The following is a 182,997-nucleotide window of genomic DNA, read 5'->3' as shown; positions in this document are numbered from 1 at the left end:
CCATGGTATCCGCCGGCAGAACCAACTTCCCCAGGCGGGCTCGCCGCCGCCAATCCGACAGCTGATGTGCGACCAAGCCGTGACGCCGGGCAATATCCACGACCCGCACGCCAGGCTGAAAACTCTCAGCCACGATCCGGGCCTTCGCTTCATCCGGCCAACGCCGATATCCACGCGTCCGCTGCACAACCTCAATGCAGCCATCAAATCCGTCCCCGCCGTCAGACACTGCAATCTCCTTCTGAAACATCAAAAGGAAACTCGCTCCTCCACCAGCGCAGCGGAACCCTGGAAATCAATGGGACGGGGACGGCGCTTACGGAAGGACTGCTGATGCGCATGCTGAAGCCCTAGTAAGGCGGCTGAAAGACAGGGGTCGGTATCGGCGTGGTGTGCCCGGCGACCGTTCAGGTCAGTTCCAGAACACAGCTGCGAATGTGCCGACCCGGGCCGCGAGTGCAACCGCCACCAGACCAGGCACGACCCTAAGGGCGAAAGCCCAGCCACCGCTGGTCGCGGCCATGACGATCTTTGACAGGGTGTTCGATGTCAGGGCCGCAAGGATCGGAAGCACAGCGTCTTGCGGCGTGACCTTTCCCGATGCCACCAGCGTCGCCACCGAAATCGCAGCCGCATGGGTATCGACCAGTCCCGCAACCACCGCCGCAAGCAGGACGCCTGCGCCGCCGAACCGCTCTTGCAGGCCCGCCGAGACGACAAGGATCACCGCAAGGATCGAGCCTAAGGCCAGCGCAGTCTTCAGGCTGAAGACGCCGCCACTCTGCGCCGCATCACTTCCCGAATTGCGCCCGGCCAACAGCGTGAAGGCCGCTCCATATGCCACAGCAGTTCCCCCGGCCAGAAGCAAAGGCCCTGACAGGCTGAACAGGGTGGGCATGCTGGTGGCTGCAACGACCAGTGCCATCTGAGCAATGGTGGCGACGGTCGACAATACGGCCCCTGCGACACAGGCCGCCAACAGGTCTTTGGATTTCATCGCCCGCGATCCCATCGCGCCGATGGTCGCCGTGCTGGAGATGATTCCCGAAATGGCCCCGGTGAGCGGCAATCCGAAACGGGCGCCGAACAGGCGCACCGCGACATAGCCCGCCGCGCTGATGGCCATCACGATCACGATCCAGATCGAGTGCGGACTGAGCGCCAGGTAAGGACCCATCTGGCGGTTCGGTACCAAAGGCAGAACGACAAGTGTCGCCGCAGCAAAGAGCAGTGCGTCGTCCAGTTCGTCCTTGGAAATAACACTGATGACAAGGTTGTGCAGCCAAGCTTTTGCATACAAAAGCACGGTCACCGCCACGGCAATTGCGGCGGCCACCTGAGGCGAGTGCATGCACATGCCACCCAGTAGGGCCGTCAGGACAAGAACGATTTCCGTGGTCAGGCCCGGATCATGATCCTGTGAGCGCCAGTACGACACTGCGACCATAACCGCGACGCTGCCGGTCACGACGGCAAGCAGCCCTGCGCCCCCGAGGGCGAATGCGACAGCCCCTGAAATCGAGGTGATGGGGAACGTCCGGATGCCTGCCGGGGACCGCGCCGGACCTATCCCCTTGCGTCGCTCTCTTTCCGCACCAATGAGAGCACCGACTCCGACGGCACTGACGAGATTCAGAATGGGCGGGTCAAGGAACAGCGCAGTCTCCCTGTAAATCGAACGGGTCTTTGTCCAGGATCAATGCATAGACCGCCTGTCGTGTGAGCGTATTGACGTGGATCACCCGATCGTCGCCGTTGACTTCAGCTAACCTTTCTCGATGCGCGCAGTCTGCGTGTGAGAGACCGTAACCTGCATCAACTCGACGGTTTCGGTGTGGGGCTATCATCGACCAACCGTTCACAGGAAGTCATGTTGCCAGAATATGCCCCACCCCAAAAGCTGAAGCGTTCGTTGACGCTTTTGCTCGCCGTGCTCTATGGCCTTAGCGTGACGATCGGCGCTGGTATCTATGTGCCGGTGGGGATCGCTGCGGGCCGAAGCGGCATGCACGCGCCGCTGGCCTTCGTTTTTGCAGCCTTGGTCATGTCGTTCAGCGCCGCGTCCTTCGCGGAACTTGGGACGCGCATACCCGTCAGCGCCAGTGAAGCCGCCTATGTCGAACAAGCCTTCAACCGGCCATGGCTCAGTCTGACCATGGGGTTGCTGGTCGTGCTGACTGCGACAATCTCGGCGGCCACGATCAGCGTTGGCAGCGCGGGATATCTGGGCGTATTTGTCGATCTGTCACCCCAGTGGATCATCACGCTTGTCGTGCTGTCGATGGGGCTGGTGGCTTGCCTTTCCACGCGCCAGTCTGTCATCATAGCGGGCATCATGACGCTGGTCGAACTTGGCGGGCTTGTGCTGATCATCGCCGCCGGGTTCGCGGCGGGCCGCGGGGTCGTGAGCCGCTTGCCAGAGATCCTGCCAGAACCCGGCGACATTGCGGTCTGGGTCGGGCTTTCGGGAACGACGCTCATCGTGGTGTTCGCCTTCATCGGGTTCGAGCATCTGATCAATGTCGCTGAGGAGACGAAGAACCCCTCGCGCACCCTGCCATGGGCGCTGTTCCTGACGCTTGGTCTGACGACGCTCGTCTATGCACTGCTGGTCTGGGTGGCGGTCGTTGCCGTGCCACCGGAAGAACTTGCCACCTCCAGTGCCCATTGGCGCTGGTATTTGAACGGCTGACGGGGATGCCGCTGAAAACCATGAGCCAGATCGCCATCATCGCAACGCTGAACGGCATCATCGTGCATGTCATCATGATCTCACGCGTGCTTTACGGGCTGGCCAACCAAGGCAACCTTCCCAAGGTACTGACGCATCTGAATGCCAGAACCGGTACGCCGCTGCTGGCCACCGCGATTGGCGTGGCAACAATCCTGGCTTTGGCGCTCGCGGTCCCGCTGGCCGGCTTGGCTGATCTGACGGCCCGGTTCACCCTCGTGACATTTGCGATCATCAACATCACCCTGATCCGCATCAAATCCCCGGAAACCGCCCCGCCCGCGCAGGCATTTGTCTGTCCGGGGTGGGTGCCCGTTGCGGGCCTCGTCTCGAGCATTGGGTTGCTTTTGCTGGATCTGGTGGTCCGGTGAGCAGATGAAACCAGCGCCCCGACCCCCCCGCAGCCGTCGTTTCGAACGCCTGGCGCTTGCCGTCGCCAGTGTTGCAGGCTTTCTGCTGTGCGCACTTATCGCCTGGCCTTTCCTCGGTGCCATCACTTGGGCGCTCACGCTGGCAATCCTGTTCGCGCCGCTACATGAAAAGGTCGAAAAGTTCGTCAGGCACCCGAATATCGCCGCCTTGCTGTCGACGGCCATGGTGATTGTCGTCGTGGTCGTTCCTGCGGCTTTCGTGGTTGAACGCCTCATCACGGAAGCCACGTCTGGTATCCAATCCCTTCAGGCGCGCGTGGAGGGCGGCGAGCTTCAGGCCCTACTCGACAGCTATCCTGCCCTTGCACCCTTTGGCACCTGGATTGATCGGCAATTCGATTTGACGTCGTTGATGTTCGCGATTGCGACCTGGCTCAGCAACCTCGGGGCGACTTTCGTCAAGGGGTCGTTGCTGCAAGTGGTCGAGGTGTTCATCACCTTCTACCTCCTGTTCTATTTCCTGCGGGACAGGCTGGCTGCCAGGACCACGATCATCGCCTGGCTCCCGCTCACAAAACCAGAGACTGAACAACTGCTGCGACGTGTGGCCGAAACAGTCCACGCTACAGTCTACGGAACGCTTGCCGTCGCCGCTGTTCAAGGCACCTTGGGCGGCTTGATGTTCTGGGCGCTCGGTCTGCCCACGCCCCTTCTTTGGGGTCTGGTGATGGGGCTGTTGTCGATCGTGCCAGTCCTGGGGGCCTTCATCGTCTGGATACCGGCAGCGATCCTCCTCCTTCTGGAGGGAAGTTGGGTACGCGGGTTAATCCTCGCAGCTTGGGGCGGGCTTGTGGTCGGCAGCATCGACAACGTGCTGCGTCCGATGCTCGTCGGCAACCGCTTGCGGCTGCATACCATCCCCGCGTTCATTTCGATCGTCGGCGGCCTTTTGCTGTTTGGCGCGCCGGGATTCATTCTCGGCCCCTTGGCTGCGACGATGACGATGCTGGTACTGGAGTACTGGACGCGCCAGGAGGCATTGACCCAGACTCGCGATTGAGATGTTTGCATGGAGCAGAATTGGGAAACCCAAAGGGTTTAGACAACGCATTGACGAAGATAGGTTTTTCACCGCGCATGAACGCCAGTTGGTCAGAGAAGGTTCGACGGCAGTCGCGTTCTCTCCGCTAATTCACGCAATCAGAGATGGCGGAATTGCAGCGGAAGTCTATCGTTCGATAGCGCGCCATGTCTGCATCGTGCGGCTTTGCCGACGAATTGGCTGACATCCTCGCTGACCCGCGACCTGTTGCCCGGCCATTGGATACAGCGCATGACACTCGTGCAGCGCAACGGTGTGTGTGACCGCGTCCGCAAGGTTCCGGTCCCGGCATGTGAAAAGCCGCGTGCAGGTCTGGCTGATCGTTGCTTCCCGGCGGAATACGCGCGCCGTGACGCTTTCACCGTGCCTGTTCAGGTCGGCTGCAAGGTGAAGCCGCCCTGACAGCAGGTTGCTGCGAATGGTACGTCACATGGGAACGCCATAGGTGCACAACCCCCAGTGGACTCATCCTATATGGTGGTTGTCGGAAATCCGCCGCAAATCCCGACCTTGCCGGGTGTGATTGCGGTTGTTACGTCTGTGATATGATTACCAACAAGACGAAGTATGCGCTGAAGGCGCTGATGGTGCTGGCGGACGAGAAGTCGGCGGGCGGGTCGGCGTTCACGATCGAGGAGATCGCCGAGAAGTCGTCGGCGCCGAAGCGGTTTCTGGAGCACATCCTGCTCGACCTGAAGCGGGCGGGACTGATCGGCAGCAAGCGGGGTCGGCACGGCGGCTACGTGCTGATCAAGGCGTCGCGCGCGATCTCTCTGGCCGAGGTGCTGCGACTCATCGACGGGCCGCTGGCGCCGCTGCCCTGCCTGTCCCGGCATGCCTATCAGCCCTGCGAGGACTGCGCCGACGAGGCGACATGCCGGGTCAGGGCGGTCTTCGGCGGGTTGTTCGCGACTTATATCCTGATGATGGAATCACTGACGATCGCCGATTTGCAGCGTGATTCCAGCCCGTTGGAGCGTTTTGCACAGTCGGAGGCGGTTGCCGGAGAATAGGATTCTCCAATCACGATCAAAAGCGCCGTTATTTTGCTGTTGTAAAAGACGATTAACCCTGTCGTTATTAGCGTGTAAGGGCCGGCCGGAGACGGTCCGCCACGCAACACGCCGCCGGTTACCGGCGGCAGGACAGGGAACGATCATGGACCGCATCACGACGACCGATCCGACAAAGGCGAAAGCTGCACGGCCTCTGCGCCGGACCCTGACCGGCCTGATGGCCGCCACGGCGGCGCTGGCCCTCACCACTGGCACGCCCGGCGGACTGCAAGCGCAGGAAGCGGTGGAGATCCTGAACGTCTCTTACGATCCGACGCGGGAGTTCTACCGGGAATACAATGATCTCTTCAACGCATGGTGGACCGCGCAGGGCAATCCGGCGGTGACGGTCAGCCAGTCGCACGGCGGGTCCGGCAGTCAGGCGCGGGCTGTCATCGACGGGCTGGAGGCGACCGTCGTCACGCTGGCGCTGTCCGGCGACATCGACACGATTGCCGGGATGACGGACAAGCTACCCGCCGACTGGCAGTCGCGGCTGGACCACAACTCCTCGCCCTACACCTCGACCATCGTGTTCCTGGTGCGCGACGGCAACCCCAAGGGATTGTCCGACTGGAGCGACCTGACCGCCGAGGGCGTGCAGGTCATCACGCCGAACCCCAAGACCTCCGGCGGGGCGCGCTGGAACTTCCTCGCGGCATGGGGCTGGGCGCTGCAGGAATACGGCGGCGACGAAGAACAGGCCAAGGCCTATGTCACCGACCTCTTCGCCAACGTGCCGGTGCTGGACAGTGGCGCACGCGGATCTACCACGACATTCGCAGAGCGCGGCATCGGCGACGTGCTGCTGGCATGGGAGAATGAGGCGCATCTGGCGCTGCAGGAACAGGGCGAGGACGCCTTCGACATCGTGGTTCCCAGCGTGTCGATCCTGGCGGAACCGCCGGTGGCGCTGATCGACGGCAACATCACGTCGGATGCGCAGCGCGCGGCGGCAGAGGCGTATCTGGAGCATCTCTACTCGCCGGAGGCGCAGGCGCTGGCACTGAAGAACTTCTACCGCGCGTGGGACACGTCTGCCGCGGCACCCGAGGACATCGCACGCCTGCCGGATCTCGAGTTGCTGACCATCGCCGACTTCGGCGGCTGGGCCACCGCACAGCCCGCGTTCTTCGGCGACGGCGGCATCTTCGACCAGATCTACGAGGAGTGAGCGCGATGCGGTCGCTGTCACTGCGCGCCCCCTCCGCCATGCCCGGCTTCGGGATCAGCTTCGGCATCCTGATGGCGGTGCTGTCGGTGGTGGTTCTGCTGCCCATCGCGGCCCTGCTGGGGCGCGGGCTGCTGATCGGCCCCGCCGATCTGTGGGACATGGTCAATTCCCGCCGGATCGGCAACGCGCTGGTGCTGTCGTTCCGGGCGGCCCTTGTGGCGGCGCTGTTCAACCTCGTGTTCGGGCTGGCGCTGGCCTGGGTGCTGGTGCGCTACGAGTTCTGGGGCAAGCGGGTGATCGACGCCGCCGTCGATCTGCCCTTCGCGCTGCCGACTGCCGTGGCGGGCATCGCGCTGACCACGCTCTATGCGCCCAGCGGCGTGTTCGGTCAGGCCTTGGCGCCGTTCGGTATCCAGGTCGCCTATACGGAACTCGGCATCTGGACCGCGCTGATCTTCGTGGGCCTGCCCTTCGTGGTGCGCACGGTGCAGCCGGTGATCGCCGAACTCGACGCGGAGGTCGAGGAGGTCAGCGCCACGCTGGGGGCAGGGCGGGCGCATACCCTGCGCCGGGTCGTCCTGCCGACGCTGACGCCCGCGCTGCTGACGGGCTTCGCGCTCGCCCTTGCGCGGTCGGTGGGGGAATATGGGTCGGTCATCTTCATCGCGGGCAACATCCCCAACCTGACCGAGATCGCGCCCCTGCTGATCGTGATCCGACTCGAGGAATACGACTACGACGCCGCAGCGGCCATCGGCATCGCCATGCTGTTCATCTCGTTCGCGATGCTGCTGGCCATCAACCTTATCCAGATCTGGAGCAGACGGAGGATCGGTCTTGTCTGATTATCTTGCACATGACGCCACATCGCGCGGGTCCGCATGGTCCCGGCGCCCATCCAGCCCGGCATCGGGCTCTTACGCGCCGACAGGCGATCTGCTTGGCTGCGTCACCGGATCGTCGGTGGCAGCGGGCGCGGTGATCGCCGGGGCGGGGTGGCCTGCCGTCGTCGCGGCGGGTCTGGTGGCGGCCGTGGTGGCCTGGCTGGTCGCTGGGGCGCTGACGGCCCTGCACCGCGCACAGGCCGTGATCAGCCGCGATGCGGTGCAACCACCCCGCAGCTATGTCCACCGTCAGGCCGGCCACGGCTATGCGGTCCATGCCTATGCGGTGCACGGTCTGGGCCACGGGCGGTTGCGCCATGACTGACGCGACCCTGACCCACGCCACGCCCCAAGGCACATCGGTCACGACCGAACCGCGCCTCTTTCGCTGGCTGCTGACCGGCACCGTGCTGGCGCTGATGGCGGTGCTGCTCTTCGCGCCGCTGCTTGTGGTCTTCGTCGAAGCGCTCGGCGACGGGATCGCGGTGGCGCTGCAATCGCTGGCGATGCCCGACGCCCGGTCGGCTATTCTGCTGACGCTGACCGTCGCCGTCATCGCGGTCCCGCTCAATGCCATCGCGGGCATCGCCGCCGCCTGGGCGATCACCAAGTTCGAGTTTCGCGGCAAGGCGTTCCTGATCACGCTGATCGACCTGCCGTTCTCGGTCTCTCCCGTCGTGGCTGGGCTGGCGCTGGTGCTGCTGTTCGGGGCGAACTCCACCTTCGGCGCGTGGCTGGTGGCGAACGACATGAGAATCGTCTTCGCCTTTCCGGGCATCGTGCTGGCCACGATGTTCGTGACCTTCCCCTTCGTCGCGCGCGAGCTGATCCCCGTGATGATCGAACAGGGCCGGGCCGAGGAGGAGGCCGCCCTGACGCTGGGGGCGGGGGGCTGGCGCGTGTTCCTGACCGTGACGCTGCCCAACATCCGCTGGGCGCTGCTCTATGGCGTGCTGCTGTGCAACGCCCGCGCGATGGGAGAGTTCGGGGCCGTCGCCGTCATTTCTGGCAAGATCCGGGGCGAGACGACGACCATGCCCATCATGATCGAAATGCTCTACAACGAATACCTCTCGGTCGCGGCCTTCGCCCTCGCTGCCGTGCTGGCGCTCCTGGCGCTGCTTACGCTGGTGCTCAAATCCCTGCTCGAATGGCGCCACGCAGGCCTGCTGGCCGCGACGCGCCGTCACTGATCAAACGCGGCATCCGCCGTCCCTGACCCCTGATCCCGGAGATCATCATGCATATCGAGATCGACGCCATCGCCAAATCCTTTGGCGGCACCGACGCCCTGCACCCGGTGTCGCTGGCGATCCCGTCGGGCGCGCTGATCGCGCTACTGGGCCCGTCGGGGTCCGGCAAGACCACGCTGCTGCGCATCCTCGGCGGGCTGGAGTTTCCGACTGCGGGCCGCGTGCTGTTCGACGGCGCGGACGCCATGGGGCTGAGCGTGCAGGCGCGCCGCGCGGGCTTCGTGTTCCAGCACTACGCCCTGTTCCGGCACATGACCGTGTTCGAGAACATCGCCTACGGCCTGCGCGCCCGCCCCCGCAGGACCCGCCCGCCAGAGGCCGAGATCGCGCGCCGCGTGACCAAGCTTCTGGATCTGATCCAGCTGCCCGACATCGGCGACCGCTATACCAGCCAGCTGTCCGGCGGGCAGCGGCAGCGCGTGGCACTGGCCCGCGCGCTGGCGATCGAGCCGCGCATGCTGCTGCTGGACGAGCCATTTGGCGCGCTGGACGCCAAGGTGCGCAAGGAACTGCGGCAAGGCCTGCGCGACATTCACGACACAACGGGGCTGACCACCGTCTTCGTCACCCACGATCAGGAGGAGGCGCTGGCGCTGGCCGATCTGGTCGTCGTCATGTCCATGGGCCGCATCGAACAGGTCGGCCGCCCCGCCGACATCCGCGCCAAACCCGCCAGCACCTTCGTGCGCGACTTCATGGCAACGTGATGCGCGGGGCGGACCAGCACACGGCCGCAGCCCACCTCGCTGCCCCGCCGGTTGCGCCGCCGGGTCCGCCCTCGATCCGGCTGCGCGTCGCCCTCCGGCTGACGACCGCCCCACCGCGCCGCAGGCTGGCGCAGGCGGTTCCGGCGCGCACGAGATCTGCCGTCGATCTGGCGGTGGAGGATGCCGTGCCGCAAGGCTGGCGGATCAGCGGCGCCGGACCGACGTGGGACGGCATCTGGCAGAGCTATCCCGACACACAGACGTCATGTGCCGATCAGCTCGGCGATGACCCTCATGGATGCAGCCATGTGGTCGCGCATCTGCAGATGTGCCTGATCGCCGTCGCGCGCCAGCACCGCCTTCAGGATCGCGCGGTGTTCGGTCTGCGATGACGTGACCCGGTCGGCGCGCGCCCGGAACTGCGCGCCGCGCCACGGCATCGTGCGGTTCTTCAGATCGGCCAGCAGGTTCGACAGCATCCCGTTGTGCGCGCCCAGCTGCAGGGCCTCGTGAAACCGTGCATTGGCCTGTTCATAGTCGATGCCGGGCCGTTCGCTGTCCGAGACGATCTCGCGCAGGGCATGACGTTCGATCTCCGTCATCCGCAACGCGGCAAGGCGGGCCATCAGCGCCTCCAGCTCGCCTAGCGCCTCGAAGAGGTCGTGCAACTCAGCCTGACCCATGCGCCGCACGACAAACGTCCGGCGCGGTCCGCGTTCGGTCAACCCTTCGTTCGCAAGCCGTTGCAAGGCTTCGCGCACAGGCGTGCGGGAGAGACCGAATGCGGCGGCCAGCGATTGTTCCCCAAGCGAATCGCCCGGCCGGAGATCGCCGTCGACGATCCGGTTCAGCACGCTGTCGTATATCTGATCCGCCGTTCTTTTAGTCATTCACGTCCCTACGCGTATAATTGTGCATCGGATCTAATGTCTTGTATACAAGTCGCCGCTAGATGCTTGTGATTGTATACAAGTCAGACTGTCCTGAGGCCAGCACAGAGCCTGCACCGGGTGCGGAATGTGCGACATACCGGCGGGTCGCCTGATCCGCTTTCGAGATTGCAGCACAGGGAAACAGGGGTACACGATGCACGATGCACGATCACAAGGCTATTCTGGCTCAGCATGTGGCGGTCCGGCTGGGACGCCGGTCGGTTCTGAAGGGCATGGGGGCCGGTCTGTTTGCCGCCACCGCCGGCGCGGCGTTGCCGGCCACGGCGCAGGTCGCGCAAAGCGGCCATCTGCGGGTCGGTGCGATCACGCCGATCGACACGCTGGACCCGCATTTCACGTTCCGTCTGGGATCGGTGCAGATCATCAGCAACATCTGCAACGGTCTGCTGAAGGTCGTCTACGACGGCACCACCGTCAGCTTCGAACCCGACCTTGCGGCGACGTGGGAGCTGGAGGACGACCGCACCCACGCCTTTACCCTGCATCCGAACGTCATGTTCCACGACGGCACGCCCTGCGACGCCGAGGCGGTCCGGTTCAACCTGATGCGGGTGAAGTCCGGCACCCCCGCCTCGCCGCATGGCTGGAAGCTCGAAAAGCTGGAAGAGGTCGAGATCATCGATGCGGTCACCTTCAAGCTGCATTTCTCTGAACCCTACGCCTTCCTGCCCGTCGCCCTGACCGGGTCCATCGGCCGGGCCGGCACCATCGTCAGCCCGACTGCCGTGGAAACCTTCGGCGAGGAATTCGGCCGCAACCCGGTCGGCACGGGCCCGTTCAAGTTCGTGTCCTGGGAACAGAACAACAGCATCGAGCTGGTCGCCAACGAGGATTACTTCATGGAGGGCCTGCCCAAGCTGGAGCGTGTGTCCTTCATGCTGATCGACGAGCCGTCGACGGCGCTGGCCGCGTTGATCTCCGGTCAGATCGACGCCATGAACGACTGCCCGATGCAGCTGACGCAGCAGGTCATGGCGATGCCCAACCTGACCATGTATGGCAGGGTCGAGGGCAACTACACCTATGTGGGCATGAACACCCAGCGTGCGCCGTTCGACGACGTGAACCTGCGCCGGGCGGTCGCGTATGCGATCGACCGCAACGCGGTGCTGCAACAGGCCTATTTCGGGCTGGCCAAGCAGGCGTTCAGCCCGATCTCTCCCCCCATGTCGGGGTTCTACGACGAGAACATCGCGGACTCGGGGCGCGGTCAGTTCTATGATCTGGAAAAGGCCAAGGAATTCCGTGCGCTGGCCGCCAATCAGGAGGTGATCGAGGTCACCTATCTGATGACCGAGAACCCGCCCGCAGGCACCCGCGTGGCGCAGATCGTGGCACCGCTGCTGGCCGAGATCGGGATCAAGGTCAATCTCGAGCTGCTGGAAAACGCCGCGTGGACCCAGCGTCTGCAGGATCGCGACTTCGAGATGGTCGACTTCTTCTGGACCGCCGATCTGGACCCGGACGAGACCCTGTTCCCCGAATTTCGCACGGACGGCGCGTGGAACTACTGGGGGTGGAGCAATGCCGAGTTCGACAGCCTGTGCACGCAGGCGCAGGTTGTCCTCGACGTGGCGGAACGGTCGCGACTCTACAATCAGGCCGAGGACATCATGCTGGCCGAGGCACCCATCGCCATGCTGGCGCACTTCCCGCTCTACAAGGTCTTCAGCAACCGCGTGCAGGGGTTCAACTATGTGCCCTGCGATCTGATGAACCTCGATACGGTCAGCTTCACGTAATGCTGCGACAGGCCTCCGCAAAAATCTTTCAGACACTTGTGGTTCTTGTCATCGTGTCGATCGCCAGCTTCAGTCTGCTGAAGCTGGCGCCCGGCGACCCGGTGGTGCTGATGCTGGGCAGCGAGTATTCGCAGGACAGCTATGACGAGCTGCAGGCGCAGCTCGGTCTCGATCAGCCCGTGGCGCTCCAGTATGTGCGCTGGCTCCGCGACTTCGTCACCGGCGACTGGGGCAATTCCTATGTCGCCAAGACCGACATCTTTGCCTTTGTCGTGACGCAGGCCCTGCCTGTGACGCTGACGCTGACCGCCTGCGCCATCGTGTTGGCGATCCTGATCGGTGTTCCGCTGGGCGTCGTGTCCGCCGTGCGCAAGGACAGCGCCTGGGACGTGGGGATCGCTGCCTTCGCCCTGACCGGCACTGCGTTCCCATCATTCTTTCTGGGGATCGTGCTGATCTGGTTCTTTGCGGTGAAGGTCGGGTTCTTTCCGGTCATGGGGTTCGTTGCCCCGTGGGAGGATTTCTGGTCCGGCATGCTGCACCTCGTCCTGCCCGCGCTGACGCTGTCGACGTTCTTCATCGGGATGATCGTGCGGGTGACCCGTGCCGCGATGGTCGAGGTGCTGGAACAACCCTACATCACCGCCGCCATCGCGCGCGGAGAGCCGCACCGCCGGGTCATCTGGGTGCACGGGTTCCGCAACATCCTGATGCCGCTGGTGACCGTGATCGGTCTGCAGCTGGGCGCGATCCTGCAAGGCGCGGTGCTGACCGAGACGGTCTTTTCGCTGCCCGGTCTGGGGCAGATGCTGACCGGCGCGGTGCTGGGGCGCGAATACGTGCTGGTGCAGGCGGGCGTGATGCTGACGGCCACGTTGTTCATCCTGGTCAATCTGGCCGTCGACTTGTCCTATCCCTTCCTCGACCCAAGGCTGAGAGCGCGCTGATGACCATGACCGATGATCCCATCGCACCGCAACGGCGTGCACGAAAGCAGGCCCGGCGCAGCATGTTCATCCGCAGGCCGTTCTTTACGGTGTCGCTGATCGTGGCCGTGGGTTTCGTCGCCTGTGCCGTCTTTGCGCCACTGATCGCGCCCTACGATCCGGTGCAGCAATCCATCACGGCGATGATGGCACCGCCGGGCGGCGCACATCTGCTCGGCACCGACAGCTACGGGCAGGACATCCTGTCGCGGATCATCTACGGCGCGCGCTACGCGCTTCTGATTGCGTTCTTTGCGATCCTGATCGGCGCCACGGGCGGGTTGATCCTCGGGACGGCGGCCGGTCTCACGACCGGCTGGGTCGAGTGGGTCCTGCTGCGGGTCATCGATTCCATTCTGGCGCTGCCGTCGCTGATCCTCGCGATCGCGGTCATCGCGATCCTGGGGCAGGGCGTCGACAAGGTCGCCATCGCGGTCGGCATCTCGATGATCGGCCCGTTCGCGCGCACCGTGCGGTCCGATGTCCTGCAGGTCTCGTCACAACTGTTCGTCGAAGCGGCGGGGCTGATGAGCATCACCCGTCTGACGGTCATCTGGCGGCACATCCTGCCCAACATCGTCTTTCCGCTGGGCGTGCAGATCACCGTCCGCGTGTCCGAGGCCATACTGGTGTCGTCATCGCTGTCGTTCCTCGGAATCGGGGTGACGCCGCCGACCCCGGACTGGGGCCTGATGATCGCCGAAGGACGTGGCTTCGTCAGTTTTGCGCCTTGGATGTCAGGAATGCCAGGCATCGCGCTCGCCCTCTTGCTGATCGCGCTGGCGATCGTCGGCGACGGTATCCGCGAGGAGTTCGACCCCAAGATGCGAGGCCACCAATGACCCACACCATCCTGCCCGAGATGATCGTGCCCCGTCCGCTGTCGCGCGGTCCGGCGTCGCCCGATCCGTATCTGCCCGGCACGCCGGGGTCCGATCCCTTGCTGACCGTGACAGGCCTGACCGTGTATCGCGGATCGCGCCGGATCCTCGACGACGTCAGCTTTACCCTTGCCCGTGGTGAAACGCTGGCTCTGGTCGGCGAGAGTGGGGCCGGAAAATCGACCATCGCAAGCGCCCTAATGGGGCTGCTGGCCGGTCGTGCGCGGGTGACGGGGCAGGCGGCCTTCGATGACGTGCCCGATCTGCTGGCGATCACGTCGAAAGGCTGGAGCGGACTGCGCGGACAGCGCATCGCGATGATCTTTCAGGACGCCGGGGCGGCGCTGAACCCCTGCTTTACGGTGGGCAGCCAGTTGACGTCGGTGCTGCGCCGCCAATTGGGCCTCGACCGCGCGACGGCCCGCCAGCGCGCCGTGACGCTTCTCGACAGCGTGGGCCTGAACGACGCCGCTGCGCGCATGTCGGCCTATCCGCACCAATTGTCCGGCGGAATGCAGCAGCGTGTGATGGTGGCCATCGCGCTGGCCTGCGACCCGGATCTGTTGTTTGCAGACGAGCCGACCTCGGCCCTCGATGTGACCATTCAGGCGCAGATCGTCCGCCTGATCCTGGACCAGACCCGCGCCAAGGGTGCCAGCTGCGTGTTCGTGCTGCACGATCTGGCACTGGCCAGTCAGACCTGTGACAGGATCGTGGTGCTGTATGCAGGGCAAGTCATGGAATCCGGACCATCGGATGTGGTGCTGAACGATCCGCGCCACCCCTATACCCGTCTGCTGAAGTCCTGCGTGATCGAAATCGGCACCCATGACCTCGATCCGCCCGATGGCAGCGTGCCGGGCTACGACGACCTGCCCGGCGGATGCCGGTTTGCCACCCGCTGTCCGCGCAGGCTGCCGCGCTGTGCGGCCGAACGCCCGCCACTGACCACGCTGGCGGGGCGCAGTCTGGCGTGCTGGAATCCGGAGACGGGGGAATGATCGCCGCGCACGACGTAGCGCCTGCTCACCTGCCTGACACGACTCCGCCGGAACCGCAGGTGCTGTTCGAACTCGTCGAGGTCGAGAAGGTCTTCATGGTGCGCAAGCCCGGCAGCCTGTTCGGGGGCGCAAAGGTCGGCCTGCCCGCGCTGGACGGGGTCAGGCTGAAGATCAGGAAGGGCGCGTCGGTCGCCCTTGTGGGCGAAAGCGGGTCCGGCAAATCGACGCTGCTGCGCGTCCTGTTGGGCCTGACCCGCCCGACACAGGGCCACGCCCTGTATCAGGGCCGCCCGATCGATCAGGTCCGCGCCGAAGGCCCCGCGTTTGCCCGCCAGGTCGCGATGATCTATCAGGATGCGCGCGGATCGCTGAACCCGCGCATGACGATCGCGGCCCTGATCGCCGAACCGCTGCGGCATTTCCGGATCTGCCCGGAGGCCGATATTCCCGACCGCGTGCACAGCCTGCTGGCGCGTGTCGGTTTGCCGGCCGAGGTCGCCGACCGCTATCCAGCCGCCATGTCGGGTGGGCAGGTGCGCCGGGTCGCCATCGCTCGCGCGCTGGCGTCCGAGCCCACGGTCCTCGTCGCGGACGAGGCGGTTTCGGGGCTGGACGTGTCGACGCAGGCGCAACTGCTGAACCTGCTGCGCAGGTTGCAGCGCGACATGGCGCTGACGCTGGTGTTCATCACCCATGATTTGGGGGTGGCCAGCTACCTCTGCGAGGAGATCGCGATCATGTATCTGGGGCGTATCGTCGAAACCGGACCGACCAATGCCGTGCTGACCGCACCAGCCCACCCCTATGCGCGGGCGCTGCGACGGGCGGCACCGGAGTTCTTTGCGCCGATCAGCGATCCGCTGCCCGGCGAGATTCCCAGCCCGCTGGACCTGCCGACGGGCTGTCGCTTTTCGGGGCGCTGCGACGTTGCGCAAGCGGACTGCCACCTGAGCGATCCGGCACTGGTGCGACTGGGCGGTGGCGCGTCCGACCGCGCCGCCGCCTGTTTCCATCCGCTCCTTCCCGACGCGAACACCGACCTCGGTCACACGACCGCAACGCATCTGAAAAGAGATATCCATGCATGACTTCTTCTCGGCCCGCCGTCCGTCCACCTTTGCCGGTCAGGCGATGGTCGCCACATCGCACCCGTTGTCGACCGCCACGGGGCTCGAGATCCTGTCTGCGGGTGGCAATGCGGTCGATGCCGCGCTGGCCGCGGTGGCCGTGCAATGTGTGGTCGATCCGCTGATGACAGGGATCGGTGGCGATTGCTTTGCCTTGTATGCCACCGCTGACGGCACCGTTTCGGCCCTGAACGCATCCGGCCGGGCCCCTGCGGGTGCCACGCTGGACGCCGTCATCGCGACCGGTCTGACGACCGAGATTCCGGCGACGAGTCCGCATGCGGTCACGGTCCCCGGCGCAATTTCGGGCTGGTGCCTGCTGCACCGGGATCACGGATCGCTGCCGCTGGACCAGATCTTTGCCCGGGCGATCCAGTACGCGGCGGAAGGATATGTGATCACGCCCCGCGTCGCGATGGACTGGGCCGCCCATGCGGACGTGATCGGCGCAGACCCCCATGCGGCGGCGCTCTTCGTACCGGACGGCAAGGCACCGCTGCCCGGCACGCGCCATGCCCAACCGCTGCTGGCCGACCGCCTGCGCGAGATTGCGACACAGGGGGCCGCCGGTTTCTACACCGGTCCGACCGCCGCCAGCATGGCCGCCCATCTGCAAAGCCTTGGCGGATTTCATACGGTCGAGGATTTCGCCGATGGTCAGGATGCCGCCCACTGGGTCTCTCCCATCAACGCCTCGTACCGCGGCCACGACATTCACCAATGCCCGCCGAACGGACAGGGGCTGGCGGCGCTGCTGATCCTGCGGATCATGGAAGGGTTCGACATCGCGGCCTTGTCAGAGGTCGACCGCATCCACCTGCACGCCGAGGCGACCAAGCTGGCCTATCATCACCGCGATGCGCTGATCGCCGACCCGGCGCACAGCGCGGGCGTGGCCGATACGCTGCTGTCCGATGAGGTGATCGGCACCCTGCGGGCGCGGATCGACATGTCACGGGCCATGCCGCCCGCCCTGTGGGATGAACCGGAACACAAGGATACGGTCTACCTCTGTGTTGTGGATGCCCACGGCAATGCGATCTCGCTGATCAACTCTCTCTTTACCGGGTTCGGGTCCACGCGACTGGATCCCGCAACGGGCGTGCTGTTCCACAGTCGTGGCGCGTCATTCCGCCTGATCCCGGGCCATCCCAATGCCATCGCCCCCGGCAAGCGGCCGATGCACACGATCATTCCCGGCATGGTGACCGTCGCGGGTCGGGTGCATCTGCCGTACGGCGTGATGGGCGGACAGTATCAGGCAGCCGGTCATGCGACGTTTCTGTCCAACCTGATCGACCTCGGCATGGGGGTGCAGGACGCGATGGATGCGCCGCGCAGCTTCGCCTTCGGTGGCGTGCTGGAGGTCGAGCCCGCCATGCCGGAGGCGACACGCGCGGCCCTTGCGGCGCGCGGCCATGTGATCAAGGTCGCCGTGTCCCCGATTGGGGGCAGTCAGGCGATCCGCATGTCCCCCGGCGTGCTGGAAGGCGGGTCCGACAGCCGCAAGGACGGTATGGCGTTGGGATTTTGACCTATCCTGCCAAGCCTGAACCCGTTACCCCGCTGACCGGCGGATCTGTCATCACGGCGGACGAATGAATGGCCTACCTCAAAAGACTCGGCATCGACACCTACATGCTGCTGCTGATCGCCACGGTCGCGACCGGCCTGATCCTGCCCGTGCAGGGGATCGCGGCGACCGGCCTGTCGCAGGTCACGTTCTGGGCCGTGGTCCTGCTGTTCTTTCTGTATGGCGCCAAGCTGGATTCCGCGGCGGTGCGGGCAGGGCTTCTGAACCTGCGGTTGCAGGGCCTGACCTTCGGCGCGACATTCGGTCTGTTTCCGCTGTTGGGGCTGGCGCTGGCCTTTGTGTTCGGCGGGTTGCTGGGACCGGAACTGACCTTTGGGTTGATCTTTCTGGCAGTGCTGCCGTCGACGGTGCAGTCGTCGATCGCGTTCACCGGAATGGCGGGTGGCAACGTACCCGCTGCGATCTGTGCCGCGTCGCTGTCGAACCTGATCGGGGTGGTCCTGACGCCCGCGCTGGTGGCGCTGCTGCTGCATCAGGGCGGCGGTGCGATCAGCGGGGCCGCCATCGTCAAGATCGCGGTGCAGATCCTGCTCCCCTTCCTCGCAGGCCAGCTTTTGCGTCCGCTGCTGGGCGGGTTCGTGCAGCGGCACAAGGCGGCGACGCTGTTCGTGGATCGCGGCGCGATCCTGCTGATCGTCTATTCGGCGTTCAGCGCGGGCACGGTGTCGGGGCTTTGGTCCGCGATCCCGGTGCCCAGTCTGATCCTGCTCTATGTGATCGTCGCCCTGTTGCTGGGGGTCGCCATGGTGATCGTGACGCGCGTGGGCCGGGTCTGCGGTCTGCCGGAGGCCGACCGCGCCGTGCTGCTGTTCTGCGGATCGACCAAGAGCCTGGCCAGTGGTCTGCCGATCGCAACCGCACTGGTGCCCGCCGCAACGCTTGGCGCAACGGTTCTGCCCCTGATACTGTATCACCTGACGCAGTTGCTGGTCTGTGCCCTGATCGCGCAGCGCAAATCGCAACTGCTGATCATCGCGGCCAGTCAGGCGGCGGGTCAGGTGCCCCCGCACCCCGCGAGGCCGACCCCCTGACCCGCGGTGCGCGATCACGCCGGATCTTACGCGGGCCGGCTGGGACGGTCTGGTCAGGGGGATCGCCTCTTCGACGTGCACGTCCGAGGGGGCACCCGGTGCGGTTCTGCCGCATCCCTCCCGTGATCGATCCAGCGTGGTCGCTGCACGGCGCAAGCGGACCCACCGCTCCGCCGACAAGACGCGGAACAGGACAAATCACGACGTAGCCCTGAAGCGCCGTCGTCCGCCAACGATCCGGGTGCGATCCGGAGTTCAGCCGGGATGCGGTGCCGACGGACGGCCGCTTTCTGCTTGGGGCACCATCATCGCAGGTGTGGCCGAGTTGGCGCAGCGGCCTGTCGTGAACGGTGCCGCGCGTCGCGCAGGGTCGGCGATACCCCGTGACCAACGCCACATGAGGCTGGCTGATTTGCCCTCAGACCCCCAACGTCGCGCCTGCACCGCGCGCCAGTTGCAGCGCCACGCCTGCCGCGGCGCACAGGCCCAGCACCGTGATGGCACCCAGTCTGAGCCGGAAAACCCCGATCAGCGCCACGCAGACCAGCAGCAGGGCCGCCACGTCCAGCGTGGTCCAGACCGGCCAGTCCAGATCGAGGCCCATACCGGTCACTGAACGCACCTCGGTGAACAGCACGTGCAGGCCGAACCACAGCGCCAAGTTCAGAATGACGCCCACTACCGCCGCCGTCACCGCCGTCAGCGCCGCCGTCAGGGCGTGGTTGTCGCGCAGCCGTTCGATGAACGGCGCACCGAGGAAGATCCACAGAAAGCATGGCACGAAGGTCACCCAGGTTGTCAGCAGCCCCCCCAGGGTCGCTGCCAGCAGCGGCGGCAGCGGGCCGGCATCGCGCAATGCACCCATGAAGCCCACGAACTGCGTCACCATGATCAGCGGCCCGGGCGTGGTTTCCGCCATGCCGAGGCCGTCCAGCATCTCGCCGGGGGCCAGCCAGCCATAGGTCTCGACCGCCTGCTGCGCGACATAGGCCAGCACCGCATAGGCGCCGCCAAAGGTGACGACCGCCATCACGCTGAAAAACCCGGCAATCTGCGCAAACACGTTCTGCGGGCCAAGCCACAGGAATAGTGCCGCCACGGGCAGCAGCCACAGCGACAGGAACACCGCCGAGATGCGGATCGCCCAACCCGTGCTGACCCGCGTATGCGCAGGTGTTTCGTCGCCCAGCAGGGTGTCGGCGTCGTCCACCTGTGCGCCGCCCGGTCCACCGTGACCGCCGCCGCCGTCGAAGGCCGCAAGACCGGCCCGCGCCCCGGCAAAGCCCAGCAGCGCCGCTGTCAATATGATGACCGGAAACGGCACGCCGAAGGCAAAGATCGCAAGGAAGGACGCCGCCGCGATGGCGACCGTCGTAGGGTTCCGCAGCGTGCGCGACCCGATGCGGACCACCGCCTGCAGCACGATCGCCAGCACCGCGGCCTTGAGGCCGAAGAACAGCCCCTCCAGCACGCCGGTGTCGCCCCAGATCGCATAGATCCACGACAGCCCCATGATCGCGACCAGACCCGGCAGCACGAAGAGCACACCGGCGATGATCCCGCCGACGGTGCGGTGCATCAGCCAGCCGATATAGACCGCCAGCTGCATGGCCTCCGGGCCGGGCAGCAGCATGCAGTAGTTCAGCGCATGGAGGAACCGCCGCTCGCCCAGCCACTTCTGCTCTTCGACCAGCACGCGGTGCATCAGGGCGATCTGCCCGGCAGGCCCGCCGAAGCTGAGCAGACCGATCCGCGCCCAGATGCGGGTGGCATCGCGCAGGGTGGGATAGGGGCGGTCGGTTGGCGGGGTGGCTGGCATGGGGCGGTCCTCGGTGTGTTGGCGGTCGGGCAGGGGATCCGGGCGCAGGATCGCCCTGGCGTCTACCCTGCAGCCTGCACTGCGTCGTGTCATACTTGCATGACAGGGCCTTCGCAAAGGCATCTGGTGGCGCAAGTCGGTCCTGCCGCACCCACCCGATGACGTCTCTGCGGCAACTGGCAGTGTCGCGTGTCGTTACCATTTACCAGCACGCCAGTCGACACCGCTCTGCGGTGACCGGGGATCGGCTGGCCCGACCGTGTCGTCCGGCGCAAACCGACCACCGTCAGCCCGCATGGGCTGCATCTTCGGCGGCCTGTGGATCGGGGGCTGGGGCACATGGTCCACAATCGGCCTGCCGGGGCGTGGATCTGCTGCGCCATGCTGGCACCAACACCGGACGGGCGATCCCTTTTCGCAGGGCATCCGAATGTGCCAAAGCCTGACCCGCTGTGCTGCGGTCAAGCCCCCCCGCCTGACGCCGGTCGGCGATCCGGACGCGCCGCATCGGTGCAGCGGGCGTCGCGTCAGGCAGGCCCGTCCGGCGGAAACGTCAGGCGCACGATCAGGCCGCGGTCCTGCGGTCCGGCGTCCAACAGCAGTGCCGCACCAAACAGGTCCGCGATCTCGACCGCCACGGCCAGTCCCAGACCCATGCCGCCGGCCTCTTCCAGCGGCAGCAGGGCGACCGGGCCCGCCACGCCGCGCTGGGCCTGCGCCAGTGCGGCGCGGCGGGCCGGTGGTAGGCCGGGGCCGTCGTCCTCGACCTCGACAACCGTCCGGTCTGCGGTCCGGTGGACGCGCACGGTGACCACGGCACCGCGCCCGGCATAGCTGACGGCGTTGGCGATCAGGTTGCGCAGCAGTTCGGCCAGAAGCACGGCGTCCGCGCGGACCGGCGGGCCGACGGCACCCTCGAACCCCAGGTCGATGTCCTGCGCCAGCGCCGCCGGGACCATGTCCACGGTTACGTCCTTGGCCACGGCTGTTGCGTCGACGGGGCGCAAGGCGGCCTCCGACGTGCCCGCATCGACGCGGGCCAGCACCAGAAGCTGCGCCAGCACCCGTTCGGCGCGTTCCAGCGCCGCCTGCGCCTGTGCGGTGGCGCGGGCGGTGGCGGCAGGGCTGTCGCTGCGGTCGATCAGCGCCAGTTGCGTGCGCACCACAGCTAGCGGCGTCCGCAACTGGTGGCTGGCGTTGCCGGTGAAATTGCGCAGTCCCCCCAGCGCCGACCCCAGCCGCGCCATGAAGGAATTGATCGCGGCGACCAGCGGCTCCACCTCTTGCGGGGTGGGGGCGGCGACGGGGCGCAGGTCGCCGGGCGAGCGTAGGGCGATCACGTCGCCCAGCCGCACCAACGGACGCAGGGCCACGGTGACGGCGACCCAGACGAGGGCCACGACACCGATCACCAGCACGCCCAGCCGCAGGGCGGACCGGATCAGGATGGCGCGCGCGAGGGCGGCGCGGGCGCGGGTCGATTCGGCGACGGTGACGGTAAAGGTAAAGGGGATCGCCGCCTCTCCTGTCGCCACCTCGCGCCGCAGGGTGGCGCTGCGGATGCCGACGCCGCGATAGCTGCCGTCGGCAAAGGCTACGCCCGGCCCGGTGACGGTGCCGACCGGCAGATCGTCATAGCCGGTCAGGAACCGCCCATCCGCGCCCCAGTCGACACGGTAGAACACGTTGTCCTGCGCGGTGGAGGTCAGCATCTCGATCGCCGCATAGGGCACGTCCACCTCCAGCCCGCCTGCGGTGTCCAGCGACACGCCCTCGGCGATGGCCAGCGCCGATCCGACCAGGACCCGGTCCGACACGATCTGCGCAGTCTGCCGCGCCTCGCGCCACGTGTCGGCCAGCGCCAGCGTGCCCAGCAGCAGAGTGGCCAGCAGCAGGCGCAGCATCAGGCGGCGGCGCAGGGACCACGCGCGCGCTGGTGCGAGGACGGGGGCGGCCTTCACGGTGCCTCTGCCGGCTTTTCCAGCAGATAGCCGATGCCGCGCACGGTGCGCAGCACCAGCCCCAGCGGCGCCAGCCTGCGCCGGAGCCGCGAGACATATTGCTCGATCGCATTGTCCGACAGCATGTCGTCGAGGCTGGTCAGCGACTGCATGATGGTGTCCTTGGCCACCACCTTGCCCGCGCGCATGTGCAGCAGTTCCAGCAAGGCACGTTCGCGGGGCGGCAGGTCGATGGCCTGACCGTCCGCCATGAACTGCCGCGTCGTCAGGTCCAGTGTCAGCCGCCCCAGCGTCACGACCGACGACCGCAGCCCCGCCTGACGGCGCAGCAGCGACCGCACCCGGGCCTCGAACTCGCGCACGTCAAAGGGTTTCGCCATGTAGTCGTCTGCCCCAAGGTCGAGGCCGCGCACCCGGTCCTCGGGTGCGCCGCGGGCAGTCAGGATCATCACGGCGGCAGTGTTGCCCTGCGCGCGCATCGCGCGCAGCACCGACAGCCCGTCCAGTTCCGGCAGGTTCAGATCGAGGATCATCAGATCGAAACGTTCGGCCGCCACCAGCGTGCGCGCCGCCTCGCCGTCGTGGACGAGGTCCACGGCATAGCCGGCACTGGTCAGCAGCGACAGCAGCGCCTCGGCCAGGGCCGGATCATCCTCGACGAGCAAAATGCGCAAACCGGTCTCCCCCTGCAAGCTCCTACGCTAGGGGGTTGCCGCGCCCTTGTGAACAGGGTGCGGGTGGGGCAGGCTGCGCGGATGGGACCGGTCCGTCTGTTCAGCTTGATCGTGATGGGGCTGTCTGGCCTGTCTGGGCAGGCCGTGGCAGAGGCCGTCACCTATCCGGCCCCGGATGGCAGCACGCGCGTGCAGGTCGTCGTCTATTCCACGCTGGACCAGCCGCTGGCCGCGCCGCTGATCGCGGGCTTTCAGGCCCAGCACCCCGATGTCACCGTCCGCTACGAGGATCTGCTGGCGGACCAGATCGCCACACGCGTGCGCGCCGAGACGGATGCGGGCGGGCCATCCGCCGATTTCGTCTTCTCCTCCGCGATGGACGTGCAGATGAAGCTGGCGAACGACGGCTATGCACAGCCCGTCGCCTTGCGCCGAGACTGGCCGGTCTGGGCGCGCTGGCAGGACATGGCCTATGCCCTGACGCTGGAACCGGCGGTCGTCGTCTATCACAAGCCATCGTTCCCGGACGGCCCGCCGCAGTCGCGGCTTGCGATCCTCGACTGGCTGGCGGCGCTGCCCAAGACCGGCGCGCCCCGGGTCGGTACCTATGACATCGCGGCCTCGGCGGTGGGCTACCTCTTCATGGCGCGCGATGCGGACCGCTTTCCCGACGTCTGGGGCATGCTGGCGGCGATGGCACGGGCGGGGCTGCAGACCTATCCGACCAGTCAGGACATCATCGACCGGGTGGCCGACGGGCGCCTGCTGCTGGGTTACAACATCCTCGGCTCCTACGCCGCGGATCAGGCGCGGGTGCGGCCCGATCTGGGGCTGGTCCTGCTGCGCGACTATACCGTGGTCATCAGCCGCGTGGGGCTGGTGCCGCGGGCGGCGGCGCGGCCCGATCTGGGGCGCGACCTGCTGGCATGGCTCGCCTCCGACGCGGGCCAGACGGTGCTGTCGGACCGCCTGCGCCTGCCGTCGGTCAGCCTTGGCGTCACCGACGCGGGTGGTGAGGGCAGCCTGTCGGGGCTGGGGGCCGGGCTGCAGCCGGTCCCGGTCAGCCCGGGCGTGATGGCCTATCTGGATCAGGCGAACCGCGCGCGGCTGCTGCGGACATGGGCTGCGGCGCTGTCGGGGGATGCGGCAGCGCTTGCCAGATAGGGCGGGCGCTGTCAGCTTGTTGTCAGGTTCGTGTGCTGAACATGCACGGCGAGTGTCACGGGGAGGTGACGCCCGACGTTCGCACCGAACACAAACACCGGCGCATCCCCTGCGCCACGGGAGGAGATCCGAAATGAAACACACGCTTCTGAGCGTCGCACTGGCCGCCGTCTGCGCCATGCCGGCCTTTGCCGCCGATTACACGATCATTGCACCTGCAGCACCCGGCGGCGGCTGGGATGGCACGGCGCGCGCCATGCAGACCGTCCTGCAGCAAGAGGGCATTTCCGGCAACGTGCAGGTCCAGAACGTGCCCGGCGCCGGTGGCACCGTGGGGCTGGCGCAGTTCGCCTCCAGCGCCAGCGGCGACGCCAACCAGCTGATCGTCGGCGGCTACGTCATGGTCGGCGCGATCCTGACCAACGCGTCCCCCGTGTCGCTGGCCGACGTGACCCCGATCGCCCGCTTGACCGGCGAAGCGGTGGGCATCGCCGTGTCCGCCAACAGCCCGGTCCAGACCATCGAAGAACTGGTCGAGATGTTGAAGGCCGATCCGGGTTCCGTGTCGTGGGCCGGCGGCTCTGCCGGTGGTGTCGACCACATCACCGTGGGCCTGCTGGCCAAGGCGGCTGGTGTCGATCCGACCCTGATCAACTACGTCGCCTTCTCCGGCGGCGGCGAGGCGCTGGCCGCGATCCTCGGCAATCAGGTGACGGTCGGCATTTCCGGCGTGGGCGAGTTCCTGCCGCAGGTCGAAGCCGGCACCATGCGGATGCTGGCCGTGTCCACCGCCGAACGCTGGGTGGGCACCGATGCGCCGACCCTGATGGAGTCGGGCTATGACGTGGACGTGCAGAACTGGCGCATGGTCGCGGCAGCCCCCGGCCTGACCGAGGAACAGAAGGCCGCCGTCACCGCCGACATCGACGCGATGGTGAACTCTGCCTCCTGGGCCGAGACGCTGGAAACCCAGAACTGGGCTAACACCTATCTGTCGGGTGCTGATTTCGACACGCAACTGGCCGCCGACATCGAAGCGACCACCGTGGTCCTGAAGGACATCGGTCTGGTCCAATGACCGGGCAGGCCACCCGGCCGCAGCGCCGCCCCGACGGGGCGGCGCTTGTCATCGCGGTCATGCTTGCCGCCGTCGGCGGCACCTTCATCGTGCAGGGCCGTGCCAGTCCCGACAACGGCGGCTATTCCGGCGTGGGGTCTGGCGATGCGCCCATCTTCGTGGGCGTCGTGCTGGTCCTTCTGGCGATCGCCCATGTCGTCAAGGGCTTGCGCAGCGGTCCTGTCGGTTTGCCGGTGCAGCATCTGGGGCCCGTCGGTCTGATCGTCGGTGGCCTGCTGCTGCAACTCGTGCTGTTGCGCATCACCGGCTTCTCCATCGCGTCGGGCCTGCTCTTCGCCTGCACCGCCAGCGCCTTCGGTCATCGCAATCCGGCGATCAGCGTGCCCGTCGGCATCGTGCTGGCCATCGCCGTCTATGGCGTCTTCGACCAGCTGCTCAGGCTGAACCTGCCGGCCGGATGGCTGGAACTGACGATCTTCGGGAGCTGACATGGATACCTTTGGCTTTCTGGCGCAGGGTCTGGCCACGGCGATGCAGCCGATGATTCTGCTCTATGCGCTGATCGGCGTGACCCTGGGGACCGCCGTTGGCGTGCTGCCGGGCATCGGGCCCGCGCTGACCGTGGCACTCCTGCTGCCCGTCACCTACGGCCTCGACCCTGCCGGATCGCTGATCATGTTCGCTGGCATTTATTACGGCGGGATGTACGGCGGATCGACCACGTCGATCCTGCTGAACACGCCGGGTGAAAGCGCATCCATCGTCACGGCGCTCGAGGGCAACAAGATGGCCCGCGCCGGGCGCGGGGGGCCCGCGCTGGCGACGGCGGCCATCGGGTCGTTCGTGGCCGGCCTGCTGGCCACGCTGGCGCTGGCGTTCCTCGCACCCTTCGTGGTGAAGCTGGCGCTGGTGCTGGGCCCGCGCGATTATTTCGCACTGATGATGCTGGCTTTCATCACCGTGTCCGCCGCCTTCGGCGACAGCACGATGAAGGGGCTGACCTCGCTCTTCGTGGGTTTGGCCCTTGGTGTCGTCGGGATCGACGGGCTGACGGGGCAGGCGCGGCTGTCGTTCGGCGTGCCGCAACTGCTGGACGGGGTCGAGGTCACGACGCTGGCGGTCGCCATGTTCGCGGTGGGCGAGGCGCTGTTCGTCGCAGCCCAGGGGTCTGCGATGCACGACAAGATCCACGCGATCAAGGGGTCCGTCCGCATGACGCGCGAGGACTGGAGCAGGTCGTGGCGACCCTGGCTGCGCGGCACGGCCATCGGCTTTCCCATCGGGGCGATGCCCGCTGGCGGCGCCGACATCGCGAGCTTCCTGTCCTATGGCAGCGAGAAACGCTTTGCCCGCAAGCCCGAGGAGTTCGGCCACGGCGCCATCGAGGGCGTGGCAGGTCCGGAGGCTGCGAACAACGCCGCCGCCGCCGGGACGCTGGTGCCGCTGCTGACGCTGGGTCTGCCCACGACGGCGACGGCGGCGATCATGCTGGCGGGGTTCCAGCAGTTCGGCCTGCAACCGGGACCGCTCCTCTTCGTGACGGCACCGACGCTGGTCTGGGGGCTGATCGCCAGCCTTCTGGTGGCGAACGTGATGCTGCTGGTCCTGAACCTGCCGCTGATCCGCCTGTGGGTGCGCCTGCTGACGATCCCGCGGCACTGGCTCTATGCGGGTATCCTGCTGTTCGCCACACTGGGCACCATCGGCGTGAACCCGTCGCCGGTGGAATTGTCGATGCTGATGATCTTCGGGATCATGGGCTACCTGATGCGGTTGCACGCCTATCCCATCGCGCCCGTGGTGGTGGGCCTGATCCTCGGCCCGATGGCGGAACAGCAGTTGCGCCGGGCACTTGCGATCAGCCAAGGCGACTGGACAACGCTTGTCGCCTCGCCGGTGTCGGCGGTGCTGCTGACACTCGCATTCCTCGGCCTCGTGGTGCCGCCGCTGCTGCGGTGGCGCGGCAAGGGCGACGTGCTGAGCAAGGTCGCCGCCGCCGAGGATTGATCGCGGTGTCGGCCGGGCGTCCCCTGACGCCCGGCCGACGGGATCAGCCCTTGCGGACCTTCAGCGTCTTGCCGTAGTTGGCGATCCAGTCCATCGCCGCCAGCAGCACGCCCGAGATCTCGAAGACCAGATGGATCGTCACCATCCAGCCGATCTGCGCGCTGGTGTATTTGGCGATGTCCATGAAGACCTTCAGCAGGTGGATGCCCGAAATGGCGACGATGGATGCGACGAGTTTCAGCTTCAGCTCCGTGAAATCCACGTCGCCCTGCCATGATGGACGGTCACGGTGGTCGTCGATGTCCATGCGGCTGACGAAATTCTCGTAGCCGGAAAAGATCACGATCATCAGAAGGTTCGCCGCCAGCGACAGATCGATCAGCGACAGCACGCCAAGGATTGCGTCGTCCAGTGTCAGGCCGGGGATGCTGAGCATGAAGGCGTAGAGTTGCAGCGCAAAGGTTCACACCAGCACCGCGACCGTGACGACGAGGCCCGGATCCATCGGTGCCAACAACCAGCGGCTGGCAAAGAGGCTGCGTTCGATCCGACGTTCCATAAGGGCTCCTGCAGGCCATGCGTGGCGGATCGGTGCAGGATGAGCGCAGGGTCGGACCGGTTGCCATGATCCTGTGACGGTCGCGGCAGCAGGTGCGGCGCGGCCCCGTGTGGGGGCCGCGCCAGGGTCCGCTTACATCGCGGGGAGGATCGCGATGTCGCGGATGTCGCCGTCTACGCCTTCGATCGAACCGGCCTCGGTGGCCATGCCCGTTTCCAGATCGACGGTGTAGAGGGTCGTGCCGTTCACGAGGAACGCGGTGTTCTCGCCCGCCTCGGTGCCCTGAACGTCGAAGGCGTAGGTCGCTGCGGGCTCGGTCAGGCCCAGCGTGCCGATGGCGGCCAGCGTGCCGTCGTTCGGTGCGGTCTGCTGGATCAGGCCACCGATAGTGGCGTCGATGTTGTACATCGCGGTGGCTTCCGGCGTGCCGAAGCTGTTGATGTAGGCGGCGGCGACGGTGTTCGGCACCTCGCCCGCATGCATGTCGCCTTCGACGAACGCGAGCTCACCATCGACGGTGACGGCGCCGGTGGTCACGTCGACGCGGTGGTTGGTGGTGCCGGTCATGAACCGCAGACGGTCGGCCATCGGGTTGAAGTCGACGACGACGGGCGCATCGCCGACGGTTAGCGGCGTGTCCATGGTGGACAGCTCGGTCGTGGCACCGGTGGCGGGGTCGATGGTGACGATCACCATGTCAGGGGTCACGCCGACCAGCGTGTTGTCGGCGGGGCGCAGGTCGAAGCCCAGCAGGCTGTCCACGCCCGTCACCTCGATGGTGCCGCTGACGGTGCGCGTGTCGGTGTCGAACATCACCAGTGTCTTGTCACCGACCAGCGCCACGGCGGGGGCGGCGTGGGCGGCACCCATCGACAGGGTCAGGGCGGTGGTCGAGTAAACTGCGATACGAAGCATGATACATCCTCTTGGGTTACAGTCGTGGCGGCCTGTCTGGCCGTCCATGTCAGTAAGGACACGGGCCGCGCCGATTCGGATGCAGACCGCGCTCACTTTTTTTCGCATCCGACACTTTTTTCCGCCCCATGCGTGGTTTCCTGCATCCAGTGGACGACGCGCCGTGTCCTTACACATAGGAAAGGTCGCCAACATGATGTCGCTCGCCCCCGCACAGTCCCGTCGTCACCGGTTGCCCCCGCGCACCGTCCGCGTCACCATGCGCGCACGGCAAACACGACAGTTGACTTTGCGGGGGCGCACCTTGGACGATCACGACAGCACGGCACACCGCGCCGACCGCCTGCGCCGCGCCCTGATCGCCGTGGCGGCAGGGCAGGCGTACGGCATCGACGCCATTCTCGCCACCGAGGGACCGCTTCTTCTGGGCGTCGCGCGCCGCATCCTCGGGCGCAGTGATCTGGCTGAGGAGGCGCTGCAGGATGCCATGCTACAGGTCTGGCGCAAGGCGCACCAGTGGGATGCGGCCCATGGATCGGCCCGTGGCTGGATCTGTGCGGTGCTGCGCAACCGCTGCCTGAACATGCTGCGCGACGGCAAGCGGCTGGCGCTGATGGACCCCGCCGATCTGGCGGTCCTGCAGGACAACCGTCAGCAGGTGGTGCCCGAAGAGGGCTGGGAAATCCTGTGCGCGCCCACGCGCCTGCGCGACTGTTTGCACACCCTCGACGATGCCAGCCGCCATGCGATCCTGCTGGCCCACGTGGCGGGCTTCACCCATGACGAGATTGCCGCACGCACCACCGCACCGCTGGGGTCGGTCAAGTCGATGATCCGCCGTGGCCTGCAGCGCCTGAAGGAGTGTCTGGGATGACGCAGCTGTCGCAAGAGATCGTCGATCTGGTACCCGACCACGTGCTTGGCCTGCTGTCGCCGTCCGAGGATGCGCTGATGGCCGAACTGAGCGCCCGCGACGCGGACCTCGCCACGCTTGTGGGCGATCTGCGCGACCGTCTGCTGCCGCTGGACCTCAGCGCCACACCGCAGCCCTTGCCCGCCGGGTTCACGGCCACCGTGCTGTCGCGGATCGCCACCTTGCCGCAGGGCGCACTGGTGGCGCCCGCCAACATCCCCGCAGCACCGCGCCGCCTGTGGCCGGGGCTTGCAGCGGCGGTGGTCGGGCTTGCGGTCGGCCTGGGTGCAGCGACCCTGCGACCGCGGCCCGCGCCGCAGGTCGTCGCGGTGCTGGTCGACGACGCGGGCGTGCCGCAGGCGGTGGTGGACGATTACGGCAACGACACCGCGACGGTGCGGTTCGTCGCCGACATCACCGTGCCGGACGACCGCGCCCTGCAGGTCTGGACGTTGCCCAGCGCCGACATGGGTCCGGTTTCGCTTGGGGTGCTGGACGGTCGTATGGCCGCTGACCTGCGCTTCGACGATCTGCCCGATCCTGCGGCGCAACAGCTGTACGAGGTGACGCTGGAACCCTTGGGCGGATCGCCCACCGGGCGCCCCACCGGGCCGATCATCGGCAAGGGACTGGCGGCGGCGCAGACTGGGGCCTGAGCCCCGGGTCAGGCCCCGAAAAGCCGCCCGCGTTCCGCCACCAGCACGCAGCCGAGCGACATGACTGCCAGCACGAGAAAGCCGCTTAGCAGCGGGATCAGCGTGCCGTCATAAAGGTATCCGACCAGAGCCCCCAGCAACCCGCCGCCCAGCGTCTGCGCACAGCCGAGGACGGATGACGCGACACCCGCCACGCGGCCCAGCGGTTCCATCGCCATGGCGTTGAAATTGGTGGGCACGAAGCCGAAGAAGCACATCATGCCGATGAACAGGATCAGGAACAGCGGGAACGGCGTGGCCCCGCCATAGAACACCGCTAGCGCCAGATGCAGCGCGGCCATGACGATGAAGCCGATCAGCGCGCCATGCGACAGCCGCCTGATGCCGAACCGTGCGACCAGCCGCGAATTGGCGAAGGACGACCCCGCCATGAACACCGCGACGAGCGAGAAGTAGAGGGTGAACTGTGGCCCAAGGACATAGATGCCCGTATAGATCTGCTCGGCCTGCCCGATGAACGCAAACAGCGCGCCAAAGAACGACGCCATTGCCAGCGTGTAGCAGAACGCGATGCGGTTGGTCAGCACGATGCCGAAGGCCTCGGCCACGGGTTTCACCCGCAGCGGGCGGCGGTTCGTGGGGTCCAGCGTTTCCGGCAGGCGCGCCCAGGCCCAGATCATGGCGACCAGTCCGAACACCACCATGAAACCCGACAATTCGCGCCACGTCCCGAACGCCATGACGACGGACCCGATGTTCGGCGCGAACACGGGCATGACCATGAACACCATCATGACCAGCGACATGACGCTGGCCATCTGCGCCCCGCCGAAGCGGTCGCGCACCACGGATGTGGCGATCACCCGCGTCGCTGCGGCGCCGATGCCCTGCACCAGCCGCGTGACCAGCAGCGCCTCGAACGTCGGCACGAACACGGCGGCGATGGCCCCCGCCAGATAGATCGCAAGGCCGCCGAACAGCACCGGACGCCGCCCATAGCGGTCCGACAGCGGGCCATAGATGATCTGCGCCCCGCCGAACCCGAGGACGTAGGCGGTGATGACGAACTGGCGCTTGTTCTCGTCCGTGACACCCAGCGCCGACCCGATATCCTGCAGGGCGGGGATGTAGATGTCGATCGCCGCCGCGTTCAGTGCCATGAGCAGCGCGATCATCGCGACGAATTCGACATAGCCGAGGGCGGCAGGATTGCGGCGCTGTTCGGCGCTGAGGACGAAGCTCATCGTGACGGGTCCGGGTCTGGGATATGTGTCATCTTTACCTGCGACGAAAGGGCAGGCTGGCAAGCCTCATCGTCGCATGACTGTCATGCTGCATGTGCATGGGTCGTCGGGCCAGCCATGCAAAAGACGCGGGGCATCATTTGAAATCCCGGCTCTTCGGGATCACCCGCACGTCGCGCGGATGCTGGCGGCCCCCGTTGGGGGGCTGCGGATGCGTCACCTCGTCGCCGCGCCCCATCTGTTGCGGCATCGCACCGGGGGCCAGCCGCAGCAGTGCATCGGACCGGTCGGTCAGCGACTGGGCCACGACGTGGATGATCTGCCCGTCGCGCTGGACATACCCTTCGACGACCAGCAGGCGCGACTGCATCACCGCCTTGCGGAACCGCTCCATCACCGTGGGCCAGACCACCAGATTGGCGACACCCGCCTCATCCTCGACGGTGATGAAGCACACGCCCTTGGCGCTGCCGGGCCGCTGCCGGATCAGCACGAGACCTGCCAGCTTGACCTTGCGCCCCTTGGTCATGCCCTGCAGATCGGCTGTGCTGGCATAGCCCTGCCGCGTCAGGCTGCGCCGCAAAAAGGACATGGGATGCGCCTTCAGCGACAGGCGCAGGGTCTGGTAATCGGCCACCACCTGTTCGCACACGGGCATGACGGGCAGGGGCACGGGCACCTCCGCGCCTTCGTCGCTGGCGTCGCGGAACAGCGGCAGGTCGGGTGCGTCGCGCAGGGCCCGCGCCTCCCACAGGGCCTGGCGGCGGTCGATCCACAGGGACCGCACCGCGTCCGCCTCGGCCAGACGGCGCACCACGGGGGCGGTCAGCCGGGCGCGGGTCTTGAGCGTCGCCAGATCCTCGAACGGGGCATCGCGGGCATCCACGATGCGGGCGGCCATATCGGCGCGCATCCCCCCGATCTGCCGCATCCCCAACCGCAGGGCATAGCCGCTGCGGTGCGGCTCCAGCGTGCAGTCCCAGTCGGAATAGTTCACATCGACCGGCAACACTGCGACACCGTGGTTCTGTGCATCCCGCACCAGTTGCGCCGGCGCATAGAACCCCATGGGCTGCGAATTGAGCAGGGCCGCGCAGAACACGTTCGGATAATGGCACTTCAGCCAGGCCGAGACATAGACCAGCTGCGCGAAACTCGCCGCGTGGCTTTCGGGAAAGCCGTAGTCGCCGAACCCCTTGATCTGATTGAAGCAGCGGGTGGCGAAATCCTCGTCATAGCCGCGCTTGACCATGCGGCCGACCATCTTCTGCTCCAGCAGCGCGATCGTGCCGCGCGACCGGAACGTGGCCATCGCCTTGCGCAGCTCGTTCGCCTCGGCAGGCGAAAACTGCGCCGCGTCGATGGCGATCTTCATCGCCTGTTCCTGAAAGATCGGCACGCCGAGGGTGCGGCCGAGGATCTTCTTCAACTCTTCCGGGTCGTGCGGTGCGCCGGGGCTGGGGTAGCTGACGGGTTCCGCCCCCGACCTGCGCCGCAGATAGGGGTGCACCATGTCGCCCTGGATGGGGCCGGGGCGGACGATGGCGACCTCGATCACCAGATCGTAGAAGGTCATCGGCCGCAGCCGTGGCAGCATGTTGATCTGCGCGCGGGATTCCACCTGAAACGTACCGATGCTGTCGCCCTTGCACAGCATGGCATAGACGCGCGGATCCTCCTGCGGGACCGTCGCCAGCGTCCAGTCGTGGCCGTAATGTGCCCGGATCAGGTCGAACGACTTGCGGATGCAGGTCAGCATGCCAAGGGCGAGGATGTCGACCTTCAGGATGCCCAGCGCGTCGATGTCGTCCTTGTCCCATTCGATGAAGGTCCGCTCGGGCATGGCCCCGTTGCCGATCGGCACGGTTTCGGTCAGCGCCCGTTCGGTCAGGATGAAGCCGCCGACGTGCTGGCCCAGATGGCGCGGCATCCCGATCATCTGCCGCGCCACGATCAGCGTGCGCCGCAACAGCGGGTCAGACAGATCGACGCCAGCCTCGGCCGCGTGGCTGTCGCCGATGTCGGTGCCCCAGCTGCCCCAGACGGTCTTGGCCAAGGCACTGGTGATGTCCTCGGACAGGCCCATGACCTTGCCGACCTCGCGGATCGCGGAGCGGGGGCGATAGTGGATGACGGTGGCGCACAGACCGGCCCGGTGGCGGCCATACTTTTTATAGATGTGCTGGATCACCTCCTCGCGCCGCTCATGCTCGAAATCCACGTCGATGTCCGGCGGCTCCTTGCGTTCCTCGCTGATGAACCGCTCGAACAGCAGGGCGTGCTGGGCGGGGTCGACGGCGGTGATGCCAAGGACGTAGCAGACGGCGGAATTGGCCGCAGACCCGCGCCCCTGACACAGGATGCCGCGCGACCGCGCGAACAGGACGATGTCGTGGATGGTCAGGAAATACTGCGCGATGTTCAGCTTTTCGATCATCGCCAGTTCCTTGCGCAGCGTCGCCTGCGTCTCGGGTGCTATCCCGTCCGGATAGCGCGCGGCGGCCCCCGCCCAGGTCAGCGCCTCCAGATGCGCCTGCGGCGTGATGCCCTGCGGGATGACCTCGGATGGGTATTCGTAGGCCAGCTCCTCCAGATCGAAGAGACAGGCATCGGCCACCGCGCGGGTGGCGGCGATGGCATGGGGCCATTCGGCGAACAGCGCCTGCATCTGGGCGGGGGATTTCAGGTGCCGCTCTGCATTCGCCTCCAGCAGGTGACCGGCGCGGGCCAGGGTGGTCTTTTCGCGGATGCAGGTCATCACGTCCTGCAACGGGCGGCGGTGGGGCGCGTGATAGAGGACGTCGTTCGTGGCCAGCAGGCGCAACCCGTGCTGCCCCGCCATCCGGTCGAGCCGGGTGATCCGCGCCCGGTCGTCGCCGCGATAGAGGTGGCTGGCCGCGATCCACTTCAGCGTGGGCAGGGCGCGCACCAGCCGCGGCAAGCTGTCGGCAAAGCCGCGCAGGTCGCGCGGCGGCACGGCGATCAGCTGCACCCCGTCCGCGTGATCCGCAAGGTCGCGCAGCGTCAGGTCGCACACGCCCTTGGCCTGCCACGCCCCGTCCGGGTCGTGCCGCCGCCCCTTGGAGATCAGCGCGCTGAGCCGCCCGTAAGCCGCGCGGTTGCGCGGATAGGCGAGGAACGTCTCGCCGCCCACCAGCGCGATGCGCGCACCGATCACCGGGCGCAGGTGCGCCTTCTTTGCTTCGGTGTGGATGCGGACCACACCGGCAAGGCTGTTCAGATCCGCACAGCCGATCGCGTCGTGACCCAGGGACCAGGCCTCGAGCACCAGATCGGCTGCGTCGGAGGCCCCGCGCAGGAACGAAAAACAGGTGAAGAGGCCGAGTTCGACATAAGCCGCGCGCGGGTTCTTCGCATAGACCCCGTCTTCGGGCAGCGTGCGGCGGGGATGGATGTGATCGTTCTCAGGCATGAGAGGGATCGGCGCGGTTGGTGACGGGATCGACCACGGGGCAGCGGATGCGGTGAAAGCCTCCATGCGTCGCGGTCCGCCCGTCCCGTGGCCGCAGCGATGCCGTAAGATGGGTCGCTGGCCGCGGTGACGCCATAAGATGGATTGCTGTCCGCAATCCCGCAGCGACAGAAATTATTGACCGCAACCGCGCCGCGACAGGACTTGTTGCCCTCAACTCTGCCGCGACAGCACGTGCCGTCCGCAACCGTATTGCGACAGGGATTGCTGTCCGCCGCGATGCCGCGGCAGGGCGTACCTGTCGATCCGTCGCGCCCGGCAGGACTGCCGTAATGAAGGAACTGATCAGGGTCGTGACACCCTGCGGGCGTGCGTCGATGCTGCCGGTGGCAGGGTCCGTGTCGTTTTCGTCGTCCCACACCCCGGGGGCATCCCCCGCATTGGGGTCGCATGGGGGCGCTGCCCCCGCCGCCAGAGGCGGCCCCCCCGGGATATTTGGGACCAGAAGAAGCCCGGACTGCTCCAGCGGGGTCCAGCGTCCCGTGACCGTCTGAGGCGACGGGACGCCTTCTCCTGGTGCGGTCATCGGCGTCCCCGCCTGTACCGCTTCATCACCATAGATGACGGTGGTTAAGGAGGTCCTAATTCTTCTGGTTGAAAATATCCCGGGGGGGCGGGCCCATGGCCCGGGGGGGCTGGCCCCCCCAGCGACGGGGGCCACGGGGATCACCCGTAGATGCCGTGCACGAACCAGCGCGGCGGGTCGCGGTGGTCGTCGCCATAGACGCCGTCGCGGTAGATCCACAGGCGGCGGCAGACGTCGTCCTCGATCCGGTAGTAATCGCGCAGGCGGGTGCCCGGGCGATCGGACCACCATTCCGGCGCGATCCGTTCGGGACCCGCGAAACGGGCGATCCGGCAGGTCACCCGTCGCCAGCGGAACTGGGCGGGCGGTCCTTCCGGCAGGGCGTAGAGGACGAAGATCTCCTCCGGCATGTCGTAAAGGCGCAGGGGCCGGTCCATCCACGTCCATGGGATCGTGCCGCGCGGGGCCTGGCTGAGGGCCAGGGCCCAGCCGAGGCTGCGTTCGGGGATGTGGCTGGGGCGGCGGGCCGGGGTGCGGATCGCCTGGGGGCCCAGGCGCGCCGACAGCCGGTCCACCATCTGGGCCAGGACAGCTCCACCCTCGGTCCCGCCATCCAGTCGGGTCTGTCCGATGGTCATCGGTTCGCTCGTCGCCGCGGCCAGCGTGACCAGTTCGAACCCGAAGCCCGGATCGATGCGGGTCAGGCGGTCGTCGAACAGGCGGCGCAGGTGGTCGGGATCGCGACTGGCCCGGGCGGTGGCGGCCGTCACCGTGCTGACCTCTGCATCGGTGCGATAGACCGTGAGGGTCAGGCGCCGCGCCCCGTGCCCCGCATCGGCCAGCGCCTGGCACAGGGCGGCGCACAGGTCCGGCAGCAGCGGGGTCGGGTCCTGCACGGGTTCGGCCAGCCGGGCCTGCACCGCGAACCGCGGCGGGTCGTAGGTGGCATTCACGGGTTCGGGCAGGCGGCCCTGCAACTGGTCGAGCCGCGCCAGCGGATGCTGCATCGGGGGCGCGTCCGCAAAGCGCCGCGCCAGGCTGCCGCGCGGCACGGCGACGATGTCGCCGATGGTCCCGAGGCCAAGGCGCTGCAACAGCAGCACCGTCGCAGGATCCAGCCGCAGCGCCTGCACCGGCAGGGGCGCCGTCAGCGTGGCCAGCGTGTCGGGCATCGCCACGGCACGGACGGCGCCGTGACGGGCCAGCGCCCAGGCAGCCCCGCGGGTCGGTGCCATGGCAGGGCGTGACGCGAACCCCAACGCGCCGAGGCTGCCTTCGATCGCGCGCAACATCTCGGCTGGTCCGCCCCAGAGGTGATCCGATCCGGTCGCGTCCATGACGATGCCGTCAGGGCCGTCCGGCGCCGTCCAGGGGCACCACCGCCTGGCCCAGAGCACGAGCCGGTCCAGCACGGCCCGGTCGCCGTCAGGGTCTGCAGGCACCACGTGCAGGCCGGGGCACAGCGCGCGCATGTCCACGACGCGTAGGCCGCATCGCACGCCGGCCATGCGTCCGGCCCGGTTCGTGGCGCTGACCACGGGACCGTGGGGGCCGTCCGTGGCCAGCACCACGGGCAGGTCGTCTGGCGGTGCGTCCTGTCGTGCTGCGGCACTGCGCAGCCAGCGGTCCATGGCGAAATCGGTCAAATGGATGCTGACGATCCGCCGCGACCGCGCCTGCGTGGACGGGGGGGCGTCCGGTGCGGTGCCACCGACGGGCACCGACGCCCGGTCGCTCCCCGCCGCAGACGGATCGCCGCCGCGCCGTGCGATGACGGGGCTGCCGGGATGCGGCTCGTCCTTCATGCGGTGGTGGGGCATGGCGCCTGCGACGGATGACGCATGATCCGTCAGGCAGGACCACCGTGATCCGAGGCCCGATCCGGCCCTCGAGACGGCTCGCGATCCAACCTGCGCGGCCTTGCCTTCCGGCGCGTCCAGTTCCAGTGCACCGGCCCATGCGCGGATCGCCTGCACCTGCGCCAGCCGTATGACCGAAAGTGGCCGCAGGAGCGGGCCTTGCAGCGCCGCCGGTATCGTCTGCGACACATGGGGCATGTGCAAGGGCAGGGCTGCCGCCGCGCCCGCGGTTGCGTGCGGGCGGGCGGGAAAGGGCAGGATCCGGGCGTGCATTTCTTCGGTCATGGGGGTCACGCTGTGAAAGGGGTCATTGGGTCTGGAACGTCATGTGGCTGGTCGGCGCGGCGTCGGCGCGGGATGTCGTCGGTGGGGCACGTCGGCAGGAGCATGGCATCAGGAGCATGTCGTCGCGGGACGGGTCGTAGAACGGCATAACGAGCGGCACTCATCCATGCCTTCGGCTCCGATCCGGCTGACAAGCCAGCCAGACGGGCCACCCCGACGGGCCACCCCGGCATCGCCATCCCCGCAGGGTCAGCCCGTGGCGCGCAGGGCCGGGCTGTGCCCGGTTTCCATGTGCAAGTGGTGGGACAGCACGACGCCCGCAGGTCCGGGGCCGGCCACCCATTGCCCCGGGGCGCGGCCACGGGCCCGGAACAGGTCCGCCTGCCACAAGGCCGCGCCGGGCGCGCGGTTGTCATCCGGGTCCAGCCGTGCCGGCAGGGATGCGATGCGCCACCGTTGCCGTGCGGCGCTGAGGTTCGGCTGTGCTGCGCGGCGGATCAGCAGGGCGGGGATGCCATGCGCCTCGGCCCGCATCGCAAGCCGCTTGGTCGCGGTAAAGTCCAGCGCAGCCGGGTCGCCCCAGACCTCTCCCAGAACGGCGCCGACGGCGCTGCAATTCAGACCTTCCTCCATGCTCCACACCACGTCGACGGCGCGGTTCACGGTCACGAGGATGAGTTTCAACCCCTGTGGCAGACCGGGGGGAAAGGGCTTGCCCGTCTCGCGCTGGGTCAGGCGGTCCTGCACCCACAACACCGGCTTGCCGCTGGCCACCACCGCCGCAAGCTGGCTGCACACGAAACCGGTGACCGCGCCGTCGGTGACGGTCGCCGCAAAGAATTCCGCAAGCGTCGGTTCCGCCACGCCGGACGGCAGGGCATTCCCGTCATCCGCGTCCCCGTCAGGGCTGCGGCAGAGTGTCGATGCAGGGCGAAGGGGGCTGTCCACGGCGACGATCCGATTCCATTTGTTCCTGTTTTGTTCTAGATCATTTTCCGGCTTCGGTCAAACGCCGATCCAATCCACCCGCGGGTCCGTGCACCCTCAGGGTCCCAGCACCGCCTGCGTGGCACAGGTCAGCGCCAGCGCCGTGGCACCGCGCGCCCAGACCAGATCGCCCCAGACCTGCGTGGCGACTGCACAGGTGGTGCGCCCCTCGGACAGGGTCAGGGCCTGCATCTCGCGCAGCATGGCGTCGGAATAAAGGTAGTCGTAGCGCATCCGTTCGCCGGCGAGGATGATGAGCGCCGGATCGAAGAGTTGCACCACGTTCGCCAGCCCCAGCGCCAGATAGCGCCCCGCCCGGCGAAAGATCGTGGCGGCGGCGGCATTCCCCGCCCGCGCCTCGGCGTAGAGCGCCTCGATCATCGTGTCGTGGTCGGAGGCGGCGGGTACCCGATCGAGTGCCGTCGCGGCCTCCCGGGCCAGCGCATAGTCGGCCAGATACGCCTCCAGGCAGCCGCGCTGGCCGCAGCGGCACAGCGCCCCGTCCAGGGCGACCTTGGTGTGGCCCAGCTCCATCCCCATGCCGCGGCTGCCGCGGAACAGGCGGTTGTCCAGCACGAGGCCCATGCCGACGCCGTGTTCCACCGTCACCACGGCGAAATCGGTCCGGTCGCGGCCCGCCCCGAACCACAGCTCGGCCAGCGTCAGAACGTTGGCGTCGTTGTCGATCTGCACGGCCACATCCAGCCGGGCCGCCAGCAACTGCCCCAGCGCCACGTCGCGCCCTGCGATCAGCGGCGACCACGCGACAAGGCCCGTCTCGTGTTCCACGATCCCCGAGATGCCCAGACCCACGCCGATCAGATCGCCCCGGTCGCGGCCAGCCTGCGCCAGCAGACGGTCCACCAGCACGCCCAGTTCGGTCACGAGGGCAGCGGCCGGCTTGCGCGGCTGGCGGACGGGCAGGGTCAGGTCGGACAGGATGTTGCCTGCGAAATCCGCCAGTACGGCGGAATGGCGGGTGTCGGCCACCTTGATGCCCACCACGATGCGGCCCTGCGGGGCGACGGCCAGCGCCACGGGAGGCCTGCCGCGCCCGGCTTCGCGCGGCCCTTCGCGGGGTTGATCCGCGATTTCAAGCAGCACGCCGGCCTGAATCAGATCGGCGGTGATCGCGGTGACGCTGCCTGCGCTGATCCCCAGACCACGTGCGATGTCGGCGCGGCTGACCTGTCCCATGGCCCTCACATGCACGAAGACCTGCTGGCGCAGGCTATTGCCGCGGTCGGCCTGGCTGGGCATCAGCGGGCCACACCCGGTGACGGCGGACCCTGATGCAGGACCCTTGCCCGCATCGCTGCCAGCATCGTACATAACTTCATCCCCCAAAGATAATGCTGCACTCGCAAACCCGCTCCCTCCCCGGAACGGCCCCGCCGCAGCATCATCACGCTGCATTACGCCTTTCGACCGCAGATTCTGCAAGAATATTTCACGCGGCCTGTTAAATTATTTTGACAACTGAATTTAACTCGGCATGTTGTGCGTCACCGGGCGGAGACGCTCGAATCCCCGCACCGCGGATCAGATGTCTGGGAGGACACCATGAACAAATCCATCATCGCCGCCGTCATCGCGACGGTCGGCTTTAGCTCGGCCGCGATGGCGCAGGACGGCATGACCGTCGGCGTCAGCTGGTCGAACTTTCAGGAAGAGCGCTGGAAGACCGACGAAGCGGCCATCAAGGAGGCCCTCGAAGCCGCAGGTGCGACCTACATTTCCGCGGACGCGCAGGCTTCTGCTGCCAAGCAGTTGACCGACATCGAGGCGCTGATCGCGCAGGGTGCCGACGCACTGATCGTGCTGGCCATGGACAAGGACGCGATCGCACCTGCCATCGATCAGGCCGCCAACGAAGGCATCCCCGTCGTCGGCTATGACCGTCTGATCGAGGACGAGCGCGCCTTCTACCTGACCTTCGACAACCGCGGCGTGGGCACGATCATCGCGCAGACCGTGATGGATGCGACCCCCGAGGGCGGCAACATCGCGATCATCAAGGGCGATCCCGGTGATCCCAACGCAGGTTTCCTGCTGGAAGGCATGATGGAAGTCGTGCAGCCGCTGGTCGATGCGGGCACCGTGACCATCGCCGGTGAAGCGTTCACCGACGGCTGGAAGCCCGAAGGCGCACAGGACAACATGGAGCAGATCCTGACGTCCGCCAACAACGAGATCGCCGCCGTTCTGGCCCAGAACGACGGCATGGCCGGTGGTGCGATCGCCGCTCTGGCCAGCCAGGGTCTGGATATCCCCGTCGGTGGTCAGGACGGCGACCTTGCCGCGCTGAACCGCGTCGCCCGTGGCGACCAGACCGTGTCGGTCTGGAAGAACAGCCGCGATCTGGGCAAGCGCGCGGCGGAAATCGCCGTGGCGATGGCCGGTGGCACCGCCATCGACGCCATCCCCGAGGCGCAGAAGTGGTCCGGCGGCGAGAACGGCGTCGAGATGAACGCCATCTTCCTCGCCCCCACGCCGATCACCGCCGACAACCTGAACCTCGCGATCGACGCAGGCCACATCACCAAGGAGCAGGCCTGCGAAGGCGCGCTCGATACGGTTGCTGCCTGCCAGTAAGGTCGTGCGACACTGCCGGCGCGGGGGCGCTTGTCCCCGCGCCGGTTTTCAATTGCGATCCCACCCCTTGACGATTTCCGCGCGACAGGTCGCCGGGGCTTTGCCCCGCTGTGTGTCATCGACACCCCACCGTCGCGCCCTGCATCCGTTCCAGCCGCACAGGACCAGCCATGACCGACACCCCGAACGCCCCGGCGGCGCCGTCGAATCCGCCACCCACACAGGCGACGGCCACCTTACCGGGCCTGCCCAAGGGCCAGCAGCCCGGCGCCTGGTCCCGGTTCCTCGCCGCGACAGAGCTTGACACCCGCCTGATCGGCATGGTCGTGGCCCTCGTGCTGATCTGGGGCGGCTTTCACATGTACGGCGTGCTGGTGAACGGTCAGGGCTTCTTTCTGACGCCGCGCAACCTGTGGAACCTGAGCGTGCAGACCGCGTCCATCGGGATCATGGCGACGGGCATGGTGCTGGTCATCGTGACCCGCCACATCGACCTCAGCGTGGGGTCCATCCTCGGCTTCACCGCGATCCTGATGGGCATGATGCAGGTGAACATCCTGCCGCAGTACCTCGGCCTCGGTCATCCGGCGATCTGGGTCATCACCGTCGTGTTCGGCATCCTGTGCGGCATGCTGATCGGCGCGTTCCAGGGCAGCCTCGTGGCCTACGGCGGCATCCCCGCTTTCATCGTGACGCTGGGCGGCCTGCTGGTCTGGCGCGGCGCCGCGTTCCTGATCGCGCGGGGCGAGACGATCTCGCCGGTGGACAGCACATTCGCGCTGCTGGGCGGCGGGCCTTACGGGTCGGTCGGTTTCATCGGCAGCTGGATCGTGGGTGCCATCATCTGCGCGGGCATCGTCTATGCCATCGTCAACGGCCGCCGCCAGCGGGAGAAGTTCAAGTTCGCCAAGCGTCCGCGCTGGGCCGATGCATTCCTCGCCATCGTCGGCTGCGCCGCCGTCGTGGGGGCCGTCCTGCTGGTCAACAGCTATCCCTGGCCCACCGGCATCGTCCGCCAGTACGTCGCGGCGAACGGCCTGACCACCGACCCAGAGACCCTGTTCATCAGCCACGGCTTCGCCATTCCCGTGCTGATCCTGATGGTCGTCGCCGTCACCATGACCTTCGTGATGAAGCGCACCAAATTCGGCCGCTACGTCTTTGCCATCGGCGGCAACCCGGAGGCGGCGGCACTGGCGGGCATCGACACCAAGTGGATGACGGTCAAGATCTTCGCGATCATGGGCGGCCTCGCGGGTCTGTCGGCGGTCGTGGCCTCCGCCCGCCTGAACAGCGCCACCAACGCGCTGGGCACGCTGGACGAGCTCTATGTCATCGCCGCCGCCGTGATCGGCGGCACGTCGCTGGCCGGTGGCGTCGGCACGATCTTCGGCGCGATCCTCGGTGCGCTGGTGATGCAGTCGCTGCAATCGGGGATGGTGCTGATCGGCTTCGACGCCGGGATGCAGCAGGTCGTGGTGGGCTCGGTCCTCGTGCTGGCCGTGTTCCTCGACATCCTCTACCGCCGCAAATCGAAATAAGGGGTCATGACGATGACTAAGACACCATCCCACATCGACCGCAGCGGCACGCCGCTGGTCGAGATGCGCAACATCTCGATTTCCTTCGGCGGCATTCAGGCCGTCGATGACGTGACCATCGACCTGTACCCCGGCGAAGTCGTGGGCCTGCTGGGCCACAACGGCGCGGGCAAGTCGACGCTGATCAAGATCCTGTCGGGCGCCTATCAGGCCGACAGCGGCGAGATCTACGTCAACGGCGAGTTGGCCACGATCACCAACCCCCGCGACGCGCGCACCTACAACATCGAGACGATCTACCAGACGCTCGCACTCGCCGACAACCTCGACGCCGCCAGCAACCTGTTTCTGGGGCGCGAGCTGACGGGGCGCTTCGGCGTGGTCGACGATGCGCAGATGGAGGCGGAGTGCCGCACCATCATGCATCGCCTGAACCCCAACTTCAAAAAGTTCAGCGTGCCGGTATCTGCCCTGTCCGGCGGTCAGCGCCAGTCGGTCGCCATCGCGCGCGCCGTCTATTTCGACGCCCGCATCCTGATCATGGATGAGCCGACCGCGGCCCTTGGTCCGCAGGAAACCCAGATGGTCGCCGAGCTTGTGCAGGAGCTGAAGCGGCAGGGTCTGGGCATCTTCCTCATCTCCCACGACATCGCCGACGTCATGGAACTGTGCGACCGTGTTTCGGTGATGAAGAACGGCCAGCTCGTGGGGACAGAGAAGGTCGAGGACGTGACCGACGACGACATCCTCGGCATGATCATCCTCGGCAAGAAGCCGCAAAAGGCCGCCTGATGTATATCGGCCTCGATCTTGGCACGTCGGGCCTGAAGGGCATCGTCATCGACGACGCACAGGCCGTGGTGGCCGAAGCGGTGGCACCGCTGACCGTGCAGCGCCCCCATGACGGCTGGTCCGAACAAGACCCCGCCGCGTGGGTCGCTGCGGCAGAAGCCGTCATGGACAGCCTTGCCGGTCAGGTGGACATGGCGGCAGTGCGCGGCATCGGCCTGTCGGGCCACATGCACGGCGCCACGCTGCTCGATGCCGCCGATGCGGTGCTGCGGCCCTGCATCCTGTGGAACGACACCCGCTCCGCCCGCGAGGCGGCGGTGCTGGACGACAACCCTGACTTCCGCCGCCTGACCGGCAACATCGTGTTCCCCGGCTTCACCGCGCCCAAGGTCGCTTGGGTCCGCAACCACGAACCAGACCTGTTCGCGAAAATCGCCAAGGTGTTGCTGCCCAAGGATTACCTGCGCCTGTGGCTGACCGGTGAACACGTGGCCGAGATGTCGGACGCGGCCGGCACGAGCTGGCTCGACGTCGGCGCGCGCGACTGGTCCGACGACCTGCTGGCGGCCACGGGGCTGGACCGGGACGCGATGCCGCGACTGGTCGAAGGGTCCGACGTCTCCGGCAAGGTGCGCCCCGCATTGGCCAGCCGCTGGGGCATGGGCGACGTGGTGGTGGCGGGCGGCGGTGGCGACAATGCCGCCAGCGCCGTGGGCACGGGGATCGTGACACCGGGGCAGGCCTTCGTGTCGCTCGGCACGTCCGGCGTGCTCTTTGCCGCGACCGACAGCTATCAGCCGGACGCAGCCAGTGCCGTGCACACGTTCTGCCATGCGCTGCCCGGCACGTGGCACCAGATGGGCGTGATCCTGTCGGCGGCGGATGCGCTGAACTGGTGGGCCGGTATGGCGGGACAGGATGCAGGCGCGCTGACGGCGGACCTCGGGTCCTTGCGCGCGCCGTCGCGGACGCTGTTCCTGCCCTATCTGGGCGGCGAACGGACGCCGCACAACGATGCCGCCGTGCGTGCGCAGTTCCTGCATCTGGACCACGCCACCGACCGCAGCGCGATGACCCGCGCGGTGCTGGAAGGGGTGACCCACGCGATCCGCGACAGCTTTGACGCGCTGACCGGCACCGGCACCCGGATCGAGCGTCTGATCGGCGTCGGTGGTGGGACGAAGTCCGACTATTGGGTGCAGGCCATCGCCACGGCATTGGACCTACCCGTCGACCTGCCCGTGGCAGGCGACTTCGGCGGCGCCTTTGGCGCGGCACGTCTGGGCCTGATGGCCGCGACGGGCGCGGGGGCAGAGGTCTGCGGCACGCCGCAGATCGCCCGGACGGTAGAGCCCGTCGCGGCGCTGGTCGACGATTTCGCCGCCGCGCACGGGCGGTATCGCGCGGCGTATCAGGCGATCAGGACTCTTGCCTAGGCCGCAGCCGTAGAGGGGGGCGCTGCCCCCGTCCGCAAGCGCACCCCCCCGGGATATTTCTGACCAGAAGAAGCCCGCGGCGGGGGCAGGCATGACCGTTCCGAACGGGGTCGTGATCGTGCCTGTCGTGAGCAGTCACGGGTGCCGGTGTCAGGTGAAGACGCAGGAGGCGGCGCCGCACCTGTCCGCAGGGCGCACGCCACCGGGATACGTCCGACCAGACGACGTGCCGAGGGTGCCGCCGCCGTCAGGCGGCGCCGCTGAAGCTGCCGTAGCGGCCTGCGTGGAACACCAGCGGGTCGCCGCCCGTGTGGTGGGCGCGGGTCACGCGGCCCACGACGATGACGTGATCGCCGGCGTCGTGGGTCGCCTCGAGGTTGCACTCGAATGTGGCGAGCGCGCCTTCGATGATCGGCATGCCGCAATGTGAGAGGTGCATCGGCACCTTCGAGATGGCGGTCTTGGACGCGATGATCGCGGCGCAGACATCGCGCTGGCTCGCCGACAGCACATGCACGGCGAACCGGCGGGCCTGTGCGAAATGCTCGAAGCGGCGGCTGGATTTGGCGGGCGACCACAGCACCAGCGGCGGGTCCAGCGACACGCTGGCAAAGCTGTTGGCGACGATGGCGACGGGCCCTTCGGGGCTGTCTGTCGTCACGACCGTGACACCCGTGACGAAGGTGCCCAACGCGCCGCGAAAGCTGTCGGAATCTGCGGCGGGGTCGAAGGATTGGATGGTGCCGGCGTCCATTCAGGGAACCTCTTGTCCAAGGGCGGTGGTGTAGAGCGTGTACCAGTCCGTCCGGGTCATGTTGACCTTGAACGCGTCCGACAGGGTCGCGATGCGCGCAAGTGTGTTGGTGCCCATCACGGGCAGGATGCGTGCAGGATGCGCCAGCAACCACGCAACCGCAATGGCCGCCGTGTCGACGCCCTGTGCGTCCGCCATGTTCTGCATCGCGGCGTGCAGGTCCGCCGCCCCCGCGCCGTCCATCAGACGACCGCCGCCCAGCGGCGACCACGCCATGACAGGGATGCGATGCTGCTGCAGATGCGCCAGATCGCCGTTCGTCAGCGGGTCGAGGTGCGCCAGCGACACCTCGATCTGGTTGGTGGCGAGCGGGGTCCGCATCGCGGATTGCAGCAGCGCCCAGTCCCACGGGCGGAAGTTCGACACGCCGACGCTGCGCACCTTTCCGTCCGCCACCAGATCGTCCAGCGCGCGGCCCGTCTCGTCCGCGTCCATCAGCGGATCGGGGCGGTGGATCAGCAGCATGTCGATCGTCTCGACGCCCATCAGCCGCAGCGACGCATCGACCGATGCCATAATATGCGCGCGGCTGGTGTCGTAATGCTTTACCGCGGCCCCCGCATGGCGGCCTGCGTCCACCACGATGTCGCATTTCGTCACGACCTCGATCGCGTCGCGCAGGTGCGGGGCCTGCCGCAGGGCGTCGCCCATGATCTCCTCGGCCATATACCCGCCATAGATGTCGGCCTGATCCATGGTGGTGATGCCCTGCGCCAGACACGCCTCGATCTTGGCCTGCACGTGGGCGGGGCTGGTGTCGGGATCGTCGGCCAACCGCCACAACCCGTAGACAATGCGGCTGAAGCTGACGTCGGAGGTCATCGCAATGCGGGGGATCATCGGCGGGGTCCTGCGGCAAGGGGGGTCTGCGGGGGGGCGGGGGGCACGCGGCCATAGGCCACGGGCAGCGAACAGGTGGTCAGGTGCGGCATGACGCGGGTGCCGAAATGAACGACCTCCTCCAGATGCGGATAGCCCGAGAAGATGAAGGACCGGATACCCATCTTTTGGTAGTCCTTGATCTTGGTCAGGATCTGGTCGGTGGATCCGACGAGGGCCGCGCCGCAGCCCGACCGTGCGCGCCCGATGCCGGTCCACAACCCGGGTTCGGTATAGCCGAACTGATCGGCCAGTGCGCGTGCCCGCGCCTGATGCGCCACGCCGAGGCTGATGCTGTCATGCGCGCGGTCGCGGATCATGCGCCCATATTCGTCGTCCAGTTTGCTGGCGATGTAATCCGCATACTCCCGCGCCTCGGCTTCCGTGTCGCGCACGATCATGTGCACGCGCAACCCGTAGTCGAGCGTACGGCCATGTGCCGCCGCACGGGCATGCACGTCGCGCATCCGCTGCGCCAGCACGTCGCGGGTTTCGGGCCACATGAGGTAGACGTCGCACTGTGCTCCGCATAGTTCCAGCGCGTCGGGGCTGTAGCCGCCGAAGTAGAGCAGCGGCCCGCCGGTCTGGTACGGCTTCGCCGGGTCGGTGGGGACGCCCTTGAAGTCATAGACCTCGCCCGCGAAGTCGATGGTGTCGCGGGTCCACGCCTGCCGCAGGATCTGCACCACCTCGTGACTGCGGCGGTAGCGATAGGCGCTGTCGGCAACCTCGCCCGGAAAGTCGGAGGAGATGACGTTCAGCGTCAGCCGCCCCTGCAACATGTGGTCCAGCGTGGCGATGGTGCGGGCCAGCATGATGGGCTGCATCTCTCCGCACCTGATGGCGGCGAGGAAGTTGATGCGGCTGGTCAGCGGCGCCATGGCGGCGACGTAGGACAGCGTGTCCTGCCCCACCTGATAGGACGAGGGGGCGAGCAGGTTGCGGAATCCCTGACGCTCCGCCTCCAGCCCGATGTCGCGGCAGTGCGCCCAACTGGACCGCAGGTCGCCGTCAGGCACGCCGAGGAACTGGTAGTCGTCCGAACACAGGGCGGCGAACCACGACACCTCTGCCGCGTCCAGATCGGGGCTGGTGATGGGAACGATGGTGTCGGTCATGGCGGCTCTCCGCTGTGGTTGTCCCTTGCGTAGCACGCGGTTTGCCATGTAACAATCCTGTATCAATCTGGATGCTTCCCCCGTGCACGCCTCAGCCCCGCTTCCCAAGTATCTGGCCGTCAGCGAACGCCTGATCCGCGACATCGCGGCGGGCCATCTGGCCGACGGCGCCCGCCTGCCGGGTGAGCGGGACATGGCCCGCGATCTGGGTCTGTCGGTCGGCACCCTGCGCAAGGCACTGGCCGTGCTGGAGGAGGCCGGCCTGCTGGACCGGGTGCAGGGGTCCGGTAATTACGTACGGCACCGGGCCGGTGTCGCGTCGGTCTATGGTCTGTTCCGGTTGGAGAAACCGGGCGGCGGCGGCTTGCCCACGGCGACGGTGCTGGACGTGGGGCGACACGCCAAGCCTGCCGACGCGCCCCGCTTCGGCGCTGCCCCCGACGGCTGGCGCATCCGCCGCCTGCGGCATCTTGACGACGTGCCCGTCGCGGTCGAGGAGATCTGGCTCGACGGCGACCGGGCGGAGAGCCTGACCATGCGGGATTTGTCGGATTCGCTCTATCGCGTCTATCGCGAGCGGTTCGATCTGGTGATCGCGGCGGTCGAGGATCGTCTGGGCCTGCGCGCCGTGCCCGCATGGGCACCGGCGGAGTTCGTGCCGCCTGCGGGGCAGAAGGCTGCACATATCACGCGCCTGTCGCGCGACACGGACGGGCAGGCGGCAGAGTTTTCGCGCACATGGTTCGATCACGACCGGGCGCGCTATGTCAGCCGGATGGGCAAGGGGTAAGCGCGTGACAGAGTTGCGATATGGCCTGATCGGCTGCGGGATGATGGCGCAGGAGCATGTCCGCAACATCGCCCTTCTGCCCGATGTGCGGGTCGCTGTGGTGTTCGACCTGGTGGCCGATCTGGCGCAGGCGGCGGCGGATCTGGCGGGGGGGGCGCGGATCGCGGCCAGCCTCGCGGATCTGCTGACACAGCCCGGTCTGGACGCGCTCATCATCGCCAGCCCGAACGACTGCCACCTGCCGCAACTGCGCCAGATCGTCGAAACGCGGCCCCTGCCGATCCTGTGCGAAAAGCCGCTGTTCACCGATTCCGCCGACATGAACGCGGTGCAGACGCTGTTCGCGGACTACCCGCATCCTGTCTGGGTGGCGATGGAATACCGCTACATGCCGCCCGTCGCGGCCCTGATCGCGCAGGCGGCGGCGGTGACGGGCGGCATCCGCATGCTCACGATCCGCGAACACCGCTTTCCGTTTCTGGACAAGGTCGGCAGCTGGAACCGCACCAACGCCCGCACCGGCGGCACGCTGGTGGAAAAGTGCTGTCATTTCTTCGACCTGATGCGGTTGATTCTGCAATCCGAACCCGTCCGCGTCATGGCGAGTGCGGCGCAGGACGTGAACCACAAGGACGAGGCGCAGGCGTCTGACGTGTGGGACAACGCCTATGTCATTGTCGATTTCGCCAGCGGCGCGCGGGCGATGCTGGAGTTGTGCATGTTCGCCGAAGGATCGCGCTTTCAGGAGGAGATCAGCGCGGTGGGCCCGCTTGCGCGGATCGAGGCGCAGGTGCCCGGTCCGGGGCGGTTCTGGCCAGCCGCCCTCGGCCCCGCGCCGGTGCCGCTGGTGACGGTCAGCCCGCGCGATCCCAAGGGGCCCTATACGATGGAACTGCCGGTCGATCCGGCGCTGCTGGACGCGGGCGATCACAACGGATCGACGTTCTACCAGCACCAGCGCTTTGCCGCCGCCGTCCGGGGCGCAGCACCGGTCGAGGTGACGGTGGCGGACGGCGCCAAGGCGGTAGCCATGGGGCTGGCCGCGCAGGAGTCCGCCCGCACGGGGCAGGCAGTCACGCTGCGGTTCTAGCTCTCGGGTTGCGCCTTCTTCCAGTCGCGGGCGATCTTGTTCGCCAGCGACCATTTGTGCACCTCGGTCGGGCCGTCGTAGATGCGGAAGGCGCGGATTTCGCGGAACACCTTTTCCACGATGGTGTCTGCCGTCACCCCCTGGCCGCCCATCACCTGCACGCAATTGTCGGCGATGCGCATCAGCGCCTCCGACACCGCGACCTTGGTCATCGAGGATTCGGTGGTGCCGTAGGCGCCGGTATCCAGCACGTCGGCGCACCAGTAGGTCATCAATTCGGCCTGTTTCAGATCGATGCGGTTCTGCGCCAGCATGAAACCGACGCCCTCGTGTTCGATCAGCGGCTTGCCGAAGGCGTGGCGGCGGTTGGTGTAGTCCACGGCGATTTCTTGTGCCCGCACGCAGGCCCCCAGCCAGCGCATGCAATGCGACAGCCGGGCCGGGGCGAGGCGCACCTGGGCGTAGCGGAACCCTTCGCCGGCGGCCCCCAACATCTGGTCGGCGGGCAGGCGCAGGTCCTCGATCGCGATCTCCGCGTGACCACCGGGCATGGAGCCGTCGATGGTGTCGAGGATGCGGACCACGCGGATCGCCGGATGAGGCAGATCGACAAGGAACATGCAGGCCCCCTCGGCAGCCTTCGCCATGACGATGCCGACCTTCGCCCCCACGACGCCGGTGATGTAGGTCTTGCGCCCGTTGATGACCCAGTGGTTGCCGTCGGGCACGCAGGTGGTCTGCATCATCGATGGATCAGACCCCGCGCCGCCGTCGGGTTCCGTCATGAAGAAGGCAGACCGCGCCTCTCCCGTCATCAGGGGTGCCAGAAACCGCGCCTTCAGGTCGTCAGAGGCGACCTTGCCCAGCAGGAACATGTTGCCCTCGTCGGGTGCCGCGGTGTTCAGCGCGACGGGACCCAGCGGCGACAGGCCCGAGCGGATCAGCACCGCCGCCGTTTCGCGCTGGGTCAGGTGCGCGCCACCCTCCGGGATGTGCGGCGTCATCAGACCGGCGGCGCGGGCCAAGGCGCGCAACTCCTTCACCAGCGCGTCGTCCACGCCGTGCGGGCCCTGACGGGCGTCCTTCTCATACGGGATCACCGTGTCGCGCACGAAGACCTCGACCCGGTCGGCCAGTGCCAATGCGCGGTCGCTGATTCCGCGGCGTTCCAGACCCGCGCTCATTTCGGCGCCATGCGGATGGCCCCGTCGAGGCGGATGACCTCGCCGTTCAGCATCGGGTTGTCGATGATCGCAAGCACCATTTTCGCATACTCCGAAGGGTGGCCGAGGCGCGGGGGAAAGGGCACCTGTCTGCCCAGACTGTCCTGTGCCTCCTGTGGCAGGCTTTCCAGCAGCGGCGTCAGGAACAGGCCCGGCGCGATGGTCATGACGCGGATGCGCGCACGCGCGAGTTCGCGGGCGGCGGGCAGGGTGAGGGCGACGATGGCGCCCTTGCTGGCCGCATAGGCCGCCTGACCGATCTGCCCGTCATAGGCCGCGACCGAGGCCGTGTTGATGATGACGCCACACTCCTCGCCCACCGGGTCGAGGGCCTGCATGGCGCTTGCGGCCTGTGACAGCACGTTGAACGTGCCCGCGAGGTTCACGTTCACGACGGCCATGAAATCCGCCAGCGGCAGGGGTGCGCCGTCGCGGTTCACGATGCGTGCGGGCGGGCCGATGCCGGCGCAGTTCACCACGATGCGGGCCGCGCCGTGCAAGGCGGCGGCGTCATGCAACGCCCGTTTCACCTGATCGGGGTCGGTCACGTCCGTGGCGTGAAAGCTGCCCTGCACCGCGCTGGCCATGGCCTCTCCCTTCGCCGCATCCCGGTCAAGGATCGCGACCCGTGCCCCGGCCTGCGCCAAGGCACGCACCGTCGCGGCCCCCAGTCCCGATGCGCCGCCCGTGACGACGGCGGATTGTCCGGCGATGTCCATGATCTGTCCCCCCTGGGCCAGAGTGTGGCACCGGCGGGCGGCCGAGGTCCAGAGTGCTGAGCGCATGACGCGGGGTGAGGGGACGGCGGATGCAGGCGGGCGGTGGATGCTGGGCCGGTGGTGTCCCGGGGGGCTAGCCCCCCGACCCCCGGGATATTTTCGACCAGAAGAACGGGGGACCATGACGGTCGCGTCGCGATGGGCGGGCGGGGGCGTGACGACAGGGTTGCGTAGGCCTAGCGGGTCGGATCGTCGTTCCCGGCGTCGTCCGCAGCAGCGGTGACATAGCCCTGTGCCAAATCGTGGGCCACGGCGGCGGGATCGCGCAGGGCGGGGTCGCCGTAGCCGCCGCCGCCGGGAAAGGCGAGCATGACGCGGGCGCCGGGGGGGATCGCCTGACGGCCCTTGCCGCGCAGGGGTGTGCCATCGTCGAGCGCCACGGTGGTGGCCGCACCGGGTGCGCCGCCGTGGCGGCCACGGGCGGGGTGGTCGACCCGGTCGAACATGGCGGAGAAGTGAGCCTCATAGCCGGGACGCGTCCCCACCTCCATCACCTGTCCCAGACCGCCACGGAACTGGCCGGCGCCGCCCGAATCGGGCCGCAATTCCTTGCGCCAGATGATGACGGGGCCTGCATGTTCCGTCGCCTCCACCGGCATGGTCATCACGCCGGACGGGAACGCGGTGGCTGACAATCCGTCCAGCGTCGGCCGTGCACCGGCCCCGCCGGAGTTGAAGGTCAGTACCTCGGCCCGTCGGGCCCCCGGCGGGGCGTCGGGGCCGGGGCGCAGCGAGAGCTGGAAGTTGCACAGCGCCCCCGCCCCTTCGGCGGGGACGGTGCCGGGCAAGAGTTGGTCGAGGGCCGCGAAGACGGTGTCGGGGACAAGGTGACCGATCACGTGCCGCAGGGCGACCGGGGCGGGATGGACGGCGTTCACGATGCTGCCTTCGGGCGCGGTGATGCGGAAGGGCGCAAGGCTTGCCGCATTGTTGGGAATGTCGGGGGCGATGGCGCATTTCAACGCGTAGCAGGCATAGGCGCGGGTATAGACTAGCGGCACGTTGATCCCCTTGGGATCGCAGCCGCTGGTGCCGGTCCAGTCGCAGGTGACGTGATCGCCGTGCAGGCCCACCGTGCAGCACAGATCGACAGGCGCGCTGTAGCCGTCGATGCGCATGGACCCCGTGGCGGTGCCCTGCGGCAGCGCGGCGATCCGGGCGCGGGTGGCGGTGTCGGACTGGGTCAGGATGTAGTCGGCGATGTCCGCAAGGTCGGCCAGCGCGAATTCGTCCAGCATCGCGTCCAGCCGGCGCTGCCCGATGGCGTTGCAGTTGGCCAGCGCGAACAGGTCGCCGATCAGCTGGTCCGGCTGGCGCACGTTGGCGCGGATCAGGCGGATCAGGGTCTGGTCCACACCCTCTGCCGCCGCAAACCGCATGATCGGCAGTTGCAAGCCTTCCTCGAAGATCGAGTTGCCGTCGGCCCCGAAGCCGCGCCCGCCGATGTCCACCACATGCGCCGTGCAGCCGAAGAACCCGGTGAGAACGCCCGCGCGGAAGGTGGGTGTGACCACCGTGATGTCGTGCAGGTGGCCCGTTCCCTTCCACGGATCGTTCGTCAGATAGACGTCGCCGTCCCGCATCGTATCCACGCCGATGTCGGCGATGAAATGCGGCACCGCATCGGCCATGGCGTTCACGTGCCCCGGCGTGCCGGTGACCGCCTGCGCCAGCATCCTGCCTTTCGCGTCATAGACGCCAGCCGAGAGATCGCCCGCCTCGCGCACGGAGGGCGAGAAGGCGGTGCGGATCAGGGCCTGCGCCTGCTCCTCGACAACGGAGATGAGGCGGGTCCACATGACCTGCAACTGAACGGGGCGCAGGGTCATGACGGCTCCTTGAGGCTCAGAGCGATGCAGCCATCGGCCAGCATCGTGGCGGTGCGGCTGGCAGGGACGACGACGGTGGTCTCGTCCTCGGTGATCAGTGCGGGGCCCGGCAGGGGTGCGCCGGGTGGCAGGGCGGCGCGGGGCTGCACACGGGCGGTGTCCCACGCGCCACTGGCGGCATCGAACAGGGCGCGCGTGGCCCCGTCACCGGCGGGCAAGACGCCCGCGGGCGTGGCCGGTACCGGGGTCACGGGCGGCACGGGGGTGCGAGCATCGACGGACCAGACGGTGATTTCGGGTGCCAACCCCTGCACCGTGCGCCCGAACAGCGCGGTGTAGGCGTCCGCAAACAGCGTCTGCAACGTGTCCGCGTCTGGGGCGTCGGCGAACCCGTCGGGCAGCGTCACGGGGATGTCCCAGCCCTGACCGGGATAGCGCATGAAGACCCGGGCCACGGCGGAAATCGGCGCTGTCGCATCGCAGGACCGGACGAAGGTTTCCGCCTCCTCCCGCAAGGCGGCGAAGATCGCCGTCACGCCGGCAGGGTCGAAATCGCCCAGCGGCATGAAGTGGCTGCGCACGGCCTCGAAGCTGAAAGGCGCGCGCAGAAAGCCGATGGCGGACCCCACGCCCGCACCGGGCGGGATGAGGCAAGCCGCAATGCCGAGCTTCTCGCACAGCCGTGCCGCATGCAGGGGGGCCGCACCGCCGAAGGCGATCATCGTGTAGGTGGACAGATCCTCGCCATTCTCGACCGCATGGACGCGGGCGGCATTGGCCATGGTTTCGTCCACCACCTCCGACACGCCCCAGGCGGCGGTGGTGGCGTCCATGGTCAGCACGTCGCCGACATGCGCCATCAGCGCGGTCTGTGCCGCGCCGGGGTCGAGCGGGATCGTCCCACCGGCGAAGGCCACGGGGTCGAGACGGCCCAGCGTCAGGTCGGCGTCGGTCACGGCGGGGCGGGTGCCGCCACGCCCGTAGGCGGCGGGGCCTGGTTCTGACCCGGCACTTTCCGGCCCGACGCGGATCTGGTTGAGCGCGTCCACGTGCGCCAGCGATCCGCCACCCGCGCCGATTTCCACCATGTCGATGACGGGGATGGAAATGGGCATGCCGGAGCCCTTCTTGAAACGGTAGGAGCGGGCGACCTCGAACACACGCGCGGTTTTCGGTGTGGCATCGCGGATCAGGCAGATCTTGGCGGTGGTGCCGCCCATGTCGAACGACAGCACGCGGTTCAACCCATGGCGCGCGGCGATGTCGGCGGCAAAGACCGCACCGCCCGCTGGCCCCGATTCCACCAGCCGCACCGGATAGGCGGCGGCGGTGGCGATATCCATGATCCCGCCGCCCGAATGCATCAGAAAGACCGGGCAGGCCGCCCCTTCCGCCGCCAGCCGGTCGCCAAGGCGACCGAGGTAGCTGGCGATCAGCGGCTGGATGTAGGCATTGGCGATGGTGGTGTTGAAGCGCTCGTATTCGCGCATCTGGGGGCTGACGTCCGACGACAGGGACACCATCACGCCGGGCAGCGCGCGGGCCAGCACGTCGCGGATCAGGCGTTCATGCGCGGGGTTGGCATAGGCATGCAGCAGGCCCACCGCGATGGACTGATAGCCGTGGGGGCGGATCTCGTCGCACAGGGCGGTGATGGCGGCGGGGTCGAGGGGGATCAGCACGCCGCCGTCCGCATCCATCCGTTCCGCGATCACATGGCGCTGGGCGCGGGGCAGCAGCGGCAGGGGCAGCGTCAGGTTCAGGTCGTATTGCTCGAACCGGGATTCCTGACGCATCTCGACCACGTCGCGGAACCCCTGCGTGGTGATGAGGCCCGTATGCGCACCGCGCCGTTCGATCAGCGCGTTGGTCGCCAGCGTGGTGCCGTGGATGATCTGACCGATCCGGCCGGGTGCGATCCCCGCCAGCGCGCAGACCCGGTGCAGGCCGGTGACGATGGCCTCCTCGGGCGCGGCATAGGTGGTCAGCACCTTGGTCGAATGGCGGACACCGTGCACCTCGAGCACCACGTCGGTGAAGGTGCCGCCGATGTCGGCGCCCAGCCGGATCATTGGGTCGGTCATGCGGTGTCCCCTTGAAGGTTGGCGGGACGCTAGCAAGGCGGGGGAGGAAGGTGAACCTCGATTGTGGGGTGGCGTGAGAACGGGGGGCCAGCCCCCCGTGCCCCCCGGGATATTTTCGACCAGAAGAAGGAGGGGCGTGGTGGGACAGGTTGCGTCTGGACCGGTTGAGGCAGGCCCGTGGCGCCGTCAGGGTGCAATGTCTTGGGGAACGCTGTGGAAAGGTAGGCGGTGCGGCGGTGACGGCAGAGGATCGGTTCGGGCATTGCGGCTGGGACGGGGTCCGCGCGGTGCGGATGGGGCTGGCGCATCGGCGTGCGGGACAGATGACACGTGTACGCTGGGCATGCAGGGCAACGGCCCTGCGGACGTGCAATGACGGACGGCAGGCCCCTGACCAGGGGGCTGCCGTCGTCTGGTTCAGCGCGAGAGTTGGCGGGCGATCTCTTCCGCCAGTTGCACGACGGCGGTGCCTTGCGCCGCGACGGCACCGGGCACGTCGGCGGTGGGCATCGGGATCGTGTAGGCGAAGGTCCGCGAGCGGTCGGCGAAGTCGATGCCGTCGCCGCCGATGTAGTATTGTCCCGCCAGACGGAAGGTGCCGGTCACGGCACTGCCCAGCATCTCTGACACGCGCACGTCGACGGACACGTCCGGGATGCCCGCAAAGGGCCATGGGTCCGGTCCCACGGTCGCGTCGAGGATGCCGTCCAGCGATTGCGTCAGCGACAGGGTCACGGCGCGGCTGGGATCGTCGGCTGAGAGTAGCTTGCCGTCCGACGTGATGACGCCGGGTTCGGTCTCCAGCGCGATCTCCTCGGCCGAGGCGTAGGTCGGCAGCGACACGCTGCGCACCATGACCGAACTGACGGACGCGTTCACCTGCAGCGTCGAGGCGACGACCGGCACGTCGAGCCGCGTCAGCGTGTTGCCGCAGGCGGCGGCAATGGCCAGTGCGGCGAGGGCGAGGGTGGGTTTCAGCATCTGATTAACGTCCCGTGATCAGAGAGTTGGGATTGCGCTGGATCGCCTGCGCCAGATTGCTGACCGCATCGGCCGCCGCCTGGATGTCGCGCAGGGTCGAGAGGGTTTCGGAATTGAAGCGCGAGCGTTCGCCATAGCTTTCCAGCACGGTGCCCGTCGAGGCCACCAATGCGCCGGTCTGCGCCGACAGGGCGGGCAGGGTACGGGCTGCCTCCTCGATCGCCTGGGCGGCGGTATTGGCGGATTGCAGGGCCGCATTCACGTTGTTCACGGCGCCACCTTCGCGGATTTCGTTCAGGAACAACTGCACCTCGTCCAGGGCGGACGACAGCGACGCGGGCAGGGCCTGCGCGCTGGGCGTGCCGATCAGCGCGTCGATGTTGCCGAGCGTGGTTTCCGCCGCCGCCGACAGCCCCTGCAGATCCATGCCCGCCGCATTGGCCGACAGGGTGTCGAGCTGCGCGGTGATGGCGGGCAGCTGTTGGGACGCCTCGTCGATGGTGCGCGCGGCGTTGGCTGCTGCGGTGATCGCCTGCGTCAGCTGTTCGCTGACACCCTGCGAGGTCAGATCCGACAGGATCGTGTTGGCGCTGTTGGCCACGTTGCGCAATTCGCCGGGCAGGGCCTGCACGTCGCCGCTGGCGATCAGACCGCGCGCTTCGTCCAGCAGCTGGTTCAAGAACACCGGCACCTCGGCGATGTCGGGATTGGCCGCGACCGCCGCGATGGCGTCGAGGGCGGCCGTCGCCTCGGTCAGCAGCGCGTCCAGTTGCAGGGCGTTGACCTTGTTCAGCAGCTCCTGTGCCGAGGCCGAGATTTCGGACAGGTTCTGCGTGCCCTCCTCTACGTTGGCAACGGTGCGGGTAACGCTGCCGACCACGTCGGCACTGCCGATCTGGTCCATGACGCCGTTCACCTGACCGAGGATCGTCGCGGCCTGCGCCACGACGGCGGCGATGTCGTCCGGGACGGACTGGATCCCTTCAGACCCGATCAGGCCGCGCGCATCGGCCAGAAGGCCCGCGACCTGTTCCGGCGTCTGCATCACGCCGTCGGACCGGACCAGCGCGTTGGCGCTGTCCATCAGGTCGATGGCGGATGTCATGATCTCTTCGATGGGCAGGTTGTTGATGCGGTTGATCACGCCCTGCGCCTGATCGGCCACGTCGGTGATGTTGGACACCGTGGTCGGGATCACCGGATAGGGCTGTGCCGCCAGATCGAGCACAGCTTCCGGCGCGTCGGCGACTTCGACCAGTTCGACGACGAGCGAGCCCGACAGGATGTTGCCCGACACCAACCGCGCCCGCAGGCCCTGGCCCACGAACTCGGCCAGCAGCTCCAGCGCCTCGTCCGGCGTCGCCTCCGCCCCCAGGCCCAGACGGTCCGGCTCGATCGCGAGCACGGTGCGCAGTTCGACGCGCGTCCCTTCCGGGTCATCGACGACGACGGCGCCCAGATCGGCGACCTGACCGACGCGCAGGCCCTGAAAGCGGACTTCGGCGCCGATCGACAGGCCGGTGATGGACCCGTCGAACAGGACGGCCACGTTCAGTTTGGGCCGTCCGGCATTGTTGAACAGGCTGGAGCGGGCGGATTCCTCGTCGGTGAACAGGTCGAACACCTGACCGTTGGTGATCGGATCGCCACCCGACACCACCGTGTCGAAGGCGATGCCGCCTTCCAGCAGGGACGCCAGCGAGCCCACGTTCAGCGACACGCCAGCGGCCCCCAGCGACACGCTGAAGCCTGCGGTATCCCAGAACCGGGTGGAGGAGGTGATGATCGCGTCATAGGGGGCTGCCACGAACGCATCGACCAGCACGGTCAGTCCGTCGTCCTGCAACACCGGCGCGCCCAGCGTGCCGACTTCGATCCCCTGATGCAGCACCGGCGCACCGGCCGACAGTGCGCTGCCGTCATCGGTGCGCAGCGTGATCATGGTGCCGGTCTGCCCGGCCGAGGCGAGCGGCGCAGTGGTGCGGGCGGTGAACTGCACCTGCGCCTCGCCCGCGTCGCGGTCCCAGTCGCCGGCGATATAGACGCCCGACAGCACCGTATCGAGGCCGCTGACGCCGCGCAGGCCGACCTCCGGGCGCACCACCCAGAAGGTCGCGTCCTGATCGAGGAACGGGGCCACGTTGCGGTCGACGCGGGCATAGACCAGCACCTCCTGCAGGTCCGGTCCGAACTCCACCCGCTCCACGGCGCCGATGGTCACGTCGCGGTAGCGGATCTCGGTCTGACCTGCGGTGACGCCGGAGGCGTTCTCGAACCGGATCTCGACCTCGACCCCGCGGTCCGAGAACGACTGCCACGCGACGCCCACGGACACGAACAACGCCAGGATCGGCACCAGCCAGACAAAGGAGATGCGGCGCCAGATGCTGGGCTTGGACTGCCGCACGTCGAGGCGCGAGACACCGCCGGGAGCATCGTCGGTCGGGGTAACATCGTCACTCATGAAACAGTCCTGTCAGCGTCCCAGATCAAACGGGGGTCGAACGCCAGTGCCGAAAGCATCGTGAAGACGACCGACAGGGCGAAACTCAGCGCGGCGACACCCGGATTGATCGCCGCAATCCCGTTCAGTTGAACCAGCGCCGACAGAATTGCAACGACGAACACGTCGATCATCGACCACCGGCCGATGAATTCCACTATATCATAAAGCCGGTGCCGCTGGTGCTGCCGCAGCCTGTGACCGCGCTGAACACCCCACGCCAGATAGGCGATGGCGATGAACTTGCCCACGGGAATGACGACGGATGCGACGAACACGATGGCGGCGATGCCGTAGTTTCCGTAATGCAAAAGTTCGATCACGCCACCGACGATCGTGCTCTCCGACCGCTCCAGCAGCGTGCGGGTGAGGAGCATGGGATAGAGGTTGGCCGGAATGAAGGCGATCATGCCAGCGATCAGCCAGGCCCACACCTTTTGCAGGCTGCGGGTGTCGCGGCTTTGCAGCGGGCCGTGGCACCGTTTGCACTTCACCGCGTCGCCCGCATGCACCTGTCCGCAGCGCGTGCAGGCGATCAGACCGGCTTCGCGGGCGGTGGTGAGGGTCGTCAGGCCGTGGTGCCCGTGTCCAGTGCTTTCCAAATCGCAAACCTGTTCATGATCTGATCGTTAAAGATGGTGATGAGGACGAGGGCCACGAACGCCCAGAAGGCGGGGCCCACGGTGACGTCCGCCATCCCGGCGACCTTGACCAGCGCCACAGTGACGCCGACCATGAAGATCTCGGCCATGGCCCAGGGACGCAACTGGTCCGTCAGGGCAAAGGCCACGCGGGCAGAGGGTGTCGGCGGGACGCCGCGCACCAGGGGTGCCAGCGCATGCAGCAGCGCCAGCAGGCGCACGAGGGGCAGCACTACGATGAACAGTGCCACCGCGATGGCCAGCGGGATCGCCTTGCCGGAACCGAACACCAGGATCGCGTGGATCACGGATGTGCCGTTGTGCTGACCCTGCAGGCTGAGGTCGAGGAACGGAAAGCTGACCGCAGCCACCATCAGCACGACCGCCGCACTGGCAAGGCTGACCAGCCAGACCACGGCGCGCGACTCTGCCGTCAACAGCAACGCGCCGCACCTGCGGCAGTAGGCCCGCGCCCCGTCCGGCAGATCGTCTTCCATGTGCAGGGTGTCGCAATGGGGGCAGGCGATCATGTCGTCGAGAGGGGGCAGGGTCGCCGGGTCGATGTGCATGGGATGGACCGGTCTTGACTTTGCGTGGGGCAGCATACGTGCTGCGGTATCGGGTTCTGGCATCCTAGACGCAACACGCACCGATGGCCACGCCCGCTTTCAGAGGATCCGATGACGACATATCCCTTCGACGCGCCCGATCAACCCGATCTGCCCATTGCCGGATCGCAACACCGTTACCCGGTGCTGCGGATCTTCTGCATCGGGCGCAACTATGCCGCGCATGCCGCCGAGATGGGCAACGCCGTCGACACGGTCGCGCCGTTCTTCTTTACCAAATCCGCGCATGCCCTGCTGCAGTCGGGCGATGTCATGGCCTATCCGCAGGGCACGCAGGACCTGCATCACGAAATCGAACTGGTCGTGGCGATCGGCGCATCGGTCGGGCTGGAAAACCCGCCCGCGGACGAGGTCGAGATCTTTGGCTATGCGGTCGGCCTCGACATGACGCGGCGCGATCTGCAGGCCGCGGCCAAGGACGGGCGCAAACCGTGGGATGCGGCCAAGGATTTCGAGCAGTCGGCGATCATCGGCCCGATCACGCCCGCCATCGACTGTCTGCTGGACGCGGCACGCATCCGGCTGGACGTGAATGGCGCTGTGCGGCAGGACGCGCCGCTGGCCGACATGATCCACGACGTGACCCGCATCGTGGCGCATCTGTCGGGATTGTATCACCTGCGCGCCGGTGACCTGATCATGACCGGCACTCCGGCCGGGGTCGCTGCCGTTGTGCGCGGCGACGTGCTGACGGGCAGCATCGACGGGCTGGAGACGGTGACGACGACAATCGGTTGAGCTGCCGTGTCAGCGCCACACGACCGTGCCCGCAGAGCGCGGGCACGGTCGTGTGGTGAGGCGGCGTGTCAGCGGTCAGGCATCTGGCGCGCGATCAGGTCTGCGACATGCGCCTTCAAGCGCACGGGGTGGTTGACCAGCGGCACGTCCTTGCAGGTCGTGGTGGCGATCGCACTGGCGTCGGCAAAGTCGTAGCTGTAATCCACGAGATCCGGCACGAAGGTGCCGGCCGGATGGTCCCAGATCGTCGCTTGCGTCGGGCATGCTAGCAGCTGACCCGGATCGTGCGTGCGATGACGCGGGTGTCTGGCTGCGATCCTGCCGCAACGGCGGGCAGGGCGGTCGTGCCAAGCCCCGCGGCGCAGAGCGCCTCGCACATCTTCATCGGGTTCATTCCGAAAACCCTTCAATGCTGGCAAGCTGAAAATCGCATGGCACGGCTGCTGGCCTTTGCCGTCACATGGTGTGCCAGACGTTAACAGGCCCGCCATGCGTCTGTCATGCAATTCCCGTGGCCTGCGATCCGGCCTGCGGCGTCGGATATCCGGTCCCTCGGACCGCCCGTCCGGGCGGCGTTCATGGCAGCGTGATGTCGCAGGGCAGCGCCCGTGCGATCACGCGTTCCGCATTGGGAATGTCGTTGCCTTCGGCCCTGCGGGTGGCGGCGGTGCGCGAATGGTTCAGCGTCAGCCAGCGCTGGATCAGCCGCGCGCGCAGTTCCGGCAGGCCGACCTCGACCCGGACCGACAGGTGCCAGAGGCTTGCCAGATCGCGCCACGGCGATTCGTCGAACATCAGGTAGTTGCCTTCGACGATCACGACGGGGCAGGTGGCTGGCACGACGATGGCGCCCGCCACGGACATGTCGCGGGTCCGGTCGAACGTGGGAGCGATCACCTCGGCAGGTTCGGTCAGGCGCCGGATCAGATGCACGAAACCGCAGGCGTCGAACGTCTCTGGCGCACCCTTGCGCGGGCGCAGACCGCGGGCGTCCAGCACGGCGTTGTCCAGATGGAAACCGTCCATCGGCACGATCATGGCCGGCACCCGCTGACCGGTCAGGCGGCGGGCGACCTCGGCGGCCAACGTCGACTTGCCGCTCGCGGGTGCCCCCGCGATCCCCACGATGACGCGGTCCCGCGTCTCGCACAGGGTGTGGATGCGGTCGGCGACCAGATTGACCTGTGCGGTGATGTTCTGCATCGCGGTGTCGTCCTGTGGTTGCCTGTCCGCGTTGCCCGCGGTTGGTTGCCAGACTATCGGCAGGCCGGTCGCGTGACGAGGGGTGCGTCCGCACCTGCGCCATTTACGCGACACATCGGGCTGCGATGACACACCCGCTGGGCAGCGGGGGTCTGGTGCCATACTACGGACCAATGACCGACAGCATCCAGCCCGGCGTGGGCAGCCCGCCAGCCGCACCGCCTTCAACCGGCGACGACCTTCAGGCCGCGCCGCAGGCCAGCCCTCTGCGCCGGTTCGGTGCGCTGCTGATGGCCGTCTGGACCATCGCGATGGAACGGCACGTCAGCCTGATCGCCGCAGGCGTGGCCTTCTTTGGCATGTTCGCGCTGTTTCCGGCCATGGCCGCGATCATCGCCGTCTTCGGCCTGCTGGCTGATCCCGTGGTGGTCGTCCAGCAGCTGGAGCTGATGGAGGAGATCATCCCGACCGAGACCTATCTGCTGATCGTCGAGCAGACGGGCCGCCTGCTGGCCGCGCAGACCGGCACGCTGGGATTCGCATCCGGCGTGTCGCTGATCCTGGCGCTGTGGGCGGCGCGGGCCGGTGTGGCGGGCCTGATGGAGGGGTTGAACGCCATCGCGAACCGCCCCGCGCGCAACGGGTTCAAGGACATCCTCGTGGCCTTCGTGCTGACGCTGACGCTGGTCGGTCTTGCGATCATGGCCATGGCGGCGGTCGTGATCGCGCCGATCGTCATGCGCTTTGCCCACATCAGCCCCGATACCGCGTGGCTGCTCGAGGTGATCCGCTGGCTGGTCGCGCTGTTCGTCCTTTATGCGGCGCTGTCGCTGCTGTACCGCTTCGGTCCCAATCAGAAGGACGCGCGCCTGCAATGGATCACCGTGGGGGCCGCCACCGCTGTGGTCCTGTGGATTGTCGCATCGGCCACACTGTCATTTTATCTGGGCAATTTCGGGAACTACAACGAGGTCTACGGATCCATCGGTGCGGTGATCGGCATGTTGCTGTGGCTGTATCTGACGGCTTATCTTGTTCTGCTGGGCGCTGCGCTGAACCTGCTGGTGCACGGCAATATCGACGGTCAACACTGACCCTGCCTGATGAGGCAAATGTGTCACCATTACGTCGCGGATCTGACCGGTCGCGCCCTAAATGGTCTGGCGCAACGCCGGACGCCACGCTATCCTGACCGCAATCAAAATGGACGTGTCCCTTGATGGGCACGCGGAATGAGGCGGAGTAGTGTTATGTCGGCGATTCAATTCGTCGTCCGCAATGATGCGGGCGGACTGCAGCGTGGTGAAGTTCTGGGATCGGGATCGGCGGCGAACATCGTCCTCGGTCAGGGTCAGGACGTCTCGCTGAACCTCGAGCGGAACATGATCCTGTCCTATGCCCGTCAGGGTCAGGCCCTGCGGGTCATGCTTGTCGACGGCAGCACCGTCACCATCGAGGGGTTCTTCAGCCCCGAGGGCGTAGCGCAGAACCAGTTGTTCCTGTCCTCCGGCGGTCAGCTGGCGGAAGTCAAGCTCAGCGCCGGCGACGGCAACCTGATGCTGGCGCAATACGTCAACAGCGACAGCTTCGGCAAATGGTCGCCCGATGATGCCCTGTATTTCACCGAAGTCGCGGCGCTGCCGGTGGACGACGGCGGCCCGCAGGCCACGATGATGGCGGCCCCGCTGCTTGGCGGTCTGGGCGGCCTCGGCGGTCTGGGTGCGGCGGGTGCGGCGGCCCTTGGCGGTGCCATGCTGATCGGTGGATCCGGCGACGGCGGTGACGACGGCGAGGACGATGGCGACGGCGCCACCGACCCGACAGATCCCACGGACCCGACCGGTCCCACGGACCCGACAGATCCGACTGACCCCACGGATCCGACCGACCCGACTGACCCAACCGATCCTACGGATCCGACGGATCCCACCGACCCGGTCGATCCGGTCACACCGCCACCCGTCGTGCAGATCACGACCGGCACGCGGACCGACGGCACGGTCGTGAACCAGCAGGACTATGACAGCGGCACCGTCATCATCGGCGGCACCGGCACGCCCGGTGCCACTGGCACGGTCACCGTCGGCACCGTCGTGACCAACGTCGCCATCGGCCAGAACGGCAACTGGACCATCTCGATCCCGTCGACGCAGTTGACCACCGGCGACTACAACCTGCCGGTCCGCGTCGAGGTCAGCAACGGCGGCGGCACCGCGACGGATACCGACATCCTCGACGTGGATACGGTCGTGCGCGTCACGTTCAGCGCGGACGAGGTCGAAACCGACGGCACCGTGAATTTCGTCGAAGAACGTGACGGCGTGGTGCTGGAAGGCACCGTCGACGCCGGCGCGACCGTCGTGGTCAGCCTCTACGGACAAAGCTACAACGCCACCGTCACGGGCACGAACTGGACGCTGAATGTGCCTGCCGGCGTGATCCGTCAGGGCGACTTCGGGTCGTTCGTGCAAATCGGCGTCACGGCGACCGACGAGCATGGCAACACCAAGACGGTGTCCGACAGGCTGGAGATCGACACGATCACCGATGTGCGGATCGTCAACGTGGTGACGACGGCCGTCGTCAGCGACGACACGCTGAACGCCACAGAGCGCGAGCAGGGCACCACCGTCGTCGGCACCGCCGAGGCAGGCGCCAGCGTCGTCGTGACCATCGGCACGCAAGCCACCGGCTTCTCGACCAAGACGGTGACGGCCAACGCACAGGGCCAATGGACGGTGACCTATACGTCCGCCGAAGTGGCGGCAGGCACCTACACCTCGACCGTGACGGCCGTGGCCACCGACAAGGCCGGCAACACCGACACCGACACCAAGACGGTCAAGATCGACACCGAAACAACTGTGACCATCGACAGCGTCGACACCCGTGCGGATGTCGCCGACGACATCCTGAACGGCGACGAGCGGCTGATGGGGACCACGGTCGTCGGCACCGCCGAGGCGTTCGCCCGCGTCGTCGTGACCATCGGCACCGAAGCCACGGGGTTCTCCTCGCGTACGGTGCAGGCCAACGCTCAGGGCCAGTGGACGGTCACGTATTCCTCGACCGAAGTCGCCGGTGGGACCTACACCTCGACGGTGACCGCCGTGGCCACCGACCGTGCGGGCAACAGCAAGGTCGCCGTGCCCCTGAACTTCAAGATCGACACCGAGATCGACGTGACGCTCGACACGCGCAACGTCGATGGCCCCGATGGCGTCGTGAACTTCGAAGAGCGCAAGGACGGCATCGTGCTGGTCGGCGTGACCGAGCCGGGTGCGACCGTCACCGTGACCTTCGACAACTTCACCCACACGGAAGTGGCCGGCACCGACGGCAAGTGGTCGTCGTTCTATGCCGCCAGCAAGATCCCTGCGGGCAATGTCGAGGGCTTCGTGGGCGTGCTGGTCAGCGCCACGGACGCGGCAGGCAACACCGATACGACCACCGGCAGGGTCAACCTCGACACCTGGGTCAACAGGCTCAGCATCAACGCGATCGAAGGCGACAACCTGATCACCAAGGCAGAGGCCGCCGATGGCGTCACGCTGACCGGTGAAGTGGAAGCCGGGTCCAAGGTGTTCGTGACCTTCGAAGGCGTGCGCCGCGAGGCGACGGTCGTGAACGGTCGCTGGTCGGTCGCCTACACCGCCGCCGAAATCCGCCTGATCGAGATGTCGAACGCCGTGGTGACCGTCGATGCCACCGACGCGGCAGGCAACGTCCGCACGGAAACGGGGACCTACCGGATCGACACGATCGCACCGACGGACCCCGATGTCATCGCCATCACGACCCAGAACGCGGGTGGCACCGGTGGTGCCGGTGTGGTGACGGTGCAGGTGGCGAACGCCGGCAACGAGTTCGACATCCACACCATCAGGGGTGCTTCAAAGACGCTGGTGGCCGACGAGAACGACGACAACACGGTGTCGAACAAGCCGGGGCAGGTGTACATCGACGTGGACGCCAACGGTCCGGTGTCCGATGGCAGCCATCTGGTCATCACCGCCAAGGACGCGGCGGGGAACACCAACTCCGTGTTGCTGGTGCTGGACGAGACAGGGACCGATGTCGTCAACGTCAACGCATCGGCGCTGAACGGCTTCAATATCGGGTCGATCGACCTGTCCCTGTCGGACAAGTCGCAACTGACGCTGGACAAGGCGACCATCGACAGGCTGTCGGCCAACGACAACGTGCTGGTCGTGCACGGTGCGATCGATGACATCGTGCGGGTCAATGGCTCCATGACCTTCGTGGAAAAGGATACGTTCGGCGGACAGACCTACGACGTCTACTCCCTCGGCGGCGACACGGTTCTCAAGATCGACGAGGACATCAAGCTGAACCCGATGGTCTGACGACGCGATCCAGGGGGGTGGGCAACGACCTGCCCCCCTTGCCCCATCAGGCGGGGGGCATGCCACCACAAAAAAAATCCGGGGCGGAGCGCACGTGAGACAGGTCAAGCATACACATACCCTCATTGCGCTTGGCGCAGTGACGGCACTGGCGGCCTGCGGGGGATCCCCCGACGGTGTCAGCCGGTCGCCGTTTTCCGCGTTTGGCGGCGGGAGCGGCATCGCCGCACCGGCCGGACAGGCGCTGGCGTCCGAGACGCCGGACGGCACCCAATCCGAAATCATCGCGGGACTTCTGACGCGCCGCTCGATCCTGCCGCAGGGCCCCTATACGCAGGTGTCCGACGCGGTGCTGGCGGCCAACGCCCGTGCGGCAGAGGCCGACCTGCGCGCCGCCACCCTGCGTGCCGAGGCGCGGTCGCGCAACTGGCTGCCCACGTTGGGACCACAGGTCTCGCTGACTTCGCTGGGCGCCGTCGTCACGTCGCTGGTGGTGGAACAGGTGATCTTCGACAACGGCCGCAAGCGGGCCGAACGCGACTATGCCAAGGCCGATGTGGAAGTCGCCGCCGTGGCCCTGTCGCAGGACACCAACGACCGCGTGCTCGATGCGCTGACGCTTTATCTGAACGCCGGCATGGCGGAAGCGCGTGCGCAGGTGAACGCCGATGCCATGGCCGACATGGAACATTTCGCCTGGATCATGGACGAGCGGGTGAAGGGCGGCGTGTCCAGCACCGTGGACCGCATGGTCGTACAGCAAAAGCTGAACCAGATGCAGGCCGACATGGCCTCCGACCTCGAAGCCGCCGCCGCGGCGCGCGCCGAACTGGCCGCGATGTCCGCCGCCCCGCTCGACGGCGTCGCCGGCATCGCCATGCTCCCGGACGAGCTGGCGGCCGAACCCCTCGCCGTCGTCAAGGCCGAGGCCGAAGCCGCCCGCACGGTGGCCGAGGCGAAGGCGGCGCGCGCAGGCTTCCTGCCCGGCATCACTGCCGTCGGCAACGTGACCGAGGACGGGTCGGGTGCCGGACTGACCGCGCAGGCGGATCAGGGGATCGGCTTCGGCACCGGGGCGGCGCTGGCCGCCGCCGCACAGCAGGCAGAGGCGGCGGATGCCCGCGTGGCACAGACCCGCGAAGACGTGGCGCGCTCGCTGCGCGCGCTGGAAGGCGAGTTGGCCAGCCTGCGCCGCCAAGAGGCGCAGACCGGTACGCTGGCCGCCGGGGCAGACGAGAACTACGCCAACTTCGCCGCCCAGCAAAAGGCCGGACAGCGCGGCGTGACCGACGTGGTCGGCGTGTTCGAGACGGCCGTGGGCCTGCGCCGCGAGGCGGCGGCGCTGCCCTACCGCGTGGCACAGGTCGAGTTGAAGATCGCGGCCTTGCGCGGCGTGCTCGTGGATGGAGACAAGATATGACCGGGCCCATTCTGACGTTCGACGTGAAGGCCACACGCGGCGGCAAGCTGACCAAGATGGTGCGGACGATGAACCCCGCCCCAGCCGACGGCACCGTGACGCTGGATGCGGCGCATGCCCAGACCGCAGCGACCGTGCCGCCGGTGCCCGTCGATGCAGCACCCGCAATGCAGTCACTGCCCGCTACGCCCGCCGAGACCGGCTTTGCGACCGCCGCGCAACCCGCCCCGGCGCCTGCCGCGCCGCAGGCCGCTGGCCCCGCCGATGGCGCCATCACCCTGCTGCGCGCCGAAGTCGTGGCGACCTACGCGGGCATCCTCGGCGTCGACCTGAAGGCGGGCGACATCCTCGACCGGCAGATCGACGCCACCAACGCGGGCCTGCCCGCCGAGACGCTGGTCGCCGCGCTGAACGACGCGGGGCTGAAGGCCGCGGCCCGCACCGCCCTGCCGCCGACGCCTGACTGTTGGCCCGCCGTGGCGCGGCTGACCAACGACACGCTGGTGCTGGTGCTGTCGCAGACCGACGACGCCGTGGTCCTCTATGATCCCAATGCCGCCGACCGGCGCGAGGAAGTGCCGCTGGCAGCGTTCCTCGAACACTTCACCGGGCGCATCATCCATGCGGTCGTGCCTGCGGCAGAGCTGAACCGCCGTCATGCGGTGCCGGTGAAGGCCGGACACTGGTTCTGGGCCGAATTCGGCAACTTCCGCCGCATCATCGGCGAAGTGGCGCTCGGCTCTCTGGTCGCCAACATGCTGGCGGTCGCGGTTGCGCTGTTTTCGCTGCACGTCTATGACCGCGTGATCCCGAACCAGTCCATCGCCACCCTGTGGGTGCTGACCATCGGGGCGGGCATCGCACTGGTGCTGGAGGCGTGCCTGCGCATCGCCCGCGCGCGACTGATGGACAGCGCCGGTCGCAGGATCGAGTTGCGCCTGCAGGACATGCTGATGGGCAAGCTTCTGGGCATGCGCGCCGGTGGCACCTCTGCCATGTCGCCGACCTCGACATTCTCGGCGTTCCGCGAGTTTTCGGCGGTGCGCGAGTTCTTCACCGCGTCCACCGTGGGATCGCTGACCGACCTGCCATTCATCTTTCTGTTCCTCGCCCTCGTGTGGTCCATTGGCGGACCGGTGGTCTGGGTGCTGATCGCGGGCGGCGTGCTGATGGTGCTGCCGTCGCTGCTGGCGCAGAAGCGCATGATGAAACTGACGCTGGCCGCACAGGGGGCCTCCACCCGGTCCACGCGCCTGCTGCAAGAGGCGGTGTTCGAGGCCGACACGATCAAGTCACAGCGTGGCGAGGATCGCTTCGCCCGCCTGTGGTCCGAACTGACGGGGCTGTCGGCCATCTCGACTTCCGAACAGCGGCGGCTGTCGACGTCGCTGACCTATTGGGCGCAGGGTGTGCAGCAGGCGACCTATGTCTCGGCGGTGGTGCTGGGGACTTACCTCGTGTTCGCGGGCGAATTCACCGTGGGCACGATCATCGCCGTCGGCATCCTGACCTCGCGCACCCTTGGGCCGCTGAACGGGCTGTCTGGCCTGATCGCCCGCTGGGCCAACACCCGCGTGGCGCTGGACGAGCTGGACAAGATCGTGAACGCGCCGCAGGACCATGACGCGGACCGCACCTATCTGCGCCGCGACCGCATCACGGGCCGGTTCGATCTGCGCGAGATGGCCTACACCTATGACGCCGAAGGCGCGCGCGCGCTGGACATACCGGCGCTGACGATCCTGCCGGGGCAGCACGTCGCGGTGCTGGGCGCCAACGGGTCCGGCAAATCGACGCTGCTCAAGGTGCTGTCGGGTCTGCATCAGCCGACCTCTGGTCGGGTGCTGATCGACGGCGTGGACATGGGGCAGGTGCTGGCCCGCGACCTGCGGCGCGGCATCGGGTATCTGGGGCAGGAGGTGAAGCTCTTTGCCGGCACCCTGCGCGACAACCTGAACATGACGCAGCTGGAACGCGACGATCACCGCCTGCTGGCCGCCCTCGATTTCGGCGGGCTGGGCGAGTTCGTGCGCAGCCATCCCAAGGGCCTCGACCTTGCGATCCGCGACGGTGGGGCCGGTCTGTCGGTGGGGCAGCGCCAGTCGATCGGCTGGGCGCGGCTGTGGCTGCAGAACCCGCAGGTCTGCCTGCTGGACGAGCCGACCTCGGCACTCGACACGACGCTGGAGAAGGCGCTGGTGGCACGGCTGCACGACTGGCTGGCGGGGCGCACGGCGATCATCGCCACGCACCGCATGGCGCTGCTGCAGCTGACCGACCGCACCATGGTGTTGCACAACGGCCGTCTGGCCGTGGATGGCCCGCGTGACGACGTGCTGGCCCACATGCAGAAGGAAGCCTCCTGATGGCGCTGGCAGATCACGAATTCGAAGGCCAGATGCGGCGTCCGTCGCTGGTGATCTGGCTGGTCGCGGCGACCGTGCTGCTGTTCATCCTGTGGGCCCGCTTTGCCTGGGTGGACGAGCTGGTCCGCGCCCCGGGTGAGGTGGCGAGTGCATCCCGCCCGCAGATCATCCAGAACTTCGAGGGTGGCATCCTTGGCGAACTGCTGGTCAGCGAAGGCGACACGGTGGACCGCGGTCAGGTGCTGGCGCGCCTGCAGGGCACGCAGTTCGCAGCCCAGGTCGCGGATCTGAGCGACCAGATCGCTGCCCACGACATCCGTCGCCTGCGGCTGGAAGCGGAAATGGCCGGTCTGTTCGATTTCGACGTGCCGCAGGATCTGGCCGACGCCAGCCCCGACATGATCGCCTCTGAGCGGCAGCTGCTGGCCGCGCGTCAGGCCGACTACGCGTCCAAGGTCGACGGCGCGCAGCGCATCATGGTGGAAACCAAGCGCGAGCTGGACGAGATGGAGGACATGCTGGCCCGCGAGATCGTGTCCCTGTCCGAGACGGGCCGCGCCCGCAACGCCTATGCCGAGGCCGAGATCACCTACAACGAGATCGTCACGGGGGCGGAACTGGCGCGTGCCAACGAATACTCCGACGTGCTGGCCGAGATGGGGCAATTGCAGCAGCAGCTAGCGTCATCCACCGACCAGTTGAACCGCACGGTCATCACCGCGCCGATGCGCGGCATCGTCAACAACCTTGGCGTCACCACCATCGGCGGCACGATCCGTCCGGGCGAGGAGATCTTTCAGATCATTCCGCTGGATGATGCGCTCTATGTCGAGGCGCGGGTGAAGCCGCAGGACATCGCGGGCGTCAACATCGGCCAGACCGCGACGGTGAAGCTGTCGGCCTACGACTATACCATCTATGGCAGCCTGACGGGCGTGGTGCAGAACGTATCCGCCGATACGTTCAAGGACGAACGCCGTCCCGACGGCGATCCGCACTACCGCGTCAGCGTCCGGGTCGAGACCGAGAACCTTGGCCCGCGCCAGCAACGGATCGAGATGCGCCCGGGTCTGCAGGCCAATGTGGAACTGCACACCGGCGAAAAGACGATCCTGCACTATCTGACGAAACCGCTCTATCGCGGGTCGGAAGCACTGACCGAGCGGTGAGGCGGGCCGAGGCTGGCTGTTACAGCCAGCCTTTGTACTTGAAGAACAGGTAGGGCAGGATCGCCGCCGCCACCATGGCCCCCAGCGCCATGGGATAGCCGTAGGTCCATTCCAGTTCCGGCATGTGGACGAAGTTCATGCCGTAGATCGACGCGATCAGCGTCGGCGGCAGGAAGATCACCGCGACAACCGAAAAGATCTTGATCGTCGCGTTCTGCGCGATGTTGATCATGCCAAGGCTGGCATCCAGCATGAACGTCAGCTTCTGCGACACGAAGTCGAGGTGATCGGTCAGCGATCGGGCATCGCCGGACAGGGTCTTGATCCGCTTGCGCACATCGGCATTGCAGCCGCGTTCACCGGCCACGTTGCCCAGAAACGCGGCCAGCCGTTCCAGCGTCACGAGGCTGTCGCGGATGTTGGACATGGTGTTGCCTTCAGCGCCGATGCGTTGCAGCACGTCCTGAAAATCCTCGGGGTCCTTCGTGCTGTGGGCGCTGCGGAATATCCGGCGCGAGAGCGTATCGACATCGCGGGCCGCCGCCTCCAGCAGGTCGGCAAGTCGGTCGATGATGCTTTCCAGCAGGCCGATCAGCACGTCTTCCGCCTCTTTTATGGGTGTTTCGAGCCGGTAGGCCTGATCCGGGAAGGTGCTGAACGGGCGCGGGTCGTGAAAGCGCACGGTCACGAGTTGCCGCCCGCACAGCACGAAACTGACGGGCGCAAGGTTGGTGATGGCCTTGTCGCTGCGCGCGGTGATCACGGCGGTCATGACCGCCGCCCCCTTTTCACGATACAGGCGCGACGACAGCTCGATTTCGTCCATGTCGGCGCGGTCGGGGATGGTGATGCCCAGCCGGTCGCTGACCTGCGCGATCTCGTCCGGTGTGGGATCAACGAGGTCGATCCAGATGGCGTCCAGATCGGGGGCGTCCGTGGCCTGCGGGGTCAGGCGGCCTTTCGGCGTGGTATAGGTGCGGATCATGGCGGGCCTTCGCGGTCGGTGCTGCGGTCACCTGCGCCTGTGCCCCGGCGTTTTGCAACCCCCGCCTCGCGGCACGTGGCGGTGCGGACTGTTGCCGCCAACAGCACCGGAACGCACGCCATCGATCAAAAACGAGGCACCCGTCGGCACCGCACCACGCCGCAGCGTGCGATGCCTGTCGAAACGCTTGTCGGACGCCTGATTTGCACCTAATCAGAGCGTGTCACACAGGCCGTGCAGGAGAGACCGGTTCACTCCGGCGCCGAAGGAGCAACCCCCCGGAAACTCTCAGGCAAATGAACTGCACGATCAGCCGACAATCTGGAAAGCGGCCCTTTGCGGGGTCCACCGAAGGGGAAAGCAGCGCCAAGGCCCGCTGCGTAAGCTCTCAGGTCAATGACAGAGGGGGTCGCTGGCGCGGGGAAACCCGCGTCTGGATGTGATCTGTTGCAGAAGGCCCAGAGCTTGTGAAGAAAATTGCCGTGATCGGCGCCGGTGTCACCGGCGTCACGACCGCCTATGCCCTGTTGAACCGAGGCTACGACGTGACCGTGTTCGACCAGAACCGCTATGCGGCGATGGATACGTCCTTTGCCAACGGCGGGCAGCTGTCCGCGTCGAACGCAGAGGTGTGGAACCAGTGGTCCACCGTCATCAAGGGTCTGAAATACATGACCCAGCGCAGCGCGCCGCTGCTGGTGAACCCGAAACCGAGTTGGCACAAGTATTCGTGGATGGCAGAGTTCGTGGCCAACATCCCGCATTACCGCAAGAACACCGTCCAGACCGTGAAGCTGGCGATCGCCGCGCGTGAACACCTGCACGCCACCGCCGCCCGCGAAGGTTTCGCCTTCGACGTGGAGGAGCGGGGCATCCTGCATGTCTACAAGTCCAAGGCAGAATATGACCATGCCGCCCGCGTGAATGTGCTGCTGGCCGAAGGCGGGCTGGAGCGTCGCGCCGTCACGCCGTCCGAGATCACCCAGATCGAACCTGCGGTGCACGGTGACTTCTATGGCGGCTTCTTCACCCCGTCGGATGCAACCGGCGACATCCACCTTTATAGCCGGGGTCTGTCGGATGCCTGCATCCGCAAGGGCGTGGTGTTCCACTTCAGCGCCGACGTGAAGAAGATCAGCCAGCCCGGCAGCGGCGGTCATGTCGTCACGTGGCGCGACAACAAGGGCACGGCGCATGACGCGGCCTTTGACGCGCTGGTGGTCTGTGCGGGCGTCAGCAGCCGCAAGTTCGGCCGGATGCTGGGCGACCGGGTGAACATCTATCCGGTGAAGGGCTATTCGATCACGGTCAAACTGGACGACGACACCAGCCGCAAGGCGGCCCCGTGGGTCAGCCTGCTGGACGACAAGGCCAAGGTGGTGACCAGCCGTCTGGGGCAGGACCGGCTGCGCATCGCGGGCACGGCAGAGTTCAACGGCTATAACTGGGACATCCGCGACGACCGGGTGCAGCCGCTGGTGAAATGGGTCGAGGACTATTTCCCCGATGTGGTGACCGAACATGCGATCCCGTGGGCGGGCCTGCGTCCGATGATGCCCAACATGCTGCCCAAGGTCGATGCGGGCAAACGGCCCGGCGTCTATTACAACACCGGCCACGGCCATCTGGGCTGGACCCTGTCGGCGGCCACCGCCGAGATCATTGGCGACCGGATCAGGGACGACATGCCCGTCTGAGGGGGCTGGACTTGCGGTCCGCCCCGTCAAACCGACCTGACGGGCCGACCAAAACGGGTCATCCGGCGGGTGGTCAGCCCGAGCGACAGCCCGTCAGGTCACGGCGGCGCGTTCCATGAACCGGGGCGCATCCCACAGCCGCTCGCCCATGACCCGGGCGATCACCGCCACGGCGGCGTCCACGTCGCCCGCGTCGATGAACAGCGGGGTAAAGCCGAAGCGCATGATGTCCGGCGCACGGAAGTCGCCCACGACGCCGTGGGCGATGCAGGCCTGCATCGCGGCATAGCCCTGCGGGTGGCGGAACGACACCTGACTGCCCCGCGCGTGGGGGTCGCGCGGGCTGGCCAGCGTCAGGTCCGGGCAAGCGGCCTCGACCCCCGCGATGAACCGCTGCGACAGACGGATCGAGGTTGTGCGCAGGGCGTCCATGTCCACCTTGTCCCAGATTGCCAATGACGCATCCAGCGCCGCCATCTGGATCACCGGCGGCGTGCCGACCCGCATCCGCGCCACGCCCGCACCGGGGCGGTAGCCCTGTTCGAACGCGAAAGGTGCATCGTGTCCGAGCCATCCTTGCAGCGCGGGGTCCGCCGTCGCCGCGTGGCGCGGGGCGACATAGATGAACGCAGGCGCGCCGGGTCCGCCGTTGAGGTATTTGTACGTGCAGCCCACCGCGAAATCCGCGCCGCAGCCCGCGAGATCGACGGGCAGCGCCCCGGCGGAATGCGCCAGATCCCAGACCGTCAGCACCCCCGCCGCTTGCGCCTGCGCCGTCAACGCGGCCATGTCGTGCAGCCGCCCCGTGCGGTAATCCACCTGCGTCAGCATCAGCACCGCCACCGATCCGTCGATGTGGGCGGCTACATCCTCGGGGTCCACCACGCGCAGTTCCAGCCCGCGGCCAAAGGCGCGGATCAACCCTTCCGCGATGTAGAGGTCGGAGGGGAAGTTGCCGCTGTCCGACAGGATCACTGTGCGGTCCGTCATGGCCAGTGCCGCCGCCAGTGCCTGATAGACCTTGACCGACAGGGTGTCGCCCAGCGTGACATGGCCCGCCTCCGCCCCGATCAGCCGCCCGATGCGGTCGCCCAGCGCCATCGGCTGCGCCATCCAGCCCGCCTTGTTCCAGCCGGTGATCAGCATGTCGCCCCATTCGTCCTGCACCGCCTGTGCCACGCGGGCGGGAGTCGCCAACGGGAGCGGCCCGAGGCTGTTGCCGTCGAGGTAGATCATCCCGTCGGGCAGGTGGAACAGGGCCTTGGTCGCTGCGAAATCGGTCATCGTGTTGCTTTCAAAAGAGGGGGTCAGACCTGCCCGCCGGCGATCTGGATGGTCTGGCCGTTCACGCTGCGCGCGGCGTCGGAGCACAGCCACAGGGCGGCGGCGGTCGTCTCGTCCACCTCCAGCAGCTGCTTGTGCCGGTTGCCCTTGGCCACGATCGCCTCGGCCCCGGCGCGGTCCACGTCGAAGCGGCGCATCAGGCCGGGCAGCTGGCTGTGCACGATGTCGGTGTCCACGTAACCGGGGCACAGGGCGTTGAACGTGACGGGCCGCTTGCGCAAAAATTCCTCGCTCAGCCCGCGGATCAGACCGATGACGCCGTGTTTCGTGACGGTGTAGGGGATCGCGTTCTTCAGCCCGCGCACACCGGCGATGGAACTGACGACGATATAGCGGCCAGCCGCATCCTGGGGCAGGGTCTGCAGCGCCGCCTGAAACGTCAGGAACACGCCGTCGAGGTTCGTGGCCATGGTCCGTCGCCAGCCGTCCAGCGATTCGGACAGGAACGGCCCGCCTGTCGCGATACCCGCATTGGCGATGCAGAGGGCGACGGGGCCGTGGCGGTCTGCCGCAGTAGCGATCCCGTCGCGCACCGCCGCCTCGTCGGTCACGTCCATCACCGCTGGATGGATGCGGTCGCTGAGGCCTGCCACCTCCTCCAGCATCTCGGCGCGGCGTCCGGTGATCGTGATGGTGGCGCCCTGTGCCGCAAGGGCAAGGGCGATGGCACGGCCGATGCCGCTGCCGCCCCCGGTGACGAGGGCGTGTTTGCCGGTGTGTTCCATGGTGATCCTCCGCTTTGCGCCGATGCTAGCGGGGCAGGGCGGCGGCGCAAGGGGCGGCGGGTGCGGGCGGTCGCACCCTAAATGCCACGGGCCACGTGCCTCAGACAGGAATGGCCTTGCAACCCCCGTGACAGGAAATAATGTTGCGCCGAAACCGCCCCGGCGGTGTGGGACATCAATCAGGGGGAAGCCAGTTGAAGATCGGCGCACCGAAGGAGACGTACGAGGGCGAGGCACGGGTCGCGATGACACCCGCCTCGGCCAAGGATCTGCAAAAGCTGGGGCATGAGTGCCTGATCGAGGCGGGCGCGGGCCAGAAGGCCGGATTCACCGACGACGCGTATCGCGCCGCCGGTGTCACCGTGGTGGGTGATGCGGCGGCGCTTTACGCGCAGGCCGACATCGTGGCCAAGGTCCGCCAGCCGTCGGATGCCGAGGTGCCGCTGCTGCGGCAGGGCCAGACGCTGATCTCGTTCTTCTATCCCGGTCAGAACGCCGACCTGCTGGCGGCCGCCAATGCGCAGGGTACCACGGTCATCGCCATGGACATGGTGCCGCGCATTTCGCGCGCGCAAAAGATGGACGCCCTGTCATCGATGGCCAACATCGCGGGCTACCGCGCGGTGATCGAGGCGGGCAACAACTTTGGCCGCTTCTTTACCGGGCAGGTGACGGCGGCGGGCAAGGTGCCGCCCGCAAAGGTGCTGGTGATCGGCGCGGGCGTGGCTGGTCTGGCCGCCATCGGCACGGCGACGAGCCTCGGCGCGATCACCTATGCTTTCGACGTGCGGGCCGAGGTGGCCGAGCAGGTCGAGTCGATGGGTGCGCAGTTCGTCTTCCTCGACTTCGAGGAGAAGCAGGACGGATCGTCCACCGGCGGCTATGCCGCCGTGTCGAGCCCCGAGTTCGCGGCGGCGCAGCTGGCCAAGTTCCGTGAAATCGCGCCCGACATGGACATCGTCATCACCACGGCGCTGATCCCCGGACGCGACGCGCCGGAGCTGTGGACCGCCGACATGGTCGCCGCGATGAAGCCCGGTTCGGTCATCATCGACTTGGCCGCCGAGCGTGGCGGCAACTGCAAGCTGACGGTGAAGGACGAGAAGATCGTCACCGACAACGGCGTGACCATCGTGGGTTACACCGACTTCCCCAGCCTGATGGCGACGCAGGCCTCGCTTCTCTACTCCACCAACGTGCGGCATATGGTGGCCGATCTGACGCCCGCCAAGGACGGTGTCGTCGCCCACAACATGGACGACGACGTGATCCGGGGGGCCACGGCCAGCCATGCCGGAGAGGTCACGTTCCCGCCGCCCAAGCCCAAGATCGCGGCCATCGCCGCCGCCCCCAAGCGCGAACAGCCCAAGGCGCTGACCGCCGAGGAGAAGCGGGCCGCCGAAATCACCAGCTTCAAGGCGCAGACCAAGTCTCAGGTCACGCTGCTGGTCGCCGGTGGCGTGCTGCTGGCGCTGGTCGGCGCCTATGCGCCCGCCAGCTTCATGTCGCACTTCATCGTCTTCGTGCTGGCCTGCTTCATCGGCTTCCAGGTGATCTGGGGCGTCGCGCACAGCCTGCACACGCCGCTGATGGCGATCACAAACGCCATTTCCGGCATCGTGATCCTGGGCGCGCTGCTGCAGATCGGCGCGGACAGCTGGCTGGTCGTGTTGCTCAGCTTCATCGGGGTGCTGATCGCCTCCATCAACATCGTCGGCGGGTTCCTCGTCACGCGGCGCATGCTCGCCATGTTCCAGAAGTCCTGAGGAGGACCAGATGTTTTCAATCGGTATCACGTCGGCAGCCTACATCTGTTCGGCGGTCCTGTTCATCCTCGCCCTCGGCGGTCTGAACAATCAGGAAAGCGCGAAACGCGCGGTCTGGTACGGCATGGTCGGCATGGGGCTGGCGGTGGCGGCGACGGTCTTTGGCCCCGGCGTCTACAACATCTTCCTGATCCTGATCGCCATCGCGGCGGGCGGGTTCGCTGGCTACTACGTCGCGGGCAAGGTCCAGATGACGGAAATGCCGCAACTGGTCGCGGCGCTGCACAGCTTCGTCGGTCTGGCGGCGGTGTTCATCGGGCTGAACGCCGACATCATGCTCAGCTCCATCCAGACGATGCAGGCGGCGGCGGCGGGCGTGCCCGCCATCGCGGACGGCCACACCATCGCCATTCCGCTGACTGCGCGGCTGACCGGGTTCGGCGAACAGCTGTGGCACAAGGATGCGGTGGAAATCGCCATCCTGAAGGTCGAGGTGTTCCTCGGCATCTTCATCGGTGCGGTGACGTTTACCGGATCCATCGTGGCGTTCGGCAAGCTGGCGGGTCGCGTCGACGGCAAGCCGAAGAAGCTGATGCTGCCCAACGACGAGAACGCGATCCCCTACATCTCGGGTCACTACCTGAATGCGGCGGCGCTGGTCGTGTCGCTGATCCTCGGCATCATGTTCGCCCAAGGGGCGGGCATCTGGACGATGGTGCTGGTCACGCTGATCGCGGGTTTCATCGGCTGGCACCTGATCATGGGGATCGGCGGCGCGGACATGCCCGTGGTCGTGTCGATGCTGAACAGCTACTCCGGCTGGGCGGCGGCGGCGATCGGCTTCACCCTTGGCAACGATCTGCTGATCGTGACGGGGGCGCTGGTCGGATCATCGGGCGCGATCCTGTCCTATATCATGTGCAAGGCGATGAACCGCAGCTTTGTGTCGGTGATCCTTGGCGGCTTCGGTGGCACCACCGGCCCCGCGATGGAGGTCGAGGGCGAACAGATCGCCATCGACGCGGACGGTGTGGCAACCGCGCTGAACGAGGCTGATACAGTGATCATCATCCCCGGCTATGGCATGGCCGTGGCGCAGGCGCAGCAGGCGGTCAGCCAGCTTGTGGCCAAGCTGCGGGCACAGGGCAAGACCGTGCGGTTCGCCATCCACCCGGTCGCGGGGCGTCTGCCGGGGCACATGAACGTGCTGCTGGCCGAGGCCAAGGTCCCCTACGACATCGTGCTGGAGATGGACGAGATCAACGAGGACTTCCCCAGCACCGACGTGGCCATCGTGATCGGGTCGAACGACATCGTGAATCCCGCAGCCCAGGACGATCCCAACAGCCCCATAGCCGGGATGCCGGTGCTGGAGGTGTGGAAGGCCAAGCAGGTGTTCGTCAGCAAGCGCGGGCAGGGCACGGGCTATTCCGGTATCGAGAACCCGCTGTTCTACAAGGACAACACGCGGATGTTCTACGGCGACGCGAAATCCTCGCTCGAGGCGCTGCTGCCGAAGATCGACTGAGGGTCATTGTCTTGAAGTGGTGGAGCGCCGGTCCTGAGAGGGGCCGGCGTTTTGCGTGGCGCAAGGTCCTGGGGCGCTGCCGTCGCCGGCTGGTCCTTGGACTAGTGGCGGATCAGCAAGCGACCCCCGGGATATTTTCGACCAGAAGAAGGGGACGGGACAGGTCGGGTTCGGGGGCAGGCGGTGTCCTGTGCGATCAGGCGTAGCGCCATTGTCCCGGTGCGAGATCGTCCAGCGTCCAGTCGCCGATGCGCCAGCGGATCAGGCGCAGGGTAGGGTGGCCGACATGCGCGGTCATGCGGCGGACCTGACGGTTGCGCCCCTCGGTGATCGTCAGCTCGACCCAGGTGTCCGGAACCGATTTGCGGAACCGGACGGGCGGCGTGCGGGGCCAGACGGCGGGGGCGTCGATGCGGGCCACCTGAGCGGGGCGGGTGGGGCCGTCGTTCAGGGTCACGCCGCGCCGCAGGGCCATCAGGGCGTCGTCGTCGGGGGTGCCTTCCACCTGCACGAGATAGGTCTTGCGCGCCTTGAACGCGGGGTTGCTGATGCGCGCCTGCAGGGCGCCGTCGTCGGTCAGCAACAGAAGCCCCTCGCTGTCGCGGTCGAGGCGTCCTGCGGGGTAAACCCTTGGCACAGATAAGAAATTCGACAGCGTGGCACGGGGTGTCGGGCTGCGCGCATCGGTGAATTGCGACAGCACGTCGAATGGTTTGTTGAACAGGATGAGGCGGGTCATGCCCATGTCCTACCCCCACGGGCGAGGATGCGCAAAATATATGGGCGGCGTGGGAAAAATCGCTTGATCGGGGGGGCGTTTGGCCTCACATGCGGCTGCATAGACGCCAACGCACGCGCCTCTGGCCTGCACCATGCATATGTCATGCAGCGACGGTAACGTCTCCCTTGGAACTGAGCGGTCTCGGAGCGGGTTGATCCCCTTCAATGGCCGAGTCTTTTGGAGATGACCATGAATGCAATGAATGCTGGCGCGCAGGCGCATGTCCGTGTCGCCACACCGAAACTGGATGCGTATGTCGCCGGGCGCGAGTTCGACAAGCCGACGCTTGTCATCGACTGCGACCGGGTCGAGGTGCAGTACAACGCGCTGAAGGCGGGGCTGGGCCACGCCGACATCCACTATGCCGTGAAGGCGAACCCGGCCAAGCCGGTGCTGGAGCGTCTGGTGCAGCTGGGCGGCCATTTCGATGCCGCCAGCCGCGGCGAGATCGAGATGTGCATGGCCGCCGGTGCGCTTCCCGACACCATCTCTTACGGCAACACGATCAAGCGGGCGTCCGATATCGCCTGGGCGCATGCCCACGGCATCACCCTGTTCGCCGCCGACGCGGAAGAAGAGCTGGACAAGATCGCCGAGCATGCGCCCGGTGCGGACGTGTATATCCGCCTGATCGTCGAGACGTCCGAGGCCGACTGGCCGCTGACGCGCAAGTTCGGTTGCGACGCGGGCGTGGCGCTGCACCTGCTCGATTACGCGAAGTCCGTCGGCCTGACCCCGGTCGGTTTTTCGTTCCACGTCGGATCGCAGACCCGCCGGGCCGAGATGTGGGCGCCGACGCTGGATCAGATGTCCGAGATCTGGAAAGCGGCCAAGGCCGCGGGACACGAGCTGACCCTGCTGAACATCGGCGGCGGTTTCCCGGCCTTTTATGGCGAGGCGATCGACACGCCGACCGACTACGCCGCCCGCGTGATCGCGCTGGTGACGGAAAAGTTCGGCCACATCCCCCGCATCATGGCGGAACCCGGTCGCGGCATGGTCGCCGAAGCTGGCGTGATCGCCTGCGAGGTGATGCTGGTCAGCCGCAAGTCCGACCGCGACGTGCACCGCTGGGTCTATCTGTCGATCGGCCGCTTCTCTGGCCTCGCGGAAACCGAAGGCGAGGCGATTCGCTATCAGTTCGAGACGGAGCGTGACGGTGACGCCACCGGCCCGTGCATCATGGCCGGACCGTCGTGCGATTCAGCGGACGTGCTGTATGAAAAGCGCCCGATGAACCTGCCGCTGACGCTGAAGTCCGGCGACCGGGTGCTGATCCGCAACACCGGGGCCTATACCTCGACCTATTCGTCGGTCTGCTTCAACGGCTTTCCCCCGCTGGATGTCGTTGTGATCTAACGCTTTTCCGCATTGCGGCAGAACAGTCTGGCGGCGCACGGTATGCAATCGTGCGCCGCTAAGCGTTTCCAAACATTGATGTTTTCGCTGTATCGCGCGGGATTGCCCGCTAGGGTGGGCGTGACAACCGCGAAAGATCACAGCACCCATGTCCGTCATTCCAGACCACCCCTTGCGCTATGCCATGGCGAACGAACTGCATGCGCGGCCCTTTCCGGCGGTGCAGGCCCCGGCGCGGGCTGCCTATCTGGCGATCAAGCCCGCGCAGAACGCCGCAGGCCGCGACCGCGATGCGGACCGGGCACATCTGATTGCCCTGCTGGACCGGTTCGGCGTGCAGCATCCGCAGCCGGGGGCCACGCATTATTCGGGCCAGATCGGGCGGCACCTGCTGAAATGGGAAAGCCATACGGAGTTCGTCACCTATACGATCTTCGGCCCCGGCAATGCGGAGCGTCCCTTTGAAGCCGCGACCTTCGGCATCTTTCCCGACGACTGGCTGCGGGCGGCCCCCGGGGTCTGCATCACGTCAGCCCTGATCCGTATGGAGCTGCTGACCACGGACGAGGCCGCGATCGCCGACAAGGTGGACGAATGGTTCGTGCCGGAAAGCCTTGCGATCAGCCGCGTGCTGGACGACCAGCTGATCATCGCCTCCGATTTCCGCATCGATCCGCGGGGTCACATGCGCTTTGCCGTCTTTGCCCGCCCGGAGGCGGGCGAGCGTCGCACGGGCCGCGTCGTGCAGCGCCTGTGCGAGATCGAGACCTACAAGGCGATGTCGATGCTGGGCCTCAGCCGCGCGCGCGATCTCGGCCCCGAGATGGGGTCGATCGACAAGCGCCTGACGGCACTGCTGTCGGAGATGTGCGGTGTCGTGGCTGAACCCGCCGAAATGCTGCATTCCCTGCTGACCGTGTCGGCGGAACTGGAAAACATCATCGCGCAATCCTCGTTCCGGTTCGGCGCGACCGGGGCCTACGAGACGATCGTGAACCAGCGCGTGGATGTGCTGCGCGAGGAACGCTTCGAAGGGCGTCAGACCTTCGGCGAGTTCATGATGCGCCGCTACGATCCCGCGATGCGCACCGTGAAATCGACAGAGGCGCGTTTGAAGGCGATGAGCGACCGCGCTTTGCGGGCCGGCGATCTGCTGCGGACGCGGGTCGACGTGGAACGCAGCGCGCAGAACCGCGACCTGCTGGCCAGCATGGACAAGCGGTCGGACACGCAACTGCGCCTGCAGCGCACGGTCGAGGGGCTGTCGACGGTCGCCATCACCTATTATGCCGTCAGTCTGGCGATGTATGTGCTGGGGCCGCTGGAATTCCAGCTGGGCATCAGCAAGACGACGCTGGCGGCCATCGTGACGCCGCTGGTGCTGCTGGCCGTCTGGGCCATGGTGCAGCGGCTGCGCAAACATATCGACTGATGGGGTGGGGGGCCTGCGCGGCCCCCCGCGTCACAGCCCCCGGATGCGCGGGTCGAGGGCGTCGCGCAGACCGTCGCCGATGTAGTTCACCGCAAGCACGGTCAGCGAGATGGCAAGGCCCGGCCAGATCACCCGTTCCGGAAAGGCCGTCATGCGCGGCACGGAGTCCGCAAGGATCTTGCCCCATGTCGGGAAATCCGGCGGAAACCCGAGGCCGAGGAAGCTCAGCGCGCTTTCCGTGATGATCGCCGTCGCCAGCCCCAGCGTGGCGCTGACGAGGATCGGCGACAGCACGTTGGGCAGCAGGTGCCGCGTGATGATCCGGCGGCTGGGCGTGCCGATGCTGCGGGCGGCGAGGACGTATTCACGCTCCTTCAGCGCCAGCACATCGCCGCGCACGATGCGGGCAGTGTGCATCCAGCTCGTGATGCCGATGCCCGCCACGATCAGGATGAAGATGCCCTGTTCGGGCCCGAAGGCCGCGCGCAATGGGTCGCGGAACAGCAGCATCATCACCAGCAGCAGGGGCAGCAGCGGCAGGGCGAGGAAGAGATCCGTCAGCCGCATCAGAAGCCCGTCGAGGCGGTTGAAGTAGCCCGCGATCACGCCGACGAACGTGCCGATCACGATGGACAGGATCATCGCCGCAGCCCCCACGGCCAAGGAGATGCGTCCGCCCTGCATGATCTGTGCCATCAGGTCGCGGCCAAGGTTGTCGGTCCCCATCGGGTGCGCCCACGACACCTTCTCTGCCCCCCACAGGGCGTTGACGATGGGGCGCAGGTCCTTGTTGCGGATGTCGAGGGCCGTAGGGTCCAGACGCCAGACCAGCGGGCCCGCCAGCACGAACAGGATCATCGCGATCAGGAACACCAGCGATGCCATGGCGCCCCGGTGGCTGCGGAACTGGTCCCAGACGTCGCGCCACTGGCTGCGCGCCTTGACAGCCAGCACGGGCGGCGTCGGGTCGCCGGCGGGCAGGATCGTGTCGGCAGAGGCCTGCGGGGCGCGGTCAGTCATAGCGGATCCTCGGGTCGAACACGCCATAGAGCACGTCGGCGATCAGGTTGAAGAGTACGATCAGGATCGCGAAGAGGAAGGTGAGGGTCATCACCATCGGAATGTCGTTGCCCTGCAGCGCGATGATGAGGAGCTGGCCCAGACCGTTCACCTTGAAGATCTGCTCGGTGATGATGGCCCCGCCGAATATCGACGGGATGCCAAGTGCTATCACGGTGATGACGGGGATCATCGAGTTGCGCAGCACGTGGCGCAGCACTACGACGCTTTCGCGCATCCCCTTGGCCCGCGCGGTGCGGACGTAATCCTGCCCGAGGTTGTCGAGCATGGAGGCGCGCATGTAGCGGCTGACCTGCGCCGTGGTCTGCAGCGCCAGCACCATGACGGGCATCACCATCTGCGCCAACTGCTGCTTGAAGCTGGCCCAGTCGTTCACGACCAGCGTGGTGTCATAGATCGACGGCAGCCAGCCCAGCGTCACGGAAAAGATCACGATCAGCAGGACGCCGGAAAAGAACGGCGGCACGGAAAAGCCGATCATCGACACGAATGTGCCCGCCTGATCGAAGACCGAATACTGGCGGTAGGCGCTGATGATGCCGATCGGCAGGGCGATCAGCACGCCCACCACATAGGACATGCCCACGACCCACAGGGTCTGCGGCAACCTTTGCGCAATCGTGTCGAACACGGGGCTGCGCGACTGGAAGCTGATGATGCGCTGCGCGCCATCGGCGAAGTTGGTGCCGAAGAGGCCGTCGATCCAGTATTGCGGCTCCACAATGAAGAACTGGTTCAGCCACAGGGGAAAGCGCACATACCACGGCTGCCCGAGACCGAGGGCTTCGCGCATCTTTTCCTTCACCTCTGGCGGAATGGTAAGCGGCATGTTCGCCATCGGATCGCCGGGTGCGAGTTCCAGCAGCATGAAGATCACGAATGCGATGAACAGAAGCGTCGGGATCGCGATCAGCAACCTGCGCAGTGTGTAGGTCAGCATGGGGCGCCTCGGTTCATGTCATGTCGGAAGGGGGGGGAGGAGGCACTTGCGGGCGGGGCACATGTCCCCGCCCGCAAGCGTTTCACCGCGTTATTCGGCGATGCGGTACCAGTCGGCTGCGTTCCACAGTTCCGAGTCCCAGGTGTTCAGGATCACGCCACCGAGGGTGTTGGCATGGGCCGACACGCGGCCACGGTCGACCAGCGGCACGATGACGTTGCTGTCCTTGGTGACGGCGTCGTTCATCAGCTTGGCAATGCGGCCACGCTCGGCCAGATCGGCGGTCGCGCCCAGTTCGGCGACCAGCGCCTCGTAGGCCGGATCGCAGAAGCGGTTGATGTTCTCGCCCTGCCAGCCGTTGTCGGGGCCGGGGATCTTGTCGCAGGTATAGGCGGCCAGATAGGCCTGCGGATCGGTGCCGTCGAAGTTGTTGGCATACATCTCCACGTCGGCATAGAACTTCTGGAAGGTGTCGGGCGAGCCCGGATCACCGCCGAAGAACACCGAGCCGTCGACGTTGCGCAACTCGACCGCCATGCCGATCTGCTCCCACCAATCCTTGATCAGCGCCTGAAAGTCCTGACGCACGGCATTGGTGGACGACAGGAACATGACGTTCATCTCGATCCCGTCCTTGTCGCGCACTCCGTTGCCGTTGGTGTCGGTCCAGCCCGCCTCGTCCAGCAGGGCATTCGCACGCTCCAGATCCTGTGTCAGGCAGCCGGTGTTGTCGGACGCGAACATCTCGGGTGCGGGGACCAGATTGCAGGTCGCGCGACCCGCCTCGCCGTAGCCCACTTCGACCAGCAGGTTGCGGTCGATGGCGATGGACATCGCCTCGCGCACGCGCGCGTCGGTCAGGTAGGGGTGCGGATGTGCGGGCGTGGACCGCTCGCCTTCCGGCAGATCGGGCGACGGGTTGGTGAGGTTCATCTCGATCCGCTCGACCAGCGTGCCGAATGCGGTGATCGGCGTGCCGACGCCGCCTTCTGCCATCGCGGCGATGACGTCGGGGGCCAGTTGCAGGTTCCAGGCGTAGTCGTATTCGCCGGTCTGCATGACCGCACGACCGGCGGCCTCTGCATCGCCGCCACCCTTGAAGGTGACGGTGGCGAAGGCGGGCTTGGACGGGTCGCGGTAGTTCGGGTTCGCTTCCAGCTGGATCACGTCGTTGGTGCGGAAGTCCGTCACCACGAACGGCCCGGTGCCGATCGGCATGAAGTTCGCGTCGGTGCATTCGGGCGCGCGGGCGCCGGTGCATTCGGCGAATTGCGCCGCCTGGATGATCGGCGACTGGTTGCCCATGAACGGGCCATAGGGGTTCGGCGTGGGTCCTGCAAAGTTCACGCGCACGGTCAGGTCGTCGATGACCTCGACGCTTTCGACGTTCTCGAACTTGGCCAGCTGCGCACAGCCGCCTTCGGGGTCCATGCAGTAGTCTGCGGTAAACTTCACGTCGTTGGCGGTGAAGGGGGTGCCGTCGGACCACAGCAGACCCTCGGTCAGCTTCCATGTGATCGAGGTCAGATCCTCGGCCACGCCGCCGTTCTCGACCGTCGGGATTTCGTCCACCAGCCATGGCACGGGCGCGCCGGTTTCGTCATAGCGGCCCAGCGGTTCCGAGACGAGCGAGGCGGCCTCGATGTCCTTGGTGCCGCCCGACAGGTAGGCGTTCAGGATCGAGGGCGCCTGCCAGTAGATGATGCCAAGCGCACCGTCGCGGCCGCGTTCGCCGCCGGGGTTCTCGGTCTGGGCCTGCGCCATCTGGCCGAAGGCCAGCGTAGCGGCAGCACCCATCAGGATGGTCTTGAGTTTCATCAGGTCGTTTCTCCCTAGCTGATGTGTGGCGGGTGGCCTGCGGTTGGGTCCGCAGTGCCGGTCGTCTCATAGAGGTGGCAGGCGACGAAGCGGCCCGGCTGCACCTGTTGGTATGTGGGTTCCACCTGTTTGCACACGTCCATCACGGCGGGGCAGCGGGTGCAGAAATTGCAGCCCTTGGGCGGGTTCGCGGGGGACGGCACGTCGCCCTGCAGGACGATGCGGTCGCGGGCGCGCGCGCGGGTCGGGTCCGGTTCCGGCACCGCGGACAGCAACGCGCGGGTATAGGGGTGCAACGGGTCGCCGAACAGCGCATCGCGGGGTGCGAGTTCCACGATCCGGCCCAGATACATCACCGCGATGCGTGTCGCGATGTGACGCACCATCGACAGGTCGTGGCTGATGAAGAGATAGGTCAGACCATACTTTTCCTGAAGATCCTCCAGCAGGTTGACGACCTGCGCCTGGATCGACACGTCGAGGGCGGCGATGGGTTCGTCGCAGACGATGAACTTGGGGTTCAGCGCCAGTGCCCGCGCGATGCCGATGCGCTGCCGCTGCCCGCCGGAGAAGGCATGCGGGTAACGCTTGGCAAAGCGGCGGTTCAGGCCGACCGCATCCATCAGCTCGGCCACCTTGTCGGCCTTTTCCGCGCCGGTCATGCGGGTGTGCTCATCCAGCGGCTCACGGATGATCGCCTCGACCGTCATGCGCGGGTTCAGGGACGCCTGCGGGTCCTGGAAAACCATCTGCATCGTGGGGCGCAGCGGGCGCAGGGCGCCCTGACCCATCTGGCCGATGGCGGTGCCGTCGATCGTCACCTCGCCACCGGTGATGTCGTAAAGGCGCAGGATCGCCCGCCCGCAGGTGGACTTGCCGCAACCGCTCTCACCCACCAGCCCCAGCGTTTCGCCGCGCATCACGTCGAAGGTGACGCCGTCCACCGCCTTGACCGCGCCGGTACGGCGACGCAGCAGGCCGGAATGGATGGGAAAGTGCATCTTCAGGTCACGGACCTGCACCAAAGCGGTGTTGTCTTGATCCAGCATCACACGGCTCCCTTGGCGACGAAGCAGGCCGCATCGTGCCCGCCGCCCAGATCGAAGCGGGGCGGGTTTTCCACCGCACAACGCGGGATCGCCACGTCGCAGCGGTCGCGGAACGGGCAGGCGGTGGGGGCGGCCCCCATGATCGGCGGCTGGCCCTGAATGACCGTCAGGCGGTGGGCACGCGCGCCGCTGATGCGCGGGATCGTGGTCAGCAGGGCGCGGGTGTAGGGGTGCTGCGGATTGGCGAACAGCTCCTTCACGGGCGCATGTTCGACGACCTGACCGCCATACATCACCATCACCCGGTCCGCGATGCCCGCGATCACGCCAAGGTCGTGGGTGATCCAGATGACGGCCATGCCAAGCCGCTGGCGCAGCTCCAGCATCAACTCGATGATCTGCGCCTGAATGGTCACGTCGAGCGCCGTGGTGGGTTCGTCCGCGATCAGCACCTGCGGGTCGCAGGCGAGTGCGATGGCGATCATCACCCGCTGGCGCATCCCGCCCGAAAACTGGTGCGGATAGTCATCGAGACGCTGTTTCGCGCCGGGAATCCCCACAAGTTCCAGCAACTCCTGAGCGCGGGCGCGTGCGGCGGTTTTCGACAGCCCCATGTGGGTGCGCAGCGGTTCCATGATCTGCATGCCCACGGTGAACACCGGGTTGAGCGAGGTCATCGGGTCCTGAAACACGAAACCGATGCGCCCGCCGCGGACCCGGCGCAGATCCTCTGCCCCGATCTGCAGCAGGTCCTGCCCTTCGAACCGGACGGTGCCGCCGCGCACCTCGGCGGGGGGCATCGGCAGCAGGCCCAGAAGGGACATCATCGTGACGGATTTGCCGGACCCGCTTTCGCCCACGACACCCAGCAGTTCGCCCGCCTTCAGGCTGAAGCTGACGTCGTTCACAGCGTGAACTTCGCCGCCGCGGATGCGGAAAACGGTCTTGAGGTTCCGCACGTCCAGCACGGAAGCAGCCCCGGCGAGGGGCATGGCCCCATCGGGCATAAGCGAACCTCCCCGGTTCATTTTTAGGCAGGCGCCTGTCTTGGATGCAGGTCGTCCGTCGTGAAACGGTAACACCGTTTTCACCACCTGCAAGCGCAAAGCTGTGGGTAACGTGGGGGCGCAGCGGGCCACTGCCATCTGCCCAAGGATCGGGCAGCGGGTCCGGCAACCGGCACACGACGCTTGACCTTTGCCGCGACGGGGGCAGGGTAGGCATACCCGAGCCAAAGGACATGCCATGCCGCCGCCCCTGACCGCACGCGCCCTGCTGGACCGCCTCGTGGCGCATCCCACGGTCAGCCGCGACAGCAACCTCGCGCTCATCGACGAGGTGCAGGATTACCTGACCGGCATCGGGGCAAAGGTGATCCGCGTGCCGAGCCCGGATGGGACGAAAGCCGCCCTCTATGCCCACATCGGCCCGCAGGTGGCGGGTGGCGTGGTGCTGTCGGGGCATACGGACGTGGTGCCCGTGGATGGTCAGGCATGGACGACCGACCCGTTCACGGTGGTCGAAAAGGATGGCAAGCTCTACGGTCGCGGCTGCTGCGACATGAAGGGCTTCGACGCGCTGGCCCTGTGGGCCATGGCGCTGGCCGCCGAGGCTGGGGTGAAGCGCCCTTTGCAGATCGCACTGAGCTATGACGAGGAAGTGGGCTGCATCGGCGCGCCCGTCATGATCGACCACATGGTCAGCCACGGTCTGCCGCGCGCCGACACGGTGCTGGTGGGCGAGCCGTCGATGATGCAGGTGGTTACCGGCCACAAGGGCGGCGTCGGTTATGCAGTGCATGTGCGCGGGCACGAGGTGCATTCGTCGCGCATCACCGAAGGTGTCAGCGCCGTCATGCAGGCGGCGCGCCTGATCGACTGGGCGAACGGCGTGAACGCCGAGCGGATGGCGATGGTGCCGTCGGACCTTGCCGCCGCGTTCGATCCGCCGTTCACCTCGGCCCATGTGGGCACGATCCACGGCGGCACGGCGCACAACATCACCGCCAAGGATTGCCGGTTCGACCTCAGCTTTCGGATCGTGCCGGGCGAGGATGTGGACGATTGGCGCGCCCGGTTCCAGCAAAAGGTGCGCCGCATCGAGGCCGAGATGCAGGCGGTGCACCCGGACACGTTCATCACCGCGACCGAATACTTCAGCCTGCCGGGCCTGACGCCAGAACCGATGGGCCGGGCCGAGGAGCTGGCCCGCCGTCTGACGGGGGACAACGGTCACCACGTCGTCAGCTACGGCACCGAGGCGGGGCAGTTTCAAGAGCGCGGCTATTCCGCCTGCGTCGTGGGCCCCGGCGACATCGCGCAGGCGCACCAGCCCGACGAATACATCACCCTCGCGCAGTTCGCCGCCGGAGAGGCGTTCATGCGCGACCTTGTGGCGGAGCTTGCCCGATGAACACCCCCCTGCGATTCCCGATCCGCGCCGACAGTCCGGTCAGCTTCGACGACCACTTGCCTGCATCCGCCGATGTCGTGGTGATCGGCGCGGGCGTGGTCGGCGTCACCACCGCGTGGGAACTAGCGCGGATGGGCCACAGCGTCGTGCTGCTGGAAAAGGGCCGCGTCGCAGGCGAGCAGTCCGGGCGCAACTGGGGCTGGATCCGTGCGCAGGGCCGCGACATCGCGGAACTGCCCATCGTGCTTGACGCGCAGACGATCTGGCCCCGTCTGGCCGCCGAGGCGGGCGAGGTCGGGTTGCGCACCACGGGCACCCTCTATCTGGCCGAGGATCAGGCGGCGATGGACCGTTATGCGGACTGGATCCGCAAGGCGGAACACTATCAGGTCAGCACCCGCCTGCTGACCCCCGATCAGGTGGCGGCGGCGCTGCCGGGCGCGTCTAAACGCTATGTCGGCGCATTGTGGACCCCCACGGACATGAAGGCGGAGCCATGGCTCGCCGTGCCTGCCTTCGCCCGCGCCGCGCGGGCGGCGGGTGTGGCGATCATCGAGAACTGCGCGGTGCGCACGCTGGACATCGCGGGTGGACGGGTGGCGGGCGTCGTGACCGAACGGGGCCGGATCGCCGCAACGGCGGTGGTGCTGGCAGGCGGCGCGTGGTCGTCGCTGCTGCTGCGGCGTCACGGCGTGGACCTGCCGCAACTCAGCGTGCGGTGTACTGTGGCCGCGACGGCGCCGATGGGCGACGTGAACCTGGGCGGCGCGGTGGATAAACGGATCGCGTGGCGCAAGCGGGCGGATGGCGGCTACTCCCTCGCCCCCGTGGGGTTTCAGGAGATGCTGGTCGGCCCGGATGCCTGCCGGACGCTGCGGCAATACCTGCCGATGATCCGGTCCGACCCGCTGGCCACCCGGATCCGCCCCGCAGCCCCGCGCGGCTATCCCGATGCCTGGACGACGCCGCGCCGCTGGGACGCGGACGGCATCAGCCCGTTCGAGCGGATGCGCGTGCTGGACCCCGCGCCGAACGCGGCGCGCGTCGAAAAGCTCGCGCATGATTTCGCCGACACGTTCCCCGGTCTGGGGCCGGTGACGATCTCGCACAGCTGGGCGGGCATGATCGACACGCTGCCGGATGTGGTGCCGGTGGTCGATCACGTGGCGGCCTTGCCGGGGCTGTCGGTCTGCACCGGGCTGTCGGGGCACGGGTTCGGGATCGGGCCCGGCATGGGGCGGATCATGGCGCGGCTGGTGACAGGCGGCGATCCGGGCCACGACCTGACCCGGTTCCGCATGGCACGCTTCACCGACGGCACGCCGCTGGTGCTGGGACCCGCGCTCTAGCCTGCCACCTTGCACCCCGCCGCCCCCGGTGACAGGTTGGCGTGCAAAAGGAGACTGCCATGCCCGTCAAGAACCGCTTCGCCGAACTGCTGCCGGAGATCACGGCGATCCGCCGCGACCTGCACCAGCACCCCGAGATCCTGTTCGAGACGCACCGCACGGCGCAGGTCGTGGCCGATCGTCTGCGCGCCATCGGCTGCGACGAGGTGGTGACGGGCATCGGCCGCACCGGCGTCGTGGGCGTCATCAAGGGGCGGACCGACACGCAGGGCCGCACCATCGGCCTGCGCGCCGACATGGATGCGCTGCCGATCCATGAGCAGACGGGCCTGCCCTATGCCAGCACGATCCCCGGCGCGATGCACGCCTGCGGCCATGACGGGCACACCGCGATGCTGCTGGGGGCCGCGCAGTATCTGGCCGAGACGCGCAATTTCGACGGCACCGCGGTCGTGATCTTTCAACCCGCCGAAGAAGGCGGCGGCGGCGGGCGAGAGATGTGCGCCGACGGCATGATGGACCGCTGGGAGATCGATGAGGTCTACGGCATGCACAACTGGCCGGGCATGCCGCTGGGCATGTTCGGCATCCGCGCGGGCGCCTTCTTTGCCGCCACCGACCAGTTCGAGATCACGATCCACGGCAAGGGCGGCCACGCCGCCAAACCGCAGGAGACGGTGGACAGCACACTTATCGCGGCACAGGTCGTGGTCGCGCTGCAATCCATCGCGTCGCGCAACGCCGATCCGACCGACCAGATCGTGGTGTCTGTGACCAGCATCGAGAGCAGCAGCAAGGCGTTCAACGTCATCGCCCAGCGGGTGCACCTAAAGGGCACCGTGCGCACCATGTCCAAGGCGATGCGCGACATGGCGCAGGTCCGGCTGACGGCGCTGGCCGACGGCACCGCCAGCGCCTACGGCGCACGGGCCGAGGTGAACTACATCAAGGGCTACCCCGTGATGGTCAACAGCGAGGAGCAGACCGCCTTCGCCGCCGACGTGGCGCGCACCGTGTCCGGCGAATGCGCTGCGGCACCGCTGGTCATGGGCGGCGAGGATTTCGCCTTCATGCTGGAGGAGCGACCCGGCGCCTACATCCTGATCGGCAACGGCGAGGGGGCAAGCGTGCACCACCCCGAATACAACTTCAACGACGACGCCATCCCCGCCGGGTGCAGCTGGTGGGCGGGAATCGTCGAACAGCGGATGCCCGTCGCCTGACCGACTGGCCTTGTGCTGCCCCCGCCGGTGCGGGGCCGCCTGTCGCCGCGCGGTGCGCGACAAGGCCTGGTGACCGGCAGCCGCATCGGACGTCGACTGGCACATCCTGCATGGCACCCGGCACCGCTCCGCGTGCGATGCACAACCGCCACGGCAAACCCCTCTTGTCCTTCTTCTGGTTGAAAATATCCGCGGGGGTCCGGGGGCGGCAGCCCCCGGCGTCTCAGCGCAGCTCCTCGGCCAGAAGCCTGCGATAGATCGCGATCAGCGCCTCCGCCTCGTCCGCCAGCCGGAACCCCGCCTGCGCGCGCGGGTGGCAGGCGGCGGACCAGCGCGCCAGCGTCGCGGGGTCCGCCAGTACCGACCTGATCGCGGCCTGCAGGGCGGCGGGATCGTCGGTGGGGATCAGCGTGCCCGTCTCGTCCATCGCCACGATATCCTCGAACGCGCCGGTGCGCGTGGCGATGGTCGGAACGCCGCAGGCCATCGCCTCCAGCGGCGTCAGGCCGAATCCTTCGTTGCGCTGGGGTGCGATATAAAGGTCGAGGACCTGAAACCACGGCGCGATAGTCCAGCCCGGATCCTCCGGCAGGATATGGATGCGGTCGGCGACGGAGGAGGCTGCGACCCGCGCCTTCAGGTCGGAGGCAAAGCCCGCGAACTTGTCCGTCACGCCGCCCATCATCACTGCATGCGCGTCGGGAAACTCGGGCAACAGGGCGATCATCGCGTCGATGAACAGGTCGTTCCCCTTGGACGGGCGGATGCGGCCGAAACAGCCCAGCAGCACCTTGTCCAGCGGCAGGCCGAGTTGCTGCCGCAGGGCGCGCCGCGCGGGCGCAGGGGCGAAATGGTCGGTGTCGATGCCGTGGTGGATGATCTGCGCGGGTCGTTCGAGAAATCCTGCGGACCGCGCAGAGGTCGCCACGACCGCATCCATCCGCCGGATCAGCCAGCGGGTATAGGCCGAATGCTCGCGCTGGGCGGCGGAGGTGAACATCAGTCGCAGGGGTTGGCGCAGCACATGCTTCAGCCCAAGCCCCGCCAGCATCTCGATGTTGCGGCGCGCGTGCCAGACGCGGGGGCGGCACGGCATGGTCAGCAGCTCGCGCAGGCGGATCTGCGGCAGATCTGCTGGCAGCTTCGGCCCGACGCTGGCGATGGCGATCCGGCGGGCCTGCAGCGGGACAAGGCGCAGGATGGTCGAGGTGACGCCGGAATAGCGCCGCTTCAGGTTCGGGGCGATCACGGTGATCGTCGCGGGATCGATGGTCATGGCTGGGGTCCTGTCTGCATCAGCCGCCGCAGGTCGGCCAGCGTGCGGTCGATGTCGGCGGACTGCTGTGCCGTCAGGGCGCGGGCGCGGGCGCCCATCGCCTGCGCTGCGACAGGGTCGTGCAGCAGCCGCTGGATTGCGGGCGCCAGCGTCGCGTCGGTCAGGTCGGTGATCGCGGCGTCGCCGTCCCGCAAACCGGCCCAGTCCGCCCCGCAGTTGTCCAGATGCGGCCCGGTCAGCAGGGCGCAGCCCAGTGCCGCCCCCTCCCATGGGTTGTGGCCGCCGACCGGCACCAGCGACCCGCCCATGAACACGATGGGCGACAAACGGTACCACAACCCCATCTCGTCCAGCGTATCGGCGAGATGGACCTGTGCGGTGGGCGCCTCGCCCCGGCTGCGCCGCGTCAGGGTCAGATCCGTCTGTGCGGCAAGCGCCGCGATGTCGTCGGCGCGGTCCGGGTGGCGCGGGGCGAAGATCAGGCACGCGGCGGGGTCCTGTGCCAGCACGGCGCGATGCGCGCGCAGGATCGCCGCCTCCTCGCCCGCGTGGGTCGAGGCGGCCAGCCAGCGGGGGCGGCCCGCGAGCGTGCTCTGCAGCCCGGCCAGCACGGCTGCATCCGCCGCTGGCGGGGTCGCCGCCGCCTTGAGGTTGCCGCCCACGCGCACCCGGTCGGCGGCAAGGCCGAGGCAGCGCACGTCATCGGCCCCTTGCGCGGTCTGCGTCACGATCAGCGCGAAGCGGTCCAGCAGCCAACGGGCGGGTGCGCCCAGCCTGCGCCAGCGATCCAGCGTCCGGGCCGAGAGGCGGGCGTTCATTAGCACCACGGGGCAGGGTGCCGTGACGATCATCCGGGGCCAGATCTCCGACTCCATCAGCACCAGCAGGTCGGGTCGCCAGTGGGCATGGAACCGCCGCAGGGCCGGTCCCGTGTCCAACGGCGCGAACTGGTGGATGGCCCCCGTCGGCAGGCGGCGCGCCAGCACGGCAGCGCTGGTCGCAGTGCCAGAGGTGACGAGGATCGCGGGCGGTGCGTCCTGCGCCAACAGCCCCGCGATCAGGGGCAGGGCGGACAACGTCTCTCCCACACTCGCGCCGTGGATCCAGACCAGCGGTCCAACGGGGCGCGGCTGGGTGGCATGGCCCAGACGTTCGCGCGTGCGGGCGGGGGCCACGCCCTGCGCCAGCAACCGTCGCTGCACACGGGCATGGACCAGCGGGGCGGCCAGCGTGGTCAGCCAGCCGTAGAGGCGCAGCGGCAGCGGGGGGCGTGTCACACGTGCGGCCTGCATCAGCCGCCGGTATGGCTCATGTGGCGGCTGACCTGCCCGGCGACGGTCTGGCGGGCATAGTCGAAATCGTGGCCCTTGGGTTTGGACGCGATGGCGGCCCTGATCGCCGCCTCCAGCGGGGCATCGCCGTCGGAGGCGCGCAGGGGTGCGCGCAGGTCCGCGTGCCCCTCTTGACCCAGACAGGTATAGATCTCTCCGGTGCAGGTGATGCGGACCCGGTTGCAGCTTTCGCAGAAGTTGTGCGACAGCGGGGTGATGAACCCGATCCGCTGGCCGGTGTCCGCCAGCCGGACATAGCGGGCGGGGCCGCCGGTGTCGTCGGGCAGGTCGGTCAATGGATGACGCGTGGCCAACCGCGCGCGCAGGTCGCGCAGCGACCAGTACTGGTCGATGCGGTCCTCGTTGCCCAGATCGCCCATCGGCATCACCTCGATGAAGGTCATGTCGATGTCGCGGGACGCGGCCCAGTCGGTCAGGGTAAAGAGCTCGTCCTCGTTGAAGTCCTTGAGCGCCACGGTGTTGATTTTGACCCGCAGGCCCGCCGCCTGCGCCGCGTCGATGCCGCGCAGCACCTGATCCAGACGGCCCCAGCGCGTGATGCGGGCGAACTTGTCGGCGTCCAGCGTATCGAGGCTGACGTTCACGCGCCGCACGCCGCAGGCGGCCAGACCTTCGGCAAAGCGTTCGAGCTGGCTGCCGTTGGTGGTCAGCGTCAGTTCCTGCAGCGCGCCGCTGTCCAGATGCCGCGACATGGCGCGGAAGAAGGTCATGATGTCCCGCCGCACCAGCGGCTCTCCGCCGGTGATGCGCAGCTTGCGCACGCCAAGGCGGATGAAGGTGCCGCACAGCCGCTCCAGCTCTTCCAGCGTCAGCAGGTCGCGCTTGGGCAGGAAGGTCATGTTTTCGGACATGCAGTAGACGCAGCGGAAATCGCATCGGTCCGTGACCGACACCCGCAGATAGCGGATCGCGCGGGCGAAAGGGTCGATCAGTGGCGGCGGGGGCATGATTGTCATGCACCGAACCTATGACCCGGCGGGACCCGGCGCAAGGCGGGCACGGCGCACTTGCCTGTGCGTCGTGCGCGGCCTAGCTGTGTGGCATGAAACTCCTCCTGATCCTCCCCGCCTTCGCCCTGACCGCCTGTGGCGCGATCATGCCTTCCGCCACGGCACCCGGACCGGGTGCCACCGGCACCGCCGCGGCCGCCGCGACGCTGAACCCCACGCCGCCGCCGCGCCCCCCCGCCGCCGCCCGCACGGTGACGGAGTTCGACACCACGACCGACGCCGACCGCGCGGCGGCCCTCGATGTCGAGGTCGATACGCCGAGCGCCGCGCTGGGCACGACGCTGGCGACGCTGGGATCACCGACGGAACCGGGGATCTGGCTGAAGACGCCACTGGTGGACGAGTTGACGCCGGGGCGCGTCAGCTACAACGGCACCGATGCCAATGTGGAACTGCGCCCGTCGGGCGGCAGTGCGGGGTCGGGCAGCCAGATTTCGTTGGCCGCTATGCGGCTCTTGAATATTCCGCTGACCGAGATCGCGGAAGTGACCGTCAGCGCGCGGTGACGGGTGTGGCGGGCCCCGCCCGCCCACCCCTTTTCGGGGCTTTGCCCCGGACCCCAGGATACTTTTGACCAGAAGAATGAGGACCGCGTCGCATATCTAGACACAATCTGCTCTAGCTTAAGCAGGTGAGTCGCATGTGACGCAGATCGTGGTCTGCGTCCCCCCGTTCTTCTGGTCAGAAATATCCCGGTGGTCGCTGGCTGATCCTCCACTGGTCCGAGGACCAGACGGCGACGGGCTGGCCCCCGGCCCGATCCTGCGGGACTTGCCCGCAGGACGACTATTCCACCGTGACCGATTTCGCGAGGTTGCGTGGCTGGTCGACGTCGGTGCCCTTGGCGATCGCCGTGTGGTAGGCCAGCAGTTGCGCCGGCACCGCATAGAGGATCGGTGCCAGGAACGGCGAGACGTCGGGCAGCACCAGCGTCTTCCACACACCGTCGGAGGCTGCGGCGGCGCCGGTGGCGTCGGTGATCAGCAACACTTTGCCGCCACGGGCCATCACCTCCTGCATGTTTGACACCGTCTTGTCGAAAAGCGTGTCGGTGGGAGCCATGACGATCACCGGCACCATTGGGTCGACCAGCGCGATGGGGCCGTGCTTCAATTCGCCTGACGCATAGGCCTCGGCGTGGATGTAGCTGATCTCCTTGAGCTTCAGCGCGCCTTCCAGCGCCAGCGGATACATCGCACCCCGGCCGAGGAACAGGATGTCGCGGGCCTCGGACAGCTCTTGCGTCAGGGCGCGGACGGGGCCTTCTACGGCAAGGGCGGCGTTCATCAGGCCGGGCAGGCGCTGCAGGTCGGCCAGACGATCGGCCAGTTGCGCCGCCGTCATGTGGCCCCGGTCGCGGGCCGCCTTCAGCACCAGCAGCGCCAGCGTGGTCAGCTGGCAGGTGAAGGCCTTGGTCGAGGCGACGCCCACCTCTACGCCTGCAAGGATTGGCAGCGTCAGATCGCTTTCGCGCGCGATGGAGGATTCGGCCACGTTCACCACCGACAGGATGCGATCCGCCTTGCCCGTCATGTAGCGCAGGGCGGCCAGCGTATCCGCCGTCTCGCCCGACTGGCTGACGAAGATCGCGACCGTGCCCGGCGTGACGGGCGGTTCGCGGTAGCGGAATTCCGACGCCACGTCGATTTCCACCGGCAGGTGGGCTGTCTGTTCGAACCAGTATTTCGCCACCATGCAGGCGTAGAACGCGGTGCCGCAGGCGACCAGCGTCAGGCGCTCGACCTGTGCAAAATCCAGACCGGCATCCGGCAGCACCACGCGTGCGCCGTCTGCGTCGATGTAGTGCGCAAGGGCCCCTTGCAGGACGGTGGGCTGTTCGGCGATCTCCTTGGCCATGAAGTGCTTGTAGCCGGCCTTGTCCACCGCCGCGGCCCCGGTGGCGATGGTCTTGCGCGCGCGGCTGACCTGTTCGCCTGCGGCATTTCGGATCTCGACCGAAGCTCGGGTCACCACGGCCCAGTCGCCTTCGTCCAGATAGGTGATCTGGTCGGTCATGGGGGCCAGTGCGATGGCGTCGGAGCCCACGAAGTTCTCACCATCCCCATGCCCGATGGCCAGCGGGCTGCCCTTGCGGGCGGCGATCAGCAGGTCGGGTTCGCCGTCGAACAGGAAGCACAGGGCGTAGGCGCCCTCCAGCCGGGCAATGGTGGCCTGTGCGGCCTCGCGCGGGGGCAGCCCCTGATCCAGATGATATTGCGTCAGAAGGGCGACCGTTTCGGTGTCGGTGTCGGTCTCGTATCCGATGCCGTTGTCGGCCAGGAATTGCCGCAAGGCGCGGAAGTTCTCGATGATCCCGTTGTGCACCACGGCGACGCGGGCGGTGCTGTGCGGATGGGCGTTGCGCACGGATGGTGCGCCGTGGGTGGCCCAACGGGTGTGGCCGATGCCTGCCTTGCCCGCCAGCGGGTCGTGCACCAGCAGGTCCTGCAGGTGCACCAGCTTGCCCACCGCGCGGCGGCGGTCGAGCCGGCCGTCCTGAACGGTCGCGATGCCCGCACTGTCGTAGCCGCGGTATTCGAGCCGCTTCAGCGCCTCGACCAGAATGGGGGCCGCCTCGTGCGAGGACAGGATGCCGACGATGCCGCACATGGGATCAGACCTTTGCCTTTGCGGCCTTCAGGGCGCGCAGTTTCTCCATCAGGCGCGTGGCCAGACCCGCCTTGTTCACCTGTGTCGCCCGTCCCAGCGCCAGATCGCCGGGGGGCACGTCGCGGGTGATGACAGAGCCTGAGCCGGTCATCGCCCCGGCACCGACCGTCACCGGGGCCACCAGCATGGTGGACGACCCGATGAACGCGCCGGCACCGATCACCGTGCGGTGCTTGTTCACGCCGTCGTAGTTGCAGGTGACTGTTCCGGCGCCCACGTTGGCACCGGCCCCCACATGGGCGTCGCCGATATAGGTCAGGTGGTTCACCTTGGCGCCCGCGTCGATCACCGCGTTCTTCACCTCGACGAAGTTGCCGACGCGCGCCCCCTCGGCCAGTTCCGCGCCGGGGCGCAGGCGGGCATAGGGGCCGACGACCGCGCCCTGGCTGACGTGGCAGCCTTCGAGGTGGGAAAACGCGCGGATCGTGGCCCCGCTCTCGACCGTCACGCCGGGGGCGAAGACGACGTAGGGCTCGATCACCGCATCGGCACCGATCCATGTGTCGTGGGCGAAGATCACCGTGTCCGGGGCGGGCAGGATCACGCCGTCGGCGATGGCGGCATCGCGGGCGCGGCACTGGAACTGCGCCTCGGCCTGCGCAAGCTCGGCGCGGGAGTTGATGCCCAGCGTCTCGCTCTCGTCACACGTCACGACACCGGCGGACAGGTCGCGCGCCCGGGCGAGGCCCACGATGTCGGTCAGGTAATATTCGCCCGCCGCGTTGTCGCAGCCCACCGCGGCGATCAGCGAGAACAGCATGCCTGCATCCGCGCAGACCACGCCGGAGTTGCACAGGTCGATGGCGCGGGTGGCGTCGTCGGCGTCCTTGTATTCCACGATGGCCGCCAGCGCGTCGCCATCCATCACGAGGCGTCCATAGCGGCCCGGAACGGCGGCGTGAAAGCCCAGCACGACTACGTCGTGGCGCGCGCGGGCGGCCAGCATCGCCTCCAGCGTCTCGGCGGTGATGAAGGGCGTGTCACCATAGAGCACGACCGCATCACCGTGAAAGCCTTCGAGCGCCGGGGCGGCCTGCGCCACCGCATGGGCGGTGCCGCGCTGTTCCGTCTGCCGTACGCAGGTGATGCGGTCGTCGAAGGCGCGGGCCGCAGCCTCGACCAGTTCGGCGCGGTGGCCGGTCACGACCACGGTGCGGTCCGGGTCCAGCGCGCCGCCCGCCTGCAGGGCGTGGATCAGCAGCGGCGCACCCGCCAGCGGGTGCAGCACCTTGGGCAGGTCGGCGTTCATGCGCGTGCCTTTGCCGGCAGCGAGGACGATCAGTGCGGTGGTCATGGGCCAGCCCCTTTGGTGCGGTCGCAATTGTGCCGGGTTGTATCCGTTCCCCATCCGCATACAAGGCAGGGCCGGTCATGCTGCGGCCACGCAAGGTTGCCGGTTGTAACAAGGCCCGTTTTCGAAAAGGGGAATGACGCGATGCGCACGGTGGTTTTCGATCTGGACGGCACGCTGGTCGACACGAGCGGCGATCTGATCGCCGCAGGCAACGCCTGTTTCCGCGACATGGGGCTGGGCGATCTGCTGGACCCCGCGCGCGACCAGAAGACGGCGGTGCGCGGTGCGCGGGCCATGCTGCGGCTTGGGCTGGAACGGGCGGGGCAACTGGACGACGCGGTCGTGGATGCGCAGTTCCAGCCGCTGCTGGATCACTATGCCCGCGCGATCAGCACGCACACCACGCTCTATCCCGGTGCGATGGCGGCAGTGGATGCGCTGACCGCTGACGGCTACCGCGTGGCGATCTGCACGAACAAGCCGCTGGGCCTGACGCAGCAATTGCTGACGGCGCTGGGCATCGACGGCCGCTTTCACGCGGTGCTGGGGGCCGACAGCACGCCGACGCCGAAACCCCATGCGGGGCACCTGATCGCCACGGTGCAGGCGGCGGGTGGCGACATGGCGCGCTGCCTGCTGGTTGGCGATACCGAAACCGACGCCAAGACCGCTGCCGCGGCGGGCGTGCCTGCGGTGCTGGTGACCTTCGGCCCTGCGGGGGCGGACATGGCGGCGTTGCGGCCTGCCGCGCTGCTGGATCATTTCGACGATCTGCCAGCGGTCGTGCGCAACCTGATCGGCTGACTGGGCGTTGCCCGTGTGCGGTGCATGTGGCCCTGTTCGCACACGCACCGCGCGGGCGGGCTGGACATGGGCCACTGGCTGACGTTCAGATTGGACACAGGCGGCATTCGGCGGGCGAGGTCCGGTGCAGCCGAGGATGGGCGGGAGGGCGCGTCATGAGACTGGAAGAAGTGGAGCGCGAAATCCGCGCCGCCCTTGCGCGGATCAACCGGCCCGATCCGGGCTATGTCCTTGACCTGCAGCCGCGCGGCGATGGTACGCCGCACGTGGAGGGGCAGGGGCCGTTCTTCGATCTGGTCGTGGACGACGGGGGTGCCGAGCGCACGCGCGAGACGCTGGACGGTCACGAACTGCTCTACCGCGTGCTGCGCCGCGAAACGCGCCTGATCGCCATGCGGATCGAGCGCGAGACGCGCCGCGTGCAGGTGCCGGGCTGGCTGGTGATGGTGCGGCGGTGGTGGCCGGGCGCGCTGGACGGGATCGTCGGGACCGACGACTACGCCCGGTCCACATGGATCGACGCCCATGTGCGGCTGATGAGCCATCTGCGGCAGGACTACGGCGCGCGGGTCCATAACGAGAACGACGCCCTGCTGCGCCGCTTTCCGCTGACGGCGGCGGAACGGCGCAATCATCGCAAGCTGGACCTGTCGCGGTTCGGCGTGAGGTGATCCTGTCCCGCCCGCGATGCGCGGCTGCGGGGGGCGTCAGTCGGCGGCGGGCTGATACAGCGGCACGGTCGAGATCGACATCTTGGCAGAGCCTTGCGTCAGCTCGTTGGCATGCGCCAGATAGATCAGCGTGTTGTTCGCCTCGTCGAAGATGCGTTTGATGCGGATCGATTTCAGGATGATCGACTGGCGTTCGGAGAACACATCCTCGCCCCCCTCGGACCGGTCGATGTCGCCGATCACGATGGGGCCGGTCTGACGGCACGCGATGGAGGAGTTCGAGGGATCCTCGAACCAGTTGCCGTTCGACACCCGGTCGATCAGCGACCGGTCGAAGTAGGCGAGATGGCAGGTCACGCCCTGCACCTCCGGGTCGGCGATTGCCTCGATCACGATGTCGTTGCCGACCCAGTCCACCCCGACGGACCCGACCTCTTCTGCGGCGGTGGTCAGGGGGAACAGGGCGAGGGCGGCAGAGATGATGTATTTCATGCCGTGCGGTATAACCGTGGGGTGCGATCGCGCAAGATGCTTGACCGGGGCGGCGGCGGATTGCTAGGAATTGAACGAGTGTTCAATAAAGGATGCGATGCCATGTTCCACGCCGCCATGACCTTCGATCTGGGCGAGGACGTGAATGCGTTGCGGGCCATGGTCCACGACTGGGCGCAGGCCCGGGTGAAGCCGATGGCGGCAGGCATCGACCGCGACAATGCCTTTCCGAAAGCCCTGTGGCGCGAGATGGGTGATCTGGGCCTGCTGGGGATCACCGTGCCGGAGGATTTCGGCGGGGCGGGCATGACCTACCTCGCGCATACGGTCGCCATCGAGGAGATCGCCCGCGCCAGTGCCAGCGTGTCGCTGTCCTACGGGGCGCACAGCAACCTGTGCGTCAACCAGATCAAGCTGAACGGCACGCAGGCGCAGAAGGCCCACTACTTGCCGCGGCTGGTCAGTGGCGAACACGTGGGTGCGCTGGCGATGAGCGAGGCGGGGTCCGGGTCGGACGTGATGTCGATGTCGCTGGCCGCAGAGCGTCGCAACGACCACTACCATCTGAACGGTACGAAATACTGGATCACCAATGGCCCCGACGCCGACACGCTGGTGGTCTATGCCAAGACCGACAAGGCTGCCGGATCGCGCGGCATCACCGCCTTTATGATCGAGAAGGAGATGGCGGGGTTCAGCACGAGCGCACATTTCGACAAGCTGGGGATGCGCGGGTCGAACACGGCGGAGCTGATTTTCGACGACGTGGAGGTCCCGTTCGAGAACGTGCTGGGCGAGGAAGGGCGCGGCGTCGCCGTGCTGATGTCGGGCCTCGATTACGAGCGCGTCGTGCTGGCGGGTATCGGTCTGGGGATCATGGCCGCCTGTCTGGACGAGATCATGCCGTATCTCGCGCAGCGTCGCCAGTTCGGTCAGCCCATCGGGTCGTTCCAGCTGATGCAGGGCAAGATCGCCGACATGTACACGGCGATGAACAGCGCCCGCGCCTATGTCTACGAGGTCGCGCGCGCCTGCGACCGGGGCACAGTCACGCGGGCGGATGCGGCGGCGTGCTGCCTCTATGCCTCGGAGGAGGCGATGAAGCAGGCGCATCAGGCGGTGCAGGCGATGGGGGGTGCGGGTTTCATGGCCGACGCCCCCGTTGCCCGCCTGTTCCGCGACGCCAAGCTGATGGAAATCGGCGCAGGCACCAGCGAGATTCGCCGGATGCTGGTGGGCCGAGAGATGATGGCGGCGATGGCATGAGGCGCTGGGCGCTGTTCGCGCCGTTGGGCGCGCTGGTCGTGTTCACCGGATACCTCGGGCTGCGGACAGGGCAGCCGGTGTCCGAGACCGAGATCATCACCCGCGCCGCCGAAATGTACTTGGCCGAGGCCGGGGCGGGTGCCACGCAGACCGATTGTGCGGGTGCGCCGCATCCGCAGGCGCGCATCGTGGTGGTGTGCCATCACCCGGACGGGCGCAGTTTCACCTATGTCATGGGACCGCGCGGGCAGGTCGTCGTCGGCGACGGCCCGCAGGCTTGAGGAAGGCATCGACATGAAGATCGTCTGGCAAGTCATTGCCTTTGCAGTCATCGGCGCCGCGCCCGCACTGGCGCAAGACCTGTTGTTCGACGACGCGGCGACCCGCGCCTGCGTGGCGCAGGCCGAAGGCAGCGCGCGCATGGACTGCGTCGGACGATCGGCCGAGGCCTGCATGACGGACAACGTCGGCGGTGACAGCACCATCGGTATGGGCGGCTGCCTGTCGCTGGAGTGGGAGATGTGGGATGCGGGGCTGAACGCCGCCTATGCCGATTTGCTGACGCTGTACACCGCCAACGATGCGCAGGCGGCGGTGGACAGTCCGAACGCACCCAAGCAGGTGCCCGCGTTGCGCGACATGCAGCGGGCATGGATCGGCTACCGCGATGCGCGATGCGCCTTCGAGGTGGCCAAGTGGGGCGGCGGCACGGGTCAGGGTCCGGCGTCCGCCCAGTGCCGGATGCTGGTCACCGCCGAGCAGACCTTTGTGCTGCGCGACGGGCTGGCGGGCCTGCAATGACCCGTGCCGCACATCTGGCGGCACTGGCGCGGGTCGCCGATGCGGCTGCTATCGCGATGGCGGGGGGCGACGCCGTGGCCCGCGACCGCCACGTGGCGCGGGGCAAGATGCTGCCGCGCGACCGGGTGGCGCACCTGCTGGACGCAGGCGCGCCCTGGCTGGAAATCGGCGTGACGGCGGCGCACGGGATGTATGACGGGGCGGCACCGGGGGCCGGCGTGATCGCCGGCGTGGGCCGGGTGCAGGGCGTGCAGGTCATGGTCGTGTGCAACGACGCGACGGTGAAGGGCGGGACCTATTACCCCCTGTCGGTCAAGAAACATCTGCGCGCACAGGAGATTGCGGCGCGTTGCGGTCTGCCTTGCGTCTATCTGGTGGACAGCGGCGGGGCCAACCTGCCCAATCAGGACGAGGTGTTTCCCGACCGCGACCATTTCGGACGCATCTTCTACAATCAGGCGAACATGTCGGCGGACGGCATCGCCCAGATCGCCGTCGTCATGGGATCCTGCACGGCGGGCGGTGCCTATGTGCCCGCCATGGCCGACGTCAGCATCATCGTGCGGGATCAGGGGACGATCTTCCTCGCCGGGCCGCCACTGGTCAAGGCCGCGACCGGAGAGGTCGTCAGCGCCGAGGATCTGGGCGGCGGCGACGTGCACACCCGCCTGTCCGGCGTGGCCGACTATTTGGCCGAGGATGACGCGCATGCGCTGGCCCTCGCACGGCAGGCGGTGGCGAGCGTATCGCGCCGGGATGTCAGCGATATCAAGCGGATCGCAGGCGTTCCTCCTGTACTGGACGCAGAGAGCCTGTTCGACGTGGTGCCCGCGGACCTGCGCACGCCCTACGACATCCGCGAGGTGATCAGTCGCATCGTGGACGGATCGCGCTTCGACGAGTTCAAGGCCCGGTTCGGCGACACATTGGTGACCGGGTTCGCGCATATCGACGGCTATCCCTGCGGGATCATCGCCAACAACGGGGTGCTGTTCAGTCAGGCCGCCCAGAAGGGCGCGCATTTCATCGAGCTGTGCAGCCAGCGGCGCATCCCCTTGATCTTCCTGCAGAACATCACAGGCTTCATGGTGGGGCGGGAGTACGAGAACGAAGGCATCGCCCGCCACGGGGCCAAGATGGTGACGGCGGTGGCCACGACGAAGGTGCCCAAGATCACGATGGTCGTGGGCGGCAGCTATGGCGCCGGAAATTACGGCATGGGTGGGCGGGCTTACAGCCCCGACTTCATGTGGACATGGCCCACGTCGCGGACCGCCGTGATGGGCGGCGAACAGGCGGCAGGCGTGCTGGCGACGGTGCGGCGCGACGCGATGGAGCGCAAGGGTCAGGCGTGGAGTGTCGCGGAGGAAGCGGCCTTCAAGCAGCCGGTGCTGGATCAGTTCGCCACGCAGAGCGATCCCCTCTATGCCAGCGCGCGGCTGTGGGACGACGGCGTGATCGACCCGCGCCAGTCGCGGGCGGTGCTCAGCCTAAGCCTTGCGGCCTGCTGCAACGTGCCGATCCCCCAGACACGCTTTGGCGTGTTCCGCATGTGAGCGAGGCCCCGCAGATGTTCGACCGCATCCTGATCGCCAACCGGGGCGAAATCGCCTGCCGGATCATCCGCACCTGCCGCCGGCTGGGCGTGCAGACGGTGGCGGTCTATTCCGACGCCGATGCGGACGCGCTGCACGTGGCGATGGCCGACCAGACGGTGCGCCTTGGCCCCGCGCCCGTCGCCGACAGCTATCTGCGGGGTGACCTGATCATCCGCGCAGCGCTGGACACGGGCGCGCAGGCGATCCATCCGGGCTATGGCTTTTTGTCGGAGAACCCGGATTTCGTCGATGCGGTGACGGCGGCGGGGCTGGTGTTCATCGGGCCGTCCGCCGACGCCATCCGCAAGATGGGGCTGAAGGACGCGGCCAAGGCGCTGATGGCGCAGGCGGGCGTGCCCGTGGTGCCGGGTTACCTCGGCGCGGATCAGGACGCGGACGTGCTGGCGCAGGAGGCAGGGGGGATCGGCTATCCCGTGCTGATCAAGGCAGTCGCGGGCGGCGGCGGCAAGGGGATGCGGCTGGTCGAGCGGGCTGCGGATTTCGCCGAGGCGCTGGAGAGTGCGCGGGCCGAGGCGCGGACTGCCTTCGGCAACGCGGGCGTGCTGATCGAGAAATACATCGAACGCCCCCGGCATATCGAGGTGCAGGTGTTCGGCGACGGCCATGACGCGGTCCATCTGTTCGAGCGGGACTGTTCCCTGCAACGCCGCCACCAGAAGGTGATCGAGGAAGCCCCGGCCCCCGGCATGACCGACGCCATGCGCGCCGCGATGGGCGACGCCGCGGTGCGGGCGGCCCGCGCGATCGGCTATGCGGGGGCGGGCACGATCGAGTTCATCGTGGACGCGAGCCGCGGTCTGCGCACCGACGGTTTCTGGTTCATGGAGATGAACACACGCCTGCAGGTCGAGCATCCGGTGACGGAAGCGATCACCGGCGTGGATCTGGTGGAATGGCAGTTGATCGTGGCGGCTGGCGGGCGGTTGCCCCTGACGCAGGACCAGCTGACCATCACCGGCCATGCGTTCGAGGCGCGGCTTTACGCCGAAGATGTGCCAGCAGGCTTTTTGCCCGCCACCGGTACCCTTGCGCATCTGGCGTTCCCGGACACCGCCCGGATCGACAGCGGTGTGACGACGGGGGCGGAGATTTCGCCGTGGTACGACCCGATGATCGCCAAGGTGACGGTGCATGGCCCCGACCGCGCCACGGCGCTGGCGCGGTTGCGGCAGGCGCTGGACGCGACGCAAGTCGCCGGGACGGTCACGAATCTCGGCTTCCTGCAGAGGCTGGCGGCGGATGCGGATTTCGCCGCCGGGCAGATGGATACCGGGCTGATCGGGCGTACACCTGCGCTGACGCAGGCGGCGGTGCCGACGCCAGCGCAGTGCGCCCATGCGGCGCTGATCGCGGCGGGGCTGGACTGGCCGACGCCGTGGCAGGGATTCGCCCTGTGGCAGCCGATATCCCGCAATGTGACGCTGTTGCAGGGCGAGGAGCCGCACATCGTCACGCTGACGCCGATGGCGGGTGGCTGGGACGCCCGCGTCGGGGACTGCACGGTGCGCTTGCAGCACGACGCGCAGGGCTGGCGGGCGGATGGTGTGCGGCTGCCCCCGGCGATGCGGCACGGCGATGCAGTCACGCTGTTCGGGGCAGGGCCCCTGACGTTCGGCATCCCCGATCCGCTCGATCGCAAGGCCGCAGGCGCCGGCGGCGACGCGGTGCTGGCACCGATGCCGGGCCTTGTGGCGCAGGTGGCCGTCGCCGTGGGACAGGTGGTGGTGGCGGGCGAGCGAATGGTCGTGCTGGAGGCGATGAAGATGGAACATGTGTTGCGCGCGCCCCGCGACGGCACCGTGGCGACCGTCGCCGTGACGCCCGGAGATCAGGTGAAGGCCGGGGCTGCACTGGTCACGCTGGAGGCCGACGAGGCGGGCACCGCCCGTTGACCCCGGCGGGGGGCGTGGCCTGATTGATGACCGACATACGTATCGCCCTGCGCCTTTGAATTTGCGTATTTTGCGAAGCCTGCCTAACGTCTGGTCATGGGACATGGACAGGACATCTGCGAAGCCAAGCTGAATGGCGCATGGGTCAAGGTCGACATATCCGAGGCGCTGCGGTTGGATCCAAGACCCGATCTGAGATGCGTAGAATGCGGTGGTCGTCTGCGCGCGCACAAGACCGCGAATAACGGCATGAGAGCACATTTCGAGCATCGGGTCGCCCATCGCGGATGTTCGAGGGGGGCTCATTTCGGCGGTGCACCTGCGCGGCACCCCGACGCATTGGATTGACCACGTTGCATCGACCCGTGACCCGGCACCGCCCGTTGACCCCGGCGGGGGACGGGGGTAAACCTTGCGCGCAAGACTGCACCTTCTGCCAGAGTGGATGATCCCGTGGACGCGATGCTGACCGAATACCTGCCGATCATGATCTTCCTCGGGCTGGCGATCGCACTCGGGGCGATCCTGATCCTCGCGGCTGCCGTGATCGCCGTGCGGGCGCCGGACCCGGAAAAGGTCAGCGCCTATGAATGCGGCTTCAACGCCTTCGACGACGCGCGGATGAAGTTCGACGTGCGCTTCTACCTGGTGTCGATCCTGTTCATCATCTTCGATCTGGAAGTGGCGTTCCTGTTTCCGTGGGCCGTGGCCTTCCAGGACATCAGCATGACCGCCTTCTGGTCGATGATGGTGTTCCTTGCGGTGCTGACCGCCGGCTTCGCCTATGAGTGGAAGAAGGGCGCGCTGGACTGGCAATAACCCGGTCCTGTGACTGCTGACCGCAGGTCCGCGCCTTGACCTCTCCCGCAGACAGGCATACGCCACATAGATGAAAATGGCGGGTCCCGGCCACCCGGACTGCCGCATCGTCAGGAGAAATCGCAATGGGCATAGCTACCGGACTAAACACCGCTGGCCCCGACCGCGAGGTCGCCACGCAAGCTCTGAACCGCGAGTTGACGGACAAGGGGTTTCTCGTCACCTCGACCGCCGACATCGTGAACTGGGCGCGCACCGGCAGCCTGCACTGGATGACCTTCGGTCTGGCGTGCTGCGCGGTCGAGATGATGCACACGTCGATGCCGCGCTATGATCTGGAACGCTTCGGCACCGCACCGCGCGCCTCTCCGCGGCAGTCTGACCTGATGATCGTGGCAGGTACCCTGACCAACAAGATGGCGCCCGCCCTGCGCAAGGTCTACGACCAGATGCCGGAGCCGCGCTACGTGATCTCGATGGGGTCCTGCGCCAACGGTGGCGGCTACTATCACTACAGCTATTCTGTGGTGCGCGGGTGCGACCGCATCGTGCCCGTGGACATCTACGTGCCCGGCTGCCCGCCGACGGCAGAGGCGCTGCTCTATGGCATTCTGCAGTTGCAGCGCAAGATGCGCCGCACCGGCACGATCACACGCTAGGGGACGGACATGTCAGAGGCACTTACCGAGCTCGGCCAGTATCTGGAATCCCGCCGCAACGACTGCGTGCTGGGGTGGGAGGTCGCACAGGGCGAGCTGACCGTGCACCTGTCCCCCAGCAGCCTCGTGGCGTTCGTTGATTTCCTGCGCCACGATCCGACATGCCGGTTTTCGTCCCTCGTGGACATCACCGCCGTCGATTACCCGCAGCGGCCCACCCGGTTCGAGGTCGTCTATCACTTTTTGTCGATGTATCAGAACCACCGCATCCGGCTAAAGATCGACGTGCGCGAACAGGACATGGTGCCGTCGATCATCAGCGTGCATCCATCGGCCAACTGGTTCGAGCGGGAAGTGTTCGACATGTTCGGCATCCTGTTTTCGGGCCACCCGGATCTGCGTCGCATCCTGACCGACTACGGCTTTCGCGGGCACCCGTTGCGCAAGGATTTCCCGACGACGGGTTACACCGAGGTGCGCTATGACGAGGTGCAGAAGCGGGTGGTCTATGAACCCGTCAGCCTCGTGCAGGAATACCGCCAGTTCGATTTCATGAGCCCGTGGGAGGGTGCCACCTACATCCTGCCCGGCGACGACAAGGCCGCCCCTCCGGGTGCGCCTGTCACCAAGGAGGCTGCGAAATGATGGACGGCGACATCCGCATTAACACCTATGACGACGGGTCCGTCGACGCCCGCACCGGCGAGCAGAAGATCCGCAACTTCAACATCAACTTCGGCCCGCAGCACCCCGCCGCGCACGGCGTGCTGCGGCTGGTGCTGGAGCTGGACGGCGAGATCGTGGAGCGGTGCGATCCGCACATCGGCCTGCTGCACCGTGGCACCGAAAAGCTGATGGAAAGCCGCACCTATCTGCAGAACCTGCCGTATTTCGACCGGCTGGACTACGTCAGCCCGATGAATCAGGAACACGCATGGTGTCTGGCGATCGAGCGGCTGACCGGCACCGTCGTGCCGCGCCGCGCGTCGCTGATCCGCGTGCTCTATTCCGAGATCGGCCGCATCCTGAGCCATCTGCTGAACGTGACCACGCAGGCGATGGACGTGGGCGCCCTGACCCCGCCGCTGTGGGGCTTCGAGGAACGCGAAAAGCTGATGGTGTTCTATGAACGTGCCTCTGGCGCGCGTCTGCATGCCGCCTATTTCCGCCCCGGCGGCGTGCATCAGGACCTGCCCGACCAGTTGGTCGAGGATATCGACGCGTGGTGCGATCCGTTCCTGAAGGTGCTGGCCGACATCGACGGTCTGCTGACGGAAAACCGCATCTTCAAGCAGCGCAACGCCGACATCGGCATCGTGACCGAGCAGGACATTCAGGACTGGGGATTCTCTGGCGTGATGGTCCGTGGGTCCGGCCTTGCGTGGGATCTGCGCCGCGCACAGCCCTATGAATGCTATGACGAGTTCGAGTTCCAGATCCCGGTGGGCAAGAACGGCGACTGCTACGACCGCTACCTCGTGCGGATGGAGGAGATGCGCCAGTCCGTCCACATCATGCGGCAGGCCTGCGCCAAGCTGCGGGTGGAGAAGGGCGACGTGATGGCCCGTGGCAAGATGACCCCGCCGACCCGCCACGCGATGAAGACCGACATGGAAAGCCTGATCCACCACTTCAAGCTTTATACCGAAGGGTTCCACGTGCCGGCGGGCGAGGTTTATGCCGCCGTCGAGGCGCCCAAGGGCGAGTTCGGCGTGTATCTGGTGGCCGACGGCACCAACAAACCCTACCGCGCAAAGCTGCGCGCGCCGGGATACCTGCACCTGCAGGCCATGGATTACATTGCCTCTGGGCACCAACTGGCCGACGTGGCTGCCATCATCGGCACCATGGACGTCGTTTTCGGAGAGATCGACCGATGATCACGCGTATTCTTGTCGTAGGGCTGGCCCTGACCGTGGCCGCCTGCGCCCCCGTGGGCGATGCGAACGGCATCAGCCGTCTGGGCAACAACCTGCCCGCCGATCCGATGCCGCGCGCCACGCCGCAGCCCGCGCTGCTGACCGCCAAGGAACGCCTTGTCGGCGCGATCGAGGCGAACGACTGCGCCCTGACCGCCGGGAACGTGGGCAACGTCCTGACGCAGGCCACCATCAGCCGCGAGGAACTGGCCGGGATCGTGCCGGAACTGCAGGCCGAAGGCCGTGTCGAAGCGTCCGACAACGGCACCATCCGCGTGATCAGCGACCGCTGCATCTGAACCGGGGCCGGGGCCTGACCTGGCCCCGCGCCGCTTCCCCAAGACCGAAGTTCCAGAAAGACCCCTGCCCATGCTGCGACGCCTTTATCACGACCAGCCCGAGAGCTTTGCCTTCACGCCGGACAACTTGGCGTGGGCGGAAGGTCAGATGACCAAGTTCCCGGAAGGGCGTCAGGCCAGCGCCGTGATCCCGCTGCTGTGGCGCGCGCAGGAACAGCACGGCTGGCTGACGCGGCCTGCCATCGAATACGTGGCACAGATGCTGGGCATGCAGTATATCCGCGTGCTCGAGGTGGCGACGTTCTACTTCATGTTCCAGTTGCAGCCCGTGGGCAGCATCGCACACGTGCAGGTCTGCGGCACCCTGTCGTGCATGATCTGCGGGGCCGAGGATCTGATCGGTCTGTGCAAGTCCAAGATTGCGCCGAAAGCGCATCAACTGTCGGCGGACGGCAAGTTTTCATGGGAAGAGGTGGAATGCCTTGGGTCCTGCGCGAACGCGCCGATGGCGCAGATCGGCAAGGATTACTACGAGGATCTGACGGTTGAAAAGCTGTCGGCATTGCTCGACGACATGGCGGCGGGGCAAGTGCCGGTGCCGGGTCCGCAGAATGGTCGCTATTCGTCCGAACCGCTGTCCGGATTGACCAGTCTGGCGGATCATGCGGGGCAGGGCGCGCGCCATAACGGCAGCGTGCAGCTGGCGGTGGACATCGGCGATACGCTCAAGCGGATCGACGGGACCGAGGTGCCGCTGCGCACGCCGTGGACCGAGGCGCGTCAAGCCGACCCCGATCCCGAGGCCGCCGCGCGTGACGACATGCTGGGGCCGGATGGCCCCGACGGCGATCAGGGTGGGCGTGTCGCAGGCGATGCACCCGCACCGCGCAATCGTGGCGATGCCAGCGACGGCGTGTCCGAGGCGGACGGCGAGGCGGCGGACGTGGAGCGTCCAGGCAGGCCTGAGGAAGGCAGCGTAGCCCCCACGCCCTCCAACCCGGCGCGCGCCGAAAGCGGCACCGCGACACCGGGTTACCGCACCGGCGAGGAGCCGCCGTCGGAGCATGGCGTGTCGGATGCGGATGATGACAAGGCCGGTCCCAAGGGCTGATCCACCCGGCCTTGCCGCAGGAATCCTTGCGCGAAATCCATTGTGACCTGCGACAATTGCGCTACCATCCGGGCGGGGTGGGGTGCCGTGGCATCGACTGCCCACAGGTCAGTGGGTGTGGCCTTTGGTTGCACCGCAAGGGAGGATCGAGGGACATGATCGGATTGAGGGAACAGGGTATTGTCGTGCTCGCCGCCGTCTTCGGCTGGATCGGTGGCGGCGTCGCTTACGTGTTGTATGATTTCACGGTCGTTCCGGCCTTGGCGGTGGTGGTCGGCGTGGCACTGGTCGTCGCCGTGGCCCTGCTGATCGGCTGGCGCGATCCCAAGGTGCGCCCGATGGGCTATGGCGTCGGCCCGGTGCAGCCCGTGCCGCCGTCATCCGGCGGTCGCAACACACCGCATACAGGCCTGCCCCAAGGTAGCATTCGCTCGGGTGGATCGGTCACGGATCACGCGCCCGCGTCGTCTGCCCCCCGCGCCGCCGCGACAGGGGCGGACCTGTCCGGTGTCCGGCTGACCGATGGCGACACGTTCGATGCGGCGGCGACGCGGGCCGGTGTGGACGACCCGACCTTGCCGCTGGTGCGCGACGCCGTGTCGGCGCTGGACGCAGCCGTCATGCCGACGCCCGTGCAACCCTACGACGTGCCTCACGCCGATGCGACGCCTGCGCCGCATCGTGATGCGGGAGAGGTTGCCGCGATGCGAACCTCAGAAGCGTATGGCTCGGCAACCGGTGACGAAATCGCTGACGACGCATCCGTTCTGTCCGCCGCGCCCGCAGCGGCAGGCGATCACCATTCCGCCGCTGCACCTGCCGCGGCGCGGCGAGGCCTCGTCAAGCCGTCCGCGACGCTGGCGGGTCAGACCGAACTCGCGTCCCGCAAAGGCAGCTGGACCTATTCCGCCGCAGCGCCGCAGCAGCTGCGCGACCCCGACGCTGTCCATCCGGATGATGACGACGCGACCCACCAGCCCACGACGACCGATGCGGAACGCCCCGCCGCGATGACGGCGGCGCGCAATGGCGCGCCGGACGATCTGAAGCTGATCCGTGGCGTGGGGCCCAAGCTGGAGGGGCTGTTGCACAGCCTCGGCATCTTTCACTTCGACCAGATCGCGGGCTGGCAGGCGCGCGAGGTCGCGTGGATGGACGAGAACCTCAAGGGCTTCAAGGGCCGCGTCAGCCGCGAGGACTGGATCGGACAGTCGCGCATCCTGGCGGCTGGCGGCAGCACACCCCATTCCATCGACATCGAGAGAGGCCGCGTGAACTAGACCATGACCCACGGACATGACGAAACAACTGCCCGTCAGGGCCGCATCGCAGCCCTCGTGATCGCTGGGGCGGGGATGCTGGCGCTGCTGGCCCCCTGGATCGTGACCCAGACCGGGATCGCGCCCAAGTACGAGATCCTGCTGTATCTGGTGTCGATGGCTGCGTTCATTTGGTCACTGGTCGTGACCCTGCGGATCTGGCAGAAGACGCGGCAATGACGCGGCCCCGCCGCACCCCCCACTTTGCAGGGATGACACCATGCTGAAAGACCAGGATCGCATCTTTACCAACCTCTACGGGATGCACGACCGCTCGCTGAAAGGCGCGCAGGCGCGGGGACACTGGGACGGCACCAAGGACATCCTCGGCAAGGGTGCCAGCTGGATCGTGGACGAGATGAAGGCATCCGGCCTGCGCGGGCGCGGCGGGGCAGGGTTCCCGACCGGCCTGAAGTGGTCGTTCATGCCCAAGGAAAGCGACGGGCGTCCGAGCTACCTCGTGGTCAACGCCGACGAATCCGAGCCGGGCACCTGCAAGGACCGCGAGATCATGCGCCATGATCCGCACACGCTGATCGAAGGCTGCCTGATCGCCAGTTTCGCCATGCAGGCGCATGCTTGCTACATCTATATCCGTGGTGAATACATCCGCGAGAAAGAGGCGCTGCAGAACGCCATCGACGAATGCTACGACGCAGGTCTTGTGGGCAAGAATGCCTGCGGTTCCGGCTGGGGTTTCGACATCTACGTGGCCCACGGTGCGGGTGCCTACATCTGCGGCGAAGAAACCGCGCTGCTCGAAAGCCTCGAAGGCAAGAAGGGGATGCCGCGCATGAAGCCGCCGTTTCCGGCCGGTGCGGGCCTTTATGGCTGCCCGACCACGGTGAACAACGTGGAATCCATCGCCGTGGTGCCGACGATCCTGCGGCGTGGCGGTGCATGGTTCGCGGGCATGGGGCGGCCCAACAACGCGGGCACCAAGCTGTTCGCGATCTCGGGTCATGTGAACAACCCCTGCGTCGTCGAAGAGGAAATGTCGATCCCGTTCAAGGAGCTGATCGACAAGCATTGTGGCGGCATCCGTGGCGGGTGGTCCAACCTCAAGGCGGTTATTCCCGGTGGATCTTCCGTGCCCTGTCTGACGGCGGACCAGATGCAGGACGGGATCATGGATTTCGACTGGTTGCGTGAACAGCGCAGCGGTCTGGGCACGGCAGCGGTTATCGTGATGGATCAGTCCACCGACATGATCAAGGCGATCTGGCGGCTGTCGAAGTTCTACAAGCACGAAAGCTGCGGCCAGTGCACGCCCTGCCGCGAAGGGACCGGCTGGATGATGCGCGTGATGGAACGCCTCGTGACCGGGAACGCGAGCGTCGAGGAAATCGATATGCTGCTGGACGTGACCAAGCAAGTCGAAGGTCACACGATCTGCGCGCTTGGCGACGCCGCCGCATGGCCGATCCAGGGCCTGATCCGCAACTTCCGTGGCGAGATCGAGGACCGCATCCGTCACAAGCGCGTGCCCGTCGCGGCGGAGTGACCCGCACGGCGCGCCTGACAGCCAGCATGGCGGTTCTACTGTCGGCCGAACCGGTGCTGGCCGATCAGAACACGAATGTCAGCGTGCTGTTTCATGACTTTCCCGCCGGGACCGCCTGCGGCGTCGCTGGCGAGTAGGGCCGGGTGTCGGTCAGACTCAAGCAGGGCATCCGACAGTCGATCAAAACGGTGACGGCGAAACCGGTACAGTCGCCTGCCACATTCCGGATGGCGGACAGGTGGTGACGGACGGGAACACGCGCCTGCAGGCTGGCAGCCGGGTCGTGGGGATCACGATGTATCCCAGCGGCAAAACCTATCTGACCGCCAGCACGTCGAGCGGTCTGGTCAGCACCTCCTTTCCCAATACCCTGACGCGGATGCGCTGACTGTCCCCCTTTGGACAGCGTGCCTTTCGCATGACAGGGGCGGGTGGTCGCTGCGGACCGCACTCGACTCTTGCTGGGTGCGACCTATCATCACCCTTGACAGGGCAATCGGTCCGTCGGCGTGCACCGGGCGTCCCCCTGCCGGCTGCAGCATGTGGTTGTCGGGACGAAAAGGACGAATGACGATGAAATTTGCACTGATGACGATGGCCCTGTTGACCGCAGCCGCCTGTGCCCGCCAGCCCGAGCCCGCGCCGATGGTGGTGACCCCGCCCGCCGCACCAGCCTATGACGCATCGATGAAGTGAACGGCACCGGGCGGGGGACCGGCGGTCTGCACCATGCAGGCCGATGGCACCCTATCCGACGCCTGGTCGTCCGGCCCGGCGGGTTTTCCGCCTGCGGTCGTCACGAACCCGAGGCCGTTATTGCATAGCGGTCCGCCCATGCCGATGTAGGGCCCCAATGGAGCCACAAGGTTCCACCCCAGCAGGAGCAGTCCCATGCCCAGACCCCTCATCCTCGGCGCGATACTGGCTGCCGTCGCGGCCCCCGTGGCACAGGCGCAGTCGCTGGCCGACGAATCCGAGATCCGCAACGGTCTGCTGGTCGTCGGCATGGCCTATGAGCTGAGCGAGAAGTGTGGCCCCGTCGATGCGCGCACGGTGCGGGGCATCAGCACCCTTCTGAACCTGAAATCCCGCGCCCGCGCGTTGGGATACTCCAACGCCGAAATCGACGCCTATATCGACGACGAGGCCGAAAAGGACCGGCTGGAGGTGATCGCGCGGTCGCAGCTGGAACAGCTTGGCGCGGTGCCGGGGCAGGAGGACACCTATTGCGCCGTCGCCCGCGACCAGATCGCGCGCGGCACGGGTGTGGGGCGGCTGCTGCGCTAGGCCGCAGCGCCCTGCGCAAAAACAGCCCGTTGCGGCTGGCAATGCGCGGGGCTTGGGGGTAGAACGCAGATCAAACGCCCGGGCCATGCCCGGGTGCGGTCCAATCGCCGGAGGCGTCCATGTCCGATCTGCGCAAACTCAACATCGATGGCACCGTGATCGAGGTCGAAGGGGCGATGACGCTCATTCAGGCCTGCGAGGTTGCAGGCATCGAGATCCCCCGGTTCTGCTATCATGAACGGCTGAGCATTGCGGGCAACTGCCGCATGTGTCTGGTCGAGGTCGTGGGCGGCCCGCCCAAGCCGACCGCCTCGTGTGCGATGCAGGTCAGGGATTTGCGCCCCGGCAAGGACGGCGAGCCGCCCGTGGTGAAGACCAACAGCCCGATGGTCAAGAAGGCGCGCGAGGGGGTGATGGAGTTCCTGCTCATCAACCATCCGCTGGATTGTCCGATCTGCGATCAGGCGGGCGAATGCGACCTGCAGGATCAGGCGATGGCCTACGGCGTCGACTTTTCCCGCTTCCGAGAGCCGAAGCGGGCGACCGAGGATCTGAACCTTGGGCCGCTCGTGGAAACCCACATGACGCGCTGCATTTCCTGCACCCGCTGCGTGCGGTTCACGACCGAAGTCGCTGGCATCCACCAGATGGGCCAGACCGGTCGCGGCGAAGACAGCGAGATCACGTCCTATCTGGGCGAGACGCTGTCCAGCAACATGCAGGGCAACATCATCGACCTGTGCCCGGTGGGCGCGCTGGTCAGCAAGCCCTACTCCTTCACCGCCCGTCCGTGGGAACTGACCAAGACCGAATCCATCGACGTGATGGACGCGCTGGGGTCGAACATCCGCGTCGACACCAAGGGCCGCGACGTCATGCGCATCCTGCCGCGCAACCATGATGACGTGAACGAGGAGTGGATCAACGACAAGTCCCGCTTCGTATTCGACGGGTTGCGCCGCCAGCGGCTGGACACGCCTTACATCCGCGAAAATGGCAAGCTGCGTCGCGCCGAGTGGCCGGAGGCGCTGGCCGCCGTCGTTGCGGCGATGAAGGGCCGCAAGGTCGCCGGTCTGGTGGGCGATCTGGCCCCGGTCGAGGCCGCCTATGCGCTGAAACAGCTGATCGAAGGGCTGGGCGGCCACGTCGAATGCCGCACCGATGGCGCAAAGCTGCCCGCCGGTGATCGTGCGGGCTATGTCGGCACGGCGACCATCGCCGACATCGATATGGCGGACAAGATCCTGCTGATCGGCACCAATCCCCGCGCCGAAGCGCCCGTGCTGAACAGCCGTATCCGCCGCGCCTGGTCGCGCGGTGCCGATGTGACGCTGGTGGGCCAGGCCGTTGATCTGACCTATGACTACGAGCATATGGGGACCGACCGCGGCGCACTCGATCATGTCGCCGGCCTCGATATGGCGCCTTTGGCGGACAAGCGGTGTCTGGTGGTCGTGGGGCAGGCGGCATTGGCCGGCGACGACGGGGTCGCCGTGCTGGCCGCCGTGCAGGGCATCGTGACAAAGTCGAACGCCAAGCTGCTGATCCTGCACACCGCCGCCGCCCGCGTTGGCGCGATGGACGTGGGTGCCGTGACCGACGGTGGCATGGCCGCTGCACTGGACGGGGCCGAGGTGGTCTACAACCTCGGCACGGACGAGGTCGATGTGCCTGCCGGACCCTTCGTCATCTATCAGGGCAGCCACGGCGACCGCGGTGCACACCGCGCCGACGTGATCCTGCCGTCTGCAGCCTATACCGAGGAAGGCGGCCTGTTTGTGAACACCGAAGGCCGCCCGCAACTGGCCCTGCGCGCCAGCTTCCCCCCGGGTCAGGCGAAAGAGAACTGGGCGATCCTGCGGGCGCTGTCGGCTGAACTGGACGCCACGCTGCCGTTCGATTCCCTGGCGGCGCTGCGGCGCGCGCTGGTCGCAGACCATCCGCATCTGGGCCAGATCGACGTCGTGCCGGTGAACGAAGCCGCTGCCATTGCCGCCGATGCCGGCCCGCTGGGGTCCGGCGATTTCGGGCAGGCGGTCGCGTCCTATTACCTGACCAACCCGATCGCACGCGCGTCCACCCTGATGGCGGAATTGTCCGCCAACGCCGCGGTGCGCGTCACGGACAAGATCGCGGCAGAGTGAGCGTTTTGCGTGCCAGTCTGTGCAGCCTGCTGGTTCTGGCGGGCTGCACCGCCGCACAGGACGACGGGCCTGTGACGCCCGAATACCTTGGCGTGAAGACCGCATTGCTCGACGGCGATCTGGTGAATTTCATGGTGCGTCTGCGCGGGTCCGACACGCCGGAGGCGGTCGAAAAATACGCCGAATGCGCGGCAGCCCAGTATGCCTTGATCAGGGGCTATTCTTTTGCGCGTCTGGTGCGCACGAACGTCAGCAATCAGGCTGGCACTTGGGCGGCGGATGCTGTTTACACCATCTCGCCGGACCTGCCGCGCGGGTTGGCCACCATCGACGCGGTCGTGACGGTGGCCGATTGCGGCACATCGGGCATACCGACGGTCTGAAGGCACGGGAAGCATACCATGATCGACTTCTTCACCACCACGAACACGGGGATCGTCCTGCTGATCCTGGGGCAATGTCTGCTGGTGCTGATCCCGCTGCTGCTGGGACTGGCCATGCTGATGTATGCGGACCGCAAGGTCTGGGCCGCCGTGCAGATGCGCCGTGGCCCCAACGTGGTGGGCCCCTGGGGCGTGCTGCAGTCCTTTGCGGACTTCCTGAAATACATCGTCAAGGAAATCATCGTGCCCGCCGGGGCCGACAAGGCGGTGTTCTTCATCGCACCGCTGCTGGCCTTCGTGCTGCCGGTGATCGCGTGGTCGGTGATTCCGTTCAACGAAGGCTGGGTGCTGTCGGACATCAACGTGGCGATCCTGTTCGTCTTCGCGGTCTCGTCGCTGGAGGTGTACGGCATCATCATGGGTGGCTGGGCATCGAACTCCAAATACCCGTTCCTCGGGTCCTTGCGGTCGGCGGCACAGATGATCTCCTACGAGGTGTCATTGGGCCTCATCATCATCGGCATCATCATCTCTACGGGCTCGATGAACTTCGGCGACATTGTCGAGGCGCAGCGCGGTGCCGGGGCGCTGTCGTGGTACTGGGTCGCGCATTTCCCGATGCTGTTCCTGTTCTTCATCTCGGCACTGGCCGAAACCAACCGCCCGCCGTTCGATCTGCCAGAGGCGGAGTCGGAACTGGTCGCGGGGTATCAGGTGGAATACTCCTCCACCCCGTTCCTGTTGTTCATGATCGGCGAGCTGATGGCCGTCGTGCTGATGTGCGCGCTGGTATCGCTCCTGTTCCTCGGCGGCTGGCTGTCGCCGATCCCCGGACTGCCCGACGGCATCCTGTGGATGGTGCTGAAGATGCTGCTCTGCTTCTTCATGTTCGCGATGGTGAAGGCGATCACGCCCCGCTACCGCTATGACCAGCTGATGCGGATCGGCTGGAAAGTGTTCCTGCCGCTGTCGCTGGGCTGGGTCGTGCTGATCGCATTCCTTGCGAAATTCGAAGTGATGGGCGGCTTCTGGGCCCGCTATACTTGGGGAGTCTGAAAATGGACTACACACGCACCGCAAAGTATTTCCTGCTGTCCGACTTCTGGAAAGGGTTCGGGCTGGGCATGAAGTATTTCTTCGCGCCCAAGGCGACCGTGAACTATCCGCATGAAAAGGGCCCGCTGTCCCCGCGGTTCCGGGGTGAGCACGCCCTGCGCCGCTATCCCAACGGCGAGGAACGCTGCATCGCCTGCAAACTGTGCGAGGCCGTGTGCCCCGCGCAGGCGATCACAATCGATGCGGCACCCCGCACCGACGACGGGTCGCGCCGCACGACGCGTTACGACATCGATATGACGAAATGCATCTACTGCGGCTTTTGTCAGGAGGCGTGCCCCGTCGACGCCATCGTCGAGGGTCCGAATTTCGAGTTCAGCACGGAAACGCGCGAGGAACTCTATTACGACAAGGACAAGCTGCTTGCGAACGGTGACCGATGGGAAGCCGAGATCGCGCGCAATCTCGCCATGGATGCGCCCTACCGATGACCGGCCCGAAGACTCCCTTCGATGCGATCATGTCCATGGGGCAGGACTGGGTGAAACAGCTCAATCCGGCGATGGAGACCTTCACGCCAAAGGGGATCGAGGCGTTCTGGCCGACGATGCCGGCGGCGATGATGGAAACCTTCTTCGGCAGGGGGTTGAATCCCGAGGGACTTGACGCGAAGACGCGCCTGTTGCTGACGCTGATGGGACTGACGATCATGGGGGCGCAAGCCGAAGTGCAGTTGCGCCTGACCGTGCGGCATCTGGTCGAGGCGGGTGCGACCGAAAAGGAAGTGGCCGCGACGATCGCGATGGCCGCCATGTTCGGCGGCGTGCCGTCGATGACGCAGGCCATGACCATCGCCAACGACGTGATGAAGCCGAAGACCGACAAGACGTGAAGAACAAGGACCGATCCGCATGACGCCATTCGTTTTCACATTCTACGTCTTTGCCATCGCCACGATTCTGGGCGGGCTGATGACGGTCCTCGCGCGCAACCCGGTCCATTCGGTGCTGTGGCTCATCCTGGCATTCCTGTCGTCGGCGGGCCTGTTCGTGACGCTGGGCGCGGAATTCGTCGCCATGCTGCTGATCATCGTCTATGTGGGCGCGGTCGCGGTGCTGTTCCTGTTCGTCGTCATGATGCTGGACATCGACTTTGCCGAACTGAAGGCCGAAATGTCGAAATACCTGCCGCTGGGGCTGCTGATCGGCGTCGTCGTGCTGATGCAACTGGCCATCGCCGTCGGCGCATGGACGTTTTCCGACGGCATCGACACGCGGCTTGCGGCCCCGGTGCCCGACACGTTCAACACCACGGGCCTTGGGCTGCTGATCTATGACCGCTACATCATCCTGTTCCAGCTGTCGGGTTTGATCCTGCTGGTCGCGATGATCGGGGCTATCGTGCTGACCCTGCGCCACCGGGTCGACATCAAGCGTCAGAACGTGCTGGCGCAGATGCACCGCGACCCGAAACTCGCGATGGAACTGAAAGACGTGAAACCGGGGCAGGGCCTGTAAGGGCTGCCCCTCTGCAAAGGACCACCCCCATGTCGAACACCATGATTGCCGCCATCATCGTCATCCTGATCCTCGTGTTCGGCGGCGGCTACACGCTCTTCGGCTGAACGCCGACACGCGACGATCCTACACGACGGCATTAGACGGCGGGCGACACGCCCAGAGGAACAAGACCCATGATCGGACTGGAACATTATCTCGTGGTCGCGGCGGCGCTGTTCGTCATCGGCATCTTCGGGCTCTTCCTCAACCGCAAGAATGTCATCATCCTGCTGATGAGCATCGAGTTGATGCTGCTGGCGGTGAACATCAACTTCGTCGCCTTCTCCAGCTTCCTCGGCGATCTGGTAGGGCAGGTGTTCACCCTGTTCGTGCTGACCGTCGCCGCCGCCGAGGCCGCCATCGGCCTTGCCATCCTCGTCTGTTTCTTCCGCACCCGCGGGACCATCGACGTTGAAGACGTCAACGTGATGAAGGGCTGAACCCATGGAAACCATCATCCTGTTTGCACCGCTGGTCGGTGCCCTGATCTGCGGGTTCACCTGGCGGATCATCGGCGAAAAGCCGGCGCAGTGGGTGGCTACGTCGCTGCTGTTCCTTGCGGCCATCCTGTCGTGGGTCGTGTTTCTGGGGTTCGACGGCGAAACCCGGTCGATCCCGGTCCTGCGCTGGATCGAAAGCGGGTCGCTGACCGCCGACTGGGCGATCCGTATGGACCGGCTGACCGCGATCATGCTGATCGTCATCACGACCGTCTCGGCGCTCGTGCACCTCTACTCCTTTGGCTACATGGCGCATGACGACAACTTCGCCGACGGCACGCCGTACCGCGCCCGGTTCTTTGCCTATCTGTCGTTCTTCACCTTCACGATGCTGATGCTGGTGACGGCGGACAACCTGATCCAGATGTTCTTCGGCTGGGAAGGGGTCGGTCTCGCGTCTTACCTGCTGATCGGCTTCTATTACCGCAAACCCAGCGCCAACGCCGCCGCGATCAAGGCGTTCGTCGTGAACCGGGTCGGCGACTTCGGCTTTGCGCTGGGGATCTTCGGGCTGTTCCTGCTGACAGATTCCGTCCGCTTCGTCGACATCTTTGCGATGATGCCGGAGGTCGCGCAGATGGAGGTCCGCTTCCTGTGGACCGACTGGAACGCCGCCAACCTGATCGGCGTGCTGCTGTTCATCGGGGCGATGGGCAAGTCGGCGCAGCTGTTCCTGCACACGTGGCTTCCCGACGCGATGGAAGGGCCGACGCCCGTGTCCGCGCTGATCCACGCGGCGACGATGGTGACGGCTGGCGTGTTCCTCGTGTGCCGGATGTCGCCGCTTTATGAATTTGCCCCAGAGGCGAAGCAGATGATCGTGTTCCTCGGCGCCTCGACCGCGTTCTTTGCGGCGACCGTCGGTCTGGTGCAGAACGACATCAAGCGCGTGATCGCCTATTCGACCTGTTCGCAGCTGGGCTACATGTTCGTGGCCGCCGGCGTCGGCGTCTATTCCGTCGCCATGTTTCACCTGCTGACGCACGCGTTCTTCAAGGCGATGCTGTTCCTTGGCGCGGGGTCGGTGATCCACGGGATGCACCACGAACAGGACATGCGGAACTACGGCGGGCTGCGGAAAAAGCTGCCCTACACCTTCTACGCCATGCTGATCGGCACGCTGGCGATCACCGGCGTGGGCATCCCGCTGACGCACTTCGGCTTCGCCGGCTTCCTGTCCAAGGACGCCGTGATCGAAAGCGCGTGGGCCGGTGGCACCGCCTACAGCTTCTGGCTGCTGGTCATCGCGGCCCTGTTCACCAGCTTCTACAGCTGGCGGCTGATGTTCATGACGTTCTTCGGCAAGCCGCGTGGCGATCACCATACCCACGATCATGCACATGAATCGCCGATTGTGATGCTGGTGCCGCTGGGCGTCCTCAGCCTCGGTGCCGTGTTCTCGGGCATGGTCTGGTACGGATCCATGTTCGGCGAGAACGAGAAGGTCGCGCAGTTCTTTGCCATCCCTGATGCCGCAGAGGCTGGCGTCGTGGTCATGGCGGCGGCGGAAGACGGCCCGGCAGAGGGTGAGGCTGCGCCCGCAGAAGGAGACGCGGCACCAGCCGAAGAGGCCGCCGCCCCAGAGGCCGCACCCACCGAAGAGGCAGCAGCCGCAGCGGCTGCGCCCGCAGAGGAGACTGCACCTGCCGAGGTGCCCACAGCCGAGACCGCCGTGGCATCCGAGACGGCCGAGGCGCATGGCGAGGGCGAGCACCACTTTGCCTTCGGTGGCCGCCCCGGTGATGGCGCGATCTATATGGGCGCCGACAACCATGTGCTGGACGACGCCCATGCCGCGCCGGTCTGGGTCAAGGTCAGCCCCTTCGTTGCCATGCTGATCGGATTCCTGACCGCCTATCAGATGTACATCCGTCGGCCAGACCTGCCCGCGAAACTCGCCGCGAACCAGTCGCACCTGTATCAGTTTCTGTTGAACAAGTGGTATTTCGACGAGCTCTACAACTTTCTGTTCGTGCGGCCCGCCGTGGCGCTGGGTCGCTTCCTGTGGCATCGCGGGGATGAAGGCACCATCGACGGGGGCATCAACGGGATGGCCCTTGGCGTCGTGCCGTTCCTGACGCGCACCGCTGGCCGGATGCAGTCGGGCTACCTGTTCACCTATGCCTTCGCCATGGTCGCCGGCATCGCCCTGCTGCTGTCGTGGGTCACGTTCTTCGGAGGGGCCAACTGATGGGCAACCTGCTGTCGCTCACCACCTTCATCCCGCTGATCGGGGCCGCGATCCTGGCCGTGTTCCTGCGCGGCACCGACGCCGCCGCACAGCGCAACGCGAAATGGGTGGCGCTGGCCACCACGGTCGCCACGTTCATCGTGTCGCTGTTCATCCTGTTCCAGTTCGATCCGGCAAATACCGGCTTCCAGATGGTGGAAGAGCGGGAATGGCTGCTCGGCCTGAACTACAAGCTGGGCGTGGACGGCATTTCCGTGCTGTTCGTCATGCTGACCACGTTCCTGATGCCGCTGGTCATTGCCGCGTGCTGGACCGTGGACGTGCGGGTCAAGGAGTACATGATCGCTTTCCTCGTGCTGGAAACGCTGATGCTGGGCGTGTTCATGGCGCTGGACCTGATCCTGTTCTACCTCTTCTTCGAGGCGGGCCTGATACCGATGTTCCTGATCATCGGGATCTGGGGCGGGGCGAACCGCATCTATGCCAGCTTCAAGTTCTTCCTCTATACCTTCCTCGGGTCCGTCCTGATGCTGGTGGCGATGGTGGCGATGTTTTCCTATGCCGCGACCACCGACATCCCGACGCTGATGACGACGGAATTCCCGTTCGCCGACTTCACCGTGCTGGGCATCACCATCGTGGGCGGCGCGCAGACGCTGATGTTCCTCGCGTTTTTCGCCAGCTTTGCCGTCAAGATGCCGATGTGGCCGGTCCACACCTGGCTGCCCGACGCGCACGTGCAGGCGCCCACCGCCGGGTCCGTCGTGCTGGCCGCGATCCTGCTCAAGATGGGGGGCTACGGATTCCTGCGGTTCAGCCTGCCGATGTTCCCGGTCGGGTCCGAGGTGATCGCACCGCTGATCCTGTGGCTGTCGGCGATCGCCATCGTCTACACGTCGCTGGTGGCGCTCGTGCAGAAGGACATGAAGAAGCTGATCGCCTATTCGTCCGTCGCGCACATGGGCTTCGTGACGCTTGGCATCTTTACCGTGAACCAGCAGGGCATCGACGGCGCGATCTTTCAGATGATCTCGCACGGCTTCATCTCTGGCGCGATGTTCCTGTGCGTCGGCGTGATCTATGACCGGATGCACACGCGCGACATCGACGCCTACGGCGGTCTGGTGAACCGGATGCCCGCCTATGCGGTGGTGTTCATGTTCTTCACCATGGCGAACGTGGGCCTGCCGGGCACCAGCGGGTTCGTGGGCGAATTCCTGACACTGATGGCGGCGTTCCAGACCAACACCTGGGTTGCGGCGATCGCGACGACGGGCGTCATCCTGTCGGCGGCCTATGGCCTGTGGCTGTATCGCCGGGTGGTCATGGGCGACCTGATCAAGGAAAGCCTGCGATCGATCACCGACATGAACGGACGCGAGCGGGCGATCTTTGCCCCCCTCATCATCATGACCCTGCTGCTGGGGGTGTATCCCAGCCTCGTCACCGACATCATCGGCCCGTCCGTTTCGGCGCTGATCGGTCAATACGACACGGCGACGGCGGCCTATGCCGCAGCCACCGACGTTGCCGCGAACTGAAGGACCACACCTCATGCTGTCTGCCGACATCCAGATCGTCCTGCCGGAACTGGCACTGGCGCTTTATGCGATCCTGGCCCTGCTGGGGGCCGTCTATACGGTCAAGGACGGGGCCGCGCCGCTGCTGGTCTGGCTGACGGCGGGCGTGTTCCTGCTGTTGGCGGCGTGGATCGGCACGGGTGATCCTGCGACCGCAACGGCGTTTGGCGGCATGTTCATCTCTGACGGTTTTGCCCGCTTTGCCAAGGTGATGATCCTCGTCTCGGCCGCGGCGGTGCTGCTGATGAGCGAAAATTACATGACCCGCCGCAACCTGCTGCGGTTCGAATACCCTGTGCTGGTCGCCTTGGGCGTCGTCGGCATGATGGTCATGGTCAGCGCGGGCGATCTGATGAGCCTCTACATGGGGCTCGAGCTGCAGTCGCTGGCGCTCTACGTCGTAGCCGCGCTGCGCCGCGACTCGGCGCGGTCGACAGAGGCGGGTCTGAAGTATTTCGTCCTCGGCGCGCTGTCGTCGGGTCTGCTGCTCTATGGGGCGTCGCTCGTCTACGGCTTTACCGGGACCACGCTGTTTTCGGGCATCATCGCCGGCGTGCAGGACGCGCCGTCGCTGGGTCTGCTGTTCGGTCTGGTGTTCGTGATCGCGGGCCTTGCGTTCAAGGTGAGTGCGGCCCCGTTCCACATGTGGACGCCCGACGTGTACGAAGGCTCGCCCACCCCTGTCACCGCGTTCTTCGCCACCGCCCCCAAGATCGCGGCGATGGCCCTGTTCGCCCGGGTGCTGTTCGATGCCTTCGGCGGGATCACGGCGGAATGGCAGCAGATCGTGGCATTCCTGTCGGTGGCGTCCATGTTCCTCGGCTCCATCGCGGCGATCGGTCAGCGCGACATCAAGCGTCTGATGGCCTATTCGTCGATCGCCCACATGGGCTATGCCCTGATGGGGCTGGCGGCGGGCACGGCGTTCGGCGTGCAGGCCATGCTGATCTACATGGCGATCTACGTCACGATGAACGTCGGCACCTTCGCCTTCATCCTTGGCATGGAACGTGACGGCCGTCCCGTGACCGACATCAACGCCCTGCGCATGTACGCCAAGGATCAGCCGACCCGCGCGCTGGCGATGCTGGTGCTGATGTTCAGCCTTGCGGGTGTGCCGCCGATGGTCGGCTTCTTCGGCAAGTTCTATGTGCTGCGCGCGGCCTTCGATGCGGGTCTGGCGTGGCTGGCGGTGGCCGGTGTGATCGCCTCGGTGATCGGGGCCTACTACTATCTGCGGATCGTGTTCTTCATGTATTTCGGCGAAGAGGGCGAGAAGCTCGATGCGCCGACGCAGCCGATCCTGAGTGGTTTCCTGCTGGTGACGGCGGCGATGATGGTCTTTGGTGTCATCAACCTGTTCGGGATCGAGCCGATGGCGGCGGCCGCCGCAGCGACCCTTGTCAACTGACCCCACCCGCGATGCCCTTTGGCCAGAGGGGGTGAGTTGCCGCGTGCTGTCCACCGTGGACAGCACCATGGCCGAGGCGGCGCGCATAGCCACCAGCATCGACGGCCCCACGTGGGTGTTGGCGGAACGCCAGACCGGCGCACGCGGCCGTCGCGGCAAGGCGTGGGAGACGCCGCGCGGCAACTTTGCCGCGACCCTGATCTACCGCCCCAACTGCACCCCGCAACAGGCCAGCCTGCGGTCGTTCATGGCCGCCGTCGCCCTGTTCGAGGCGCTGGCGATGTATATCGACCGCACCCGCCTGTCGCTGAAATGGCCCAACGACGTGCTGCTGAACGGCGGCAAGGTGGCGGGCATCCTGCTGGAAACCAGCGGGCAGGGCAAATACGTCGATTGGCTGTCGGTGGGCATCGGCGTGAACCTCGCCACCGTGCCGGCGGGCATCCGCGATGCATCGTTCCCGCCCGTGTCGCTGGCGGGCGAGGGCGGGCGCGCGGCGACCCCCACCGACTTCTTGGTCCGCCTTGCGTCCGATTTCGCCACGCAGGAAGCCAAGCTGTGGGAATTCGGGTTCGAGATCATCCGCCGCGACTGGCTGCGCCGCGCCGCCCGGCTGGGCGAGGTCATCACCGCCCGCACGTCGCAGGGCGACGTGACGGGCCGGTTCGAGACGATCGACCACGACGGCAATCTCGTGTTGGCGACGCCCGATGGCGAACGGCTGATCGCCGCCGCCGACATCCTGTTCTGAGGAGGCGCTGCGATGCTGCTGGCCATCGACTGCGGGAATACGAACACGGTCTTTTCCATCTGGGACGGGACACGGTTTCTGGCGACGTGGAGGACTAAGACCGACTGGCAGCGCACGGCGGATCAATACTACGTCTGGCTGCAGTCCCTGATGGCGATGCAGAAGATCGACGCCGTCATCGACGCGGTGATCGTCAGCGCCACGGTGCCACGTGTGGTGTTCAACCTGCGGGTCTTGTCCGATCGTTACTTCAACTGCCGCCCCGTCGTGGTGGGCAAGCCCGACTGCCGCCTGCCGGTCCCGCCGCGCGTCGATCCGGGCACCAACGTGGGCCCTGACCGTCTGGTAAACACGGCAGGGGCGTACGACCGTCATGGCGGCAATCTGATCGTCGTGGATTTCGGGACGGCGACGACGCTGGACGTGGTGGACGACGACGGCGCCTATGTGGGCGGCGTGATCGCGCCCGGCGTGAACGTCAGCCTCGAGGCGTTCCACATGGCCGCCGCCGCCCTGCCGCATGTCGATGTGACCCGTCCGGACCGCGTCATAGGGACCAATACGGTGGCCTGCATGCAGTCTGGCGCATTCTGGGGTTACATCGGCCTCGTGAAAGAGATAATCGCGCGTATCAAGGCCGAACGTGGCCGCGAGATGACCGTGATCGCCACCGGCGGTCTCGCCTCGCTGTTCGCCACCGGCGATACCTTATTTGACTGGGTCGAGGATGACCTGACGATGCACGGTCTGACCGTGATCCACCAACTGAACAAGGACCCTACATGAGTGCTGCAAAAGCGAACGACCGTCTGATCTACATGGCGCTGGGTGGCGCCGGCGAAATCGGCATGAACTGCTACGTCTATGGCTACGGCCCCAAGGGGCAGGAACGACTGATCGTGGTCGATCTGGGCGTGACCTTTCCCGACATGGACGGCACCCCCGGCGTCGACCTGATCTTTCCGGACATCACCTGGCTGAAACAGCGCCGCGCGCTGATCGACGGCATCTTCATCACCCACGCGCACGAGGATCACGTCGGCGCCGTCGGCCTGCTGTGGCAGCAGCTGGGCGCGCCGATCTATGCGCGCAAGTTCACCGCCAACATCGCACGACGCAAGCTGCAGGAGCAGGGCCAGTCCGACAACATCGTGACGGTGGTCGAACCCTATCCCGCGGTGATCGACTGCGGACCGTTCAAGGTGTCCTACGTGCCGGTCAGTCACTCGATCCCCGAAAGTGCGGGTCTGGTGATCGACTCGGCTGGTGGCCGCATCGTGCACACCGGCGACTTCAAGGTCGACATGACCCCGGTGGTCGGCGACCCGTTCAACACCGCGTTGTGGGAAGAGATCGCCCGCCCCGGCGTCAAGGCGCTGGTCTGCGACAGCACGAACATCTTCTCGCCCCACGCAGGCCGGTCGGAGGTGTCGATCGGCCCCGCCATCACCGAGTTGATGCGCCGCTCCGCAGGCATGATGGCGGCGACGACGTTCGCCTCCAACGTCGCACGGCTGAAAACGCTGGCCGATGCCGCGACCAACGCGGGCAGGCGTGTCTGTCTGCTGGGCCGGTCGATGAACCGCATGGTGGAAGCGGCCAAGGAAACCGGTCTGCTGACCGAGTTTCCTGCCACCATCACGCCGGAAGAGGCGCAGACCCTGCCGCGCAATCAGGTGCTGCTGCTGGTCACCGGATCGCAGGGTGAGCGGCGTGCCGCCTCCGCACAGCTCAGCCAAGGGTCGTATCTCGGGCTGAAACTCCGCGAGGGCGACACGTTCCTGTTCTCCTCCCGCACGATTCCGGGCAATGAGCGTGGCGTGATCCGCATCATGAACCAGCTGAGCGAGCTGGGCGTGGACATCGTCGATGACGAGGGCGGCAAGTATCACGTGTCCGGGCACGCGAACCGCCCGGATCTGGAGACGATGCACCAGATCATCAAGCCGCAGTTCCTGATCCCGATGCACGGCGAACACCGCCACCTGCGCGAACATGTAAAGGTCGCAGGCCTCTACGGCCTGCCCGGCATCGTGGCCGTGAACGGCATGATGATCGACCTGTCCGGCAACACCCCGAGCGTGGCGGAATACGTCGAAACCGGCCGCACCTATCTGGACGGGTCGGTGCAGATCGGCGCGATGGACGGCGTCGTGCGCGACCGCATTCGGCTGGCGCTGAACGGCGTGGCCGTGGTTACGCTGATCATCGACGAAAACGACGAGCCGTTGGGCGATCCGTGGGTCGAAATCTCTGGCGTGGCCGAAACCGGCCGGTCCGATGCGGCACTGGCCGAGGTGATGGAGGCCGATCTGGCGCAGTTCATTGGCCGCGCCGATGCCAAGACCATCCGCGACGACGTGAAGCTGGAAAAAGAGCTCAAGAACGTCGCGAAACGTTCGGCGCAGGGCGAGATCGGCAAGAAGCCCGAAGTGATCGTGGTCATCAGCCGCTTGGGCTGACGGACCCGGCAAGATGACAAAAGGCGCCGCACCTGACCGGGTGCGGCGCCTTTTTCTTGGGTTTCACGCCAGACAAGACGCCGTCCGGCCTTTCTTCTGGTTGAAAATATCCCGGGGGACCGGGGGCTGGCCCCCGGCACGTCACCGCCGGATCACTCCGAACAGACGTAGACAGCACCGCCCACGGCCACGGCCGTGACGGCGGCAGCCCCCAGCATCACCGGCGCGCTGAACACGCCTGCAGCGCCCGTCGCCGCCGTCCCCAGCGTGTTGCTGATCGCGGCCCCGCTACCGGACAGCAGCACGGTGCCGGAACTGTGGGTGACCTTGCTCAGCGTCGAATCGCCGGTGCCCATGACGGTGCCCGCCATTGTGCCGGTGACTCGGGCCAGCGTCTCCTTGGTGCCGTTCACCTTCGTGCAGACACCGCCAGAGGCGCAGCGCCCCCGGTAATTGCGCTCTCCCGGAACCAGCAGATAGCCGATGTCTGCATCCGCCTCTTGCAGGCACATGTCGTCGACGGGTTCGATGGTGGAGAGGAGGGCGAAGACCTCTTCGCTGGAACACTGCCGCTGGTCGCCGGTGATCCAGCCGAACGACCGGCCGGGCAGGTTGACCAACCGTTCGCGGCGGGTCGTCGGGGCGGGGGCCACGCCCAGCGTTTCGGTGTCGATCTGGACGTCGATCCCCTCCAGGCGTGTGGCGCAGACCGAGGCTGCGGCAGACTGTGCCGCGCAGATCAGCACGGTGGTCAGGGCAAGGTGGCGTATCATGGCGGCGGTATCCCGTTTTTCGCTATCATGACGCCGGCAGGCAGGTCCGTCCACGGGGCAGCGTTCACGTCGGCGAGACGCTGCCCCGATGCCGCTCAGCTCGTGCTGCGCTCGGCAAAGCTCTTGGCGATGAACTCCGGCGTGTCGGCGCCCATGCCGATGACGTTGTCATGCCCGCCACGCTGGTGGTCGCGACCCCGATGGGGCGTCGTGTCACGCTCGCGCCGCTCGGGTGACGACCGCTCTGCCGTGCGGTCCGGGCCACGGGCGGGGCGGTCGGACCGGCTGCCTCCGTCGCGCTGCTGCGCGTCGCGGGGTTGACGATCCGGCACGATGGCGTCGGGTTGGGGTGCCGCCACCTCTGCCATGACCGGGGCCATGTCGATCACCGCGACCACAGGCTCTGCGACGGGGGCTGCGACATCGACGGGTGCCGTGGCATCCGCGCCCGTATCGACGTCAGGCACGGCCTTGCGCGGGCCACGGGTGCGGCTGCGGCGGGGACGATCCTCACGCGAGGCGTCCACGTCGTCGACGGGGCTGGTGGTAGTCGGCGGCGTCGCGCGCGACAGCGGATTGTCGAGGCGCGGGATCGGGTTCTGCACCAGCCGCTCCACGTCGGCGAGGTTCTTCTCATCCCGGGTCGAGCAAATCATGATCGCCGTGCCCGTGCGCCCGGCGCGGCCCGTGCGACCGATGCGGTGGACGTAATCCTCGGCGTGGCTGGGCACGTCGAAGTTGAGCACGTGCGTCACCGCCGGAATGTCCAGACCGCGCGCCGCCACGTCGGAGGCGACGAGGAACCGGATCGACCCATCGCGGAAGCCATCCAGCGTGCGGGTGCGGTGCGACTGCTCCAGATCGCCGTGGATCGCTTCGGCGTTCTTGCCGTTCTTCTTCAGCGCCTTTGCGACCACGTCCACGTCGGACTTGCGGTTGCAGAAGATGATGGCGTTCGAACAGGCGTCGCCTTCGGCGTCGATCAGACGGATCAACAGATCGCGCTTTTCGTCCTCGCCGCGGGCTTTGCTGCTCGCTTCGAACATCACGACGCCCTGTTTGATGTTCTCGCCGGTGGTGGCGGCGCGGGCCACTTCGACCTTGGCGGGATTGGACAGGAAGGTGTTGGTGATCCGCTCGATCTCGGGCGCCATGGTGGCACTGAAGAACAGTGTCTGACGCGTGAACGGGGTCATCTGGAAAATGCGCTCGATGTCGGGGATGAACCCCATGTCGAGCATGCGGTCCGCCTCGTCCACGACCATGATCTTGACGTCGGACAGGATCAGTTTGCCACGCTCGAAATGGTCGATCAGACGGCCCGGCGTGGCGATCAGCACGTCGACGCCCTTGTCGATCAGTTGGTCCTGTTCCTTGAAACTGGTGCCGCCGATCAGCAACGCCTTGGTCAGTTTGGTGTATTTGGCATAGGCGTCGAAGTTCTCGGCGACCTGGGCTGCCAGTTCGCGCGTGGGTGCCAGCACGAGGCTGCGCGGCATCCGGGCGCGGGCGCGGCCACGGCCCAGCAGGGTGATCATCGGCAGCGTGAAACTGGCGGTCTTGCCGGTGCCGGTCTGTGCGATCCCCAGCACGTCGCGCCCTTCGAGGGCGGGGGGGATGGCACCGGCCTGGATCGGCGTCGGCGTCTCGTAGCCGGTGTCGATGATGGCCTTGAGCACCTTGGGGTCGAGGTTGAGGTCGGAAAACTTGATCATGTAGCCCTTTCGCAGATCCGGCTGTGGTGGCCGCAGAACTGCGCGGCCCGCCCGACCAGATTGCCAGGGCGTTCGACTGGGTTGCCGTTACGCTTTTATCGCGGATACGTCAAGGTTTTGGCGGAACAGGGGCTTGTGGGGCCGCGTTGTGGCAGGAATGGATCGGAAGGATACATCATGATCAAGAAATTCGGCACGGCCAACTGGCAGGGCGACCTCAAGACCGGTCTCGGCAAGGTCTCGACCCAGACGAAGGCGCTGCAGGATCATCCCTACGGCTTCAAGGCGCGGTTCGAGGATGGCCCCGGGTCTAACCCGGAAGAGCTGGTCGCGGCCGCCCATGCTGCGTGTTTCGCGATGGCGATGTCGTTGAACCTTGCCGACAAGGGGCTGACCGCCGACAACATCGACGCGAAATCCACCGTGTCGCTGGAGCAGGTCGACGGCGGCTTTGCCGTGACCAAGGCGCATCTGGATGTGACGGCGACGATTCCCGGCATCGACGACGCGGCCTTTCAAGAGATCGCGAAAGCGACCGAAAAGGGCTGCCCGATCAGCAAGCTGCTGAACGCCGAGATCACGATGGACGCAAAACTGGTCTGAGATCATACGACGAGCGAATCGTGCAGGTGCGGGACATAGCCCGCCGCCAGCACCGCCACGAGGGGGGCAGGGGTCAGGACCGTGACCTCTGCCCCTTTGTCTTTGGCCACGGACAGTTGATAGCCGGCGGGCGCGCAGCGCTGCAGCCCCAGACGGCCCACAATGTGCGGCTTGTCATGCCACAGCACGAACGTGCCGGCGGGCAGATGGCCAAGGGTCGCGGTGTGCGTGCGCTGCATCGCACCGCCAGCGCGCGGCTTTCGGTTCATTGCACCTTGCGACGCGGCGATATGAACCGGGCCGATGTCACGCGGCTTGTTCCCCGCAGCGTACATGCCAGTCATGGGGTGAGCCGTGTCCTCTGCCGCCTCCTGCACGCCATTTGGATCACGGTGTCCGTCTGCCACACCGCGCCGCGCTACGGCGGCTGAGTTCAAACCGTGCCGCTGGTCCTGCATCACGACACGGGCGTCGTGCAGCACCCTGTCGATCTGTTGTGCGGTGGACGGCCCCATCGTTAGGGTCCAAACCGCATGGAACCGGGCATAATCCGCCCGACGGCAACGGGCACAGGGGCGGTGCCCAGCGGCCAGAGCCACTGCTTCGTCCAGAAAGAACAGCTCCGTCCAGGTCCGCCCGGTCATCACCGGCCTGCGCCGCCCCTGCCAGTCGAGCGTGCAGCAGATCCATGCCTTGTGCGTCCAGCGCCGGTCGCCCAGCGTGCGGTCGTCGCGGTGCAGGATGCCACGATTGCCGGTCAGCACCCCACGCGCGGGGTGCGCCACGATCTCGCCAGTCGGAAGGACACGGTTCTGCAAGGTCATGACCCAGCCTATCGGCCCGCGTCCGCCCGCGCCAGCACCCGCGCAAAGGCATCCGCCGGAACCACACCGGCGTTGCGGCCCCGCAACCCCCAGACCGCCAGCGGCAATCCGGTCTTTGCGGCGCGGCGAAACGCCTCCTCCGACAGGGTTGCGACCCCCACCTCGGCCCGTTGGCAGCCGTCGACGCAGTGCGTCGGTCTGCGGTCGTGGCGCGTGTAGGGCAGGGTGACGCCGCCCGTGGTGACGCGGTCGATCCGCGGTGCAAGGCCGTCCTGCCGGCGCTGGTTCAACAACACGCCATAGGCGCGCGGCGGTCCCGTCGCCTGCGCGAGGTCCATGACGATCACGGGCCGTGCGGTCAGCAGTGATGGACCGCCTAGCGGCAGGGTGCCCATGCCGCGGTCAATCTCCTCCTCCGGCACGGTGATGACCGTCGTGCCGCGCCAGTCGTCGCGCGCCACGATCACCTGCGTCCCGATGGGGGCGCAGGCGGTTAGCATCAGCAGCAGGACAAGGTGCAGCAGGTGGGTCATGCCGCCACCCTGCGCGGCAAGCCCTTAACGGTGCGTAAAGGTCAGACCATCATTTCCTTGGTCGCAGATAGGCGAATGTCGGGATAGTCGCGGCCCACGCGGTCGATGTCCCATTGCAGGCGCGTCAGGAACACGGTGTCGCCGTCGTTGTCGAGCGCGATGTGCTGCTTGTTCGCGGCCACGAACTTGTCCACCGCCTCCGTGCCGCCGTGCACCCAGCGGGCCGACGTGAACTGTGAGCTCTCGAACCGCACCGGCAGGCCGTATTCCAACTCGATCCGCGACGCCAAGACCTCGAACTGCAAGGCACCGACGACGCCCACGATGAAGCCCGACCCGAAGGTGGGCTTGAAGACCTTGGCGGCACCTTCCTCGGCGAACTGCATCAGGGCCTTTTCCAGATGCTTGGCCTTCATCGGATCGCCCGCACGGGCGGTCTGCAGCAATTCCGGCGCAAAGGACGGGATGCCCGTCACCTTCAGGTTCTCGCCCTCGGTCAGCGTGTCGCCGATGCGCAATTGCCCGTGGTTGGGGATGCCGATGATGTCGCCGGCCCACGCTTCTTCCGCCAGTTCGCGGTCGGCGGCGAGGAACATCACGGGGTTGGTCACGGCCATCTGCTTCTTGCTGCGCACATGGGTCAGCTTCATGCCACGCTCGAAATGACCAGACGCCATGCGGACGAAGGCCACGCGGTCGCGGTGCTTGGGGTCCATGTTGGCCTGCACCTTGAAGACGAAGCCGGTGACCGTCTCCTCCTCGGGTGCGATCTGACGCGGCTCGGCGCGCTGGATCTGCGGCTCCGGCCCGTAGGTGCCGATGCCCTCCATCAGCTCCTTGACGCCGAAGGAGTTGATGGCCGACCCGAACCAGATCGGCGTCATGGTGCCTGCCAGCATCGCATCGCGGTCGAGCTTCGGCATCAGCTCCTGCGCCATCTCGATTTCCTCGAGGAACACGTCCAGCAACTCCGCCGGGATGTGTTCGCGCAAGGCAGGGTCCGACAACCCGTTGATGCGCACCGACTGCGCCCGCTTGTTGCGGTCGGCGCGGTCCATCAAATCGAGGCGGTCGTTCAGGATGTCGTAGGTGCCGATGAACTCGCGGCCCTTGCCGATGGGCCACGATGCCGGGGTCACGTCGATCGCCAGATTTTCCTGGATTTCGTCGATGATCTCGAACGTATCGCGGCTTTCGCGGTCCATCTTGTTGCAGAAGGTCAGGATCGGCAGGTCGCGCAGGCGACAGACCTCGAACAGTTTCTGCGTCTGCGATTCCACGCCCTTGGCCCCGTCGATCACCATGACGGCGGCGTCCACTGCGGTCAGCGTGCGGTAGGTATCCTCGGAAAAGTCAGAGTGGCCGGGCGTGTCTACGAGGTTGAAGCGATAGCCGTCGAAATCGAACGACATGGCCGAGGCGGACACGGAAATGCCGCGGTCCTTTTCCATCTGCATGAAGTCCGACCGGGTGCGCCGCGCCTCGCCCTTGGCCCGGACCTGACCCGCCATCTGGATCGCGCCCCCGTACAGCAGGAACTTTTCGGTCAGCGTCGTCTTGCCCGCATCCGGGTGAGAGATGATCGCAAAGGTGCGACGGCGGGCGATTTCGGGCGGCAGGGCGGGGCGATTGTTCATGCCACGCCTTTAGCGTGCAGGCCGCCGAAGGGCAACGGGGCGGCACCGACGCACGCCATCCGGCGGCTGGCCATTTATGCAACAGGTTGGTGCCGGTCCAGTGAACGGATCCATCGGACGTGCCATTTGAAAACGAAATCGCGTTAGATCACGGGATATGTTACCAAAGGATTAACAGATGCTGAAATTTATATCGATTACCGGTGCCTTGGCGCTGGTTGCGGCGTGCGGCGGATCCGGTTCGGACATGACGCCACGGGTACCGACGCAGGCCGACCTGAGGGCTGCCGAGGATGCGGTAGCAGGGGATCTGCTGCGCATCGCCGACTTCAGCCCGACGTCCGCGCGCAACATACCCACCTCCGGGCGGTCGGTTTACAACGGGTCATCGGCGCTGGCCTTGAGTCAGGGAAACCGTGAGGTCGAACTGATCGGCGACTCGTCGCTCCAGATCGATTTTGCGACCGGCCGGACCAGCGGGCAGGCCGACGACTTCGTCGGGCGCGTCGACGGAAGAGCGGTGCGCGCCGATGGCCGGATCCGCTACAGCGGTGGCGAAATCGGACGTGGTGATGAGGCTGGATTGTTCATCACGGATGTCGACGGCACGCTCGACACCGGCAGGGACCGGATCGCCATCGACGGGGCGGCGGTCGGCGCGTTCGCTGGCAACCGGGTCGAAGGACGGGACCGCACGCGGGGCATCGTCGGTTTCGGCCTCACCGAAGGCGCGCAGGATGTCACGGACGTGCCTGGCCTGGACGATATCCCTGCGACGATGAACGCCAAATTGAACGGACGGCCCGCCGTGGGTGGCCTGATTTTCACAGGCGAGAACTGACGTCAGTCCGTCGGCGGCTGTGGCCGATGCCGCCGACTGCACCGCACCCTTCTGATATCCTATAACAGCGCCGCTGACATGGCTTGTCAGCGGCGCATCTGCGTCAGATCCGGCCCATGGAGCGCGCCCTGCACTCCGCCCGTCATCCTGAACAGGACCACTGCCATGCGTCACCCCATCCGATTCCTCGCCAGTCTGAGCGCTCTCGTCGTCGTCGCCGCCTGTGGCGGCACGACCGTGCCGACGACGCCCGTCGATCCCGACCGGTTGAGCCTGCGCGAGATCAAACGCGTCGAAAGCGAAATCAGGCCGGGCTACGATGCCGCGCGCGTGACACCCAAGGCGCAGGTGCCGGTCAGCGGTCAGGCCACCTATGCGGGCTATGTCGCGGGCGACATGTCTCTGCCCACGGGCAACACGGATGTGGCCGGCGTCATGGTGATGGGCGTCGATTTCACCAACAACCGGGTCGGCGGCACGGTTGGCAACTTCGTCACCTCGCGCAACGAGGAAATGGACGGCACGTTGAGCCTGCGCAATGGGGTGCTGGATCGCAGGCTCAACAGCAGTCAGGTCACGATCCGATCGGATGTAGACGGGCGGCTGGTCGACGAATCCGGCGATACCTATGTGCTGGACGGTGCCATCACGCGCGGCGGGTTCAAGGGCAGCAGCGGGCAATACGTCGGCGTGCCGATGACCGGCAGCGTGGTGACCGATGCCGGCGTGTCGCGCGGGACGCAGCGCGGCACCTTCGGGCTGACGGGCATCCTCGAACGCTAGTACCAGCGGCTCCGTGTGACGTTCATCCTTTGTTAACCGTGCCTGTCCATCCTGAGGCTCCAGGATTGACAGGAGACGGGGATGATGAGGATGAACGCAGCGGTGGTGCTGGCACTGTGCGGCTGGCTGACCGGCTGCGGCGCAGGTGGCGGGTCGGGGGGTGACGCGGGTCCGGTGGTCGTCCCCGCGGATCTTGACGTCACCGACCCGCGCACCCTGCCGACGACCGGACGCGCGACCTATGACGGCTACATGCGGGCCGAACTGCCGACCGGCGACGATGGGTCGCGCGAAAACTATCTGGCTGACCTGCGCATGGAGGTGAACTTTGCTACCGGGTTCGACCAGATCCGCGGGCAGGCCACCGGGTTCGAGGCCGGAGGGGCCCGCCGTCTGGGCGGCGCGCTGACGATCAGCGGTGGCGACGTGTACCGCGATACGGATACTTCGGCAGCCTATACCTTTGACGGTGCGCTGAACGGTACGCTGACCGATGGCAGCGACGACTATCTCATCGATGCCGAGATCGAGGGCGATTTCCTGGGCGCGGACCAGACGGCGGTCGGCGGGCTGGTCTTCGGCGACATCACCGGACCCGAGGGCATCGACATCTTCGACGGCACCTTCGCCGCCGACCGCGTGGCTGACTGACGCGCGGCTGAGACCACGGGATGAACCGGCACCGGCCGGATCCGACCATGGGACGTCGCCGGCGCACCGCGGTGGCGGCGTGACGCGATCTTGCCTGACGCCCTGTTTGGGCGGGTCTTTTGCGACCGATGCATTGGTCGAAGCGATTCGACAGGGGCATGTGCTGAGGGCCGCCTGATTGGACGCATGTCATGGTGGTGACCGGTCAGACTGCGCGATGCACCGCGTTCCGGCAAGCCGCCCACCTACCGTCCCACACACCCGACTGTCGTCCCTGCGACCCGCCCTGACCCAAATCCGGCCCGCCACGGGTCATGGCGGTTCGTGCGATCCGATCCGCAGGCTGCGACCCGGACGGCCCGCCTCAGTCGGTCGAGGCGCGGCGCAGCAGGGCGACCGCGTCACCGGCGCTCAGCAGTGATTCGCGCACTTCGTAGTCGTGGTGATGCCGGTGTCCGTGACCGCGGTGCAGGTCGTCGTGCAGATGCGCGGGCAGCGCGGCGCGGGTGCGCGGGTCGATCAGCAGGGATTCCGCGGCGATCCCTTCGGCGTAGATGATCTGGTGCTGGTCGAACAGCAACTGGAAATAATCGACGAACCCACCGTCCTGCTGAAAGACCGTATCGCCGTTGATCAGGTGCCGCACCTTGACCAGCACCTCGTGACGACCAGCCCCCAGCCGGTCCTGTCGCTGATAGACGAACAGGCGGTGGTCCGGCGACAGAACGAGGTCGTTGGCGTTGTGCAGCGCGCCCTTGGCGATGACCACGGGGGCAAAGTCGCCGGTCGCGCGCAAGGTCGTCTCGCCGACCCAGCGCACGGCCTGCGGGCCGTCGTCGCGGGTCAGGACCCGGTCGCCTATGCGGATCGCCTCGATCGGGACCTGCGCGCCGCTGGCCATGGTGATGTGGGTGCCACGGGTGAACGACACGCTGGCGACCTGCGCGAACCGCGTCGTGGCGATCTGCCGGTCGACACCCACCAGCCGGTAGGGGTGATGCGCCAGCAGATGCGCCAGCGGCAGCAGATAGACCGCCTCGACGCCGCCGCCGATCACCTCGACCAGCACCAGCGCCTCGCAGGTCTTGCCGTCGGGGGCCATCAGCGTGATGCAGCAGTCCAGAAACAGGTCGTTGCCCGCCATGCCGACCTGCCCACCGGCGGCGATGCGGAATTGGCCACCCGCAGCGGCCGCCGTCAGGGCAAGCGCAAGGGGGGCCGCATCCGACACCAGCTCATAGGTGTCGTCCAGCACAAGGTCGTCGGCAAAGGTCAACGGATCGCCGAAGGCCACGCCATCGGTCACGGTGAACAGTTCTGCCGGCAGGACATGAACGCTCTGGCTTGGAGGGGCGGGGGCTTGCATCGGTCTCCTACCAGTCGTGTCGGGCGATGGGTCGCAGGTGGCGCGTGACAGACCCGGCACGTCAGCCTATGACCCCAAACCATTGACACGATGTTAAGCAATGTAAAGTTGCGTTCAAGGTTGCGGGAGACACTAATCGCATGGACCTGGGTCTGGAAGGCAAAACCGCGCTGGTCTGCGCGGCATCGCGAGGGTTGGGCGCGGGCTGTGCGCAGGCGCTGGCCGCCGCCGGCGTCGATCTGGTGCTGAATGCCCGTGGTGCAGACGGGCTGGAGCGGTTGGCGCAGGCCCTGCGTGACGCCCACGGCATCCGCGTGACCACCGTCGCCGGCGACGTGACCGACGCCGCCGCGCGGGCCGTGCTGATCGACGCCGCGGCGGGCGTGGACATCCTCGTGACGAATGCGGGTGGCCCGCCGCCGGGGGTCTGGTCCGACTGGGACCGCGACGATTTCATCGCGGCGCTGGATGCCAACATGCTGACCCCCATCGCGCTGATGACGGCGCTGCTGCCGGGGATGATCGACCGTGGCTGGGGGCGGGTGGTCAACATCACCTCCGGGTCGGTCAAGGCACCGATCGCGCAACTGGGCCTGTCGAACAGCGCCCGCGCCGGGCTGACCGGCTATGTCGCAGGCACCGCGCGGCAGGTCGCCCCGCATGGCGTGACGATCAACAACCTGCTGCCGGGCATCCACGCCACCGACCGCGCCGACGCGCTGGACGGCACCGTGGCGCAGGCGCAGGGCATCACCCTGCAACAGGCCCGCGACCAGCGGGCCGCGACGATCCCCGCCCGCCGCTATGGCACGGCAGAGGAGTTCGGCGCCATGTGCGCGTTCCTGTGTTCCACCCACGCGGGCTTCATCGTGGGGCAGAACATCCTGCTGGACGGCGGCGCGATCAACGCCACGCTGTAGGGCGGGGGGGCGTCCTTGCGATGGGCGGGGCCGCCCTTGCGATGGACGTGCCGCATTGCTAGGTGAACTTGCCCGTCCGTTTCCGTCAGGCATCGCCGCAGAGAAGCCCATGCCATCCGTCCCGCGCCTCGAAATCTCGCACATCGCCAAATCCTTCGGTGGACGATCCGTCGTGGACGACGTGAGCCTGTCGATTCTGCCCGGTCAGGTGACGTGCCTGCTGGGGCCATCCGGCTGCGGCAAATCCACCACCCTGCGCATGATCGCCGGGATCGAGGGCCCCGACGCGGGCACGATCCGCGTGGACGGAAGGGTGATCTGCGACGACGGACACGCGACTCCGCCCGAAAAGCGGCCCATCGGGCTGATGTTCCAGGACTTTGCCCTGTTCCCGCATCTGAGCGTGGCCCGCAACGTGGCCTTCGGCATGAAAGGCAGCAAGACGGCGCAGCGGGCCGCCGTCGTCGATCTGCTGGCCAAGGTCGGCATGGGTCGCCACATCGACCGCTATCCGCACGAGCTGTCGGGCGGCGAACAGCAGCGGGTGGCGCTTGCGCGTGCGCTTGCGCCGCGCCCCCGCGTGATGCTGATGGACGAGCCGTTCTCGGGCCTCGATGATCGGCTGCGCGACGAGATCCGCGATCAGACACTCGACGTGCTGAAGGCCGAGGGGACCGCCGTGCTGCTGGTCACCCACGAGCCCGGCGAGGCGATGCGCATGGCCGACGAGATCGCGCTGATGCGCGACGGGCGGATCGTGCAGCGGGGCGCGCCCTACAACATCTACAACACGCCGGTGGACCGGCAGGCGGCGGCTTTTTTCAGCGACATCAACGTGATCGAGGGTACGGTGCGCGGGGCGCTGACGGACACGCCGTTCGGTCAGTTCCTCGCGCCCGGGGTGCCGGACGGCACACGGGTGCAGATCTGCATCCGGCCGCAGCATCTGAAGATCGACTTCGACCGGGCCGGGCGCGGCCCGCTGCCCACGCCCGCCGAAGGCACGGCGGCGCGCGGCATCGTGCAGCGCGCCCGCTTCATGGGGTCGGAATCGCTGGTGGAATTCCGCATGGACCACGACGGCACCATCCTGAAGGCGCAGATCCCGTCCGTCTTCCTGCCGCGTCCCGGCACGCCGCTGTGGATCATGATCCGCCGCGACCGCTGTTTCGTGTTTCCCGTCGCGGCCTAGGGCTGCTGCGGCGCGATCAGGCCGCTGCGACCGGACAGGTCCGCCATGACCGCGTCGCGGGCGGCGGGCGTCATGCGCGACCAGGCCCCGATCTCGTCGATGCTGCGCAGGCAGCCGATGCACAGGCGGCTGGCGCGGTCGATCACGCAGACCTTGGTGCAAGGGCTGACGATGGCGGCCGGCTGCGGCGTGGCGATCGGGCGCTGCGGTTTGGGCAATCCGGTCATGGGTGCGCCGCCATGTGGCGCATCCGGTCCAGCGCACCCTGCAGGATATAGGCGGCGGCGACGTGGTCGATCACCTCGGCCCGGCGCTTGCGCGATGCATCCGCCTCCAGCAGGGCGCGGGTGGCGGCGACGGTGGACAAGCGTTCGTCCCAATACGTGATCGGCAGCGGCGTCAGCTTTTCGAGGTTGCGGGCAAAGGCGCGGGTCGCCTGACAGCGCGGCCCCTCGCTTCCGTCCATGTTCAGCGGCAGGCCCAGCACGAGGCCGGTGATGTGCCGCCGCTCGCACAGCGCCAGCAGCGCCGCGGCGTCGAGGCCGAATTTCTTGCGCCTGATCGTCTCGAACGGGGTCGCCACGCCGCGCATGACGTCGGACACGGCGACACCGATCGTTACGGTCCCCAGATCGAGGCCCGCGAGTGCGCCGTGCGCGGGGACGGCAGCCACGAAATCGCTGACCTCGGGGCAGATCATTCCGTGGCACCCGCTGGTGCCGGGGCGGTCGCCGGTGCAGCCGCGCCGTCCGACACGCCCGCCGATTGCGCCGCCGTCGTCAGAAGCTGCAGTGCGATCGTATCGCCGGCAAAGCTCAGCTGCGCCTCGGCCCAGACCTCGGATGCGGCCTGCGTTTCGCCCAGCACACCGTAGGCGGAGATCAGGCGGGCCCAGTCGCTGGCGGGACCGCCCTGCTGCGCGAGACGGTCGGCGAGCTGGTTGACCATGCCGCCGATCATCGCCTGACGGTCCTCGGGGGCCATGTCCTGCGCCGCCGCGATGTCGTCGACACCCGGTCCGCGCACGGCGGGCGCGGTATAGGTCATGCCCGCTCGCACCGCCGCATCCTCGATCTGCGCGCGGGCCAGTTCGGTGTGGAACGTGCTCGCGTCCCCCTCGACCAGTGGCCGCCAATAGCGGAACGCCACATCGGGCCGCCCGGTCTGGGCAAAGAGCGCGCCGAGATAGTACCGCCCGGCGATCTGGCCGGGGTCCTGCTCGACCAGCCGCATGGCGATCGCCTCGACCTGCGGCGACACGATGCCACCGGCGGCGGCGACCAGCAGGTCGGCCTGACGTTCCAAATCGGCACTGACGACGGTATCGCCCTTCAGGTCAACCACGCGGGCCTGCGCCTGCGCCGCATCGGCATAGTTGCCAAGCCGCGCCTCGTGCAGCGCAAGCAGGGTCCAGCCCTGCAGGTCGTCGGGCCGCGTCGGCACCGTCTGACGCAGTTGTGCGATCATCTGTAGGTACTCGGCAGGCGCTTCGACGGCGGGCGGTGGCGGCGCCGCTGCTTCGAGTGCGGCCTGATCGGGGCGGTTCTCGCGCATGTCCTGGGCCTGGGCCATCCGCGCGGCCAGCGGCTGGTCGGGCTCGCCCGGCGCGCCGAGGCTGCGGTATGTCAGCAGCGCTGCGATCAGCAGAAAGCCCGTGACACCGGCCGCCATGGCCCGATTGGCCCAAATCGGCGCGGCGCGGTCGGTCGTCGCCGTGCGCGACACCGCCAGCAGCCTGCGCGAGATTTCGACCCGCGCCCGTTCCGCCTCGGCGGGGTTGAGCACGCCGCGTTCGATGTCGCGGTCCACCTCTTCCAGCTGGCCCTTGTAGATGGCGATCTGCGGATGGTCTTCGCCACGGTCGGCGGGGCGCAGCAGGGGCGCCAGCAACGTTGTGACCACGCCAAGCGCCATGACGAAGCAGATGATCCAGAACACGCAACATATCCTTCTTGCAGTGGCCTTCTACCTAGCGACGACCGGCTCCGGTTGAAACCCCGGCCGTCGGGTCCAGACCGAGACCGCGACGAGTGATCGCAGCCAGTGCCGCGCGGGACCGGGCCGTCGGCGGGACAGGCGCGGGGGCGTCGGGATTGAATCATTCGGTTTGCATCCCGGGAACAAATGCGTGAACCCGGTGTTCATTCGTCAAACCACAGCAAGCTGGAGGCTGCTTCCATGTCCGATCCGTATACCAACCGTCCCAACACGACCAACAACATCGACAACACCACACCGCCCGCCAAGAAGAGCAGCCCGGTGCTGATGATTGCGGTGATCGTGGTCATCCTCGCCGTTCTGGCGTTCTTCTTCCTCGGCGGCGACGACACGATGGAAACCGTGGTCGATCCGGCCGCAGCCACCGCGCCCGCCGTTGTCGACGATGCCGGTGACACGGCTGCCGACAACGCGGCCGACGCCGCTGCCGGTGCCGCCGATGCGGACAACGATGCAGCTGACGCCGCTGCCGGTGCCGCAGACGCTGCTGGCGAAGCAGCCGCAGACGCGGTGGACGCGACCGGCAATGCCGTCGAGAACGCTGGCGAAGCCATCGACGACGCCGTCACCACCCCGGCCGAGACGGCACCCGCTGCCACCAACTGATCTGGTGTGACGTGACGATTGGGGCCGTCCGATCCTGATGGATCGGGCGGCCCTTTCGTATTCCGGGCCCTGCGCCCTGATCTTGTCCGGGTAGTGGGCGGGGGTTGACGCGGCGGTCATTCGCGCTTCCTTCTGACGGGCGACGCGGCCGCATCCGCTGGCCAGCCGATACCGAAATCAAACGAAAGGGTCACACCATGGCTTTCGAACTTCCCGATCTTCCCTACGCGCACGACGCACTCGCCGCCAAGGGCATGTCCAAGGAAACGCTGGAATATCATCACGATATCCACCACAACGCCTATGTGACCAACGGCAACAAGGCGATTGCCGGGACCCAGTGGGAAGGCAAATCCCTCGAGGACATCATCACCGGCACCTATGACAAGTCTGCTGTCGCGCAGTCAGGCATCTTCAACAACATGAGCCAGTTGTGGAACCACAACGAGTTCTGGAAGATGATGTCGCCCGCCGACACCAAGATGCCGTCCGAGCTGGAAAAGGCGATCACCGACAGCTTCGGGTCGGTCGACAAGTTTAAGGAAGAGTTCGGCGCCGCCGGTGCCGGTCAGTTCGGGTCCGGCTGGGCGTGGCTGGTGAAGGATGCGGACGGCGGCCTGAAGGTCACCAAGACCGAGAACGGCGTCAACCCGCTGTGCTTCGGCCAGACCGCCCTGCTGGGCTGCGACGTGTGGGAGCATTCCTACTACATCGACTTCCGCAACAAGCGTCCTGCCTACATCACCAACTTCCTCGACAACCTCGTGGATTGGGAAAACGTCGCAAGCCGGATGTAATCTGCCCCCGACTGTGCGTATGAAAGGCCCGTGCCCCCGCGCGGGCCTTTTTGCATGTGGACCGCACCGCCATGACCCTGCCGACCCTGCCCGGCCCAGACCAGATCGCCACCGCCGCGGCCAGCATCGCGGGCCGCACCCTGCGCACGCCGGCGCTGGCCCTGACGTCGGACCGCTGGCGCGGCATCCTGCCGGATGCGGCCAGCGTGACGGTGAAACTCGAACTGTTCCAGCAGGCGGGATCGTTCAAGGCCCGTGGCGTACTGCTGGGGATCGAGGCGCTGAGCGCGGCGCAGCGTGCGGCGGGTGTGGTCGCGGCGTCTGGCGGCAACCATGCGCTGGCGGTCAGCTGGGCTGCACAGGCGGCTGGCGTCAGCGCCCGCATCGCCATGCCCGCCACCGTCGATCCGTTGCGCATCGACGGCTGCCGCACCATGGGGGCAGAGGTGACGCTGTGCGCCGACATGCCCGCCGCATTCGCCGAGATGGACCGCGTCGTTGCGCAGGAGGGGCGCGCCATCCTGCACCCCTTCGACGGGGCGCACATGACGCTGGGCGCTGCGGTCTGCGGTGCAGAGTACGCCGCACAGGCGCCGCAGATCGACGTGCTGGTGGTGCCGGTGGGCGGTGGCGGGTTGATCGGCGGGCTGGGGGCGGCATTCAAGGTAGCAAACCCCGGCTGCACCGTCATCGGGGTGGAGCCTGTGGGGGCCGACAGTCTGACGCGCAGTCTGGCCGCAGGCCACCCGGTGGCGCTGGACCGGATCGCCACCATCGCGGACAGCCTGTCGGCACCGCGCGCCATGCCCTATTCGCTGGGGGTCGCAGCACAGGTCGTGGACCGCATGGTGCATGTGACCGACGACCAGATGCGCGCCGCGATGGGGCACTACATGGACGTGCTGCGCCTGATGGCTGAACCCGCCTGTGCGGCGTCGCTTGCGGCCATCTGCGGCCCGCTGCGGGATGATCTGGCGGGGCGGCACGTGGGCATCATCGCCTGCGGATCGAACATTTCGGTGGCGCGGTTTGCCGCCGTCATGGCGGGTTAGGGGGAACAAAGCGCCGCGCATGTCGTTATTTTTCCAATGGAAAGCCAAAGGAGAACGCTTATGTCGACGCTGAAGAACGGCACGTGGATCGTGGTGGCCGACGGAGAGAAGGCCCTGTTCCTGCGCAATGCCACCGATGGCGAGGACCCGCATCTGGAGGTCATCCGCAAGGAAGAGCAGGACAATCCCAAGGACGGCGATCAGGGCACCGACCGCCCCGGTCGCGTCGCGCAGTCGTCCAATGCGGGCGGGTCCGCCTATCAGGAAACCGACTGGCACGATCTGGCCAAGGACCGCTTTGCCGCCGATCTGGCGGACATCCTTTACAAGCAGGCCCACAAGGGCAAGTTCGACAGCCTCGTGCTCGTGGCGAGCCCGCAGGTTCTGGGTGAGTTGCGCAACCAGATGCACAAGGAGGTTTCCGACAAGGTCGTGGGCGAAATTTCAAAGACCCTGACGAACCATCCGCTGGGCGAGATCGAGAGCATCGTGAAGGCCGAACTGGCCGCCTGACGCCCCGCAGGCCGCACACGCGGTGCAGACAGCCGCCCCGTCACTGGGGCGGCTGTTTTGCGTCTTGCATGACCCCGTGTTCGGGCGCAGACCGGGACAGTTCCCTTTCGACTGACCAGACCCATGCTGCTGTCCCCCGGTGCCAAGGGCATCCTCGCGCTCTTGTTCACGTTCTCGGTCTGGGGGCTGTCCTCGCTCTATTACCACCTGCTGGCGCATGTGCCGCCGCTGGTCGTGCTGTGCTATCGCACGCTGGGATCGCTCGCGTTCTTTGCCGGATTGCTGGCGGTGCAGGGACGGCTGGGCGAGGTGGTCGCAGCCTTGCGCACCCCGCGCAAGCTGGTGCTGATCGTGGGCGCCGCGCTGATGATCTCGCTCAACTGGTTCGGGTTCATCTATTCCATCTCGATCGGCAACGCGCTGGAAGCGTCGCTCGGGTATTACATCTTTCCGCTGGTCGCCGTGGGTCTGGGTGCAGTCGTGTTCCGCGAACGGCTGACGCGGGTGCAGGTCGCCGCCGTGGCGCTGGCCGGTTTCGCGGTCGTGCTGTTGACGCTGGGGCTGGGGGTCGCACCGTGGATCGCGCTGGGGCTTGCCACATCCTTTGCCGCTTACGGCGCGCTCAAGAAGGGTCTTGATCTGGGGGGCGTCGTGTCGGTCACGGCAGAGGTGACGGTGCTGGCCCCGTTCGCCGTCCTGTGGCTGATCCATACGGACACGGTGCCGGGGATCGGCACGCTGGGGTGGCACGATCTGGGGCTGCTGGCGTTTTCGGGATTGCTGACGGGGCTGCCGCTGGTGCTCTTCGGCTATGCGGCGCGGCGGGTGCGGTTCTCGACCCTCGGGCTGGTGCAGTATCTGAACCCGACGCTGCAATTCGCCGTTGCGGTGCTGTTTTTCGGCAATGCGCTGACGGTCTGGCACCTGACCGCGTTCCCGCTGATCTGGACGGCGCTGGCGCTGTATTCCGCATCCGCGCTGCATGCGGACCGGGCGGCGCGGCTGGCGCGCGTGCCACTCTGACACTGTGGTTGCGGGGCCATGGTCCCACGCCGCGCCGCGCCGACCCGCTTGCCCCGGTGGCGGAAATCCGCCAGCGTGCCGGTCAGGGATGGCGCAGGTCGTCCCGGCACATGTCCGGGGGGACCTATGGCACACAACGGTGCGCGTCTGGCAGGCGGAGTGGTCGCGGCCATCGTCGTGGCGCTGGGGCTGGTGACGCTGCTGCCGCTGCTGGCCCCGCAGACGGCGGTCGAGGGTGCTGCCGGTGATGCGGCGCCGGGTCAGGTGGCTGCCACGGGTGTTACCCCAGCCGGCACGCCCCCCGCAGCACAGGACGGGTCCGCGACCGCAGATGCAACGCCGGCGGCGGCCGAGGCCGTTGCCGGGCCCGTGGTCGACACCTTTTTGCTGGGGCCGGACGGTGTGGCGGTGATCGCCGGACAGGCGACACCCGGCGCGCGGATCGCGGTGCAACTGGACGGGGCAGAGGTGGCGACCGCCATGGCGGATGCCAATGGTGCCTTTGCCGTGACGGCGCAGATCGCAGCCGCCGATGCGGCGCGCAGCCTGACGTTCAGCGTCGATGGTGCGCCACCGGCGGGCGACATCGTGCTGGTGCAGCCCGGCACCGGTGCGGCAGCTGATACCGCCCCGGTGGTGACGGCGGATGCGGGTGCTGCGGCGACAGGGGATGCGGATGTGGCATCGGACAATGCGGCGGGTGCTGAGGATTTGGGTGATGCCGTGACCGCTGACGCGCAAGGGCAGGCTGGGGCCACTGCTGAGCCGCTTGCTGAGGTGGCCGATGGGGGCGCGCAGGCGGCGGATGCCGAGGGCGCAGGTGGCGGCGCGACTGACACCGCGGTGGCGGGTGCGACCGGGGTTGCGGCGGAGGCTGATGTCGCACCCGAGACTGATTTGACCGGGGCCGACCCCGCAGGCGCAGTCGCGACGACGCCTGATGCACCCGCCGCCGATGTTGCGGCGGACACGGGCACCGTCGTGGCGGTTGACGATGCTGCCGCTGACACCACCGACACAACGATCGCCGAGACAGCCACGGCAGACGCGTCGCCATCCGGCGACACCGCCGCCGCAGCCCCCACGATCGTCGTGGATGCACAAGGCGCGCGCGTCGTGGCGGGGCCGGAGGGCGCGGACCGGCTGGCGCTGGATGCGATCACCTACGACGCCGATGGCGGCGTGCTGCTGGCCGGGCGTGCGCCGGAGCAGGGCCGCGTTCAGATCTATCTGGACAACGCCCCGCTGGTAAGCGGCGCCATCGGTGAGGGCGGCGACTGGCGGCTGACGCTGCCTGCGGTCGATCCGGGCACCTATACTCTGCGCGTCGATCAGCTCTCTGCCGATGGCCGCGTCGTGGCCCGCGTCGAGTCGCCGTTCCGGCGCGAGGTGGCAGCCGACATGGCGGCGCTGGCGCGCAACGACGCCGCTCTGCGGGTGGCGACCGCCGTGGTGCAGCCGGGCAGCACGTTGTGGGCCATCGCCCGCGACGCCTTTGGCGACGGCATGATGTATGTCGCCGTGTTCGAGGCGAACGCAGGCCAGATCCGCAATCCGGACCTGATCTATCCCGGTCAGGTGTTTGTCGTGCCCGATGCGCCGGATGCCGCCACGCGGCCCTAGCACCGCCGTCCGCACCCCAAGCGACCCAACAGGGCGGTGACCCTGCGCCTGCCAGCGATCCCATGCGACGGCGGACCCCACGCACCGCCCCGGGGCTGGCCTTGCCGCGCCATCCCGCCTAGACAGACGCACCCCAGCACGGACCTCGCATGCGATCCCTTGGCCAATCCGACGCGCCCACCGACGAGACATCCCGCCGCGCGGGCTGGACCGTGATCCGCCGCGTCGCCCCCTATCTGTGGCCTGCCGGCGACACCACGGCCAGGACGCGGGTGGTGCTGGCCATCGTCGTGCTGCTGGCGTCCAAGGTCATCGCCGTGGGCACGCCGTTCCTGTACAAAGCCGCCGTCGATGCCCTGTCGGGCGAAGTGCGCGACGACGCGACGCTGATCGCGCTCGGCGCAGTGTGGCTGACCGTCCTTTACGGCGTGTCGCGGCTGGCGACGACGGGCCTGCAACAGTTGCGCGACGTGATCTTCACCCCCGTGGGCCAGCGCGCCCTGCGCACGCTGGCGGGCGAGACGTTCACCCACATCCACCGCCTGTCGATGCGCTATCACATCACGCGCAAGACCGGCGGGCTGAGCCGGATCATCGAGCGCGGCGTGAAGGGCGTGGATTTCCTGCTGCGCTTCCTGCTGTTCTCGATGGGTCCGCTGATCATTGAGCTGCTGATGATCGGCGCCGTGCTCTTTGTCCTGTTCGACGTGTGGTATCTGGTGGCGGTCGTCGTCACCATCGCGGCCTATGTCTGGTTCACGGTCACCGTCACGGAATGGCGGGTCAAGATCCGCCGCGTGATGAACGATCAGGACACCGACGCCAACCAGAAGGCCATCGACAGCCTGCTGAACTTCGAGACGGTGAAGTATTTCGGCGCCGAGGCGCGCGAGGCGCAGCGTTACGATGGCGCGATGCAGCGCTACGAGGCGGCGGCGATCAAGACGAACTATTCGCTGGCGGTACTGAACTTCGGCCAGTCGTCGATCATCACGGCGGGTCTGGTGGTGGTCATGGTGATGGCCGCCATCGGCGTGGCGAACGGCACCATGACGGTGGGCGATTTCGTCATGGTCAACGCCTACATGATCCAGATCACCATGCCGCTGAGCTTCCTCGGGACTGTCTACCGGGAAATCCGTCAGGCGATGATCGACATGGGCGGCATGTTCGACCTGCTGGAACAACCCGCCGAGGTGGTGGACGCCCCCGGCGCGCGGCCCCTGCAGGTGACGGCGGGGCGGGTGCAGTTCAGCGACGTGACCTTTGCCTATGACCCCGCCCGCCCGATCCTGAAGGGCGTGACGCTGGACGTGTTGCCCGGTCAGACGGTCGCCATCGTGGGATCGTCGGGTGCCGGCAAGTCCACCATCGGGCGGATGCTGTTCCGGTTCTACGACGTGACGGGCGGGGCCGTGTCGATCGATGGGCAGGACCTGCGCCACGTCACGCAGGCGTCGCTTCATGCACAGATCGGCGTTGTTCCGCAGGACACCGTGCTGTTCAACGACACCATCCACTACAACATCGCCTATGGCCGACCCGATGCGACCGAGGACGAGGTGCGCGCCGCCGCCCGTGCCGCCAACATCGACGGCTTCATCGCAAGCCTGCCGGACGGCTATCAGACCACGGTGGGCGAACGCGGGCTGAAGCTGTCAGGCGGCGAAAAGCAGCGGGTCGGCATCGCGCGGACACTCCTCAAGAACCCGCCGATCCTGCTCTTGGACGAGGCGACGAGCGCGCTGGACAGCCAGACCGAGGCGGAGATCCAGCGCGAACTGCGCGCCGTGGGGCAAGGGCGCACGGTCATCACAATCGCGCATCGTCTGTCCACCATCCAGGACGCCGACCGCATCGTGGTGCTGGAGGAGGGCAGGATCGTGGAACACGGCACTCATGACCAGTTGCTGGCCCGCGCGGGCCGCTATGCGCAGTTGTGGAACCGCCAGACGCAGGACGACGCGGCTTGAGCGGGCCGGATTATCCCGCCACCCCCGATGGCCGTTATTTCGTGGCCAAGGGGCGGCTGTGGCGCAGGACCGATCCGGGTCTGGACGAGGCTGCGCGGCAACAGGCCGTGAACGCGCTGATGCAGGCGCGCCGCGCCGTGGGACAGGCCACGACGCAAGCCGAGACACGCACCGCCCGCGACGCGGTGGACACCGCCAAGCGCAGGCTTGGCGAACGCGGCCCCGTGTGGTGGGACGACGCCGCACCGGATCAGGGCGGGCGCCACCCCAAGAACACCAGCTATGCCGCGTGGTGGGCGGCCCTCGATCCAGCAGTGCAGGACCGCGGGCTTTAGCTGTGCGTCAGCGCGCAGGTCTGCGGCGCGGGCCGCGCGATTGCGTGGCGGGTGGGATCGGCCTATGCGCGGGTCAACGTTCCACCTGACCGAGGCCGCTGCCATGACCATCCTCCGCATGTCCCTGATCCTTGGGCTGCTGTCCGCCGTCGGCCCCTTTGCCATCGACATGTATCTGCCGGCCATGCCGCAGCTTGCGGCGTCGCTCGGCGTGGACGAGACGGCGGCGCAGCTGACGCTGACCAGCTATTTCATCGCCTTCGGTCTGGCGCAGCTGATCTATGGGCCGTGGTCCGATCAGGCGGGCCGCAAGGTGCCGCTGTTCGCGGGCCTTGCGGTGTTCATCGCAGGCTCTGCCATTTGCGCCGTGGCACCGACCATCGGCTGGCTGGTGGCGGGCAGGGCGGTGCAGGGCATCGGCGGCGCGGTGCTGATGGTCGTGCCGCGCGCGGTGATCCGCGACATGCACACCGGCACGGCGGCGACCAGGATGATGGCGACGGTGATGCTGGTGATCTCGGTCTCTCCCATGCTGGCGCCGCTGGCGGGGGCGGGTCTCATTCAGTTCGGCGACTGGCGTCTGATCTTCTGGGTGCTGTGCGCTGCGGCGGTCGTGGCCGTGCTGATCGCAGGGTTTGCCTTGCCGGAAACGCTGCCGCAGGCCCGCCGCCAGCCCGTCCATGTCGGCACCCTGCTGGCGGGGTCCAAGGTGCTGCTGCGCGACCCGGTGTTCATGGGGCTGACCTTCATCGGCGGCTTCGGCACGGCGAGCTTCTTCGTGTTCATCGCCTCCGCGTCCTTCGTCTATGTGGAACAGTTCGGCCTGTCGCCGACGGGGTTCTCGCTGGCGTTCGCGGTGAATGCGGTGGGCTTCTTTGCCGCCACACAGGCGGCGGGTGCGATGGGCGAGCGGTTCGGCGTCGTCCCCTTGATGCGCTGGGGCGTGATCGGGTTCGCGGTCTTTACCGTGGCGCTGCTGCTTTTGACGCTGGCGGGGTTCGCCACGTTCCTGACCATCGTGGTGATGCTGTTTCTGGCGAATGCGTGTCTCGGCCTCGTGGTGCCGACGACGATGGTCATGGCGCTGGATGCGCATGGCCGCATCGCGGGGCTGGCGTCGTCGCTGGGCGGGACGCTGCAGATGGTGGCGGGCGGCGTGGTGATCGCGCTGACGGGGCTGTTCTTCGACGGCACCGCCCTGCCGATGGTCGCGGCCATCGCGCTGTGCGCGCTCAGCGCGCTGGTGCTGGCGCTGCTGACGTTGGGTCGCGTGGCACGCAGTCAGGCGCAGCCCGTCTGACCGACGCCGTGCCACGGACGACATTCGCCGCCTGCCAAAGGTGGCGGGTCTTGGCAATCACGCCCGCTTCACGTTAGAAGCGGGCGACGACGGCTTTCCCGGGCATTGGGAGCCATTCCCGCGAAGGACGGCCATGAGCAACTCTGACAGCTTCATCGACGAGGTCTCTGACGAGATCCGCCGCGACCGGGTGACGGCCGCGATGCGCCGTTATGGCTGGATCGCGATCCTGCTGGTGGTGCTGCTGGTCGGTGGTGCAGCGTGGACCGAATACACCCGTGCGCGCGATGCACGCGCAGCGCAAGGGGCGGGCGATGCGCTGATGGCGGCGCTGCAGGCCGACGATCCGCAGGACCGTGCCACGGCGCTGGCGGCCCTGCCTCAAGATACGCAGGCTGCGGCCGTCAGCCTGTTGCTGACCGCCGCCACGCAGGAAGAGGCCGGCGATCGCGTTGCCGCGACGGCGACCCTCGATGCGCTGGCGCAGCGGCAGGACGTGCCGGCCATCTATCGCGATCTGGCGGCGTTCAAGGCGACGATGCTGGACGCGGGCGTGGATCCCGTGGCGCGACGCGCCCGGCTGGAACCGCTGGCCGTCGCCGGACAGCCCTTTGCGCTGCTGGCACAGGAACAACTGGCACTGACCGATCTGGCGACCGACGACCGCGACGCGGCGGTGGCGGGTCTGACCGCGATCATCGCGGATGCCGGCGTGACCCCCGCACAGCGCGACCGGGTGCAGACGCTGCTGGTGGCGCTGGAAGTGCCGCTGCCGGACGCAGCCGGTACCGCAGCGGTGACGGACGCCACGGCAGACGCAGCAGCGCCTGCCGATGCAGTGGCACCCGCACCTGCGGCAGCGCCCGAGGTCACGCCCGCACCCGAGGCTGCACCTGCAGCCGAAGCGCCTGCTGCAACTGAAGCGATGCCAATGACTAAAGCTGCTCCGGCGACCGAAGCGGCACCCGCACCGGAAGCGGCACCCGCCACCGAGGCCGCACCCGCATCGGACGCGGCACCCGCGACTGAAGCTGCACCCGCGACGGAAACCACGCCCGCGCCGGAAGCCGCACCCGCACCAGAGGCGGCACCCGCTACGGATGCGACCATCACGCCCGCACCCGCGGCACCGGCCCCCGCGGTCACTGCACCGACCACCGAGGACGGCGCGGCCGCCACGGATGCGCCGCAGCCGCCGGCCACGGCACCCGCAGCCGACGGCCAGACCGTGACCAACCCTTGAAAGGGCGCACCTTGACCTCCAAGACCCTAAGCGTCGGCCTGCTGGCCCTGATGACCCTGTCGGCGTGCGGCGAGGCGGATGTGATCCTGCCCGGCGTGCGTGAAGCGGTGGGCGACACCGCCGCACAGGTCAACCGCGCCGTACCGATCGCGCTGCCCGCGCCGGTGCTGAACGCGGACTGGACCCATCGCGGCGGCACAGCCGACCGCAGCAGCGTCCAGCCGGTCCTTGGGGCGGCGCTGTCACAGGTCTTTGCCGTCGATATCGGCGAAGGCGACAGCCGCGGTGCCCGCATCACGGCCGAACCCGTCGTGGCCGGCGGGATCGTCTATACGCTGGATGCCCGGTCGCGCGTCGTGGCGACAACCACGGGCGGGGCCCCGGTCTGGTCCGCCGACGTGACGCCGGTGACGACGAACCGCGAGGCAGGATCTGGCGGCGGTCTGGCTGTCGGCAATGGCAGGCTCTATGTCTCGACCGGATATGGCACGCTGACGGCGCTGGATGCACGCACGGGTGCCATGGTGTGGACGCAGGATCTGGACGCACCCGGCACGTCGGCCCCGACCGTGGTCGGCGAGCGTGTCTATGTCGTCAGCCGCGACAGTCGCGCCTGGGCGCTGGAGGCTGCCGATGGCCGGATCGCCTATCAGACCAGTGGCGTCGTGTCCGACACGTCCTTCGGCGGCGGTGCAGGACCGGCGGTCAGCGACGATCTGGTGGTGTTCCCCTTCAACTCCGGCGAGGTCGTGGGCCTGTTCCCGCAGGGCGGCATCCCGCGCTGGTCACAGGTCATCAGCGGCGACAGGCCCGGACAGGCGACGGGCAGTTTGACCGACATCAGCGGCGATCCGGTGATCGACGGCCAGACCGTGTATGTCGGCAACTTCACCGGTGTCACGGTGGCATTGGAGGCAGGCACCGGCACCCGTCTGTGGACCGCGCGGGAAGGGGCCAGCGGCCCGGTCTGGCCTGCGGGCGGATCGGTGTTCCTCGTCAACGACCTGAACCAGCTTGTGCGGCTTGATGCGACCACGGGCGAGCCGATCTGGCGCATAGTGCTGCCCGACTTCGTCGATACGGGCACCTTCATCCGGCGCAGCCGCACGGTATTTGCGCATTTCGGGCCGATCATGGCGGGCAACCGGCTGGTCGTGGCGTCCAGCGATGGGCAGCTGCGGTCGTTCGATCCGGTGACGGGCGCGCTGATCGGCGCGGTGCCGCTGCCCGGTGGGGCGGCCTCTGCACCGGCCATTGCGAACGGGATCCTCTATGTCGCCACCAAGGACGGGCAACTGCTGGCTTTCCGTTAGGGTCAAAGCGGTGTAGGACGCGGCCTTGACCTGCCGGAGAGCCTGACATGACATTCACACTTGCCCTCGTGGGCCGACCCAACGTCGGCAAATCCACGCTGTTCAACCGTCTGGTGGGCAAGAAGCTGGCCCTCGTCGACGACACGCCCGGTGTCACCCGCGATCTGCGCGAAGGTCAGGGGCGCATCGCCGACATCCGGTTCACCGTGATCGACACCGCCGGTCTGGAAATGGCCACGGACGAATCGTTGCAGGGCCGCATGCGCAAGCTGACGGAACGCGCCGTGGACATGGCCGACGTGTGCCTGTTCATGATCGACGCCCGTGTCGGCGTGCTGCCCGCCGACCGCGTCTTCGTCGAGATCCTGCGCAAGAAGAATGCCCATGTCATCCTTGCCGCCAACAAGGGCGAGGGCAAGGCCGCAGACGTCACCATCCTGGAGGCCTATGCCCTCGGATTGGGAGAGCCGATCCGCCTGTCCGCCGAGCATGGCGAAGGCATGGGCGAATTGATGGATGTGCTGCGTCCGCTGTCGGAGCAGTTCGAGGAACGCGCGCGGATGGATGCGCCCGAGACGGATGTGGCGGTCGAGGACGACGATCCAGACGCGCCCCGCGTGCCGACCCGCGCGCGGCCCCTGCAGATCGCGGTGGTGGGACGCCCCAATGCGGGCAAATCCACCCTCATCAACAAGATCATCGGCGAGGATCGCCTGCTGACCGGGCCCGAGGCGGGGATCACCCGCGATGCCATCTCGGTCATGACGGAATGGGCGGGCAGCCACGACGCAGAGCCTGTGCCGATGCGGATCTTCGACACGGCGGGCATGCGCAAGAAGGCGCGGATCAGCGAAAAGCTGGAAAAGCTCAGCGTCAGCGACGGTCTGCGCGCGGTGAAGTTCGCCGAGGTCGTCGTCGTGCTGCTGGACGTGGAGATTCCGTTCGAACAGCAGGACCTGCGGATCGCCGATCTGGCCGAGCGCGAGGGCCGCGCGGTGGTGATCGCGGTGAACAAGTGGGACACCGAGGATGACAAGCAGGACAAGCTGCGCGAGCTGAAGGAAGAGTTCACCCGCCTGCTGCCGCAGTTGCGCGGCGCGCCTTTGGTCACCGTGTCGGCCAAGACCGGCAAGGGGCTGGACCGCCTGCAACAGGCGATCATGAAGGCCTATGACGTGTGGAACCGCCGCGTAACCACGGCGCAGTTGAACCGCTGGCTGACGGGGATGCTGGAACAGCACCCGCCACCCGCGCCGGGCGGCAAGCGGATCAAGATGCGTTATGCCACACAGGTCAAGACGCGGCCGCCGGGATTCGTCGTGATGACGACGCATCCCGATCAGGTGCCCGAAAGCTACAAGCGCTATCTGGTCAACGGGTTGCGGGATGATTTCGACATGCCGGGTGCGCCGATCAGGCTGACCCTGCGCGATCAGGGGGACAAGAACCCCTACAAGGATCGCAAGTCATCGCAGCCGTCACGCCTGAGCAAGCACAAGAAGGCCCCCGGCAGCGACCGCTGACGGGGTCAGGCGTTGCGCGGGGCCCAGACGGCCATGACGCACAGCAGGATCACGATGCCGGTGATGGCCAGCGACGTCACGACGAAATTCGTCGTGCCGTTGGTCACGCAGATCGCCACCAGCGCCCAGATCACGGCGCCTACGTAGATCGGCGATGGCGTCCGGGCGTAGGTCGCAATGGTCACGGCCAGCGCGCCGATCACGCCGACGATGGCCCAGCCATAGCCGTCCAGCAGGATGCCGTAGCCCGCCAGCGTCACGCCCAGCGACACGAAGGTCGCGGCCGTCAGCCAACCGGCATAGAGTGCGACAGGAGCACGCAGCCACCAGCGCCGGACGGTCGGTGCCCGGTCGAGCGCCACCAGAGCGCCGCCCAGCATGATGACGATGGTCACGCTCGCCCAGACGGCGCTGATCTGTGCGATAATCAGCCACGGGATGCCTGCACCCAGACTGATGCACAGCGGAACCCTTGCGCGGTCCCATTCCGGATCGTCAGGCCTGCGCAGATACCCGTAGATCGCAGAGGCCACGAGCCAGAGGTAGATCGGCCCCCAGATGGCGAAGGCATAGCCCGCCGGCTGGATCGGCGGGTCGATCTGCGGCACCGGCAACTGGTCGGACGCAAAGCCTGCGAAATCCCCGCTGACCAGCGGGGCTGCGGCGAAGGCGAGCGTGACGACCAGCGTCAATGTGGCGAGGGTTTTGTTCATACGCACCAACGCCACATGACACGGTTCGGTTCACCGCCAAACTAGATTAGTTCACCTGTTGCCGTAATCGTGCTGCGCCCGCCCAGATAGGGATGCAGGACGGCGGGCAGGACGACGCTGCCATCCGCCTGCTGGCCATTCTCCAGCACCGCGATCAGGCAGCGGCCCACGGCCAGACCCGACCCGTTCAGGGTGTGCACGAACTCCGGCTTGCCGCCGGCCGCAGGCTTGTAGCGGGCGTTCATCCGCCGCGCCTGATAGGCGCCACAGGTCGAGATGCTGCTGATCTCGCGGTAGGTGTCCTGACCGGGCAGCCACACCTCGAGGTCGGTGGTGCGCACCGCCGAGGCCCCCATGTCGCCCGCGCACAGCAGCATCGTGCGGTAGGGCAGCTCCAGCGCGTCGAGGATGGCCTCGGCGCACCCCGTCATCCGGAGGTGCTCCGCGTCGCTGTCCTGCGGTGCGGTGATGCTGACCATCTCGACCTTTTCGAACTGGTGCTGGCGCAACATGCCGCTGGTATCGCGACCCGCCGACCCGGCTTCCGACCGGAAGCACTGGGTGTGGGCGACGTGGCGGCGGGGCAGGGTGGCCTCGTCCACGACGTCGCCGTGCACGAGGTTGGTCAGCGTCACCTCTGCGGTGGGGATCAGCCACCAGCCGGTGGTGGTCTGATAGCTGTCCTCGCCGAACTTGGGCAGTTGCCCGGTGCCCAGCATCATCTCTTCGCGCACGAGGACCGGCGTGATCGTCTCGGTCAGCCCATGCTTGTCCACGTGGGTGTCCAGCATGAACTGCGCCAGCGCACGGTGCAGCCGGGCCATCGCGCCGGTCAGCACGACGAAACGCGATCCCGACAGCTTGGCCCCGGCGGCGAAGTCCATGCCCGCGCGGGCGGCGGGGATGTCGAAATGCTCGAGCGGGGCGAAGTCGAAAGTCCGGGGTGTGCCCGTGCGCTTCTGCTCGACGTTGCCCGCCTCGTTCGCGCCGTCCGGCACGTCGGCGGCTGGCAGGTTGGGGATGCCCAGCAGCAGATCGTTGAGCTGCGTGTCCAGATCGCGGGCGCGGTCGGTCAGGGTGGCGGTCCGCGCCTTGCCCTCGGTCATCAGGGTGCGCAGGCGGTTGAACTCTGCGTCGTCGCCGTTCGCGCGCGCACGGCCCGCGTCCTTGGCGGCCTGATTGGCCTCTGCGGTGGCCGCCTCTGCGGCCATGATCGCGCGGCGGCGGTCCATGTCGAGGGCGATGATCGTGTCCGCCATCGGGGCCAGGTTGCGGCGGGCCAGTGCGGCGTCGAACGCCTCCGGCGTCTCGCGGATCATACGGATGTCGTGCATGGCGGGCGGTCCTGAGGCTGCGGGTCGGTTGGTGGCGGGTATGCACCATCGCCGCAGGGCGTTCCAGTGGGCACCGCCTCTGGCGCAGATGTGACCCGACGCGGGGCCCACGGCGCCGCCATGCATTGACGCGGGCAGGCTTCGTCGCGATATGGCTGGCAGGGTACGGGTGGAGCGGTTGCCAATGCGGCACCTCAGACCTACTGTGCCGCGATCGCGACTGAAACTGCGACGGGGGCCGTCCAGCCCCTAGCTTGAACACCACCGGACGATGCGTCCGCCACCGGAAGGAACGACCATGCAGGGTGCCGAATCCCTTATTCTGATGCTGATCATCTTCGGGATCATGTATTTCCTGTTGATCCGCCCCCAGCAGAAGAAGCTGAAGGACCATCAGGCCATGGTCGCGGCCCTTCGGCGCGGGGATCGTGTCGTCACACAGGGCGGCATTCTGGGCAAGGTCACGGCGGTGAACGAGGCCGAGAAGGAAGTCGAGGTCGAGATTGCGACCGGCGTGAAGGTTCGCGTGGTGCGTGCCACCATCGCCACCGTGCTGACCAAGACCGAACCGGCGCAGTAAGCCTCTCCTTCACGTCGTCAAAGGGGTCGCCCGATGTACACCGTCTCTCCCATGAAGCAGATCGCGATCTGGCTGGCCGTCGCCATCGGTCTGGCCTTTGCGCTGCCGAATGCCTTCTATTCAAGGGTCGAAGTGCACAATGACGCGGTGGCCCAGGGGATCGACGACACGTCGTGGCCCGCCTTCCTGCCCAGCGGTCTGGTGAACCTCGGCCTCGACCTGCGGGGCGGGGCGCATCTGCTGGCCGAGGTGCAGGTCGGCGACGTCTACGAGACGATCATGGAGGCTACCTGGCCCGCCGTGCGCGATGCGCTGGCGGCAGAGCGTGACACGGTCGGTTTCGTGACGCGCGAGCCGAGCCCTGCGGACGAGCTGATCGTGCGCATCTCGGAGCCTGCGGGTGCCGCGCGGGCGCTGGAGATCGCGCGCGGTCTGGCGCGGCCGATCACGTCGCTGACGGGTGCGGGGTCTACCGACATCGAGGTGACGGGCAACGGCCCGCTGCTGACGATCCGGCTGTCCGAGGCCGAACGCGCCGCCGTGGACGACCGCACGATGGAACAGAGCCTCGAGATCATCCGCCGCCGCATCGACGAGGTCGGCACCCGCGAGCCGACGATCCAGCGGCAGGGCGAGGACCGCATCCTCGTGCAGGTCCCCGGCGTCGGATCCGCGCAGGAGATCAAGAATATCATCGGGACCACGGCGCAGCTGACGTTCCAGCCGGTGCTGGGGCGCGCGTCCGGTGCCGATCAGGTGCCCGCCGCCGGGCAGGAGGTTCTGCCCAGCCTCGATCAGGAGGGTGTGTTCTTCCTCCTCGACACGGCGCCTGTCGTGACCGGCGAACAGCTCGTGGATGCGCAGCCGGCCTTCGACGAATTCAGCCGCCCCGCCGTGAACTTCCGCTTCAACGTGTCGGGCGCGCGGGCATTCGGCGACTACACGCTGGACAACATCGGCCAGCCGTTCGCCATCGTGCTGGACGAACAGGTGATTAGCGCCCCCACGATCCAAAGCCACATTCCCGGCGGGTCGGGCATCATCACCGGCGACTTCACGGTCGAGGAATCGACCAACCTTGCCGTCCTTCTGCGCGCAGGGGCCCTGCCTGCAGAGCTGACCTTCCTCGAGGAACGGACCATCGGCCCGCAACTGGGGCAGGACAGCATCGACGCTGGCACGCTGGCGGCCATCGTGGCGGGCGTGCTGGTCGTGGGCTTCATGGTGCTGTGCTATGGCCTGTTCGGCATCTTTGCCAGCGTGGCGCTGGCCATCAACATCGCGCTGATCTTCTCCGGCCTGTCGCTGCTGGGAGCCACGCTGACGCTGCCCGGAATCGCGGGCATCGTGCTGACCGTCGGCATGGCGGTGGACGCCAACGTGCTGGTGTTCGAGCGCATCCGAGAGGAATTGCGCGTCACGAAGATCCCGGCGCGCGCCATCAACGCAGGCTACGACCGCGCCCTGTCGGCCATCACGGACGGCAACGTGACCACCATCATGGTGGCCTGCATCCTGTTCTACTTCGGCTCCGGTCCGGTGCGCGGCTTCGCCGTGACGCTGGCGCTGGGGACGCTGATTTCGGTCTTTACCGCGTTGATGGTGACGCGGTCGCAGATCGACCTGTGGGTGGCGCTGCGCCGCCCCAAAACCATCGAGGTCTGAACCCATGGCATTCCGTCTGCGACTGGTCCCCGAAAAGACCAACATCAACTTCTTCGGTTATGCCGGGATCACGTTCGGCGGATCGGTGGTGCTCTTGGTGCTGTCGGTCGTGGCCGTGCTGACACTCGGTCTGAACTTCGGCATCGACTTTCGCGGTGGCACGACGATCCGTACCGAAAGCAGCCAGCCGCTGGACGTGGGCGCCTACCGGACTGCGCTTGTGCCGCTCAATCTGGGCGACGTGGCGATCACCGAGGTGTTCGATCCCGGCTTCGGCCCGGACCGCAACGTGGCCGAGGTGCGGCTGCAGGCGCAAGGCGAGGACGAGAGCATCTCTCAGGCCACCATCGACAGCATGCTCAGCGCTTTGCAGGCTGTCGATCCCGCGGTGACGTTCGAATCGGTCGAAAGCGTCGGTCCCAAGGTGTCGGGCGAATTGATCTGGTCGGCGGCGGCGTCGGTCCTGCTGGCGATGGGCGGCATCCTGATCTACGTCTGGGTGCGGTTCGAGTGGCAGTTCGCCTTAGGCGGCCTCGTGGCACTCGCTCACGACGTGGGCCTGACGCTGGGCCTGTGGGCCGTGTTGCAGTTGAAGTTCGACCTGACCATCATCGCGGCGCTGCTGACGATCTTGGGCTATTCGATCAACGATTCCGTTGTCGTGTTCGACCGCGTCCGCGAAAATCTGCGCAAGTTCAATGTCATGCCGCTGGTCGAGGTCTTGAACCTGTCGGCCAACGAAACCCTGTCGCGCACGATCATGACGGCGGGCACCACGCTATTGGCGCTGACCGCGCTGCTGATCTTCGGCGGCGACGTGATCCGTGGATTTGTTTTCGCGATGACGTGGGGCGTGATCGTCGGCACCTATTCGTCCGTCTATATCGCCAAGAATGTGGTGCTGATGCTGGGGGTCAAGCGCGACTGGTCCAAGACGGATCCCCGCACCGTCGGCCGCTATGCGGACGTGGAGACGAAGTGACATGCGCCTGACCGAGATCACCTACGACAATGCGCGCCCGGTGGACGGCTATGGCCCCGGGTTCTTTCGCATCGGCGGTCAGGTGATCGACGGGCCGGTAACGGTCATGCCATCGGGCATCGCGCCGTGGGGCGGATACGACGACACGGCGGCGCTGATCGCCGCCGCCGACAAGGTGGACGTCGTTTTCGTAGGCACGGGGGCCGAGATCGCCCATGTGCCGCCCGCGTTCCGTAAGGCGTTGGAGGTTGCGGGTATGGGGGTCGAGACCATGTCGTCGCCTGCCGCGTGCCGCACCTACAACGTGCTGCTGAGCGAGGGGCGACGTGTCGCCCTTGCGCTGATTCCGGTGTGACGGCGCTTCTTTCCGTCCGCGACCTGCGCTGCGCCCGTGGCGGCGTGCCGGTGCTGGAACGGGTCAGCTTCGATCTGGCTGTGGGGCAGGCGCTGATCCTGCGGGGGCCCAACGGGGTCGGCAAGACAACACTGCTGCGCACGCTGGCGGGCCTGCAACCGGCCCTGTCTGGCGAGGTCATCTGCGCCGAGGGCGTCACAGCCTATGCCAGCCACGCGGACGGGATCAAGACGGCGCTGACAGTTGCGGAAAACCTCAGCTTCTGGGCGCAGGTTCACGACCGCACGGTGCCCGACAGCGTCTATGCCACCTTCGATCTGCTGGCGCTGCGTGACCGCGCCGCCGGCACCCTTTCGGCGGGGCAGAAGCGCCGCGTCGGTCTGGCGCGGCTCGCGGTGATCGGGCGTCCGGTGCTGTTTCTGGACGAACCCACGGTCAGTCTGGATGCGTTTTCCGTCGCCATGTTTGCGGGCTGGATGCGCGACGTGCATCTGGCGGGCGGCGGCTGCGCGGTGATCGCGACGCATATCGATTTGCAGATCGACGCGCCGACGCTGGACCTGACCCCCTTCGTGGCGGCGGCGGATGCGGACGGCGGGTCCGACGCGGATTTCCTGTGAAGGCGCTGCTGTGGCGCGATCTGGCGCTGGCGGTGCGGGCGGGGGGCGGCTTTGGCCTTGGCCTTGCGTTCTTTCTGATCGTGGTGGTGCTGGTGCCCTTCGGCGTCGGTCCCGACCGCACGATCCTGTCGGCCATCGCACCGGGCATCCTGTGGGTCGCGGCGCTGCTGGCGGCGCTGCTGTCGCTCGACCGCATCTTCGCGCTGGATTACGAGGATGGGGCGCTGGCCCTGCTGGCGACGGCCCCCGTGCCACTGGAAGGCGTGGCGCTGGTCAAGGCGCTGGCGCACTGGATCACCACGGGCCTGCCGCTGACGCTGGTGGCGCCGCTGCTGGGCTTCTTTCTGAACATGGACCCGGCGGCCTACGCCTATATGTTCGCGAGCCTCGCCCTTGGCACACCGGCGCTGTCTGTGATCGGCAGCTTCGGTGCGGCGCTGACCGTTGGCCTGCGCCGGGGTGGCTTGCTGCTGTCGCTGCTGGTCCTGCCGCTCTATGTGCCGACGCTGATCTTCGGGGCAGAGGCGGTGCGCCGCGGCGTCGATCAGACCGGGGCGGCAGCCCCCTTGATGCTGGTCGGCGCGATCAGCCTTGGGTGCATCGCGCTGCTGCCGTTTGCCGCAGCGGCGGTCCTGCGCATCAATCTGCGGTGATGCGGGATTGAGAGCCGCCGCGCGCCGGGATAGGAAGTCACCATGTCGATGTGGGAATACGCAAATCCGAAGAAGTTCATGGACTGGACAGCCCCCGTGCTGCCCTGGGCCTTTGGCATCGCCGGTCTGCTGACGGGCGTGGGTCTGGTCTGGGGGTTTTTCTTCACGCCAGAGGCCGAGCTTTTTGGTGCAACGGTCAAGATCATCTATCTGCATGTGCCTGCCGCCCTGATGGCGATCAATGCGTGGTTCATGATGCTGGTGGCCAGCCTGATCTGGGTGATCCGCCGCCATCACGTTAGCGCACTGGCCGCACGTGCTGCAGCTCCCGTGGGCATGGTCATGACGGTGATCGCACTGGCCACGGGCGCGCTGTGGGGCATCCCGACATGGGGCACCTACTGGGTCTGGGACCCGCGACTGACCAGCTTCATGATCCTGTTCCTGTTCTATCTGGGCTACATCGCCTTGTGGGAAGCGATCGAGGACCCCGACACCGCTGCCGATCTGACCGCGATCCTGTGCATCGTGGGCTCGGTCTTTGCGATCCTGTCGCGCTATGCGGTGCGGTTCTGGAATCAGGGCCTGCATCAAGGCACGTCCGTCCCCGTCGTCACCGGCGGGCGCACGGTGGCCGACGTGTACTGGGTGCCGCTGTTGATGTGCATGATCGGCTTTGGCGTGCTGTTCGTGGCGCTGGTGCTGCTGCGCACGCGCACGGAAATCCGCCTGCGCCGGATGCGCGCCCTGACCGCGAGGACGACCCGTGCTGCCTGACCTCGGACCCCGCGCGGTCTATGTGCTGCTGTCCTACGGCGTGACGCTGGTGCTGCTGGCCGCGATCATCGGCCTCAGCGCCCGGCGGGCAATCAAGGTGCGACGCGCGCTGGAGGAGATCGAGAATGGCTAAGCTGTCCCCCCTGATGATCGTGCCGCCGGTGATCTTTGCAGCCCTTGCGGGCCTGTTCTGGGGCGGGCTGATGCGCGACAATGCGGGTGAGTTGCCGTCGCAGTTCGTGGGCCAGCCCGCACCCCCCCTGCCGACCGAGGCGGTGGCCGGCACCGCATTGCTGACCGCCGCCGATCTGGCCGCAGGAGAGGTCACGATCGTGAACTTCTGGGCCAGCTGGTGCCCGCCCTGCCGGGCCGAGCATCCGACGCTGCAGGCGCTGGCCGATCAGGGCTACCGCGTGGCGGGCATCAACTTCCGCGATCAGGCCGACGACGCCGCCGCCTATTTGGCGGACGAGGGCGATCCGTTCTTCGCCACCGGGTTCGACTTGCGCGGGCGCAGTGCCATCGACTGGGGCGTCAGCGCGCCGCCCGAAACCTTCGTCATCGCCGCCGACGGCACGGTGGTCGGGCGGTTCACCGGGCCGCTGGTGGGGTCCGATGTCGAACAGCGGTTCATGCCGATGCTGGATGCCGCGCTGGCCGCCGACTAGGGCAGGCGCCACGCATCGCATCGGCTGTCGCACACGGTGCTGCGGGCCCTTGTCGCACATGGGCAGTGATGTCACACCTGTTTGCAACAGGGTGGGGTAGCGACGCGATGAACAGCGGCTTGGGCCGGACGACATGTGCAGGCGAGGCGCGCGCTTGACGGTCCTGCTGCTGGCGGGCACGCAGGATGCCGCCGTTCTGGCCGATGCCCTCTTGGTGGCGCAGGTGACTGCGGTGGCATCCTTGGCGCGGCCCATGCCGCGCGCCATGCCGCTAGCGCTGCCCACGCGGATCGGCGGCTTTGGCGATGCCGACGGGTTTGCCACTTATCTGCGTGCCGCGGGCATCACGAAGGTGCTCGACGCGACCCACCCCTTTGCCACGCGCATGACGGCCCGCAGCCTTGCGGTCTGCCGAACGCTCGGGCTGCCGTATCTGTGCCTTGCCCGCGTGCCGTGGGTTGCAGGGCCCGGCGACGACTGGCGCCATGTCGCGACCGAAGCCGAGGCCGCAACCCTGATCCCGCCCGGATCGACTGTGTTCCTAGGCACCGAACACCTGACGCTGGACCGCTTTGCCACGCTGGCAGGGCGGCGCGTGATCTGCCGGGTGATGGACCCGCCGACGGCGCCGTTTCCGTTCGACGGAGGAGAGTTCCTGATCGGCAGGCCGCCCTTCAGTGTGGCGCAGGAGCGTGACCTGTTCGCGGCGCTTGGCGTGGGCTGGATGGTCGTGCGCAACGCGGGCGGCGAGGCCAGCCGGACCAAGCTGACGGCGGCGCGCGATCTGGGGATCCCCGTCGTGATGATCCGCAGACCGCCGCAGCCCGACGCGCCCGTGACCGACGACATGGCGGCGGCAGTGGCCTGGGCGGCAGGGCGGTGACGTCCGGCGCAGGACGGATCATCCGGGGCGATCCCTGCATCGCGGAAGGTGCCGCTTGGCTGGCCAAGCGAGAGCCGCATTTCGCACGGGCGCTGGACGCCGTGGGTCCGCTGCCGCTGCGCCTGCGGGCGGGCGGGTTCGATGCGCTGGTGGGCGCGATCTGCGCCCAGCAGGTCAGCGTCGCGTCGGCGAACGCGATCCACGGGCGGCTGACGGCGGCGGGTCTGACCACGCCCGCCGCCGTGCTGGCCGTGACGCCTGACAATCTGCGCGCCCTTGGCCTGTCGCGGCCCAAGGCGGGGTATGTGCAGGCACTGGCGGCGGCGGGCATCGACTATGACGTGCTGGCTCATATGCCGACCGATCAGGTCGTGGCGACCTTGACCGCCGTGCCGGGCATCGGCGTCTGGACGGCCGAGATCTATGCCATGCTCAGCCTTGGGCACGCGGATGTGTTCGCCCCCGGCGATCTGGCCTTGCAGGAATGCGCGCGGATGCTGTTCGATCTGGACGAGCGGCCCACCGACAAGGCTTTGCGCGCGATGGCCGCCGACTGGTCGCCGTGGCGGGCGGTTGCGGCACGGCTGCTGTGGGCCTATTACACCCATGTCAAATCACGCGAGGGGATCCGATGACACGCGCACTGACGGCAGGCCGCAAGGAACCCGCATCGGGAGAGGTGCGGGCCGCCGTCGTCTTTCTGCACGGCTACGGCGCCAACGGGGCCGATCTGCTCGGGTTGGCCGATCCGCTGGCCGAACACATGCCCGACACCCTGTTCATCGCGCCGGATGCGCCGGAGAATTGCGCCGGATCGCCGATGGGGTTCCAGTGGTTCCCGATCCCCTGGATCGACGGCAGTTCCGAGGAGGAATCCGAGGACGGGCTGCGCCACGCGGCCGACGATCTGAACGCCTTTCTGGACGGGTTGATGGTGGACGAGGATCTGCTGCCGGAACAGGTGATGGTCGTGGGCTTCAGCCAGGGCACCATGATGGCGCTGCACGTGCTGCCGCGCCGCGAGGATCCGGTGGCGGGCCTCGTCGCGATTTCGGGCCGGTTGCTGCAGCCCGAGGCGCTGGCCGATGCGGTGTTGTCGCGTCCGCCCGTCCTGCTGATCCATGGCGACCGCGACGACGTGGTGCCGCCGCAATCCATGGCGCTGGCCGCCGAGGCGCTGCAGGGGGCCGGCTGGACCGAGGTCTATGCCCATGTGATGAAGGGCACCGGCCACGGGATCGCGCCCGACGGGTTGCAGGTCGCGCTGGCCTTCATGGCCGACCGGCTGGGGATGGACTGACCGCCCACCGCGCACCGACCTGTCACGCCGCTTTTACGTGCAGCCGCGATACCTGCGACATCCGGGGCACAAATAGACGTTGGTTTTCGTCAGACCCCAGATATAGTCGAGGTGACGCGGCAGGTTACGGCCCCGTGGCAAGGGTGCCGTCAGCCCACCGCCAGCAGATGGGTGCAGGCGTGTATGGATACTGATTTCCGAACCGACTTCGTGCGCGATCCGGCCGCGCTGAAACATTTTCCGGCGCTGGTCCTGAATGCCGATTACCGACCGCTGTCGTATTATCCCCTCTCGCTCTGGCCATGGCAGGAGGCGGTGAAGGCGGCGTTCCTCGACCGTGTGATGATCATCAGCGAATACGACCGCGAGGTACACAGCCCCTCGACCCGCATCCGCATCCCGTCCGTGGTAGTGCTGAAGGATTACGTGAAGCCGCAGAAACGCGTGGCCTTCACCCGGTTCAACCTGTTCCTGCGCGACGAGTTCTGCTGCCAGTATTGCGGCAGCCGGGGCGAGCTGACGTTCGACCATGTGCTGCCGCGGGCACGCGGCGGCGTCACGAGCTGGACCAACGTCGTCGCCGCCTGCGGCCCATGCAACCTGCGCAAGGGTGCCAAACTGCTGAAACATTCGGGCCTCAGCCTACGTCGGCCGCCGCGCCAGCCAGAGGCTGCGGAGCTGAACAACATCGGACGCAAGTTCCCGCCGGGGCACTTGCACGACAGCTGGATGGACTACCTCTATTGGGATGCGGAGCTGGACGCCTGATTTTTCATCCGACGTGACAAATCGGCGGTTTACGCCCGTCGCAGCGGCTGGACTTTGCAGGGGGTGCTGACTAGAACGAAGTCGTTAGCGCTAACGCATTCCGATCGGAGCTGTCCATGGTCTCTCGCGTCATTCCGGTCGATGAATTCGACCTCGTGATCTTCGGCGGTACCGGCGACCTCGCGCGGCGCAAGATCCTGCCGGGGCTGTTCCGCCGCTTTCTGGCAGGCCAGATGACGGAAGGCAGCCGGATCGTTGGTGCCGCCCGGTCCGATCTGGACAATGCGGGCTACCGCCAGATGATCCGCGACGCGATCGCCGAATTCGGCGGGGCGGAAAAGGACGACGCAGGGCTCGATGGTTTCATCGACCGGCTGCATTACGTCGCCATCGACGCGACCGGCGAGGGCGGCTGGTCGGCGCTGTCGGATCTCGTGCGCAAGGACGTGGTCAAGGCGTTCTATTTTTCGGTCGCACCGTCGCTGTTCGGCGCGCTGGCGGAACGGCTGCACACGCACGGCATCGCCGATGCGGACAGCCGGATCGTAGTGGAAAAGCCGTTTGGCCGCGATCTGGCCAGTGCGAAAGCTCTGAACGACACGCTGGCCACGCATTTCAGCGAGCGGCAGATCTACCGGATCGACCATTATCTGGGCAAGGAAACGGTCCAGAACCTGATGGCCGTCCGGTTCGGAAATGTGCTGTTCGAACCGCTCTGGAACAGCCACTACGTCGATCATATCCAGATCACCGTGGCCGAAACCGTCGGTGTAGGCGGACGCGGGACGTATTACGACACGTCCGGTGCGATGCGCGACATGGTGCAGAATCACCTGATGCAGCTGCTGTGTCTGATCGCGATGGAACCGCCGTCGGTGTTCGGCGCGGACGAGGTGCGCGACGAGAAGCTGAAGGTCATCCGCGCCTTGCAGCCGGTCGAGACGCATCACATCGTGCGCGGCCAGTACGACGCGACCGACGATGCAGCAAGTTATCGCACCGATGTCGAAAACCCGCGCAGCTTCACCGAAAGCTTCGTGGCGATGAAGGTGAACATCTCGAACTGGCGGTGGGCGGATACGCCGTTCTATTTGCGCACCGGCAAGAAGATGAAAGGCCGCGCGTCCGAGATCGCCGTGGTGTTCAAGGATCTGGGGCATTCGATCTTCGAGGGCGACACGGCGCGGCACCGCAACATCCTCGCGATCCGTCTGCAGCCGAACGAGGGCATGGACCTGCAGGTGACGATCAAGGAACCGGGGCCGGGGGGCATGCGTCTGATCGACGTGCCGCTGGACATGACCTTTGCCGATGCTTTGGGCGAGGATTCAGAGCCCGCCACCGACGCCTACGAGCGGCTGATCATGGACGTGATCCGTGGCAACCAGACCCTGTTCATGCGCGGTGACGAGGTCGAGGCGGCATGGGCGTGGACCGATCCGATCATTCAGGGCTGGGAAGCGCGTAACGACGTGCCCAAGCTTTACGATCAGGGCAGCGCGGGGCCGGAGGATGCGATGATGCTGATGCACCGCGACAGCCGTCGCTGGCGCGACATCAAGAGCTGATTGCGGCCCCGCGCTGATTGGCTTTTGCCACCCCGGGCCCGTCGCGGGTTTGGCAAGCGTTGCGACCTGTGATCTGGTCGGCCAGTGACCTAGAAATGGAGGGCAGAGCCCCATGAACCTGATCGAATACGCCGATGGCGAGATGATGATGATCAGCCTTGCCAACATTCTGGCGGGCGAATTGCGGCAGACCCTGCAGACGCAGGACTTCGCGTCCTTCGCCGTGCCGGGCGGCACGACGCCGGGTCCGATCTTCGACAACCTGTGTTCAGCGAACCTCGACTGGGCGCGGGTGCATGTGCTGCTGACCGACGAACGCTGGGTTCCCGAAAGCTCCGATCGGTCGAACACGCGGCTGGTGCGCCAGCGCCTGCTGACCGACCGCGCAGGCGAGGCGCAGTACGTGCCGCTGCGCAACGATGCCGCCACGCCGGAGGACGGCCTGCCCGCCTTGCGGGAGGGCCTTGCCGCCGTGCTGCCGTTGTCGGTGGTGCTGCTGGGGATGGGCGCGGACATGCACACGGCCAGCATCTTTCCGGGCGCCGATCAGCTGGATCTGGCGCTGCAGGGCAGCGATACGCTGGTCGCGATGCGCGCGCCGGGGGCGCCAGAGCCGCGCATCACCCTGTCGGCCCATGTGCTGAGAAAGGCGATGAACCGCCATCTGGTGATCCTTGGCCGCGACAAACGCGAGGCCGTGGAACGCGCGGCGACATTGACGCCGGAGGAGGCGCCGGTCGCGGCGATCCTGCCGGGCACAACCATCCACTGGGCGGAATGACCATGTTCGACGATCTGAAATCCCACTACGCCACGATCCGCGACCGCCGCATCGCCGATACGCTGGATGCCGACCGCGCCACCGCCTTTGCCGCGATGGCGGGCGATCTGCGGCTGGACTATGCCAAGACACAGATTGACGACACGGCCCTTGGCCTGCTGATCGGTTTGCTGGACGGTGCCGGCGTGGCCGCCAAGCGCGACGCGATGTTCGCGGGTCGCCCCATCAACGACACCGAAGGCCGCGCGGTCCTGCATACGGCGCTGCGCAATCTGGACGGTGGCCCCGTGATGGTGGACGGCCAGGACGTGATGCCCGAGGTGCGGGCGACGCTGGACCGCATGGCCGATTTCGCAGCTTCCGTCCGCGACGGCAGCTATGCGGGGCAGGGTGGTCCGATCACCGATGTGGTGAACATCGGGATCGGCGGATCCGATCTGGGGCCCAAGATGGGGACGCTGGCGCTGGCCCCCTATCACGACGGGCCGCGTTGCCATTTCGTCAGCAACGTCGATCCGGCGGACATCGCGGGTGTGCTGCGCAGCTGCGATCCGGCAACGACGCTGGTGATCGTCGCGTCCAAGACCTTTACCACGATCGAGACGATGACCAACGCGCGCACCGCCCGCGACTGGATGCAGGCGGGTGGTGGCGACGTCGCGGCGCAGTTCGTGGCCCTGTCCACGGCCGCCGACAAGACGGCTGATTTCGGGATCGACGCCGCCCGCGTGCTCGGGTTCGCCGACTGGGTGGGTGGGCGCTATTCCATGTGGGGGCCGATCGGTCTGTCCCTGATGATCGCCGTGGGGCCGGACAATTTCCGCGACGTCCTGCGCGGCGGACAGGCGATGGACACCCATTTCCGCGACACCCCTTGGGCACAGAACCTGCCAGCCCTGCTGGCGCTGATCGGCCTGTGGCACAATCAGGTCTGCGGCCATGCCACCCGCGCCGTCCTTCCTTACGACAACACCCTGTCGCGCCTGCCCGCCTACCTGCAACAGCTCGAGATGGAGAGTAACGGCAAGGGCGTGGCGCTGGACGGCACGCCCTTGCCCTACAACTCCGGTGCTGTGGTCTGGGGCGAGCCGGGGACCAACGGGCAGCACGCCTTTTATCAGTTGATCCATCAGGGTACGCGGGTCATTCCGTGCGAGTTTCTGGTCGCCGCGCGCGGCCACGACGAAAGCCTGCACCATCAGCACCAGCTGCTGGTCGCCAACTGCCTCGCGCAGTCGGAGGCGCTGATGATGGGCCGCACGCTGGACGTGGCGCGCACCAAGGTCGCTGGACAATACGAGGGTGCGGAACTGGAGCGGCAGGCGGCGCACAGGGTGTTCCCCGGCAACCGTCCCAGCATCACGCTCAGCTATCCGCAGCTTACGCCGCACATGCTGGGCATGCTGATCGCGCTCTACGAACATCGCGTCTTCGTCGAAGGCGTCGTGCTGGGCGTGAACTCCTACGACCAGTGGGGGGTGGAGCTGGGCAAGGAACTGGCGACCTCCCTGCAACCCGTTGTCGAAGGCAAGGCCAGCGCCGACGGCAAGGACGGCTCGACCCACGCCCTCGTCGCGCACCTCAGGGGACACGGGCTGTAGGGCAGCCTGCGCCGTGGCGGATCAGACCGCCACGGCCCCGTCGCGGTCGATGAACATCTGGCGGATGTGATCGGGGATGGCGCGTTTGGCGTTGTTTTCGCCCAGAACCACGATGACTGCGTGGCTGGTCGTCATCAGCCGCCCCTCGACCCAGACGGCGTATTCCATGGTAAAGCTGCTGGTGCCCAGTTTCGACGTGCGGCCGGTCATGATGTAGCGGTCGCTCAGCTTGATTTCCGACCGATAATCGAGGCCGATCTGCCGCAGCACGATCCGTGGCCGCTTGCCGTCGATCTGCCAGACTGCGGCATCGGCGAAATACAGCATCCGCAGATTCTCGAACCACTTGAGGTAGACGGCGTTATTCACATGCTGCAGCGCGTCGATCTCTCCGAACCGGACCTTGTCGGCCATGCCAAAGGACCACGGTTCCGGAATGCCTGCACGCCGCAGGTCGTCGGCGTGCAGGGGCGTCAGATAGGGGACGGTCATCAGTCGCGCCCTATCCGACGACGGCGGTGACGATGATCTCGACCTTGTAGTCCGGGGTGGCGAGCCTTGCCTCTCCTGTCCAGCGGGCGGGGGCGTTGCCTTGCGACACCCATTCGTCCCAGACGGCATTCATTTCGGCGAAATCGGCCATGTCGGCCAGCCAGATCTGTGCGGTCAGGATCTGTGACTTGTCGGTGCCGGCCAGCGCCAGCAGGCGGTCGATCTGCGCCAGCACTTCGGTCGTCTGGGCGGTGACGGTTTCGCCGGGCGCGCCGACCTGACCGGCCAGATAGGCGATGCCGCCGTGGACAACGGCCTGAGACATCCGGGGGCCGGATTCGATACGTTCAATGCTCATGGGATCGACCTTGCAGCTGTGGCTGTTGAGATGTCATGGAGCGGGTAACGGGAATCGAACCCGTAACTGAAGCTTGGGAAGCTTTCGTGATACCTTTTCACCATACCCGCCGACGTGGGGCCTTGCGGCCTGATCCGTTCCTACACCGGGGGGCGGTGTGCCGCAAGCGGCGGGGCGCATGAAAAAGGCGCCCGCAGGCGCCTGTTCCGTTACTTCTGCAGGCAGGTTTTCAGCCCCGCCATGCGCGCACGTCGCCGCAATCCATATGGACGAAGTTCGAACCGCGATAGGTGCCGACGCCGCCGGCGGCACAGGACACGGCTGCGCGGGTCATGTCGTTGATGGACCGGCTGGACAGGCGCAGGTCGGCAGCCTGACCGCGCAGGTGCAGCGAATTGCGCGCGACGCCGGACGACTGGCTGCGCAGCATGTTGTTCGTCTCCGGGCTGCGATAGCCCGACAGCAGCATGTAGGGTTCCGACGTGCCCAGCAGGCGGTGCGACGCGGCCATGATGTCGACGGTGCGGCTGTCCATGTTGGCCACCTTGTCGTTGCGCCAATCGCGCATGAAGTTGTTCACCTCGCGCAGCGCCTCTCCGATGTATTCGCCTTCGATCCAGTAGATCGTGTCGATCCGCTCACCGGTGCGCCCGGAATACATGCTGATGCGGCGGATGTCGCCGCCGCCCCGCAGGAACCCTGCGGCCTTGGAATAAGTCGGCGTGGCGACGATCGCAGTCGCGGCGAATGCGCCCAGTAGTCCGCGCCGTGTAACACCGGTATAACCCTGTGAAGTCATGTGAGGCCTGTCCCGTCCCGTTTATTCGTTGCGCGTATTTCCCGCGCTTTTCATCCCTGTCCGGATGTTGACACACATATGACACGACATGCGCAGGGGACCAAGCGTTGATCGGGAACGGTTCCGGATCTGCCATATCGTCGGCAGATTTTTGCGCAGATCCTGTGCGACCGTGCAACAGGTGGGCGGAATTGCAGCGCGGTACGGGCGGGAATGCAACAGGTGCCGCCAAATCGGGCGGACCGCCAGAAGCCCGTGGACAGCCCTGTAAACGCGGGTGAAAACGGCAGGCAAGGCCCGTCCTGCGGGCCATCTGCGACGATCCGGGGATGCTGCCATGACCACTTCGATGCCACGCCGTCCCACTGGGCGGATCCTGTCCGGTGCAGCTGTGCTGGCGGTCTGCCTGTGGCTGTCCCCGGTGACGGCAGCGGCACAGGTCACCGCCTATCGTCAGGCGGTAGCCGAATCGGCGGCCCGCGACGAGGAGCTTGCCGCCTTTTATCGCGACCGCGATTTCCACGCGGTCTGGGGCGGTGGCGATCTGGCTGCACAGGACCGGCGCAACGCGTTGCTGACGGCCCTTGCGGATGCGCCCGCGCACGGCCTGCCGCACGACCGCTACGACGCGGCGGGTCTGCTGGCCCAGCTGAAGGCGGCGCAGACACCGGCACAGCAGGGGGCGGCGGACGTGGCGCTGACGGCGGCGTTCCTGGCCTATGCCCGCGACGTGGCGACCGGCATCCTGATCCCGTCAGAGGTGGTGCCCCTGATCGTGCGCGAGGTGCCGCAGGCGCCGCGCATCCCGTTGCTGCGCCAGTTCCTGGCCAGTGACGATCCTGCGTCCTTCCTGCGGGCGCTGGCGCCGACCAGCCCCGAATACGTGCGCCTGCTGCATGCAAAGATGCGACTGGAAGCCCTGGCCGCACAAGGTGGCTATGGCCCCGCGGTGACTGCTGCCAGCCTTGCCCCCGGCGCCACCGGCCCGGATGTGATCGCGTTGCGCAACCGGTTGATCCGCATGGGACACCTCGACCGCACCGCGACCCGCACCTATGACGCGACCCTGCAGGCCGCCGTGACGCGGCTGCAGCGCAGCATGGGCCTGACAGAGGACGGCACCGCAGGCCCCGCCACCATGACCGAGATCAACGTCCCCCTCGAGGACCGGTTGCGGTCGGTGGTCGTCGCGATGGAGCGCGAGCGCTGGGTCAGCGCGCCGCGCGGCGACCGGCACGTCTGGGTGAACCTCGCGGATTTCACCGCGGCCATCGTGGACGACGACCGGGTCACGTTCTCGACACGCTCGGTCATCGGCGCGCTGGATGCGAACCGCCAGACGCCGGAATTCTCCGACGAGATGGAGTTCATGGTCGTCAACCCGAGCTGGTATGTCCCCCGGTCGATCATCGTGAACGAATATCTGCCGCAGTTGCAGCAGAACGCCGGGGCCGTCGGCCATATCGAGGTGACGGACCGCGACGGGCGGGTGATACCGCGCGGCGCGGTGAATGCGAACCGCTACACCGCACGGACATTTCCCTTTGCCATGCGCCAGCCGCCGGGGCCGCAGAACGCGCTGGGGCTGGTCAAGTTCATGTTTCCGAACGAATACAACATCTATCTGCACGACACCCCCGCCAAGGCCCTGTTCAGCCGCGAGGCGCGCGCGTTCAGCCACGGCTGCGTCCGGCTGAACGATCCGCTCGCATTCGCGGCGGCCCTGCTGGCCGTGCAGGAAAGCGATCCGCAACAGTTCCTCGACGACCGGCTGCGCGGCGGGGCAGAGTCGCGCGTGAACCTCGACGTGGCCGTGCCGGTGCATCTGGATTACCGCACCGCCTTTACCGGCGTGACCGGCGGGTTGCAGTTCCGGCGCGATGTCTATGGGCGCGATGCCGCGATCTGGCAGGCGTTGGAACAGGCGGGGGTGGTCGTGGCGGCGGTTCAGGGCTAAATCGCCCTGCAACACCGGACAGGAGACATGTCATGGCGCTGACCATCGCCGAGATCGCCGCAGCCCTTGGCACCACGGCCCATGGCGACACGTCCCTGATCGTGCGCCGCCCGGCCGAGCCGAAGGATGCGGGCCCCGACGATCTGGCGCTGGCGATGCAGCCCGCCTTTGCCGCGCAACTGACCGCCAGCGGCGCGCGGGCGGCGATCGTCTGGGCGGATGCGGACTGGCAGGCGCTGGGGCTGCAGGCGGCGATCACAGTGCCGCGCGCGCGGCTGGCGATGGCGGCACTGACGCAGGCCTTCGATCCCGCGCCCAGATCCACCGGCATCCATCCCACGGCGATCGTGCCGGACGACTGCAGCATCGGCGCGGACCCGTCGATCGGGCCGTTCGTGGTGCTGGCCCCCGGCACCGTAATCGGCGCCCGCGTCCGGCTGGACGCCCATGTCAGCATCGGGCCCGGCAGCACGCTGGGCGACGATTGCCTGCTGCACGCGGGCGTCCGTATCGGGCGCGGTTGCCGTCTGGGGGACCGGGTGATCCTGCAATCCAACGTCGTGATCGGTGCGGACGGGTTCTCCTACGTCACGCGCGATCTGTCGCACGAAGAGCGGGCCTCTCAGACCTTGGGCCGTGTGCCGCTGACGCCGCCCGCCGATGCCACGCGTCACCGCATCCACAGCCTTGGCGGCGTGATCCTGGGCGATGACGTCGAGGTGGGGGCGAACAGCTGCATCGATGCGGGGACGATCCGGCCCACGCAGGTTGGCCGCGGCACCAAGATCGACGATCTTGTGCTGGTCGGCCACAACTGCATCATCGGGGCCGACAACATCCTGTGCGGGCAGGTGGCCATGGCGGGGTCGGGCACGCTGGGCGACCGGGTCGTCATGGGTGGCCGTGCCGCGACCAACAACCGGATCATCGTGGGGAACGACGTGGTGGTCGCGGCGGCGGCAAACGTCTATGGCCACGTACCGGACGGGCAGTTCATCATGGGCTCGCCTGCGCTGGACATGCCCAGCCACCGGGTCCGCGACAAGGCGCTGCGCCGCCTGCCGCAGATGATGCGCGACATCGCCGCATTGCAGAAACGGGTTCCCAACGACGACGCGAAGGATTAGATCGCGGTCAACGGCAACTGGGATGGTGCGATCATGGATGTTCAGGCCAAGATCATGGCGATCCTCGCGGATCAGGCGCTGCTCGACGTGTCGGACGTGACGCTCGACGACACGCTGGAAACGCTGGGCATCGACAGCATGGGGCTGGTCGAAAGCATCTTCGCCATCGAAGAGGCCTTCGACGTGACGATCCCGTTCAACGCCAATGCGCCCGCCGACAGCGGGTTCGACGTGGCCACGGTGCGCAGCATCGTTCAGGCGGTGTCCGCACTGGTGCGGGAGCGGGCATGAGCCCTGCGCGGCGGGTCGTCGTCACCGGTGCGGGCACGATCAATCCGCTGGGTCACGACGTGCCTGCGACCCTGGCCGCGATGCAGGCCGGGACCTGTGCCATTGGCCCGCTTGACATCCGCGACGCGGACCGGTTGCAGATCCGCATCGGCGCACAGGTGCAGGACTACGATGAGACCGCGCATTTCACCAAGGCAGAGCTGACCCTGCACGACCGCTTCACCCAGTTCGCCCTGATCGCGGCAGGGCAGGCTGTGGCGCAGGCCGGTCTCGATGCGCACCTGGGCGACCGCGCTGGCGTGATCCTCGGCACCTCCGGCGGCGGTCTGGGCACGCTGGACGACAACTTCCGCGCTGTCTACGAGGCGGGCCGCGACCGCGTGCATCCCTTTGTCGTGCCGCGCCTGATGGCCAATGCGGCGGCCAGCCACGTGTCGATCCGGCACGGCGCGCGGGGGCCGGTGTTCACCGTCTCCACCGCCTGCGCTTCGTCGAACCACGCGATGGGGCAGGCGCTGGCGCTGGTCCGCAGCGGCACCGCCGATGTCATCCTGACCGGCGGGTCGGAGGCGATGCTGACCTTTGGCGGGATCAAGGCGTGGGAGGGGCTGCGCGTCATGTCCCGCGACGGTTGCCGCCCGTTCTGCGCGAGCCGCAACGGCATGGTGCAGGGCGAGGGGGCGGCGGTCTTCGTGTTCGAGGCGCTGGACCATGCGCTGGCCCGTGGCGCCGACATCCTGTGCGAGGTGGCGGGGACCGCCATGTCCAGCGATGCCGCCGACATCGTCACACCGTCGCAGGATGGTGCGGTGCGGGCGATGCGTGCGGCGCTGGCCGATGCAGGACTGACGCCTGCGGACGTGGCCTACGTCAACGCCCATGGCACCGGCACGACGCTGAACGACAGGACGGAAACGGCGGCGATCCGCGCGGTCTTCGGCGCGCATGCGGACCGGTTGATGGTGTCGTCGACCAAGGCGATGCACGGCCACCTGATCGGGGCGGCCGGTGCCGTGGAACTGCTGGCCTGCCTGATGGCGGTGCGCGACGGGATCGTGGCCCCGACCGTAGGCTATGGTCAGCCCGACCCGGATTGCGATCTGGATGTGGTCCCCAACGCGGCGCGGAGCGCGCGTGTCGATGCGGCGATGTCCAACGCCTTTGCATTCGGCGGGTTGAATGCCGTCATGGTGCTGCGGCGCTGGACCGCCCTCGCGCAGCACGCGTGACGCCGCCCCGGTCGTAGCAACCGGGACGGCATGGTCCGCTTACTGCGCGTCGACGCTGTCAAAGCCTGCGGTGAAGCCGGCCAGCGACATGGTCAGCGCCACTTCCTGATCCGGGGCGGCGGCAGGGACCATCCGCACGACGGCGGCGTTGCCGGCCTTCATCGCGGCGACTTCGGCGGCGGTAAAGCCGATCCGGGCGATGCAGCCTGCCGCGTTGCAGAAGGTAAAGGGATAGACCTTGCCTTCGCCGCCATCAACGGTCACGCGCAGGTTTTCGGTCAGCAGCGTTTCCAGCGGCACGACGATGGTGGCCCCTGCGGCGGCCTCATTGCCTTCGGGCAGCGGGAAGGTGCTGAACTCAGCCACGGCGTTGCCGTCCGCATCCTCGAGCAGCTGGTACAGCTGGCAGGGATCGGGCTGGCCCGCCTCGGCCTGCAGGCAGCGCAGCGACCACGCACCGAAAGTTTCGCGCACGTAGGGTTCGCCCACGCGCGGCTCGCTGTCTGCGGCGGCTGCGGCATCGGCGGGCGCATCCGCTGCCGGGACGTCCGTGGCGGGCGCATCGGCTGCCGGTGCATCGGCCGCAGGTGCAGCAGGCGCGGCGGCGGCGGGCGCCTCGGTCTGCGGTTCCGTCTGCGCTTCCGTCTGGGCCAGCACGGCCATCGGGGCCGTCGTCAGCAGCAGGCCGATCAGCAGGGGTTTGGCGGCAGTCAACATGGGTTTCTCCGTCTAATGAATCGCCTGTGCGGGACCGTTGGCGGTTTGCGCGTCGCCCCGTCGCGTGCGCGGCGGGGTATCACGCGCGGTGCACGGTGTCAGGCACAAATCGTCTGTAAACGGCAAAGCGCCGCCGATGGGCGGTGCCACCGGTCGGGCGCGGCTGCGGGCACGATCATGCGGATTGCAGGGGGCGGCGCAGGCGTGGTCCGTGGCCAAGTTGCGCACCCGCAAGACGATGTGTTCAAATAGAAAAGAGCCCTCGAAAGGGCCCTTTCCCATTGCTCCCCGTCGGACTTTGCCGACCATTGGCGCGAGTCCTAGGCGATGGGGGGGAGCCGGTCAACAGGCACACCGCGTCCCACGGTATGGCGATCACGAAAAAAGGCCGCACCCGAAGGTGCGGCAAGTCCAACAGGGAGAAGGATGTCGGCCACCTGCAGGGGGACATCAGGATGTCCGACAACGCCACTATCGCACTGCGAGGTTAAGAATGTATTCTGCGACTGAAATCGCGTGACCGTGATCGGTCCGCACGACAGGATGGCCACGATGACCGCAGACCCTACGATCCCGCACACGCCAGACCAGACGCCGGGTCGGACGCCGCCGCCACCGCCAGACCAGTCGCCGCCCCAGACACAGCCTGAGACATCGGTGCCTGCGCCCGTCCCCGCAGCGGGCCAGACCACCGCCGCGATCTTCGTCGGTGGCGGCGGGGCGGGCTATGCCAGCCCCCAGCACTTGTTGCTGGACAAGGCGAATCGCCACGGGCTGATCGCGGGCGCCACCGGCACCGGCAAGACCGTCACCCTGCAGATCCTGGCCGAAGGCTTCTCCGCCGCCGGTGTGCCGGTGTTCCTGTCGGACGTGAAGGGCGACCTGTCGGGTCTGGCGATGGCCGGGTCGGCCATGCACAAGCTGCATGCGCCGTTTACGACGCGGGCCGCCACCATCGGCCTCGATCTGCAGTACAGCGCATTTCCCGTGACGTTCTGGGATCTGCTCGGTCGGCAGGGCCATCCGATCCGCGCCACGGTGGCCGAGATGGGGCCGCTGCTGCTGTCGCGCCTGCTGGAGCTGACGGACGTGCAGGAAGGCGTGCTGAACGTCGCCTTCCGCATGGCCGACGAAGAAGGCTTGCCGCTGCTCGACCTGAAGGACCTGCAGGCGCTGCTGGTCTGGGTCGGGCAGAACGCCAAGGACCTGTCGCTGCGCTTCGGCAACGTCGCCACCGCGTCCGTCGGCGCGATCCAGCGGCAGTTGCTGGTCCTGGAGAATCAGGGCGGCAGCGCGTTGTTCGGCGAACCGGCGCTGGACCTGATGGACATGATGCGGCTCGCCCCCGACGGGCGCGGCATGATCAACATCCTCGCAGCCGACCAGTTGATGGGCAGCCCCAAGCTCTATGCGACCTTCCTGCTGTGGCTCTTGTCGGAGCTGTTCGAGGTTCTGCCTGAGGTGGGCAACCCGGACAAGCCCAAGCTGGTGTTCTTCTTTGACGAGGCGCATCTGCTGTTCGACGGTGCACCAAAGGTGCTGGTGGACAAGGTCGAACAGGTCGCGCGCCTGATCCGGTCCAAGGGGGTCGGCATCTATTTCATCACCCAGAACCCAGCCGACGTGCCGGACGACGTGCTGGGGCAACTCGGCAACCGGGTGCAGCATGCGCTGCGCGCCTTCACCGGACGCGACCGCGAGGATCTGAAGAAAGCCGCCCAGACCTACCGCGACAACCCGGCATTCGACACTGCCGACGCGATCCAGCAGGTCGGTACCGGCGAGGCCGTCACCTCGTTGCTGGATGCCAAAGGCTCGCCCCTGATGGTGGAACGCACGCTGATCCGTCCGCCGTCGTCGCAGGTGGGCCCGATCGACGCCGGTGTGCGGGCGACGTTAATGACGCAGTCGCCGATGGCCGCGAAATACGGCACCGCGATCGACCGCGAGTCGGCCTACGAGATGCTGGCGGCCCGTGCCGACACCGCCGCTGCCGGGCTCTGTTGCACAAATCCGAGAGGGATTCATGTTGTGAATCCAGTGTGGTAGCTGGCCCGCATGAGCAAACCGACATCACTTACCTACAAGACGAGGAACTGGGCTGATTACAACGCGGCGCTGAAGCGCCGCGGATCACTGACGATCTGGTTCGATCCCGAGATGAACTGGGATGCCGAACCTTCCGGCAAGAGGGGCAGGTCGCGGACCTTCAGTGACGCCGCCATCCAGACGTGTCTGACCATGAAAGTGCTTTTCGGGATGGCGCTTCGGCAGACGACGGGCTTCGTCGAGAGCCTGCTGCGGCTCACGGGGCTGGACTGGGTCGTGCCTGAC

The 182,997-nt window shown here is 67.0% G+C and carries 173 protein-coding genes, 1 tRNA gene and 1 riboswitch; of the genes, 116 read left to right on the top strand and 58 right to left on the bottom strand.

The annotated features are described in order from the left end of the window. Both BMX16_RS06025 and BMX16_RS06020 read right to left on the bottom strand, forming a co-directional pair. Positions 1-250 (bottom strand): transposase (locus tag BMX16_RS06025; RefSeq protein ID WP_143058001.1); only part of this gene is annotated, 250 nt, incomplete at its 3' end. Between the two features lie 162 nt (positions 251-412). Then, complete coding sequence (locus BMX16_RS06020; RefSeq protein ID WP_245731377.1) at positions 413-1,636, bottom strand: MgtC/SapB family protein; 1,224 nt, start codon at positions 1,634-1,636, stop codon at positions 413-415. Between the two features lie 234 nt (positions 1,637-1,870). On the opposite strand from BMX16_RS06020, the gene BMX16_RS06015 reads away from it, so the two are divergent. The 10 genes from BMX16_RS06015 (at position 1,871) to BMX16_RS05980 (ending at position 9,277) form a co-directional block, all read left to right on the top strand. Further along, on the top strand, positions 1,871-2,692 hold the full coding sequence (locus BMX16_RS06015; protein WP_218139836.1) for an APC family permease: 822 nt from the start codon (positions 1,871-1,873) through the stop codon (positions 2,690-2,692). 5 nt (positions 2,693-2,697) lie between these two features. Next, positions 2,698-3,102 (top strand): amino acid permease, encoded by a 405-nt coding sequence (locus tag BMX16_RS18190; RefSeq protein WP_218139835.1) that lies wholly within the window; start codon positions 2,698-2,700, stop codon positions 3,100-3,102. Between the two features lie 4 nt (positions 3,103-3,106). Then, positions 3,107-4,162, top strand: coding sequence for an AI-2E family transporter (locus BMX16_RS06010; RefSeq protein WP_089900219.1), 1,056 nt, complete (start codon positions 3,107-3,109; stop codon positions 4,160-4,162). A gap of 273 nt (positions 4,163-4,435) precedes the next feature. Then, entirely contained in the window at positions 4,436-4,606 is a 171-nt protein-coding gene (locus BMX16_RS17585; RefSeq protein ID WP_177174579.1) for a hypothetical protein, read from the top strand. A gap of 143 nt (positions 4,607-4,749) precedes the next feature. After that, positions 4,750-5,217 (top strand): RrF2 family transcriptional regulator, encoded by a 468-nt coding sequence (locus BMX16_RS06005; protein ID WP_089900215.1) that lies wholly within the window; start codon positions 4,750-4,752, stop codon positions 5,215-5,217. A 220-nt stretch (positions 5,218-5,437) separates the two neighbouring features. Next, the gene (locus BMX16_RS06000; RefSeq protein WP_177174580.1) at positions 5,438-6,433 is read left to right on the top strand and encodes a sulfate ABC transporter substrate-binding protein; all 996 of its coding nucleotides are present in this window, start codon (positions 5,438-5,440) and stop codon (positions 6,431-6,433) included. Between the two features lie 5 nt (positions 6,434-6,438). Then, positions 6,439-7,278, top strand: a complete 840-nt coding sequence (gene cysT, locus BMX16_RS05995) for a sulfate ABC transporter permease subunit CysT (protein ID WP_089900209.1) — start codon at positions 6,439-6,441, stop codon at positions 7,276-7,278. Continuing rightward, positions 7,271-7,642, top strand: coding sequence for a hypothetical protein (locus tag BMX16_RS05990; RefSeq protein ID WP_143058000.1), 372 nt, complete (start codon positions 7,271-7,273; stop codon positions 7,640-7,642). Before cysT ends, BMX16_RS05990 begins: the two co-directional genes overlap by 8 nt. Continuing rightward, entirely contained in the window at positions 7,635-8,510 is an 876-nt protein-coding gene (gene cysW / locus BMX16_RS05985) for a sulfate ABC transporter permease subunit CysW (protein ID WP_089900202.1), read from the top strand. The genes BMX16_RS05990 and cysW overlap by 8 nt, the downstream gene beginning before the upstream one ends. A gap of 47 nt (positions 8,511-8,557) precedes the next feature. Further along, the gene (locus BMX16_RS05980; protein WP_089900199.1) at positions 8,558-9,277 is read left to right on the top strand and encodes a sulfate/molybdate ABC transporter ATP-binding protein; all 720 of its coding nucleotides are present in this window, start codon (positions 8,558-8,560) and stop codon (positions 9,275-9,277) included. Between the two features lie 263 nt (positions 9,278-9,540). On the opposite strand, the gene BMX16_RS05975 is transcribed toward BMX16_RS05980, so the two are convergent. Continuing rightward, a complete protein-coding gene (locus BMX16_RS05975) occupies positions 9,541-10,167 on the bottom strand; it encodes a GntR family transcriptional regulator (RefSeq protein ID WP_089900196.1) in 627 nt (208 codons plus the stop codon). A 203-nt stretch (positions 10,168-10,370) separates the two neighbouring features. On the opposite strand from BMX16_RS05975, the gene BMX16_RS05970 reads away from it, so the two are divergent. The 7 genes from BMX16_RS05970 to BMX16_RS05940 all read left to right on the top strand — a co-directional run bounded on the left by BMX16_RS05970 (position 10,371) and on the right by BMX16_RS05940 (position 18,592). Next, positions 10,371-11,972 (top strand): ABC transporter substrate-binding protein, encoded by a 1,602-nt coding sequence (locus BMX16_RS05970; RefSeq protein ID WP_089900193.1) that lies wholly within the window; start codon positions 10,371-10,373, stop codon positions 11,970-11,972. Further along, on the top strand, positions 11,972-12,919 hold the full coding sequence (locus BMX16_RS05965) for an ABC transporter permease (RefSeq protein ID WP_089900189.1): 948 nt from the start codon (positions 11,972-11,974) through the stop codon (positions 12,917-12,919). The genes BMX16_RS05970 and BMX16_RS05965 overlap by 1 nt, the downstream gene beginning before the upstream one ends. Then, entirely contained in the window at positions 12,919-13,800 is an 882-nt protein-coding gene (locus tag BMX16_RS05960) for an ABC transporter permease (RefSeq protein WP_089900185.1), read from the top strand. The genes BMX16_RS05965 and BMX16_RS05960 overlap by 1 nt, the downstream gene beginning before the upstream one ends. After that, positions 13,797-14,840, top strand: a complete 1,044-nt coding sequence (locus BMX16_RS05955; protein ID WP_245731370.1) for an ABC transporter ATP-binding protein — start codon at positions 13,797-13,799, stop codon at positions 14,838-14,840. Before BMX16_RS05960 ends, BMX16_RS05955 begins: the two co-directional genes overlap by 4 nt. Next, positions 14,837-15,928 carry an oligopeptide/dipeptide ABC transporter ATP-binding protein gene (locus BMX16_RS05950; protein ID WP_089900182.1) on the top strand — a complete coding sequence of 364 codons (1,092 nt, stop codon included), beginning with the start codon at positions 14,837-14,839 and terminating at the stop codon, positions 15,926-15,928. Before BMX16_RS05955 ends, BMX16_RS05950 begins: the two co-directional genes overlap by 4 nt. After that, entirely contained in the window at positions 15,921-17,501 is a 1,581-nt protein-coding gene (locus tag BMX16_RS05945; protein ID WP_089900179.1) for a gamma-glutamyltransferase family protein, read from the top strand. Before BMX16_RS05950 ends, BMX16_RS05945 begins: the two co-directional genes overlap by 8 nt. A gap of 68 nt (positions 17,502-17,569) precedes the next feature. Then, on the top strand, positions 17,570-18,592 hold the full coding sequence (locus BMX16_RS05940) for a bile acid:sodium symporter family protein (protein WP_089900175.1): 1,023 nt from the start codon (positions 17,570-17,572) through the stop codon (positions 18,590-18,592). A 418-nt stretch (positions 18,593-19,010) separates the two neighbouring features. Here the strand turns inward: BMX16_RS05940 and chrA are convergent, their stop codons facing one another. From chrA to BMX16_RS05925, 3 genes are all read right to left on the bottom strand, one after another. Further along, positions 19,011-20,411: a chromate efflux transporter gene (gene chrA / locus BMX16_RS05935; RefSeq protein ID WP_089900172.1), complete on the bottom strand. Its 1,401-nt coding sequence runs from the start codon at positions 20,409-20,411 to the stop codon at positions 19,011-19,013. 527 nt (positions 20,412-20,938) lie between these two features. After that, positions 20,939-22,372 carry a sensor histidine kinase gene (locus BMX16_RS05930; protein ID WP_218139834.1) on the bottom strand — a complete coding sequence of 478 codons (1,434 nt, stop codon included), beginning with the start codon at positions 22,370-22,372 and terminating at the stop codon, positions 20,939-20,941. Further along, positions 22,369-23,046, bottom strand: a complete 678-nt coding sequence (locus tag BMX16_RS05925; RefSeq protein ID WP_089900169.1) for a response regulator — start codon at positions 23,044-23,046, stop codon at positions 22,369-22,371. The genes BMX16_RS05930 and BMX16_RS05925 overlap by 4 nt, the downstream gene beginning before the upstream one ends. A gap of 81 nt (positions 23,047-23,127) precedes the next feature. Here BMX16_RS05925 and BMX16_RS05920 point away from each other — a divergent pair, with 81 nt between their 5' ends. The 4 genes from BMX16_RS05920 (at position 23,128) to BMX16_RS05905 (ending at position 27,295) form a co-directional block, all read left to right on the top strand. Beyond that, positions 23,128-24,210: an ABC transporter substrate-binding protein gene (locus BMX16_RS05920; RefSeq protein ID WP_089900166.1), complete on the top strand. Its 1,083-nt coding sequence runs from the start codon at positions 23,128-23,130 to the stop codon at positions 24,208-24,210. Positions 24,211-24,343: 133 nt separating this feature from the next. After that, on the top strand, positions 24,344-25,288 hold the full coding sequence (locus BMX16_RS05915; RefSeq protein WP_089900163.1) for a Bug family tripartite tricarboxylate transporter substrate binding protein: 945 nt from the start codon (positions 24,344-24,346) through the stop codon (positions 25,286-25,288). Beyond that, complete coding sequence (locus tag BMX16_RS05910; RefSeq protein WP_089900160.1) at positions 25,285-25,776, top strand: tripartite tricarboxylate transporter TctB family protein; 492 nt, start codon at positions 25,285-25,287, stop codon at positions 25,774-25,776. Before BMX16_RS05915 ends, BMX16_RS05910 begins: the two co-directional genes overlap by 4 nt. 1 nt (position 25,777) lies before the next feature. Beyond that, entirely contained in the window at positions 25,778-27,295 is a 1,518-nt protein-coding gene (locus BMX16_RS05905; RefSeq protein WP_089900157.1) for a tripartite tricarboxylate transporter permease, read from the top strand. A 43-nt stretch (positions 27,296-27,338) separates the two neighbouring features. On the opposite strand, the gene BMX16_RS05900 is transcribed toward BMX16_RS05905, so the two are convergent. Both BMX16_RS05900 and BMX16_RS05895 read right to left on the bottom strand, forming a co-directional pair. Beyond that, positions 27,339-27,749 carry a YqhA family protein gene (locus tag BMX16_RS05900; protein WP_281242593.1) on the bottom strand — a complete coding sequence of 137 codons (411 nt, stop codon included), beginning with the start codon at positions 27,747-27,749 and terminating at the stop codon, positions 27,339-27,341. A gap of 237 nt (positions 27,750-27,986) precedes the next feature. After that, positions 27,987-28,769, bottom strand: a complete 783-nt coding sequence (locus BMX16_RS05895) for a DUF4394 domain-containing protein (RefSeq protein ID WP_089900154.1) — start codon at positions 28,767-28,769, stop codon at positions 27,987-27,989. Between the two features lie 193 nt (positions 28,770-28,962). On the opposite strand from BMX16_RS05895, the gene BMX16_RS05890 reads away from it, so the two are divergent. Both BMX16_RS05890 and BMX16_RS05885 read left to right on the top strand, forming a co-directional pair. Continuing rightward, positions 28,963-29,643: a sigma-70 family RNA polymerase sigma factor gene (locus BMX16_RS05890; RefSeq protein ID WP_245731366.1), complete on the top strand. Its 681-nt coding sequence runs from the start codon at positions 28,963-28,965 to the stop codon at positions 29,641-29,643. Further along, positions 29,640-30,338 (top strand): anti-sigma factor, encoded by a 699-nt coding sequence (locus BMX16_RS05885; protein WP_089900152.1) that lies wholly within the window; start codon positions 29,640-29,642, stop codon positions 30,336-30,338. Before BMX16_RS05890 ends, BMX16_RS05885 begins: the two co-directional genes overlap by 4 nt. Positions 30,339-30,346: 8 nt before the next feature. Here the strand turns inward: BMX16_RS05885 and BMX16_RS05880 are convergent, their stop codons facing one another. The 5 genes from BMX16_RS05880 to BMX16_RS05860 all read right to left on the bottom strand — a co-directional run bounded on the left by BMX16_RS05880 (position 30,347) and on the right by BMX16_RS05860 (position 40,064). Further along, the gene (locus BMX16_RS05880; RefSeq protein WP_089900149.1) at positions 30,347-31,582 is read right to left on the bottom strand and encodes a multidrug effflux MFS transporter; all 1,236 of its coding nucleotides are present in this window, start codon (positions 31,580-31,582) and stop codon (positions 30,347-30,349) included. A gap of 136 nt (positions 31,583-31,718) precedes the next feature. Continuing rightward, the gene (locus BMX16_RS05875) at positions 31,719-35,015 is read right to left on the bottom strand and encodes an error-prone DNA polymerase (protein WP_089900146.1); all 3,297 of its coding nucleotides are present in this window, start codon (positions 35,013-35,015) and stop codon (positions 31,719-31,721) included. A 726-nt stretch (positions 35,016-35,741) separates the two neighbouring features. Beyond that, complete coding sequence (locus tag BMX16_RS05870) at positions 35,742-37,745, bottom strand: Y-family DNA polymerase (RefSeq protein WP_342707806.1); 2,004 nt, start codon at positions 37,743-37,745, stop codon at positions 35,742-35,744. 249 nt (positions 37,746-37,994) lie between these two features. Then, positions 37,995-38,693, bottom strand: a complete 699-nt coding sequence (locus tag BMX16_RS05865; protein ID WP_245731364.1) for an ImuA family protein — start codon at positions 38,691-38,693, stop codon at positions 37,995-37,997. A gap of 96 nt (positions 38,694-38,789) precedes the next feature. Further along, on the bottom strand, positions 38,790-40,064 hold the full coding sequence (locus BMX16_RS05860; protein WP_089900143.1) for an ROK family protein: 1,275 nt from the start codon (positions 40,062-40,064) through the stop codon (positions 38,790-38,792). Between the two features lie 231 nt (positions 40,065-40,295). Between BMX16_RS05860 and BMX16_RS05855 the strand changes: the two genes are divergently transcribed. The 4 genes from BMX16_RS05855 to xylB all read left to right on the top strand — a co-directional run bounded on the left by BMX16_RS05855 (position 40,296) and on the right by xylB (position 45,096). Beyond that, the gene (locus tag BMX16_RS05855) at positions 40,296-41,327 is read left to right on the top strand and encodes a substrate-binding domain-containing protein (protein WP_089900140.1); all 1,032 of its coding nucleotides are present in this window, start codon (positions 40,296-40,298) and stop codon (positions 41,325-41,327) included. 170 nt (positions 41,328-41,497) lie between these two features. Then, entirely contained in the window at positions 41,498-42,868 is a 1,371-nt protein-coding gene (locus BMX16_RS05850; protein ID WP_089900137.1) for a sugar ABC transporter permease, read from the top strand. Between the two features lie 12 nt (positions 42,869-42,880). Then, complete coding sequence (locus BMX16_RS05845; RefSeq protein WP_089900261.1) at positions 42,881-43,660, top strand: ATP-binding cassette domain-containing protein; 780 nt, start codon at positions 42,881-42,883, stop codon at positions 43,658-43,660. Further along, positions 43,660-45,096, top strand: coding sequence for a xylulokinase (gene xylB / locus BMX16_RS05840; RefSeq protein WP_089900134.1), 1,437 nt, complete (start codon positions 43,660-43,662; stop codon positions 45,094-45,096). Before BMX16_RS05845 ends, xylB begins: the two co-directional genes overlap by 1 nt. A gap of 247 nt (positions 45,097-45,343) precedes the next feature. On the opposite strand, the gene BMX16_RS05835 is transcribed toward xylB, so the two are convergent. From BMX16_RS05835 to BMX16_RS05825, 3 genes are read right to left on the bottom strand one after another with little or no spacing between them, the layout of a single operon-like run. Further along, the gene (locus tag BMX16_RS05835) at positions 45,344-45,850 is read right to left on the bottom strand and encodes a flavin reductase family protein (RefSeq protein ID WP_089900131.1); all 507 of its coding nucleotides are present in this window, start codon (positions 45,848-45,850) and stop codon (positions 45,344-45,346) included. Further along, on the bottom strand, positions 45,851-46,750 hold the full coding sequence (locus BMX16_RS05830) for an aldo/keto reductase (protein WP_425434007.1): 900 nt from the start codon (positions 46,748-46,750) through the stop codon (positions 45,851-45,853). It lies immediately after the preceding gene. Beyond that, on the bottom strand, positions 46,747-47,907 hold the full coding sequence (locus BMX16_RS05825; protein ID WP_089900128.1) for an LLM class flavin-dependent oxidoreductase: 1,161 nt from the start codon (positions 47,905-47,907) through the stop codon (positions 46,747-46,749). Before BMX16_RS05825 ends, BMX16_RS05830 begins: the two co-directional genes overlap by 4 nt. 82 nt (positions 47,908-47,989) lie before the next feature. On the opposite strand from BMX16_RS05825, the gene BMX16_RS05820 reads away from it, so the two are divergent. Then, a complete protein-coding gene (locus BMX16_RS05820) occupies positions 47,990-48,697 on the top strand; it encodes a GntR family transcriptional regulator (protein WP_089900125.1) in 708 nt (235 codons plus the stop codon). A gap of 4 nt (positions 48,698-48,701) precedes the next feature. After that, a complete protein-coding gene (locus tag BMX16_RS05815; RefSeq protein ID WP_245731362.1) occupies positions 48,702-49,787 on the top strand; it encodes a Gfo/Idh/MocA family protein in 1,086 nt (361 codons plus the stop codon). Here the strand turns inward: BMX16_RS05815 and BMX16_RS05810 are convergent. The 8 genes from BMX16_RS05810 to BMX16_RS05775 form a co-directional block, all read right to left on the bottom strand. Beyond that, entirely contained in the window at positions 49,784-50,971 is a 1,188-nt protein-coding gene (locus BMX16_RS05810; RefSeq protein ID WP_089900118.1) for an acyl-CoA dehydrogenase family protein, read from the bottom strand. The genes BMX16_RS05815 and BMX16_RS05810 overlap by 4 nt on opposite strands. Continuing rightward, positions 50,968-51,729, bottom strand: coding sequence for an SDR family NAD(P)-dependent oxidoreductase (locus BMX16_RS05805; protein WP_089900116.1), 762 nt, complete (start codon positions 51,727-51,729; stop codon positions 50,968-50,970). Before BMX16_RS05805 ends, BMX16_RS05810 begins: the two co-directional genes overlap by 4 nt. A 236-nt stretch (positions 51,730-51,965) precedes the next feature. Beyond that, positions 51,966-53,618 carry a hydantoinase B/oxoprolinase family protein gene (locus BMX16_RS05800; RefSeq protein ID WP_089900113.1) on the bottom strand — a complete coding sequence of 551 codons (1,653 nt, stop codon included), beginning with the start codon at positions 53,616-53,618 and terminating at the stop codon, positions 51,966-51,968. After that, positions 53,615-55,702 carry a hydantoinase/oxoprolinase family protein gene (locus BMX16_RS05795; RefSeq protein WP_089900110.1) on the bottom strand — a complete coding sequence of 696 codons (2,088 nt, stop codon included), beginning with the start codon at positions 55,700-55,702 and terminating at the stop codon, positions 53,615-53,617. Before BMX16_RS05795 ends, BMX16_RS05800 begins: the two co-directional genes overlap by 4 nt. 417 nt (positions 55,703-56,119) lie before the next feature. Then, positions 56,120-56,683: a PqiC family protein gene (locus BMX16_RS05790; RefSeq protein ID WP_089900107.1), complete on the bottom strand. Its 564-nt coding sequence runs from the start codon at positions 56,681-56,683 to the stop codon at positions 56,120-56,122. Between the two features lie 4 nt (positions 56,684-56,687). Continuing rightward, positions 56,688-59,147 (bottom strand): PqiB family protein, encoded by a 2,460-nt coding sequence (locus BMX16_RS05785; protein WP_089900104.1) that lies wholly within the window; start codon positions 59,145-59,147, stop codon positions 56,688-56,690. Beyond that, the gene (locus BMX16_RS05780) at positions 59,144-59,788 is read right to left on the bottom strand and encodes a paraquat-inducible protein A (RefSeq protein WP_245731360.1); all 645 of its coding nucleotides are present in this window, start codon (positions 59,786-59,788) and stop codon (positions 59,144-59,146) included. The genes BMX16_RS05785 and BMX16_RS05780 overlap by 4 nt, the downstream gene beginning before the upstream one ends. Continuing rightward, on the bottom strand, positions 59,755-60,396 hold the full coding sequence (locus BMX16_RS05775) for a paraquat-inducible protein A (protein ID WP_089900101.1): 642 nt from the start codon (positions 60,394-60,396) through the stop codon (positions 59,755-59,757). Before BMX16_RS05775 ends, BMX16_RS05780 begins: the two co-directional genes overlap by 34 nt. 111 nt (positions 60,397-60,507) lie before the next feature. Between BMX16_RS05775 and BMX16_RS05770 the strand changes: the two genes are divergently transcribed. Next, positions 60,508-61,194 carry a fumarylacetoacetate hydrolase family protein gene (locus tag BMX16_RS05770; protein ID WP_089900098.1) on the top strand — a complete coding sequence of 229 codons (687 nt, stop codon included), beginning with the start codon at positions 60,508-60,510 and terminating at the stop codon, positions 61,192-61,194. Positions 61,195-61,262: 68 nt separating this feature from the next. On the opposite strand, the gene BMX16_RS17580 is transcribed toward BMX16_RS05770, so the two are convergent. The 3 genes from BMX16_RS17580 to BMX16_RS05765 all read right to left on the bottom strand — a co-directional run bounded on the left by BMX16_RS17580 (position 61,263) and on the right by BMX16_RS05765 (position 62,397). Continuing rightward, positions 61,263-61,412: a hypothetical protein gene (locus tag BMX16_RS17580; RefSeq protein WP_177174578.1), complete on the bottom strand. Its 150-nt coding sequence runs from the start codon at positions 61,410-61,412 to the stop codon at positions 61,263-61,265. Between the two features lie 47 nt (positions 61,413-61,459). Next, positions 61,460-61,588 (bottom strand): hypothetical protein, encoded by a 129-nt coding sequence (locus BMX16_RS18185; RefSeq protein ID WP_281242591.1) that lies wholly within the window; start codon positions 61,586-61,588, stop codon positions 61,460-61,462. A gap of 182 nt (positions 61,589-61,770) precedes the next feature. Further along, positions 61,771-62,397: a nucleoside/nucleotide kinase family protein gene (locus BMX16_RS05765; RefSeq protein WP_089900095.1), complete on the bottom strand. Its 627-nt coding sequence runs from the start codon at positions 62,395-62,397 to the stop codon at positions 61,771-61,773. Positions 62,398-62,522: 125 nt separating this feature from the next. On the opposite strand from BMX16_RS05765, the gene BMX16_RS05760 reads away from it, so the two are divergent. The 5 genes from BMX16_RS05760 to BMX16_RS05740 all read left to right on the top strand — a co-directional run bounded on the left by BMX16_RS05760 (position 62,523) and on the right by BMX16_RS05740 (position 71,719). Continuing rightward, positions 62,523-63,491 carry a YihY/virulence factor BrkB family protein gene (locus tag BMX16_RS05760; protein WP_245731358.1) on the top strand — a complete coding sequence of 323 codons (969 nt, stop codon included), beginning with the start codon at positions 62,523-62,525 and terminating at the stop codon, positions 63,489-63,491. Positions 63,492-63,647: 156 nt separating this feature from the next. After that, positions 63,648-66,764 (top strand): Ig-like domain-containing protein, encoded by a 3,117-nt coding sequence (locus BMX16_RS05755; RefSeq protein ID WP_089900094.1) that lies wholly within the window; start codon positions 63,648-63,650, stop codon positions 66,762-66,764. A 94-nt stretch (positions 66,765-66,858) separates the two neighbouring features. Continuing rightward, the gene (locus tag BMX16_RS05750) at positions 66,859-68,184 is read left to right on the top strand and encodes a TolC family protein (protein WP_089900091.1); all 1,326 of its coding nucleotides are present in this window, start codon (positions 66,859-66,861) and stop codon (positions 68,182-68,184) included. After that, the gene (locus BMX16_RS05745) at positions 68,181-70,550 is read left to right on the top strand and encodes an ATP-binding cassette domain-containing protein (RefSeq protein WP_089900087.1); all 2,370 of its coding nucleotides are present in this window, start codon (positions 68,181-68,183) and stop codon (positions 70,548-70,550) included. Before BMX16_RS05750 ends, BMX16_RS05745 begins: the two co-directional genes overlap by 4 nt. Beyond that, positions 70,550-71,719 (top strand): beta-barrel domain-containing protein, encoded by a 1,170-nt coding sequence (locus tag BMX16_RS05740; protein ID WP_089900084.1) that lies wholly within the window; start codon positions 70,550-70,552, stop codon positions 71,717-71,719. Before BMX16_RS05745 ends, BMX16_RS05740 begins: the two co-directional genes overlap by 1 nt. 19 nt (positions 71,720-71,738) lie before the next feature. Here the strand turns inward: BMX16_RS05740 and BMX16_RS05735 are convergent, their stop codons facing one another. Then, positions 71,739-72,704 (bottom strand): magnesium transporter CorA family protein, encoded by a 966-nt coding sequence (locus tag BMX16_RS05735; RefSeq protein ID WP_089900082.1) that lies wholly within the window; start codon positions 72,702-72,704, stop codon positions 71,739-71,741. Positions 72,705-72,931: 227 nt separating this feature from the next. Further along, a riboswitch (glycine riboswitch) is annotated at positions 72,932-73,018 on the top strand. A gap of 153 nt (positions 73,019-73,171) precedes the next feature. On the opposite strand from BMX16_RS05735, the gene BMX16_RS05730 reads away from it, so the two are divergent. Continuing rightward, positions 73,172-74,401: a D-amino acid dehydrogenase gene (locus tag BMX16_RS05730; protein ID WP_089900079.1), complete on the top strand. Its 1,230-nt coding sequence runs from the start codon at positions 73,172-73,174 to the stop codon at positions 74,399-74,401. Positions 74,402-74,494: 93 nt separating this feature from the next. Here BMX16_RS05730 and kynU read toward each other — a convergent pair whose 3' ends face one another. Both kynU and BMX16_RS05720 read right to left on the bottom strand, forming a co-directional pair. Next, a complete protein-coding gene (gene kynU, locus BMX16_RS05725) occupies positions 74,495-75,685 on the bottom strand; it encodes a kynureninase (protein ID WP_089900076.1) in 1,191 nt (396 codons plus the stop codon). Between the two features lie 23 nt (positions 75,686-75,708). Continuing rightward, entirely contained in the window at positions 75,709-76,470 is a 762-nt protein-coding gene (locus BMX16_RS05720) for an SDR family NAD(P)-dependent oxidoreductase (protein ID WP_089900074.1), read from the bottom strand. Positions 76,471-76,664: 194 nt separating this feature from the next. On the opposite strand from BMX16_RS05720, the gene BMX16_RS05715 reads away from it, so the two are divergent. Both BMX16_RS05715 and BMX16_RS05710 read left to right on the top strand, forming a co-directional pair. Continuing rightward, positions 76,665-78,236, top strand: a complete 1,572-nt coding sequence (locus BMX16_RS05715; protein WP_089900070.1) for a Re/Si-specific NAD(P)(+) transhydrogenase subunit alpha — start codon at positions 76,665-76,667, stop codon at positions 78,234-78,236. A gap of 10 nt (positions 78,237-78,246) precedes the next feature. Continuing rightward, positions 78,247-79,764, top strand: coding sequence for an NAD(P)(+) transhydrogenase (Re/Si-specific) subunit beta (locus BMX16_RS05710; protein WP_089900067.1), 1,518 nt, complete (start codon positions 78,247-78,249; stop codon positions 79,762-79,764). Between the two features lie 196 nt (positions 79,765-79,960). Here BMX16_RS05710 and BMX16_RS05705 read toward each other — a convergent pair whose 3' ends face one another. Continuing rightward, positions 79,961-80,503, bottom strand: coding sequence for a pseudouridine synthase (locus BMX16_RS05705; protein WP_089900066.1), 543 nt, complete (start codon positions 80,501-80,503; stop codon positions 79,961-79,963). Between the two features lie 231 nt (positions 80,504-80,734). Between BMX16_RS05705 and BMX16_RS05700 the strand changes: the two genes are divergently transcribed. Together BMX16_RS05700 and BMX16_RS05695 are read left to right on the top strand one after the other, a co-directional pair. Next, positions 80,735-81,904, top strand: a complete 1,170-nt coding sequence (locus BMX16_RS05700; protein WP_425434006.1) for a type III PLP-dependent enzyme — start codon at positions 80,735-80,737, stop codon at positions 81,902-81,904. A gap of 148 nt (positions 81,905-82,052) precedes the next feature. Further along, a complete protein-coding gene (locus tag BMX16_RS05695) occupies positions 82,053-83,336 on the top strand; it encodes a DUF3422 family protein (protein ID WP_089900063.1) in 1,284 nt (427 codons plus the stop codon). 30 nt (positions 83,337-83,366) lie between these two features. On the opposite strand, the gene BMX16_RS05690 is transcribed toward BMX16_RS05695, so the two are convergent. The 5 genes from BMX16_RS05690 to BMX16_RS05670 form a co-directional block, all read right to left on the bottom strand. Beyond that, complete coding sequence (locus BMX16_RS05690) at positions 83,367-84,356, bottom strand: ABC transporter permease (protein WP_089900060.1); 990 nt, start codon at positions 84,354-84,356, stop codon at positions 83,367-83,369. After that, positions 84,349-85,356, bottom strand: a complete 1,008-nt coding sequence (locus BMX16_RS05685) for an ABC transporter permease (protein WP_089900058.1) — start codon at positions 85,354-85,356, stop codon at positions 84,349-84,351. The genes BMX16_RS05690 and BMX16_RS05685 overlap by 8 nt, the downstream gene beginning before the upstream one ends. A 90-nt stretch (positions 85,357-85,446) precedes the next feature. Then, on the bottom strand, positions 85,447-87,174 hold the full coding sequence (locus BMX16_RS05680; RefSeq protein ID WP_089900054.1) for a peptide ABC transporter substrate-binding protein: 1,728 nt from the start codon (positions 87,172-87,174) through the stop codon (positions 85,447-85,449). Positions 87,175-87,188: 14 nt separating this feature from the next. Then, on the bottom strand, positions 87,189-88,223 hold the full coding sequence (locus BMX16_RS05675; protein ID WP_089900051.1) for an ABC transporter ATP-binding protein: 1,035 nt from the start codon (positions 88,221-88,223) through the stop codon (positions 87,189-87,191). Beyond that, positions 88,223-89,230, bottom strand: a complete 1,008-nt coding sequence (locus BMX16_RS05670) for an ABC transporter ATP-binding protein (RefSeq protein ID WP_089900046.1) — start codon at positions 89,228-89,230, stop codon at positions 88,223-88,225. Before BMX16_RS05670 ends, BMX16_RS05675 begins: the two co-directional genes overlap by 1 nt. Before the next feature lie 238 nt (positions 89,231-89,468). Between BMX16_RS05670 and argE the strand changes: the two genes are divergently transcribed. From argE to BMX16_RS05655, 3 genes are read left to right on the top strand one after another with little or no spacing between them, the layout of a single operon-like run. After that, positions 89,469-90,635 (top strand): acetylornithine deacetylase, encoded by a 1,167-nt coding sequence (argE, locus tag BMX16_RS05665; RefSeq protein ID WP_089900043.1) that lies wholly within the window; start codon positions 89,469-89,471, stop codon positions 90,633-90,635. Continuing rightward, positions 90,632-91,984, top strand: coding sequence for an NAD(P)/FAD-dependent oxidoreductase (locus BMX16_RS05660; protein WP_089900039.1), 1,353 nt, complete (start codon positions 90,632-90,634; stop codon positions 91,982-91,984). Before argE ends, BMX16_RS05660 begins: the two co-directional genes overlap by 4 nt. A gap of 59 nt (positions 91,985-92,043) precedes the next feature. Beyond that, positions 92,044-93,207 (top strand): M20 aminoacylase family protein, encoded by a 1,164-nt coding sequence (locus tag BMX16_RS05655; RefSeq protein ID WP_089900037.1) that lies wholly within the window; start codon positions 92,044-92,046, stop codon positions 93,205-93,207. Between the two features lie 223 nt (positions 93,208-93,430). Here the strand turns inward: BMX16_RS05655 and BMX16_RS05650 are convergent, their stop codons facing one another. The 3 genes from BMX16_RS05650 to moaA are packed head-to-tail and all read right to left on the bottom strand — an operon-like array spanning position 93,431 to position 96,782. Then, positions 93,431-94,483, bottom strand: a complete 1,053-nt coding sequence (locus BMX16_RS05650; protein ID WP_089900033.1) for a glycosyltransferase family 4 protein — start codon at positions 94,481-94,483, stop codon at positions 93,431-93,433. After that, positions 94,480-95,760 (bottom strand): 3-deoxy-D-manno-octulosonic acid transferase, encoded by a 1,281-nt coding sequence (locus tag BMX16_RS05645; RefSeq protein WP_177174577.1) that lies wholly within the window; start codon positions 95,758-95,760, stop codon positions 94,480-94,482. Before BMX16_RS05645 ends, BMX16_RS05650 begins: the two co-directional genes overlap by 4 nt. A 14-nt stretch (positions 95,761-95,774) precedes the next feature. Beyond that, positions 95,775-96,782, bottom strand: coding sequence for a GTP 3',8-cyclase MoaA (gene moaA, locus BMX16_RS05640; RefSeq protein ID WP_089900027.1), 1,008 nt, complete (start codon positions 96,780-96,782; stop codon positions 95,775-95,777). Positions 96,783-96,877: 95 nt separating this feature from the next. Between moaA and BMX16_RS05635 the strand changes: the two genes are divergently transcribed. Then, positions 96,878-97,351, top strand: coding sequence for a D-galactarate dehydratase (locus BMX16_RS05635; protein ID WP_177174576.1), 474 nt, complete (start codon positions 96,878-96,880; stop codon positions 97,349-97,351). A gap of 280 nt (positions 97,352-97,631) precedes the next feature. On the opposite strand, the gene glmS is transcribed toward BMX16_RS05635, so the two are convergent. Both glmS and glmU read right to left on the bottom strand, forming a co-directional pair. Beyond that, positions 97,632-99,455 (bottom strand): glutamine--fructose-6-phosphate transaminase (isomerizing), encoded by a 1,824-nt coding sequence (gene glmS / locus BMX16_RS05630; RefSeq protein WP_089900023.1) that lies wholly within the window; start codon positions 99,453-99,455, stop codon positions 97,632-97,634. 4 nt (positions 99,456-99,459) lie between these two features. Further along, entirely contained in the window at positions 99,460-100,809 is a 1,350-nt protein-coding gene (gene glmU / locus BMX16_RS05625; RefSeq protein WP_089900020.1) for a bifunctional UDP-N-acetylglucosamine diphosphorylase/glucosamine-1-phosphate N-acetyltransferase GlmU, read from the bottom strand. Between the two features lie 141 nt (positions 100,810-100,950). Between glmU and BMX16_RS05620 the strand changes: the two genes are divergently transcribed. Both BMX16_RS05620 and BMX16_RS05615 read left to right on the top strand, forming a co-directional pair. Beyond that, positions 100,951-101,613 (top strand): HAD-IA family hydrolase, encoded by a 663-nt coding sequence (locus BMX16_RS05620; protein WP_089900017.1) that lies wholly within the window; start codon positions 100,951-100,953, stop codon positions 101,611-101,613. Positions 101,614-101,768: 155 nt separating this feature from the next. Further along, positions 101,769-102,284, top strand: coding sequence for a hypothetical protein (locus BMX16_RS05615; protein ID WP_143057998.1), 516 nt, complete (start codon positions 101,769-101,771; stop codon positions 102,282-102,284). 36 nt (positions 102,285-102,320) lie between these two features. Here BMX16_RS05615 and BMX16_RS05610 read toward each other — a convergent pair whose 3' ends face one another. Further along, complete coding sequence (locus BMX16_RS05610; protein WP_089900012.1) at positions 102,321-102,776, bottom strand: CreA family protein; 456 nt, start codon at positions 102,774-102,776, stop codon at positions 102,321-102,323. Between the two features lie 102 nt (positions 102,777-102,878). Here BMX16_RS05610 and BMX16_RS05605 point away from each other — a divergent pair, with 102 nt between their 5' ends. The 30 genes from BMX16_RS05605 to BMX16_RS05470 all read left to right on the top strand — a co-directional run bounded on the left by BMX16_RS05605 (position 102,879) and on the right by BMX16_RS05470 (position 131,308). After that, positions 102,879-104,042, top strand: a complete 1,164-nt coding sequence (locus tag BMX16_RS05605) for an acyl-CoA dehydrogenase family protein (RefSeq protein ID WP_089900009.1) — start codon at positions 102,879-102,881, stop codon at positions 104,040-104,042. Next, the gene (locus BMX16_RS05600) at positions 104,039-104,323 is read left to right on the top strand and encodes a hypothetical protein (RefSeq protein ID WP_089900006.1); all 285 of its coding nucleotides are present in this window, start codon (positions 104,039-104,041) and stop codon (positions 104,321-104,323) included. The genes BMX16_RS05605 and BMX16_RS05600 overlap by 4 nt, the downstream gene beginning before the upstream one ends. A gap of 13 nt (positions 104,324-104,336) precedes the next feature. Next, on the top strand, positions 104,337-104,843 hold the full coding sequence (locus tag BMX16_RS05595; protein ID WP_089900003.1) for a lysozyme inhibitor LprI family protein: 507 nt from the start codon (positions 104,337-104,339) through the stop codon (positions 104,841-104,843). Continuing rightward, positions 104,840-106,399 carry a carboxyl transferase domain-containing protein gene (locus BMX16_RS05590; RefSeq protein WP_089900001.1) on the top strand — a complete coding sequence of 520 codons (1,560 nt, stop codon included), beginning with the start codon at positions 104,840-104,842 and terminating at the stop codon, positions 106,397-106,399. Before BMX16_RS05595 ends, BMX16_RS05590 begins: the two co-directional genes overlap by 4 nt. Before the next feature lie 14 nt (positions 106,400-106,413). Beyond that, positions 106,414-108,354: an acetyl-CoA carboxylase biotin carboxylase subunit gene (locus BMX16_RS05585; protein WP_089899998.1), complete on the top strand. Its 1,941-nt coding sequence runs from the start codon at positions 106,414-106,416 to the stop codon at positions 108,352-108,354. A 453-nt stretch (positions 108,355-108,807) separates the two neighbouring features. Further along, positions 108,808-109,173 carry an NADH-quinone oxidoreductase subunit A gene (locus BMX16_RS05580; protein WP_089900244.1) on the top strand — a complete coding sequence of 122 codons (366 nt, stop codon included), beginning with the start codon at positions 108,808-108,810 and terminating at the stop codon, positions 109,171-109,173. Positions 109,174-109,298: 125 nt separating this feature from the next. Next, on the top strand, positions 109,299-109,832 hold the full coding sequence (locus tag BMX16_RS05575) for a NuoB/complex I 20 kDa subunit family protein (protein WP_089899995.1): 534 nt from the start codon (positions 109,299-109,301) through the stop codon (positions 109,830-109,832). 9 nt (positions 109,833-109,841) lie between these two features. After that, entirely contained in the window at positions 109,842-110,477 is a 636-nt protein-coding gene (locus BMX16_RS05570) for an NADH-quinone oxidoreductase subunit C (protein ID WP_089899992.1), read from the top strand. Continuing rightward, the gene (locus BMX16_RS05565; protein ID WP_089899989.1) at positions 110,474-111,712 is read left to right on the top strand and encodes an NADH-quinone oxidoreductase subunit D; all 1,239 of its coding nucleotides are present in this window, start codon (positions 110,474-110,476) and stop codon (positions 111,710-111,712) included. The genes BMX16_RS05570 and BMX16_RS05565 overlap by 4 nt, the downstream gene beginning before the upstream one ends. Further along, a complete protein-coding gene (locus BMX16_RS05560; protein WP_089899986.1) occupies positions 111,709-112,050 on the top strand; it encodes a hypothetical protein in 342 nt (113 codons plus the stop codon). Before BMX16_RS05565 ends, BMX16_RS05560 begins: the two co-directional genes overlap by 4 nt. A 70-nt stretch (positions 112,051-112,120) precedes the next feature. Beyond that, positions 112,121-113,161 carry an NADH-quinone oxidoreductase subunit NuoE gene (gene nuoE / locus BMX16_RS05555; RefSeq protein ID WP_089899983.1) on the top strand — a complete coding sequence of 347 codons (1,041 nt, stop codon included), beginning with the start codon at positions 112,121-112,123 and terminating at the stop codon, positions 113,159-113,161. A 155-nt stretch (positions 113,162-113,316) separates the two neighbouring features. Beyond that, positions 113,317-114,441: an NADH-quinone oxidoreductase subunit E gene (locus BMX16_RS17575; RefSeq protein WP_177174575.1), complete on the top strand. Its 1,125-nt coding sequence runs from the start codon at positions 113,317-113,319 to the stop codon at positions 114,439-114,441. Positions 114,442-114,444: 3 nt separating this feature from the next. Further along, positions 114,445-114,660, top strand: coding sequence for a DUF5337 domain-containing protein (locus BMX16_RS05545; protein ID WP_089899979.1), 216 nt, complete (start codon positions 114,445-114,447; stop codon positions 114,658-114,660). 40 nt (positions 114,661-114,700) lie between these two features. Further along, on the top strand, positions 114,701-115,984 hold the full coding sequence (nuoF, locus tag BMX16_RS05540) for an NADH-quinone oxidoreductase subunit NuoF (RefSeq protein WP_089899976.1): 1,284 nt from the start codon (positions 114,701-114,703) through the stop codon (positions 115,982-115,984). A 241-nt stretch (positions 115,985-116,225) separates the two neighbouring features. Continuing rightward, the gene (locus BMX16_RS17570) at positions 116,226-116,372 is read left to right on the top strand and encodes a hypothetical protein (protein ID WP_177174574.1); all 147 of its coding nucleotides are present in this window, start codon (positions 116,226-116,228) and stop codon (positions 116,370-116,372) included. A gap of 185 nt (positions 116,373-116,557) precedes the next feature. Beyond that, positions 116,558-116,680, top strand: a complete 123-nt coding sequence (locus BMX16_RS18180) for a hypothetical protein (protein WP_281242586.1) — start codon at positions 116,558-116,560, stop codon at positions 116,678-116,680. Positions 116,681-116,875: 195 nt separating this feature from the next. Next, positions 116,876-117,271, top strand: coding sequence for a DUF5333 domain-containing protein (locus tag BMX16_RS05535; protein WP_089899973.1), 396 nt, complete (start codon positions 116,876-116,878; stop codon positions 117,269-117,271). A 119-nt stretch (positions 117,272-117,390) separates the two neighbouring features. Then, positions 117,391-119,415 (top strand): NADH-quinone oxidoreductase subunit NuoG, encoded by a 2,025-nt coding sequence (gene nuoG / locus BMX16_RS05530; protein WP_089899969.1) that lies wholly within the window; start codon positions 117,391-117,393, stop codon positions 119,413-119,415. Continuing rightward, a complete protein-coding gene (locus BMX16_RS05525) occupies positions 119,412-119,798 on the top strand; it encodes a hypothetical protein (protein ID WP_425434005.1) in 387 nt (128 codons plus the stop codon). The genes nuoG and BMX16_RS05525 overlap by 4 nt, the downstream gene beginning before the upstream one ends. Before the next feature lie 18 nt (positions 119,799-119,816). Beyond that, positions 119,817-120,854, top strand: coding sequence for an NADH-quinone oxidoreductase subunit NuoH (gene nuoH, locus BMX16_RS05520; protein ID WP_089899966.1), 1,038 nt, complete (start codon positions 119,817-119,819; stop codon positions 120,852-120,854). A gap of 2 nt (positions 120,855-120,856) precedes the next feature. After that, positions 120,857-121,345 carry an NADH-quinone oxidoreductase subunit NuoI gene (gene nuoI, locus BMX16_RS05515; RefSeq protein ID WP_089899963.1) on the top strand — a complete coding sequence of 163 codons (489 nt, stop codon included), beginning with the start codon at positions 120,857-120,859 and terminating at the stop codon, positions 121,343-121,345. Beyond that, positions 121,342-121,746, top strand: a complete 405-nt coding sequence (locus BMX16_RS05510) for a carboxymuconolactone decarboxylase family protein (protein WP_089899960.1) — start codon at positions 121,342-121,344, stop codon at positions 121,744-121,746. Before nuoI ends, BMX16_RS05510 begins: the two co-directional genes overlap by 4 nt. A gap of 19 nt (positions 121,747-121,765) precedes the next feature. Further along, positions 121,766-122,371, top strand: a complete 606-nt coding sequence (locus tag BMX16_RS05505) for an NADH-quinone oxidoreductase subunit J (protein WP_089899956.1) — start codon at positions 121,766-121,768, stop codon at positions 122,369-122,371. A 176-nt stretch (positions 122,372-122,547) separates the two neighbouring features. After that, positions 122,548-122,853: an NADH-quinone oxidoreductase subunit NuoK gene (nuoK, locus tag BMX16_RS05500; RefSeq protein WP_089899952.1), complete on the top strand. Its 306-nt coding sequence runs from the start codon at positions 122,548-122,550 to the stop codon at positions 122,851-122,853. 4 nt (positions 122,854-122,857) lie between these two features. Next, on the top strand, positions 122,858-125,104 hold the full coding sequence (gene nuoL / locus BMX16_RS05495; RefSeq protein WP_089899948.1) for an NADH-quinone oxidoreductase subunit L: 2,247 nt from the start codon (positions 122,858-122,860) through the stop codon (positions 125,102-125,104). Beyond that, complete coding sequence (locus BMX16_RS05490; protein ID WP_089899945.1) at positions 125,104-126,645, top strand: NADH-quinone oxidoreductase subunit M; 1,542 nt, start codon at positions 125,104-125,106, stop codon at positions 126,643-126,645. The genes nuoL and BMX16_RS05490 overlap by 1 nt, the downstream gene beginning before the upstream one ends. Positions 126,646-126,658: 13 nt before the next feature. Then, positions 126,659-128,095, top strand: a complete 1,437-nt coding sequence (gene nuoN, locus BMX16_RS05485) for an NADH-quinone oxidoreductase subunit NuoN (RefSeq protein WP_089899943.1) — start codon at positions 126,659-126,661, stop codon at positions 128,093-128,095. A gap of 43 nt (positions 128,096-128,138) precedes the next feature. After that, positions 128,139-128,846, top strand: coding sequence for a biotin--[acetyl-CoA-carboxylase] ligase (locus BMX16_RS05480; protein ID WP_245731356.1), 708 nt, complete (start codon positions 128,139-128,141; stop codon positions 128,844-128,846). Positions 128,847-128,858: 12 nt separating this feature from the next. Beyond that, positions 128,859-129,632, top strand: a complete 774-nt coding sequence (locus BMX16_RS05475) for a type III pantothenate kinase (RefSeq protein ID WP_089899938.1) — start codon at positions 128,859-128,861, stop codon at positions 129,630-129,632. Next, positions 129,629-131,308, top strand: coding sequence for a ribonuclease J (locus tag BMX16_RS05470; RefSeq protein WP_089899935.1), 1,680 nt, complete (start codon positions 129,629-129,631; stop codon positions 131,306-131,308). The genes BMX16_RS05475 and BMX16_RS05470 overlap by 4 nt, the downstream gene beginning before the upstream one ends. A 152-nt stretch (positions 131,309-131,460) precedes the next feature. Here BMX16_RS05470 and BMX16_RS05465 read toward each other — a convergent pair whose 3' ends face one another. Together BMX16_RS05465 and BMX16_RS05460 are read right to left on the bottom strand one after the other, a co-directional pair. Further along, positions 131,461-132,081, bottom strand: a complete 621-nt coding sequence (locus tag BMX16_RS05465) for a hypothetical protein (protein ID WP_089899932.1) — start codon at positions 132,079-132,081, stop codon at positions 131,461-131,463. A 95-nt stretch (positions 132,082-132,176) separates the two neighbouring features. Then, complete coding sequence (locus BMX16_RS05460; RefSeq protein WP_089899929.1) at positions 132,177-133,796, bottom strand: DEAD/DEAH box helicase; 1,620 nt, start codon at positions 133,794-133,796, stop codon at positions 132,177-132,179. A 177-nt stretch (positions 133,797-133,973) separates the two neighbouring features. Here BMX16_RS05460 and BMX16_RS05455 point away from each other — a divergent pair, with 177 nt between their 5' ends. Beyond that, the gene (locus tag BMX16_RS05455; RefSeq protein ID WP_281242582.1) at positions 133,974-134,399 is read left to right on the top strand and encodes an OsmC family peroxiredoxin; all 426 of its coding nucleotides are present in this window, start codon (positions 133,974-133,976) and stop codon (positions 134,397-134,399) included. 2 nt (positions 134,400-134,401) lie between these two features. Here BMX16_RS05455 and BMX16_RS17765 read toward each other — a convergent pair whose 3' ends face one another. Genes BMX16_RS17765 through BMX16_RS05440 form a run of 3 tightly spaced genes read right to left on the bottom strand, consistent with a single transcriptional unit; the run spans position 134,402 to position 137,393 of the window. Beyond that, positions 134,402-135,223 carry a hypothetical protein gene (locus BMX16_RS17765; RefSeq protein ID WP_218139833.1) on the bottom strand — a complete coding sequence of 274 codons (822 nt, stop codon included), beginning with the start codon at positions 135,221-135,223 and terminating at the stop codon, positions 134,402-134,404. A gap of 8 nt (positions 135,224-135,231) precedes the next feature. Continuing rightward, the gene (locus BMX16_RS05445; protein ID WP_089899926.1) at positions 135,232-135,756 is read right to left on the bottom strand and encodes a hypothetical protein; all 525 of its coding nucleotides are present in this window, start codon (positions 135,754-135,756) and stop codon (positions 135,232-135,234) included. Between the two features lie 41 nt (positions 135,757-135,797). Continuing rightward, positions 135,798-137,393, bottom strand: a complete 1,596-nt coding sequence (locus tag BMX16_RS05440) for a peptide chain release factor 3 (protein WP_089899922.1) — start codon at positions 137,391-137,393, stop codon at positions 135,798-135,800. 178 nt (positions 137,394-137,571) lie between these two features. Between BMX16_RS05440 and BMX16_RS05435 the strand changes: the two genes are divergently transcribed. The 3 genes from BMX16_RS05435 (at position 137,572) to BMX16_RS05425 (ending at position 139,668) form a co-directional block, all read left to right on the top strand. Then, complete coding sequence (locus BMX16_RS05435) at positions 137,572-138,234, top strand: hypothetical protein (protein WP_089899919.1); 663 nt, start codon at positions 137,572-137,574, stop codon at positions 138,232-138,234. 165 nt (positions 138,235-138,399) lie between these two features. Beyond that, on the top strand, positions 138,400-139,017 hold the full coding sequence (locus tag BMX16_RS05430) for a hypothetical protein (protein WP_089899916.1): 618 nt from the start codon (positions 138,400-138,402) through the stop codon (positions 139,015-139,017). Between the two features lie 81 nt (positions 139,018-139,098). Beyond that, positions 139,099-139,668 (top strand): hypothetical protein, encoded by a 570-nt coding sequence (locus BMX16_RS05425; RefSeq protein ID WP_089899913.1) that lies wholly within the window; start codon positions 139,099-139,101, stop codon positions 139,666-139,668. Between the two features lie 364 nt (positions 139,669-140,032). Here BMX16_RS05425 and BMX16_RS05420 read toward each other — a convergent pair whose 3' ends face one another. Further along, positions 140,033-141,034: a Hint domain-containing protein gene (locus tag BMX16_RS05420; RefSeq protein ID WP_089899910.1), complete on the bottom strand. Its 1,002-nt coding sequence runs from the start codon at positions 141,032-141,034 to the stop codon at positions 140,033-140,035. Positions 141,035-141,174: 140 nt separating this feature from the next. Between BMX16_RS05420 and BMX16_RS05415 the strand changes: the two genes are divergently transcribed. Both BMX16_RS05415 and BMX16_RS05410 read left to right on the top strand, forming a co-directional pair. Beyond that, positions 141,175-141,954, top strand: a complete 780-nt coding sequence (locus BMX16_RS05415; protein WP_089899907.1) for an SDR family oxidoreductase — start codon at positions 141,175-141,177, stop codon at positions 141,952-141,954. Positions 141,955-142,063: 109 nt separating this feature from the next. Continuing rightward, entirely contained in the window at positions 142,064-143,146 is a 1,083-nt protein-coding gene (locus BMX16_RS05410; RefSeq protein ID WP_089899904.1) for an ABC transporter ATP-binding protein, read from the top strand. On the opposite strand, the gene BMX16_RS05405 is transcribed toward BMX16_RS05410, so the two are convergent. The 3 genes from BMX16_RS05405 to ccmI are packed head-to-tail and all read right to left on the bottom strand — an operon-like array spanning position 143,143 to position 145,084. Next, positions 143,143-143,373, bottom strand: coding sequence for a DUF1289 domain-containing protein (locus BMX16_RS05405; RefSeq protein ID WP_089899886.1), 231 nt, complete (start codon positions 143,371-143,373; stop codon positions 143,143-143,145). The two genes, BMX16_RS05410 and BMX16_RS05405, sit on opposite strands and share 4 nt — an antisense overlap. After that, complete coding sequence (ruvX, locus tag BMX16_RS05400) at positions 143,370-143,846, bottom strand: Holliday junction resolvase RuvX (RefSeq protein ID WP_089899883.1); 477 nt, start codon at positions 143,844-143,846, stop codon at positions 143,370-143,372. The genes BMX16_RS05405 and ruvX overlap by 4 nt, the downstream gene beginning before the upstream one ends. Further along, complete coding sequence (ccmI, locus tag BMX16_RS05395; protein ID WP_245731355.1) at positions 143,843-145,084, bottom strand: c-type cytochrome biogenesis protein CcmI; 1,242 nt, start codon at positions 145,082-145,084, stop codon at positions 143,843-143,845. Before ccmI ends, ruvX begins: the two co-directional genes overlap by 4 nt. Before the next feature lie 240 nt (positions 145,085-145,324). On the opposite strand from ccmI, the gene BMX16_RS05390 reads away from it, so the two are divergent. The 12 genes from BMX16_RS05390 (at position 145,325) to der (ending at position 158,445) form a co-directional block, all read left to right on the top strand. Continuing rightward, a complete protein-coding gene (locus BMX16_RS05390; protein WP_089899880.1) occupies positions 145,325-145,750 on the top strand; it encodes a hypothetical protein in 426 nt (141 codons plus the stop codon). 197 nt (positions 145,751-145,947) lie between these two features. Further along, positions 145,948-146,547 (top strand): superoxide dismutase, encoded by a 600-nt coding sequence (locus BMX16_RS05385; protein ID WP_089899877.1) that lies wholly within the window; start codon positions 145,948-145,950, stop codon positions 146,545-146,547. A gap of 71 nt (positions 146,548-146,618) precedes the next feature. Beyond that, positions 146,619-147,599, top strand: coding sequence for a threonine ammonia-lyase (locus tag BMX16_RS05380; protein WP_089900234.1), 981 nt, complete (start codon positions 146,619-146,621; stop codon positions 147,597-147,599). Between the two features lie 60 nt (positions 147,600-147,659). Then, positions 147,660-148,112 (top strand): host attachment family protein, encoded by a 453-nt coding sequence (locus BMX16_RS05375; protein WP_089899874.1) that lies wholly within the window; start codon positions 147,660-147,662, stop codon positions 148,110-148,112. A 123-nt stretch (positions 148,113-148,235) separates the two neighbouring features. After that, a complete protein-coding gene (gene rarD, locus BMX16_RS05370) occupies positions 148,236-149,135 on the top strand; it encodes an EamA family transporter RarD (RefSeq protein ID WP_089899870.1) in 900 nt (299 codons plus the stop codon). A gap of 126 nt (positions 149,136-149,261) precedes the next feature. Further along, positions 149,262-150,758, top strand: coding sequence for a LysM peptidoglycan-binding domain-containing protein (locus BMX16_RS05365; protein WP_143057997.1), 1,497 nt, complete (start codon positions 149,262-149,264; stop codon positions 150,756-150,758). A 149-nt stretch (positions 150,759-150,907) separates the two neighbouring features. Continuing rightward, entirely contained in the window at positions 150,908-152,731 is a 1,824-nt protein-coding gene (locus BMX16_RS05360; RefSeq protein WP_089899864.1) for an ABCB family ABC transporter ATP-binding protein/permease, read from the top strand. Next, a complete protein-coding gene (locus BMX16_RS05355; RefSeq protein ID WP_089899861.1) occupies positions 152,728-153,066 on the top strand; it encodes a hypothetical protein in 339 nt (112 codons plus the stop codon). Before BMX16_RS05360 ends, BMX16_RS05355 begins: the two co-directional genes overlap by 4 nt. A 103-nt stretch (positions 153,067-153,169) precedes the next feature. Continuing rightward, positions 153,170-154,366, top strand: coding sequence for a multidrug effflux MFS transporter (locus BMX16_RS05350; protein WP_218139832.1), 1,197 nt, complete (start codon positions 153,170-153,172; stop codon positions 154,364-154,366). A gap of 133 nt (positions 154,367-154,499) precedes the next feature. Then, the gene (locus BMX16_RS17565) at positions 154,500-155,609 is read left to right on the top strand and encodes a hypothetical protein (protein ID WP_177174573.1); all 1,110 of its coding nucleotides are present in this window, start codon (positions 154,500-154,502) and stop codon (positions 155,607-155,609) included. Between the two features lie 11 nt (positions 155,610-155,620). Further along, entirely contained in the window at positions 155,621-156,922 is a 1,302-nt protein-coding gene (locus BMX16_RS05340; protein ID WP_245731352.1) for a PQQ-like beta-propeller repeat protein, read from the top strand. 47 nt (positions 156,923-156,969) lie between these two features. Continuing rightward, the gene (der, locus tag BMX16_RS05335) at positions 156,970-158,445 is read left to right on the top strand and encodes a ribosome biogenesis GTPase Der (RefSeq protein WP_089899858.1); all 1,476 of its coding nucleotides are present in this window, start codon (positions 156,970-156,972) and stop codon (positions 158,443-158,445) included. 5 nt (positions 158,446-158,450) lie between these two features. Here the strand turns inward: der and BMX16_RS05330 are convergent, their stop codons facing one another. Both BMX16_RS05330 and serS read right to left on the bottom strand, forming a co-directional pair. Further along, positions 158,451-159,158 carry a hypothetical protein gene (locus tag BMX16_RS05330; RefSeq protein ID WP_089899855.1) on the bottom strand — a complete coding sequence of 236 codons (708 nt, stop codon included), beginning with the start codon at positions 159,156-159,158 and terminating at the stop codon, positions 158,451-158,453. Between the two features lie 41 nt (positions 159,159-159,199). After that, positions 159,200-160,492: a serine--tRNA ligase gene (gene serS, locus BMX16_RS05325; RefSeq protein ID WP_089899852.1), complete on the bottom strand. Its 1,293-nt coding sequence runs from the start codon at positions 160,490-160,492 to the stop codon at positions 159,200-159,202. A gap of 298 nt (positions 160,493-160,790) precedes the next feature. On the opposite strand from serS, the gene yajC reads away from it, so the two are divergent. From yajC to pgi, 16 genes are all read left to right on the top strand, one after another. Further along, positions 160,791-161,072, top strand: a complete 282-nt coding sequence (gene yajC, locus BMX16_RS05320) for a preprotein translocase subunit YajC (protein WP_089899848.1) — start codon at positions 160,791-160,793, stop codon at positions 161,070-161,072. 33 nt (positions 161,073-161,105) lie between these two features. Further along, positions 161,106-162,737, top strand: coding sequence for a protein translocase subunit SecD (gene secD / locus BMX16_RS05315; RefSeq protein ID WP_089899844.1), 1,632 nt, complete (start codon positions 161,106-161,108; stop codon positions 162,735-162,737). A 4-nt stretch (positions 162,738-162,741) separates the two neighbouring features. Further along, on the top strand, positions 162,742-163,719 hold the full coding sequence (secF, locus tag BMX16_RS05310; protein ID WP_089899840.1) for a protein translocase subunit SecF: 978 nt from the start codon (positions 162,742-162,744) through the stop codon (positions 163,717-163,719). 1 nt (position 163,720) lies between these two features. Further along, complete coding sequence (locus tag BMX16_RS05305) at positions 163,721-164,074, top strand: Mth938-like domain-containing protein (protein ID WP_089899837.1); 354 nt, start codon at positions 163,721-163,723, stop codon at positions 164,072-164,074. Next, the gene (gene ccmA, locus BMX16_RS05300; RefSeq protein ID WP_089899834.1) at positions 164,071-164,694 is read left to right on the top strand and encodes a heme ABC exporter ATP-binding protein CcmA; all 624 of its coding nucleotides are present in this window, start codon (positions 164,071-164,073) and stop codon (positions 164,692-164,694) included. Before BMX16_RS05305 ends, ccmA begins: the two co-directional genes overlap by 4 nt. After that, positions 164,691-165,347, top strand: coding sequence for a heme exporter protein CcmB (ccmB, locus tag BMX16_RS05295; protein ID WP_089899831.1), 657 nt, complete (start codon positions 164,691-164,693; stop codon positions 165,345-165,347). The genes ccmA and ccmB overlap by 4 nt, the downstream gene beginning before the upstream one ends. Positions 165,348-165,389: 42 nt before the next feature. Further along, entirely contained in the window at positions 165,390-166,124 is a 735-nt protein-coding gene (gene ccmC, locus BMX16_RS05290; RefSeq protein ID WP_089899828.1) for a heme ABC transporter permease CcmC, read from the top strand. Beyond that, complete coding sequence (gene ccmD / locus BMX16_RS05285) at positions 166,114-166,257, top strand: heme exporter protein CcmD (RefSeq protein ID WP_089899825.1); 144 nt, start codon at positions 166,114-166,116, stop codon at positions 166,255-166,257. The genes ccmC and ccmD overlap by 11 nt, the downstream gene beginning before the upstream one ends. Continuing rightward, the gene (locus BMX16_RS05280) at positions 166,250-166,792 is read left to right on the top strand and encodes a DsbE family thiol:disulfide interchange protein (RefSeq protein ID WP_089899823.1); all 543 of its coding nucleotides are present in this window, start codon (positions 166,250-166,252) and stop codon (positions 166,790-166,792) included. Before ccmD ends, BMX16_RS05280 begins: the two co-directional genes overlap by 8 nt. 154 nt (positions 166,793-166,946) lie before the next feature. After that, positions 166,947-167,675, top strand: coding sequence for a precorrin-6A/cobalt-precorrin-6A reductase (locus BMX16_RS05275; RefSeq protein ID WP_089899820.1), 729 nt, complete (start codon positions 166,947-166,949; stop codon positions 167,673-167,675). Next, the gene (locus BMX16_RS05270) at positions 167,672-168,310 is read left to right on the top strand and encodes a DNA-3-methyladenine glycosylase family protein (protein WP_089899817.1); all 639 of its coding nucleotides are present in this window, start codon (positions 167,672-167,674) and stop codon (positions 168,308-168,310) included. The genes BMX16_RS05275 and BMX16_RS05270 overlap by 4 nt, the downstream gene beginning before the upstream one ends. Next, positions 168,307-168,975 carry an alpha/beta hydrolase gene (locus BMX16_RS05265; RefSeq protein WP_089899814.1) on the top strand — a complete coding sequence of 223 codons (669 nt, stop codon included), beginning with the start codon at positions 168,307-168,309 and terminating at the stop codon, positions 168,973-168,975. Before BMX16_RS05270 ends, BMX16_RS05265 begins: the two co-directional genes overlap by 4 nt. Before the next feature lie 183 nt (positions 168,976-169,158). Continuing rightward, entirely contained in the window at positions 169,159-169,743 is a 585-nt protein-coding gene (locus BMX16_RS05260; protein ID WP_089899811.1) for an HNH endonuclease, read from the top strand. Positions 169,744-169,859: 116 nt separating this feature from the next. Next, on the top strand, positions 169,860-171,311 hold the full coding sequence (gene zwf / locus BMX16_RS05255; protein WP_089899808.1) for a glucose-6-phosphate dehydrogenase: 1,452 nt from the start codon (positions 169,860-169,862) through the stop codon (positions 171,309-171,311). 112 nt (positions 171,312-171,423) lie between these two features. Continuing rightward, on the top strand, positions 171,424-172,092 hold the full coding sequence (gene pgl / locus BMX16_RS05250) for a 6-phosphogluconolactonase (RefSeq protein ID WP_089899805.1): 669 nt from the start codon (positions 171,424-171,426) through the stop codon (positions 172,090-172,092). A gap of 2 nt (positions 172,093-172,094) precedes the next feature. Continuing rightward, positions 172,095-173,693, top strand: a complete 1,599-nt coding sequence (pgi, locus tag BMX16_RS05245) for a glucose-6-phosphate isomerase (RefSeq protein ID WP_089899802.1) — start codon at positions 172,095-172,097, stop codon at positions 173,691-173,693. 21 nt (positions 173,694-173,714) lie between these two features. Here the strand turns inward: pgi and BMX16_RS05240 are convergent, their stop codons facing one another. From BMX16_RS05240 to mepK, 4 genes are all read right to left on the bottom strand, one after another. Beyond that, entirely contained in the window at positions 173,715-174,185 is a 471-nt protein-coding gene (locus BMX16_RS05240) for an acyl-CoA thioesterase (protein ID WP_089899801.1), read from the bottom strand. 10 nt (positions 174,186-174,195) lie between these two features. Continuing rightward, a complete protein-coding gene (locus BMX16_RS05235) occupies positions 174,196-174,543 on the bottom strand; it encodes a RidA family protein (RefSeq protein ID WP_089899798.1) in 348 nt (115 codons plus the stop codon). A gap of 36 nt (positions 174,544-174,579) precedes the next feature. Further along, positions 174,580-174,653, bottom strand: a tRNA-Gly gene (locus BMX16_RS05230). 119 nt (positions 174,654-174,772) lie between these two features. After that, entirely contained in the window at positions 174,773-175,342 is a 570-nt protein-coding gene (gene mepK / locus BMX16_RS05225) for a peptidoglycan L,D-endopeptidase MepK (protein WP_089899795.1), read from the bottom strand. Between the two features lie 337 nt (positions 175,343-175,679). On the opposite strand from mepK, the gene BMX16_RS05220 reads away from it, so the two are divergent. The 4 genes from BMX16_RS05220 to BMX16_RS05205 are packed head-to-tail and all read left to right on the top strand — an operon-like array spanning position 175,680 to position 179,946. Further along, complete coding sequence (locus tag BMX16_RS05220) at positions 175,680-177,299, top strand: L,D-transpeptidase family protein (protein ID WP_089899791.1); 1,620 nt, start codon at positions 175,680-175,682, stop codon at positions 177,297-177,299. 32 nt (positions 177,300-177,331) lie between these two features. Then, positions 177,332-178,426 carry a UDP-3-O-(3-hydroxymyristoyl)glucosamine N-acyltransferase gene (locus BMX16_RS05215; RefSeq protein WP_089899787.1) on the top strand — a complete coding sequence of 365 codons (1,095 nt, stop codon included), beginning with the start codon at positions 177,332-177,334 and terminating at the stop codon, positions 178,424-178,426. A 33-nt stretch (positions 178,427-178,459) separates the two neighbouring features. Further along, positions 178,460-178,717: an acyl carrier protein gene (locus BMX16_RS05210; protein ID WP_089899784.1), complete on the top strand. Its 258-nt coding sequence runs from the start codon at positions 178,460-178,462 to the stop codon at positions 178,715-178,717. Then, a complete protein-coding gene (locus BMX16_RS05205) occupies positions 178,714-179,946 on the top strand; it encodes a beta-ketoacyl-[acyl-carrier-protein] synthase family protein (RefSeq protein ID WP_089899781.1) in 1,233 nt (410 codons plus the stop codon). The genes BMX16_RS05210 and BMX16_RS05205 overlap by 4 nt, the downstream gene beginning before the upstream one ends. A gap of 39 nt (positions 179,947-179,985) precedes the next feature. On the opposite strand, the gene BMX16_RS05200 is transcribed toward BMX16_RS05205, so the two are convergent. Then, positions 179,986-180,609 carry an invasion associated locus B family protein gene (locus tag BMX16_RS05200; protein WP_089900225.1) on the bottom strand — a complete coding sequence of 208 codons (624 nt, stop codon included), beginning with the start codon at positions 180,607-180,609 and terminating at the stop codon, positions 179,986-179,988. Positions 180,610-181,215: 606 nt separating this feature from the next. Here BMX16_RS05200 and BMX16_RS05195 point away from each other — a divergent pair. Together BMX16_RS05195 and BMX16_RS05190 are read left to right on the top strand one after the other, a co-directional pair. Then, positions 181,216-182,712: a helicase HerA-like domain-containing protein gene (locus tag BMX16_RS05195; RefSeq protein ID WP_089899778.1), complete on the top strand. Its 1,497-nt coding sequence runs from the start codon at positions 181,216-181,218 to the stop codon at positions 182,710-182,712. A 9-nt stretch (positions 182,713-182,721) separates the two neighbouring features. Continuing rightward, positions 182,722-182,997 (top strand): transposase (locus tag BMX16_RS05190; RefSeq protein ID WP_177174572.1); only part of this gene is annotated, 276 nt, incomplete at its 3' end.

The sequence above is a fragment of the Loktanella fryxellensis genome (assembly GCF_900110065.1).
Classification (GTDB): Bacteria; Pseudomonadota; Alphaproteobacteria; order Rhodobacterales; family Rhodobacteraceae; genus Loktanella; species Loktanella fryxellensis.
Note: the sequence above shows the minus strand (reverse complement) of the source record. Positions and strands in the feature narration are given on the sequence as shown.

What these genes read in the sequence shown, in the direction of transcription:
- BMX16_RS05915 (WP_089900163.1), top strand. Translation starts at nt 24,344, where the DNA reads ATGAAACACACGCTTCTGAGCGTCGCACTGGCCGCCGTCTGCGCCATG.
- BMX16_RS05965 (WP_089900189.1), top strand. Translation starts at nt 11,972, where the DNA reads ATGCTGCGACAGGCCTCCGCAAAAATCTTTCAGACACTTGTGGTTCTT.
- BMX16_RS05970 (WP_089900193.1), top strand. Translation starts at nt 10,371, where the DNA reads ATGCACGATCACAAGGCTATTCTGGCTCAGCATGTGGCGGTCCGGCTG.
- BMX16_RS05795 (WP_089900110.1), bottom strand. Translation starts at nt 55,702, where the DNA reads ATGACCGACCCAATGATCCGGCTGGGCGCCGACATCGGCGGCACCTTC.
- BMX16_RS05735 (WP_089900082.1), bottom strand. Translation starts at nt 72,704, where the DNA reads ATGATCCGCACCTATACCACGCCGAAAGGCCGCCTGACCCCGCAGGCC.
- BMX16_RS05215 (WP_089899787.1), top strand. Translation starts at nt 177,332, where the DNA reads ATGGCGCTGACCATCGCCGAGATCGCCGCAGCCCTTGGCACCACGGCC.
- BMX16_RS05825 (WP_089900128.1), bottom strand. Translation starts at nt 47,907, where the DNA reads ATGACCGACACCATCGTTCCCATCACCAGCCCCGATCTGGACGCGGCA.
- BMX16_RS05405 (WP_089899886.1), bottom strand. Translation starts at nt 143,373, where the DNA reads ATGACCGGATTGCCCAAACCGCAGCGCCCGATCGCCACGCCGCAGCCG.
- BMX16_RS05200 (WP_089900225.1), bottom strand. Translation starts at nt 180,609, where the DNA reads ATGGCCGTGCTGGCCCAGACGGAAGCGCAGACGGAACCGCAGACCGAG.
- BMX16_RS05960 (WP_089900185.1), top strand. Translation starts at nt 12,919, where the DNA reads ATGACCATGACCGATGATCCCATCGCACCGCAACGGCGTGCACGAAAG.
- BMX16_RS05690 (WP_089900060.1), bottom strand. Translation starts at nt 84,356, where the DNA reads ATGACTGACCGCGCCCCGCAGGCCTCTGCCGACACGATCCTGCCCGCC.
- nuoE (WP_089899983.1), top strand. Translation starts at nt 112,121, where the DNA reads ATGCTGCGACGCCTTTATCACGACCAGCCCGAGAGCTTTGCCTTCACG.
- serS (WP_089899852.1), bottom strand. Translation starts at nt 160,492, where the DNA reads ATGCACGACATCCGTATGATCCGCGAGACGCCGGAGGCGTTCGACGCC.
- BMX16_RS05955 (WP_245731370.1), top strand. Translation starts at nt 13,797, where the DNA reads ATGACCCACACCATCCTGCCCGAGATGATCGTGCCCCGTCCGCTGTCG.
- BMX16_RS05685 (WP_089900058.1), bottom strand. Translation starts at nt 85,356, where the DNA reads ATGCTGACCTACACACTGCGCAGGTTGCTGATCGCGATCCCGACGCTT.
- BMX16_RS05570 (WP_089899992.1), top strand. Translation starts at nt 109,842, where the DNA reads ATGTCAGAGGCACTTACCGAGCTCGGCCAGTATCTGGAATCCCGCCGC.
- BMX16_RS05800 (WP_089900113.1), bottom strand. Translation starts at nt 53,618, where the DNA reads ATGACCCTGCGCCCCGTTCAGTTGCAGGTCATGTGGACCCGCCTCATC.
- BMX16_RS05375 (WP_089899874.1), top strand. Translation starts at nt 147,660, where the DNA reads ATGTCGACGCTGAAGAACGGCACGTGGATCGTGGTGGCCGACGGAGAG.
- nuoN (WP_089899943.1), top strand. Translation starts at nt 126,659, where the DNA reads ATGCTGTCTGCCGACATCCAGATCGTCCTGCCGGAACTGGCACTGGCG.
- BMX16_RS05350 (WP_218139832.1), top strand. Translation starts at nt 153,170, where the DNA reads ATGACCATCCTCCGCATGTCCCTGATCCTTGGGCTGCTGTCCGCCGTC.
- BMX16_RS05650 (WP_089900033.1), bottom strand. Translation starts at nt 94,483, where the DNA reads ATGACCATCGATCCCGCGACGATCACCGTGATCGCCCCGAACCTGAAG.
- BMX16_RS05610 (WP_089900012.1), bottom strand. Translation starts at nt 102,776, where the DNA reads ATGAAATACATCATCTCTGCCGCCCTCGCCCTGTTCCCCCTGACCACC.
- rarD (WP_089899870.1), top strand. Translation starts at nt 148,236, where the DNA reads ATGCTGCTGTCCCCCGGTGCCAAGGGCATCCTCGCGCTCTTGTTCACG.
- nuoH (WP_089899966.1), top strand. Translation starts at nt 119,817, where the DNA reads ATGATCGACTTCTTCACCACCACGAACACGGGGATCGTCCTGCTGATC.
- BMX16_RS06010 (WP_089900219.1), top strand. Translation starts at nt 3,107, where the DNA reads ATGAAACCAGCGCCCCGACCCCCCCGCAGCCGTCGTTTCGAACGCCTG.
- glmU (WP_089900020.1), bottom strand. Translation starts at nt 100,809, where the DNA reads ATGACCACCGCACTGATCGTCCTCGCTGCCGGCAAAGGCACGCGCATG.
- cysT (WP_089900209.1), top strand. Translation starts at nt 6,439, where the DNA reads ATGCGGTCGCTGTCACTGCGCGCCCCCTCCGCCATGCCCGGCTTCGGG.
- BMX16_RS05475 (WP_089899938.1), top strand. Translation starts at nt 128,859, where the DNA reads ATGCTGCTGGCCATCGACTGCGGGAATACGAACACGGTCTTTTCCATC.
- BMX16_RS05695 (WP_089900063.1), top strand. Translation starts at nt 82,053, where the DNA reads ATGTCCGTCATTCCAGACCACCCCTTGCGCTATGCCATGGCGAACGAA.
- nuoF (WP_089899976.1), top strand. Translation starts at nt 114,701, where the DNA reads ATGCTGAAAGACCAGGATCGCATCTTTACCAACCTCTACGGGATGCAC.
- BMX16_RS05445 (WP_089899926.1), bottom strand. Translation starts at nt 135,756, where the DNA reads ATGACCCACCTGCTGCACCTTGTCCTGCTGCTGATGCTAACCGCCTGC.
- der (WP_089899858.1), top strand. Translation starts at nt 156,970, where the DNA reads ATGACATTCACACTTGCCCTCGTGGGCCGACCCAACGTCGGCAAATCC.
- BMX16_RS05740 (WP_089900084.1), top strand. Translation starts at nt 70,550, where the DNA reads ATGGCGCTGGCAGATCACGAATTCGAAGGCCAGATGCGGCGTCCGTCG.
- BMX16_RS05440 (WP_089899922.1), bottom strand. Translation starts at nt 137,393, where the DNA reads ATGAACAATCGCCCCGCCCTGCCGCCCGAAATCGCCCGCCGTCGCACC.
- BMX16_RS05470 (WP_089899935.1), top strand. Translation starts at nt 129,629, where the DNA reads ATGAGTGCTGCAAAAGCGAACGACCGTCTGATCTACATGGCGCTGGGT.
- BMX16_RS05705 (WP_089900066.1), bottom strand. Translation starts at nt 80,503, where the DNA reads ATGACCCGCCTCATCCTGTTCAACAAACCATTCGACGTGCTGTCGCAA.
- BMX16_RS05720 (WP_089900074.1), bottom strand. Translation starts at nt 76,470, where the DNA reads ATGGAACACACCGGCAAACACGCCCTCGTCACCGGGGGCGGCAGCGGC.
- BMX16_RS05905 (WP_089900157.1), top strand. Translation starts at nt 25,778, where the DNA reads ATGGATACCTTTGGCTTTCTGGCGCAGGGTCTGGCCACGGCGATGCAG.
- BMX16_RS05220 (WP_089899791.1), top strand. Translation starts at nt 175,680, where the DNA reads ATGACCACTTCGATGCCACGCCGTCCCACTGGGCGGATCCTGTCCGGT.
- BMX16_RS05765 (WP_089900095.1), bottom strand. Translation starts at nt 62,397, where the DNA reads ATGCAGAACATCACCGCACAGGTCAATCTGGTCGCCGACCGCATCCAC.
- BMX16_RS18185 (WP_281242591.1), bottom strand. Translation starts at nt 61,588, where the DNA reads ATGAACCCGATGAAGATGTGCGAGGCGCTCTGCGCCGCGGGGCTTGGC.
- BMX16_RS05950 (WP_089900182.1), top strand. Translation starts at nt 14,837, where the DNA reads ATGATCGCCGCGCACGACGTAGCGCCTGCTCACCTGCCTGACACGACT.
- BMX16_RS17765 (WP_218139833.1), bottom strand. Translation starts at nt 135,223, where the DNA reads ATGACCTTGCAGAACCGTGTCCTTCCGACTGGCGAGATCGTGGCGCAC.
- BMX16_RS17575 (WP_177174575.1), top strand. Translation starts at nt 113,317, where the DNA reads ATGATCGGATTGAGGGAACAGGGTATTGTCGTGCTCGCCGCCGTCTTC.
- BMX16_RS05465 (WP_089899932.1), bottom strand. Translation starts at nt 132,081, where the DNA reads ATGATACGCCACCTTGCCCTGACCACCGTGCTGATCTGCGCGGCACAG.
- BMX16_RS05235 (WP_089899798.1), bottom strand. Translation starts at nt 174,543, where the DNA reads ATGAGCATTGAACGTATCGAATCCGGCCCCCGGATGTCTCAGGCCGTT.
- BMX16_RS05805 (WP_089900116.1), bottom strand. Translation starts at nt 51,729, where the DNA reads ATGGACATCGCCGGACAATCCGCCGTCGTCACGGGCGGCGCATCGGGA.
- BMX16_RS05710 (WP_089900067.1), top strand. Translation starts at nt 78,247, where the DNA reads ATGTTTTCAATCGGTATCACGTCGGCAGCCTACATCTGTTCGGCGGTC.
- BMX16_RS05830 (WP_425434007.1), bottom strand. Translation starts at nt 46,750, where the DNA reads ATGATCCCCCGCATTGCGATGACCTCCGACGTCAGCTTCAGCCGCATT.
- BMX16_RS05635 (WP_177174576.1), top strand. Translation starts at nt 96,878, where the DNA reads ATGAAACTCCTCCTGATCCTCCCCGCCTTCGCCCTGACCGCCTGTGGC.
- BMX16_RS05365 (WP_143057997.1), top strand. Translation starts at nt 149,262, where the DNA reads ATGGCACACAACGGTGCGCGTCTGGCAGGCGGAGTGGTCGCGGCCATC.
- BMX16_RS06000 (WP_177174580.1), top strand. Translation starts at nt 5,438, where the DNA reads ATGGCCGCCACGGCGGCGCTGGCCCTCACCACTGGCACGCCCGGCGGA.
- secD (WP_089899844.1), top strand. Translation starts at nt 161,106, where the DNA reads ATGTACACCGTCTCTCCCATGAAGCAGATCGCGATCTGGCTGGCCGTC.
- BMX16_RS05565 (WP_089899989.1), top strand. Translation starts at nt 110,474, where the DNA reads ATGATGGACGGCGACATCCGCATTAACACCTATGACGACGGGTCCGTC.
- BMX16_RS05895 (WP_089900154.1), bottom strand. Translation starts at nt 28,769, where the DNA reads ATGCTTCGTATCGCAGTTTACTCGACCACCGCCCTGACCCTGTCGATG.
- glmS (WP_089900023.1), bottom strand. Translation starts at nt 99,455, where the DNA reads ATGTGCGGCATCGTCGGCATCCTGTCCTCGCACGAGGCGGCCCCCATT.
- pgl (WP_089899805.1), top strand. Translation starts at nt 171,424, where the DNA reads ATGAACCTGATCGAATACGCCGATGGCGAGATGATGATGATCAGCCTT.
- BMX16_RS05785 (WP_089900104.1), bottom strand. Translation starts at nt 59,147, where the DNA reads ATGAGTGACGATGTTACCCCGACCGACGATGCTCCCGGCGGTGTCTCG.
- BMX16_RS05420 (WP_089899910.1), bottom strand. Translation starts at nt 141,034, where the DNA reads ATGCAAGCCCCCGCCCCTCCAAGCCAGAGCGTTCATGTCCTGCCGGCA.
- BMX16_RS05945 (WP_089900179.1), top strand. Translation starts at nt 15,921, where the DNA reads ATGCATGACTTCTTCTCGGCCCGCCGTCCGTCCACCTTTGCCGGTCAG.
- BMX16_RS05880 (WP_089900149.1), bottom strand. Translation starts at nt 31,582, where the DNA reads ATGAGCTTCGTCCTCAGCGCCGAACAGCGCCGCAATCCTGCCGCCCTC.
- BMX16_RS05755 (WP_089900094.1), top strand. Translation starts at nt 63,648, where the DNA reads ATGTCGGCGATTCAATTCGTCGTCCGCAATGATGCGGGCGGACTGCAG.
- BMX16_RS05660 (WP_089900039.1), top strand. Translation starts at nt 90,632, where the DNA reads ATGAACACCCCCCTGCGATTCCCGATCCGCGCCGACAGTCCGGTCAGC.
- BMX16_RS05380 (WP_089900234.1), top strand. Translation starts at nt 146,619, where the DNA reads ATGACCCTGCCGACCCTGCCCGGCCCAGACCAGATCGCCACCGCCGCG.
- BMX16_RS05265 (WP_089899814.1), top strand. Translation starts at nt 168,307, where the DNA reads ATGACACGCGCACTGACGGCAGGCCGCAAGGAACCCGCATCGGGAGAG.
- BMX16_RS05670 (WP_089900046.1), bottom strand. Translation starts at nt 89,230, where the DNA reads ATGCCCGATGGGGCCATGCCCCTCGCCGGGGCTGCTTCCGTGCTGGAC.
- nuoI (WP_089899963.1), top strand. Translation starts at nt 120,857, where the DNA reads ATGGACTACACACGCACCGCAAAGTATTTCCTGCTGTCCGACTTCTGG.
- BMX16_RS05835 (WP_089900131.1), bottom strand. Translation starts at nt 45,850, where the DNA reads ATGGACGCCGGCACCATCCAATCCTTCGACCCCGCCGCAGATTCCGAC.
- BMX16_RS05680 (WP_089900054.1), bottom strand. Translation starts at nt 87,174, where the DNA reads ATGAAACTCAAGACCATCCTGATGGGTGCTGCCGCTACGCTGGCCTTC.
- BMX16_RS05770 (WP_089900098.1), top strand. Translation starts at nt 60,508, where the DNA reads ATGACGACATATCCCTTCGACGCGCCCGATCAACCCGATCTGCCCATT.
- BMX16_RS05595 (WP_089900003.1), top strand. Translation starts at nt 104,337, where the DNA reads ATGAAGATCGTCTGGCAAGTCATTGCCTTTGCAGTCATCGGCGCCGCG.
- BMX16_RS05910 (WP_089900160.1), top strand. Translation starts at nt 25,285, where the DNA reads ATGACCGGGCAGGCCACCCGGCCGCAGCGCCGCCCCGACGGGGCGGCG.
- cysW (WP_089900202.1), top strand. Translation starts at nt 7,635, where the DNA reads ATGACTGACGCGACCCTGACCCACGCCACGCCCCAAGGCACATCGGTC.
- BMX16_RS06005 (WP_089900215.1), top strand. Translation starts at nt 4,750, where the DNA reads ATGATTACCAACAAGACGAAGTATGCGCTGAAGGCGCTGATGGTGCTG.
- pgi (WP_089899802.1), top strand. Translation starts at nt 172,095, where the DNA reads ATGTTCGACGATCTGAAATCCCACTACGCCACGATCCGCGACCGCCGC.
- BMX16_RS18190 (WP_218139835.1), top strand. Translation starts at nt 2,698, where the DNA reads ATGCCGCTGAAAACCATGAGCCAGATCGCCATCATCGCAACGCTGAAC.
- BMX16_RS05505 (WP_089899956.1), top strand. Translation starts at nt 121,766, where the DNA reads ATGACGCCATTCGTTTTCACATTCTACGTCTTTGCCATCGCCACGATT.
- BMX16_RS05675 (WP_089900051.1), bottom strand. Translation starts at nt 88,223, where the DNA reads ATGCTGGATCAAGACAACACCGCTTTGGTGCAGGTCCGTGACCTGAAG.
- BMX16_RS05845 (WP_089900261.1), top strand. Translation starts at nt 42,881, where the DNA reads ATGACTAAGACACCATCCCACATCGACCGCAGCGGCACGCCGCTGGTC.
- BMX16_RS05655 (WP_089900037.1), top strand. Translation starts at nt 92,044, where the DNA reads ATGCCCGTCAAGAACCGCTTCGCCGAACTGCTGCCGGAGATCACGGCG.
- xylB (WP_089900134.1), top strand. Translation starts at nt 43,660, where the DNA reads ATGTATATCGGCCTCGATCTTGGCACGTCGGGCCTGAAGGGCATCGTC.
- BMX16_RS05875 (WP_089900146.1), bottom strand. Translation starts at nt 35,015, where the DNA reads ATGCCTGAGAACGATCACATCCATCCCCGCCGCACGCTGCCCGAAGAC.
- BMX16_RS05280 (WP_089899823.1), top strand. Translation starts at nt 166,250, where the DNA reads ATGGCTAAGCTGTCCCCCCTGATGATCGTGCCGCCGGTGATCTTTGCA.
- BMX16_RS05620 (WP_089900017.1), top strand. Translation starts at nt 100,951, where the DNA reads ATGCGCACGGTGGTTTTCGATCTGGACGGCACGCTGGTCGACACGAGC.
- yajC (WP_089899848.1), top strand. Translation starts at nt 160,791, where the DNA reads ATGCAGGGTGCCGAATCCCTTATTCTGATGCTGATCATCTTCGGGATC.
- BMX16_RS05455 (WP_281242582.1), top strand. Translation starts at nt 133,974, where the DNA reads ATGATCAAGAAATTCGGCACGGCCAACTGGCAGGGCGACCTCAAGACC.
- BMX16_RS05490 (WP_089899945.1), top strand. Translation starts at nt 125,104, where the DNA reads ATGGGCAACCTGCTGTCGCTCACCACCTTCATCCCGCTGATCGGGGCC.
- secF (WP_089899840.1), top strand. Translation starts at nt 162,742, where the DNA reads ATGGCATTCCGTCTGCGACTGGTCCCCGAAAAGACCAACATCAACTTC.
- BMX16_RS05600 (WP_089900006.1), top strand. Translation starts at nt 104,039, where the DNA reads ATGAGGCGCTGGGCGCTGTTCGCGCCGTTGGGCGCGCTGGTCGTGTTC.
- kynU (WP_089900076.1), bottom strand. Translation starts at nt 75,685, where the DNA reads ATGACCGATTTCGCAGCGACCAAGGCCCTGTTCCACCTGCCCGACGGG.
- zwf (WP_089899808.1), top strand. Translation starts at nt 169,860, where the DNA reads ATGGTCTCTCGCGTCATTCCGGTCGATGAATTCGACCTCGTGATCTTC.
- BMX16_RS05360 (WP_089899864.1), top strand. Translation starts at nt 150,908, where the DNA reads ATGCGATCCCTTGGCCAATCCGACGCGCCCACCGACGAGACATCCCGC.
- BMX16_RS05460 (WP_089899929.1), bottom strand. Translation starts at nt 133,796, where the DNA reads ATGATCAAGTTTTCCGACCTCAACCTCGACCCCAAGGTGCTCAAGGCC.
- BMX16_RS05510 (WP_089899960.1), top strand. Translation starts at nt 121,342, where the DNA reads ATGACCGGCCCGAAGACTCCCTTCGATGCGATCATGTCCATGGGGCAG.
- nuoK (WP_089899952.1), top strand. Translation starts at nt 122,548, where the DNA reads ATGATCGGACTGGAACATTATCTCGTGGTCGCGGCGGCGCTGTTCGTC.
- BMX16_RS05860 (WP_089900143.1), bottom strand. Translation starts at nt 40,064, where the DNA reads ATGTACGATGCTGGCAGCGATGCGGGCAAGGGTCCTGCATCAGGGTCC.
- BMX16_RS05410 (WP_089899904.1), top strand. Translation starts at nt 142,064, where the DNA reads ATGCCATCCGTCCCGCGCCTCGAAATCTCGCACATCGCCAAATCCTTC.
- argE (WP_089900043.1), top strand. Translation starts at nt 89,469, where the DNA reads ATGCCGCCGCCCCTGACCGCACGCGCCCTGCTGGACCGCCTCGTGGCG.
- BMX16_RS05195 (WP_089899778.1), top strand. Translation starts at nt 181,216, where the DNA reads ATGACCGCAGACCCTACGATCCCGCACACGCCAGACCAGACGCCGGGT.
- BMX16_RS05545 (WP_089899979.1), top strand. Translation starts at nt 114,445, where the DNA reads ATGACCCACGGACATGACGAAACAACTGCCCGTCAGGGCCGCATCGCA.
- BMX16_RS17565 (WP_177174573.1), top strand. Translation starts at nt 154,500, where the DNA reads ATGAGCAACTCTGACAGCTTCATCGACGAGGTCTCTGACGAGATCCGC.
- BMX16_RS05975 (WP_089900196.1), bottom strand. Translation starts at nt 10,167, where the DNA reads ATGACTAAAAGAACGGCGGATCAGATATACGACAGCGTGCTGAACCGG.
- BMX16_RS05385 (WP_089899877.1), top strand. Translation starts at nt 145,948, where the DNA reads ATGGCTTTCGAACTTCCCGATCTTCCCTACGCGCACGACGCACTCGCC.
- nuoL (WP_089899948.1), top strand. Translation starts at nt 122,858, where the DNA reads ATGGAAACCATCATCCTGTTTGCACCGCTGGTCGGTGCCCTGATCTGC.
- BMX16_RS05205 (WP_089899781.1), top strand. Translation starts at nt 178,714, where the DNA reads ATGAGCCCTGCGCGGCGGGTCGTCGTCACCGGTGCGGGCACGATCAAT.
- BMX16_RS05745 (WP_089900087.1), top strand. Translation starts at nt 68,181, where the DNA reads ATGACCGGGCCCATTCTGACGTTCGACGTGAAGGCCACACGCGGCGGC.
- BMX16_RS05260 (WP_089899811.1), top strand. Translation starts at nt 169,159, where the DNA reads ATGGATACTGATTTCCGAACCGACTTCGTGCGCGATCCGGCCGCGCTG.
- BMX16_RS05425 (WP_089899913.1), top strand. Translation starts at nt 139,099, where the DNA reads ATGATGAGGATGAACGCAGCGGTGGTGCTGGCACTGTGCGGCTGGCTG.
- BMX16_RS05390 (WP_089899880.1), top strand. Translation starts at nt 145,325, where the DNA reads ATGTCCGATCCGTATACCAACCGTCCCAACACGACCAACAACATCGAC.
- BMX16_RS05810 (WP_089900118.1), bottom strand. Translation starts at nt 50,971, where the DNA reads ATGAGCGCGGGTCTGGAACGCCGCGGAATCAGCGACCGCGCATTGGCA.
- BMX16_RS05330 (WP_089899855.1), bottom strand. Translation starts at nt 159,158, where the DNA reads ATGAACAAAACCCTCGCCACATTGACGCTGGTCGTCACGCTCGCCTTC.
- BMX16_RS05940 (WP_089900175.1), top strand. Translation starts at nt 17,570, where the DNA reads ATGGCCTACCTCAAAAGACTCGGCATCGACACCTACATGCTGCTGCTG.
- BMX16_RS06015 (WP_218139836.1), top strand. Translation starts at nt 1,871, where the DNA reads ATGTTGCCAGAATATGCCCCACCCCAAAAGCTGAAGCGTTCGTTGACG.
- BMX16_RS05560 (WP_089899986.1), top strand. Translation starts at nt 111,709, where the DNA reads ATGATCACGCGTATTCTTGTCGTAGGGCTGGCCCTGACCGTGGCCGCC.
- BMX16_RS05605 (WP_089900009.1), top strand. Translation starts at nt 102,879, where the DNA reads ATGTTCCACGCCGCCATGACCTTCGATCTGGGCGAGGACGTGAATGCG.
- BMX16_RS05890 (WP_245731366.1), top strand. Translation starts at nt 28,963, where the DNA reads ATGATGTCGCTCGCCCCCGCACAGTCCCGTCGTCACCGGTTGCCCCCG.
- BMX16_RS05575 (WP_089899995.1), top strand. Translation starts at nt 109,299, where the DNA reads ATGGGCATAGCTACCGGACTAAACACCGCTGGCCCCGACCGCGAGGTC.
- BMX16_RS05305 (WP_089899837.1), top strand. Translation starts at nt 163,721, where the DNA reads ATGCGCCTGACCGAGATCACCTACGACAATGCGCGCCCGGTGGACGGC.
- BMX16_RS05415 (WP_089899907.1), top strand. Translation starts at nt 141,175, where the DNA reads ATGGACCTGGGTCTGGAAGGCAAAACCGCGCTGGTCTGCGCGGCATCG.
- BMX16_RS05870 (WP_342707806.1), bottom strand. Translation starts at nt 37,745, where the DNA reads ATGACCGAAGAAATGCACGCCCGGATCCTGCCCTTTCCCGCCCGCCCG.
- BMX16_RS05775 (WP_089900101.1), bottom strand. Translation starts at nt 60,396, where the DNA reads ATGCACATCGACCCGGCGACCCTGCCCCCTCTCGACGACATGATCGCC.
- BMX16_RS05855 (WP_089900140.1), top strand. Translation starts at nt 40,296, where the DNA reads ATGAACAAATCCATCATCGCCGCCGTCATCGCGACGGTCGGCTTTAGC.
- BMX16_RS05210 (WP_089899784.1), top strand. Translation starts at nt 178,460, where the DNA reads ATGGATGTTCAGGCCAAGATCATGGCGATCCTCGCGGATCAGGCGCTG.
- moaA (WP_089900027.1), bottom strand. Translation starts at nt 96,782, where the DNA reads ATGCCCCCGCCGCCACTGATCGACCCTTTCGCCCGCGCGATCCGCTAT.
- nuoG (WP_089899969.1), top strand. Translation starts at nt 117,391, where the DNA reads ATGTCCGATCTGCGCAAACTCAACATCGATGGCACCGTGATCGAGGTC.
- BMX16_RS05590 (WP_089900001.1), top strand. Translation starts at nt 104,840, where the DNA reads ATGACCCGTGCCGCACATCTGGCGGCACTGGCGCGGGTCGCCGATGCG.
- BMX16_RS05790 (WP_089900107.1), bottom strand. Translation starts at nt 56,683, where the DNA reads ATGCTGAAACCCACCCTCGCCCTCGCCGCACTGGCCATTGCCGCCGCC.
- BMX16_RS05760 (WP_245731358.1), top strand. Translation starts at nt 62,523, where the DNA reads ATGACACACCCGCTGGGCAGCGGGGGTCTGGTGCCATACTACGGACCA.
- BMX16_RS05980 (WP_089900199.1), top strand. Translation starts at nt 8,558, where the DNA reads ATGCATATCGAGATCGACGCCATCGCCAAATCCTTTGGCGGCACCGAC.
- BMX16_RS05920 (WP_089900166.1), top strand. Translation starts at nt 23,128, where the DNA reads ATGGGACCGGTCCGTCTGTTCAGCTTGATCGTGATGGGGCTGTCTGGC.
- BMX16_RS17585 (WP_177174579.1), top strand. Translation starts at nt 4,436, where the DNA reads ATGACACTCGTGCAGCGCAACGGTGTGTGTGACCGCGTCCGCAAGGTT.
- BMX16_RS05850 (WP_089900137.1), top strand. Translation starts at nt 41,498, where the DNA reads ATGACCGACACCCCGAACGCCCCGGCGGCGCCGTCGAATCCGCCACCC.
- ccmC (WP_089899828.1), top strand. Translation starts at nt 165,390, where the DNA reads ATGTCGATGTGGGAATACGCAAATCCGAAGAAGTTCATGGACTGGACA.
- BMX16_RS18180 (WP_281242586.1), top strand. Translation starts at nt 116,558, where the DNA reads ATGAAATTTGCACTGATGACGATGGCCCTGTTGACCGCAGCCGCCTGT.
- BMX16_RS05700 (WP_425434006.1), top strand. Translation starts at nt 80,735, where the DNA reads ATGAATGCAATGAATGCTGGCGCGCAGGCGCATGTCCGTGTCGCCACA.
- BMX16_RS05430 (WP_089899916.1), top strand. Translation starts at nt 138,400, where the DNA reads ATGCGTCACCCCATCCGATTCCTCGCCAGTCTGAGCGCTCTCGTCGTC.
- mepK (WP_089899795.1), bottom strand. Translation starts at nt 175,342, where the DNA reads ATGACTTCACAGGGTTATACCGGTGTTACACGGCGCGGACTACTGGGC.
- BMX16_RS05885 (WP_089900152.1), top strand. Translation starts at nt 29,640, where the DNA reads ATGACGCAGCTGTCGCAAGAGATCGTCGATCTGGTACCCGACCACGTG.
- ruvX (WP_089899883.1), bottom strand. Translation starts at nt 143,846, where the DNA reads ATGATCTGCCCCGAGGTCAGCGATTTCGTGGCTGCCGTCCCCGCGCAC.
- BMX16_RS05585 (WP_089899998.1), top strand. Translation starts at nt 106,414, where the DNA reads ATGTTCGACCGCATCCTGATCGCCAACCGGGGCGAAATCGCCTGCCGG.
- BMX16_RS05240 (WP_089899801.1), bottom strand. Translation starts at nt 174,185, where the DNA reads ATGACCGTCCCCTATCTGACGCCCCTGCACGCCGACGACCTGCGGCGT.
- BMX16_RS05435 (WP_089899919.1), top strand. Translation starts at nt 137,572, where the DNA reads ATGCTGAAATTTATATCGATTACCGGTGCCTTGGCGCTGGTTGCGGCG.
- BMX16_RS05615 (WP_143057998.1), top strand. Translation starts at nt 101,769, where the DNA reads ATGAGACTGGAAGAAGTGGAGCGCGAAATCCGCGCCGCCCTTGCGCGG.
- chrA (WP_089900172.1), bottom strand. Translation starts at nt 20,411, where the DNA reads ATGCCAGCCACCCCGCCAACCGACCGCCCCTATCCCACCCTGCGCGAT.
- BMX16_RS05535 (WP_089899973.1), top strand. Translation starts at nt 116,876, where the DNA reads ATGCCCAGACCCCTCATCCTCGGCGCGATACTGGCTGCCGTCGCGGCC.